The organism is Rhodobacter sp. CZR27, from assembly GCF_002407205.1.
In the GTDB taxonomy this organism is placed as follows: domain Bacteria; phylum Pseudomonadota; class Alphaproteobacteria; order Rhodobacterales; family Rhodobacteraceae; genus Cereibacter_A.
Genome location: NZ_CP023548.1, coordinates 2,564,770 through 2,787,226, shown reverse-complemented (window position 1 = coordinate 2,787,226; position 222,457 = coordinate 2,564,770). Strand labels below are relative to the sequence as shown.

216 protein-coding genes, 4 tRNA genes, 1 other RNA gene and 1 riboswitch (1 of these 222 cut by a window edge) are annotated in these 222,457 nt (G+C 68.9%); of the genes, 138 read left to right on the top strand and 83 right to left on the bottom strand.

All coding sequences use genetic code 11. The features are described 5' to 3' along the window. Nucleotides 1-130 precede the first annotated feature (130 nt). Entirely contained in the window at nucleotides 131-1,345 is a 1,215-nt protein-coding gene (locus tag CK951_RS13565) for an NADP-dependent isocitrate dehydrogenase (RefSeq protein WP_096786654.1), read from the top strand. Nucleotides 1,346-1,495: 150 nt separating this feature from the next. On the opposite strand, the gene CK951_RS13560 is transcribed toward CK951_RS13565, so the two are convergent. The 5 genes from CK951_RS13560 to CK951_RS13540 form a co-directional block, all read right to left on the bottom strand. After that, nucleotides 1,496-2,470 (bottom strand): 2-dehydropantoate 2-reductase, encoded by a 975-nt coding sequence (locus CK951_RS13560; protein ID WP_096786653.1) that lies wholly within the window; start codon nucleotides 2,468-2,470, stop codon nucleotides 1,496-1,498. 1 nt (nucleotide 2,471) lies between these two features. Then, a complete protein-coding gene (locus CK951_RS13555; protein ID WP_096786652.1) occupies nucleotides 2,472-4,007 on the bottom strand; it encodes an acyl--CoA ligase in 1,536 nt (511 codons plus the stop codon). Nucleotides 4,008-4,275: 268 nt separating this feature from the next. Then, nucleotides 4,276-5,259, bottom strand: a complete 984-nt coding sequence (locus CK951_RS13550; protein WP_096786651.1) for an LLM class flavin-dependent oxidoreductase — start codon at nucleotides 5,257-5,259, stop codon at nucleotides 4,276-4,278. Nucleotides 5,260-5,316: 57 nt separating this feature from the next. Continuing rightward, entirely contained in the window at nucleotides 5,317-6,501 is a 1,185-nt protein-coding gene (locus CK951_RS13545; protein ID WP_096786650.1) for an AI-2E family transporter, read from the bottom strand. A gap of 121 nt (nucleotides 6,502-6,622) precedes the next feature. After that, the gene (locus CK951_RS13540; RefSeq protein WP_096786649.1) at nucleotides 6,623-7,975 is read right to left on the bottom strand and encodes a BLUF domain-containing protein; all 1,353 of its coding nucleotides are present in this window, start codon (nucleotides 7,973-7,975) and stop codon (nucleotides 6,623-6,625) included. Nucleotides 7,976-8,438: 463 nt separating this feature from the next. Here CK951_RS13540 and CK951_RS13535 point away from each other — a divergent pair, with 463 nt between their 5' ends. Continuing rightward, entirely contained in the window at nucleotides 8,439-9,128 is a 690-nt protein-coding gene (locus CK951_RS13535) for a CbiX/SirB N-terminal domain-containing protein (protein WP_096786648.1), read from the top strand. On the opposite strand, the gene CK951_RS13530 is transcribed toward CK951_RS13535, so the two are convergent. The 6 genes from CK951_RS13530 to CK951_RS13505 form a co-directional block, all read right to left on the bottom strand. Continuing rightward, on the bottom strand, nucleotides 9,125-11,695 hold the full coding sequence (locus tag CK951_RS13530) for an ATP-binding protein (protein ID WP_096786647.1): 2,571 nt from the start codon (nucleotides 11,693-11,695) through the stop codon (nucleotides 9,125-9,127). The two genes, CK951_RS13535 and CK951_RS13530, sit on opposite strands and share 4 nt — an antisense overlap. Before the next feature lie 61 nt (nucleotides 11,696-11,756). Next, entirely contained in the window at nucleotides 11,757-13,151 is a 1,395-nt protein-coding gene (locus CK951_RS13525; protein ID WP_096786646.1) for a glutamine synthetase family protein, read from the bottom strand. Between the two features lie 8 nt (nucleotides 13,152-13,159). Further along, complete coding sequence (locus CK951_RS13520; RefSeq protein ID WP_394341569.1) at nucleotides 13,160-14,503, bottom strand: aspartate aminotransferase family protein; 1,344 nt, start codon at nucleotides 14,501-14,503, stop codon at nucleotides 13,160-13,162. A 104-nt stretch (nucleotides 14,504-14,607) separates the two neighbouring features. Next, on the bottom strand, nucleotides 14,608-15,690 hold the full coding sequence (locus tag CK951_RS13515; protein ID WP_096786644.1) for a 5-(carboxyamino)imidazole ribonucleotide synthase: 1,083 nt from the start codon (nucleotides 15,688-15,690) through the stop codon (nucleotides 14,608-14,610). Further along, entirely contained in the window at nucleotides 15,683-16,168 is a 486-nt protein-coding gene (gene purE, locus CK951_RS13510) for a 5-(carboxyamino)imidazole ribonucleotide mutase (RefSeq protein ID WP_096786643.1), read from the bottom strand. The genes CK951_RS13515 and purE overlap by 8 nt, the downstream gene beginning before the upstream one ends. Before the next feature lie 116 nt (nucleotides 16,169-16,284). Continuing rightward, complete coding sequence (locus CK951_RS13505) at nucleotides 16,285-16,503, bottom strand: YdcH family protein (RefSeq protein WP_096786642.1); 219 nt, start codon at nucleotides 16,501-16,503, stop codon at nucleotides 16,285-16,287. A gap of 276 nt (nucleotides 16,504-16,779) precedes the next feature. Between CK951_RS13505 and CK951_RS13500 the strand changes: the two genes are divergently transcribed. From CK951_RS13500 to CK951_RS13490, 3 genes are all read left to right on the top strand, one after another. Further along, nucleotides 16,780-17,220: an Hsp20 family protein gene (locus CK951_RS13500; protein WP_096786641.1), complete on the top strand. Its 441-nt coding sequence runs from the start codon at nucleotides 16,780-16,782 to the stop codon at nucleotides 17,218-17,220. After that, a complete protein-coding gene (locus CK951_RS13495; protein WP_096786640.1) occupies nucleotides 17,217-17,453 on the top strand; it encodes a DUF1150 family protein in 237 nt (78 codons plus the stop codon). Before CK951_RS13500 ends, CK951_RS13495 begins: the two co-directional genes overlap by 4 nt. A 241-nt stretch (nucleotides 17,454-17,694) precedes the next feature. Continuing rightward, a complete protein-coding gene (locus CK951_RS13490; protein WP_096786639.1) occupies nucleotides 17,695-18,171 on the top strand; it encodes a cytochrome b in 477 nt (158 codons plus the stop codon). 54 nt (nucleotides 18,172-18,225) lie between these two features. Here the strand turns inward: CK951_RS13490 and CK951_RS13485 are convergent, their stop codons facing one another. Both CK951_RS13485 and trxB read right to left on the bottom strand, forming a co-directional pair. Next, nucleotides 18,226-19,932, bottom strand: coding sequence for a bifunctional sulfate adenylyltransferase/adenylylsulfate kinase (locus CK951_RS13485; RefSeq protein WP_096786638.1), 1,707 nt, complete (start codon nucleotides 19,930-19,932; stop codon nucleotides 18,226-18,228). Between the two features lie 188 nt (nucleotides 19,933-20,120). Beyond that, on the bottom strand, nucleotides 20,121-21,077 hold the full coding sequence (gene trxB / locus CK951_RS13480) for a thioredoxin-disulfide reductase (RefSeq protein WP_198402354.1): 957 nt from the start codon (nucleotides 21,075-21,077) through the stop codon (nucleotides 20,121-20,123). 176 nt (nucleotides 21,078-21,253) lie between these two features. On the opposite strand from trxB, the gene CK951_RS13475 reads away from it, so the two are divergent. After that, nucleotides 21,254-21,754, top strand: coding sequence for an Lrp/AsnC family transcriptional regulator (locus CK951_RS13475; protein ID WP_096786637.1), 501 nt, complete (start codon nucleotides 21,254-21,256; stop codon nucleotides 21,752-21,754). A gap of 6 nt (nucleotides 21,755-21,760) precedes the next feature. Here the strand turns inward: CK951_RS13475 and pgeF are convergent, their stop codons facing one another. The 3 genes from pgeF to lgt are packed head-to-tail and all read right to left on the bottom strand — an operon-like array spanning nucleotide 21,761 to nucleotide 24,446. After that, nucleotides 21,761-22,513: a peptidoglycan editing factor PgeF gene (gene pgeF, locus CK951_RS13470; protein WP_096786636.1), complete on the bottom strand. Its 753-nt coding sequence runs from the start codon at nucleotides 22,511-22,513 to the stop codon at nucleotides 21,761-21,763. Then, nucleotides 22,510-23,571 (bottom strand): class I SAM-dependent methyltransferase, encoded by a 1,062-nt coding sequence (locus CK951_RS13465; RefSeq protein ID WP_096786635.1) that lies wholly within the window; start codon nucleotides 23,569-23,571, stop codon nucleotides 22,510-22,512. The genes pgeF and CK951_RS13465 overlap by 4 nt, the downstream gene beginning before the upstream one ends. Continuing rightward, complete coding sequence (lgt, locus tag CK951_RS13460; RefSeq protein ID WP_096786634.1) at nucleotides 23,568-24,446, bottom strand: prolipoprotein diacylglyceryl transferase; 879 nt, start codon at nucleotides 24,444-24,446, stop codon at nucleotides 23,568-23,570. The genes CK951_RS13465 and lgt overlap by 4 nt, the downstream gene beginning before the upstream one ends. Before the next feature lie 103 nt (nucleotides 24,447-24,549). On the opposite strand from lgt, the gene CK951_RS13455 reads away from it, so the two are divergent. From CK951_RS13455 to CK951_RS13405, 11 genes are all read left to right on the top strand, one after another. Next, complete coding sequence (locus CK951_RS13455) at nucleotides 24,550-24,798, top strand: accessory factor UbiK family protein (protein WP_096786633.1); 249 nt, start codon at nucleotides 24,550-24,552, stop codon at nucleotides 24,796-24,798. A 303-nt stretch (nucleotides 24,799-25,101) separates the two neighbouring features. After that, a complete protein-coding gene (locus CK951_RS13450) occupies nucleotides 25,102-25,395 on the top strand; it encodes an STAS domain-containing protein (RefSeq protein WP_096786632.1) in 294 nt (97 codons plus the stop codon). Further along, the gene (locus CK951_RS13445; protein ID WP_096786631.1) at nucleotides 25,392-25,757 is read left to right on the top strand and encodes a response regulator; all 366 of its coding nucleotides are present in this window, start codon (nucleotides 25,392-25,394) and stop codon (nucleotides 25,755-25,757) included. Before CK951_RS13450 ends, CK951_RS13445 begins: the two co-directional genes overlap by 4 nt. Then, entirely contained in the window at nucleotides 25,754-27,745 is a 1,992-nt protein-coding gene (locus CK951_RS13440; protein WP_198402353.1) for a chemotaxis protein CheA, read from the top strand. Before CK951_RS13445 ends, CK951_RS13440 begins: the two co-directional genes overlap by 4 nt. Beyond that, complete coding sequence (locus tag CK951_RS13435; RefSeq protein ID WP_096786630.1) at nucleotides 27,742-28,236, top strand: chemotaxis protein CheW; 495 nt, start codon at nucleotides 27,742-27,744, stop codon at nucleotides 28,234-28,236. Before CK951_RS13440 ends, CK951_RS13435 begins: the two co-directional genes overlap by 4 nt. A gap of 12 nt (nucleotides 28,237-28,248) precedes the next feature. Further along, on the top strand, nucleotides 28,249-29,922 hold the full coding sequence (locus CK951_RS13430) for a methyl-accepting chemotaxis protein (protein ID WP_232520630.1): 1,674 nt from the start codon (nucleotides 28,249-28,251) through the stop codon (nucleotides 29,920-29,922). Next, nucleotides 29,882-30,424, top strand: coding sequence for a chemotaxis protein CheW (locus CK951_RS13425; protein ID WP_096786629.1), 543 nt, complete (start codon nucleotides 29,882-29,884; stop codon nucleotides 30,422-30,424). Before CK951_RS13430 ends, CK951_RS13425 begins: the two co-directional genes overlap by 41 nt. Beyond that, entirely contained in the window at nucleotides 30,421-31,257 is an 837-nt protein-coding gene (locus CK951_RS13420; protein ID WP_096786628.1) for a protein-glutamate O-methyltransferase, read from the top strand. Before CK951_RS13425 ends, CK951_RS13420 begins: the two co-directional genes overlap by 4 nt. 2 nt (nucleotides 31,258-31,259) lie before the next feature. After that, nucleotides 31,260-32,375 (top strand): chemotaxis response regulator protein-glutamate methylesterase, encoded by a 1,116-nt coding sequence (locus tag CK951_RS13415; RefSeq protein WP_096786627.1) that lies wholly within the window; start codon nucleotides 31,260-31,262, stop codon nucleotides 32,373-32,375. Then, nucleotides 32,372-34,111 carry a transducer, TlpC gene (locus CK951_RS13410; protein ID WP_232520629.1) on the top strand — a complete coding sequence of 580 codons (1,740 nt, stop codon included), beginning with the start codon at nucleotides 32,372-32,374 and terminating at the stop codon, nucleotides 34,109-34,111. Before CK951_RS13415 ends, CK951_RS13410 begins: the two co-directional genes overlap by 4 nt. Nucleotides 34,112-34,159: 48 nt before the next feature. Beyond that, complete coding sequence (locus CK951_RS13405; RefSeq protein ID WP_096786626.1) at nucleotides 34,160-35,161, top strand: glutathione S-transferase family protein; 1,002 nt, start codon at nucleotides 34,160-34,162, stop codon at nucleotides 35,159-35,161. Here CK951_RS13405 and CK951_RS13400 read toward each other — a convergent pair. The 4 genes from CK951_RS13400 to CK951_RS13385 all read right to left on the bottom strand — a co-directional run bounded on the left by CK951_RS13400 (nucleotide 35,131) and on the right by CK951_RS13385 (nucleotide 41,657). Then, nucleotides 35,131-36,585: a sigma-54 dependent transcriptional regulator gene (locus CK951_RS13400; protein ID WP_096786625.1), complete on the bottom strand. Its 1,455-nt coding sequence runs from the start codon at nucleotides 36,583-36,585 to the stop codon at nucleotides 35,131-35,133. The genes CK951_RS13405 and CK951_RS13400 overlap by 31 nt on opposite strands. After that, the gene (locus CK951_RS13395) at nucleotides 36,582-37,193 is read right to left on the bottom strand and encodes a hypothetical protein (protein ID WP_232520628.1); all 612 of its coding nucleotides are present in this window, start codon (nucleotides 37,191-37,193) and stop codon (nucleotides 36,582-36,584) included. The genes CK951_RS13400 and CK951_RS13395 overlap by 4 nt, the downstream gene beginning before the upstream one ends. Before the next feature lie 129 nt (nucleotides 37,194-37,322). Continuing rightward, nucleotides 37,323-39,215, bottom strand: a complete 1,893-nt coding sequence (locus tag CK951_RS13390; RefSeq protein ID WP_096786624.1) for a propionyl-CoA synthetase — start codon at nucleotides 39,213-39,215, stop codon at nucleotides 37,323-37,325. Between the two features lie 162 nt (nucleotides 39,216-39,377). Beyond that, nucleotides 39,378-41,657, bottom strand: coding sequence for an NADP-dependent malic enzyme (locus CK951_RS13385; protein WP_096786623.1), 2,280 nt, complete (start codon nucleotides 41,655-41,657; stop codon nucleotides 39,378-39,380). Nucleotides 41,658-41,806: 149 nt separating this feature from the next. Between CK951_RS13385 and CK951_RS13380 the strand changes: the two genes are divergently transcribed. The 6 genes from CK951_RS13380 to CK951_RS13355 all read left to right on the top strand — a co-directional run bounded on the left by CK951_RS13380 (nucleotide 41,807) and on the right by CK951_RS13355 (nucleotide 47,370). Beyond that, nucleotides 41,807-42,199, top strand: a complete 393-nt coding sequence (locus tag CK951_RS13380) for a cytidine deaminase (RefSeq protein ID WP_096786622.1) — start codon at nucleotides 41,807-41,809, stop codon at nucleotides 42,197-42,199. A 1-nt stretch (nucleotide 42,200) separates the two neighbouring features. Beyond that, nucleotides 42,201-43,508 (top strand): thymidine phosphorylase, encoded by a 1,308-nt coding sequence (locus CK951_RS13375; RefSeq protein ID WP_096786621.1) that lies wholly within the window; start codon nucleotides 42,201-42,203, stop codon nucleotides 43,506-43,508. Next, nucleotides 43,508-44,704, top strand: coding sequence for a phosphopentomutase (locus tag CK951_RS13370; protein ID WP_096786620.1), 1,197 nt, complete (start codon nucleotides 43,508-43,510; stop codon nucleotides 44,702-44,704). The genes CK951_RS13375 and CK951_RS13370 overlap by 1 nt, the downstream gene beginning before the upstream one ends. Continuing rightward, on the top strand, nucleotides 44,701-45,684 hold the full coding sequence (locus CK951_RS13365; protein WP_096786619.1) for an adenosine deaminase: 984 nt from the start codon (nucleotides 44,701-44,703) through the stop codon (nucleotides 45,682-45,684). The genes CK951_RS13370 and CK951_RS13365 overlap by 4 nt, the downstream gene beginning before the upstream one ends. Continuing rightward, entirely contained in the window at nucleotides 45,677-46,309 is a 633-nt protein-coding gene (upp, locus tag CK951_RS13360; RefSeq protein WP_096786618.1) for a uracil phosphoribosyltransferase, read from the top strand. The genes CK951_RS13365 and upp overlap by 8 nt, the downstream gene beginning before the upstream one ends. Before the next feature lie 65 nt (nucleotides 46,310-46,374). Next, nucleotides 46,375-47,370 (top strand): SPOR domain-containing protein, encoded by a 996-nt coding sequence (locus tag CK951_RS13355; RefSeq protein WP_096786617.1) that lies wholly within the window; start codon nucleotides 46,375-46,377, stop codon nucleotides 47,368-47,370. 115 nt (nucleotides 47,371-47,485) lie between these two features. Here CK951_RS13355 and CK951_RS13350 read toward each other — a convergent pair whose 3' ends face one another. Continuing rightward, nucleotides 47,486-48,505 carry a hypothetical protein gene (locus CK951_RS13350; protein WP_096786616.1) on the bottom strand — a complete coding sequence of 340 codons (1,020 nt, stop codon included), beginning with the start codon at nucleotides 48,503-48,505 and terminating at the stop codon, nucleotides 47,486-47,488. A 67-nt stretch (nucleotides 48,506-48,572) separates the two neighbouring features. Then, the gene (locus CK951_RS13345; protein ID WP_096786615.1) at nucleotides 48,573-50,222 is read right to left on the bottom strand and encodes an acyl--CoA ligase family protein; all 1,650 of its coding nucleotides are present in this window, start codon (nucleotides 50,220-50,222) and stop codon (nucleotides 48,573-48,575) included. Nucleotides 50,223-50,321: 99 nt separating this feature from the next. Here CK951_RS13345 and CK951_RS13340 point away from each other — a divergent pair, with 99 nt between their 5' ends. Next, nucleotides 50,322-51,257, top strand: a complete 936-nt coding sequence (locus CK951_RS13340; protein ID WP_096786614.1) for a DMT family transporter — start codon at nucleotides 50,322-50,324, stop codon at nucleotides 51,255-51,257. A 4-nt stretch (nucleotides 51,258-51,261) separates the two neighbouring features. On the opposite strand, the gene CK951_RS13335 is transcribed toward CK951_RS13340, so the two are convergent. Then, complete coding sequence (locus CK951_RS13335) at nucleotides 51,262-51,891, bottom strand: class I SAM-dependent methyltransferase (protein WP_096786613.1); 630 nt, start codon at nucleotides 51,889-51,891, stop codon at nucleotides 51,262-51,264. Nucleotides 51,892-52,046: 155 nt separating this feature from the next. Next, nucleotides 52,047-53,159 carry an alpha/beta hydrolase gene (locus CK951_RS13330; RefSeq protein WP_198402352.1) on the bottom strand — a complete coding sequence of 371 codons (1,113 nt, stop codon included), beginning with the start codon at nucleotides 53,157-53,159 and terminating at the stop codon, nucleotides 52,047-52,049. Nucleotides 53,160-53,362: 203 nt separating this feature from the next. Here CK951_RS13330 and CK951_RS13325 point away from each other — a divergent pair, with 203 nt between their 5' ends. Further along, nucleotides 53,363-53,995, top strand: coding sequence for an OmpA family protein (locus CK951_RS13325; RefSeq protein ID WP_096786612.1), 633 nt, complete (start codon nucleotides 53,363-53,365; stop codon nucleotides 53,993-53,995). 214 nt (nucleotides 53,996-54,209) lie between these two features. Here the strand turns inward: CK951_RS13325 and CK951_RS13320 are convergent, their stop codons facing one another. Together CK951_RS13320 and CK951_RS21410 are read right to left on the bottom strand one after the other, a co-directional pair. Beyond that, nucleotides 54,210-54,980 carry a peptidoglycan-binding domain-containing protein gene (locus CK951_RS13320; protein WP_096786611.1) on the bottom strand — a complete coding sequence of 257 codons (771 nt, stop codon included), beginning with the start codon at nucleotides 54,978-54,980 and terminating at the stop codon, nucleotides 54,210-54,212. 423 nt (nucleotides 54,981-55,403) lie between these two features. Beyond that, on the bottom strand, nucleotides 55,404-55,556 hold the full coding sequence (locus CK951_RS21410; RefSeq protein ID WP_198402466.1) for a hypothetical protein: 153 nt from the start codon (nucleotides 55,554-55,556) through the stop codon (nucleotides 55,404-55,406). On the opposite strand from CK951_RS21410, the gene CK951_RS13315 reads away from it, so the two are divergent. Genes CK951_RS13315 through CK951_RS13255 form a run of 13 tightly spaced genes read left to right on the top strand, consistent with a single transcriptional unit; the run spans nucleotide 55,543 to nucleotide 69,582 of the window. Continuing rightward, nucleotides 55,543-56,268 carry a hypothetical protein gene (locus CK951_RS13315; RefSeq protein ID WP_232520627.1) on the top strand — a complete coding sequence of 242 codons (726 nt, stop codon included), beginning with the start codon at nucleotides 55,543-55,545 and terminating at the stop codon, nucleotides 56,266-56,268. The two genes, CK951_RS21410 and CK951_RS13315, sit on opposite strands and share 14 nt — an antisense overlap. Before the next feature lie 59 nt (nucleotides 56,269-56,327). Further along, a complete protein-coding gene (locus CK951_RS13310) occupies nucleotides 56,328-56,786 on the top strand; it encodes a hypothetical protein (protein ID WP_096786609.1) in 459 nt (152 codons plus the stop codon). 14 nt (nucleotides 56,787-56,800) lie between these two features. Beyond that, nucleotides 56,801-58,333 carry an FHA domain-containing protein gene (locus tag CK951_RS13305; protein ID WP_232520626.1) on the top strand — a complete coding sequence of 511 codons (1,533 nt, stop codon included), beginning with the start codon at nucleotides 56,801-56,803 and terminating at the stop codon, nucleotides 58,331-58,333. Between the two features lie 24 nt (nucleotides 58,334-58,357). Further along, the gene (locus tag CK951_RS13300; protein WP_096786608.1) at nucleotides 58,358-58,930 is read left to right on the top strand and encodes an FHA domain-containing protein; all 573 of its coding nucleotides are present in this window, start codon (nucleotides 58,358-58,360) and stop codon (nucleotides 58,928-58,930) included. A gap of 6 nt (nucleotides 58,931-58,936) precedes the next feature. Next, entirely contained in the window at nucleotides 58,937-60,070 is a 1,134-nt protein-coding gene (locus CK951_RS13295; protein WP_096786607.1) for a PP2C family serine/threonine-protein phosphatase, read from the top strand. Further along, on the top strand, nucleotides 60,067-61,197 hold the full coding sequence (locus CK951_RS13290; protein WP_232520625.1) for a serine/threonine-protein kinase: 1,131 nt from the start codon (nucleotides 60,067-60,069) through the stop codon (nucleotides 61,195-61,197). The genes CK951_RS13295 and CK951_RS13290 overlap by 4 nt, the downstream gene beginning before the upstream one ends. Next, nucleotides 61,197-62,459, top strand: a complete 1,263-nt coding sequence (locus tag CK951_RS13285) for a trypsin-like peptidase domain-containing protein (RefSeq protein WP_096786605.1) — start codon at nucleotides 61,197-61,199, stop codon at nucleotides 62,457-62,459. The genes CK951_RS13290 and CK951_RS13285 overlap by 1 nt, the downstream gene beginning before the upstream one ends. Next, a complete protein-coding gene (locus CK951_RS13280) occupies nucleotides 62,456-63,214 on the top strand; it encodes an ATP-binding cassette domain-containing protein (RefSeq protein WP_096786604.1) in 759 nt (252 codons plus the stop codon). The genes CK951_RS13285 and CK951_RS13280 overlap by 4 nt, the downstream gene beginning before the upstream one ends. Continuing rightward, complete coding sequence (locus CK951_RS13275) at nucleotides 63,214-64,428, top strand: ABC transporter (protein WP_096786603.1); 1,215 nt, start codon at nucleotides 63,214-63,216, stop codon at nucleotides 64,426-64,428. Before CK951_RS13280 ends, CK951_RS13275 begins: the two co-directional genes overlap by 1 nt. Beyond that, nucleotides 64,421-66,052: an SUMF1/EgtB/PvdO family nonheme iron enzyme gene (locus tag CK951_RS13270; RefSeq protein WP_232520624.1), complete on the top strand. Its 1,632-nt coding sequence runs from the start codon at nucleotides 64,421-64,423 to the stop codon at nucleotides 66,050-66,052. Before CK951_RS13275 ends, CK951_RS13270 begins: the two co-directional genes overlap by 8 nt. A gap of 20 nt (nucleotides 66,053-66,072) precedes the next feature. Beyond that, nucleotides 66,073-66,336, top strand: a complete 264-nt coding sequence (locus CK951_RS13265; protein ID WP_096786601.1) for a hypothetical protein — start codon at nucleotides 66,073-66,075, stop codon at nucleotides 66,334-66,336. 19 nt (nucleotides 66,337-66,355) lie between these two features. Next, nucleotides 66,356-67,639: a serine/threonine-protein kinase gene (locus tag CK951_RS13260; protein WP_096786600.1), complete on the top strand. Its 1,284-nt coding sequence runs from the start codon at nucleotides 66,356-66,358 to the stop codon at nucleotides 67,637-67,639. A 2-nt stretch (nucleotides 67,640-67,641) separates the two neighbouring features. Continuing rightward, nucleotides 67,642-69,582, top strand: coding sequence for a vWA domain-containing protein (locus tag CK951_RS13255; RefSeq protein WP_232520623.1), 1,941 nt, complete (start codon nucleotides 67,642-67,644; stop codon nucleotides 69,580-69,582). 140 nt (nucleotides 69,583-69,722) lie between these two features. Here CK951_RS13255 and ychF read toward each other — a convergent pair whose 3' ends face one another. Next, a complete protein-coding gene (ychF, locus tag CK951_RS13250; RefSeq protein WP_096786598.1) occupies nucleotides 69,723-70,820 on the bottom strand; it encodes a redox-regulated ATPase YchF in 1,098 nt (365 codons plus the stop codon). 151 nt (nucleotides 70,821-70,971) lie between these two features. Between ychF and trpA the strand changes: the two genes are divergently transcribed. From trpA to pth, 5 genes are all read left to right on the top strand, one after another. Beyond that, nucleotides 70,972-71,763 carry a tryptophan synthase subunit alpha gene (trpA, locus tag CK951_RS13245; RefSeq protein ID WP_096786597.1) on the top strand — a complete coding sequence of 264 codons (792 nt, stop codon included), beginning with the start codon at nucleotides 70,972-70,974 and terminating at the stop codon, nucleotides 71,761-71,763. 253 nt (nucleotides 71,764-72,016) lie between these two features. Next, nucleotides 72,017-73,180 carry an alpha-hydroxy acid oxidase gene (locus CK951_RS13240; protein ID WP_096787259.1) on the top strand — a complete coding sequence of 388 codons (1,164 nt, stop codon included), beginning with the start codon at nucleotides 72,017-72,019 and terminating at the stop codon, nucleotides 73,178-73,180. A 256-nt stretch (nucleotides 73,181-73,436) separates the two neighbouring features. Then, nucleotides 73,437-74,048, top strand: coding sequence for a 50S ribosomal protein L25/general stress protein Ctc (locus tag CK951_RS13235; RefSeq protein WP_096786596.1), 612 nt, complete (start codon nucleotides 73,437-73,439; stop codon nucleotides 74,046-74,048). Between the two features lie 170 nt (nucleotides 74,049-74,218). Further along, nucleotides 74,219-74,935, top strand: a complete 717-nt coding sequence (locus tag CK951_RS13230) for a DUF5765 domain-containing protein (protein WP_096786595.1) — start codon at nucleotides 74,219-74,221, stop codon at nucleotides 74,933-74,935. Nucleotides 74,936-75,029: 94 nt separating this feature from the next. After that, nucleotides 75,030-75,707, top strand: a complete 678-nt coding sequence (gene pth, locus CK951_RS13225; RefSeq protein ID WP_096786594.1) for an aminoacyl-tRNA hydrolase — start codon at nucleotides 75,030-75,032, stop codon at nucleotides 75,705-75,707. On the opposite strand, the gene CK951_RS13220 is transcribed toward pth, so the two are convergent. Continuing rightward, nucleotides 75,704-76,468 (bottom strand): NAD kinase, encoded by a 765-nt coding sequence (locus tag CK951_RS13220; protein ID WP_096786593.1) that lies wholly within the window; start codon nucleotides 76,466-76,468, stop codon nucleotides 75,704-75,706. The genes pth and CK951_RS13220 overlap by 4 nt on opposite strands. Before the next feature lie 162 nt (nucleotides 76,469-76,630). Here CK951_RS13220 and glyA point away from each other — a divergent pair, with 162 nt between their 5' ends. Then, nucleotides 76,631-77,926: a serine hydroxymethyltransferase gene (gene glyA, locus CK951_RS13215; protein WP_096786592.1), complete on the top strand. Its 1,296-nt coding sequence runs from the start codon at nucleotides 76,631-76,633 to the stop codon at nucleotides 77,924-77,926. A gap of 43 nt (nucleotides 77,927-77,969) precedes the next feature. On the opposite strand, the gene CK951_RS13210 is transcribed toward glyA, so the two are convergent. After that, nucleotides 77,970-78,341 (bottom strand): hypothetical protein, encoded by a 372-nt coding sequence (locus tag CK951_RS13210; RefSeq protein ID WP_198402351.1) that lies wholly within the window; start codon nucleotides 78,339-78,341, stop codon nucleotides 77,970-77,972. 93 nt (nucleotides 78,342-78,434) lie between these two features. On the opposite strand from CK951_RS13210, the gene CK951_RS13205 reads away from it, so the two are divergent. Further along, complete coding sequence (locus tag CK951_RS13205; RefSeq protein ID WP_096786590.1) at nucleotides 78,435-79,211, top strand: alpha/beta fold hydrolase; 777 nt, start codon at nucleotides 78,435-78,437, stop codon at nucleotides 79,209-79,211. Here the strand turns inward: CK951_RS13205 and CK951_RS13200 are convergent. From CK951_RS13200 to carB, 5 genes are all read right to left on the bottom strand, one after another. After that, nucleotides 79,208-79,720, bottom strand: a complete 513-nt coding sequence (locus CK951_RS13200) for a cytochrome b (protein WP_096786589.1) — start codon at nucleotides 79,718-79,720, stop codon at nucleotides 79,208-79,210. The two genes, CK951_RS13205 and CK951_RS13200, sit on opposite strands and share 4 nt — an antisense overlap. A gap of 34 nt (nucleotides 79,721-79,754) precedes the next feature. Beyond that, nucleotides 79,755-79,931, bottom strand: a complete 177-nt coding sequence (locus tag CK951_RS13195) for a CTP synthetase (RefSeq protein WP_096786588.1) — start codon at nucleotides 79,929-79,931, stop codon at nucleotides 79,755-79,757. A 328-nt stretch (nucleotides 79,932-80,259) separates the two neighbouring features. Next, nucleotides 80,260-81,663 (bottom strand): DEAD/DEAH box helicase, encoded by a 1,404-nt coding sequence (locus tag CK951_RS13190; protein WP_232520622.1) that lies wholly within the window; start codon nucleotides 81,661-81,663, stop codon nucleotides 80,260-80,262. Nucleotides 81,664-81,978: 315 nt separating this feature from the next. Then, nucleotides 81,979-82,710, bottom strand: a complete 732-nt coding sequence (locus CK951_RS13185) for a calcium-binding protein (protein WP_096786587.1) — start codon at nucleotides 82,708-82,710, stop codon at nucleotides 81,979-81,981. Nucleotides 82,711-82,918: 208 nt separating this feature from the next. Further along, entirely contained in the window at nucleotides 82,919-86,248 is a 3,330-nt protein-coding gene (gene carB / locus CK951_RS13180) for a carbamoyl-phosphate synthase large subunit (RefSeq protein ID WP_096786586.1), read from the bottom strand. A 189-nt stretch (nucleotides 86,249-86,437) separates the two neighbouring features. On the opposite strand from carB, the gene CK951_RS13175 reads away from it, so the two are divergent. The 4 genes from CK951_RS13175 to CK951_RS13160 all read left to right on the top strand — a co-directional run bounded on the left by CK951_RS13175 (nucleotide 86,438) and on the right by CK951_RS13160 (nucleotide 90,862). After that, complete coding sequence (locus tag CK951_RS13175) at nucleotides 86,438-87,577, top strand: aminodeoxychorismate synthase component I (RefSeq protein WP_096786585.1); 1,140 nt, start codon at nucleotides 86,438-86,440, stop codon at nucleotides 87,575-87,577. After that, nucleotides 87,535-88,182, top strand: a complete 648-nt coding sequence (locus CK951_RS13170; protein ID WP_096786584.1) for an aminotransferase class IV family protein — start codon at nucleotides 87,535-87,537, stop codon at nucleotides 88,180-88,182. Before CK951_RS13175 ends, CK951_RS13170 begins: the two co-directional genes overlap by 43 nt. A 197-nt stretch (nucleotides 88,183-88,379) precedes the next feature. Beyond that, nucleotides 88,380-90,155, top strand: coding sequence for an aspartate--tRNA ligase (gene aspS / locus CK951_RS13165; protein ID WP_096786583.1), 1,776 nt, complete (start codon nucleotides 88,380-88,382; stop codon nucleotides 90,153-90,155). A gap of 2 nt (nucleotides 90,156-90,157) precedes the next feature. After that, complete coding sequence (locus CK951_RS13160; RefSeq protein ID WP_096786582.1) at nucleotides 90,158-90,862, top strand: GNAT family N-acetyltransferase; 705 nt, start codon at nucleotides 90,158-90,160, stop codon at nucleotides 90,860-90,862. 4 nt (nucleotides 90,863-90,866) lie between these two features. Here CK951_RS13160 and CK951_RS13155 read toward each other — a convergent pair whose 3' ends face one another. Further along, nucleotides 90,867-91,574, bottom strand: coding sequence for a response regulator (locus CK951_RS13155; RefSeq protein ID WP_096786581.1), 708 nt, complete (start codon nucleotides 91,572-91,574; stop codon nucleotides 90,867-90,869). 144 nt (nucleotides 91,575-91,718) lie between these two features. On the opposite strand from CK951_RS13155, the gene mce reads away from it, so the two are divergent. After that, the gene (gene mce, locus CK951_RS13150; RefSeq protein WP_096786580.1) at nucleotides 91,719-92,123 is read left to right on the top strand and encodes a methylmalonyl-CoA epimerase; all 405 of its coding nucleotides are present in this window, start codon (nucleotides 91,719-91,721) and stop codon (nucleotides 92,121-92,123) included. Continuing rightward, entirely contained in the window at nucleotides 92,120-92,401 is a 282-nt protein-coding gene (locus CK951_RS13145) for a DUF1467 family protein (RefSeq protein WP_096786579.1), read from the top strand. The genes mce and CK951_RS13145 overlap by 4 nt, the downstream gene beginning before the upstream one ends. A gap of 1 nt (nucleotide 92,402) precedes the next feature. Here the strand turns inward: CK951_RS13145 and CK951_RS13140 are convergent, their stop codons facing one another. Both CK951_RS13140 and CK951_RS13135 read right to left on the bottom strand, forming a co-directional pair. After that, nucleotides 92,403-93,092 carry an EI24 domain-containing protein gene (locus CK951_RS13140; RefSeq protein ID WP_096786578.1) on the bottom strand — a complete coding sequence of 230 codons (690 nt, stop codon included), beginning with the start codon at nucleotides 93,090-93,092 and terminating at the stop codon, nucleotides 92,403-92,405. Continuing rightward, entirely contained in the window at nucleotides 93,089-93,667 is a 579-nt protein-coding gene (locus CK951_RS13135) for a nitroreductase (protein WP_096786577.1), read from the bottom strand. Before CK951_RS13135 ends, CK951_RS13140 begins: the two co-directional genes overlap by 4 nt. 211 nt (nucleotides 93,668-93,878) lie before the next feature. On the opposite strand from CK951_RS13135, the gene CK951_RS13130 reads away from it, so the two are divergent. From CK951_RS13130 to CK951_RS13100, 7 genes are all read left to right on the top strand, one after another. Beyond that, complete coding sequence (locus tag CK951_RS13130; RefSeq protein WP_096786576.1) at nucleotides 93,879-95,468, top strand: ABC transporter substrate-binding protein; 1,590 nt, start codon at nucleotides 93,879-93,881, stop codon at nucleotides 95,466-95,468. Then, nucleotides 95,469-96,539, top strand: a complete 1,071-nt coding sequence (locus tag CK951_RS13125; RefSeq protein WP_096786575.1) for an ABC transporter permease — start codon at nucleotides 95,469-95,471, stop codon at nucleotides 96,537-96,539. Beyond that, entirely contained in the window at nucleotides 96,536-97,438 is a 903-nt protein-coding gene (locus tag CK951_RS13120; RefSeq protein ID WP_096786574.1) for an ABC transporter permease, read from the top strand. The genes CK951_RS13125 and CK951_RS13120 overlap by 4 nt, the downstream gene beginning before the upstream one ends. Beyond that, nucleotides 97,435-98,271 (top strand): ABC transporter ATP-binding protein, encoded by an 837-nt coding sequence (locus CK951_RS13115; protein ID WP_096786573.1) that lies wholly within the window; start codon nucleotides 97,435-97,437, stop codon nucleotides 98,269-98,271. The genes CK951_RS13120 and CK951_RS13115 overlap by 4 nt, the downstream gene beginning before the upstream one ends. Continuing rightward, nucleotides 98,271-99,026, top strand: coding sequence for an ABC transporter ATP-binding protein (locus CK951_RS13110; RefSeq protein ID WP_096786572.1), 756 nt, complete (start codon nucleotides 98,271-98,273; stop codon nucleotides 99,024-99,026). Before CK951_RS13115 ends, CK951_RS13110 begins: the two co-directional genes overlap by 1 nt. Continuing rightward, nucleotides 99,023-100,090: a dipeptidase gene (locus CK951_RS13105; RefSeq protein ID WP_096786571.1), complete on the top strand. Its 1,068-nt coding sequence runs from the start codon at nucleotides 99,023-99,025 to the stop codon at nucleotides 100,088-100,090. Before CK951_RS13110 ends, CK951_RS13105 begins: the two co-directional genes overlap by 4 nt. A 188-nt stretch (nucleotides 100,091-100,278) precedes the next feature. After that, complete coding sequence (locus CK951_RS13100) at nucleotides 100,279-100,533, top strand: DUF167 domain-containing protein (protein WP_096786570.1); 255 nt, start codon at nucleotides 100,279-100,281, stop codon at nucleotides 100,531-100,533. 106 nt (nucleotides 100,534-100,639) lie between these two features. On the opposite strand, the gene CK951_RS13095 is transcribed toward CK951_RS13100, so the two are convergent. Beyond that, on the bottom strand, nucleotides 100,640-101,050 hold the full coding sequence (locus CK951_RS13095) for a metallopeptidase family protein (protein ID WP_096786569.1): 411 nt from the start codon (nucleotides 101,048-101,050) through the stop codon (nucleotides 100,640-100,642). Between the two features lie 310 nt (nucleotides 101,051-101,360). Here CK951_RS13095 and gltX point away from each other — a divergent pair, with 310 nt between their 5' ends. Further along, a complete protein-coding gene (gene gltX, locus CK951_RS13090) occupies nucleotides 101,361-102,686 on the top strand; it encodes a glutamate--tRNA ligase (RefSeq protein ID WP_096786568.1) in 1,326 nt (441 codons plus the stop codon). 1 nt (nucleotide 102,687) lies between these two features. Here the strand turns inward: gltX and CK951_RS13085 are convergent, their stop codons facing one another. Together CK951_RS13085 and CK951_RS13080 are read right to left on the bottom strand one after the other, a co-directional pair. Beyond that, nucleotides 102,688-103,056 carry an AAA+ family ATPase gene (locus CK951_RS13085; protein WP_096786567.1) on the bottom strand — a complete coding sequence of 123 codons (369 nt, stop codon included), beginning with the start codon at nucleotides 103,054-103,056 and terminating at the stop codon, nucleotides 102,688-102,690. 79 nt (nucleotides 103,057-103,135) lie between these two features. Beyond that, nucleotides 103,136-104,581 (bottom strand): cobyric acid synthase, encoded by a 1,446-nt coding sequence (locus CK951_RS13080; RefSeq protein ID WP_096786566.1) that lies wholly within the window; start codon nucleotides 104,579-104,581, stop codon nucleotides 103,136-103,138. 220 nt (nucleotides 104,582-104,801) lie between these two features. On the opposite strand from CK951_RS13080, the gene CK951_RS13075 reads away from it, so the two are divergent. Together CK951_RS13075 and CK951_RS21050 are read left to right on the top strand one after the other, a co-directional pair. Beyond that, the gene (locus tag CK951_RS13075; protein WP_096786565.1) at nucleotides 104,802-105,806 is read left to right on the top strand and encodes a LysR family transcriptional regulator; all 1,005 of its coding nucleotides are present in this window, start codon (nucleotides 104,802-104,804) and stop codon (nucleotides 105,804-105,806) included. Nucleotides 105,807-106,725: 919 nt separating this feature from the next. Beyond that, nucleotides 106,726-107,187 carry a hypothetical protein gene (locus CK951_RS21050; RefSeq protein WP_157764557.1) on the top strand — a complete coding sequence of 154 codons (462 nt, stop codon included), beginning with the start codon at nucleotides 106,726-106,728 and terminating at the stop codon, nucleotides 107,185-107,187. Between the two features lie 3 nt (nucleotides 107,188-107,190). Here CK951_RS21050 and CK951_RS13070 read toward each other — a convergent pair whose 3' ends face one another. From CK951_RS13070 to CK951_RS22105, 5 genes are all read right to left on the bottom strand, one after another. Continuing rightward, nucleotides 107,191-107,760 (bottom strand): recombinase family protein, encoded by a 570-nt coding sequence (locus tag CK951_RS13070; protein ID WP_096786564.1) that lies wholly within the window; start codon nucleotides 107,758-107,760, stop codon nucleotides 107,191-107,193. Between the two features lie 446 nt (nucleotides 107,761-108,206). Continuing rightward, a complete protein-coding gene (locus CK951_RS13065) occupies nucleotides 108,207-108,452 on the bottom strand; it encodes a hypothetical protein (protein ID WP_096786563.1) in 246 nt (81 codons plus the stop codon). Between the two features lie 143 nt (nucleotides 108,453-108,595). After that, a complete protein-coding gene (locus tag CK951_RS21045; RefSeq protein ID WP_157764556.1) occupies nucleotides 108,596-109,264 on the bottom strand; it encodes a hypothetical protein in 669 nt (222 codons plus the stop codon). 24 nt (nucleotides 109,265-109,288) lie between these two features. Continuing rightward, nucleotides 109,289-110,227, bottom strand: coding sequence for a tyrosine-type recombinase/integrase (locus tag CK951_RS13060; protein ID WP_157764555.1), 939 nt, complete (start codon nucleotides 110,225-110,227; stop codon nucleotides 109,289-109,291). Beyond that, complete coding sequence (locus CK951_RS22105; protein ID WP_394341548.1) at nucleotides 110,121-110,849, bottom strand: DUF6538 domain-containing protein; 729 nt, start codon at nucleotides 110,847-110,849, stop codon at nucleotides 110,121-110,123. Before CK951_RS22105 ends, CK951_RS13060 begins: the two co-directional genes overlap by 107 nt. 209 nt (nucleotides 110,850-111,058) lie before the next feature. Between CK951_RS22105 and pqqA the strand changes: the two genes are divergently transcribed. The 5 genes from pqqA to pqqE are packed head-to-tail and all read left to right on the top strand — an operon-like array spanning nucleotide 111,059 to nucleotide 114,259. Further along, nucleotides 111,059-111,139 (top strand): pyrroloquinoline quinone precursor peptide PqqA, encoded by an 81-nt coding sequence (gene pqqA / locus CK951_RS13055; RefSeq protein WP_011841675.1) that lies wholly within the window; start codon nucleotides 111,059-111,061, stop codon nucleotides 111,137-111,139. Between the two features lie 18 nt (nucleotides 111,140-111,157). Beyond that, a complete protein-coding gene (pqqB, locus tag CK951_RS13050) occupies nucleotides 111,158-112,060 on the top strand; it encodes a pyrroloquinoline quinone biosynthesis protein PqqB (protein WP_096786561.1) in 903 nt (300 codons plus the stop codon). After that, a complete protein-coding gene (gene pqqC / locus CK951_RS13045) occupies nucleotides 112,057-112,824 on the top strand; it encodes a pyrroloquinoline-quinone synthase PqqC (RefSeq protein ID WP_096786560.1) in 768 nt (255 codons plus the stop codon). The genes pqqB and pqqC overlap by 4 nt, the downstream gene beginning before the upstream one ends. Further along, complete coding sequence (gene pqqD, locus CK951_RS13040; RefSeq protein WP_096786559.1) at nucleotides 112,821-113,117, top strand: pyrroloquinoline quinone biosynthesis peptide chaperone PqqD; 297 nt, start codon at nucleotides 112,821-112,823, stop codon at nucleotides 113,115-113,117. The genes pqqC and pqqD overlap by 4 nt, the downstream gene beginning before the upstream one ends. Then, entirely contained in the window at nucleotides 113,117-114,259 is a 1,143-nt protein-coding gene (pqqE, locus tag CK951_RS13035) for a pyrroloquinoline quinone biosynthesis protein PqqE (protein WP_096786558.1), read from the top strand. The genes pqqD and pqqE overlap by 1 nt, the downstream gene beginning before the upstream one ends. Before the next feature lie 46 nt (nucleotides 114,260-114,305). On the opposite strand, the gene cobD is transcribed toward pqqE, so the two are convergent. From cobD to CK951_RS12985, 10 genes are all read right to left on the bottom strand, one after another. After that, the gene (cobD, locus tag CK951_RS13030; protein ID WP_096786557.1) at nucleotides 114,306-115,268 is read right to left on the bottom strand and encodes a threonine-phosphate decarboxylase CobD; all 963 of its coding nucleotides are present in this window, start codon (nucleotides 115,266-115,268) and stop codon (nucleotides 114,306-114,308) included. Between the two features lie 11 nt (nucleotides 115,269-115,279). Then, complete coding sequence (locus tag CK951_RS13025; RefSeq protein WP_096786556.1) at nucleotides 115,280-116,125, bottom strand: propanediol utilization protein; 846 nt, start codon at nucleotides 116,123-116,125, stop codon at nucleotides 115,280-115,282. Further along, nucleotides 116,125-116,511: a hypothetical protein gene (locus CK951_RS13020; RefSeq protein ID WP_096786555.1), complete on the bottom strand. Its 387-nt coding sequence runs from the start codon at nucleotides 116,509-116,511 to the stop codon at nucleotides 116,125-116,127. The genes CK951_RS13025 and CK951_RS13020 overlap by 1 nt, the downstream gene beginning before the upstream one ends. A gap of 86 nt (nucleotides 116,512-116,597) precedes the next feature. Further along, nucleotides 116,598-116,801: riboswitch (cobalamin riboswitch) on the bottom strand. A gap of 34 nt (nucleotides 116,802-116,835) precedes the next feature. Then, nucleotides 116,836-117,855: an endonuclease/exonuclease/phosphatase family protein gene (locus tag CK951_RS13015; protein ID WP_096786554.1), complete on the bottom strand. Its 1,020-nt coding sequence runs from the start codon at nucleotides 117,853-117,855 to the stop codon at nucleotides 116,836-116,838. Beyond that, nucleotides 117,855-118,538, bottom strand: a complete 684-nt coding sequence (locus CK951_RS13010; RefSeq protein ID WP_096786553.1) for a molecular chaperone DjiA — start codon at nucleotides 118,536-118,538, stop codon at nucleotides 117,855-117,857. The genes CK951_RS13015 and CK951_RS13010 overlap by 1 nt, the downstream gene beginning before the upstream one ends. A 31-nt stretch (nucleotides 118,539-118,569) precedes the next feature. Next, nucleotides 118,570-119,049 carry a GNAT family N-acetyltransferase gene (locus CK951_RS13005; RefSeq protein WP_096786552.1) on the bottom strand — a complete coding sequence of 160 codons (480 nt, stop codon included), beginning with the start codon at nucleotides 119,047-119,049 and terminating at the stop codon, nucleotides 118,570-118,572. A 148-nt stretch (nucleotides 119,050-119,197) separates the two neighbouring features. After that, a complete protein-coding gene (locus tag CK951_RS13000) occupies nucleotides 119,198-120,739 on the bottom strand; it encodes a Ppx/GppA family phosphatase (protein WP_096786551.1) in 1,542 nt (513 codons plus the stop codon). Between the two features lie 74 nt (nucleotides 120,740-120,813). Continuing rightward, entirely contained in the window at nucleotides 120,814-123,000 is a 2,187-nt protein-coding gene (locus tag CK951_RS12995) for an RNA degradosome polyphosphate kinase (protein ID WP_096786550.1), read from the bottom strand. Between the two features lie 58 nt (nucleotides 123,001-123,058). Further along, complete coding sequence (locus CK951_RS12990; protein ID WP_096786549.1) at nucleotides 123,059-123,739, bottom strand: DnaA ATPase domain-containing protein; 681 nt, start codon at nucleotides 123,737-123,739, stop codon at nucleotides 123,059-123,061. Beyond that, complete coding sequence (locus CK951_RS12985; RefSeq protein ID WP_096786548.1) at nucleotides 123,736-124,809, bottom strand: AI-2E family transporter; 1,074 nt, start codon at nucleotides 124,807-124,809, stop codon at nucleotides 123,736-123,738. The genes CK951_RS12990 and CK951_RS12985 overlap by 4 nt, the downstream gene beginning before the upstream one ends. 155 nt (nucleotides 124,810-124,964) lie before the next feature. Between CK951_RS12985 and proS the strand changes: the two genes are divergently transcribed. The 5 genes from proS to CK951_RS12960 all read left to right on the top strand — a co-directional run bounded on the left by proS (nucleotide 124,965) and on the right by CK951_RS12960 (nucleotide 131,269). Next, on the top strand, nucleotides 124,965-126,302 hold the full coding sequence (gene proS / locus CK951_RS12980) for a proline--tRNA ligase (protein WP_096786547.1): 1,338 nt from the start codon (nucleotides 124,965-124,967) through the stop codon (nucleotides 126,300-126,302). Nucleotides 126,303-126,416: 114 nt separating this feature from the next. Further along, on the top strand, nucleotides 126,417-127,703 hold the full coding sequence (locus CK951_RS12975) for a lipoprotein-releasing ABC transporter permease subunit (protein ID WP_096786546.1): 1,287 nt from the start codon (nucleotides 126,417-126,419) through the stop codon (nucleotides 127,701-127,703). After that, nucleotides 127,696-128,376, top strand: a complete 681-nt coding sequence (locus tag CK951_RS12970) for an ABC transporter ATP-binding protein (RefSeq protein WP_096786545.1) — start codon at nucleotides 127,696-127,698, stop codon at nucleotides 128,374-128,376. Before CK951_RS12975 ends, CK951_RS12970 begins: the two co-directional genes overlap by 8 nt. Nucleotides 128,377-128,404: 28 nt before the next feature. Further along, nucleotides 128,405-128,830: a c-type cytochrome gene (locus CK951_RS12965; protein WP_394341547.1), complete on the top strand. Its 426-nt coding sequence runs from the start codon at nucleotides 128,405-128,407 to the stop codon at nucleotides 128,828-128,830. A 117-nt stretch (nucleotides 128,831-128,947) separates the two neighbouring features. Next, nucleotides 128,948-131,269: a Tex family protein gene (locus CK951_RS12960; protein WP_096786543.1), complete on the top strand. Its 2,322-nt coding sequence runs from the start codon at nucleotides 128,948-128,950 to the stop codon at nucleotides 131,267-131,269. 84 nt (nucleotides 131,270-131,353) lie between these two features. On the opposite strand, the gene parE is transcribed toward CK951_RS12960, so the two are convergent. Together parE and CK951_RS12950 are read right to left on the bottom strand one after the other, a co-directional pair. Beyond that, nucleotides 131,354-133,309, bottom strand: a complete 1,956-nt coding sequence (gene parE / locus CK951_RS12955) for a DNA topoisomerase IV subunit B (protein ID WP_096786542.1) — start codon at nucleotides 133,307-133,309, stop codon at nucleotides 131,354-131,356. Between the two features lie 93 nt (nucleotides 133,310-133,402). Then, complete coding sequence (locus CK951_RS12950; RefSeq protein WP_096786541.1) at nucleotides 133,403-134,062, bottom strand: glutathione S-transferase family protein; 660 nt, start codon at nucleotides 134,060-134,062, stop codon at nucleotides 133,403-133,405. Nucleotides 134,063-134,209: 147 nt separating this feature from the next. Between CK951_RS12950 and CK951_RS12945 the strand changes: the two genes are divergently transcribed. The 4 genes from CK951_RS12945 (at nucleotide 134,210) to CK951_RS12930 (ending at nucleotide 139,309) form a co-directional block, all read left to right on the top strand. Further along, the gene (locus tag CK951_RS12945; protein WP_096786540.1) at nucleotides 134,210-135,949 is read left to right on the top strand and encodes a LuxR C-terminal-related transcriptional regulator; all 1,740 of its coding nucleotides are present in this window, start codon (nucleotides 134,210-134,212) and stop codon (nucleotides 135,947-135,949) included. A gap of 279 nt (nucleotides 135,950-136,228) precedes the next feature. Further along, on the top strand, nucleotides 136,229-137,278 hold the full coding sequence (gene ppk2 / locus CK951_RS12940) for a polyphosphate kinase 2 (protein ID WP_096787258.1): 1,050 nt from the start codon (nucleotides 136,229-136,231) through the stop codon (nucleotides 137,276-137,278). Nucleotides 137,279-137,317: 39 nt separating this feature from the next. After that, entirely contained in the window at nucleotides 137,318-137,917 is a 600-nt protein-coding gene (locus CK951_RS12935) for a cyclopropane-fatty-acyl-phospholipid synthase family protein (protein ID WP_096786539.1), read from the top strand. 36 nt (nucleotides 137,918-137,953) lie between these two features. Beyond that, nucleotides 137,954-139,309: an MATE family efflux transporter gene (locus CK951_RS12930; RefSeq protein ID WP_096786538.1), complete on the top strand. Its 1,356-nt coding sequence runs from the start codon at nucleotides 137,954-137,956 to the stop codon at nucleotides 139,307-139,309. Nucleotides 139,310-139,312: 3 nt separating this feature from the next. Here CK951_RS12930 and CK951_RS12925 read toward each other — a convergent pair whose 3' ends face one another. Beyond that, a complete protein-coding gene (locus CK951_RS12925) occupies nucleotides 139,313-139,717 on the bottom strand; it encodes a hypothetical protein (RefSeq protein WP_096786537.1) in 405 nt (134 codons plus the stop codon). An 11-nt stretch (nucleotides 139,718-139,728) separates the two neighbouring features. Beyond that, a complete protein-coding gene (locus CK951_RS12920) occupies nucleotides 139,729-140,931 on the bottom strand; it encodes a pyridoxal phosphate-dependent aminotransferase (RefSeq protein WP_096786536.1) in 1,203 nt (400 codons plus the stop codon). 181 nt (nucleotides 140,932-141,112) lie between these two features. On the opposite strand from CK951_RS12920, the gene CK951_RS12915 reads away from it, so the two are divergent. Continuing rightward, on the top strand, nucleotides 141,113-141,382 hold the full coding sequence (locus CK951_RS12915; RefSeq protein ID WP_096786535.1) for a succinate dehydrogenase assembly factor 2: 270 nt from the start codon (nucleotides 141,113-141,115) through the stop codon (nucleotides 141,380-141,382). A 132-nt stretch (nucleotides 141,383-141,514) separates the two neighbouring features. Next, nucleotides 141,515-142,012, top strand: coding sequence for a MarR family winged helix-turn-helix transcriptional regulator (locus CK951_RS12910; protein ID WP_096786534.1), 498 nt, complete (start codon nucleotides 141,515-141,517; stop codon nucleotides 142,010-142,012). Nucleotides 142,013-142,051: 39 nt separating this feature from the next. On the opposite strand, the gene CK951_RS12905 is transcribed toward CK951_RS12910, so the two are convergent. The 3 genes from CK951_RS12905 to CK951_RS12895 all read right to left on the bottom strand — a co-directional run bounded on the left by CK951_RS12905 (nucleotide 142,052) and on the right by CK951_RS12895 (nucleotide 146,599). After that, nucleotides 142,052-144,091, bottom strand: coding sequence for a capsular polysaccharide biosynthesis protein (locus CK951_RS12905; protein WP_096786533.1), 2,040 nt, complete (start codon nucleotides 144,089-144,091; stop codon nucleotides 142,052-142,054). Between the two features lie 5 nt (nucleotides 144,092-144,096). Next, nucleotides 144,097-145,230: a polysaccharide biosynthesis/export family protein gene (locus CK951_RS12900; RefSeq protein ID WP_096786532.1), complete on the bottom strand. Its 1,134-nt coding sequence runs from the start codon at nucleotides 145,228-145,230 to the stop codon at nucleotides 144,097-144,099. A gap of 76 nt (nucleotides 145,231-145,306) precedes the next feature. Then, a complete protein-coding gene (locus CK951_RS12895) occupies nucleotides 145,307-146,599 on the bottom strand; it encodes a capsule biosynthesis protein (protein WP_096786531.1) in 1,293 nt (430 codons plus the stop codon). Between the two features lie 168 nt (nucleotides 146,600-146,767). Here CK951_RS12895 and CK951_RS12890 point away from each other — a divergent pair, with 168 nt between their 5' ends. Then, nucleotides 146,768-147,364: a riboflavin synthase gene (locus CK951_RS12890; RefSeq protein WP_096786530.1), complete on the top strand. Its 597-nt coding sequence runs from the start codon at nucleotides 146,768-146,770 to the stop codon at nucleotides 147,362-147,364. 1 nt (nucleotide 147,365) lies between these two features. Beyond that, complete coding sequence (locus CK951_RS12885; RefSeq protein WP_096786529.1) at nucleotides 147,366-147,932, top strand: hypothetical protein; 567 nt, start codon at nucleotides 147,366-147,368, stop codon at nucleotides 147,930-147,932. On the opposite strand, the gene CK951_RS12880 is transcribed toward CK951_RS12885, so the two are convergent. After that, a complete protein-coding gene (locus CK951_RS12880; RefSeq protein WP_096786528.1) occupies nucleotides 147,914-148,990 on the bottom strand; it encodes a phosphatase PAP2 family protein in 1,077 nt (358 codons plus the stop codon). The two genes, CK951_RS12885 and CK951_RS12880, sit on opposite strands and share 19 nt — an antisense overlap. Before the next feature lie 155 nt (nucleotides 148,991-149,145). Here CK951_RS12880 and ribB point away from each other — a divergent pair, with 155 nt between their 5' ends. The 6 genes from ribB to CK951_RS12850 all read left to right on the top strand — a co-directional run bounded on the left by ribB (nucleotide 149,146) and on the right by CK951_RS12850 (nucleotide 153,777). Beyond that, entirely contained in the window at nucleotides 149,146-150,249 is a 1,104-nt protein-coding gene (gene ribB / locus CK951_RS12875; RefSeq protein ID WP_096786527.1) for a 3,4-dihydroxy-2-butanone-4-phosphate synthase, read from the top strand. Nucleotides 150,250-150,252: 3 nt separating this feature from the next. Then, nucleotides 150,253-150,789 carry a 6,7-dimethyl-8-ribityllumazine synthase gene (locus CK951_RS12870; RefSeq protein WP_096786526.1) on the top strand — a complete coding sequence of 179 codons (537 nt, stop codon included), beginning with the start codon at nucleotides 150,253-150,255 and terminating at the stop codon, nucleotides 150,787-150,789. Beyond that, the gene (nusB, locus tag CK951_RS12865; RefSeq protein ID WP_096786525.1) at nucleotides 150,786-151,259 is read left to right on the top strand and encodes a transcription antitermination factor NusB; all 474 of its coding nucleotides are present in this window, start codon (nucleotides 150,786-150,788) and stop codon (nucleotides 151,257-151,259) included. Before CK951_RS12870 ends, nusB begins: the two co-directional genes overlap by 4 nt. Before the next feature lie 213 nt (nucleotides 151,260-151,472). Then, nucleotides 151,473-151,805, top strand: a complete 333-nt coding sequence (locus CK951_RS12860) for a hypothetical protein (protein ID WP_096786524.1) — start codon at nucleotides 151,473-151,475, stop codon at nucleotides 151,803-151,805. Between the two features lie 275 nt (nucleotides 151,806-152,080). Beyond that, nucleotides 152,081-152,953: a YdiY family protein gene (locus CK951_RS12855; protein WP_096786523.1), complete on the top strand. Its 873-nt coding sequence runs from the start codon at nucleotides 152,081-152,083 to the stop codon at nucleotides 152,951-152,953. Nucleotides 152,954-153,309: 356 nt separating this feature from the next. After that, nucleotides 153,310-153,777, top strand: coding sequence for an MmcB family DNA repair protein (locus CK951_RS12850; RefSeq protein WP_096786522.1), 468 nt, complete (start codon nucleotides 153,310-153,312; stop codon nucleotides 153,775-153,777). On the opposite strand, the gene CK951_RS12845 is transcribed toward CK951_RS12850, so the two are convergent. Beyond that, nucleotides 153,778-153,990: a DUF6324 family protein gene (locus CK951_RS12845; RefSeq protein ID WP_096786521.1), complete on the bottom strand. Its 213-nt coding sequence runs from the start codon at nucleotides 153,988-153,990 to the stop codon at nucleotides 153,778-153,780. Nucleotides 153,991-154,103: 113 nt separating this feature from the next. Here CK951_RS12845 and CK951_RS12840 point away from each other — a divergent pair, with 113 nt between their 5' ends. Continuing rightward, nucleotides 154,104-154,589, top strand: a complete 486-nt coding sequence (locus tag CK951_RS12840) for a GNAT family N-acetyltransferase (protein WP_096786520.1) — start codon at nucleotides 154,104-154,106, stop codon at nucleotides 154,587-154,589. Nucleotides 154,590-154,643: 54 nt separating this feature from the next. Beyond that, nucleotides 154,644-154,720 (top strand) — tRNA-His (locus tag CK951_RS12835). A 542-nt stretch (nucleotides 154,721-155,262) separates the two neighbouring features. Here CK951_RS12835 and CK951_RS12830 read toward each other — a convergent pair. Beyond that, nucleotides 155,263-155,337 (bottom strand) — tRNA-Thr (locus CK951_RS12830). Nucleotides 155,338-155,454: 117 nt separating this feature from the next. Between CK951_RS12830 and CK951_RS21685 the strand changes: the two genes are divergently transcribed. The 15 genes from CK951_RS21685 to CK951_RS12755 all read left to right on the top strand — a co-directional run bounded on the left by CK951_RS21685 (nucleotide 155,455) and on the right by CK951_RS12755 (nucleotide 165,244). Then, the gene (locus CK951_RS21685) at nucleotides 155,455-155,649 is read left to right on the top strand and encodes a hypothetical protein (protein WP_232520621.1); all 195 of its coding nucleotides are present in this window, start codon (nucleotides 155,455-155,457) and stop codon (nucleotides 155,647-155,649) included. A 10-nt stretch (nucleotides 155,650-155,659) separates the two neighbouring features. Beyond that, nucleotides 155,660-156,928 (top strand): UDP-N-acetylglucosamine 1-carboxyvinyltransferase, encoded by a 1,269-nt coding sequence (gene murA / locus CK951_RS12820; protein ID WP_096786519.1) that lies wholly within the window; start codon nucleotides 155,660-155,662, stop codon nucleotides 156,926-156,928. Beyond that, nucleotides 156,928-157,407: a DUF2948 family protein gene (locus CK951_RS12815; protein WP_096786518.1), complete on the top strand. Its 480-nt coding sequence runs from the start codon at nucleotides 156,928-156,930 to the stop codon at nucleotides 157,405-157,407. The genes murA and CK951_RS12815 overlap by 1 nt, the downstream gene beginning before the upstream one ends. Nucleotides 157,408-157,515: 108 nt before the next feature. Then, a complete protein-coding gene (gene hisD, locus CK951_RS12810; RefSeq protein ID WP_096786517.1) occupies nucleotides 157,516-158,820 on the top strand; it encodes a histidinol dehydrogenase in 1,305 nt (434 codons plus the stop codon). A gap of 3 nt (nucleotides 158,821-158,823) precedes the next feature. Then, the gene (locus CK951_RS12805) at nucleotides 158,824-159,303 is read left to right on the top strand and encodes a UPF0262 family protein (RefSeq protein WP_096786516.1); all 480 of its coding nucleotides are present in this window, start codon (nucleotides 158,824-158,826) and stop codon (nucleotides 159,301-159,303) included. Beyond that, nucleotides 159,300-159,788 (top strand): low molecular weight phosphatase family protein, encoded by a 489-nt coding sequence (locus tag CK951_RS12800; protein WP_096786515.1) that lies wholly within the window; start codon nucleotides 159,300-159,302, stop codon nucleotides 159,786-159,788. Before CK951_RS12805 ends, CK951_RS12800 begins: the two co-directional genes overlap by 4 nt. Beyond that, nucleotides 159,778-160,176 carry a ketosteroid isomerase-related protein gene (locus CK951_RS12795; RefSeq protein ID WP_096786514.1) on the top strand — a complete coding sequence of 133 codons (399 nt, stop codon included), beginning with the start codon at nucleotides 159,778-159,780 and terminating at the stop codon, nucleotides 160,174-160,176. The genes CK951_RS12800 and CK951_RS12795 overlap by 11 nt, the downstream gene beginning before the upstream one ends. Continuing rightward, on the top strand, nucleotides 160,173-160,760 hold the full coding sequence (locus tag CK951_RS12790; protein ID WP_096786513.1) for a GNAT family N-acetyltransferase: 588 nt from the start codon (nucleotides 160,173-160,175) through the stop codon (nucleotides 160,758-160,760). Before CK951_RS12795 ends, CK951_RS12790 begins: the two co-directional genes overlap by 4 nt. A 30-nt stretch (nucleotides 160,761-160,790) precedes the next feature. Further along, nucleotides 160,791-161,666 (top strand): carbon-nitrogen hydrolase family protein, encoded by an 876-nt coding sequence (locus CK951_RS12785; protein ID WP_096786512.1) that lies wholly within the window; start codon nucleotides 160,791-160,793, stop codon nucleotides 161,664-161,666. A 91-nt stretch (nucleotides 161,667-161,757) separates the two neighbouring features. Further along, complete coding sequence (gene infA, locus CK951_RS12780) at nucleotides 161,758-161,976, top strand: translation initiation factor IF-1 (protein WP_002720792.1); 219 nt, start codon at nucleotides 161,758-161,760, stop codon at nucleotides 161,974-161,976. Further along, entirely contained in the window at nucleotides 161,977-162,555 is a 579-nt protein-coding gene (locus CK951_RS12775; protein ID WP_096786511.1) for a nucleoside triphosphate pyrophosphatase, read from the top strand. Then, a complete protein-coding gene (locus tag CK951_RS12770; RefSeq protein WP_096786510.1) occupies nucleotides 162,552-163,592 on the top strand; it encodes a ribonuclease E/G in 1,041 nt (346 codons plus the stop codon). Before CK951_RS12775 ends, CK951_RS12770 begins: the two co-directional genes overlap by 4 nt. Then, nucleotides 163,589-163,756 carry a DNA gyrase inhibitor YacG gene (locus CK951_RS12765; RefSeq protein ID WP_096786509.1) on the top strand — a complete coding sequence of 56 codons (168 nt, stop codon included), beginning with the start codon at nucleotides 163,589-163,591 and terminating at the stop codon, nucleotides 163,754-163,756. The genes CK951_RS12770 and CK951_RS12765 overlap by 4 nt, the downstream gene beginning before the upstream one ends. A 605-nt stretch (nucleotides 163,757-164,361) precedes the next feature. Then, nucleotides 164,362-164,437 (top strand) — tRNA-Phe (locus CK951_RS12760). Nucleotides 164,438-164,917: 480 nt separating this feature from the next. Continuing rightward, nucleotides 164,918-165,244: a hypothetical protein gene (locus CK951_RS12755; protein WP_096786508.1), complete on the top strand. Its 327-nt coding sequence runs from the start codon at nucleotides 164,918-164,920 to the stop codon at nucleotides 165,242-165,244. A gap of 89 nt (nucleotides 165,245-165,333) precedes the next feature. Here the strand turns inward: CK951_RS12755 and CK951_RS12750 are convergent. Together CK951_RS12750 and CK951_RS12745 are read right to left on the bottom strand one after the other, a co-directional pair. Further along, nucleotides 165,334-165,408: transfer RNA gene (locus tag CK951_RS12750), tRNA-Gly, on the bottom strand. A 136-nt stretch (nucleotides 165,409-165,544) separates the two neighbouring features. Next, entirely contained in the window at nucleotides 165,545-169,009 is a 3,465-nt protein-coding gene (locus CK951_RS12745) for a pyruvate carboxylase (protein ID WP_096786507.1), read from the bottom strand. Between the two features lie 182 nt (nucleotides 169,010-169,191). Between CK951_RS12745 and CK951_RS12740 the strand changes: the two genes are divergently transcribed. Next, nucleotides 169,192-171,540 carry an ATP-dependent helicase gene (locus tag CK951_RS12740; RefSeq protein WP_096786506.1) on the top strand — a complete coding sequence of 783 codons (2,349 nt, stop codon included), beginning with the start codon at nucleotides 169,192-169,194 and terminating at the stop codon, nucleotides 171,538-171,540. 685 nt (nucleotides 171,541-172,225) lie between these two features. Here the strand turns inward: CK951_RS12740 and CK951_RS12735 are convergent. Further along, nucleotides 172,226-172,441 (bottom strand): DUF1127 domain-containing protein, encoded by a 216-nt coding sequence (locus tag CK951_RS12735; RefSeq protein ID WP_096786505.1) that lies wholly within the window; start codon nucleotides 172,439-172,441, stop codon nucleotides 172,226-172,228. A gap of 270 nt (nucleotides 172,442-172,711) precedes the next feature. Here CK951_RS12735 and CK951_RS12730 point away from each other — a divergent pair, with 270 nt between their 5' ends. The 24 genes from CK951_RS12730 (at nucleotide 172,712) to recN (ending at nucleotide 198,883) form a co-directional block, all read left to right on the top strand. After that, the gene (locus CK951_RS12730) at nucleotides 172,712-173,779 is read left to right on the top strand and encodes an Mrp/NBP35 family ATP-binding protein (RefSeq protein WP_096786504.1); all 1,068 of its coding nucleotides are present in this window, start codon (nucleotides 172,712-172,714) and stop codon (nucleotides 173,777-173,779) included. Between the two features lie 702 nt (nucleotides 173,780-174,481). Continuing rightward, the gene (gene mraZ / locus CK951_RS12725) at nucleotides 174,482-174,994 is read left to right on the top strand and encodes a division/cell wall cluster transcriptional repressor MraZ (RefSeq protein ID WP_096786503.1); all 513 of its coding nucleotides are present in this window, start codon (nucleotides 174,482-174,484) and stop codon (nucleotides 174,992-174,994) included. A 3-nt stretch (nucleotides 174,995-174,997) separates the two neighbouring features. Then, nucleotides 174,998-175,993: a 16S rRNA (cytosine(1402)-N(4))-methyltransferase RsmH gene (gene rsmH, locus CK951_RS12720; RefSeq protein ID WP_096786502.1), complete on the top strand. Its 996-nt coding sequence runs from the start codon at nucleotides 174,998-175,000 to the stop codon at nucleotides 175,991-175,993. Then, complete coding sequence (locus CK951_RS12715) at nucleotides 175,994-176,353, top strand: cell division protein FtsL (protein ID WP_096786501.1); 360 nt, start codon at nucleotides 175,994-175,996, stop codon at nucleotides 176,351-176,353. Further along, nucleotides 176,350-178,143 carry a penicillin-binding protein 2 gene (locus tag CK951_RS12710; protein ID WP_096786500.1) on the top strand — a complete coding sequence of 598 codons (1,794 nt, stop codon included), beginning with the start codon at nucleotides 176,350-176,352 and terminating at the stop codon, nucleotides 178,141-178,143. The genes CK951_RS12715 and CK951_RS12710 overlap by 4 nt, the downstream gene beginning before the upstream one ends. An 18-nt stretch (nucleotides 178,144-178,161) precedes the next feature. Then, nucleotides 178,162-179,649: a UDP-N-acetylmuramoyl-L-alanyl-D-glutamate--2,6-diaminopimelate ligase gene (locus CK951_RS12705; protein WP_096786499.1), complete on the top strand. Its 1,488-nt coding sequence runs from the start codon at nucleotides 178,162-178,164 to the stop codon at nucleotides 179,647-179,649. A gap of 75 nt (nucleotides 179,650-179,724) precedes the next feature. Then, nucleotides 179,725-181,170 carry a UDP-N-acetylmuramoyl-tripeptide--D-alanyl-D-alanine ligase gene (murF, locus tag CK951_RS12700; RefSeq protein WP_096786498.1) on the top strand — a complete coding sequence of 482 codons (1,446 nt, stop codon included), beginning with the start codon at nucleotides 179,725-179,727 and terminating at the stop codon, nucleotides 181,168-181,170. Next, nucleotides 181,171-182,253 carry a phospho-N-acetylmuramoyl-pentapeptide-transferase gene (mraY, locus tag CK951_RS12695; protein ID WP_096786497.1) on the top strand — a complete coding sequence of 361 codons (1,083 nt, stop codon included), beginning with the start codon at nucleotides 181,171-181,173 and terminating at the stop codon, nucleotides 182,251-182,253. 107 nt (nucleotides 182,254-182,360) lie between these two features. Further along, a complete protein-coding gene (locus CK951_RS12690) occupies nucleotides 182,361-182,930 on the top strand; it encodes a BON domain-containing protein (RefSeq protein WP_096786496.1) in 570 nt (189 codons plus the stop codon). An 80-nt stretch (nucleotides 182,931-183,010) separates the two neighbouring features. After that, a complete protein-coding gene (gene murD / locus CK951_RS12685) occupies nucleotides 183,011-184,417 on the top strand; it encodes a UDP-N-acetylmuramoyl-L-alanine--D-glutamate ligase (protein WP_096786495.1) in 1,407 nt (468 codons plus the stop codon). 1 nt (nucleotide 184,418) lies between these two features. Next, on the top strand, nucleotides 184,419-184,889 hold the full coding sequence (locus CK951_RS12680; RefSeq protein ID WP_096786494.1) for a GFA family protein: 471 nt from the start codon (nucleotides 184,419-184,421) through the stop codon (nucleotides 184,887-184,889). 130 nt (nucleotides 184,890-185,019) lie between these two features. After that, nucleotides 185,020-186,186, top strand: coding sequence for a putative lipid II flippase FtsW (gene ftsW / locus CK951_RS12675; RefSeq protein WP_096786493.1), 1,167 nt, complete (start codon nucleotides 185,020-185,022; stop codon nucleotides 186,184-186,186). A gap of 1 nt (nucleotide 186,187) precedes the next feature. After that, nucleotides 186,188-187,282, top strand: coding sequence for a UDP-N-acetylglucosamine--N-acetylmuramyl-(pentapeptide) pyrophosphoryl-undecaprenol N-acetylglucosamine transferase (locus CK951_RS12670; RefSeq protein ID WP_096786492.1), 1,095 nt, complete (start codon nucleotides 186,188-186,190; stop codon nucleotides 187,280-187,282). Further along, entirely contained in the window at nucleotides 187,279-188,691 is a 1,413-nt protein-coding gene (gene murC, locus CK951_RS12665; RefSeq protein WP_096786491.1) for a UDP-N-acetylmuramate--L-alanine ligase, read from the top strand. The genes CK951_RS12670 and murC overlap by 4 nt, the downstream gene beginning before the upstream one ends. Nucleotides 188,692-188,701: 10 nt before the next feature. Further along, nucleotides 188,702-188,935: a DUF2484 family protein gene (locus tag CK951_RS12660; protein ID WP_096786490.1), complete on the top strand. Its 234-nt coding sequence runs from the start codon at nucleotides 188,702-188,704 to the stop codon at nucleotides 188,933-188,935. Next, nucleotides 188,932-189,186, top strand: coding sequence for a DUF2484 family protein (locus CK951_RS12655; protein WP_096786489.1), 255 nt, complete (start codon nucleotides 188,932-188,934; stop codon nucleotides 189,184-189,186). The genes CK951_RS12660 and CK951_RS12655 overlap by 4 nt, the downstream gene beginning before the upstream one ends. Beyond that, nucleotides 189,183-190,109, top strand: coding sequence for a UDP-N-acetylmuramate dehydrogenase (gene murB, locus CK951_RS12650; RefSeq protein ID WP_096786488.1), 927 nt, complete (start codon nucleotides 189,183-189,185; stop codon nucleotides 190,107-190,109). The genes CK951_RS12655 and murB overlap by 4 nt, the downstream gene beginning before the upstream one ends. Nucleotides 190,110-190,147: 38 nt before the next feature. Beyond that, nucleotides 190,148-191,071 carry a D-alanine--D-alanine ligase gene (locus tag CK951_RS12645; protein ID WP_096786487.1) on the top strand — a complete coding sequence of 308 codons (924 nt, stop codon included), beginning with the start codon at nucleotides 190,148-190,150 and terminating at the stop codon, nucleotides 191,069-191,071. Beyond that, on the top strand, nucleotides 191,059-191,943 hold the full coding sequence (locus CK951_RS12640) for a cell division protein FtsQ/DivIB (protein WP_096786486.1): 885 nt from the start codon (nucleotides 191,059-191,061) through the stop codon (nucleotides 191,941-191,943). The genes CK951_RS12645 and CK951_RS12640 overlap by 13 nt, the downstream gene beginning before the upstream one ends. Beyond that, entirely contained in the window at nucleotides 191,940-193,274 is a 1,335-nt protein-coding gene (gene ftsA, locus CK951_RS12635; protein WP_096786485.1) for a cell division protein FtsA, read from the top strand. Before CK951_RS12640 ends, ftsA begins: the two co-directional genes overlap by 4 nt. A gap of 182 nt (nucleotides 193,275-193,456) precedes the next feature. Further along, complete coding sequence (gene ftsZ, locus CK951_RS12630; protein WP_096786484.1) at nucleotides 193,457-195,112, top strand: cell division protein FtsZ; 1,656 nt, start codon at nucleotides 193,457-193,459, stop codon at nucleotides 195,110-195,112. Nucleotides 195,113-195,340: 228 nt separating this feature from the next. Further along, nucleotides 195,341-196,261: a UDP-3-O-acyl-N-acetylglucosamine deacetylase gene (gene lpxC / locus CK951_RS12625; protein ID WP_096786483.1), complete on the top strand. Its 921-nt coding sequence runs from the start codon at nucleotides 195,341-195,343 to the stop codon at nucleotides 196,259-196,261. A 117-nt stretch (nucleotides 196,262-196,378) separates the two neighbouring features. Further along, nucleotides 196,379-197,215 (top strand): outer membrane protein assembly factor BamD, encoded by an 837-nt coding sequence (locus CK951_RS12620; protein ID WP_096786482.1) that lies wholly within the window; start codon nucleotides 196,379-196,381, stop codon nucleotides 197,213-197,215. Between the two features lie 27 nt (nucleotides 197,216-197,242). Continuing rightward, nucleotides 197,243-198,883, top strand: coding sequence for a DNA repair protein RecN (recN, locus tag CK951_RS12615; protein ID WP_096786481.1), 1,641 nt, complete (start codon nucleotides 197,243-197,245; stop codon nucleotides 198,881-198,883). Nucleotides 198,884-198,944: 61 nt separating this feature from the next. Here the strand turns inward: recN and CK951_RS12610 are convergent, their stop codons facing one another. From CK951_RS12610 to CK951_RS12590, 5 genes are all read right to left on the bottom strand, one after another. Then, the gene (locus tag CK951_RS12610) at nucleotides 198,945-199,328 is read right to left on the bottom strand and encodes an SgcJ/EcaC family oxidoreductase (RefSeq protein ID WP_096786480.1); all 384 of its coding nucleotides are present in this window, start codon (nucleotides 199,326-199,328) and stop codon (nucleotides 198,945-198,947) included. After that, on the bottom strand, nucleotides 199,325-200,698 hold the full coding sequence (locus tag CK951_RS12605; protein WP_096787256.1) for an FAD-binding oxidoreductase: 1,374 nt from the start codon (nucleotides 200,696-200,698) through the stop codon (nucleotides 199,325-199,327). Before CK951_RS12605 ends, CK951_RS12610 begins: the two co-directional genes overlap by 4 nt. Nucleotides 200,699-200,879: 181 nt before the next feature. Continuing rightward, nucleotides 200,880-201,515 (bottom strand): DUF1638 domain-containing protein, encoded by a 636-nt coding sequence (locus CK951_RS12600; RefSeq protein WP_096786479.1) that lies wholly within the window; start codon nucleotides 201,513-201,515, stop codon nucleotides 200,880-200,882. Next, nucleotides 201,512-201,667: a hypothetical protein gene (locus tag CK951_RS12595; RefSeq protein ID WP_096786478.1), complete on the bottom strand. Its 156-nt coding sequence runs from the start codon at nucleotides 201,665-201,667 to the stop codon at nucleotides 201,512-201,514. The genes CK951_RS12600 and CK951_RS12595 overlap by 4 nt, the downstream gene beginning before the upstream one ends. A 52-nt stretch (nucleotides 201,668-201,719) precedes the next feature. Then, complete coding sequence (locus tag CK951_RS12590) at nucleotides 201,720-202,418, bottom strand: B12-binding domain-containing protein (RefSeq protein ID WP_096786477.1); 699 nt, start codon at nucleotides 202,416-202,418, stop codon at nucleotides 201,720-201,722. A gap of 154 nt (nucleotides 202,419-202,572) precedes the next feature. On the opposite strand from CK951_RS12590, the gene CK951_RS12585 reads away from it, so the two are divergent. Then, nucleotides 202,573-203,661 (top strand): PA0069 family radical SAM protein, encoded by a 1,089-nt coding sequence (locus tag CK951_RS12585; RefSeq protein ID WP_096786476.1) that lies wholly within the window; start codon nucleotides 202,573-202,575, stop codon nucleotides 203,659-203,661. 97 nt (nucleotides 203,662-203,758) lie between these two features. On the opposite strand, the gene bmt is transcribed toward CK951_RS12585, so the two are convergent. Together bmt and CK951_RS12575 are read right to left on the bottom strand one after the other, a co-directional pair. Further along, a complete protein-coding gene (gene bmt / locus CK951_RS12580) occupies nucleotides 203,759-204,766 on the bottom strand; it encodes a betaine--homocysteine S-methyltransferase (protein WP_096786475.1) in 1,008 nt (335 codons plus the stop codon). A 197-nt stretch (nucleotides 204,767-204,963) separates the two neighbouring features. Next, a complete protein-coding gene (locus CK951_RS12575) occupies nucleotides 204,964-205,278 on the bottom strand; it encodes a DUF1476 domain-containing protein (RefSeq protein WP_096786474.1) in 315 nt (104 codons plus the stop codon). A gap of 183 nt (nucleotides 205,279-205,461) precedes the next feature. Here CK951_RS12575 and CK951_RS12570 point away from each other — a divergent pair, with 183 nt between their 5' ends. From CK951_RS12570 to CK951_RS12545, 6 genes are all read left to right on the top strand, one after another. Further along, on the top strand, nucleotides 205,462-206,214 hold the full coding sequence (locus CK951_RS12570) for a phosphoribosylaminoimidazolesuccinocarboxamide synthase (RefSeq protein ID WP_096786473.1): 753 nt from the start codon (nucleotides 205,462-205,464) through the stop codon (nucleotides 206,212-206,214). A 14-nt stretch (nucleotides 206,215-206,228) separates the two neighbouring features. Then, entirely contained in the window at nucleotides 206,229-206,468 is a 240-nt protein-coding gene (gene purS / locus CK951_RS12565) for a phosphoribosylformylglycinamidine synthase subunit PurS (protein WP_096786472.1), read from the top strand. Between the two features lie 106 nt (nucleotides 206,469-206,574). Next, nucleotides 206,575-207,243 (top strand): phosphoribosylformylglycinamidine synthase subunit PurQ, encoded by a 669-nt coding sequence (gene purQ, locus CK951_RS12560; RefSeq protein WP_096786471.1) that lies wholly within the window; start codon nucleotides 206,575-206,577, stop codon nucleotides 207,241-207,243. Nucleotides 207,244-207,290: 47 nt separating this feature from the next. Continuing rightward, nucleotides 207,291-209,057, top strand: a complete 1,767-nt coding sequence (locus CK951_RS12555; RefSeq protein ID WP_096786470.1) for an ATP-binding protein — start codon at nucleotides 207,291-207,293, stop codon at nucleotides 209,055-209,057. A 7-nt stretch (nucleotides 209,058-209,064) separates the two neighbouring features. Further along, nucleotides 209,065-210,393, top strand: coding sequence for a sigma-54 dependent transcriptional regulator (locus CK951_RS12550; RefSeq protein WP_096786469.1), 1,329 nt, complete (start codon nucleotides 209,065-209,067; stop codon nucleotides 210,391-210,393). 489 nt (nucleotides 210,394-210,882) lie between these two features. After that, on the top strand, nucleotides 210,883-213,456 hold the full coding sequence (locus CK951_RS12545; RefSeq protein ID WP_157764554.1) for a ribonuclease E/G: 2,574 nt from the start codon (nucleotides 210,883-210,885) through the stop codon (nucleotides 213,454-213,456). Between the two features lie 28 nt (nucleotides 213,457-213,484). On the opposite strand, the gene CK951_RS12540 is transcribed toward CK951_RS12545, so the two are convergent. Further along, the gene (locus CK951_RS12540; protein WP_096787255.1) at nucleotides 213,485-213,715 is read right to left on the bottom strand and encodes a sulfurtransferase TusA family protein; all 231 of its coding nucleotides are present in this window, start codon (nucleotides 213,713-213,715) and stop codon (nucleotides 213,485-213,487) included. A 153-nt stretch (nucleotides 213,716-213,868) separates the two neighbouring features. On the opposite strand from CK951_RS12540, the gene CK951_RS12535 reads away from it, so the two are divergent. Beyond that, nucleotides 213,869-214,615, top strand: coding sequence for a cytochrome c biogenesis CcdA family protein (locus tag CK951_RS12535; protein WP_096786468.1), 747 nt, complete (start codon nucleotides 213,869-213,871; stop codon nucleotides 214,613-214,615). Nucleotides 214,616-214,642: 27 nt separating this feature from the next. Beyond that, entirely contained in the window at nucleotides 214,643-215,866 is a 1,224-nt protein-coding gene (locus CK951_RS12530) for a hypothetical protein (protein WP_232520620.1), read from the top strand. 17 nt (nucleotides 215,867-215,883) lie between these two features. Here CK951_RS12530 and CK951_RS12525 read toward each other — a convergent pair whose 3' ends face one another. From CK951_RS12525 to CK951_RS12495, 7 genes are all read right to left on the bottom strand, one after another. Then, nucleotides 215,884-216,108 (bottom strand): ribbon-helix-helix domain-containing protein, encoded by a 225-nt coding sequence (locus CK951_RS12525; RefSeq protein WP_096786466.1) that lies wholly within the window; start codon nucleotides 216,106-216,108, stop codon nucleotides 215,884-215,886. After that, nucleotides 216,105-216,305, bottom strand: a complete 201-nt coding sequence (locus CK951_RS12520; RefSeq protein ID WP_096786465.1) for a DUF4169 family protein — start codon at nucleotides 216,303-216,305, stop codon at nucleotides 216,105-216,107. The genes CK951_RS12525 and CK951_RS12520 overlap by 4 nt, the downstream gene beginning before the upstream one ends. Then, nucleotides 216,305-217,699, bottom strand: coding sequence for a class II fumarate hydratase (gene fumC / locus CK951_RS12515; protein ID WP_096787254.1), 1,395 nt, complete (start codon nucleotides 217,697-217,699; stop codon nucleotides 216,305-216,307). Before fumC ends, CK951_RS12520 begins: the two co-directional genes overlap by 1 nt. Before the next feature lie 143 nt (nucleotides 217,700-217,842). Further along, nucleotides 217,843-218,304, bottom strand: coding sequence for an SspB family protein (locus CK951_RS12510; protein ID WP_096786464.1), 462 nt, complete (start codon nucleotides 218,302-218,304; stop codon nucleotides 217,843-217,845). A gap of 102 nt (nucleotides 218,305-218,406) precedes the next feature. Continuing rightward, the gene (locus CK951_RS12505) at nucleotides 218,407-219,057 is read right to left on the bottom strand and encodes a DUF1194 domain-containing protein (protein ID WP_096786463.1); all 651 of its coding nucleotides are present in this window, start codon (nucleotides 219,055-219,057) and stop codon (nucleotides 218,407-218,409) included. Between the two features lie 40 nt (nucleotides 219,058-219,097). Next, nucleotides 219,098-219,453: a transfer-messenger RNA gene (ssrA, locus tag CK951_RS12500) on the bottom strand. A 267-nt stretch (nucleotides 219,454-219,720) separates the two neighbouring features. Next, complete coding sequence (locus CK951_RS12495) at nucleotides 219,721-220,767, bottom strand: extracellular solute-binding protein (RefSeq protein ID WP_096786462.1); 1,047 nt, start codon at nucleotides 220,765-220,767, stop codon at nucleotides 219,721-219,723. Nucleotides 220,768-220,967: 200 nt separating this feature from the next. Here CK951_RS12495 and CK951_RS12490 point away from each other — a divergent pair, with 200 nt between their 5' ends. Next, complete coding sequence (locus CK951_RS12490; RefSeq protein WP_096786461.1) at nucleotides 220,968-221,957, top strand: MDR family oxidoreductase; 990 nt, start codon at nucleotides 220,968-220,970, stop codon at nucleotides 221,955-221,957. A 79-nt stretch (nucleotides 221,958-222,036) separates the two neighbouring features. Beyond that, nucleotides 222,037-222,457: the start of an aminotransferase class V-fold PLP-dependent enzyme gene (locus CK951_RS12485; protein WP_096786460.1), read on the top strand. It continues 809 nt past the right edge of the window; only the first 421 of its 1,230 coding nucleotides appear in the window; the start codon lies at nucleotides 222,037-222,039; its stop codon lies beyond the right edge, outside the window.

Here is a 222,457-nt window from a genome sequence, read left to right as displayed (position 1 = left end):
GCCGCCCGAGAGGGCGGCCTTTTCCATGGCGGCAATCTGGCACCCTGTATACCGCCGCATACCGCCCTTTCCCTCTGCCGGCTTTTCGGCTAAGCCGGGCGGGACTCATCCAACACCGGGAGGCTCTTCCATGTCGAAGATCAAGGTCGCGAACCCCGTCGTCGAACTCGACGGCGACGAGATGACCCGCATCATCTGGGACTTCATCAAGCAGAAGCTGATCCTGCCCTATCTCGACATCGACCTGCATTACTACGACCTCGGCATCGAGGAGCGCGACCGCACCGAGGATCAGATCACCATCGACGCGGCCAATGCGATCAAGCAGTACGGCGTCGGCGTGAAATGCGCGACCATCACCCCCGACGAGGCCCGGGTCGAGGAATTCGGCCTGAAGCAGATGTGGAAGTCGCCCAACGGCACGATCCGCAACATCCTGGGCGGCGTGATCTTCCGCCAGCCGATCATCTGCCGGAACGTGCCGCGCCTCGTGCCGGGCTGGACGAAGCCGATCGTCGTCGGCCGCCACGCCTTCGGCGACCAGTATCGCGCGACCGACTTCCGTTTCCCCGGCAAGGGCAAGCTCACGCTCAAGTTCGTGGGCGAGGACGGCACGGTGATCGAGCGCGAGGTCTTCGACGCGCCCGGCGCGGGCGTGACCATGGCGATGTACAACCTCGACGAGTCGATCCTCGACTTCGCGCGGGCCTCGATGAACTACGGGCTCAACCTCGGCTGGCCGGTCTATCTGTCGACCAAGAACACCATTCTCAAGGCCTATGACGGGCGCTTCAAGGACCTGTTCCAGAAGGTCTATGACGAGGAATTCGCCGACAAGTTCAAGGCGGCCGGGATCCATTACGAGCATCGCCTCATCGACGACATGGTGGCCTCGGCGCTGAAATGGTCGGGCGGCTATGTCTGGGCCTGCAAGAACTACGACGGCGACGTGCAGTCCGACACGGTGGCGCAGGGCTTCGGCTCGCTCGGGCTGATGACGAGCGTCCTGATGACGCCGGACGGCAAGACGGTCGAGGCCGAGGCCGCGCATGGCACCGTGACGCGGCACTACCGCCAGCACCAGGCCGGCAAGGAGACCTCGACCAACTCGATCGCCTCGATCTTCGCCTGGACGGGCGGCCTCAAGCACCGCGCGAAGCTGGACGACAACGCGGAACTGATGCGCTTCGCCGAGACGCTGGAGCGCGTGACGGTGCAGGCGGTCGAGGACGGCCACATGACCAAGGACCTCGCGCTGCTGGTCGGTCCCGACCAGAAGTGGCTGACGACCATGGGCTATCTGGAAAAGGTCGACGAATACCTCGACCGCGCCCTCGGCGCCTGAGCCGTAACGGGCAGGGGAGGCATGCCTCCCCGCGGTCACGTCCTCGGAGCGGTCGATGCGCCCGGCCCGAGGAGGACCTCCCCACGGCCTCGGGGGGGCCGGGGCGGACCCGGAGGTTGCGGCTGATATGCCTTCCCGGCGCTCCTGGCCTCAGGTCAGCCCGGCGACCTTCGCCCGCAGCCGGACCAGCGCCAGGACCGTGTCGACCGTCGGGGTGGGCACGTCCACCAGCCGCCCGAGTTCGGCGACCGAGCCCACCAGCGCCTCGATCTCCATCGGGCGGCCGGCCTCCAGATCCTGCAGCATCGAGGTGCGGTGCGCGCCCACTGCCGCGCCGCCCTCGATCCGCCGGTCCACGTCGATCGGAAACTTCACCCCGAGCCGCTCGGCGATTGCCTGGGCCTCCAGCATCATCGCCCGCGCCACGGCCCGCGTGCCCGGATCGGTGCAGAGCACGTCAAGCGTCGCATGGGTCAGCGCCGAGATCGGGTTGAACGACAGGTTGCCCCAGAGCTTGACCCAGATCTCGTCGCGCAGCCGCGGCCGGACCGGCGCCTTCAGTCCGGCAGCCGACAGCGCCTCGGCCAGACGCACCACCCGGCCCGACTTCTCGCCCGAGGGCTCGCCCAGCGAGAAGCGGTTGCCCTCGATATGTCGCACCACACCCGGCTCCGCGACCTCGGCTGCGGGATAGACCACACAGCCCAGCACGCGCTCGGGCCCGAGACCCTGCCACTGCGCGCCGCCGGGGTCGACGCTCTGCAGCCGCGTGCCCTCCAGCGGGCCGCCATGGTGGTGGAAATACCACCACGGCAGGCCGTTCACGCCCCAGACCAGCGCGCCGCTCTCGCCCAGCAGCCCGGCCAGCTGCGGCACCACCGCGGGCACGGAATGCGCCTTGAGCGTCACGATCACGTAGTCCTGCGGTCCAAGCTCCGCGGGATCGGCCGCGGCGCGCACGGCGACGGTGCGGCGCTCGCCCTCCTCGATCAGGGTCAGGCCGTTCGCCCGGATCGCCGCGAGATGCGGCCCGCGGGCGACCAGCGCCACCTCGGCCCCGGCAAGTGCGAGCTTCGCCCCCAGAAAGCCGCCGATGGCCCCGGCGCCGAAGATGCAGATCCGCATGTCAGGCCGGACTCACGAGGCCCAGCTTTTCGGCGAGGCCGATGCGCTGCAGCTTGCCGGTGGCGCCCTTGGGGATCTCGTCGACAAGGATCACCCGGCGCGGAACCTTGAAGTCCGCCAGCCGCGCGGCGCAGAAGGCGCGGATCGAGGCCTCGTCGGCCTCCATCCCCTCGCGCAGGACCACCGCCGCGGCCACGTCCTCGCCCAGCTTCGGATGCGGCAGGGCGAAGGTGACGACCTGAAGGATCGCCGGATGATCCATCAGCACGCCATCGACCTCGAGCGGAGAGATCTTCTCGCCGCCGCGGTTGATGATTTCCTTCAGCCGGCCCGAGATGGTCAGGTAGCCTTCAGCGTCGAAGCTGCCCTGATCGCCGGTCCGGAACCAGCGGTGCCCCTCGGCCTCGAAGAAGCTCGCGGCATTGGCGGCGTCGTTGGCCTCGTAGCCGGGCGTGACGTTCGGGCCGGAGATCACGACCTCGCCGGTCCCGTCCACCAGCCAGTTTCCCGTTTCCGAGGCGATGCGCACCAGCGGTCCGGCCGCCACCCCGACGGAACCCGGCTTCTGCGCCTGCGGCGGCAGCGGGTTCGAGGTCATCTGGTGGGCGGCCTCGGTCATGCCATAGGCCTCGATCACCGGGGCGCGGAAGGTTTTGGACAGGGCCTGCATCACCTGTGCCGGCAGCGAGGCCGAGGACGAGCGGATGAAGCGCAGCGGCACGCGCTCGATGATCTCGGCGTTGCGGGCGGCGCGCGACAGGATCGCCTGGTGCATGGTCGGAACGGCGGTGTACCAGGTGGGCCGGGCCGCTTCCATCCAGCCGAAGAACCGCAGGCCGTCGAAGCCCGGTGCGCACCAGACCGAGGCGCCCGCCGCAAGGCTGGCCGAGACCGCCGCCAAAAGGCCGTGGATGTGGAACAGCGGCATCATGTTCAGGCAGCGGTCGTGCGGCGTCAGCGCCAGCGAGGTCGAGATGTGATGCGCCGAGGCGGCAAGGTTGGTGTGCAAGAGCGGCACGATCTTCGGCCGCGAGGTCGTGCCCGAGGTGTGCAGGATCAGTGCGACGTCGCGCGGCCGCACCGAGGATCGGTCGGGCTCCGTCGGAGCCACCGACTCTGCCCGCAGGGTGAAGCTGCCGGCCGGATCGGCGGCGTCGTGACCCAGTCGCAGCACCGCCAGCCCGAGGCGGTTGGCGGCGGTCAGCGCCGGCCCGTCATAGCCTTCGGCCAGGACGATGGCGCGGGCCTGCAGGTCCGAAAGGTAGAACTCGAACTCCTCGAGCCGGTAGGCCGGGTTCAGCGGGGCCGTCACCGCGCCCTGGGCGACGGCGACGAAGGCGGTCGCCATCTCCGGCCCGTTCGGCAGCACGATCGCCACCCGGTCGCCGCGGCCGATCCCGGCCGCGTGCAGTGCGTTGATCGTGTGGCCGACGAGGTCGCGCAACCCGGCATAGGTCAGCCAGGGCCGGTCCGGGGCACCGACGGCAAGGCCGTCGTTCCGGTGGAAGGCAAAGAGGTCTGACAGGGTTGCGGACATGGATCTGTTCCTTCGACAGTCGCGGGGCTTGCATCGCCCTCTCCGCCCCATGTCGCGCCGCAATTGCGGCGGGGTCAAGGGAGCATCCTCGCCGCAGGGCAGCAAGGCCGGACGGCCATGCCCGAGGGCCGGCGACCCCGCCGTGCCGGCGGCCCCGGGATCCCGCGGATCGGCCGGACTGTCCGGGTCTTGCACCCATCCGGCAGGGGTCCACCGGTCGCGGCCGGCTTCCCGACCGGAGGCGCGGCAGGGGCCCACCCGAGGCCGGCTAGAGATCGGCCAGCACCTCGGCGGCGATGGTGAACGAGCGCTTGCGCGCCTCGGGATCATGGATCTGGCCGGTGAGGATGAGTTCGTCCGGCTGGTGTCGCTCCACCAGCGCGCGGAGTTCCCGCCGCACGGTGCCGGGGCCGCCGGTCGCCGACACCGCCAGCGCCTGATCGACGACGCGCCGCATCTCGGGCTCGATGTGTTGCGCGATGTCCTCGACGGGCCGTGGCAGCCGCCCGGGACGGCCGCTTCGAAGGCTTGCAAAGGCAAGCTGCGCCGAACTCTTGAGGAAGATCCCCTCGGCGTCGTCGGCGCCGGCGAAGACGTTCACCGCCAGCATGAAGTGCGGCCGGTCCAGCGTCGAGGAGGGACGGAAGTTCTGGCGGTAGACCTGCAACGCCGCCTCCAGTGCCGGAGGGGCGAAGTGCGAGGCGAAGGCGTATGGCAGGCCGAAATGGGCGGCAAGCTGCGCCCCGTAGAGGCTGGAACCGAGGATCCAGACCGGCACATGCGTTCCGGCGCCGGGTATGGCCAGAATCGCGCCGGGCTCCGGCTCGCCGAAGTGGCCGAGAAGCTCCAGCACGTCGGACGGAAAGTTGTCGGAGGCATCGAGGTTGCGGCGCAGGGCCTGCGCCGTCCGGGCGTCGGTGCCAGGTGCGCGGCCGATGCCCAGATCGATCCGGTTGGGATAGAGCGTGGCGAGCGTGCCGAACGCCTCGGCCACCATGAGAGGGGCGTGGTTCGGCAGCATGATCCCGCCGGCACCGACCCGGATGCGTGAGGTGTGTCCCGCGACGTGGCCGATCAGCACTGCCGTTGCGGCGCTGGCGATGCCGGGCATGGCATGGTGCTCGGCCAGCCAATAGCGGCGGAAGCCGAGCGCCTCGGCATGGCGGGCAAGCTCCACCATGTTGGCCAGCGCCTCGGCGACCGTGGCACCTTCAGACACCGGTGCGAGATCGAGCACGGAATGGGGTATCATGCGCGGTTCCTGTTCTGCTCCGGAATGGGCGCCCGGCGGCTGGCCGCCGGAACGCCCTCAGCCGGAGTCGCTTCGAAGCGCCATGCGCGCGGGGGGCGGGCTGTCGTGCGGCACCTGTGTTTCCTCGGCCTCCGACAGGTCGATCTCGCGCTGCCACTCGCGCCACATGGCCACCAGCAGCGCCATCAGGACCGGACCTACGAAAAGGCCGACGATCCCCATGGTCTCGATCCCGCCGACAAGGCCGAAAAAGGTGGGCAGGAACGGCAGCTTCACCGGCCCGCCGACCAGCACCGGACGGATGGTCTTGTCCACCACGAAAAGCTCGATCGTGCCCCAGAGGAAGAGCCCGAGCCCCGCCCAGGGCGAGCCGCTGGCGGCCAGATAGGACGAGACTGCCACGACGCAGAACGGCGCGCCCCCCGGCACCAGCGCCATGAAGCCGGTGATCACGCCCAGCGTCACCGGAGAGGCCATGCCGGCGATCCAGTAGGCAGTGCCCAGCACGACGCCCTCGCCCATCGCGATCAGCGTCATGCCGGTCACGGTGGAACTGATCGTGGCGGGCACCACGCGCGAGATGCGGTCCCAGCGCTCGGGCAGGATGCGCGAGCCTGCGCGGTCCACCTGCGCGGTGATGCGCTCGCCATCGCGGTAGAAGATGAAGAGCGCGATCAGCATGAAGAGCAGCGTCAGCGCGAGATGGAAGGCGAGGGTGCCGGCCGTCAGGATGCCGCGCGAGATGGTGCCGATGTTGGCGCCCGAGACAAGCTGCACCAGCTCGCTGATCGCGCCGGGCTCGCCGATGTAGTCGCGCCATTGCTCGGCGAACCAGTCGCCGACATGGGGCAGGGTGGCCAGCCACTGCGGCGGCGGCGCGCCCACGCTGTTGGTGTTGATCGCCCAGCCGATCCAGACCTGCAACTCGCCGAAGGCATAGACCAGCGCCATCATCACCGGGATGACGAGGAAGCCCACGATCATCACGACCAGCAGCGCCCCGGCGACGCCCCGGCTGATGTGCAGCCCGTGTTCAAGCCGCAGGAGCAGCGGCCAGCTGGCGAAGGCGATGATCAGGGCCGCCAGCACCGGCACAAGGAAGCCATGAAAGAAATAGGCCGAGGCTGCGAGCACCAGAAGCAGCAGCCAGCGGGCGGCCGAAATGTCGGTGATGAGTGGTTTCCGCGAGCGTCTGGACTGGTATCGCTCGACGGCAAGCCTGTCGGATCTGGTCTCGTTCATCGGCGGTCCGGCCGTGCCTCCCCCTTGCAGCGGCCGGCGGGCCGCCTCGCCCCTATTTAAGCGAACATCCGCGAGATGCACCCGCGCCTTGGGAGTTTCGGACGAAAAAAAGAATGTTTCCCTATGCGCTCCGGCGCCGGTCCTGACGGGCCGACATCCGGCTGAGAACGCTTGGCATCACGTTCGCCAGCAGGAAGTCCGAGTTGATGCGCTTGTCGCAGCACTGCATGCTCGGCATCCGGCAGGCCCGCATCGAGCAGCAGTCGGCATTCTGGGGGCAGGCGACGCGCGCGACGCAGCCGGCAAGGTCGGAGAGGTGGCGGAACCCGGCGTCGGCGCCGGCCTCGCGCAGCATGGACGGGGTCATCCGGCCCAGCCGCCCGCCCACGAGGATGCGTTGCGCCGGCAGATCCGCCTCGGCCCGCACGTCCGCGATCAGGCGGAAGATGTCGCCGTCGTGGTCGGTGTCTTCCAGAAGGCTCGGCGCGATCACGAGGGTTGCCGTCCGCGTCACCTTCAGGCGGTCGAGCAGTTCCCGGCTGCTTTCCGGATGGATCACCGAGGTGGACCAGCCGGCGGCGCGCAGCATCTCGCCGGCAATAGCCGCCTCGAGAATCGGTTTCCGGCCCGGCGCGGCGGTCACGGTCACGGCGCCGTGGCTCTTCTGCGGATCGGGCAGGTGATGGATGCGGCGCAGCACCATCTGCAGCGCCGAGGCGGCCAGCGTGACCTGCAGCGCCGAGATCCGGTCTTCGGCCAGCTGGCGCCGCATCCGCTCGGCGCAGGTCTCGTAGAGCTGCGCGAAGTCGCTGGCGGCGGGCGCATGGGCGCGCAGCAGCGACTCGATGTCGGAGAGGCGGGAGAGGGGGTTGGCCAGCAGCATGTCCGCGAGCCGCGCCGAAACCTCGGCCCGCGCCTCGCGCTGGGCCGCGCGGCCGCGCATCGAGAAGATCGCGAGGGTCCGCCCGTCGGAGTCGGGGTCGCGCGCAAGGCCGCGGGCGGCGCAGACATCGGCCAGGAAGCGGCGCAGGGCCAGGATGCGGTCGATGGCGAGGATGTTGGTGTCATCCGGCAGCAGGCTGCGGCCCACCGTCACGACATTCTCGCAGCCGGCGAGCCCGAGGAAGCGGCTGTCCGTCTCCGGACAGGACAGCTGCATGTGCCAGTCGGCAAAGCGGCGCTCGGTGATCGGTTCGTGCGACAGGATCTCGACATGGTGGTGGCGGTTGTCGCGGCCGATGTAGCCCATGATGCCCGCCACGGCATCCGCCGGCCCCTCGAGCCACTGCAGGAAATGGCCGCCCGCGAACAGCAGCGCGCCGGTGATCTGCATCTCGGCGTTCCTCACCTGCGAGGCCTCGACGATGTCGAGAACGTCGCGCACGGTCAGGTCGGGGGCAGCAATGCTGCGGTAACAGCAAGAGATCAGTTCCGAGCCCGCCATCGCGACGTCCGCCTTGAGTTCTTTTGCCATCCCTCGCCCCTTAATGACGTGCAGGTGCAGAAACAAGTTTGCCGAAGGCGCGACCCCGCACCTGCGACAATCGGTCTTCCCTTGTGCCTGCTGCTCCCCGAGCGTTCCCTTCCCGCGAAGGCGTGCCTTCACGGCGACCGGCAGCCGGAACAGGCGTCCCGGCGGTCCGTCAGCGGCCGCGTCCCGCGACCGATCCTTGATGTTGCAGGAGCGCGGCGCCGCCATGGCACCTTGCGCCGTTCCGAAAGGAACCCGCCAAACTCGCACCACGCCCGCCAGCATCGGATCGGGCCCGGATCGAGTCAAGGATCGGGCAGGGGGGTGCGTCAACATATACCGCAGATGGATCGTTTGCCGCTCTGCGCCCCGAGCGACGTCCTGCCCGGGAAGTGATCGGCCCGGCCTTGCACCGCCGGCCGGAATGGCCCCCAATCGCCCGGATGCGCGGCAGGGAGGAAGCGGGATGACGCAAGCGGCGAGGGTGGCGCTGATCGTGGCACATGGACAGCCGTCCGATCCCGGTCCGGCGGCAGCCGAGATCGCGGCGCTGGCCGGGAAGGTCGCGGCGCACCTGCCGGGATGGCACGTCGCCTCGGCGACCCTCGCCGAGCCGGAGGCCCTGGCCCGTGCGATTGCCTCGGCCGCGGCGCCGGGCATCGTCTATCCGCTGTTCATGGCGGGCGGCTGGTTCACCCGCAGCAACCTGCCGCGGCGCCTTTCGGCGGCCGGCGGCGCCGGCTGGCGCATCGCCGAGCCCTTCGGAACCGACCCCGCGGTTGCGGACCTCGTCGTCACCATGGCCCGCGAGGCGCTGGCCGAGGCGCCCGCCCCGGCGATCCTTCTGGCGGCGCATGGGTCGTTCCGCAGCCCGGCCCCGTCCGATGTCGCGCGTGCCATGGCCGATCGCCTGTCGCGAGACCTCGGGCTGCCCTGCGAGGCGGGCTTCATCGACCAGGAACCGACGATCTCCAGCGTGGCCCGCCGGATGCCCGGGGCGCTGTGCCTGCCGTTCTTCGCCGCGCGCGGCGGCCATGTGATCGACGACCTGCCGGCCGCACTGGAGGAGGGTGGCTTTGCCGGCCGCGTCCTGCAGCCGGTCGGGCTTGATCCGCGGGCACCGGCGCTGATGGCGCGGGCGATCCGCGCGCTCTAGACCTGCGCGGGCGGGAGCGGCGTGTCGTCGGCTTCCAAGCAGCGGCCTTCCTCGGCCAGCGCCGCCCGGGTGCGCTGCCAGAGGTCGGGAAGCGCCGCCAGATGCGCCGCCGTCGGACCCTCGCCGCGCAGCGCCTCGAGCAACTGGCGCAGGCGGCGGTGGAGCGGACCGGTGCCGAAGGTGCTGACGGCGCCCGCCATCTGGTGCGCCAGCCGCCGCACCTCCTCGGGCGCCGCAACGGGACCCAGAGCCTGCAGGCGGTCGAGGATGGCGTCCCCGTCCAGGATCATCTGCCGGATCAGGGCGGCCAGCGCAGGAGCGCTGATCTGGTTGCGAAGCTCGCGGATCTGTGCGGTGTCGATCGGCTGCTCGACCATGGGCAGGGCCGGCTCGGGCGGGCTGTGCAGCAGGCGCAGCAGGAGGTCGCGGCCGACAGGCTTCTCGACGCAGCCGTCGATGCCCGCGCGCTCCAGCGCCTCGGGGGCGGCGGCAAGGGAGTGGGCCGTCACGGCAAGGATGCGCGACCGCGCACTCGGGCCGCCGCCATCGCGGATCAGCCGCGCCACCTGCAGCCCGTCGAGTCCCGGCATCCCGATGTCGGTCAGCACCACGTCGAAGCGCCGGTCATTGGCGGCTGCCAGACCCTCCGGGCCGTTGCGGGCCGTCACGACGTGATGGCCCGCGCTTTCGAGGAAGGTCTGGGCGATGAAGCGGTTGATGTCGTTGTCCTCGATCAGCAGCACCGACAGCGCGTCCTGCGATGGCTCCGCTTCGGGCGCGCCTTGGGCGGGGGCGGCTTCCGGCCGCCTCAGCGGCAGGCGGACGGTGAAGCGGCTGCCGCTGCCCGGCGCGCTGGTCACCGAGATGTCGCCCCCCATGTTCCGCGCCAGCCGCCGCGCGATGCCAAGCCCGAGCCCCGTGCCGCCCGAGCGGCGGTCATAGCCTGCGTCGAGCGTCACGAAATCCTCGAAGATCCTTTCGTGATGCTCCACGGGGATGCCGATGCCCGTGTCGATGACCCGGATTTCGAGCATGTCGTCGATCGTCGCTGTCTCGACCAGGATCCGGCCGTTGCGGGTGAACTTCACCGCGTTCCCCAGCAGGTTCAGCAACACCTGCCGCAGCCGCGCGGGCTCTCCCCTCAGCAGGCCTATGGGGCCGGACCGGTCGATGCGGTCCAGCCGATTGCCGCTGCCTGCCGCCCAGCCGGCCTGGTTCGCGATGCAATCATCGAGCAGCCGGTCGAAGTCGAAGTCGGCCAGCTCCGCCTCGGAGGGCCGCGCCTCGGAGCGGGCGATGTCGAGGACCGAGTTGACATGGTCCAGCAGGATCTCGGCCGAGGCGCGCAGCACCGAGACCAGCTTGCGCTGGTGCGGGTCGAGCGGCGTCTGGGCGAGGAGTTCGATCGAGCCGGCAAGGCCGTTCAGGGGCGTGCGCATCTCGTGGCTCATCACGGCCAGGAAGCGGGCCTTCGCCTGTTCGCCGGCCAGCGCCCGGTCGCGCGCATCGGTCAGCTCAGCCTCCGCGCCGCGCCGTGCCGAGATGTCGCGCAGAAGCGCCACGATGATCTCCTCGCCGTCAAGCCTCGCGGCAGCCAGCGAGACCTCGACGGGAAAGCGCGATCCGTCGGCGTGGATCGCCTCGAGTTCCAGTCGCAGCGGCCCGTCGATGCGGGGGTCCGAGATGCGAAGCGCCTCGACCACCCGCGCCTTCTGCGCCTCCTTCACCTCGGCCGGAAACAGCATGTCCATCGCGTCGATCCCGCACAGCCGCTCGCGCGGATGGCCGAAGATCGCCAGCGTGGCCCGGTTGCAGTCGAGCACCCGGCCGTTCCAGTCGGTCACGAGGATCGCATCCGCGGAGGTGCGGAAGACCGCCTCGAGCCGCGCCCCGGCACGGCGGGCCGCATCCGCCTGCTCGCGCGAGCGCAGGTAAAGCCGCAGAAGTTGCAGCGAGCCGGCCGACAGCACCGCGACGAGGATGCCGGTCAGTGTCACCAGCCGCAGGAGCGAATTGCCGATGATCGCGCGGTTCCGGGCGTTCAGCTCCTCGTGGTCGGCGCGGGCCTGAAGCGAAAGGCGGGTGAGGGCGGCCTGAAGATCCGGCAGCGCCGCCGCGATCCATGGCGTCGCCTCGCGCACCGCATCGTCGTCGGCCGCCGTCAGCGGCGCCGCATCCTCGGCGAACAGGCGCAACTGGGCCAGTCCCTCGGCATAGGCCGGCGCCCACAGGACTTCGGCTTCGGCGAAGGCCGCGTTCAGGCGGTCGAGATCGGCGCCGATCCGGTCCAGAACCTCGCGGATCGCATCCGGGGTGCTGTCGGGGCCGGTCGCCAGTGCGGCGGAGAGCGTGACCAGGCCGTTCTCGAAAAGCACGAGTTCCCGCTCGACCGTCTCGGTCGGGGCGTAGTCGACGCCGAGGAACCGCTGCCGCGCGTCGAAGGCCAGGGCGATGATGGCGGTCGCCGAGGCGATCACGACAAGGACCGCCACAGGCAGCCGCAGCTTTCCCCAGATGGTGTCAGCGGCGCGCGACCGCTCTGTCTCGGTGTCGCGTTGCGGACCCATGTCGGCAGCCTAGAGCAGGCCGGCTCCGCAATCCAGCGCCGAGGCTGCGTGCGGCCGGGCGTCAGACCGTGTGAAGATAGAGGTCATAGTCCACGTCTGGGATCGTCCGCGCCACCCGGGCATATTCCGCCGCCTTGATTGCGGTGAAGGTGCGGTGCATGTCCGGCCCCAGCGCCTCGCGCAGGAAGGCCGAGTGCTGCGCCGCCAGGATCGCCGAGCGCCAGCAGGTCGGGATCGGTGGCGCGTCTTGAGCCTCGGCATAGCCGTTGCCGGTGGTTTCGGGGCCTGGGTCGATCTGCTGTTCCAGCCCGCGCCGGATGCCGGCAAGGACCGTCGCGGCCACCAGATAGGGGTTGGCGTCCACGCCCGCGGGGCGATGCTCGATCCGGCGGGCGCGCATGTCGCCCGCAGGGATCCGCAGCGCCACCGAGCGGTTGTTCACGCCCCAGGTCGGCGAGACGGGCGCGTAGCTCTGGCTGGCGAAGCGGCGCCACGAATTCGCGTGCGGGGCAAAGACCAGCATCGATTCGCCCATCGTCTCGCGCAGCCCGCCGAGCGCGTGGAGGATTGGGCGGGACCACTCGCCCTCCTTCTCCTCGACGAAGATGTTGCGCCCCTCGCGGTCGCACAGCGAGACATGCAGGTGCATGCCCGAGCCTGCGTAGCTTTCCACCGGCTTCGCCATGAAGCAGGCGGTCACGCCGTGCGCCCGCGCCTGCGCCCGCACGATCCGCTTCAGCCGCATCAGGTCATCGGCGGCCATCAGGATGTCGGTGCGGTAGTGCAGCGTCAGTTCATACTGGCCCGGCGCATATTCCGAGATCATCGTCTCGGCCTTGATCCCGGCCTTCGCGGCGCCCGCGTAGATGTCGGCAAACAGCGGCATCATCCCGTGCAGGTGATCGACGGAATAGACCTCGGTCTTGTGGCTCGCGCGGCCGTCCAGCACGTCGCGCGCGGGCCGCACGCGGCCGTCAGGCCCGCGGTCGTTGGCCAGCAGGAAGAACTCCAGCTCGAAGGCCGCAGAAGGATAAAGGCCCAGATCCGCCAGCGCCTTGACCTGCCGCTCAAGGGCATGGCGCGGGTCCGAGGTCATCGGATTGCCCTCGAGGTCATACATCGACATGAAGACCTCGCCGCGCGGCGGGTTGGTGCCGTGGAGCGGCACCAGTGTGCCGGGAATCGGCCAGGCGCGCAGGTCGCCGTCGCCCTGGTCCCAGATCAGCCCGGTCTCGTGCACGTCCTCGCCGCAGATGTCGAGGCCGAGGATCGAGATCGGCAGGTGCCGGCCTCCCTTGTAGAACGACAGAAGCTCGTGCCGGCGGATGATCTTGCCGCGGCCGATGCCGTTCGCATCGTGCAGGACGATGTCGAAGGCCTCGATCTCGGGATGGGCGGCGAGGAAGGCTTCGGCTTCGGCAAGGGTGGAGCCGGAGGGGCTGGGCTGGTCGGTCATCGTCAGGGTCACGCGAAAAGCTGGAACAGGATGTCGTCGAAGGCGGCGATCAGGCGGTCGATCTGGCGCTTCCGCGTCGCGGGGCTGACCAGCATCATGTTGTGGAACGGCGCGATCAGGCAGCCGCGGTTCAGCAGGCCGAGGTGGATGGCGGTCTCGAGTTGCGGATGGTGGGCAAGCGCCGCCTCGGCGCCGTTGCGGAGCGGGCCGGGGGCGCAGATGAACTCGACCCGGGCGCCGACGCGCACGACATGCCACGGCGCGCCGGATCGTGCGATGGCGCGGGAAAGGCCCTCGGCAAGACGGTCCGCCCTCCGCTCCATCCGCGCGTAATTGTCGGGCGTCATCACCTCGGCAAGGGTGGCGAGCAGGCAGGCGAACTGCATCGGATTGCCCGAGAGCGTGGTGCCCATGCCGGAGTGGCCAGCAGGCCGCGCGGCGTCGTATTCCGCGAAGCGATGCGCCACCTCGGGCGAGAGGCCCCAGACGGCGGTCGGCATCCCGCCCGCCACGCATTTGCCGATCACGAGGATGTCGGGCGACAGGCTGTGCACCCGCGCGTAGCCGCCTAGGCCGGACGAGATCGTGTGCGTCTCGTCGATGATCAGCAGCGTCCCGTGCCGGCGCGAGAGGGTGCGCAGCGCGTCGTGGAACCCGGCCTCGGGCAGGACCATGCAGGAGTTGGTCATGACCGGCTCGGTCAGGATGGCGGCGATCTCTCCGGTGGCCAGCGCCGCCTCGACGGCGGCCACGTCGTTGAACTCGACCGCGATGGCGGTCAGGCCAAGGTCCGCCACCTGCCCGACGAGGCCCGGCCGGGCGGCCGTGCGGCCGTCCCGCACCGTCACCATCGTCTCGTCCACAGTGCCGTGGTAGCAGCCGTTGAACACCAGCACCTTGGGACGGCCCGTCACCGCGCGGGCCACCCGCAGGGCGAAACGGTTGGCATCGGTGGCGGTGGTGGCGATCTGCCAGGCGAAGGCGCCGAAGCGCTCGGTCAGCAGCCGGCCGGCTTCCAGCGCGTCCTCGGTCGGCAGCATGCAGGTCAGGCCGCGCCGCGCCTGCCGCCGGATCGCCTTCGCGACCGGCACAGGAGAGTGCCCGAACATCGAGCCGGTGTCGCCGAGGCAGAAATCGTCGAGCCTGTGGCCATCGATGTCGGCGATGCGGGCGCCCTTCGCGCTGTCGACGACCATCGGGAAGGGAGTCGGCCAGTCCTTCATCCAGTGCATCGGCACGCCGCCGAGGAAGGCGTCGGCGCCCCGCTCCAGCGCCTGCCGCGTCCGGGGGCGCGCCTTCCAGTAGCGCGACCGTTCGCGCTTCGCGAAATCCTCGAGCCGGTCGACGGGCACGCCCGCGATCCCGGGCAGGGCAGGCCCGGGCGCGGCCGCGCTTGCACCGGGCAGGGCCGTCGCCTCGTCCGGCAGGGCTGGCTCCGGCGAGGGGCCGCCGGGGTTCATGCCCCGTCCACTGGTCGCAGGACGCGGTTCACATGGCCCATCTTGCGCCCCGGCCGGGCCTCGGCCTTGCCGTAGAGATGGATCGACGTGTGCTTCTCGAGCGCCAGCGCCGGAACGCGGGCGATGTCGTGGCCGATCAGGTTCTCCATCTCGACATCGGCAAAGCGCGAACCATCGCCCAGCGGCCAGCCCGCCACGGCGCGGATGTGCTGCTCGAACTGGTCCACCGCGCAGCCGTTCTGCGTCCAGTGGCCCGAGTTGTGCACGCGCGGCGCGATCTCGTTCACCAGCAGCTGCTCGGGCGTCACGAACAGCTCCACCCCCATCACGCCGACATAGTCGAGCGCATTCAGGATCCGTCCGGCCAGCAGCACTGCATCGGTGCGCTGTGCAGGCGTCAGCCGTGCCGGAACCGTCGTCGTGTGCAGGATGCCGGAGAGGTGCACGTTCTCGCCGGGCTCGTAGACCGAGACCGAGCCATCGAGCCCCCGCGCAGCGATTACCGAGACCTCGTGGCTGAAGCGGACGAAGCCCTCGACCACCGCGGCCTGGCCCTCCATGGCGGCGAAGGCCTCGGCCGCATCGTCGGGCTCCATGATCCGGGCCTGCCCCTTGCCGTCATAGCCGAGCCGGGTGGTCTTCAGGATCGCCGGCGTGCCGATGCCGTGCAACGCGGTCTCTAGGTCCTCGAGCGTGGTCACCGCGCGATAGGGCGCCACGGCAAGACCCAGCGAGGTCAGGAAGCCCTTTTCGTCCAGCCGGTCCTGGCTGATCGCCAGCGCGCGGCGGTTGGGGCGGATCGGCCGCTCGGCTTCCAGAAGGTCGAGCGCCGCGGTGGGGATGTTCTCGAACTCGTAGGTGATGACATCCACCGAGGCCGCGAAGGCGCGCAGTGCGGCCTCGTCGGAATAAGGGGCCGTTGTCACCCGATGCGCTACATCCCCTGCGGGCGGATGGGCGCCCGGCTCGAAGATGTGGGTGCGAAAGCCGAGCCGCGAGGCCGCGACGGCCAGCATCCGGCCAAGCTGGCCCCCGCCGAGGATGCCGATGGTGGCACCGGGATCGAGCCGGTCAGTCATCCGAGGGTTCCTCCGGGATCGAGGCCGAGAGCGCCGCGCGCCAGTCGTCGAGACGCTGGCCGAGCGCGGCGTCCGAAACCGCAAGGATCCCCGCCGCCATCAGCCCGGCATTGGCGGCGCCGGCCGCGCCAATCGCCATGGTCGCCACCGGAAAGCCCTTGGGCATCTGCACGATGGAATAGAGGCTGTCGACGCCCGACAGCGCCCGGGTCTGCACCGGCACGCCGATCACCGGCACCCGGGTCTTCGAGGCCATCATGCCCGGAAGATGCGCCGCCCCCCCGGCGCCGGCGATGATGACCTTCAGCCCGCGCTCCACTGCCGTCCTGCCGTAGCTCCACAGCCGGTCGGGCGTGCGGTGGGCCGAGACGATCTTCGTCTCGTAGGAGATGCCAAGCTCGTCGAGGATCGCCGCGGCCTCCTTCATCGTGGCCCAGTCCGACTGGCTGCCCATGATGATTCCAACGTCCACAGCCATTGCCGCACCCCCGCATTCCAGAGGCGCGCACTATAGCGGCGGCCCGGGCGGGGGCAAGCGGGGCACAGCGTCCGGGCGCCGTCAGGACGGCCGCCCGAACCTGCGGCGCCGACGCGTCAGGCGATGATGTCGGGGATCAGCTGATCCTCGATCTTCACGATCTGGTCCTTCAGCGACAGCTTCTGCTTCTTCAGCCGGCGCAGGGTCAACTGGTCGCCCCGTCCGCCGGCCTCGAGCGCATGGATCGCCTCGTCAAGATCGCGGTGCTCGCGTCGGAGCACCTCGAGCCGGATCCGCAGCATGTCTTCGAAGCTCATTTCGGGGGACGCATTCATGAGTTTGCCCTGCCGGATTGGTCGCCGGTTACGTTTTTGATGAGTCGCCGTGCGTCGAATATACAGATTGCAGGTGCCTGCGGGAAGAATCCTGCGCGACACGGATGTCGCGGCCAGACCAGACGCCGCGCGGCGCGGCCTGTGCGCCCGCCGCGGGGTCCGGCGCCGGCCGCCGCGCCGGCCTTGCGCGGTCTTCCGCAAGTGCCCATATTCACTTGGTGGAATGCCCGCCCGGGGTTCCGCCACTCTGTGTCGCTTCTGCAAGGACATGACGGAATGACCAAACTGAATTTCGGGGGCCACCCCTTCCTTCTGGGGTTCGAGCAGCTCGAGCGGCTGGTCGAGCGCACGGCCAAATCGGCGAGCGAGGGCTATCCGCCCTTCAACATCGAGGCCGTGGCCGAGAACGCCTACCGCATCACGCTGGCCGTTGCGGGCTTCCGCGAGGACGACATCGCCATCACCGTCGAGGATCGGCAGCTGGTGATCCGCGGCCGTCAGGCCGAGGACGTGGCCGAACGCGTGTTCCTTCACCGTGGCATTGCCGCCCGCGCCTTCCAGCGCAGCTTCGTGCTGGCCGAAGGCGTCGAGGTGGCCGGCGCGGCCATGGAACACGGGCTTCTGCACATCGACCTGCGGCGCCAGGTGCCCCAGGCGGTGGTGAAGACGATCCCGATCGGGCGCAGGCAGGTGATGCAGGAAGGAGCCGAGCAATGAATACTCCGTTCGATTTCCCCGAGAGCATGGGCAAGCTGGTCTACGTTCGACCCGTGCTGGTGACCGAGCTTCCCGAAGAGGTGCAGAACGACGTGCAGAACATGGCGCGCGGGCTGGACCGGATCTACGCGCTGCACGGCGCGAACGGCGAGCGCCTCGCGCTGGTGCGTGACCGCAAGCTCGCCTTCGTGCTGGCGCGGCAGAACGACCTCGCGCCGGTGAACGTGCACTGATCCCGCCGCGCCGCCCGCATCTCGCGGGCCGGTGCGGCATCGAGCAGGGCCGGACCGGCGCCCACCGTCCGGCCCGGCAGAGGGCGCCATCCCTGCCGTGACGCGGACGAGTGGCGCGCTCCGGGCGGTTCCGCGACATCTAGGCCTCTTCCGTTCGTGTCGGGCTGTGTCAGCCTTCTTGCCTCGGGTGACGGGTGCGACGCGTCCGGCCCGCTCAGGCCAGGCAAGTTCAGGTGAGGCGATGACGCAAGAACCGGGATACACCAAGCTCCAGATCTCCCTGCACTGGGCGATCGCGGGGCTCGTTCTGTTCAACTACATGTTCGGCGAGGTTATGGAGCGCGCCTATGACGCGGTGCTCCAGCAGGCGCAGCCGCCGGGCGTCGGACATTACCTGCACATCCTCGTGGGCGCGGCCGTGCTGCTCCTGACGCTGGTGCGGATCGGCGCTCGGTTCATCTCGGGCGCGCCCGAGAAGGGCACGACGCCCGGCGACAAGGTGGCCGCGGGGCTGCAGAGCGTGCTCTACCTGCTGACGCTGCTGGTTCCGGCGCTCGGGATGGCGACATGGGGCGGCGGGCAGACGTGGGCGGCCGCGCCGCATGTGATCGCCGCCAACGCGATCATGGTGCTGGCGCTGCTGCACGCGCTGTCGGCGCTGTTCCATCAGTATGTCCTGAAGGACCGGCTGCTGCTGCGCATGATGCGGCCGCGGTAAGGCGAGGGATAGCTTCGAAGGGGAAGGGGGCGCCGCTGGCGCCCCCTGTTCGTTTCAGGCCCGAATGAGGCCCATCTGCTCCAGCTTCAGGATCACCTGATGGGCGCAGTGGTCCACGTCCACGTTGGTGGTGTCGACCACAAGTTCTGCATTGGTCGGCGTCTCGTAGGGGTCCGAGATGCCGGTGAACTCCTTGATCTTGCCTTCGCGGGCGAGCTTGTAGAGTCCCTTGCGGTCGCGCTTCTCGCATTCCTCGATCGGGGTCGCGACATGGACCTCGATGAAGGCGCCGAAGGCCTCGATCATCTCGCGCACCGCGCGACGCGTCGCGGTATAGGGCGCGATCGGCGCGCAGATCGCGATGCCGCCGTTCTTAGAGATTTCCGAGGCGACGTAGCCGATCCGCTTGATGTTGATGTCGCGGTGCTCCTTCGAGAAGCCGAGTTCCGACGACAGGTGCTTGCGGACCACGTCGCCGTCGAGCAGCGTGACCGGACGGCCGCCCATCTCCATCAGCTTGACCATCAGCGCGTTGGCGATGGTGGACTTCCCCGAGCCGGAGAGGCCGGTGAAGAACACCGTGAAGCCCTGCTTGGCCCGCGCCGGCGAGGTGCGGCGGAGTTCCTGGACCACGTCGGGGAAGGAGAACCAGTCCGGGATCTCGATCCCTTCGCGCAGGCGGCGGCGCAGTTCGGTGCCCGAAATGTCGAGCACGGTCGAGCCTTCCGGCACCTCGTCCACGGGGAAGTACTGCGCCTTCTCCTGCACGTAGACCATCTGCTTGAAGTCGACCATCTCGATGCCGATCTCGGCCGCGTACTGCTTGAACAGTTCCTGCGCGTCGTAGGGACCGTAGAAGTCCTTGCCCTGGCTGTTCTTGCCCGGGCCCGCGTGGTCGCGGCCGACGATCATGTGCGTGCAGCCGTGGTTCTTGCGGATGATGCCGTGCCAGACCGCCTCGCGCGGGCCGGCCATGCGCATCGCAAGGTTCAGCAGGCTCATCGTCGTGGTCGAGGCCGGATACTGGTGCAGCACCGCCTCGTAGCAGCGCACGCGGGTGAAGTGGTCGATGTCGCCCGGCTTGGTCATCCCGACGACCGGGTGGATCAGCAGGTTCGCCTGCGCCTCGCGGGCGGCGCGGAACGTCAGTTCCTGGTGCGCGCGGTGCAGCGGGTTGCGGGTCTGGAAGGCCACGACACGGGTCCAGCCGACCTTGCGGAAGAAGGCGCGAAGCTCGTTCGGCGTGTCGCGGCGCATCTTGAAATCGTAGTGGACGGGCTGCTGGATGCCGGTGATCGGGCCGCCGAGGTAGACCTTGCCCGCGGTGTGGTGCAGGTAGTTCACCGCCGGATGGGCGAGGTCGTTCGCGCCGAAGACCTTCTCGGCCTCGCGGTCCTTGTTGGGCACCCACTTGTCGGTGACCGAGAGGATGGCGAGGATCACGCCCTCGGCGTCGCGCAGCGCGATGTCCTGCCCCGGCTCGACGGTCTCGGCGAACTTCTCGCTGACGTCGAGCGTGATCGGCATCGGCCAGAGGCGGCCGTCGGCGAGGCGCATGTTCTCGACCACGCCGTCATAGTCGGCCTCGGTCAGGAAGCCCTTGAGCGGGTGGAAGCCGCCGTTCATCAGAAGCTCGAGGTCACAGACCTGACGCTGGGTCAGGTCCCACGAGGGCAGGTTGCCGGCGTCGGCCTTCAGCTTCTGCGCGGAGTCGTAGGACACATAGAGTTCGGGAACGGGTGCGTGATTGGGAAGGGACATGAAGGGACCGCCTCTGAGGGGACAAGCACCGGGCTGACCCGGTTCGCGGGCGACTTATCCCGCCGGGGCCGAAGGATTCAAGCGCGGATCAGGGAAAAGGCCCCAGATAAGGCGGAAATGCCACCTGTTCGGCGCGGCGGCAAACGCCGGTCCGGCGCCGCCGCCGCGATGCGGAGGATATCTTTGCCTTACTCGGTCCCTGCGAGGAATCGTTCCGCATCGAGCGCGGCCATGCAGCCCATCCCGGCCGAGGTGACCGCCTGCCGATAGACATGGTCGGTCAGGTCGCCCGCCGCGAAGACGCCGGGGATCGAGGTGCGCGTGGTGCCGGGTTCCACCTTGACATAGCCGCCGTGGTGCAACTCCAGCTGGTCCTTGACGAGTTCGCTGGCCGGCGCGTGGCCGATCGCCACGAAGAAGCCGGCGCAGGGGATCTCCATCGTCTCGCCGGTCTGGACGTTCCTCGCGACGACCCCGGTCACGCCCAGCGGCGCCTCGGTGCCCAGCACCTCCTCGATCGTGTGGTTCCACACGACCTGGATCTTGGGGTTCTTGAACAGCCGGTCCTGCAGGATCTTCTCGGCCCGGAACGAGTCGCGGCGGTGGACCAGCGTCACCTTGCTGGCGAAGTTGGTCAGGAACAGCGCCTCCTCGACGGCGGTATTGCCGCCGCCCGCCACGACGACCTCCTTGCCGCGGTAGAAGAAGCCGTCGCAGGTCGCGCAGGCCGAGACGCCGAAGCCCTTGAATTTCTCCTCGGACGGCAGGCCCAGCCAGCGCGCCTGCGCGCCGGTCGCCAGGATCACCGCATCGGCCGTATAGGTCGTGCCGCTGTCGGCGTGGGCGGTGAAGGGCCGCTGCGACAGGTCGAGCGAGGCGATGTAGTCCGAGATCACCTCGGCTCCCATTGCCTTCGCGTGTTCTTCCATCCGCACCATGAGGTCGGGGCCCTGCACCTCGCTGTCGCCGGGCCAGTTCTCGACCTCGGTGGTGATGGTCAGCTGGCCGCCGGGCTGCAGGCCCTGGATCAGCAGCGGCTCGAGCATCGCCCTTGCGGAGTAGACCGCCGCCGTGTAGCCGGCCGGGCCGGACCCGATGATCAGAACCCTCGTGTGCCGCGTCTCGGACATGCTGTCGCCCCTCATGGTCTTTTTTCCCGGCGCCCCATATAGGACGTGGCCGGGCCGTCCGAAAGCCCCCTGATCCGTTGCGCGGGATGGCGCGTTTCCGCAATGGAGAAGCGGTTTTTCATGCGTCCGCGAAACATTATTGCGCAGGCTGTCGCGACTCTCTAAAGTCGCCCGGCAGCAAGGAGAGCTTCATGGCCGGATCGAAACTCGACCCCATCGACCGACACATCCTGGCCGAACTCCAGGGCGACGGCCGGATGACGAACGTGGAACTGGCCAAGCGCGTCGGCATCTCGGCGCCGCCCTGCCTTCGCCGTGTCCGGACGCTCGAGGAAGCGGGCTACATCCGCGGCTACCACGCCGACATCGACCCGCGCGAACTGGGCTTCGAGGTTCAGGTCTTCGCGATGGTCCGGCTGCACAGCCAGGCCGAGGCGGACCTGTCGGCCTTCGAGAACCGCTGCCGCGCATGGCCGCTGGTGCGCGAGTGCCACATGCTGAACGGCGAGATCGACTTCATCCTGAAATGCGTGGCACCCGACCTGCCGTCGTTCCAGAAATTCCTGACCGAGGAACTGACCGCGGCGGCCAATGTCGCCTCGGTCAAGACGAGCCTTGTCATCCGCTGCGCCAAGGACCAGCCGGGCGTGCCCTTCGACGTGCTGGAAGCGCGGCTGCAGCGCAGCGCCTGACGCCGGTCAGAGCCGGATCGCCGAGATCAGCCGGCCATAGTCCGCCTCGCCCGCATGGGTCGTGCGGCGGTAGGAGAAGAACCGCTCCGGATCGGAATAGGTGCAGTGGCGTGTCCACTCGGCATGGCCGACGCCCGCCGCGCGCAGCCGCGCAAGACCGAGGGCGGGCAGGTCGAACAGCGCCCGGTCGCCGCTGCCCTGCGCGAAGAAGCGCGCGTTGGCGGGGTCCTCGTCGATGAACTGCTCGACGAACTCGGGGCCGACCTCGTAGGCGCGCTGGCTGATCGTGGGGCCGATGATCGCCGCGATGTGCTCGCGCCGGGCACCCAGGCGCTCCATGGCGTCGATGGTCGCCTCGAGCACGCCGTCGAGCGTGCCGCGCCAGCCTGCATGGGCCGCGCCGATCACCCGCGCCGTGCCATCCGCGAACAGGACAGGCTGGCAGTCCGCCGTCAGCACGGCAAGGGCCACGCCCGGCGTGGCCGTCACCATGGCGTCGGCGCTCGGACGACCGGAGAGGGGACCCGTCACATGCACCACGTCGGCCGAATGCACCTGGTTGATGGTCACGAGATGGTCGGGCGCCACGCCCATCGCCTCGGCCACGCGGGAGCGGTTGATCGTCACCGCCTCGGCCAGATCGCTTGATCCCGGCCCGCAGTTCAGCCCGGCGAAGATCCCGGAGGAGGCGCCGCCCTTGCGGGTGAAGAACCCGTGCCGGAGGGGGGCCAGCGCGTCGGCCGTCACTATTTCCATCATCCTGCAAATCCTGCCGGCGCCGGACCCTGCGGCGGAAAGACCGCCAGCGCCTTGAAGAGCGTTCCCATTTCGGCCGCGTCGGTCAAGCGGCGAGTTGCGGCCTCGTGGCTGGCCAGCGCCTCGCCCGACAGCGACTGCGCCAGCCGCCGGGCACGTTGTTCGATGCCGAGGGCGAGCAGCAGGTCCCCTTGGGTGGTGCAGGCCGTGCCGCAGGGAAGGGCCGCGGCGGCAAGCGCCTCGAAGTCCACATGGGCCGTCAGGTCGGCCTCGCCGGGGCAGGCCAGCGGATCGGCGAAGCGATGCGCCTGCAGTGCCTGCAGCGTGTCCCCGCGCGAGTGCCAGCCGCCATAGTCCACGACGAGGGCCGCGCCGCCCTGCGCGGCGATCCGGGCTGCCACCGCGGCCATGACCGCGCCCGCCGCCGGGCAGAACTCGACGATCTCTCCCTGCCGGGTGTCCTCCAGCCGGTGCGCAAGAGCGGCGAGCGCCGTCTCCGGTCCCAGCCCGAATGCCAGCGCGCCATCCTGCAGCCCGACCATGCGCTCGCGCCAGCCGCTGCCGTCCCGGACGAACTGGCGGATCGGCAGCGCGTCGAAGAACTCGTTCGCGACCAGCAGGGTGAAGCGGTCCGGCAGGTCCTCCGCGCTGTCCAGCCACTCCACCGGGCGGGTGCCCAGTGTCCGCCGCTGGACGCTGCGCAGCGCGGCAGAGGTCTCGACCAGCACGACCTGCGCCGCCTCGTGAAACCCCGGCACGCCGCGCGTCGCACGCAGGATGTCGGCCATCAGCGTGCCCCGGCCCGGCCCGAGTTCCGCGAGTGTCACGGATGCCGGAGCGCCCTGATCCAGCCAGCATTGCGCGAGGCAGAGGCCGATCAGTTCGCCGAACATCTGGCTGATCTCGGGGGCCGTGGTGAAGTCCCCCTGCGCGCCGAAGGGGTCGCGCGTGGCGTAGTAGCCGTGCCGGGGATGCATCAGGCACTCGGCCATGTAGTCGGCCAGCGTCATCGGCCCGGCGGCCTCGATCCGCCGTGTCAGGAGGGTGGCAAGCGGCGTCACGCCGACCGTCTCGCCTGCTGGATCAGCGTCAGGCCCACCAGGATCATCGGCAGCGACAGCATCTGGCCCATGGTCAGCCCGTAGCCGCCGATCTCCCAGGCGAGGCCGAAGGGGTTGCCCTCGGTCACGAACTGGGCGTCGGGCTGGCGGACGAACTCGACGATGAAGCGGGCGATGCCATAGCCGGACAGGAAGGCTCCGGTGACCGCGCCGGGCCAGCGCAGCCATCCCCGCCGCCAGACCAGCACCGCCAGCAGCAGGAACAGCAGCAGCCCCTCCATCCCCGCCTCGTAAAGCTGCGACGGGTGGCGGGCGCAGATCCCCTCGATGCCCGGGCAGGTCTGGGCGGCCTCGCCCGGGAAGGCCACGCCCCAGGGCAGGGTGGTCGGCCGGCCCCAGAGTTCGGCGTTGATGAAATTGGCGATCCGGCCGAGGAACAGGCCCGGCGGGGTCGCCACGGCCAGAAGGTCGGCCACCGGCAGGATGCGGATGCGCTCCTTCAGGCAGAAGGCGATCATCGCCGTCATCACGCCGAGGAAGCCTCCGTGGAAGGACATGCCGCCCTCCCAGACCTTCAGGATCTGGCCGGGGTTCTCGAAGTAATAGCCGGGCTGGTAGAACAGCACGAAGCCGAGCCGCCCGCCGAGGATCACCCCGAGGATCACCCAGGTCAGCAGGCGCTCGAGCTGGTCCTCGTTCATCGGCGGACCTTCCGCCCAGAGGCGCGGCGTGCGGATCAGGCGCAGCACCAGCCGCCATCCGATCAGCAGCCCGGCAATGTAGGCGAGGGCGTACCAGCGCAGCGCGAAGGTCGCGCCGAAGACCTCGATCGAGAAGATCTCCGGCGAGATCTCGGGGAAGGGGATGTAGGACATGCGCGTTCCTTTCGCCGGGGTTTTCCGGTGCGGCTGCGGCGAAGTCAACCTTGCGCGCCAGGGGCGCCAAGACCATATAGGGCCGATCGCTGGAGGGAACCGAATGCAGACCCGCAACAAATTCTTCGACGACATGTCGCAGCTGATGACCAACGCCATGGGCGTGGCCCAGGGCGCCAAGACCGAGGCCGAGACGGCGATGAAGGGCTTCATCGACCGCTGGATGGCGGACCGCGATTTCGTCACCCGCGAAGAGTTCGATGCGGTCCGCGCCATGGCCCAGAAGGCCCGCGAGGAGAACGAGGCGCTTTCGGCCCGCATCGCCGCCCTCGAAGCCGCCGCGAAGCGCTGACGCCTGACTGACGGCCCGGCGCCCGGTTCAGGGCGCCGCCCCGATGGCCTGCCGCGCGGCCCCGCCTCGGTGCGCCGGGCAGCGCCCGCAGCCCGGCGGAGCCAGTGCCGCGGCTTGTGACCCCATCCCTCTCCCCTCCTTCCGTATGGCCGGGTGACCAAAGGCGCCGCGCGCCTGCCTCAAGACATGTGCCTTTGGCCATAAACCCGGGGCGTCTGCCGCCGTTCCTTTCGCTAGCGTCCAGCCGATGAGCCGCGGGCCCCCGTGCCCTGCGAAGACGGACGAGTGGAAGGAATTGTCTGCATGAACCCATTGAGGATCTCCGGCGAGCTCCGCCTGCAGGATGCATCCGGCCTGATGCTGCGGTTGGAAGAGGCGCTGACCGACGGAGATGTGACGCTGGACGTCGCCGACGTGTCGGATGCCGATGTCGCAGTGGTGCAGGTGTTCGTCTCGGCGATGCACACGGCCAGCCTGCTGGGCCGCACCCTGACGATGCCGCTGGATGCGGCCATGCCGCTGGCCGCCCGCCTGCGCGCGCTCGGCATGGGGCCGGCCGATCTTGGCGGCAAGCCGACGGCAGGAGCGGCCGCATGACCAAGACCATTCTCGCCGTCGACGATTCGCCCTCGATCCGCTGCATGGTCGCCATGACCCTGCGCGAGGCGGGCTACGAGGTCATCGAGGCCACCGACGGACGCGAGGGCCTCGACAAGGCCCTGAATCATCCCGTCGATGCCATCATCACCGACCAGAACATGCCGAACCTCGACGGGCTGGGGTTCATCCGCGAGTACCGGCAGCATCCCGTCAGCAAGGGCAAACCCATTATCTTTTTGTCCACGGATTCCGCCGACAATCTCAAGCAGCAGGCACGCGAGGCTGGGGCGCTCGGGTGGATGGTCAAGCCGTTCACCCAGACGCAACTTCTCGCCGTCATCAAGAAGGTGCTCGGATGATGGACGACGACATGATGGCCGTCTTCCGGCAGGAAGCGACGGATCTGATAGAGAGCCTTGAACGCGGGCTCCTGGATCTCAGCGACTCGCCGGAAGATCGTGACCTGATCAACGCGGTGTTCCGCGATCTTCACACGATCAAGGGTTCGGGGGCGATGTTCGGTTTTGCCGACATGGCGGCCTTCGTCCATGCGTTCGAATCGGCCTTCGACCTGCTCCGGTCGGGTCAGGCCAGCGTCACGCCCGAGATCATCCGCCTCGCGCTGTCCGCGCGCGACGAGATCATCGGCTTCCTGAGCGACGAACCCGATCCCGACGGGCGTCGTCCGGCGATCCTCGCAGCCCTGGCCGCCTCGGTGGGTGTCGCCGGCAGCGCGACGGCGGAGGCGCCCGGCGGGGCCGCCGCCGTATCAGCGCCCCCGGCCGAGGGGGCCCAGCGGCTGCATTTCCGGCTGACCGGCAGCGCGCTCGCACTGGGCGCGCGCCCCGACCTGCTGCTCGCCGAGCTTGGCGAACTGGGGGCAACCGACATCCGCGCCGACCTTTCCCAGGTTCCGACCCTCGACGCGCTCGATCCGGAAACCTGCATGATCGGATGGTCGATGACACTTCCCGCCGGCGTGGGCCGCGATGCCGTCGACAATGTCTTCCTGTTCAACGACGCCGAGATCCGGCTCGAAACCATTGCCGCTGCCCCGGCCGCGCCAACGGCATCCGGTCCGGCCGCGCCGGCGGTTGCCGCCCCGGCTGCTGCGCCCGCCGCCGCGGCCCGGAAGCCGGCCGAGGATCCGCTTCCCGCGGCCGACAAGGCTGGGGCGACCATGCGCGTCGCGGCCGAGCGTCTCGACCACCTGATGGACCGTGTCGGTGAACTGGTGATTGCCGATGCCCGGCTTCTCCAGCTGGCCCAGCAGAGCCGCGACCCGGCGCTGATGGCCGCGGCCGAGGAGATCAGCCGGCTGGCCGCCGGACTGCGCGACACGACCATGCGGATCCGCATGGTGCCGGTGCGCTCGATGATCGGCCGGTTCCGCCGCCTGATCCACGGGCTGTCCGAGACCGTCGGAAAGCCCGTGTCCTTCGTGGTCCGCGGCGAGGAAACCGAACTCGACAAGACGGTGATCGAACAGCTCGCCGATCCGGTCGTCCACATGCTGCGGAACTCCGTCGATCACGGGCTCGAGACGCCCGCGGAACGGATCGCCGCCGGCAAGCCCGTCGAGGGCCGGGTGACGCTCGAGGCAGAGTATTCCGGCGCCGAGGTGGTGATCCGCATCAGCGATGACGGACGCGGCCTCAACCGCGAGCGGATCCGGGCCAAGGCGGTGGCGAACGGCCTGATCAGTCCCGACGCCGTGCTGTCCGAGGCCGCGATGAACGCGCTGATCCTCGAGCCCGGGTTCTCGACGGCCGAGACGATCACCGAACTGTCGGGCCGGGGCGTCGGCATGGACGTGGTGAAGAAGACCATCGAGGGCCTGCGCGGCTCCATCGAGGTGCAGTCCGTCGAGGGGCGCGGCACCACCTTTACCCTGCGCCTGCCGCTGACCCTCGCGATCATCGAGGGCCTGATGGTCGAGGTTGCGGGGGAGCGGTTCTCGATCCCGCTGGCGGCCGTGCAGGAAATCGTGGAACTGCCGCCGGAGATGGCGGAGGCCGACGATGGCGCGGACTTCCTCGACGTGCGTGACCGGCTCGTTCCGCTGGTCCGCCTGCGCCGCATGTTCGCGAGTCCGGGCGCGCCCGGCGAGTATCAGACGGTGGTGATCGTGCGCGCCGGCGACACCCGCGCGGGCGCCGTGGTCGACCGGATCATCGGCACCAACCAGATCGTCATCAAGCAGATGTCCCGGCTGCACTCCGGCATCCGCGCCTTCTCCGGGGCAACGATCCTCGGCGATGGCACGGTGGCCCTCATCCTCGATGTCCCCCATCTCACCGGCGTCGGCCAGGGCGTCGACGACCGCACCAGAGGAGCCGCGGCATGACGAACGTGGTCGACCTGAAGACGGCTGCCCTCATGACGGTGGTCACCATGCGGCTGGGGCGGCAGTTGCTCGCCATTCCGGCCTCGGCCCTGCGCGAGATCCTCGACCCGCTGCCGGTCACCCGTGTTCCGACCGCCGACCGCTCCGTCTGGGGCGTGATCAACGTCCGCGGCGCGGTCGTGCCTTTGGCCGAACTGCGCTTCGCCTTCGGCATCGCGGAAGAGCCCCAGACCGAAGCCAGCAAGATGCTGGTCCTCGAGGTCGATCTTGCGGGTGAGCCGATCGTCGTCGCGGTAGCCGCGGACGCGGTGCTCGAGGTTACCGAACTCGACCGGACGACGATGGAGCCGCTTCCCCCGAAGGGCAGCAACTGGCCGCAGTCCTTCGTGCATGGCGTGTTCCGCACGAAGAAGGGCCTTCACCTGCTGCCGAACCTTCCGGGCATCTTCGCGGCCCAGGCCTCGATGCCCGGTCCCGCCGTCACTCAGTGAGAAGGAGCAGGAATGCGCATCACCATAAAGCTGAAGCTTGCGGCAGCCTTTTTCGTCGTGTTCGCCTTCGCCGGAGGCGCGGTGGCCCTGGCTGCCTGGGACCTGCGAAAGCTTGAGGGCGACCTCAAGACGCTGATGAACGCCGAGGTGGAACGGGTCGTGCAGGCGGACCGCCTGAACACGGGCCAGATCCGGCTGAGGGCTGCTGTGCGGGAATACCTGCTGAACGACGACCCGGGCGTCCGCGAGCGTGCGGAGGCCGAAATCGCAATGGCCCGCGCCGAGCAGCGCGAGGGGTTCGACGCGCTGGCTGCGCTCGCCACGAGCGAGGAGGACCGCGCCATGCTTGCCACCTACGAAGACTACTGGGGCAAGATGAAGCCCAACAACAACGCCGTGCTGAAGGCTGCGGAAGCGGGGAAGTTCGACGAGGCACGGGGCCTGCTCGCAGATCCCGAGATCGCGCGGATGCAGGCGACGCGTCTCGAGATCGTGGCCAAGCTCCGCGAGCAGGCGGTGACGCGCATGCAGGCTGCAGCCGAAGCCGCCGAGGGCGCCTTCGCGGGTGCGACCCGCAATCTGGTCCTGATCATCGGAAGCGCTGCCCTGATCGGGTCGGCTGCGGCAATCTGGATCATCCTGTCGATCTCCCGCGGTCTCGGCCGTGCGGTGGAGCTGACGCGCCGCGTCGCCACCGGCGATCTCAGCGCGACCGCAGAGGCTCGGGGCAACGACGAGATCGCCGACCTGCTGCTTTCGGCCAATGAGATGGTGGTGAAGCTGCGCGACGTGGTGGGGCAGGTGACGGCTGCCGTGCGTGAGGTGGCCAGCGGCAGTGCCCAGATTGCCTCGACCTCCGAGGAGCTGAGCAATGGCGCGAGCGAGCAGGCCTCCGCCACCGAGCAGGCCTCGTCCTCGGTCGAGGAGATGGCGGCCAACATCCGCCAGAGCGCCGACAACGCCACCCGGACCGAGCAGATGGCGCTGAAGTCCGCTTCGGATGCCCGGGCGAGCGGTCAGGCGGTCGGCAACGCCGTCGCCGCCATGCAGCAGATCGCAGAGAAGATCATGATCGTGCAGGAGATCGCGCGGCAGACCGACCTTCTTGCGCTGAACGCCGCGGTCGAAGCCGCCCGCGCCGGCGAGCACGGCCGAGGGTTCGCGGTGGTCGCCTCCGAAGTGCGGAAACTGGCCGAGCGCAGCCAGACGGCCGCGACGGAGATCTCGGCCCTGTCGTCCGAGACGGTCCGTGTTGCCTCTCAGGCCGGCGAGATGCTCGCGCGGCTGGTCCCGGACATCGAGCACACGTCAAGCCTTGTGAGCGAGATCTCGGTCACGTCGCGCGAACTGTCAGCCGGGGCCCAGCAGGTGGCGCTGGCCATCCAGCAGCTCGACAAGGTGACCCAGCAGAACAGCTCGGCCTCCGAACAGCTCGCGACCAGCGCCACGCAGCTTTCCTCTCAGGCCGAGCAACTGGAAAGCACGAACTCCTTCTTCCGGGTCGCCGGCGGCGCCATTGTGGCCCCTTCCGGACCCCCGGCTGAGGGGACACGGCGTCCGGCTCCCCCTGCGCGAGCCGCCGCGCGTCCGGCCAGCCCTCGTGCGGCGGGCGGCTTCGCCTTCGATCTCGATCCGGAGAATAGTGATGACCTCGATACCGGCTTCCTACGCCATGACGCAGCCTGACTCCGCCGGAAGCCCGGAGGCTCCGCCCGTCGTCACCTTCGCCGCGGGAGACACCCTCTATGCCCTGCCGGTGGAGCGGGTTCAGGAGATCCTGGACCTCCGTCCGATCGCTCCGCTGCCGAATGCGCCGCCACACCTGCTCGGACTGTGCGAGGTGAGGGGCGCGGGCGTTCCGGTGGTTGACCTCAGAAGCCTCCTCGGGCTCGGCATGGCCGCTGACACCGCGCAGAGCCGGATCCTCGTGACCTGGGTGCAGAACGGCGAGGCGCGGCTGGTCATCGGGATCAAGACGGAACGCGTGATCGAGGTGACCTCGCTCGACGAGGGGCGCATGCAGCGGATGAGCGGCAGCGACATGCTGAACTGGACGGACACCGCCGTCCTCGGCATCGGCAAGCGCAACGGCGCGTTTGTCACCCTGCTGGACATCGACCGTCTCATGGACCCCTCCCGACTGGCCTCGATCGCCCCGTCCGAGGCGAGGCAGGGCGTGCTGCAATGAACCAGCCGCTGCGTCACGCGCACGACCAGATGTTCTCCGACCTGATCCGGACCCGGACGGGCATCCAGCTGCCGGTTCACCGCCGACAGATGATCGAGTCGCGACTTCGGCCGAGGATCCTCGCCGTCGGCGCAAAGGGTTTCGACGGCTATCTGGCCCAGCTCTTCGACAATGGACTGCTCGAGGAGGAGCTTCCGCTCGTCATAGACCTTCTCACGACCAACAAGACCGACTTCTACCGCGAGGCGACGCATTTCGACGTGCTGGTGCGCGAGATCGTCCCCGAAGCGATCCGGCGAAGTGCACCGATCCCTCCGCGCCTGAAGATCTGGAGCGCGGCAAGCTCGGAAGGGGCGGAGGCCTACACGATCGCGATCGTGCTGGCCGAGTGCCTGCGGGCGGGCAAGAACTTTTCCTACGCGATCCTCGGCACGGACATTTCACAGCGCATGCTGGAACGGGCCCAGCGGGCGATCTACACCAAGGAGCAACTCGCCCCGATCCCGGCCGAGTTGCGTGCCCGCTACACCATGCAGGGCCGAGCGCCAGCGCATGCCGGAACCGCCCGGATGGTCCCCGAACTGCGGGATCGCGTGCAGTTCATGCATCTGAACCTGATGGACCGCACCTATCCGGTCGACCGCGACGTGGACGTCATCTTCCTGCGCAACGTGCTGATCTACTTCGGCGCCGAGGATCAGGCCTCGGTCGTGTCCCGTCTGGTGGGGCACCTTCGGCCAGGCGGCTACCTGATCGTGGGCCATTCGGAGTCGATGGTGGTCAGCCATCCGCAGATGAAACAGCATTCGCCTTCCATCTTTCGAAAGACCTGATCATGGCACTTCGCGCGGCAGTTACTTCAACCCCGACACGCGTCCTGATCGTGGATGATTCCGCGGGCGCCCGTGCGATGTTCAAGGTGATCGTGGAAAGCGATCCGGCGCTGCAGGTCATGGCGGCGGTTCCGGATGCCTATGCCGCGGCACGCGCCATGCGAACGGAGCTTCCGGATGCGATCCTTCTCGACCTCGAACTTCCGGGCATGGATGGCCTGACCTTCCTGCGCAAGATCATGCAGCAGCACCCGATCCCGGTCATCGTCTGCTCGAGCCATGTCGGCGCCGGCACGGATACGATGGTTGCCGCGCTCGAACTGGGGGCGAAGGAGGTCATCGCGAAACCTGCCGCGCGCAACGAGATCGAGCGTCAGGAAGCCTCGATCCGGATCTGCGACGCCATCCGCGCGGCGACCGAAACCACCCGACGGCGCGCGCAGCCCGAGGCGCGCCCTCTTGCCCCGGGTCCGAAACTCACGGCCGACGAGATCCTTCCCGCGCGCCCGCCCCGGCCGGTTCCCGAGACGATGCCGGTGGTGTGCATCGGCGCATCGACCGGAGGAACCGAGGCGCTGCGCGATGTCCTGACGGCGCTGCCGGCCTCCGCGCCGCCGATCGTGATCGTCCAGCACATGCCGCGGGGTTTCACGGCCGCCTTCGCGCGACGCCTGGATTCGCTCTGCGCCATCGAGGTGCTCGAGGCCGAGGACGAGATGCAGGTGCTGCCGGGTCGCGCGATCATCGCGCAGGGCGACCGTCACCTGCTGTTGCGCCGGCGAAACCAGGGCTACCGCGTCTCGGTGGTGGACGGCGCCTACGTCTGCCGGCACCGCCCGTCGGTCGACGTCCTGTTCCGCTCCGCCGCGCAGGAGGCGGGCAGCAACGCACTCGGCATCATCATGACGGGCATGGGGGACGACGGAGCACGCTGCATGGCGGAGATGCGCGCCGCAGATGCCGAGACCATTGCCCAGAACGAGGAGTCCTGCGTGGTCTACGGCATGCCCCGGGAAGCCGTGGCCCACGGCGGGGTGCAGAAGGTCGAACCGCTCGACCGGCTCGCGACCCGCATCGTGGAGTTTGGCCGCCGGCAAGCCGAAAGGGTGGCGCGATGAAGCTGGATCCCCATCTGCTGGACAGCGCAAGGACCGCGCAGCCGGCCCATCCCCTCGATTTCGTGCTCCTCAGCACCGAGCAGACCTTCCTGCGCGCAGGCGAGACGCTGTCGCAGGCCGTGGGCCACCTGCATGGCCTGCGAGCGGACTTCGCGCGGCTCGAGGCGGCGCTCGGGCCCGCCCGGACCGGGCGCTTCCTGGAACTGACGACCGAGACCGGCAGCCAGGCCACCGCACTGGCGGACGAATTCGCTCGGTTCGAGGGGGCGGCGCGGGCACTGCGCGCTGCCGTGGGCGCCATGCGTTCGGAAGTGACCGATCTCATGGCCACCATCCGCGCGATCTCCATCGTCAAGCTGCAGGCGCGGATCATCGGCAACATGCTCACCAGCAGCCGCCAGCGGGTGGAGGCCTTCACGGGCGGCCTGACCCGGATGGCCGCCGAGGCGGCGGACCTCGTCGCGGAAGTGGACGAGGCGATGGTCGAGATCGCCGCGGAAACCGACGCGATGGATGCCGAGGCCGCGCATCTGTCGCAGACACTGCGGGAGGTGGTTCTGCCGAGCCTTGCCGCCATCGGGGCCACCGCGTCCGGGGTGCAGTCGGACCGTCACCGGCTGGCCCAGGGCAACGAGGCGCTGGCACGGCGGATGGACGAGATCTTCGGGGCGGTCTCGCAACTGATCCTCGCGCTGCAGGCGGGCGACAGCGCGCGGCAGCGGTTCGAACATGTGCGACACCTGACCTCGGACGCCCTCGCGACGGCCGGGGACGATCCCGCGCTTCAGGGCCTGCTGCTCGACCTTGGCATCGGACAGAGCGAAGGCACGCTGCGCCACCTCACCACGGACCTCGACGCGGCGACGCGCAGCTTCCTCGACCTGCAGGGGCGGGCGGCGGCGGCGATCGGTTCGGCCCGAAGCCTCTATCTCGAAGGGCCGCGGCGCGGCGGCAGCGCCATCCACACGATGGCCGATCAGGCCGAGACCGTTGTCGCCGGGCTGTCGCGATGCGGCGAGCACCTGCGCAACCTTGCCGCCTATGCGGCCCGGGTGGCCGGGCATCTCGACACCATCCGCCATCACGAGGAACGGATGCGGCGGATCGAGGACCTGGTCCGGCTCTTCGGCCTGAACGCGGTCATCGTCTGCGCCAAGCTGGGGCAGGAGGGGCGGGCCCTGCAGGAGATCTCGCGCCAGTTGCGCGATCTCACCCAGGTTTCGGCGGCGGTCTTCACGCGGCTGCACGGGCGGCTGGAGAAGACTCAGGACTGTGCCTCGGTCATCGGCACCGAGGCCGTCGCGAGCCTGGAACTCGAGATGCGGCGGGTCGCCTCCGATGCCCGCGCGATCCGCGAGATCCTGGAAGAGGCCGACCGCGTCCACGGCGAGACGGGACACGCGTTCGGGAAGGTCGGGCGCATCCTGACCGCCAGCCTCGACACGGCGGCGGGCCTGATGTCGGGGTATCGCCGCAACCTCGGCAGCGTGCATGTCTTCATCGAGCAGACGGCGCGGCGGCGTGACGCGCTTCCGCCGCCCGGCCCGATCGAACCCGGCACTCCCGCCGAGGCGATCCTTTCCGCTGCCCGGGCGATCTACACGGTTCCGGACGAGCGTCATATCCATGACCGCATCCTTGCCGCCGCAGGGTCCGGGGCAGTCGGAACGGAGCCCGTGACGGCGCAACCCGAGCCTGCTCCGGCCGAGGACGACCTCGCCGACATCTTCTTCTGACCTGTGCGCCGCCGCATCACGCGCTAGCTCGGGTGCAGGAGGGACGGCATGGGTGAACTGATCGAGGGTGTCTGGCACCCGACCTGGTACGACACCGCGTCGAGCGGCGGCCGCTTCGTCCGCAGCCGCGCGGGGTTTCGCAACTGGATCACGCCGGACGGCCGCCCGGGGCCGACCGGCGAGGGCGGTTTTCCGGCCGAGGCCGGGCGGTATCACCTCTATGTTTCGCTGGCCTGTCCCTGGGCGCATCGCACCCTGATCTTCCGGTCGCTGAAGGGGCTGGGGTCCCTCATCGGGGTCTCGGTCGTCCATCCCGACATGCTGGCGGACGGCTGGACCTTTTCGCGCGACTTTCCGGGCGCGACGGGCGACCGGCTTCATGGGCTGCCGTTCCTGCGCGACCTCTACCTCAGGGCCGATCCCGGCATCTCGGCCCGCGTGACGGTGCCGGTCCTCTGGGACCGGACGCGCCAGACCATCGTCAGCAACGAGTCCGCCGACATCATCCGCATGTTCAATTCGGCCTTCGACGGCCTGACCGGCAACCGGCAGGACTTCCATCCCGTCGCCCTGCGCGAACGGATCGATGCCCTCAACGCGCGCATCTACGAGACGGTGAACAACGGCGTCTACCGCGCCGGCTTCGCCACCTCGCAGCAGGCCTATGACGAAGCCGCTCCCGCTGTCTTCGCGACGCTGGACTGGCTGGAGGATCTGCTGGGCACCAGCCGCTATCTGGCGGGTGAGACAGTGACCGAGGCCGACTGGCGGCTCTTCACCACGCTCATCCGCTTCGACAAGGTGTATCACACCCATTTCAAGTGCAATCGGCGCCAGATCGTGCAGTATCCGCACCTCTGGGGCTGGCTGCGCGAGCTTTACCAGTGGCCGGGCGTGGCGGAGACGGTGAGCTTCGACCACATCCTGCGGCACTACTACTTCAGCCACGACACGATCAACCCGCACCGCATCCTGCCGCTGACGCCGGACCCGGACTTCGATGCGCCGCACCGGCGCGATCAGCTCTTCCAGGTCTCGCGCTTGCGGTAGAGCGTCGAAGGCGACACGTCGAGCACCCGCGCCGCCTTGGGCACCGAGCCGCCGTGGCGCGCGATCGTCGCCTCGATCACGATCTGCTCGATCTCGGCCAGCGTGCGGCCGATCAGGTTGTCGAGGACCGGCATTTCCGCCGTGGGCGGCGGGCGGGGCAGGTCCGCATCCTCGACCGGGGGATGGGCTGCGAAGTCGTCGGGCAGCATCCGCATGGTGACGAGCCCGCCGTCGTTCAGAACCACGATGTTGCGGATGACGTTCAGCACCTGCCGCACGTTGCCCGGCCAGGGATGGTGCCGGAACAGCGCCTGCACCTGCGGGTCGAGGCCGATGAACTCGCGGCCTTCCTCGGCGGCGAAGCGGGCCAGTGCCGTCTCGGCGATCTCGATCACGTCATCGCCGCGCTCGCGCAGCGGCGGCATGTGGATGGGCACGACATAGAGCCGGTAATAGAGATCCTCGCGGAAATGTCCGCGTCGCACGGCGTCCAGCGGGTCGCGGTTCGTGGCGCAGACGATCCGGACATTGACCTTGCGGGGGCGGGTGGCGCCCACCGGCTGCACCATCGAGGTCTGCAGGAACCGCAGGAGCTTGGTCTGCAGCGCCGGCGCCATCTCGCAGATCTCGTCGAGGAACAGCGTGCCGCCATCCGCCGCTGCCGCCGCGCCGGGCTTGTCGGCGATGGCGCCGGTGAAGCTGCCCTTCACATGGCCGAACACCTCGGATTCCAGCAGGTCCTGCGGAATGGCGCCGCAGTTGAGCGCGATGAAGGGTCCCGTCGCACGGCTGGAATTGGAATGGACAGCCAGCGCGCAAAGCTCCTTGCCCGTGCCGCTTTCCCCGGTGATGAAGACCGTCGCCATGGAACGCGCCGCCGAGCGGATCTTGGCGTGGATGCGCGCCATGGTCTCGGACGAGCCAAGGAACGCGCCGGTCAGCGAGGCGGGGCCTTCGGGCTCGGGCTCGGGGCGGCGGGCGCGCGGGGTCGGGCGGGCGAGCGTGGCGTTCTCGACGGCGCCCAGGAAACGCTGCTCGTCGAAGGGCTTCACGAGGAACTCGTGCGCGCCCGCCCGCATCGCCTCGACCGCCTTGTTGATCGATCCGTTGGCGGTGATGACGATGACATTGGTCTCGGGCCGCAGCCGAAGCATGTCCTGCATCAGGTCGAGCCCGTTCCGGTCCGGCAGCATCAGGTCGAGCAGGACGACGCTGGGCAGGACCTCGCGGAACCGCGTCAACCCCTCGGCCGCGGTGCCCGCAACGGCGACACGATGTCCCGCCGAGGCGAGGACCGAGCGATAGACCATCTGCAGCGAGGGCGTGTCCTCGATGAGAAGGATGGGCCGCGGCCGCGCCGACTCGGCCGGCGCCGCGGCGCGCGGGGCCGTGTCGGGTCCGGTCTCGCGGAGCTGCGAACTCATGCGCTGCCCCGCTGCCGCGCCACGAAGGCGAGAAGTCCGTCAAGGCGGCCCAGAAGCTCGGAACGGATCGCCTGCGCGCTGTCGTGGTCGCGCAGATGCGCCGCGCCATTCAGCGCCTCGGCCATCCGCTGAAGCTCGGACGCGCCGACCGTTCCGGCGAGGCTCACCAGCACATGCGTCTGCGCCCGGACCTCGGCCCAGTCGGCGGCCGCCATCGCCTCGTCCAGCCGCTCGCGCGTGTGCTTCAGATCGAGATGCAGCCGGTCGACCAGTTCATCGGCGGTATCGGGGCCGGCAATCTCCAGCAGGCGGCTGAACCGGTCCTCGTCGATGCAGGCGGGGGGAGAAGCGGGTTCGGTCATGGCTTCCTCGGTGAGCAGGCTGACCGCCTGGTCGACAAGGGCGCAGAGATCGGTCAGCGACTGGCGCAAGGGCATCGCGAACGGGGCAATGTCCTTGCCAAGATCGGCCTCGAGCCGGGCCAGGCGCTCCATCGCCTCGTTGAGCGCGCCGGCCAGATCGCCGCACAGGCCGAGCCTCGTCGCGCGATCGCCGCAGACGGCCACCCCGGCCGGGCCGAAGGGAGGTGGGGGCAATGAGGCCGTCATGGGTGTTGACCTGTCGCGGGCAGCATGGCCGCTGCAGGTTAGCGGGTGGGCCGGCAAAGTCCAGCCCGCCGTTCATCCTTCGGTTGAGTGGACGCGCCGCGGCATGACCCGTGGCGCGTCCGGGGCGGCTCAGGCGCGGGGATAGCCGATGCCCTGCAGCGCCGTGCGGATCTCGTCGAGGATGGCGGGATCGTCGATGGTGGCGGGCATCTTGAACTCTTGCCCGTCGGCGATCTTGACCATGGTGCCGCGCAGGATCTTGCCCGAGCGGGTCTTCGGCAGCCGATCGACCACGCAGGCGCGCTTGAAGTCGGCGACGGGGCCGATCTGCTGGCGCACCAGCGAGACGCATTCCTTCACCACATCGGCCGGCTCGCGGTTCGAGCCCTTGTTCAGGCACAGCAGCCCGAGCGGCGACTGGCCCTTCAGTTCGTCCGAGACGCCGATGACCGCGCATTCCGCCACGTCCTTGTGGCTGGCGAGCACCTCTTCCATCGCGCCGGTCGAGAGGCGGTGGCCGGCAACGTTGATCACGTCGTCGGTGCGGGCCATGATGTAGACGTAGCCGTCCTCGTCCATGTAGCCCGCGTCGCCGGTCTCGTAATAGCCCGGGAAGTGGGTCAGGTAGCTTTTCACGAAGCGGTCCTGCGCGTTCCACAGGCCCGGCAGCGTGCCGGGGGGCAGCGGCAGCTTGATCGCGATGGCGCCCAGCTGTCCGGCCGGAAGCTGGTGGCCGCCCTCGTCCAGCACGCGCACATCATAGCCCGGCATCGGCACCGAGGGGCTGCCGACCTTGACCGGCAGCGGCTGGATCCCCATGGGGTTCGCCGCGATCGCCCAGCCGCTTTCGGTCTGCCACCAGTGGTCGATCACCGGCACGCCCACGTTCTTCTGCGCCCAGACGATGGTGTCGGGGTCCGCCCGCTCGCCGGCAAGGAACAGCGCCTTCAGGTTGCGCAGGTTGTAGTCCTTGATCAGCTCGCCCTGCGGATCCTCGCGCTTGATGGCGCGCAGCGCGGTGGGGGCGGTAAAGAAGGTCTTGACCTTGTGGTTCTGCATCACGCGCCAGAAGGCGCCTGCGTCCGGGGTGCCGACCGGCTTGCCCTCGTAGACGATGGTGGTCGCGCCCGCGATCAGCGGACCGTAGCAGATGTAGCTGTGGCCCACGACCCAGCCCACGTCCGAGGCCGCCCAGAAGACGTCGCCCGCGTCGATGTCGTAGATCGCCTTCATCGTCCAGTTCAGCGCGACGAGATGGCCGCCGGTCGCCCGCACCACGCCCTTCGGCTGGCCGGTCGTGCCCGAGGTGTAGAGGATATAGGCAGGGTGGTTGCCCTCGACCGGCACGCATTCAGCGGGCTCGACGCCATACTGGAAGGTGTGCCAGGCCACGTCGCGGCCTTCGATCAGCTTCGCCACTTCCTGTTCGCGCTGGAAGATCACGCAGAACGAGGGCTTGTGTTCGGCTTCCTCGATCGCCTGGTCGAGCAGCGGCTTGTAATGCACCACGCGGCTCGGCTCGAGACCGCAGGAGGCGGCGATGATGGCCTTCGGCTTGCAGTCGTCGATGCGGACGGCCAGTTCATGCGCGGCAAAGCCGCCGAATACCACCGAATGGATCGCGCCGAGGCGGGCACAGGCCAGCATCGCCTCGAGCGCCTCGGGGATCATCGGCATGTAGATGATGACCCGGTCGCCCTTTTCCACGCCCTTGGCGCGCAGCGCACCGGCCAGCGAGGCCACGCGGGCCTGCAGCTCGGCATAGGTGATGCCCTTCGACGAATGCGTGATCGGGCTTTCGTGCATGATCGCGATCTGCTTGCCGCGACCGGCCTCGACATGGCGGTCCACCGCGTTCCAGCAGGCGTTGACCTTGGCGTCCGCGAACCACTCGTAGAACGGCGCGTTCTCCTCGAACAGCGCCTTCGAGGGCGGGCTGACCCAGTCGATCTGCTCCGCGGCCTTCATCCAGAAGCCGTTGGGATCCTCAAGGGACCACTTGTAAAGGCTTGCGTATGCCATCGTATACCCTCCCTCGGTGCGCATGTTCTGTTAAGACGGAGTGCGGGCAGACGCAAGATTGTTTCAACAGGGCGGCATCCGATGCGATGCGGCCCTTGGTCACGTTTTGCGCTATCAGCCCGGATGCGGGGCTGTTCCGGACTTCTTCATCCGAGAAGATCGCTAGCCGTATTGTGCCACCGGCGTTCCGGCGAGCGCCGACATGTTCAGCAGGCCGCGCGCGGTGATCGAGGCGGTAACGATATGCGCGAGGTTGCCCATCCCCATGAGAATCGGCCCGACCTCCAGACCGTTTGCTTTCACCTTGAGAATGTTGCGCACGCCCGAGGCGGCGTCGGAATTGCCGAAGACCAGCACGTTCGCGGCGCCCTCGTAGCGGCCGCCGGGGAAGATGCGATCGCGGATCGACTGGTCCAGCGCGGCGTCGATATGCATCTCGCCCTCATAGGCGAAGTCGGGGCGGCGGGCGTCGAGAATCTCCAGCGCCGCCCGCATCCGGCGCCCCGTGGAGCAGTCGAGGTTGCCGAACTGCGACGAGGAACAGAGCGCGACCTTGGGCGTCAGCCCGAAGCGGCGGACGTGCCGCGCCGCGCCCAGCACGGTGTCGGCGATCTGTTCGGGCGTCGGCTCGGGGTGGACATGGGTGTCGGCGATGAACAGCGGCGCATCCTCCATGATCATCAGCGACAGCGCCCCGATCGGGCTGAGGCCGCCATGGGCGAGGATCTGCGTGACATAGTTCAGGTGCCACAGATACTGGCCGTAGGTGCCGCAGATCAGACTGTCGGCCTCGCCGCGCTGCACCATGATCGCGCCGATCGCTGTGGTGTTGGTGCGCATCACCGCACGGGCCGTGTCGGGCGTCACGCCGCGCCGCGCCATCAGGTGGTGGTAGCTTTCCCAGTAGTCGCGATAACGCGGGTCGTTCTCGGGGTTCACGAGGTGGAAGTCGCGGCCGGGCCGGATCGGCAGGCCGGCGCGCTCGCAGCGCGATTCGACCACTTCGGGGCGGCCGATCAGGATCGGCTTGTGCACCGTTTCCTCGAGCACCGCATTGGCGGCGCGCAGCACGCGCTCGTCCTCGCCCTCGGCAAAGACGATGCGGCGTGATTCGACTGACGACGCCTCGAACACCGGCCGCATGATCAGCGCCGAGCGGAAGACCGAGCCTTCGAGCTTCTGGCGATAGGCGGCGAGGTCGGGCAGGGGGCGCGTGGCCACCCCCGTCTCCATCGCGGCGCGGGCCACGGCGAGCGCCACGACGCCGATCAGCCGGGGGTCGAAGGGCTTCGGGATCAGGTAGTCCGGGCCGAAGGACATCCGCTCGCCCTTGTAGGCGGCGGCGGCCTCGGCGCTGGTGGTCGCGCGGGCAAGGCTCGCGATGCCGTCGATGCAGGCCAGCTGCATCGCGTCGTTGATCGTGGTGGCGCCCACGTCCAGCGCGCCGCGGAAGATGAAGGGGAAGCAGAGGACGTTGTTGACCTGGTTGGGATAGTCCGAGCGGCCGGTTGCGATGATCGCGTTCGGGCGCACGCTGCGCACCTCGTCGGGCAGGATCTCGGGCGTCGGGTTGGCCAGCGCGAAGATGATCGGCCGCTCGGCCATCTTCGCGACCATCGCCGGGGTCAGGACACCGGGGCCGGACAGGCCGAGGAAGAGGTCCGCGCCCTCGATCACCTCGTCCAGCGTGCGCAGGTCGCTGTCCTGCGCGTATTCCGCCTTCTGCGGCGTCATCTCGACCTCGCGGCCGTTCCAGACCAGCCCCGCGATGTCGCAAAGCCAGACGTTCTCGCGCCGGACGCCCAGCTTCAGCAGCATGTTGAGGCAGGCGATCCCGGCCGCGCCGCCGCCCGTCGAGACCACCTTGATCTCCTCGAACCGCTTGCCGGCCACGTGCAGGGCGTTGGTGGCGGCAGCCCCCACCACGATGGCGGTGCCATGCTGGTCGTCGTGAAAGACGGGGATGTTCATGCGCTCGCGGCAGAGCTTCTCGACGATGAAGCAGTCGGGCGCCTTGATGTCTTCAAGGTTGATCGCACCGAAGGTGGGCTCCAGCGCGCAGACGATCTCGGCCAGCTTCACCGGGTCGGGCTCGTTCAGCTCGATGTCGAAGCAGTCGATGCCGGCGAATTTCTTGAACAGGACCGCCTTGCCTTCCATCACGGGCTTGGCCGCCAGTGCGCCGATGTTGCCGAGGCCAAGCACGGCCGTGCCGTTCGTCACCACGCCCACCATGTTGCCGCGCGCAGTATAGCGGCTGGCGGTCGCGGGATCGGCCTTGATCTCGAGGCAGGCCTCGGCCACGCCGGGCGAATAGGCGCGCGCAAGGTCGCGCCCGTTGGCCAGCGGCTTCGTCGCCCGGATCTCCAGCTTTCCCGGTTTGGGAAACTCGTGATAGTCCAGCGCCGCGTGACGCGCGTTGTCCTGCCTGACTTCGTCCATTCTGTCCTCCCGCAGATGGTCCAGCACTAATTCATCTGAACGGCTGCGCAACCTAGAAGGTGCCCGCCCGCGCCGAAGCCGTCACCGAGCGGCCGCTTGCATCCGGCACGCCTCCGTCCCAAAGTCGGCGCGACAAGAAGGAGGACGCCATGTCCCTGCTCGAAGCCGCCACGGCGGTGCGCGAGAATGCCTATGCACCCTATTCCCGCTTCAAGGTGGGCGCGGCGGTTCGAACCGTGACGGGGGCCGTCCATGTCGGCTGCAATGTCGAGAATGCCGCCTACCCCGAGGGCACCTGCGCCGAGGCCGGCGCCATCGCCGCGATGGTGGCCGCCGGCGGGACGCGCATCGCCGAGATTCTCGTGATCGCCGACAGCGCCGAGCCGGTGCCCCCCTGCGGCGGCTGCCGCCAGAAGATCGCCGAATTCGCGCCGCCCGAGGCGGCCGTCACGCTCTGCACCACGGCCGGGCAGGAGGTCCGCACGACGGTCGCGGCACTTCTGCCGGGTGTCTTCACCGCCGCCCACATGGACAGGGCCTGACGTGGACGCCCGTTCGATCAATTCGAAGCTCCGCCGCGGCGAGGCCCCGACCGCGACGGACTTGCAGTGGTTCGCCGAAGGACTCGCCAGCGGCCATGTTACCGATGCGCAGGCCGGTGCCTTCGCCATGGCCGTCTGCCTGCGCGGTCTGGGCGAGGAGGGCCGCGTCGCGCTGACCCGCGCCATGCGCGATTCCGGCAAGGTGCTGGCGTGGGACCTGCCCGGACCCGTCCTTGACAAGCATTCGACAGGCGGGATCGGCGACTGCACCTCGCTGCTGCTGGCGCCTGCATTGGCCGCCTGCGGGGCCTATGTCCCGATGATCTCGGGCCGCGGCCTTGGCCATACCGGCGGCACGCTCGACAAGCTGGAGGCCATCCCCGGCTTCAGGGTCAACCTCGGCGAGGATCGCCTGCGGTCGCAGATCGAGGATGTCCGCTGCGCAATCGTCGCCGCCGACGACAGCATGGCCCCGGCCGACCGGCGGCTCTACCTGATCCGCGACGTGACCGGCACCGTGGAATCGATCGACCTGATCACCGCCTCGATCCTGTCGAAGAAGCTCGCGGCGGGGCTCGAGGGTCTGGTTCTGGACGTGAAGGTTGGGTCGGGTGCCTTCATGACGACGATGGACGAGGCCGAGGCGCTTGCCCGCGCGCTGGTCTCGACCGCGCAGGGGGCGGGCTGCATGACGGCGGCGCTGATCACCGACATGAGCCAGCCGCTCGCCACCGCCGCGGGCAACGCGCTCGAGGTGATCGAGGTGATGGAGACCCTCACCGGGACCTCGATCAATGCCGCGCTATGGGACGTGACGGTGGCGCTGGGCGGCGAGGCGCTGGCGCTCGGCGGCATCGCCGCCGATGCCGAGGACGGGGCGAACCGCATCGAGCAGGCGCTGGAAAGTGGACACGCGGCCGAGTTCTTCGCCCGCATGGTCGCCGCGCAGGGCGGGCCTGCCGACTTCGTCGAGCGCTGGCCCGACCGGCTGCCTTCGGCTCCGGTGATGCGCGAGGTACCGAGCCCACGCGCCGGCTTCGTGCTGCGGATCGACACGGCGGCGCTTGGTCAGGTGGTGGTGCGCCTCGGCGGGGGGCGCCTGCGCGAGACGGACCGGGTGAACCCCTCGGTCGGCCTCGCCGACATCGCCGGTATCGGCGAGGAGGTGAGCGAGGACCTGCCGCTCGCCATGATCCATGCCGCGACCGAGGCCGAGGCCGATGCCGCGGTGGCCGCGCTGCAGGCGGCCTATGTCATCGCCGATCAGGAACCCGAGGAGCCGCCGCTGATCCATGCGAGGATCGCCTGATGCCGCGCGCCTTCCTGATCGTGATGGACTCGGTCGGCTGCGGCGGCGCGCCGGATGCGGCCGACTTCGGCGACGAGGGGTCGAACACGCTGGGCCACATCGCGTGCGCCTGCGCCGAAGGTCGCGCCGACGAGGGGCGGAGCGGCCCGCTCGCGCTGCCGGTGCTGGACGGGCTGGGGCTGGGCCGCGCCGTGGCGCTTGCGTCGGGGCTGGCGCCGCCGGGCCTTGGCGCCGAGCCCCGGGGCCGCTGGGGTGCGGCGACCGAGGTGTCGCGCGGAAAGGACACGCCCTCGGGCCACTGGGAACTGGCCGGTGTCCCGGTGCCGTGGGACTGGCACTATATCCCCAACACATGCCCGGCCTTCCCCGCAAGCCTGACCGTCGAGATCTGCCGGCTGGCCGGAACCGAGGGTATCCTCGGCGACCGTCATGCCTCGGGGACGGCGATCATCGAGGATCTGGGGGCCGAGCATCTGCGGACCGGCTGGCCGATCTGCTACACATCGGCCGACAGCGTGCTGCAGATCGCCGCGCACGAGGACGCCTTCGGCCTCGACCGGCTGCTGTCCCTGTGCGAGGCGCTGGCGCCGACCGTCCACGCGATGCGCGTGGGCCGGGTGATCGCGCGGCCCTTCGTCGGAACCGAGGGTCACTTCACCCGCACGCCGAACCGGCGCGACTATGCCATCGCCCCGCCCGCGCCGACGATCCTGGACGTGGCCTCCGCCGCGGGCCGCGCCACCCATGCCATCGGCAAGATCGGCGACATCTTCTCGCGCCGCGGCATCGGCAAGCTGCACAAGGGCCCTGACGACGCGGCGCTGTTCGACCGGCTCGACGCGCTGGCCGCGGGGGCCGAGGACGGCTCGCTGACCTTCGCGAACTTCGTGGAATTCGACACGCTCTATGGCCATCGCCGCGACGTGGCGGGCTATGCGCGGCAGCTGGAGTGGTTCGACCGCCGGGCAGGGGCCTTCCTCGGCCGGCTGCGTCCGGGCGACATCGCGATCTTCACCGCCGATCATGGCAACGACCCCACCTTCCGCGGCACCGAACACACGCGCGAGCGGGTGCCGGTGCTGGTCGCAGGGGCGGGGGCGGGCGAACTCGGCCTTCGCGCCTATGCCGATGTGGCGGCCTCGGTCGCCCTGCATCTCGGGCTGCCGGTGCCCGGACCGGGACGGAGCTTCCTGTGACGCTGCCGAAGGTCGAGCTTCACCTGCATCTGGAAGGCGCCGCGCCCCCCGCCTTCATCCGCGGCCTTGCGCAGGAAAAGCGCATCGACATCTCGGGCATCTTCGCGGCCGATGGAAGCTATGCCTACACCGACTTCTGGCACTTCCTGAAGGTCTACGAGGCGGCAACCTCCGTGCTGACCTCGCCCGAGGATTACCACCGGCTGACCCTCGCCGTGCTGGAGGAAAGCGCGAAAAGTGGCGTGGTCTATTGCGAGACATTCCTGTCGCCCGACTTCTGCGGCGGGCGCGACCTGTCGGCATGGCGCGAGTATCTTCACGCCATCGAGGAGGCCGGGACGCAGGCCGAGCGGACCATGGGCGTCACGCTGCGCGGCATCGTCACGCCGATCCGCCACTTCGGCCCCGAGAAGGCGAAGCAGGTCGCGCTCTGCGCTGCCGAGACGGCTGGGCGCTTCGTCGTGGGTTTCGGCCTTGCCGGCGACGAGAAGGTGGGCAAGCCGGGCGACTTTGCCTGGTCCTTCGACATGGCGCGCGAGGCGGGGCTGCGGCTAACCTGCCACGCCGGCGAATGGCTCGGCCCGGACAGCATCCGCGACGCGCTGCGTGACCTGCGGGTGGAGCGCATCGGTCACGGCGTCCGCGCCATCGAGGATCTGGCGCTGGTGGACGAACTGGCCGAGAACGGGGTGGTGCTCGAGGTCTGCCCCGGATCGAACATCGCGCTGGGGATCTACCCGGGCTGGCGCAAGCACCCGATCGGGGAACTGCATCGCCGCGGCGTGAAGGTCACGGTCTCGACCGACGATCCGCCCTTCTTCCACACCACGATGGCGCGCGAATACGACCGCCTCGCCGAGGCCTTCGACTGGGACGAGGGCGTGTTCCGCGAGATCGCCCGCACCAGCCTTGACGCCGCCTTCTGCGACCCCGATACCCGCGCCCGCATCGCCCCGCTTCTGGAGCCCGACCATGCTTGACCATCTGACCGTCGTCAGCCACCCGCTCGTGCAGCACAAGCTGACCATCATGCGCAAGAAGGAGACCTCGACGGCCGGCTTCCGGCGCCTCCTGCGCGAGATCAGCCTGCTTCTGGCCTACGAGGTCACGCGCGAGCTGGACATGACGACGACGACCATCGAGACGCCGCTGTGCGAGATGGAGGCCCCTATCCTCGACGGCAAGAAGCTTGCGCTGATCTCGATCCTGCGGGCGGGCAACGGGCTGCTCGACGGCATCCTTGAGCTGATCCCGGCGGCGCGCGTCGGCTTCATCGGCCTCTATCGCGACCCCGAGACGCTGAAGCCCGTGCAATATTACGCCAAGGTTCCCGACATGCTCGAGGACCGGCTGGTGATCGCGGTCGATCCCATGCTGGCCACCGGCAACTCCTCGGTCGCGGCCATCGACCTGCTGAAGGAGAAGGGGGCGAAGAACATCCGCTTCCTCTGCCTGCTCGCCGCACCCGAAGGCATTGCGCGCATGAAGGAAGCCCATCCCGACGTGCCGATCGTCACAGCGGCAGTGGATGATCACCTTAACGACCATGGATATATTGTCCCCGGCCTAGGTGATGCGGGCGACAGGATGTTCGGCACCAAATAAAGGGGCCTGCACCTTTACAGGCGGCGCGACGCAGGGCAAGATCGCAGGGCTTCACGGGAGTCTTCATGCTGTTCAGGGCCGTCTCCGCCGCAATGTGGATCTCTGTCGCCGGCGCCGGGATGGCGGCGGCGCAGGACAGTGCGGCAGGGCCGGCGGAACCGCCGCCGTCGGGCTTCGCCGGGCCGCAATACGTCGACAGCCGGGGCTGCGTCTTCCTGCGCGCGGGCTACGGCGGAAAGGTCAACTGGGTCCCGCGGGTCACCCGCGACCGCAAGCCGCTCTGCGGCTATCCTCCGTCCGTTCCGGTCGAAGCGGCGCCCGGGCCGGCGGAGGTGCCGCCCGCCGTACCTGCGCCCAACGTGGCCGCTGCCGCATCCTCCCCACCGGCAGCCGTCGTGATCCCGACCGGGCCGGGAGCAACGGACGCTGGCCCTGCCGGAACCGCCACGGCTGTCCCGGCAGGACCATCGGCCGTGGCCGAGGTGGCCGCTTCGGCCATCGCCAAGGTCCGGCCCGCCCGAGAAGCCGCCCCGGCGCGCGGCAAGGGCAGCCCCCAGCGCCGGGCGCCGGTGGTCGTGCAACCCGCGGATGCCACAGAGGCCCGCGTCCTGCAGCATCTGACGCTGCGGCGCGACGAGGTTCGTGCCGCCGGGGATCTGCCCGGCACCGTCAGTTGCCCCGCCGCGGCCCCCGCGCCGCGCCGCTTCGCCACGGCGGACGGCGGCTCCACCCTGCTCTGCACCCGGCCGGGCCAGGGTCTTGTCGGCGTCCGTGTGCCGGGGCTGTCGCCGGGCGACCTTGCGTTGCTGGAGCGCGGGCCGCAGGCGGCGCCGGAAACAGGCGCTACGGGGCGGCGCTACGTTCAGGTCGGGGCCTTCCTGCGGGCCAGCAATGCAGCCGGCGCCCGCAGCCGTCTGGCGGCGCTGGGGCTGCCGGTTTCGGTGGCCGAGGGCGGCGCGCTGGAGATCGTGCTGGCAGGCCCGTTCGGCGATCCCGCCGCGACGCGCGCCGCACTTCGCGCGTCGCGGCAGGCCGGCTTCCGCGACGCGTTCATCCGGTAATTCAAGAGGCGATCGAGACCCGGGCAGCAACAAACCTTGGCGCCCCCCGCCGGCCCGGCGGCGGGGCGTTCCCTTGTCCGCCACGGGCGCCTGCGTGGCACCTGTCCAGCCCCCTTCAGTCGGAACAGATGCCCTGCAGGCTGACCCAGTCCTCGTCGGTCAGCACCGGGTTCGGCCTCTCCCGGCGCAGTTCGTCGGCCTCGACGAGGGGCAGCACGCTTTCGCCCGTCGGATCGATCGCGAAGGCATAGGGCTTGGCCGCGATGCGCGCAGCCTCGAAGCGCCCGATCAGCGCCTCCTCGGGCACCGGCGCGGGCGGGGCCAGAAGCACCTTCTGCGCATAGCCCTCGACCGCATCGGCCGGAAGCTCTCCGGTCGTCAGCAGGCGGAAGGTGGCCGCGATGCCGGCATGGCGCAGGAGCGGGATCAGCGGGTCCTCGATCTCGGCCCGGATCTGCTCGGCCAGGGCGAAACCCGCCAGCACCTCCGGCCCATCGGCGGATTCCACTGTCGTCCGGCTGAACACGATCTGCCCGTCGGGCAGGTGGATCGCCTGCCGCACGCCATCGCGCACCACGAAGAGCTGCACCTCCCTGGTGCCGAAGACCCGCCGCGACAGCCGGTCGCTCGCCCGCCGGCCCAGCGGCTCGCCGCAGGGCTTGCCGGTCAGGCGGACCATGTCGGCCAGAGCCATCTCGCCGATCTCGGCCCGCGTGGCCGGCGGCACGACCGCTGCGGTATGCTTCACCAGCGCGCCGGGCATCCAGAACACGCCCAGCAGCAGCACGACCGCGCTGAGCCCGCCCAGCACCGAGTTTCGCAGCCGCCCGGGATGCGGCAGCGCCGAGGCGAGCGCCGCCTGCACCGTGTCGAGGGCCGCGATCATGTCGCTGTCGTCAAGTTCCAGCGTCTCGTCGGAATCCGCGCCGGGGGCATAGAGCGCGGGCCGCTCGCCGGGGTTCAGCCGCTCCACCGCGGGCAGCGACCAATGCGACAGCGCAAGCTCCGTCCGCGGGTCGGACATGGTCAGCGAGGCTTCGCCGAAGTTTACCACGACCTCGCGCCGCTGGTCCCCGGGCGCGGAGCGCCAGAGGCCGGTGCATTCGAGTTTCTGGTATTTCTTCAGCGCCGTCATGCGCGGGATCGGCCTCGGCCCTGTCTCGTTACGCGGCGACGATAGCCTGCCTCACCGGCACCCACAATCACTCGGCCTCTTCCGTCTCGGTGACCGCCAGCTTCGCCACGGCGCGCAGCTCGAACTTCTGGATCTTGCCCGTGGAGGTCTTGGGCAGGTCGCAGAAGATCACCTGCTTCGGCGTCTTGAACCCCGCGAGGCGTTCGCGCGCGAAGGCGATGATCTCCTCCTCGGTTGCCTGCTTGCCGCGCTTCAGTTCGACGAAGGCGCAGGGCACCTCGCCCCAGCGTTCGTCGGGCTTGGCGACCACGGCGACGAGGCTCACCGCGGGGTGATGCGCGATCGCCCCCTCGACCTCGACCGACGAGACGTTCTCGCCGCCCGAGATGATGATGTCCTTCGCGCGGTCGGTGATCTTGATGTAGCCGTCGGGGTGCTGGAAGGCGATGTCGCCCGAGCGGAACCAGCCGCCCTTGAATGCCTCGGCAGTGGCCTCGGGGTTCTTGTAGTAGCCCTTCATCACCATGTTGCCGCGCATCGCGATCTCGCCCAGGTGGACGGTGTCGCGCGGGATCGGCTGGCCGTGGCTGTCGTGGACCTCGGCGCCCTCCAGGGTGGCCATGGCGACGCCGGTGCGGGCCTTCAGCGCGGCGCGCTCCTCGCCCTGCGTCTCGTTCCAGTCGGGCTTCCACAGGCATTCGGTGGCGGGCCCGTAGACCTCGGTCAGGCCATAGACCTGCGTGACGTTGAAGCCGAGCGGCTCGATCGCCGCCAGCGTCGCGGCCGGGGGCGGGGCGCCGGCGGTGAAGACCTCGACCACGTGGTCGAAGGGGCGGCGCTCCTCGGGGGCTGCGTTGATGATCGCGTTCAGCACGATCGGCGCGCCGCCGAAATGGGTGACGCCCTCGTCGGCGATGGCGGCATAGATCGCCTTTGCCGTGATGTCGCGGCAGCAGACCACGGTGCCGCCCAGCATCGGCACCATCCAGGTGTGGCACCAGCCGTTGCAGTGGAAGAGCGGCACGATGGTCAGATAGACCGGGAAAAGCTGCATCCGCCAGGCGACGGCATTGCCGTAGGTCGCGAGATAGGCGCCGCGGTGGTGATAGACCACGCCCTTCGGGCGGCCCGTCGTCCCCGAGGTGTAATTGAGCGCGAGGCTCTCCCATTCGTCCTCGGGCATCACCCAGTCGGCCCAGGGGCTGCCCTTGGCCAGCAGGTCCTCGTATTCCGGAAACTCGCCAGAGGGGGAAAAGCCCGCCTCGCGGTCGCAGACCTCGACCAGCATCGGCGCGCGGCCCTCGAGCTTCGCGCAGGCCTCGGTCGCCAGCTTCAGGAAGGCGGTGTCGCACAGCACGAGCTTGGCCCCGCCATGGTCGAGGATATAGGCCACCGTATCGACATCGAGGCGCGTGTTTATGGTGTTCAGGATCGCGCCAGAGGCCGGCACGCCCCAGTGCGCCTCGACCTGGGCGGCGATGTTGGGAAGGATCGTCGCCACCACGTCGCCGGGCTGGATGCCAAGTCCGGCCAGCGCCGAGGCAAGCCGGCTGACCCGTGCGTGAAGCTCGGCATAGCTTCGACGGGTGGCACCCTGGACCACCGCCGTGCGGTCGGCATGGACATCCGCCGCGCGCTTCAGGTGCGACAGCGGCGTGAGCGGCGCGTAATTCGCCGCGCATTTTTCCAGTCCGCGCTCGTCGGCAAGCCAACCCATTGCAACGCCTCCCCTCGTTGGTCCGGATATGTCGTTTTCCGGCGCGCAGTCTGGCGTGGGATCGGCATTTAGGGAAGGGCCGAACGTGGGGAGGAGCGGATGATTCCGCAGGAACGGACGCTGGCTGCCGCCGGTTTCATCATGCTCTATGCCGCGGTGATCGGCTTTACGGACAATTATGTCCGGGTGATCGCGGACGAGGCCGGGCTCTGGCAGTTCCACCTGACCCGGTCGGTGATGGCTCTGGCGATCCTGGGGATCGTCGGCCTGGCCTTGCGGCTGCGGCTGCGCCCGGTCAGCACGCGGGCGGTGGTGGCGCGGTCGGCCATCCACGGCATGGCCATGCTGATCTATTTCGGGGCGCTGGCCTTCCTGCCGGTGGCGCAGGTGGCGGCGGGCCTCTTCACCGCGCCGATCTTCGTGCTGCTCATTTCGCGCTTCGTGTATGGCGAACGGATCGGGCCGCTCAGGGTGCTAGCCGTCCTGGTCGGGTTTGCCGGGGTCGTGCTGGTGCTTGGTCCCGAGGCGATGGCGGGCGGGACCGTCGCCGCCGCGCTGCCGGTGCTGGCGGGCCTGCTTTATGCGACGGGCAATATCGCGACCCGCGCCTGGTGCGCGCGCGAGAGCGCGGGAACCCTGCTCGGCGGCTTCTTCATCGCGCTGGGGCTGCTCGGCGCGGCGGGGCTGGGCGTGCTCGCGCTGGTGCCGGTGGCCGCGCCCCCGGGAGCGGATGGCTTCGTCATGCGCGGATACGTGGCGCCGTCGCAGGACTTCCTGTTCTGGACCTTCGTTCAGGCGGCGGGCTCGCTCTTCGGGGTGGGAATGATGATCCGCGCCTATCAGGTCGCCTCGGCCACCCGGGTGTCGGTGTTCGAATACGTCATCCTGCCGTTCTCGGCGATCTGGGGCTGGCTGCTGTGGTCCGAGCGGCTCTCGCCGCTCGCGGCCGCCGGCATGGCGCTGATCGCGCTGGCCGGCGTCGTGATCACGGTCGGCGCCCGCGCGCCGGCCCCGGTGCCCGCGCCCGGCGAGTGACCCGTCAGGGCGTCAGGCGCAGCGCCACGGCGCGGCTGGGTGTCGTGCCGGGCTCGCCGGGCATCGACACGTAGGGCTCGGTCATCTCGGCCAGCCCGGCCCGGCCCGAGGCCACGATCGCCTCGAGGCTGACGGCAAAGCCGCCCTGCCAGAGCGATTCCTTGACCGTCAGCACGATCACCCCTCCCGGCCGGCAGATGCGCAGCAGTTCGGGCAGGGCCTCGGCGCCCACGTGGCCCGTGGTGAACACCCCGGTCGAGATCACGCCGGCATAGGCGCCGCTGCGGAAGGGCAGGCTGCCGCCCAGCGGCAGGTTGTGCAGGCGGGAATAGATCCCCTTGGCCCGGGCGACCTCGAGCATGCCGGCCGAGATGTCGAGCGCCTCGACCTCGGGATATCCCATGATGCCCAGCCACTCTCCCAGCAGGCCGGTGCCCGCGCCGGCGTCCAGCACCGGCCGCGCGCCCCGCGGCAGGTGGCGCGCCAGCAGGGCGACGCCGATCGCCGGATGGCGATAGCCCGCCCGCGCCATCTCGGTCTCATAGGTCTCCGCCCAGCGGTCGTAGAGCGCGGCAACCTCCTGCGGTCCGCCGGCGCCATAGACTGCTCCGAGATGCCCGTGATGCTGCACCATTCCTGTGTCCCTCGAACCCTTGCACCTGAAAACATAGCCGCGGGCCGGGCAGCGGCCAACCGGCTCCGATGACCTGTCAGCTCCCCGGCGCGGTCGGCGTGCCGCGGCGCATCCGCGACGCGCGGAAATGGGAGGACGCTCCTGCACGAGCGGCGTCAGTTTCCGAGGATCCGGATCGGCGCGCCGGCGATCAGTTCGTGCAGCGCCGGCGACTCGGCATCGCCGAACCGCCCGGCAGCGTTCAGCCCGGCCCCGATCAGCTGCACGACCTCCGGCGAGCCCGCGAATTTCGAATGGCTGCCGGAGCTTGAGTCGTCGATCTTGGACAGGTCGATGACCGTCACCCCCAGCTGCTCGAGTTCGGCCGCATCGGCCGCGCCGACGCGCGGCACCCCTCCGGCAATGATGCGCGAGAACCGCAAGGCGCTATCGTCCCTCGAGACCAGCAGATACATCTTCCGGAGGATCGCCGGGGGCAGCAGCCCCACCTGCGTCCGGAACAGGTCGATGTCGATGTCCGGCGATGCCAGCATGATGCTGTCGATCCTGCCGCGGCGGTTCAGCGTGCCCGCCTGCTGCGCGTCCACCAGTCCCTCCATGGTCAGGAAGGTGCCCATGGAATGCGCGAAGATGTCCATGCCGTCGGCCTTGGTGCGGCCAAGGATGCTTGCCAGTTCCTTCAGCTTCACGCGCGCGACCAGCGCACTGTTGAGGTCGTAGACATAGCGCGGCGTCCGGGCGGCAGAGGCCCAGGAGAACAGCACCGGCACTCCCTGGAAGCCCGTATCCTCGACGAACTGCGTCAGGCGCAGGATCGCATCGCTTGTCGTGTTGTTGTAGCCGTGGATGAACAGCAGCAGCCGGCGCTGGCCCGGCGGCCGGCGCGACAGTTCCCGGTCGACCGCGGCGATGAAGGCCGCATCGGTGCTGTAGATCGCGGGATCGATCACCGCGAATTCCTTGCGCGGGTCGGGTGGCAGGCGTTTCGCCCGCTCGAGCTGGCCGGTCACATGGTTCGGCGGAACCGTCACGTCCACCGAGGCGAGGCCGAGTTCCGGCGCACGGCGGGCGGAGAAGAACGCGCCGACCACCTCGGTCGCCTGGCGCGTCGTCATGATGAACATCCGGTGCCGGCTGACATCCGGAACCGAGGCCGCGGGCACCTCGGGATTGTCGATCCCGACCAGATCCGGGGGCCGGCTGCATCCCGTCAGCGCCATTGCGGCGACCATCACGGCGGTGCACAGGAATCGCAGTCTGATCTGCATGATATACCGTCAATATGCCGACGACCGGCGGCCCGTCCCGCCGACGCACGAACCGTAACAAGGGCCGGCTGATCCAGCAAGCGGCCTTGTGGAACGCGGGGGCAGGCCTTCCGCCGGAGGGGGTGGTGCGGCCTGCGCCGGATGGGCCAGTGGCGCCGCGTCCTGCCGTCTGCTAGGGTCCCGTCGGACAGAGAGAGCCGATCATGATCCTGAAGACCCGTGCCGTGACCGTCGTCGCCGCAGCCCTGCTTCTCGCCGGATGTGCGGAGCCCTATGGCAGCGGAAAGGCGGGCGGGGACGGGGCGGTGGTCGGGGGCCTGACCGGCGGGGCGGCGGGGCAGGCGATCGGCGACGAGCGCTCCCCTTCCGTCCTTGGATCGATCATCGGCGCGGCATCGGGGATCCTCGGAAGCTCCCTCGACGATCAGGCGCGCGAGCTTCGCGCCGCCCTCGGCTCGGAGGCGTCGGTGGTGAACACCGGCCGGGAGCTGGTCGTCACCCTGCCCGAGAGCGTCACCTTCGACGTCGGCTCCGCGGTCCTGCGCCCGGACTTCCGCCCCGCGGTGGTGTCGCTGTCGCGCAGCCTGCAGGACCATCCCGGGACCATCGCCATCGTGACCGGGCACACCGACACCGCGGGCAGTGCCGAGGCCAACCAGCAGCTGAGCGAGGAACGCGCGGCTGCCGTGGGCCGGATCCTGGTCGAGACCGGCACCCCGGCGCAGCGGATCAGGACCTTCGGCCGCGGTTCCGGCGAGCCCGTGGCCTCGAATGAGGCCGCGTCCGGCCGGGCGGCCAATCGGCGCGTCGTCGTGACCATCCGGCCCGAAAGCTGACACGCCGGTGCCGCGCCACAAGACGATACGCGGCCGCTGGATACCGTCGTCATGACCGTCCAGCCCGAAAGCTGAGACGGCCGAGAGCCTGTCGCGCTCGGTGGATGCGCTCCCGGGCGGGTTGGTCGCGTCTCGGTGCGCCAGCGGCAGGAGGCGGCAGATCCGCCGGCCCCCCGCCCCGACAGCTTCGCGCGGCCAGCGCCATGCCGGCGGTTCAAGGTGCCGTTCCGTAGGCCCGCAAGAGGGTGGCGAGCTTTCCGGCGGCCGGCAGCTCGATCGGCCCTCCGTCCCCCATGCTGCCCGCCGCGAGCGACAGCATCGCCCGCTCCGCCTCGCGCGAGGCGATCCCCACCGTCGCCCAGTGGCTGCCCCTGCGCTCGGACCGGATGTAGACGAGCAGCTCGCCGCCGGTGCCGCGGGGCAGGAGAAGGTGGTCGGGAACCCACGCCGAGGTGATCAGGAGATCGCGCTTTCGCACGATGTAGTCAGGGCGGTAGGTGTGCCTGCCGAATTCGAACGCCTCGTGAAGATCGGTCCGTGCCCGGTCGTCCTGCAGTTCGAAGAAGACCCAGAACGGCCGCGAGCGATGCGCGTAGGCCTGCGTTCCGTGCCGCAGCACTTGTGGTTGCATCGAAGAGGACGGGTAGAACAGCGACATGTCGAGATCGCCGAGATGGCGGGTTTGCCAGCCCTCGTCGCGGAACATCCGCAGCGCACCACCTGCCAGGCGCGCCACGCCCTCTGTCTGGTAATGCATCATCCCGTCGTATTGGAGATAGCTTTCCAGAGCGGCCTCGCTTCCCTTTCCCCACTTCCCGTCCAGCATTCCCTCGTAGAAGCCCTGAATGGCGAGGGCGGCCTGAAGGAACCTCAGTTCCGCGCCGGAATAGTCGTCGGAGCGAAGAAGATCGGCCGAGGCCGGGGCGGACCAGCCGATCACCGCAACGGCCGCAACGGCGGCCAGATGTCTGAATTTCTGATACATCGATTTACTCGCAAGGCAATTTCGGGTGCAATGGTGTCGAATGCACCGGGCCGGCGCGACCTTGTCAATCCCTTCCGGAACGGGTCGTCGCGAATTGCCGCAATCGATCCGTATCATCTGCCTGGCTGTTCGGTGCAAGCGCCGGGTCCTCAATCTGACCGAGTTGATCGAAGGTCCGCGCGCAAAAGCAATCATTGGTTGATAATCCGGAAATGCGTGAACGATTTAGAGCGAGAGATGACGCCGCGGCGCCGGAAAATGGACAAGATGACCAGCATTCTGTTAACTATATCCACTCTGGATTGATCCGCGCCGCTCCCAAGGAAAGTTGGAAGGGATTTTTCGGTTCGTCCGCCCCTGCATTGCGCCGCGGGCACTTGGGCGGCCAATAGTTTCCAATCGAGAGTTTGGGGTTCCCGACTGTCAGGAATTGCCAAGTTCAGCCTGCGACATTCTGGCTAACCATCCAATTGAGTCAAACTCCTTCTTGCGAATCAATTCGGTTCGGCGGGAAATTCCGCTCGCAACTTTTTGAACGGTGGCGACATTGAAGAGCAGTTTCTTGACCGCGGCCATTTTGGGCGCGCTTCTGACGACCAGTGCCTGCACGACTGAAACGGCAACCCATACCACGAAATCTCCGTCCGTGGCCGGCGGCACAATTTCGGCCAGTGGCAAGAATGCAAGCGAAATTGCGCTCGAGCGCAAGGTGAAATCCCTCAGCCAGCAATCGCGCGACATCGTCGTTCGCAATACAGTCGAAGGCGCGGTCGTCGGTGCAGTTGCCGGATGCGCGCTCGCCCTCATGTTGGGCGGAAATGGCGATGATTGCGCCAAGGGTGCCGTCGCCGGTGGCGTCGTCGGAGCGGCCGGTGGGCATGCCGTCGGCCGGCAGGCCGCCGAGAAGAACAGCGAACTCGTCAAGCGTGACGAAGTGCTTGCGCGCCTCAAGGGGATCAACGCGACCCTCGGCTCGATGCAGTCGGACCTCTATTCCGTCCTGAAGTCCCAGAACGCCGAGATCGCCTCGCTTCGCCGTCAGGTGGATGCCGACCAGATCTCGCAGAGCCAGTACAATTCGCGCCTTCGCGCCATCAACTCCAACCGGACCGCCGTGTCGAACGGTCTGCAGACGGCCGAGCAGAACGTCCGCAAGGAACGCCTGGAGCTTGCCTCGCTCGAGCGTCAGGACGGCCGGTCGCTGTCCACGCTGACCTCGGCCGCATCGAGCACCGAGAAGCGGCTCGCAAGCCTGCGCAGCACCGTCTCGCTCATCCCGACGAAGTGACCCCGCGACGGGCCGGCATGCCGCCGGCCCGCGTTCACCCTGCCGTTCGAGAGCGTCGCATGCCTTCCGTTCCGTCCCCCGTCCGCCTGATGATCTGCTGTGCCGCCCTTGCCGGCTGCAGCGGGTCTACCGATCCGGCAACCGCCCACCTGTTCGACAATATCGCCAACCTCAACTCGGGCGAATACGACCGCCAGATCGTGCGGAAGGATGCAGAGGTGGCCGCCATCATCCGCTCGAACCAGCAGATGGAGGGGAACATCTCCTCGATGCGAAGCGAGGCGGCGGGCAACCGGCAAACCATTGCCAGCCTGCGCCAGCAGATCGCGGCGGCTCAGCGCGAGGTAGCGGCGGCCCGCGTGAAGGTCGGCGAGGATCCCGTTCGCCTCGGCAAGCTCGGTGGCTACGAAAGCCAGCTTGCGGCGATCCAGAATGACGCGTCGGGCGGCAGCGATCCGGCCGTGCTGCAGAGCGAGGTCGCCCGCATTCGCGCCTCGATCCGCGCGCTTTCGAACTGACCGGGAGATTCCCCGTGACCCCACCCCTGTTTCGGCGACTTCTTCGGCCCGCCAGCACGCTCGTGCTGGGCCTTGGCCTGTCCCTCTCCGTGGCGCCGCACCTTCAGGCCCAGACCGCGAGCGAGACCCGGTCCCCTGCGACCGGACTTGCCGTGGTGGACTGCAAGCCGGCCGCGCCCGCTCCGTCGGACAGCTGCACGCTGCGGATTCCGCCGCTGCACAGTCGCGGTGACATGCGCGGGTCGGGGTCGGGGTTCTCCTTCATCGGCGCTTCCGACAGCCGTTTTCCTCGTGCGGTCCATCCCTCGGCGACAATGCTGCTTGTCGATCGCACCCCCGGGCCCGGCGGGTCGCGCAAGCCGTTCCTCGCGTTCGAGAAGGACCTTGTGGCGCGGCTGATCGGCAGCCTTCCGCCCCAGGAGCTGGTTGCCGTCTACACCTTCGACGAAAGCGGAACGCTTCAGCCGCTCGCCCCGTTCACCGAGGTGCGCCAGCGCGCGATCGACGCGGTCGACGGATTGAAGTCGGGGGGCGTCAACACCCACATCGCGCTGAACCTGCTCGACGCGATCAAGATTCTCGCCGAGCGGCAGGACGTGCTCTTCCGCAACATCATCGTGGTGACGGATGGCGAGGAAGAGGGGCTGTTCGACGATCACGTGCATGAACGCGCGATCGATGCGCGCATTGCCGTGTCGTCGCTCGGCTTCTTCTGGCGCGGCAGCGGCAGCGCCGAGATCGGCCGGGCCAAGGACTACCTGGACACCCGCATCACCACGCCCGGCTTCGGCCTGACGGGGACGGTGATGCTGAGAAACCGCACGGCGGCGGTTGCCGCGGTCGACGACTTCGCCACGCGCTACGGCGGGGCGCTGTTCCAGTCGGGGCTCATCGTGCCGGAAGGCAAGCCCGAGGCGGCCGATGTTGTGGTGGAGACGGAGGCGCCGAAGATCGGCGCGCCGGGGGGCACCGAGACGGTTACCCACCGCGTGCGGTTCGCCCCGCAGGAAGCCGCCGCCGCCGCCGAACCCGCGCCTGCGAAGGAGCCGGACGCGCTGATCCTTGGCTATCCGCGGCTCTGGGTGCTGGGCGGCGCCGGAGGTCTGGTGCTGGTTCTCCTGCTTCTGGCAGGGCTCATCGTCTTCCTGCGTCGCGGCGGGCCGGGCGAGGAGGACGAGCTTCCGCTTGGCGACGACGACGATCTGGACCTCGGGGCTTCGGCGCGGGCTGCGGCTCCGTTGCATGCGGCTGCGCCGGTGCGCGCCATGGCCACGCTGGTCCGCGAGGATACGCGCGAGCGTCTCGCCGTGCCCTCGCCCATGGCAACGATCGGACGCGCGGCGACCAATGCGGTTGCCATCTCCGACGACAGCATCTCGCGGCTGCATGCCGAACTGAAACAGACCGGCGGCGGGCTGCTGCTCAGCGACATGGGCAGCCTCAACGGCACCTTCGTGAACGGCCGCCGCATCAAGGAAGGCACCAAGGTGAAGAACGGCGACCAGATCGGCTTCGGCCAGATCAAGCTCCGGCTCGTGGCGCTCTGAGCCACACCATCAGGAGGGATTGAGATGGCAAGCGACAAGACCAAGTGGATTTTCGAGGCCGAGGACAGCCCGGCGCGCGGCCGCGACTTCACCGACCTCGGCCCGAACGAGACCGGCCTGCTGGGCGTGACGGCGGCGCCCACGGCCATGCTGGACGCGACGCGCATGGTCCAGGTGGCCGATGACCGGACCCGGATCGAGATCGTCGAGGCGATCCCCTTCGAGGAGGAGCTGGACCCCGTCGTGGGCTGGCTGGTGGTCGTCAAGGGCCCGGGCCTCGGCCGCTGCGTGAACATCGGGGCGGGCATGAACATCGTCGGGCGCGAAAGCACCTGCCGGGTGGCGCTGCCCTTCGGCGACATGACGATCTCGGGCGACGACCACCTGCGCATCGTCTATGACGACGTCAGCCGCTCGTTCCTCGTCGTTCCGGGCAGCGGGAAGAACATCACCCGCCTGAACGGGCAGGTCGTCACCGCCACGCTGCCGCTGCCCAGCCATTCGACGCTGGAGCTGAGCAAGAAGACCACCGTCCGCTTCGTCGCCTTCTGCAACGAGGATTTCGACTGGGGCGACATCGCTCCGCCCGAGGCGTGACAGGCGATGACGTTCGTCCATGGCCAGCAGATCATCGGCCGGCGCGAGACCCAGGAGGACTCGCTCGACATCATCTTTCAGAACGAGAAGGACCCGCGCTCCGACGTCCTGATGCTTCTCGCCGACGGGATGGGGGGCCACGCCGGCGGAGAGGTGGCGAGCGGTCTGGCCCTGCGGGCCTTTGCCCACCACTTCACCCAGGTGGCGCGGGCGCCGCGCCCAGCCGACCGGCTTCAGGATGCGCTCGAGGCCGCAAACGAGGCGATCCGCGCGGCGCTGTCGCGCGATCCCAGCCTGCGGGGCATGGGCTGCACGCTGATCGCGGCGATCAAGCTGGCGGATCGGCTCGTCTGGGTCAGCGTGGGCGACAGCGCGATCTACCTGCTGCGTCGCGGCGTGCTGCGGCGGGTGAATGCCGACCATTCGATCTTCGGCGAGCTGATGGGCCTCGTCGAGGCGGGCCGGATGACCCGGGCCGAGGCCGCGGGCCATCCCCGCCGCAACGTGCTGCGTTCGGCGCTGACCGGCAATCCCCTGACCCTGGTGGATGTGAACTCGCTGGCGCTCGAACCCGGCGATGCGGTCGTGATCGCGACGGACGGTCTGGATGCACTGCCCGAGGCCGAGCTTGTGGAGATCCTCAACGACCGGATGCGCGGCGGCGCGCGGGCCGTGACCGAGGCCCTGCTGGCCGCGGTCGAGCGCAAGGGCCACCCGTCGCAGGACAATACCTCGGTCATCGTCTACCGTCACCCGGGCACGCGCGCGGGGCGGCCCGGCGCGCTGAACCTTTCGGGCTGGCGCCTGCCGCTGGCTGCGGCCGGCCTCGGTTCCGCGCTCGTGCTGGCGGGCCTTGCGATCTATGCCGCGCTGGGTGGCCCTGCGGCCGAACCGGAGCCTGCCGCCGAGGCGGCAGGCACGACGTCCCGAACGGAAATGCGCGACATCCCCGTCCCCGCCGAGGACCAGCCGGTCACGCCCAAACCGGCCGATCCGCCGGGAGCGGTCAAGCCGAAGACGGTCGCGCCGCCCGCAACGGTGACGCCGCGGGCGCGACCGCCGGCGGCTGCCGCGCCTCAGCCCGCGCCCGCACCTGCGCGCGTCCCCGAGCCGGAGAAAGCGGCGCCGGACAGGACATGATGCTCGAGCCGCGCCTTCCCAACGGCACCCGCATCGGGGGTCATGCGATCGTGGACCAGATCGGCCGCGGCGGCTTCGGTATCACCTACCGCGCCACCGCGCTCGAATCCGGCGCGGCTGTCGCGTTGAAGGAATATTTCCCCTGCGACATCGCGCACCGGGACGTGAATGGCTTCGTCCGCCCGCTTCCCAAGGCCGAGCGGGTGTATCAGGAGGGACTTGCCGCCTTCATCGCCGAGGCGAACATCCTGAAGGCGCTTCCCCAGCAGGCCGGCCTCGTCCGCGTGCGCGGCGCCTTCGAGAAGTTCGGAACTGCCTACTGCGCCATGGATTTCATCGAGGGCGAGCCGCTCAGCCGCCTCGTCGCCCCGATGATCCAGCGGACGGGCTTCATTCCCGAGGGGCTTCTGCGCAGCTTCCTCGGGCCCATCTGCATCGCGCTGGAGACCGTGCATTCCACCGGGCTCGTGCACCGGGACGTGAAGCCCGCGAACGTGATGATCGCCCGGCAGGACCAGCAGCCGATCCTGATCGATTTCGGGGCCGCACGTCCGTCCGGCCAGCGCGGCTCGCTGGCGATGTTCACCAAGAACTACGCCCCGCCGGAGCTTTTCCCCCGCGGCCAGATCCGCGCGCCGCAGCGGCTCGACGAGGGCCCGTGGAGCGACATCTACTCGCTGGCCGTCATGCTCTACGAGATGGCCTCGCAGCGCCTGCCGCCCAATGCCCAGGACCGCGCGGCAGCCATTGCCGCCGGGGGCGCCGATCCCTTCGTGCCGCTGGCGGCGCTGGTGGCGAACCGGGGCATCCGCGCCAGCTACTCCCCCGCGCTCGTCACCGCCATCGATGCGGGCTGCACGCTCTGGCCGCTGGACCGGCCGCAGGCCGTCCGCCAGTTCGCCTACATGGCCGGCGTCGAGCTTGCGCGGCCGACGTCCGTCGCGTCCCGCCGAAGCGAGCGACCGGCGGAGCGCCCGTCCGTCTCCGTCGCATCGGTCTCGCGGCGCGGCCCGAGCAGGGCGGTGAACCGCCAGCCCATCGTCATGGTGATCCTCATGCTGCTGATCGCGGCCGCTGCGGTGGCCTATGGCATCCTGTCCCGTCAGCCCGGCTGGATCCCCAACTGATGCCGAACCTCCTGACCCTTCTTCTGGCACTCGTCCTTGCAGCCGCCGCCGCGGCTCAGGACTTCTCGGACATTGCGCCGCTGACGGATCGCTCCGTCGGGCGTGTCTTCGTCGACGCTCCCGGCGGCTACGTGACAGGGGCGGGGGTGGTGATCTCCTCGGGCGGCAGCGGCTCGCTGCTCTACCTGACCAACAACCACGTCATCGAGCGCGGCCGGGACATCGGGGTGGTGTTCAAGACCAGCGACACCATCTCGATCTACCGCGGCTCGGTGCTGGCCGCCTCGCGCGAGGCTGACCTCGCCGTCCTGCAACTCGACCCCAAGAAGGTCACGGCCGCGCCGCCGCCGCCGCTCGCGCTTGACATGCGGACGCTGCGGAAGGGCGAGCCGGTCGTTGCCATCGGCTTTCCCGGTGCGGCCGACGCCGTCATGGGCGAGGAGATGAACATTGCCGCCTTCGAGACGACGCTGACCGGCGGCAACGTAAGCCGGGTGCTGCAGGGCTCCTGGAACAACGGCCCTGCGCGGATCGAGATCGTTCAGCACACTGCCCCGCTCAGTCCCGGCAACTCGGGCGGGCCGCTGCTCGACCGGTGCGGCCGCGTGATCGGCCTGAACACAGCCACTGCGAAAGGCGTGTCGGGCATCTACCTGGCATCGTCCGCCCGCACCATTGCGGACTTCCTCGACGAGGCCGGGCTGTCGGTTGCCGCTGCCAGTGGCGCCTGCGACCCGGAAGCCGGGGCCGGCGCGCCGGCAAGGCCGGCCGTGCCCCCGCCTGCCGTCCCTCCGCCTGCCGTGCCGGCCGGCCCGGGGAACGGCGACATCCGGTTCTGGGCCATCGTTGGCGGCATCCCTGCGGCGCTGCTGACTGTCCTCGCGGTGATAGCCATTGCCGCAAGCGGGCGGAGCGGCGGGGACAGACTGCCCTCGGCCGAGGGACGCGTGGCGCTGACCCTGACGATCCGGACGGGCGACACCAGCTTTTCGCGGCGCATCGGACGCGACAGCCTGCGCGCCGGCGTGGTGATCGGGCGGGGCCGCGGGGTTCCGGTCGACATCGACAACCCGCGCGTCAGCCGGGAGCATCTTCGCCTGTCGCTCGAGGGGCGGAGGCTGATGGCCACGGACCTTGGATCGACCAACGGCACGACGGTCGACGGCAAGCCGTTGGCCCCGCGCCAGCCGCGCCAGATCGGAGAGGCGACGGTGCTGACCCTCGGGGGGGCGGTCGAGATCCGGCTGCGGGCCGGTCCATGATCGCCGCTGCCGCCACCCGTCGGGACACCTCACCCGCATTCGATGCAAGCCTTGCGCCGCTGCCGCGTGCAGCCGACATCCTCGGGCTGTCGGCGCGTCTCGGGGCCGGGTTCATGGTAAGCGTCGAGGAGCTGCAACTGTCCGCGGGCGAGGTGCTGGTGCTCGATTCCCCGAGCGGCACCGGCAAGAGCACGGCTCTCGGCCTGGTCGCCGGCGTGATCGCGGCCGAGGCGCATCCGGGCCTCCGCCACTGTCTGTCCGGCCAGGACATGTTGCAGCAACCGGAGGCGGGGGCCGCGCTGATCGGATTCGTGCTTCAGACCCATGCCCTGGTGGCCTACCTCACCGCCCGCGACAACATCGGCCTGCCGGCACGCATCGCCGGTCTTGCGGTGTCGCCCGGCTGGGCGCGCGAGGTCGTGGGGGCGCTGGGGTTGACCGATCTGCTGGACAGGCTCCCGGCGCAGCTGTCGGTCGGACAGCGCCAGCGGGTCGCCCTTGCGCGGGCCATCCTCGCACGGCCGCGGCTTCTGCTGCTGGACGAGCCGGTGTCGGCGCTGGATCCCGCCAATGTCCGGGCGGTGGAGGAGCTGGTCCTGCATCTCGCGGCGCGTGCCGGTTCGGCCGTGCTGCTTGCGAGCCACCAGGCGTCCCGCGGTGCCTTTGCCGACTGCCGCCGCGTCCGCCACCGGATCGAGAGATCGGGCGTGCTGGTGCGCTCGATCTTCTCGGCTCCCGCCCCGGAGGCCGCGTGATGCCGGTGGCCCTGTTCCTTGCGCTGCGCGAGTTGCGGCATGACTGGATCGCCGCGGCATGTTTCATCGCGGCGCTGGTGGGGGTCCTGGCCCCGATGCTGATCCTGCTGGCGCTGAAGACCGGTGCGGTGGACCGCACCGTGGATCGGCTGGTCGACGATCCCGCCAACCGCGAACTCGTGGCCGTGGGTGCGGGGGCGCATGATGCCGATTTCTTCCGGTGGCTCGAAAGCCGCCCCGAGGTGGGCTTCGTGCTGCCGGCGACGCGCTCGATCAACGCCATGGCCGACGCCGTGGCGGTGGAACTTCCCACCGGCGCCGCACAGGCTTCCGCCCGTCACGGGATCGAGCGCGCTGTTCCGCTTGTCGTCTCGGGCCCCGGCGACCCGCTGATCCCGGGAACCGCCCCCATTTCCGGGCAGGTCTGGCTCAGCACGCCCCTGGCGCGCGCCCTTGGGGCCAATGCGGGATCGGCGGTCCGGCTGGTGATCGGCCGTCGGACCGAAGGGTCGGACCAGACCGCGCGCGGCCGGTTCACCGTGGCCGGCCTCGTGCCGGCGGAGCGCTACGGACGCCCCGCCATCTTCCTTTCCCTCGCCGACATGCTGGCCATCGAGCGCTTCCGCGACGACCCCGCCATCACGCCGGACCGCTGGCTGGACCCCGCCGCGCCGCCCCTGTCCCATGCCAGCTTCAGGCTCTATGCCCGGACTCTGGCCGATCTCGCCCCGCTGGCCGATGCGCTGGCCGAGCGGGGGATCACGGTCCGCCCCAAGGCCGAGAACGCCGCCCTTCTTCTGCGCGTCCGGGAGGCGGCGGACCGGCTCTACATGGCGATCGCGGTGCTTGCCGTGGCAGGGTTCTGGGCCGCGATGAGCGCCAATCTGCGCGGCATGGTCGAGCGGCAGCGGCTGGCGCTCAGCCTCCTGCGGATGCTCGGGCTGTCGCCGGCGGGACGGGCCGCGATCCCGCTGATCCAGAGCCTCGTTCTGGCGGTGGCGGGCCTCTGCGTGTCGCTGGCCATCGTGCTGCCGGGCCTCGCACTGATCAACGCAACCCTGGCCGGCGTCGGCGACGGGCCGGTGGCCAGCCTCCGAGCGGGGCAGGTGGCGGCGGCCGCGGCGCTGGTCGGTGCGACGGCGGTCACGGCATCCGGCTGGGCCATGGCGGCCGTGGCAAGGATTCCGGGCGAAGAGGTGCTCAGACATGGATAGGACGACAGGACGCGCGGCCCTTCTCGCCGGCTTCATGGCGCTTGCGCCGCTTGGGGCAGGGGCCGAGGGCATCATCACCTGGGACGAGAAATACTGGAACCCGCAGCCTGCCGCAGGGGACCTCGTGCTGCCGATGCCCTGCGGCGGCGGCATGGTGTTCCGCCCCGTGGCCACCCCGAACGCCGAAGGGGCCATCGGCGACGTCCCGGTGATCCTGGGGCAGGAAGGGGATGCGCAGCCCTATCTGGACGGCCTGAGGCGCTCCTACGTCTCGGGGGGGTTGGAGGATACCGCGAAAGGCGGCGGCAAGGGGCTGTTCTACATCGGGAAATACGAGATCGCCGAGGCGCAGTATCGCGCCGTGACAGAGCCCTGCACGGGCGAGAAGCCGCGGCGGCGCGACTTCCTGCCCAAGGCCGGCGTCACCCGGACCGAGCTTGAGGCATTCGCCGAGGCTTGGACCGTCTGGCTGATGCGCAATGCGCCGGACAGCCTGCCGGCGGCCGGTCAGACGGGGGCCTATCTTCGGCTGCCCACCGAGGAGGAGTGGGAATTTGCCGCGCGGGGTGGCCTTGCGGTGGATCCCGCGCTGTTCCGGGGCGCCCTGCCGCCCATCCCCGAGGGCCACGTCCCGTCGGAATACATCGCCCATGGCGGAACCGACAGCGCTGGCGGGAAGGTGCAGGCGATCGGCACCCTTGCTTCGAACCCGCTGGGTCTTCACGACATGCTCGGCAACGTGTCGGAATTCGTGCTGACGCCCTTCGCGATGGTGCGACACGGCCGGCTGCATGGCCAGGCGGGCGGCTACATCAAGCGGGGCGGCGATGCCCGCACCCCCATCGACCAGATCACCAGCGCCACGCGCTTCGAGGTCTCGCCCTTCGACACCCGCTCGAAGGATGTCACGCGCGAGGACTACACCGGGGGGCGGCTGGTGCTTTCGGCGCTGTCGATCACCTCGGCCGAACAGGCCCGTGCCGTCGCCGAGGCGCTGGAGGAGCTTTCCCGTGCCGACCCGGCCCTCGAGTCCGCCGCCTCGGAAACCGAGGTGCTTGCGCTGCTGGACCGGCTGTCGCGCGAGGCGGCCGAACCCGGCGCCCGCAGCCGCTTCGCCGTGATCGCCGAGACGATCCGGTCGGCCCGCGCCGAGACGAACGCCCAGCGCGATCGGTCAATCCGGCTGATCCTCGGCTCGGCCGTCCTGACCTGCGACCAGATCGTGCAGCGTTACCTGAATGCGCTCGCCATCGCGGCCCTCCTGCCGAGCTACGACGGGATGGCCGCCGAGGCGGAGGCCAGTGGCGACGACCAGCTGGGCCAGGAGGTGGCCGAGGCCCGCGCCGAAGCCGACGGCAAGCTGCGCGATCTCGAGGCGGTCATCGCCCGCGAAAGCGTCGACTACGGCAACCTGATCGAGGGGCTCTCGGCCGAGTTCTCGCAGACCCTTCTGGCCGCACAGATCGGATCGGTTCGCGACGAACACGAGAGCCGCGGCGCCCGGCGGGCGGCCTGCCTTGGCGCGGTGCAGGACCATCTCGGCCGGCGCGGCGCGAGCGGGATGAACGACCTCGGCCGCATCCGCGACGACATGCAACAGATTGCGGCCGCTCAGGCCCGGTGACCCTAAGGAGTAATGCGCCCATGCGGGATCTTCTGAACAAATCCCTGTCCATCCTGATCTGGATCGCGACCGGCTTCAACGTGGCCCTGTCCTGCTACACCGGCGCCATGATCATCCGCCATTCGCCCAAGTATGCGGTCGGCGACAGCACCGTCATCCTCTACGGGTTCCTGTTCATCCTCTTCAGTGTCACGCTGTCCTTCGTCTTCGCCGGGATCTGCTTCCAGATCATGGACATCCGTACCTTCACCAAGCACGTCGCGCTGAACCAGCGCCGCCTGTGACCGCCGACGGGAGGGTGCGATGACGACCGAACTTCAGCCTGGCGACGTGATCCAGGACACCTACCGCGTCGAGGCGCGTCTGGGTCAGGGCGGCATGGGCACCACCTGGCGCGGGGTGAACCTCACCACGCAGGACGTGGTGGCGATCAAGGTCATGGCGCCCGAGATCGCGCTGGTGCCGCGCGCGGTGGATCTGTTCCGGCGCGAGGCGCAGCTGCTGCGCAAGGTCCAGAGCGATGCGGTGATCCGCTACGAGACCACGCTGCAGGACCGCGAGGGCCGGCTCTACCTGATCATGGAATTCGTGGATGGCCAGCCGCTGTCGCATTATCTGGAGCGCGGCGCGCGGCTGGCGCCGGCGGACGTGCTGCTGCTGGGGCGCCGCATCGCCGGCGCGCTGGCGGCGATCCATGCGCTGGGCATCGTTCATCGTGATGTGGCGCCGGACAACATCATGCTGCCCGACGGCGACATCGGCCACTGCAAGCTGATCGACTTCGGCCTTGCCTCCAACACGGCGGGGACCGAGGCCTCGATCATCGGCTCGACCTATGCGGGGAAGTATTCCTATTCCTCGCCCGAGCAGTTCGGCCTGCACGGCGCGCGCGTCGGGGCCGCCTCGGACGTCTATTCCCTCGGACTCGTGCTGATGAAGGTGGCGGGGCTGAAGGTTCCGGGCGAAGGCATGGGCATCGCCGCCGTCGAGGCTCGCCGGGACGACCTGAAGATCCCCCCCGCCGCGGGCCTGCCGCCGGCGTTGCGCGCCACGCTCGAGGCGATGCTGAAGACCCGGCCCGAGGAGCGCCCGACCGATCTGGTGCAGCGCCTGACTGCGGCGGCGGGTGCCGTCGATCGGGGCGCGCCGCGGGGAATGGCGCGTCGGGGCATCCTGCTGGGTCTGGGCGGCGTGTCGGCACTGGCCGCGGCGGGGGCGGGCCTCTGGTTCGCCCTGCCGCTGCTTTCGAAGGATGGCCAAGGCGGCAGTTCCAGACAGGTCGGAGACGCGCGCCGTGCGCTGGACGCCAGCGATCCCCTGGCGGAGGTCGAGGCCCTGATCGACTCGGGCAATCTCGAGGCCGCCCTTGCCAGCCTGATCGCGCTGGCCCGCAACCCGGATGCCAGCGCCGAGCGCCGCATCCGGGCCCATTTGGCGCTGGGCCGGATGTATGATCCGGCGACCTTCGATCCACGTCGTAGTCCCTTCCCGCAGCCGAACGCCGCTGCGGCGCGACGCGCCTACGAGGCCGCTGCCGCCCTCGGGTCCGCCGAAGCGCAGACGGCCCTTGCGAAGCTGAGAGGATGACCATGTTCCATCGTTTCCTTGCGGCCCTCCTCCTCATGGCGACGGCCGCGGTCGCGGCAGACCGCGTCCCGCTGGTCATGGACGGCAAGACCTCGCTGCCGCAGCGCGTGCTGGTCCGCCAGGCGACGGAGCGTCTGGATGCACCGGGCGGGCACCCGCTCGGCAGTGCGCTGCCGCTTCAGCAATTCTTCGTCTACGGGCGGAGCGAGGGCTGGGTCGAGGTCGGGCCGTCGCAGGATGGCCGTGACCTGGGATGGCTTCCGGTCACTGCGGTGGCCGACTGGAACCAGAACATCGTGGCTACGCTGGAGGTGACGGCGGGTCTCGACCGGACGCTGTTCCTGTCCGATCTCGACACGGCCTACGACCTGGTCGAGGCCGAGGACCCGGGCACGGAGGCCGCGGCGCTGCGAGCCGAGGCCGAGGCCGCCGAGCGCAGTGGCACGCCGTCGGACCGCGTCGTGGCGCTCGGGCCCCGTGAGGCGATCGATCAACGCCAGCGGCTGCATGTGCTGCCGATCCTCGATGCCGAAGAGGCGCTGTTCGAGAACGGCACCTTCGTGAACCTTCTGAAGGTGGCCGTCGCCCGCACCGGCGGCCGCGACGCGGCAGGGCCCGCCGCGACGGAAAAGCCGATCGGCGGGGTGCCGGATGCGCCGCGTGCCGGGATGCGGGCGGGCGTGGTCTTCGTCGTGGATACCACGCATTCGATGGGTCCCTACATCGACGCGACCCGCGAGGCCCTGAGCGGAGTCTACCGCGAGGTGGCGGCGGCGAACCTCACCGACCGTGTCTCCTTCGGACTGGTGGGGTATCGCGACAGCCTGCGGGGCCAGCCCCTGCTGGAATATGCCGCGCGCACCTTCGTCACGCTGGACGAGGGGCGCAGCGAGGCGGGCTTTCTTGCCGGGATCCGGACCATGACCGAAGCGACGGCCTCCAGCCGTGGCTTCCGCGAGGACAGCTATACCGGGCTGGAGCATGCCATCAGTTCGCTCGACTGGTCGGGCTACGACGTGCGGCTTGTCGTGCTGGTCACCGACGCGGGCCCGCGCGAGGCCACGGACGAGCTCAGCGGGACCGGCCTCAGCGGCGAGGCGCTGAACCGGCTCGTGCGCGAGCAGCTGGGGGGCTATGTCGCCGTGATACACCTGCTGACGCCGAAGGGGGCGGAGGTCGGCGACCACGAGCGGGCGACACGGCTCTATCGCGAACTGACCACGTTCCCGAACCTTCCGCCGCTCTATTTCGCGGTGCCGAAGGGCGAGGCCGCCGCCTACGAGGCCGCGGCGCGGCAGGTGGGGCAGGTGGTGGTGGACCAGCTTTCGGCCTCGGCCCGGGATGCAGGGGGGCCGGCGCCCGTGCCCGATACCCCCATCGCCTCGGCCGTGGGGCAGGCGATGCAGACCCTGCGCCTCGCCTATCTTGGCCGTCAGGACGGCACCGAGGCGCCCGACGTGTTCGAGGGCGTGATCGCCGACCGCGACTTCGCCCAGCCGGCGCTGCGCCCGGTGTCGATCCGTCTGCTGCTGTCCAAGGCTCAGCTGTCCGACCTGGCGGAGGCGCTGCAGATCGTCGTGGACAAGGCCGAGGCCAATGTCCTGGACCCGGATCGCTTCTTCGAGCAGGTGCTGGGCGCCGCCGCCGACATGAGCCGCCGACCCGAGAGCGTGTCCCGCCGCCAGGACGAAACGCTTGCCGGGGCCGTCGCGGTTTCGGAACTGCTGGAGGGCCTGCCCTACCGGTCTCGCATCATGACCATCACCCAGGAAGACTGGGTGCGAATGTCGATCTCCGAGCAGCAGGCGCTGGTCAATGACCTTCACGACAAGCTGGAGCGCTATCGGCGCTACAACGCCTCGCCGGATCTCTGGGTAAACCATCTCGGGCAGCCGGGGGCCGACGGGCTACTGTATCCGATGCTGCTCGACGACCTGCCCTGAGCCGCGGCGCGCAGGAGGCCCTGCGGGCGGATGCGCCCGGGCGCGGCCCGCTCGGGGGCGGTGGCCCCTGGCGGAGCCAGCCGCCGGACCGCCAGGGCCGGGCCACGGGCCCGGGCAGGGAAGCGACCTGTGCGCGTCGCTCAGGCGTTGAACAGGAAGTGCAGCACGTCGCCGTCCTGAACCTCGTAGGTCTTGCCTTCGATGCGGAACTTGCCGGCTTCCTTGGCGCCGGCCTCGCCCCGGCCCGCGACATAGTCGTCATAGGCGATGGTCTCGGCGCGGATGAAGCCCTTCTCGAAGTCGCCATGGATCACGCCCGCCGCCTGGGGGGCCAGCATCCCCTTCGGGATCGTCCAGGCCCGCGCCTCCTTGGGGCCGACCGTGAAGTAGGTCTGCAGGCCCAGAAGCTCGTGCCCCGCCCGGATCAGGCGGTCGAGGCCGGCTTCCTCCAGCCCCATCTCGGTCAGGAACATCTCGGCTTCCTCGGGGGGAAGCTGGGCGATCTCCTCCTCGATGCGGGCCGAGATCACCACCGTCGCCGCGCCCTGCGCCTTCGCCATCTCGGCGACGCGGGCGGATTGCGAATTGCCGCTGGCGGCCGAGGCTTCCTCGACGTTGCAGACATAGAGCACGGGCTTCGCGGTCAGCAGTTGCAGCATCCGCCAGGCGCGCTGGTCGTCGTCGGCAACCTTCACCGTGCGCGCGGGCTTGCCGGCCTCGAGTGCGGCCAGCGCGGCGCGCAGCAGCCGGTCCTGGTCCAGCGCCTCCTTGTCGCCGCCCTTCAGCTTGCGCGCGAGGTTCGCGAGCCGCCGCTCGATCGATTCCATGTCCGCGAGCATCAGCTCGGTCTCGATGGTTTCGGCATCGGCCACCGGGTCGATCCGCCCCTCGACATGGGTGATGTCGCCGTCCTCGAAGCAGCGAAGCACATGCGCGATGGCGTCGCACTCGCGGATGTTGGCGAGGAACTGGTTGCCGAGACCCTCGCCCTTCGAGGCGCCGCGCACGAGGCCCGCGATGTCCACGAAGGTCATCCGCGTCGGGATGATCTGCTTGGAACCGGCGATCTCTGCCAGAACTTCGAGGCGCGGATCGGGGACCGCAACCTCGCCCACGTTCGGCTCGATGGTGCAGAAGGGGAAGTTCGCGGCCTGTGCGGCAGCGGTGCGGGTGAGCGCGTTGAAGAGCGTGGATTTGCCCACGTTCGGCAGGCCGACGATCCCCATGCGGAAACCCATGATCCACTCCTTGCTGGTTTCGCCGCTTCATAGGCAAGGGCCGGGGGCAAGGCAAGCGCGGGGGGTGCCGCATGGGCCTTGCCAGCTTCGCCCATTGATTTTCCCGCGCCGCTGACGCAAACCGGCTGCCATCAGGGCGACGGGGACGGACATGACGCGGATCGACGACAGCTTCCGGCGGCTGCAGGCCGAGGGGAAGAAGGCCTTCGTGGCCTATATCATGGCGGGCGATCCGGACCTCGAGACCTCGCTTCAGGTGATGAAGGGGCTGCCCGCGGCGGGCGTGGACATCATCGAGCTTGGCATGCCCTTCACCGATCCGATGGCGGACGGGCCGACGATCCAGGTCGCGGGCCAGCGCGCGCTGGAGGGTGGGCAGACGCTCGCGCGGACGCTCGACATGGTGCGGGAGTTCCGCAAGGGCGACGCAGTGACGCCGATCGTGATGATGGGTTACTACAACCCGATCTATTCCCGCGGGGTTGACCGCTTCCTGACCGAGGCGCGCGAGGCGGGGATCGACGGGCTGATCGTGGTGGACCTGCCGCCCGAGGAGGACAGCGAGCTTTGCCTGCCGGCGCAGGCGGCGGGGCTGAACTTCATCCGGCTGGCGACGCCCACGACCGACGACCGGCGGCTGCCGAAGGTGCTGCAGAACACCTCGGGCTTCGTCTACTACGTCTCGATCACCGGGATCACCGGCGCTGCCGCGGCCCAGGCCGTCGACGTGGCGCCCGAGGTGGCGCGGATCAAGGCCGCGACGGCGCTGCCGGTGATCGTGGGCTTCGGCATCTCGTCGCCCGAGGCCGCGCGCGACATCGCCGGTATTGCAGACGGCTGCGTCGTGGGCTCCGCGATCGTGAAGCTGGTGGGCGAGGGGCGTCCGGTGGCCGAAGTGCTCGACCGGGTGGCCGCGCTGGCAGCGGGAGCGCACGCCGCCTGACGCGCCGCGTCAGCCGGAGAGGTGGCCGCGGCTCTCGCATCGGTCCCGCCGGTTCCGCTGTGTCGGGCAGGTATGGTCGGGGGGTGCCGGCGCCGGGGGCATCGAGCCCCCGACACCGGCGTTGCCACGGCAGGAGGCACCCTCTCGGCGCGGATCCTCGACCGTTGATCCGGGTCGGTCCTATGCAAGGTGCGTTGATCTGGTCAGCCTCTACCGGTAAGGAAACATGACCAGTTCCAGCCCGGAGATCTCCATGCCCGTCATCACCTGCATCGAGGACCTGAAGCGCATGCACCGCCGGCGGGCGCCGAGGATGTTCTTCGATTATTGCGAGAGCGGCAGCTACACCGAGCAGACGTTCCGCGACAACTGCTCGGACTTCCAGCAGATCCGCCTCAGGCAGAAGGTGGCGGTGGACATGCTCGGCCGCTCAACCCGGTCGCAGATGATCGGGCAGGAGGTGGCGATGCCGGTCGCGCTGGCTCCGGTCGGCATGACCGGGATGCAATGCGCCGATGGCGAGATCAAGGCCGCGCGCGCCGCCGAGGCCTTCGGGGTGCCCTACACGCTGTCGACCATGTCGATCTGCTCGGTCGAGGACGTGGCGGCGGCCACGACGAAGCCGTTCTGGTTCCAGCTTTACGTCATGAAGGACGAAGAATTCGTCGACTCGATGCTGGAGCGGGCGAAGCGGGCCCGCTGCTCGGCGCTGGTGCTGACGCTCGACCTGCAGATCCTTGGCCAGCGGCACAAGGACCTGAAGAACGGCCTTTCGGCGCCGCCGAAGCTGACGCTGCCGGTGATGCTGGATCTGGCGACCAAGTGGGGCTGGGGGATCGAGATGCTGCGCACGAAGCGGCGCAGCTTCGGCAACATCGTGGGCCACGCCAAGGGCGTAGGCGACACGTCGAGCCTGATGAGCTGGACGGCCGAGCAGTTCGACCCGCAGCTCGACTGGAAGAAGATCGCGCGCATCCGCGACGTCTGGGGCGGGAAGATCATCCTGAAGGGCATCCTCGACGCCGATGACGCGCGGCGCGCGGCGGACTTCGGGGCGGATGCGATCGTGGTCTCGAATCACGGCGGGCGGCAACTCGACGGCGCGCTGTCATCGATCCGGATGCTGCCCGAGATCGTGCGCGCCGTGGGCGACCGGATCGAGGTACACATGGACGGCGGCATCCGCTCGGGGCAGGACGTGCTGAAGGCGCTCGCGCTGGGGGCGAAGGGCACCTACATCGGCCGGTCCTACATCTATGGCCTCGGCGCGATGGGCGAGGCGGGTGTGCGTCGCGCGCTCGAGGTGATCTGGAAGGAGCTGGACGTCTCGATGGCGCTGTGCGGCGAGAAGTCGGTGGGTGCGCTTGGTCGCGACAACCTTCTGGTTCCGAAAGGCTTCGAAGGGGAGTGGGGCTGAGCGCGGAAGCGGTCAGCCACCGGACGGCGTGGCGCGGATCGGGTTCCGCGCCCGCCTCGCAAGTCGGGGCGGTTCCGGGGATGGGGCGGCACTGGAAGGTGTGTCCGGCCGCATCGCGGCGGCAAACCAGAGCTCTAGAGAAATCGTGACCGGGCTGGCTCCGGGGCTTTCCTTCGGGGCGAAGATCGGCTATGGCGGCGCCTCGCGACCCCATGCACCCTTGGAGGATGGGGCGTTTCACATATGGAGAACCTCTATGGCTGGTGAAATCCCGGATTTTCAGGCCGAGGTACGGACGGGGACAGGCAAGGGGGCCGCTCGTCAAGCTCGTCGTGAGGGCTACGTACCCGGAATCGTCTACGGCGGTGGGCAAGAGCCGCTGTCGATCAACGTCAAGTACAACGACCTGCTGAACCGGCTGAAGAAGGGCCGCTTCCTGCAGACGCTGTTCAACCTCAAGGTCGAGGGCCAGGAAGACGTCCGCGTGATCTGCCGCGGCGTGCAGCGCGATGTCGTGAAGGACCTGCCGACGCACGTCGACTTCATGCGTCTGCGCCGCACGAGCCGGATCAACCTGTTCATCCACGTGACCTTCGAGAACCACGACAAGGCCCCGGGCCTGAAGCGTGGCGGCACCCTGACCGTGGTGCGTCCCGAGGTGGAACTGGAAGTGACTGCGGGCGACATCCCGGATCACATCACGGTGGACCTGACCGGCAAGAACGTCGGCGATGTCATCCACATCAACGATGTCGCGCTGCCGGAAGGCGCGGTTCCGACGATCAACCGGAACTTCGTGATCGCGAACATCTCGGCTCCGTCGGGCCTGCGGTCGTCGGACAACGAGGACGAGGCCGCCGAGGCCTGAGCCTTGCGGACCATGCTTGCGGGAGGCGGGGGCGCGAGCCTCCGCCTCCTTTGCTTTTCCCACCGTTGACCGCCGCCTGCCGCCGCCTCAGGGGTGCGGGCCGACCATCTTCGTTTGCCAGCCCGCCGCTGCGCGCCCATGCTGGGCGCCTGAAGCGGTGGGAGGTGCCGATGTGCTGGGGAACTGAGGTCACGACCGGGATGGTGCTTGCCGGAACGGCAGGGGCTGCCATCACCTGGTGGCGCGGCGACCCGCCGGCGATCCCGGTCACGCTGCTCTTCTTCGCGCTGATGGAGGGGCTTCAGTTCGGCGGCTACATGGTGCTTGACCAGTGCGGCACGCCGGCGAACCGCGCGGTGACGCTGTTCTCGGTCCTGCACATCGCCTTCCAGCCGATCTTCATCAACGCCTACACCATCGCCATCGCCGCGCCCCTCCTGGCGCCCCGCGCCCGGCGGATCGTGCTTGGCCTGGCCGGGCTTTCCACTTTCCTCATCATCCTGCAGCTTGTGCCGCTGCAGATGCTGGGCACATGCGAGCCGGGCCGTCCGCTTTGCGGGGCGCCGCTCTGCACCGTGTCGGGCGATTGGCACCTCGCCTGGGACGTGCCCTACAACGGTCTTTTCCTGGCATTCGACCGGACGTTCGGCACGAACTTCGGGTTCCCGCCCTACATCCTCGCCGTCTTCGTGATGCCCGTGTTCTACGGGGCATGGCGACTGGCGCTGTTCCACGCGCTGGCGGGGCCGGTGCTGGCCTTCTCGTTGACCACGAACAACAACGAGGGGCCGGCGATCTGGTGCCTGTTCTCGATCGGCATCCTCGCAGTCGCGCTGCTGCCCGGGGTGCGGCGCGTGTTCGTGGCCCGGCCGGTGCCGGCGGTCTAGCCGTCATGGCACCATCCGGCCGGGGTGGCGACCAAGGCCTTGTCCCGTGGGCAGGGCGCACGTAAGACAGGCCGGATCCGGAAGGAGCAGTCCCTTGAAGCTTTTCGTCGGCCTCGGCAATCCGGGCGCGCGCTATGCGGGCAACCGGCACAACATCGGCTACATGGCGGTTGACGCCATCGCCTTGGCGCATGGGTTCGGCCCGTGGCGACAGCGGTTTCAGGGCGTCGCGTCCGAGGGCAGGCTCGGGTCCGAGCAGGTGCTGCTGCTGAAGCCCGAGACCTTCATGAACCTCTCGGGCCAGTCGGTGGGCGAGGCGCTGCGGTTCTACAAGCTCTCGCCGGCCGACGTGACGGTGTTCCATGACGAGCTGGACCTTGCCCCCGGCAAGCTGCGGCTGAAGCAGGGCGGGGGGCATGCGGGCCACAACGGGCTGAGGTCGCTTCATGCCCATATCGGCGAGGCCTACGGGCGGGTCCGGCTGGGCATCGGCCATCCGGGGCACAAGGATGCCGTGGCCTCCTATGTCCTGAACGACTTCGCGAAGGCGGATGCCGGCTGGCTCGACGACCTGCTGCGCGGCATCGCGGACGGGGCGCTGGCCCTTGCGGCCGGCGACGGGGCGAAGTTCCAGAATGCCGTGGCCCTGCGGATGCAGCCGCCGAAACCTGCCGCGCCGAAGCCCGTGCCACCGTCACCGGATCCCGCGCCGCAGGCCGGGGCCGAGGATACGCGCAGCCCGCTCCAGAAGCTTGCCGACCGGTTCCGCTAGACGAACTGTTCGCGGATCAGCCGCTCTTCCAGCCCGTGGCCGGGGTCGAACAGCAGCCGGTGCCGGACCGCCGGCTCGGAGCGGATCTCGACCGAGACCACGTCGCGGACCGAGCGTCCGTCGGCATCCGCCATCACCGGACGCTTGCGCGCGTCGATCACGTCGAAGCGGACGGTCGCGGTCTTGGGCAGCAGCGCCCCGCGCCAGCGACGCGGGCGGAACGGCGCGATGGCGGTCAGCGCCAGCACATCCGCACCGATCGGCAGGATCGGACCATGCGCCGAGTAGTTGTAGGCGGTGGAGCCTGCCGGCGTGCAGACCAGCGCCCCGTCGCAGACCAGCTCCTCCATCCGCACCGTGCCATCCACCGAGATCCTGAGCCATGCCGCCTGCGGACCTGCCCGCAGCAGGCTCACCTCGTTGATCGCCAGCCGGTGGAAGACCTCGCCCGTCTCGCTGACGGCCGTCATGGCGAGTGGGTTCAGGATCTCCTCCTCGGCCGCGGCCAGCCGCTCGCGCAGGCGCTTTTCGGCATAGCCGTTCATCAGGAACCCGACGGTGCCGCGGTTCATGCCATAGACCGGGATGCCAAGGCTCTGCGTCTCGTGCAGCGTCTGGAGCATGAAGCCGTCGCCGCCGAGCGCCACGATCACATCGGCCTCGGGCAGGGGGACCTGGCCGTAGCGGGCGACCATCGCGGCCAGCGCCTCCTGCGCGACGGGCGCATTGCTCGCCACGAATCCGATGCGCTCTCGCGTCATGTGCCCCTCCGCCTGCCGCGGCCAGTGTTGGACGCGCCGCGCGGCAAACTCAACCCCCGCCGGGGCCCGCTTCGCGCAATCCGGTCCATGCGTCGTTTTCCTGCCTTTCTGTCGCGGCCCCGATGCTCTAAATGGGCGCATCCCTTCCGACAGGAGACGCCCATGAACGCCCCGCATCGCGACGATGGCTTCTTTACCGAAAGCCTTTCCTCCCGTGACCCCGAGCTTTTCGCCTCGATCACCGGCGAGCTTGGCCGCCAGCGTGACGAGATCGAACTGATCGCCTCGGAGAACATCGTGAGCCGCGCCGTGATGGAGGCGCAGGGCTCGGTGATGACCAACAAATATGCCGAGGGCTATCCGGGCAAGCGCTACTACGGCGGCTGCGATTTCGTGGACGTGGCCGAGAACCTCGCCATCGAGCGCGCGAAGCAGCTGTTCGGCTGCGCCTTCGCCAACGTGCAGCCCAACTCGGGCAGCCAGGCCAACCAGGGCGTGTTCCAGGCGCTGATCAAGCCGGGCGACACCATCCTCGGGATGGAACTAGCCTCGGGCGGTCACCTGACCCATGGTGCCGCGCCGAACCAGTCGGGCAAGTGGTTCAACGCGGTGCAATACGGCGTGCGCCAGCAGGACCAGCGGATCGACTACGATCAGGTCGCGGCCCTTGCGCGCGAGCACAAGCCGAAGCTGATCATCGCCGGCGGCTCGGCCATCCCGCGCCAGATCGACTTCGCGAAGTTCCGCGCCATCGCCGATGAGGTCGGCGCCTGGCTCATGGTGGACATGGCCCATTTCGCGGGCCTCGTGGCGGGCGGCGCGCATCCCTCGCCGTTCCCCTACGCCGATGTGGCGACCACCACGACGCACAAGACCCTGCGCGGCCCGCGCGGCGGCATGATCCTCACGAACAACGAGGAGATCGCCAAGAAGGTCAATTCGGCGATCTTCCCCGGCATCCAGGGCGGTCCGCTGATGCATGTGATCGCCGCGAAGGCCGTGGCCTTCGGCGAGGCGCTGCGGCCGGAGTTCAAGGCCTATGCCGCGCAGGTTGTGAAGAATGCGCAGGCGCTGGCGGACGAGTTGATGAAGGGCGGGCTCGACATCGTGACGGGCGGCACCGACACCCACGTCATGCTGGTGGACCTGCGGCCGAAGGGCGTGAAGGGCAACGCGACCGAGAAGGCGCTGGGCCGCGCGCACATCACCTGCAACAAGAACGGCATCCCGTTCGACCCCGAGAAGCCGACCGTCACCTCGGGCGTGCGCCTCGGCACCCCGGCCGGCACCACCCGCGGCTTCGGCGAGGAGGAGTTCCGCGAGATCGGCCGCCTGATCGTCGAGGTGGTGGACGGGCTGGCCGCCAACGGTGAAGAGGGCAACGCCGCCGTCGAAGCCGCAGTCAGGGCCAAAGTCGCGACGCTCTGCGCACGCTTCCCGCTCTATCCGACGCTGTGAGCGATCCGCGGCGCGGGGGCCTCGTGCCCTTCGCGCCGCGCCCTCAGATCAGGCCGCGCCAGCGCGCCAGCGCAAGGGCGATGCCGCCGGCCAGCAGTCCCACGACGACCACGAGACGCACGAGGCCCATGGTGGCCGCCAGCAGCCGTGCCTTGCGATCCACCGAGGTCAGGTGCCGAACGCAGATGTCGTAATCGGCCGAAACCTTGCCAAAATCCACCTGCATCAGCAGCCGCGGGTTCCGCGCCATCTCGCCCGCCTGCGCAAGGTCCCGCGCCGCCGCCCGCACCCGCCGGGGCAGGCGACGGCCGCCGCGCCTCAGCTTGTCGGCCAGGTCGTGGCCGCGCACATGCAGCCGCTCCTCCATCAGGGCGTCCACACGGTCCACCATCTGCCTGATCGCAATCGCACTCATGCCCATCCCCTTGCCCTGACGTCAGATTATGAGGCCCGGCCCGCCGCATCAACCGGTCTGGCAGCAGGCGCAAGGTCGCGCTAGAACCGCGGCATGCTGAACACCATCATCCACCGGGCCGAGAGCCCCTCTGCCGCCCCGCCGCTTCTGGTTGCGCATGGCCTGTTCGGCTCGGCGCGGAACTGGGGGGTGATCTGCCGCCGTCTTGCCGAGACGCGGCTGGTGATCGCGGTCGACATGCGCAACCACGGCGGAAGTCCCTGGACGGCGACCCACCGCTATCCCGAGATGGCCGCGGACCTGGCCGAGGTCATCGAGGCGCAGGGGGGCCGCGCGGATGTCATGGGGCATTCGATGGGCGGCAAGGCCGCTATGCACCTGGCCCTGACCCGCCCGGACCTGGTGCGCCGGCTGGTCGTGGCCGACATCGCCCCGGTGGCCTATGCGCATGACCAGAGCCGCAACGTCGAGGCAATGCGGGGACTCGACCTTTCGGCGCTCGGGACCCGCGGCGACGCGGATCGCCGGCTGGCCGAGGTGCTGCCCGATGCCGGCCTGCGCGCCTTCTTCCTGCAGTCGCTCGACCTGAAGTCGGACCCGCCGCACTGGCGGCTGAACCTCGACGTCCTCGCGGCCGAGATGCCGCAAATCCTGGGCTGGCCGGATACCTCCGGGCGGTTCGACGGGCCGGCGCTGTTCCTGAGCGGAGAGCTTTCGTCCTATGTCGGACCACAGCACCGCGAGACGATCCTTCGCCTGTTTCCCGGTGCGCGCTTCGCCGAACTGAAAGGCGCGGGGCACTGGCTGCACGCCGAGAAGCCCCGCGCCTTCGAAGAGACGGTCCGCGTCTTTCTTGACGCCGCGCTCTAGTCGCGCTGCGGGCGGCCCATCCGCTGCAGTGCGCCGTCGCGCAGCACGAACTGGTGGAACAGCGAGATCGCGACGTGAATGGCGACGATCGCGATCACCAGGACCTTCATGCTGGCATGCGCCGAGGCGGCGACCTCGCTCTGGTAGAACCAGGCGACGGCGCCCGAGATCGGCAGCACGAAGATCGTGAGATAGAGGAAGAAGGTCAGCTCGCGCGTGACGAAGGCGAGGAACTCCTGCTCGGGGGTCTTCGGCTCGAATGCCGGCGTGGGGACGCCATGGGCAAAGCGCAGGCCGACGCGCCAGCAGGCGAGGACGAGGATGGCAAGGCCCACCGCGACATGCGCCCAGGCCAGCGGCGACACGCCGACGGCCTCACCCTTGCGCAGGCCGTCCGCCACGGCCGACATGGCGGGTCCCAGCAGGAATTGCACGACGACGAGCACCGCCACCGCCCAGTGCAGAACGATCTGCATCCTCGAATAGCCTGTCGGCGCTTCCTTCGTCATCTTCTGTTCCTTCCGTCGTCTGCCTCGCCGGGAATCAGGCGAGCTTGCGCGCGATGATGAAGCTCACGGGCAGCGCCAGCACGAAGCCGATTGCCGCAGCCGCAAGAATGGGGATGAGGGTGTCGTTGCCGGTGACGAGGGCGAGCACGATGAAGCTGCCCATCAGCGTCACGGAAACCATCGAGAACAGGATCATCATCAGTCGGGTCATGGCTACACCTCCGGGTCCGGATCAACACATCCGCCCGCAGGATTGACGCTGCAAAGGCCGCGCGGCCTTGATCCGCATCAAGCAGTCGCGGCGCCGCACCGGATGCGGGAGAGGAGGGGGAGGGGGTTCGGAAGGGTCGTCTTTCGCGACCGTCGCCACCGGGGGGGAGGATCGTGGCCGGCGCAGCGAAGGGTAGCCCGACAGGTGGGTAGTCAACTACCGGCGTCTGCCAAGGCTCCCTTCGCGCAATGCGCTGACACTCGTAAGATAAACCCCCGGCGCTGCAGTCGCCGGACACTCGTTACCACTCCGGCTGGCCGGAGCTTCATTATGCGCGATCCCGGAGGCGAGTGCCTGCGGGAATCGCGCCCTGCGTCACCAGGAAGCAGGCGGCCTCAGCCGCGGCCTGCCGCGTCCGAGCGACGGGCCGGAGCGGAGCGCCGCGGGGCGGAGCCGCCGCCGGGGACGGCCGCCGGACGGCCCGGCCGCGGATGCGCCTGGCCTGCTGCGGCTTGGGCTGGCCCTTGGGCGCGGCGGCCTTGGGCCGGCCGCCCTGGCGCGGCTTCTGCCCCGGACGCGGCGCGGCCGCGGCGATCTCGGCCGCCCAGGGCGCGCCTCCGATCACCGGCACCGGCTGCTTCAAGAGCTTCTCCACCGCGCGCAGCTCCTCCATCTCGGCCGGGGCGACGAAGGCGACGGCGCTGCCCGCCGCCCCCGCCCGCGCGGTGCGGCCGATGCGGTGGACGTAGTTCTCGGGCACGTTCGGCATGTCATAGTTGTAGACGTGCCGCACGCCGGGAATGTCGATCCCCCGCGCCGCAACATCGGTCGCCACCAGCACGTCGAGCGTGCCGTCCCGGAACTCGGCCAGCGTGCGGTCGCGCTGGTTCTGGCTCTTGTTGCCGTGGATCGAGCCTGCCTTGAAGCCCCAGCTGACCAGCAGCTTCATCAGCTTTTCCGAGCCGTGCTTGGTGCGGCCGAAGACCAGCGCCTGCTCGCCCGGATGCTTTTGCAGGTAGCTCTCCAGCAGCTTCGCCTTGTCGCCCTGCGGGATGAAGTGGACCCCTTGCGCGATCTTCTCGACCGGCTTGCCGGGCGGGGCGACCTGCACCTTTACCGGCTCGCGCAGGTAGGTGTGGGCCAGATCCTCGATCAGCTTCGGCATGGTGGCCGAGAACAGCAGCGTCTGGCGCTTCAGCGGCAGGTGGCGCGCGATCTTCTTCAGCGAGTGGATGAAGCCCATGTCGAGCATGTGATCCGCCTCGTCGAGCACGAGATAGCCGGTCGCCTCCAGCGAGACCGCCTTGCGGTCGAGCAGGTCGATCAGCCGGCCCGGCGTCGCCACCATGATGTCGGCGCCACGGGCCAGCCGCTCGGTCTGGCGGTTGATCGAGGCGCCGCCGGTGATGGTGACAACCTTGACCGGAGTGCCCTTGGTGAAGATCTCGAGGTTGGTCGCGATCTGGGTCACCAGTTCGCGCGTCGGCGCCAGGATCAGCGCTCGGATGGTGCGCGGGGCGGGGGGATGGCCCACGCCCAGCAGGCGGTGCAGCAGCGGCAGCCCGAAGGCCAGCGTCTTGCCGGTGCCGGTCTGGGCGAGGCCCATCAGGTCGCGTCCCTGCATGACATGCGGGATCGCCTCGAGCTGGATCGGGGTCGGCTTGGTGAACTGGGCCTTCGCAAGGCCCTGCATGAGGCGCTCGGACAGGCCGAGAGTGCTGAAATCAGCCATTGGTCTCTTTCGATGTGCGGGCATCGGCCCGCGGAATGGGGTGGTCTCCCCGGCGAGGGGAGGCGGCAGGCGGGGCGGCGCGGGAATGCGCCGCGGTGCCCCTGCGTGACGGTGGGAACCTGTCGGCCGGACCCTGGCCCCTCGGGGCGGCTGCTCACGCGGCAGCGGGTCACAGGCTTGCAGGGTGGATGCGGGTTTTGCGGCCGCGAGTCAAGGAATAGCTTGCCCCGCTCTCGCTTTCGTTCCGGTTGTGGCCGCGAATGTGAGGATCGGGCGGTCGCGCAGAGCCGCCACCGCCCGGACCCGGACGCCTCGTCAGAGGATGAAGTCGTCGCTGTCGAGGTCGCTGCGGCGCGTGTCCTCGATTCGCAGCGTGCCGGTGCCGAGCCGGATCACGACGTCATCCCCCTGCTGGCTCGCGCGATTCAGGACCTGCGAGAACGAGAGGTCGAAGGCGGACAGGTCGATGTCGTCGTCGCCCTCCTCGAAGTCGCGGATCGTGTCCGAGCCGAAATCGAAGACGAAGCGGTCCGCGCCCTCGCCGCCCGCCATCACGTCGTTGCCCCGGCCGCCATTCAGCACGTCGTCGCCCTCGCCGCCCCACAGCCGGTCGTTGCCGGACCCGGCGATCATGACGTCATTGCCTTCGCCGCCATACAGGCGGTCGGCCCCGCTTCCGGCGCGCAGGGTGTCGTTGCCCGAGGCCGCCACGAGCAGATCGGCGTCGGCGCCCCCGTCGAGCAGATCGTTGCCCTCTCCGGCCCGGATCGTATCGTCGCCGCTGCCACCGAAGAAGCGGTCGTTGCCGCTTTCGTCGGTCAGCAGGTCGGCGCCATCCTGACCGTGCAGCGTGTCCTCGCCCTTGCCGCCGAGCAGGGTGTCGGCCCCGCTGCCGCCATACAGGAGATCCTCATCGTCGTTCCCCTCGACACGGTCGCGCCCGCCATTCCCGAAGAGCGTGTCCTCGCCGTCAAGACCACGGAGGGTGTCGTTGAGGCTGGTCCCGTTCAGCCGGTTGGCAGAGCCGTTTCCGATGATCGTCGGCATGTCGCTTGGTCTCCCTCAGGGGTTCGGCCTGCGGCAGGCTTGCCGCGGCTCCAAGGAAGGGAACGATGCGGCCCGCGGCTTTATTCCCGCCTTCCCGCGAAGCAACCGTCGCCTGCGCGGGCTTTCGCGCATGACGTTGCGTCAGCCGGTGCAGAAGGCGGCCGGCCGAAGGGAACCCCGGCCGGCTGCCCATCCTGTCCGGGGCGGCTCAGCCCTGCAGCGTCCGCACGCCGTAGCCCTCGCCGCGGGCCTGCATCGCCTCGACCGCGGCGATCGATGCGGCGGCGGTGGTGAAGTAGGGGATCTTGTCCATCAGCGCGACGCGGCGGATGTCGCGGCTGTCGCTGATCGCCTGCGCGCCTTCGGTGGTGTTCATCACCAGCGTGATCTCGCCGTTCTTCAGCATGTCGACGATGTTCGGCCGGCCCTCGTAGACCTTGTTCACGCGGATCGCCTCGACCCCCTGCTCGGAAAGCCATGCGGCGGTGCCGCGCGTGGCCACGATCTCGAAGCCCATCGAGGTCAGGCCGCGCGCGGCCTCGGCGAGGGCAGCCGACTTGTCCTGGTCCTTGACCGACAGGAACACGCGGCCGCTTTCCGGCAGGTGGGTGCCTGCGCCCATCTGCGCCTTGAGGAAGGCCAGCGCGAAGCTGCGGTCCCAGCCCATCACCTCGCCGGTGGAGCGCATCTCGGGCCCGAGCAGCGGGTCCACGCCCGGGAAGCGGGCGAAGGGCAGCACCGATTCCTTCACCGAGAACCACGGCGTGATCGGATCGGCCAGCGTCAGCGGATCGGCCAGTGGTAGGTCGGTATCGGGGCCGACGCCCGCGGGGTAGGCCGCGCGCAGCGGGAAGGCCGAGAGCGGCTCGCCCGCCATCAGCCGCGAGGCGATCGAGGCGATGGCACTGTCGGTGGCCTTGGCCACGAAGGGCACGGTGCGCGAGGCGCGCGGGTTCACTTCCAGAACGAAGATCACCCCGTCCTTGATCGCGAACTGCACGTTCATCAGGCCCACGACATGCAGCGCACGGGCCATCTCGACGGTCTGGCGCTTCAGCTCCTCGATGGTCGCGGGGGACAGCGAATGCGGCGGCAGGCAGCAGGCCGAGTCGCCGGAATGGACACCGGCCTCCTCGATATGCTCCATGATGCCCGCGACATGGACGTTCTCGCCGTCGCACAGCGCGTCCACATCCACCTCGATGGCGCCGGAAAGGTAGCTGTCGAGCAGCACGGGCGAGCTGCCCGAAACCTGCACCGCCTCGCGGATGTAGCGTTCCAGCTGTTCGTCGCTGCGCACGATCTCCATCGCGCGGCCGCCGAGCACGTAGGACGGCCGGATCACCAGCGGATAGCCGATGCGGCCCGCGATCGCGAACGCCTCGTCGCGCGAGCGCGCCATGCCGTTGATCGGCTGCTTCAGGCCCAGTTGGTTCAGCAATTGCTGGAACCGCTCGCGGTCCTCGGCAAGGTCGATGGCGTCGGGAGTGGTGCCGAGGATCGGAATCCCCTCATGCGCCAGCGCCTGCGCGAGCTTCAGGGGCGTCTGGCCGCCGAACTGCACGATCACACCGTGAAGGGTGCCGTTCTCCTGCTCGACGCGCAGGATCTCCAGCACATGCTCCAGCGTCAGCGGCTCGAAATAGAGCCGGTCCGAGGTGTCGTAGTCGGTCGACACGGTCTCGGGGTTGCAGTTGATCATGATGGTTTCATAGCCGGCCGCCGTCAGCGCGAAGCAGGCGTGGCAGCAGCAATAATCGAACTCGATGCCCTGACCGATCCGGTTCGGACCGCCGCCAAGGATCACCACCTTCTTCGCCGCCGAGGGACGGGCCTCGCATTCCACGTCGCCCATCGCGGGGGCTTCGTAGGTGGAATACATGTAGGGGGTCTGGGCCTCGAACTCGGCCGCGCAGGTGTCGATGCGCTTGAAGACCGCCGTGACGCCGAGGTTCCGGCGCGCCCGGCGCACCTGCCCCTCGTCGCGCCCCGTCAGCTTCGCGAGGCGCGCGTCGGTGAAGCCCATCATCTTCAGCTTGCGCAGGCCCTCCTGCGTGACCGGCAGGCCGTCTGCGCGGACCCGGGCCTCGACGTCCACGATCTCGCGGATGCGGGCGAGGAACCACGGGTCGAACGCCGTCGCCGCCTGGATGTCGTCGTCCGACAGCCCGTGGCGCATCGCCTGCGCGATGAGCCGCAGCCGGTCGGGGGTCTGGGCCGAGATCGCCTTGATCACCGCCGCCTTGTCGGGCGCGCCGGAGATCTCGATCTCGTCGAAGCCGGAAAGTCCGGTCTCCAGCGAGGCCAGCGCCTTCTGCATCGATTCGTGGAAGGTCCGGCCGATGGCCATGACCTCGCCCACCGACTTCATCGCGGTGGTCAGTTCCGGCTTCGAGCCCGGGAACTTCTCGAAGGCGAAGCGCGGGATCTTGGTCACGACATAGTCGATCGAGGGCTCGAACGACGCCGGCGTCACCTTGGTGATGTCGTTGTCGAGTTCATCGAGCGTGTAGCCCACGGCGAGCTTCGCCGCGATCTTGGCGATGGGGAAGCCGGTCGCCTTCGAGGCCAGCGCGGAACTCCGCGACACGCGCGGGTTCATCTCGATCACCACCATGCGGCCGTCCACCGGGTTGATCGCCCACTGCACGTTGGAGCCGCCGGTTTCCACCCCGATCTCGCGCAGCACGGCAATGCTGCCGTTGCGCATGATCTGGTACTCCTTGTCGGTCAGCGTCAGCGCCGGGGCCACGGTGATCGAATCGCCGGTATGGACGCCCATCGGGTCCACGTTCTCGATCGAGCAGACGATGATGGCATTGTCCGCGCGGTCGCGGACCACCTCCATCTCGTATTCCTTCCAGCCGAGCAGGCTTTCGTCGACAAGGATCTGCGCCACGGGCGACGCATCGAGGCCCGACCGGCAGATCGCCTCGTAGTCGTCGCGGTTGTAGGCCACGCCCCCGCCGGTGCCGCCCAGCGTGAAGGCGGGGCGGATGATCGCGGGCAGGCCCACGTATTCGATGGCGGCCATCGCCTCGGCCACGCCCGCGTTGATGTCATAGCGCCCGTCGGGCAGCTTCGGCGCGGCGATGATGGTGGCCTTGGGGTTTTCCAGCCCGATCCGGTCCATCGCCTCGCGGAAGAGCTTGCGGTCCTCGGCCATCTCGATGGCCTCGCGGTTGGCGCCAATGAGCTGGACGCCGAATCTTTCCAGCACGCCCATGTCGGCCAGTGCGAGTGCGGTGTTCAGGCCGGTCTGCCCGCCCATCGTCGGCAGCAGCGCGTCCGGGCGCTCCTTCTCGATGATCTTGGCGACGACTTCCGGCGTGATCGGCTCGATGTAGGTGGCGTCCGCGAGGCCCGGATCGGTCATGATCGTGGCGGGGTTCGAGTTCACCAGGATGACCCGGTAGCCCTCTTCCCGCAGGGCCTTGCAGGCCTGTGCGCCGGAATAGTCGAACTCGCAGGCCTGCCCGATGACGATGGGGCCCGCGCCGATGATCATGATCGAGCTGATATCGGTTCTTTTCGGCATTTGTGGCCCCACATCTATGGTCCCGCGCCGCTCGGGCTGCAGGATTGTCCGGATTCTACGCTCTGCGCAAATTGGCGCGGTTATAGACTTGCCGCCGGGCGGCGCAACCCTCTTGCATGAGGTCGCAGGCGGGCTGTCGGGACGGCCGGACGCATGCTAGGTGCCCCCACGATCGAGGGAGAGACAAGCGTGATCCTGTGCGAGAACGGGCCGGCGGGCGGCCCGGCCCTGTTCCGCGATGCCGTGGAAACGGTGATCGTGCGCGATCCCGCCGCGGTGGCGCCCGCGCTTTCGCGGCTGGACGCGCTGCGTGCTGCCGGTCTATGGGTCGCGGGCACCATCGGCTATGAGGCGGGGCTGGTGTTCGAGCCGCGGCTGGCGTCCCTGATGCCGCGGGACAGGGACGAGCCGCTGCTGGCCTTCGGCGCCTATGCCGCACCCGGGGACGCCGCCCCCCTGCTGGCGCAGGCCGAGGCCGAGGCCGGCGCCGCCCGGCTGGGCCCGCTGCGCCCGCGGATTGGGCGCGTGGACTATGACCGCGCCTTCGCGCGGCTCATGGAGTATATCGCGGCGGGGGACTGCTATCAGGTGAACCTGACCTTCCCGGTCGACACCCGGCTGGATGCGGGCACGGCGCTGGGCCTTTATGGCGCGCTGCGCGCGCGGCAACGGGTCGGGCATGGGGCCTTCTGCGATCTGGCCGGGCCGGTTGCGATCTCGTGCTCGCCGGAGCTGTTCTTCGCCTGCGACGCCGAGGGCACGATCTCGACCCGGCCGATGAAGGGCACGGCGCCGCGGGACGCCGATCCGGCGCGCGATGCGGCGCTGGCCGCGGCGATGGCGGCAAGCGAGAAGGTGCGCGCCGAGAACCTGATGATCGTGGACCTGCTGCGCAACGACATCGGCCGCATCGCCGAGATCGGCTCGGTCCGGGTGCCCGAGCTGTTCTCGATCGAGAGCTACGCCACCGTCCACCAGATGACCAGCCGGGTGACGGGCCGGCTTAAGGGCCGGCCGGGTTTTGCCGGGCTGGTGCCGGCGCTGTTTCCCTGCGGCTCGGTGACGGGTGCGCCGAAGATCCGCGCGATGCAGATCATCGCGGAACTGGAACGCTGGCCGCGCGGCCTCTATTGCGGGGCGATGGGATGGATGGCGCCGGACGGCCGGGCGGCGTTCAACGTGGCGATCCGCACGCTGCGGCTGTTCGCGGACGGTCGGGTCCGGCTGGATGTGGGCGGCGGCGTCGTGCAGGATTCGGTGGCCGGGCAGGAATGGGAGGAGGCGCTGTGGAAGACCCGCTTCGCGACGCTGCCGACGATCCGCAGCTGAGGCTGATCGAGACGCTGCTGTGGGACGGCGCGCGGCTGGCGCGGGAGGAGCGTCATCTGGCCCGGCTGGCCCGCGGCGCGGCCCGGCTCGGCTGGCGCTGCGAGGGGGTGGGCGAGGCGCTTCTGGCCGCGGTGCCCGACCATCCGGCGCGGATGCGGGTGACACTGGACCGTGGGGGCCGCGTGGAGGTTCAGGCGGCGGCGCTGCCGCCGGGACGGCCGCTGTGGCGGCTGGGGCTGGCCGCGGCGCGGCTCTGCTCGTCAGATCCATGGCTGTCGGTCAAGTCCTCGCGTCGTGCGGCCTATGATGCGGCGCGGGCGGCGCTGCCCGAGGGGCTGGACGAGGTGATCTTCCTCAACGAGCGCGGCGAGGTCTGCGACGGGACGATCACGACGGTCTTCTTCGACGCGGGCGCGGGGTTGCGGACCCCGCCGCTGGCTGCGGGGCTGTTGCCGGGCGTCCTGCGCGAGGAGATGCTGGAGACGGGCGCGTGCCGCGAGGCTGGGCTCGGCGCGGAAGACCTGCCGCGGGTGCGGCTCTGGGTGGGGAACTCGCTGCGCGGGCTGATCCCTGCGGTTTGGGCGGGTCCTGCAGTATCCGGCTGAGCCGCGGGGCCGGATCCGTCAATCCGAAGGAGGCGCGTGCCGCGCCAAGCCCCTTGCCTCGCCGCATCGGCTCCGCCGCTGCGGCTCAGGCGGGGTGCGGATATTTCCCGCGGGCACCGGGGGTGCGCGGCTTGACTTCGGCGGTCGGGCGGAGTGTATCGGCGCGGACGAACCAGAGCCTCGGGAAGGGGAGCCGAATGCACGCCTATCGCAGCCACACTTGCGCGGAACTGAATGCCGGGCACGTCGGTCAGGAGGTGCGGCTTTCGGGCTGGGTCCACCGCGTGCGCGACCATGGCGGCGTGCTGTTCATCGACCTGCGCGACCATTACGGCATCACTCAGGTGATCGCCGATGCCGATTCGCCGGCCTTCGCCGAGCTGGAGAAGGTGCGCGCCGAATGGGTGATCCGCATCGAGGGCCGGGTAAAGGGCCGTGACGCGGCGCTGGTGAATCCCAAGCTCGCGACCGGCGAGATCGAGGTCTATACCACGGGCCTGACCGTGCTGGGTGCCGCGGACGAGCTGCCGATGCCGGTCTTCGGCGACGTGGACTATCCCGAGGAGACGCGGCTCACCTACCGCTTCCTCGACCTGCGGCGCGAGAAGCTGCATGCCAACATGATGCTGCGCTCGAACGTGGTGCGCAGCTTGCGCAACCGGATGTGGGACGCGGGCTTCAACGAGTTCCAGACGCCGATCATCACCGCCTCCTCGCCGGAAGGGGCGCGCGACTTCCTCGTGCCGTCGCGGCTGCATCCGGGCAAGTTCTATGCCCTGCCGCAGGCCCCGCAGCAGTTCAAGCAGCTGATCATGGTCGCGGGCTTCGACCGCTATTTCCAGATCGCGCCCTGCTTCCGCGACGAGGACCCGCGCGCCGACCGCTCGCCCACCGACTTCTACCAGCTCGATATCGAGATGAGCTTCGTCGAGCAGGAGGACGTGTTCCAGGCGGTGCAGCCGGTGATCCAGGGGATCTTCGAGGAGTTCGGCGGCGGGCGCCGCGTCGATGCCGACTGGCCGCGGATCGCCTATCGCGATGCGATGCTGTGGTATGGCTCGGACAAGCCGGACCTTCGCAACCCGATCCGGATGCAGGTGGTCAGCGAGCATTTCCGCGGCTCGGGCTTTGCGATCTTCGCCAAGCTCCTTGAGAACGAGGGCACCGAGATCCGCGCGATCCCCGCGCCTACTGGGGGCAGCCGCAAGTTCTGCGACCGGATGAACGCTTTTGCGCAGCAGCAGGGCCTGCCGGGGATGGGCTACATCTTCTGGCGCAAGGGCGACGATGGGGCGATGGAGGCCGCCGGGCCGCTGGCCAAGAACATCGGGCCGGAGCGGACCGAAGCGATCCGGCTGCAACTGGGTCTGGGCGAGGGCGACGCGGCCTTCTTCCTCGGCGGCAAGCCCGAAACCTTCGAGGCCGTCGCGGGGCGCGCGCGCAACGAGATCGGCCGCGAACTGGGGCTGACCGAGGAAGGCTGCTTCCGCTTCGCCTGGATCGTCGATTTCCCGATGTACGAGAAGGACGACGAAGGGAAGATCGACTTCTCGCACAACCCGTTCTCGATGCCGCAGGGCGGGATGGCGGCGCTGGAGGGCGACCCGCTCAAGGTTCTGGCCTACCAGTATGACCTGGCCTGCAACGGTTACGAGCTGATCTCGGGCGGGATCCGCAACCACAAGCCCGAGATCATGTTCAAGGCATTCGAATTGGCCGGCTATCCGGCGTCCGAGGTCGAGAAGCGCTTCGGCGGCATGGTCAAGGCGTTCCGCTACGGCGCCCCGCCCCACGGTGGCTGCGCGGCCGGTATCGACCGGATCGTGATGCTGCTCGCGGACGAGGCGAACATCCGCGAGGTCATCATGTTCCCGATGAACCAGCGCGCGGAGGACCTGCTGATGGGCGCGCCCTCCGAACCCACCAACGAGCAGCTGCGTGAGTTGCGGCTGCGTGTCGTGCCGAAGGATTGACCGTGAAGCGGTTCGGCGAGCCGGTTCCGGGCTGGAGTTCCGCATCGCGCCCGTCGGGCGAGGTGCTGGAGGGGCGATATGCCCGGCTGGAGCGGCTTTCGGCCGACCTCCACGCCGCGGATCTGCATCGGGCCTTCTCGGGTGACGATGCGCTGTGGGACTACCTTCCCTACGGCCCCTTCGCCTCGACGGCCGCCTATTACCACTGGGCGCGCGGCATGGAAGAGGGCAGCGATCCGCTGTTCTACACCATCCGCGACCGCGCCACCGGCCATTGCGGCGGCGTCGCGAGCTTCCTGCGCATCGCGCCGGAGGCCGGATCGATCGAGATCGGCCATATCTGCCTCTCGCCCGAGATCCAGCGCACGCCGGTGGCCACCGAGGCGCTGTTCCTGATGATGGCCTGGAGCTTCGCGGCCGGATACCGGCGGTGCGAATGGAAGTGCGACGCGCTGAACCTCGCCTCGCGCCGGGCGGCGCAGCGGCTGGGCTTCAGCTACGAGGGAACGTTCCGGCAGGCCGTGGTGGTCAAGGGGCGCAACCGCGACACGGCGTGGTTCTCGGTGATCGACAAGGAGTGGCCGGCGCTGCGCGAGGCGTTCGAGCTCTGGCTCGCACCGCGCAATTTCGACGGCTTCGGCCGGCAGGTGGAGCGGCTGTCCGACCTGACGGGTCTGGTCCGCGGCGGCGCGGACCCGCTGCTCTGATCCCTCAGAACGCCCCGGCCGAGGCTGCGAGTCGCGCGCTGATCATCCGTTTCAGCATGTCGAGCGCGTCGGGGCTGTCGGCGGCCTCCTGCGCGGCCTGTTCCAGCGCCTTGTCGCCGGCGCTGCGCGCAATGCCGGAGACGAAGCCGGCCAGATAGCGCGCCCGCGCGGTGAAGGGCGTGACCGTCGCGGCAAGATCGGCTGCGCGGGTCAGATCCTCGCGCAGCGCGAAGGGATCGGGCGGCGGCAGAAGCTCGTCCTGCGCGGAGTGCCGGCGACCCGGCAGATGGTCGAGCAGCGTCTGCTGGAACAGGGCCAGGCTGTCGAGCGGCTTTTCCAGAAAGGCATGCGCCCCGGCGGCGAGCGCGGGTTCCCGCCGTGAGCTGTCGCCGCTGGCGGCGAGGATCACCGGCCCCCCCGCGTTGGCGGCAATCTCGGCGATCAGCACCTCTCCGGCGCCATCGGGAAGGCCCAGGTCGACGACCACCGCATCGGGCGCGTAGCGCGTCAGATGCGCCCGGCCGGTCTCGAGATTGTCGGCCCTCCGCAGCCGCGCGCCTGAGCGGTGGCAGAGCAGCCTCAGCGCCTCGGCCGCGAAATGGCTGTCTTCCACAGCGAGGATGGTCAGGCCCGCCAGCGGCAGCGCCGTCCGGCCCTCGCGCCGGCGCGGGAAGGGGGCGGGCGGCTCGGGCAGAAGGTGCAGATAAGGCATCGGCGGTCTCTCGGGCTGGGCTTGAGTCGCGACAGTCAACCGCATTCCGGTCAAGATGGGGTTAAGGCGCGCGACCGGCTGCCCCCTTGCCTCGCGGCAGGGCCGATCCCATAACGGGCGCGCACCGGAGACAGGGGAGAGACCATGATCGGACGCCTGAACCATGTGGCCATTGCCGTGCCCGACCTCGAGGCGGCGGCGGCGCAATACCGCGACACGCTCGGCGCCGACGTGGGCGCCCCGCAGGACGAGCCCGACCACGGCGTGACGGTCGTCTTCATCACGCTTCCGAACACCAAGATCGAGCTGCTCTATCCGCTGGGCGAAAACTCTCCGATCAACGGCTTCCTCGAGAAGAACCCGGCGGGCGGCATCCATCACGTCTGCTACGAGGTGGACGACATCCTGGCCGCGCGCGACCGGCTGAAGGCCGCGGGCGCGCGGGTGCTGGGCTCGGGCGAGCCGAAGATCGGCGCGCATGGCAAGCCCGTGCTGTTCCTGCATCCCAAGGACTTCAACGGCTGCCTCGTGGAACTGGAGCAGGTATGAGCGTCACGGGCGCCATCGTCCTCTATGCCGTCACCTGGTTCATGGTGTTCTTCATCCTGCTCCCGATCCGGGTGCAGAGCCAGGACGAGGCGGGGGACGTGGTGCCCGGCACGCCGCGCGGCGCGCCCTCGGGCTTTGTCGTGCGGCGGAAGGCGGTGCTGACCACGGTGGTTGCCACCGTGGTCTGGGCCGTGCTCTGCGCGATCATCTGGTCGGGCGTGATCTCGCTGCGCGACATCGACGTGATGGGGCGGATGCCCCCGGCAAGCGCGCGGTGAATCAGGGGCGGCCGCTGACCCGGTGGTAGAGGTGGGTGAAGGTCGCGACGCCCAGCACCGGCACCAGAAGGTTCACGATCGGGATCGAGAGCGGTGCGGCCATCAGCGTGCCCGCCAGCCAGATCTGCCCGGAATGGCGCGCCCGAAGCGCCTTTGCGCCCGCGCGGCCCAGCCTGCGCATCGCCACCAGCGTGAAATATTCCCGTCCGAGCAGGAAGCCGTTCAGCGCCCAGAACAGGATCGGGAACAGCGGCCCCGCGAAGAACAGCAGCACCAGCGCCAGCAGGTTGACCAGCACGAGGATGGCGAAGAAGTTCGCGCTGTCGATCAGTTGGTCCCAGAGCGGCAGCGGTGTCGCGGGCGGCAGGCCCGCGTAGTGTTTCACCTCGACCGCATCCACCACCCGGTCCAGGAAGAAGCCGGTGAAGGCCGAGGCGACCGGGATCATCAGGAAGACCGAGAGCCCGATCATCAGCACCACCGAGCCCCAGGACAGCAGGTCGTCCACGACACCCACTTCGCCGATCCACGGGATCGTCACGGTGTCGGGCACCAGCATCTGGAGCAGGATGATGAAGGCCACGTAAATGACGGCAAGCAGGGCGAGCGCAAGGCCCACGCCCATCCAGAGGACGCCGCGAAAGCGTGCGTCGCCGATCTGGCCGATCGCTCGAAGGAAATCCTGGATCATTCGTTTACCCATGTGGTGAGACTGGCAATATCGGGCCGCGGGCGCTCGGGAGGCAGGATCGTTTCGCTGCCGATATGGATGATGCCCGCGACGAACTCGTGATCTTCAAGGCCGAGCCCCTCGCGCAGGAAGCCGCGGTCGTAGGCCGGCCACCCGGTCAGCCAGTTCGCTCCCCAGCCGGCCGCCTCGGCGGCGTTCAGAAGCGAAAGGCCGACGGCCCCGGCGGACAGCGTCTGCTCGATCGCCGGCACCTTGTCCGACGGCTTCGGACTGGCCACCACGACCACCGCCAGATGGCTCTGCTCGAACTGCGACCGGCCCTTGAAGCGCTTCTCCTCGTCCAGCCCCAGCGCATCCGCCCGCGTCTCGGCCAGCGCGACCAGCCGTGGCATGGCCGCGCGCTCCAGCACGATCAGCCGCCAGGGCTCCAGCTTGCCGTGGTCGGGCACCCGAAGCGCGGCGGTCAGGATCGGCATCAACCCCTCGCGCGACGGAACGGGGAGGCCGAGGGTCTTGGCGGGCCGCGAGCGGCGTGTCAGCAGGAAGTCGAGCACGTCGGGCTTCGGTGCGGGCATGGGCGTCTCCTTTGGCGGCGATCTTCAGGATCGGGCGGGCAGGGTCAAGCGGCCATCGCGCGGCTGCTTGGCGACGCAACGGCAGGCGCGGCCCGCCCCGAGAGGCAGTGCTTGACAGTCCCGCAGGGCACTGGTCAGCATGGGCGCGGGGCCCGCCCTCCGCCCGGCGAAGGGCAGGAGCCCGGACAAAAACTTCGACAGGGGGTTCTCCATGTTCATCCGAGCGCGCTTGCTGGCGACGGCGGCCATTGCCGCATTCGCCCTGACCACGGCTCCGCTTTCCGCCGAGACGCCGCCCGACACCTTCATCCAGGCCTGGGCGATCGACGACATGATCACGCTCGACCCGGCCGAGGTGTTCGAGTTCACCGCCTCCGAGATCATCGGCAACAGCTACGAGACGATCATCGGCTATGAGGTGGAGGACGTCTCGAAGATCTTCGGCCGCGTCGCCGAAAGCTGGGAGATCTCGGAAGACGGCAAGACCATGAGCTTCACCGTCCGTCAGGGCAAGAAGTTCGCCTCGGGCAATGACCTGACGGCCGAGGACGTGGTCTATTCCATCGTCCGCGCGATCAAGCTCGACAAGTCGCCGGCCTTCATCCTCGGCCAGTTCGGCCTGACGCCCGACAACGTCGAGGAGAAGGTCAAGCAGACCGGCGACTACAGCTTCACCTTCGAGATGGACAAGGCCTATGCGCCGACCTTCCTGCTCTACTGCCTGACCGCCACCGTCGCGGCCGTCGTGGACAAGGACCTCGTGCAGAGCCACGAGGAGAACGGCGACTGGGGCTACAACTGGCTGAAGACCAACTACGCCGGCTCTGGCCCCTTCACCATCCGCGAATGGCGCGCCAACGAGGCCGTGGTGATGGAGCGCAACGACAACTGGGACGGCGAGAAGCCGGCGATGGCGCGCACGATCTACCGCCACATCCCGGAAGCCGCGACCGAACGGCTGCTGCTGGAGCAGGGCGACATCGACATCGCGAGGAAGCTGCTGCCGGAAGAGATCGACGCGCTGTCGAACAATCCCGACATCAAGATCCAGAGCGGGGTGAAGGGCACGATCTTCTACCTCGGCCTGAACCAGAAGAACGAGTATCTCGCCAAGCCCGAGGTGCGCGAGGCGATGAAGTGGCTCGTCGACTACGACGCCATCGCCGAGACGCTGGTGAAGGGCATGAAGAAGAAGCACCAGACCTTCCTGCCCGAGGGCTTCCTGGGCGCGCTCGACTCGAACCCTTACAGCTTCGACCCGGCAAAGGCCAAGGAACTGCTGGCGAAGGCCGGTCTGCCCGATGGCTTCACCGTGACGATGGACACACGCAACACGCCCGAGGTGACCTCGATCGCGCAGGCGATCCAGCAGACCATGGCGCAGGCCGGGATCACGATCGAGATCATCCCCGGCGACGGCGGCCAGACGCTGGAGAAATACCGCGCCCGCACGCATGACATCTACATCGGCCAGTGGGGGCCGGACTACCAGGACCCGCACACCAACGCGACCTTCGCGCAGAACCCCGACAACTCGGACACTGCCGCCTCGAAGCCGCTGGCCTGGCGCAACGCCTGGGAGATCCCGGAGCTGACCGCCAAGGCCGATGCCGCGGTGCTGGAGCGCGATACCGAGAAGCGCGCGCAGATGTATCGCGAGATGCAGGAGGAGGTGCTGAAGACCTCGCCCTTCGTCATCATGTTCCAGGAGTCCGAGGTGGTAGCGATGCGCAAGAACGTCGAGGGCTACGTGATCGGGCCGTCGTTCAACGACAACTCCTTCGCGGCCGTGACGAAGTAGATGACCGGTTCGCCGCAGATCGGGAAGGGGCGCGGCAGCGCCCTTTCCCTCTGGCTCTGGAAGGGGACCAAGGTGGCCCTGACCGTCGCGGTCACCTTCCTCGGCCTTCTCCTCGTCACCTTCATCATCAGCCGCTTCATGTCGGTCGATCCGGTGCTGCGCGCCGTGGGCGACCGCGCGAGCAAGTCCACCTATGACGCGATGTATCAGGCCATGGGCCTCGACCGGCCGGTGTGGGAGCAGTTCTGGATCTATCTGAAGAACGTGCTGTCGGGCGATCTCGGCAGTTCGTTCCTGACCAAGCGCCCGGTGGCGGACGATCTTGCCCGTGCCTTTCCGGCGACGCTGGAGCTTGCGACCTTCGGCATCCTGATCGGCACGCTGTTCGGCATCCCGCTCGGCGTGATCTCGGCGGTGAAGCAGGGGCGCGCGCTCGACCAGATCGTGCGGGTGCTGGGTCTGGTCGGCTATTCCGCGCCGATCTTCTGGCTGGGCCTGCTGGGCCTGCTGGTGTTCTACGCCCGGCTCGGCTGGGTGGCGGGGCCGGGGCGGATCGACATCGCCTACGAATACAGCTTCACCGCGACGACCGGGCTTCTGCTGCTCGACAGCGCTATGCAGGGCGCGTGGGATGCCTTTGGCAACGTGCTGTCGCACATCATCCTGCCGGGCGCGCTGCTTGGCTATTTCTCGATGGCCTACATCAGCCGCATGACCCGCAGCTTCATGCTGGCGGAACTGGCGCAGGAATATGTCATCACCGCCCGCGTGAAGGGCGTGCCCGAGTGGCGGATCATCTGGGTCCATGCGCTGAGGAATGCCGCCGTGCCGCTGGTGACGGTGGTGGCGCTGTCCTATGCCGGGCTGCTGGAAGGCTCGGTCCTGACCGAGACGGTCTTCGCCTGGCCGGGCCTCGGGCTTTACCTGACCAACAGCCTGCAGGTGGCGGACATGAACGCGGTGCTGGGCGGCACTCTGGTGGTGGGCGCGGTCTTCGTCAGCCTCAACCTGCTGTCGGACCTGCTTTACACCCTTCTCGACCCGCGCACGCGGCGGCAGGTGCGGCCATGACCCGGACCGAGTGGCTGCTGACGGAACACCCCCGCTCGCGCCGGCAGGCGCGGCTTGGGCAGGCCTATCGCACTTGGCTTGCGCTGCGTGGCAACCGGCTGGCGATGGTGGGCCTCTGGATCATCGTGGCCTTGGTCGCCGTGGCGATCCTCGCGCCCTGGCTTGCGCCGCACGACCCGCTGGTGGGAGGTGACCTGCGCACCGAGCGCCTGCTGCCGCCGTCCTGGGCGCATCCGATGGGCACCGACGATCTGGCGCGGGACATCCTCAGCCGGGTGATCTGGGGCTCGCAGCTGACGCTGATGGTGGTCGCTTTGGTCGCGCTGATCGCCACGCCCATCGGCCTCGCAATCGGCACGACCGCAGGCTATCTCGGCGGTTGGGTCGATACGGTGCTGATGCGGGCGACCGACATCTTCCTGGCCTTCCCGCGGTTGATCCTGGCGCTGGCCTTCGTGGCGGCGCTGGGCCCGGGGATCGAGAACGCCATCATCGCCATCGCGCTGACCTCCTGGCCGCCTTACGCGCGCCTTGCCCGGGCCGAGACGCTGACGATCCGCGACAGCGACTTCATCAACGCTGCCCGCCTTCAGGGGGCATCGAGCCTGCGCATCCTCTGGGGTCATGTCACGCCGCTGTGCCTGTCCTCAGTCATCGTCCGGGTGACGCTGGACATGGCGGGCATCATCCTGACGGCGGCGGGGCTCGGGTTCCTCGGCCTCGGCGCGCAACCCCCGCAGCCTGAATGGGGCGCGATGATCGCCGGAGGCCGGCGCTTCATCATCGACCAATGGTGGGTCGCGACCATGCCCGGCCTTGCGATCTTCGTGGTCTCGCTGGGCTTCAACCTGCTCGGCGACGGGCTGCGCGACGTGCTCGACCCGAAGGCGCGCAAATGATCCCCACAAAGCCCCTGTTGCAGGTCGAGAACCTGCGCGTGACCTTCCCGACCCGGCAGGGCCCGTCCGAGGTCGTCCGTGGCGTCTCCTTCACCCTCGGGCGGGAACGCCTTGGCATTGTCGGCGAAAGCGGCTCGGGCAAGAGCCAGACCGGGCGTGCGATCCTTGGGCTCACGCCCCCGCCGGGCCGCACCACCGCGGACCGGCTGGAGTTCGACGGCATCGACCTGCGCAGCGCCACCCCCCGCCAGTGGCGAAGCCTGCGCGGCATCCGCATGTCCATGGTGATGCAGGACCCGAAGTTCTCGCTCAACCCGGTGATGACCATCGGGCGGCAGCTGATGGAGGCCGCCCGCCGCACCGCCTCGCGCGCCGAGGCGAAGGACCGCGCCATGGCGATGCTCGAGGCGGTGCAGATCCGCGATCCGGCCCGCGTCTTCCGCGCCTGGCCGCACGAACTGTCCGGCGGAATGGGCCAGCGCGCCATGATCGCCATGATGCTGATCGCCGAGCCCGACCTGCTGATCGCGGACGAACCCACGTCGGCGCTGGATGTCACCGTGCAGATCGAGGTGCTGCGCATCCTCGACCGGCTGGTCGAGGATCGCGGCATGGGCCTGATCTTCATCAGCCACGACCTGCGGCTGGTCGGCAGCTTCTGCGACCGGGTGCTGGTGATGTATGCCGGACGTGTGGTCGAGGAACTGCGCGCGTCGGAGCTTTCGAATGCGCGCCATCCCTATACGCAGGGCCTGCTGAACTGCCTGCCGCGGATCGAGGGCGGGCGCCACCCGCTGCCCGTGCTGCAGCGCGATGCCGGGTGGGCGGTCTGATGACGCTGATCGAGGTCAAGGACCTGCATGTCACCTTCGGCGAGGTCCATGCCGTGCGTGGCGTCTCGTTCAGCGTGGCCGAGGGTGAAAGCTACGGCATCGTGGGCGAGAGCGGCTCGGGCAAGTCCACCGTGCTGCGCGCGATCTGCGGGCTGGCGCCGATCTCGGCAGGCACCGTCCGCGTCGCCGACGAGGTGCTCGGGCGCCGCCGTTCGGCCGCCTTCCACCGCCGGGTGCAGATGGTGTTCCAGGACCCCTATGCCTCGCTGCACCCGCGCCACACCATCGACCGGGTGCTGGCCGAGCCGCTTGCCATCCATGGCTTCAAGGACCGCGAGAGCCGCATCCTGCGCGCGCTGGATGAGGTGGGGCTGGGCGAGGGCTTCCGCTTCCGCTATCCGCACCAGCTGTCGGGCGGGCAGCGCCAGCGGGTCGCCATCGCCCGCGCGCTGATCCTCGAGCCGCGGGTGATGCTGCTGGACGAGCCGACCTCGGCGCTGGATGCCTCGATTCAGGCCGAGGTGCTGAACCTGCTCGACCGGCTGCGGGCCGAGCGCGGGCTGACCTACATCCTCGTCTCGCATGACCTGGCCGTGGTCGCGCACATGTGCGAGCGGTTGCTGGTGATGCAGCACGGCGCCGCCGTCGAGGAACTGACCCGCGAGGGGCTGCGCGCACGGACGGCCGCGCAACCCTACACCCGCGCCCTGCTTGCCGCCTCCGAAGGCTACAGACCCGCCGGGACCCCGACATGAGCGAACCGATACCCGTCTTCGACGGCCACAACGACTTCCTGCTGCGCCTGCTGCGCAACCCCGCCAACCGCGAGACGATCTGGCTGAAGGGCGACGGCACCGGCCATCTCGACCTGCCGCGGATGAAGGCGGGCGGCTTCGCCGGTGGCTTCTTCGCGATCTACATCCCCTCGCCGCAGGCGCATGATGCGCCCGACTTCGAGGCGATGATGAACAACCCGCCGTTCGACCTGCCGCTGCCCGCGCTGATCCGCCACGATCAGGCGCAGCCGGTGGCGCTGGCGATGGCCGGGCACCTGATCTGGATGGAGCGCGCCTCGCAAGGCGACTTCCGGGTCTGCCGCAGCGTGGCCGACCTGCGGACCTGCCTCGCGCGCGGCATCATCTCGGGCATCATGCACATGGAGGGCGCCGAGGCGATCGGCCCCGACCTCGACGCGCTGCACCTGTTCCATGCGCTCGGCCTGCGCTCGCTCGGGCCGGTCTGGAGCCGCCCGACCGTCTTCGGCCATGGCGTGCCCTTCCGCTTTCCCGGCACCCCCGATACGGGCGAGGGGCTGACCGAGGCGGGCCGCCGCCTTGTCAGCGAGTGCAACCGGCTGAAGATCATGCTGGACCTGTCGCACCTGAACGAGAAGGGCTTCGACGACGTGGCGCGGCTTTCGGATGCGCCGCTGGTGGCCACGCATTCCAACGCCCATGCGGTGACCGCCTCGACGCGCAACCTGACCGACCGGCAGCTGGACGCGATCCGCGAGAGCCGCGGGATGGTGGGGCTGAACTTCGCGACCTCCTTCCTGCGCGAGGATGGACGGCAATCCCCCGAGATGGGATGGGAGCCGGTGCTGCGCCACCTCGACCACCTGATCGGGAAGCTGGGCGAGGATCACGTCGGTCTCGGCTCGGACTTCGACGGTGCAACGATCCCACAGGGCATCGGCGACGTGACCGGCCTGCCCGCGCTGCAGGAGGCGATGCGTGCGCGCGGCTACGGCGACGCGCTGATGCGGAAGCTCTGCCACGAGAACTGGTTTGCCGTGCTCGAACGGACCTGGGGCGCCTGAGCCGCGGTCCCGCCGGCCTGCGGACACGCAGGAGGTTCGGGCGTTTCCCGGGGCTTGAGTCGGAGCGCAGCCGGCCGGAACCGGCTGCTGACCCTCGGCGAGGCGCCGGTTGCCCTCATGCAGGGCCCTTGCCGGCACCCCTTGGCCGCGAGCCGCCACCTGCGCTACGAGGGGCAGGAGAGGACATCATGACCGAAACCCGGCTTCAGGATCTCGCCGTTCCCGGCACGCCCTTTGCGGTGCGCGTGACCCCGCGCGCCTCGCGCGAGAAGATCGAGGTGCAGGACGGCGCCATCCGCGTCCACGTCACCTGCGTGCCCGAGGATGGCAAGGCGAACCGCGCCGTCACCGAGGTGCTGGCCAAGGCGCTCGGCGTCGCCAAGAGCCGCCTGACCCTCGTCCGCGGCGCCACCAGCCGCGACAAGACCTTTCGGCTGGACTGAGGGCAGAACCGGCGTCCCGCCCGACTCAGGATCCGGGGCCGTGCGCCGGTGCCGAGGCAGGGCCGGGGTCAGGCCGCTTTCACCGGAGCGCGGGCGCCGGCGACGATCACTCCCACCACGGGTCGATGGCGGCGATGTCGTCGTCGGACCAGCCGAAATGATGCGCGAGTTCGTGGATCATCACGTGGGTCACGAGGTCCTTCAGGCTCACGTCGCCCCGGTCGACCCATTCGTCGAGGATCGGGCGGCGGAACAGCCAGATCGTGTCTGGCTGCATCGGCTGGTCCATCACCGACTTCTGGGTCAGCGGGACGCCCTCGTAGAGTCCGGTCAACTCGTAGGGGTCTTCGACGTCCAGCTCGTCGAGGATGTCGTCCGGCGGCATGTCGGCCACGCGCAACAGAACCGCCGCGGCGGCTGCGCGATAGGCCTCCGGCAGGCCGTCCACGGCTTCGCGCGCAAGGCGTTCCAGAAGGTCGATGTCAGGGGCAAGTTTGTCGGCGAGGTCCAGCATCATCCCGGCACCATAACACGGCGCCCTTGGCCGAACAGGGGGGGGAGGGGCAATGCGTCTCCCCGGCCGGACCCCGCAGAAGTCACGGGTCAGGCGGCGATCATGCGGCGGGGCAGGGCGCTGACCTGCGCCCGCTGCCGCTCCGCGTCCGAGGCCGGAGCCTTGCCGGGCGACCGGATCGGAAGCCGGAGGCCCTGCGGTTGCAGAGGCCGGCTGGTCAAGGCCGCGCGGTGTCGGTCAGCGTCCCTGGGCTTGCCGAACTGGACAATCGGCCCGCCTTGTGAAACAGGAGCGGGATCAGGAGAGGCCGCCGATGACCACCGTAACCCGCTTCGCTCCGTCGCCCACCGGCTACATCCATGTGGGCAACCTCCGCACCGCGCTGATGAACTGGGCCATCGCCCGCAAGTCCGGCGGACAGTTCATCCTGCGGCTCGACGATACCGACCGCGAGCGATCGAAGCAGGAATACGCCGACGGGATCATGCAGGATCTCGAATGGCTCGGCCTGACCTGGGACCGGCTGGAGCGCCAGTCCGACCGCCTGGGTCGCTACGAGGAGGCCGCGGAGGAGCTGCGCCGCGCGGGGCGCTTCTACGAGTGCTTCGAAAGCCCGACCGAGCTGGACCTGAAGCGCAAGAAGCTGCTCAACATGGGCAAGCCCCCGGTCTATGACCGCGCGGCGCTGAAGCTGTCGGACGAGGATCGCGCGCGGTTGCGCGAGGAACGGGGCGGCTACTGGCGCTTCCTGCTGGATCAGGAGCGGATCGAGTGGGCCGACGGCATCCTCGGCCCGATCTCGATCGACGCGGCCTCCGTCTCGGACCCGGTGCTGATCCGGGCGGACGGGCAGGTGCTCTATACCTTCGCCTCCTCGGTCGATGACATCGACATGGGCGTGACCTTCATCGTCCGCGGCGCCGACCACGTCACGAACACCGCGACGCAGATCCAGATCATGAAGGCGCTGGGCGGCACGCCGCCGTCCTTCGCGCACCATTCGCTGCTGACCGGGCCGCAGGGCGAGGCGCTCTCGAAGCGGCTCGGGACGCTCAGCTTGCGCGACCTGCGCGCGCAGGGGGTGGAGCCGATGGCGCTCCTGTCGCTGATGGCGCGGCTGGGGTCCTCGCAGCCGGTCGAGCTGGCGCGCACGCATGAGGAGCTGCTGGCCGGCTTCGACGTCTCGACCTTCGGGGCGGCGCCGACGAAGTTCGACTCGGACGACCTGTTCCCGCTGACCCGGCACTTCGTGCAGGGGCTGCCGTTCGAGGCGGTGGCCGATCGCATCCGCGCGCTGGGCGTGCCGGACGCCTCGGCCGAGGCGTTCTGGCGCGTGGCCAAGGACAACATCTCGGTCCTCGGCGATCTGGAGGGCTGGTGGACGCTCTTCTCGGAAGGCGCCGAGCCGCAGATCGACCCCGAGGATGCCGACTTCGTGCGTCAGGCGATGACGCTGCTGCCGGAACCGCCCTTCACGGCCCAGACCTGGGCCGAATGGACGGCGGCGGTGAAGGACGCCACGGGGCGCAAGGGCAAGGGGCTGTTCATGCCGCTGCGCAAGGCGCTGACGGGGCAGGCCCATGGCCCCGAGATGGCCGACGTCATGCCGCTGCTGCAACGGGTGCGGGCGAAGGGCTGAGTCAGAGGTCGATGCTCGGGGCGTCCGGGTCCGGCTCTGGCGCATTCTGCGGCAGGGGGGGCGCATCGGGCTTGCGCCGGATCAGGATGTCGCCGTTCGGCAGACGCTCGGGCGCCTCGTAGTTCCGGAGGTCGTCGACCTTGGCGAGCAGGTCGCGCAGCGCGGGCTGAAGCTCGCCCATCGCCTCGCCCATGTCGCGGATGGCGGGTTCCATCTCGTCCATCAGGCCGCGGAACAGGAGCTTCGCGCCCTCGTTCAGCAGGCTGAAGCCTTCTTCCACATCTGCTTCCGGATCGGGGGCTGGGGTCTCCTGCGCCTGCGCGGGCGCGAGGAGGAGGCACAGGGCAAGGGGGGCGACATACCGTTTCATGCGCCGAATATAGGACGCCGCGGGCGTTTCACCTAGAGGTCAGACCGGCGCGCTGCCGGATCGGCGGCTTCCTGACCGCTCAGCGCGCCAGCCCTAGCAGACCCTCGACATCGGCATGCGCTTCGAGATGATCGGCGAGCGCATCGAGGACCGTCTCGACGCCAGCCTCGTAGGCGAGGCCGGAGGGGCCCGCGCCCAAGCTGCGCAGGAAGGCCGCGCGGAAGCCGTCCGCGGTGAACATGCCGTGCAGGTAGCTGCCCGTCACGCGGCCGTCCGGCGAGGTGGCGCCCTCGGGTCGGCCGTCTACCTCGGCGAAGGGGCGGGCGCAGTCGGGGCCGTCCGTCGCGCCGATGTGGATCTCGTAGCCCGCGATCGGCTCGCCTGTCGCCTTGTGCCGCGCCTCGACGCGGGTCAGACGCTTGTCCGGGCGCATCACCGTCTCGACATCCAGAAGACCGAGACCCGGCGTCAAGCCCGGCTCGCCCTCGAGCCCCTCGGGGTCCGCAACGCCTTTCCCGAGCATTTGGTAGCCGCCGCAGATCCCCAGCACGCGCCCGCCGCGGCGGGCATGGGCGAGCAGATCCACGTCCCAGCCCTGTGCCCGCAGGAAGGCGAGATCGCCCCGCGTCGATTTCGTGCCGGGCAGGATCACCAGCGACGCCTCGGCCGGGATCGGCTGGCCGGGACGGACCATGACCACCGTCAGGCCCGGCTCCTGCTTCAGGGGATCCAGATCGTCGAAATTCGCGACGCGCGAGAAGGCGAGCCAGGCCACGGTGACGGCACCCCCCTGCGTGGGCCTGCGCATGTCCAGCGCATCCTCGGCCGGAAGCAGGGCCGCCTGCGGAAAGAACGGCACCACGCCATAACCGCGCCAGCCGGTGTGTTCCTCGATCAGCCGGTAGCCGTCGTCGAACAGCCGCACGTCGCCGCGGAACTTGTTGACGAGGAAGCCCGCGACCATCGCCGCGTCCTCCGGGTCGATGACGGCGCGGGTGCCGACGATCTGCGCGATCACCCCGCCGCGGTCGATGTCGCCCGCCAGCACCACCGGCACGTCCGCCGCGCGCGCGAATCCCATGTTCGCGATGTCGCCCCGGCGCAGGTTGACCTCGGCCGGGCTGCCCGCACCCTCGACGATCACCAGATCGTGCGCGGCCTTCAGCCGGCCGAAGCTCTCCAGCACCGGCGCCATCAGCGAGGGCTTCCGGTCGAACCAGTCGCGCGCCCGCAGCGTGCCGACGCGCCTGCCCTGCACGATCACCTGCGAGCCCTGGTCGGTCTCGGGTTTCAGCAGGACGGGGTTCATGTCGGTCATCGGCTCCAGCCCCGCCGCCCGCGCCTGCAGGGCCTGCGCGCGGCCGATCTCGCCGCCGTCGGCGGTCACGGCCGCGTTGTTCGACATGTTCTGCGGCTTGAACGGCGCCACGGACAGCCCGCGCCTGCGCGCGGCCCGGCACAGGCCCGCCACCAGCAGCGACTTGCCCACGTCCGAGCCAGTGCCCTGGATCATCACCGCGGGCATGGGCGGGTTCCTGTCGCGTCGGTCATGGGGCTCTCCGTCAGCAGGCCCCGGTTCTGCCGCTTCCGCGCCGATTTGCCAAGGGCACGCCGCCCCTGCATTTCGCGAAGCGCGAATGGCGCGCGGCGATGGCTGGCCCTGCGGGGCGCGGCCCTCCGCCCTTCGTCTGAGGAGACGGACACCTCGCCGCCTGTCACACTTTCCCGCAGGAGAAGGAGACCGCATGACCAAGCTCGCACGCGAGACTGACGGGTCAGAGCTTCGGCTGGCCGCGGCCGCCGGGCCGGAACTGACGCTGCGCAAGCTGCGCGCGTTCTGGGCGGTGGCGCAATCGCAGTCGCTGACCGGGGCGGCAAAGCTTCTGGGCATCGCGCAGCCGTCTCTCTCGCAGCAGATCATCGGGCTGGAGCAGGCGCTGGGATTCGCACTCTTCACCCGACGCTCGAACCGGATGATCCTGACCGAGGCCGGGATTCTCATGCTGCGCAAGGCCGAGCCGGTGCTGCGCGGGATGCAGGACCTCGAGGACACGCTGACCGCCTATGCGACGGGCCAACGCCATCCCTTGCGGCTGGCCGGTGTCGAATCGCTCCTGCGCACCATCCTGCCCGAGGCGCTGAAGCACATGGACCTCGACGGCACGGCGGAATGCGACCTGCTGGAAGGGGCGCCGGCGGACGTGCTGGAAATGCTCTACTCGCGGCAGGCCGACATCGGGCTTCTGGCCGCGAACTCGATCTCGGAGGCCAGCACCGGCTTCCTGCAGATCCCGATCATGAACGACCCGACCGTTCTCGCGGTGCCCGAGGCGCTGGATCTGGGCGGGGTGCAAGCGCTGTCGGATCTGTCCGAGGAGCAGCAGGCGATCCTGAACGCCTCGATCCAGATCGCCTTCGGCACCCAGCACAGCCGCCGCATCGAAAGCTGGTTTGCCGAGATGCTGCCGCGGAACCGCATGACGGCGAGGGTTCGCAGCTTCGAGACGGCACTGTCGATGGTGCGGGCGGGTCTCGGGGTCTGCATCGTGCCTGCACTGTCGGTCGGGTGCGGCTCGGGGCTGCGCCTCTACCACGCCGGGATGGAGCCGCGCCGCATCGTGGCGCTGATCCAGCCGGCGCAGCACCGCTCGGGGCGGCACGCGGCGGTGGTCGCGGCGCTTCAGGCGTCGGGCCGCGCCATGCAACTGCCCGCGATCGATCCGCTGCCGCCGCTGCTCGCGCGGTCATAGGCCGGCCTATGCCTTCAGTCGCGCAACTAGCTGTAATATCGGCAAATTTTCGCTCAAGGTCTGTTCGATGTTTACCACTGATGTTGCCAGTGGTCAAAAGCCATAATCGCCCCAGCCGAGACGAACGACTCGCGACCACGCACCCTCAGTCGGCAAGCATGCGGTAAACGCTGGCCCAACCGATCCTTAGCCTCTCTGCGATCTCCGACGCTCCCAACACTTCGTCCTTGAGGCCCGGGAATTGATCCGCTCGAGCCGGTGCCGTGGGCTTCCAGCCCTTTCACTTCAACAGGATGAGTTGGGGCCGCAAGAGAGGATTGAACTCCCGCCAAAAGTCACTCAAGAAAATGATAATGCTACGAATATTCTTCGTGCGTTGCAGTGTTTGTGTACCAGATCCGTGTTTCACCGGCAAGGCCATCTAAGCCCGAGGATCTAGCCAAAAAACCATAATCCTCCCCGTCACAAGCCCGACCTCGACAGGGCAAGTTCGGCGTCCGCCCGCTGGTCCCTGATCCGCAGAATGGTCTGGCGCGACAGGCCGGTGGCCTTGGCGATCTCCGAAGCACCACGGCGAAGCGCCAGATGATCGCAGACGGTGGTGAAGGTCGCCCGGTCGTAGCTGGACTTCTTGCCCCGGTAGCGTTCGGCGTCACCCTTCGCCGCCTCGATCCCCGCATTCTGGGCTACCTTGGTGGCCTCGGCCTGCGCCTATGCCGCCATGAAGGCGATCAGGGCGTCACGCACAGCCTGCTGCATCGGATCCCGCGTGGCACCGTCGAAGACCATCCCGTTGATCACGGTCTTGATGATCATGTGTCGCCTCGCCTGCTGGCTTACGCACAACTGGCTCGATACTTGCACATGCTTGGAGCATGGACGTTTGTCACCGTCTCGTCTATGGCATCATCCTGGATCGTTGAAATGGAGTCTCGTTTTGTTTAAAGGCATAAAGGATCAGTGGAAGAAAGCGGAAGCGGCCGCTGTTATACAGACGCTGCTTGAGGAGCAAATAAAGGTAGGCCTGCTTGATGCCAACGCCGCATCCTTGGCTAACAGCGTGGTAAGCAAAGTCTGGGAGCAAAGCCCTGAATATTTCGACGGCCGCTTTGGTCAGCGTCCGCACAAAATCGCATTTGCAGGCTTGGCTCTCGCCATGGCAGTAGACAAGCTACCTAAGGACGGACGCCTACATGCGCCACTCATGGTGTGCCTCAGCGAATTGCTATTGGGAGTAGAGGCGAATAGCTTCCTTCTGCCCCTCACACCTCTCGATGAACGGATGATTGCAGCCGCTCGCGATGTCCTGGTTGCTCAGACACAAAATCTGGCGGATGACCAGTTAGGTCAAGAATTGGATCAACTCCTCTCTAACAGCTGAGACTCAGTGCCGGTGTTCGGGAGCATCCGCGAGGATCCGATAAACACTCGCCCTCCCCATCCCCAGCTTCTCGGCGATCTCGGACGCTTTCAGACCTTCGGCCTTGAGGCGCTGCACCTGATCGGCCTGTGCCCGTGCTGTGGGCTTCCGGCCCTTGTACTTGCCCTCGGCCTTGGCCTTCGCGATGCCCTCGCGCTGACGCTCCAGCATGATCGCCCGTTCGAACTCGGCCACGCCTCCGAGGATGGTCAGCATCAGCTTGCCGGTGGGTGTCGCCGTGTCGATGCCCATTCCGAGGATGCGCAGGCTCGCTCCCTTCGTCTCCAGCTTGGTAAGGATCTCCATCAGGTGTGCCACCGAGCGGGCCAGCCGGTCCAGCTTGGTGACCACGAGGGTGTCGCCTTGGCGCACGAACTCCAGCGCCTCGGCCAGCTTGGCAAGGGCCACCATGTCCACCGAGGAGACCTGTTCCACGAAGATCCGCTCGCAGCCTGCCGCCTGTAGATCACGCTCCTGCGCCTCAAGGCCCGCCGTCTGGTCGAGGGTCGAGGTCCGGGCATAGCCGATGATCATCGTCGTCTCCTGTCTCACTGGTGTCTTAGATGTTCTGGCTTGGGTGTCCCAGAATGTCAATGACCATTTCTGTGAGACGCAGAAGATGATCTCATGAGACGACTCACTGGACCTTGCCCCAATGAGACACGAGCAAGACGAGCCGGGATCAGACGGGCAAGGCGCTGCTTGAAGGCAGCATCGGCAAATGCCCCCGCCGTGCCGGGAGATCCTTCTGCATTCCGGGGGCATTTCCCGAAGGTCTGGCTGTCCTTGTACGACATCCAGCCACCCCCAGCGGGGGGAAGCCAGGAATCCTCTTATCTGATCTGGCTTCTCGGATTTTTGTCAGGAAACATCCGGGACCACCTCCAGCCGCTGCGGTGGCTGCGCTACAGGCCCGCTGGCTCTGACTGGTGTCTGTCCATGGGCTGGATCATCAGCGCCCGTCCGCGGCCCTCATCGCGTCACGCCATGCGTCTGCCAGACCCAGAGCCGCGACCAAAGTCAATCCGATTGCGTTTGATCTCTTCGGCGTATCGGTGAGCCTTCGTCTCGGCCGCCTCCTCTGGCACCTCCGACCACGGATCGAAGGTCAGCACCATGACGGGGGAAGCGCAGATTTCGCCAAGCATCGGGATGCTGACGAAGAACCAGCGCCGGTAGATTTCGAGGGTGAAGCGGTAGACGCCAAAGCCGATGGTCGGTTCCATACCGGGGATCTCCTGAGTTGGTGATGGTCAGGAGGTGTAGCAGGCAGTAGATGGAATTAGAAAACGCAATGTATTACAAGCACTTGTGGAATATATCCGCAGATGAATCGGTTGCCTCCGCTGCCCGCCGCTTCTCCATCTCATTAGCTGCCAAGCTCTACAGGTGGCTTTCGCGTACGCAATTCTCTATGTACTTCAAAGCATCGCCAAGTCGCATCATCGCTCAACAAGCTGATTGCTTCCGCTATCTCATCGTATCGTAATTCAATCACCTGACCGGTCTTTTGAATGCCTTTCAACGACAGGTTCGACAGCCAAATCGCCGAATTGCTTGATGTTCCTCTCTCTTGCAACCACTTGTGTGAATGCTTAATCGCCGTGTATAGTAGATTCAGTCGTTCGCAAGAACTGCCATCTCCCTTCTGAAACGGCTTTTCCGTGTCTTTGTCCCAGATTTCTGAGATCGAGCTATGTGCCAATACGGCGAGATAGGTGGCAACGATGCATTGCTCAAAGTGCATTAGAGCGTGCCAGTAGGCGCGGACTGCGTGGTTACCGGTCCGCAGCGCTTCAACATAACGGAGTGCATCGCTTCTGCCTGCTTCATACTCTGTGTGTGCTTGATCCAGTCGTCGGATCAGCATCAAAACCAATTCATTGTCGGCGACCGGGGTCGTGTAGAACACGCTATTTAAGAGATGGGCAGCGAGATAATCTGGACGTGGCGTTAAATTCGGGGCTTCGAACTCCAAGAACTTTGATGCTTCGGGTGCCAGGTAACGATCAAGAACGAAATCTGCAAACTGAACCATGGCGATCCTAAAGTTGCAACACACTCAAGTGAAAGCGATGCGTGGCATCTGAGCAATAGCTTCGACCAGCACGGGCAATTCAGTCTCGCCGTAGCCCGCGCTGACGTTTCCATCTGCGTGGCCGGTGATCTTGTTCCGCGTCTCGTCTGACATCTTGCCTCGGGCAACGGTGATGAAGCGATGCCGCCATGCGTGATTAGGCTGCACTCGTCCATCCTTGATACCGACCGTCGTTCTGATCCACTCCCTCAGCCTTCCCGCCACCGCCGTAGTATCAATAAACGCGCCCTCGGTCTTGGGTTTGGGCATAAATACGGTACCGGGAGGAAGGTCGGCCACGAACTCCCAAAGGCCCTCTGCTAAAAGTTGTTCATGCAGCGGCACGTCTCGGAACATCCCGGTCTTGGTGGTGCCAGCTTCCGGCGTGATGCGGATGAACTTGATCCCGTTCTCCTCTCGAAAGTCCTGCTTCCGTAGCTGGATAATCTCGCCAACCCTCGCGCCCGTATAAGCGCAGATCCACGGCACCCAGCGATACGCCCTCCTTAGAGTCTCGGGCGTTCTGGGGCCTCTCCCGAGACCATCCCTCGCCGCCTTGAGTATTGCGCTTGCCTCGTCTGAGGTGAAGCCCTTAGACCGCTCCGTGCGCTTCTCGGGAACAGTGAACCTCACATTCTCGAACGGCCACTGGGGCAGCTTCCTGCGTGAGAGCATAAACCCCGCTTTGACCAAGGCGATGTGGCTGTCACCGATAGACTTCCGGCTCAGCCCCTTTGCCAGCAGATGAGCGATCCAGCCTTCAATGTCATCCGGGGTGATGGTCTTTGCGTCTCGATCCTCATCCCCGCCCAGATAGTCAATGAAGGCGGCGAAGTTCCGTTGGAAGATGGAGATCGAGCGTTCGGCCTTCCCTTGTGACCGGCGATCCTCGATCCACCGATCCCGAACGTCCTTCAACGTCACCTGTGGCTTGGGCTGCACGGCAGGGGGCCTTGGGATACCGCCTGTCGCCTCCGACCATGCCCGAGAAGTCACCCTCTGCTGCCTTCTGGATGCGCTGTGCTGCGTCCATGAAAGCCCGATGCATTGAAGACAGAAGCCGTTCCCGGCTGTCCGTGTCGATCAGAGCAAGTCCCCGGCTGACAAGTATCGCCGTGGCTTCCTCGCCGTGCATCCTCTCGCGGCCTTCATGCGTCTCCCCAAGGTCTCGGGCAGCAGCGTTCCCTGCGTCCCACTGGTCAGGATCACCCGGATCTTCCGCATGGCGGGCCTTGATCTGGTCGAAGTAGACGCCCGCAATTGCGCTGCACTGGCGATCCGTGAGGCGCACAGGGCCGCTGGCATCGGTTTGGCGTAAGACGGCGTAGGCTTCCCCAAGCTGGGCAGAGGCTTCCCTGTGCCGCTCCATCGCGACCCTGCGGTCACTGGTGCGGAGGGAGAACTTGACCTGCACCCCCAGCGTCACGGCCTGAGACTCGCCTCCGAGGGTGACGGTGATCCTTGTTCCCCGATGCCGTTCAACAACGTCCTGCGGCACCCGGTCCTGCAAGATCCAGACGCTTCCCCGCAGCCTCGGCCCAGCCATTCGAATCCTCATGTTTCCCATCCATGTTTACCACTTGGTGTCTGGAAACCTCAAGAGAAACAGAAGGTTGCTTGGTTATCAGTGGCTTAGACGAGGCCTGCCCCATAGGCCCGGCCTATCCTCCGCATAGCTGGCGACTATTTGCCGCAGCCGGAATACTCGATCCCAGCCGCCCCGTGCGGCGCCCATCGAAGAGAGGAGGAGACACGATGGCCTGGAAGACACCGCGCTACGACGAGACACCGGTCGGCATGGAAATCAACATGTACGCCTGCGCGAAGCGCAAGTAACCGGCGAGGCCTGCTGCGATGCTTCGGATCATCGTCCTCGGCTCCGCAGCAGGCGGCGGCCTGCCGCAGTGGAACTGCAACTGCCCCGGCTGCCGTGAGGCGCGCACGGAGCCCTCGCTTCGCAACGGCCAGTGCGCGCTGGCGGTCAGTGCGGATGGCGAGCACTGGTTCCTGATCAACGCCTCACCCGACCTGCGCCAGCAGATCCTCGACACGCCCGCGCTGCATCCGCGGCACGGCCTTCGTCACTCGCCGATCGCGGGGGTCGTCCTGACGAATGCCGAGGTCGATGCGGTCGCGGGCCTGCTGACGCTCCGCGAGGGCTGGCCCTTCGCGATCCACGCGCATCCCGAGGTGCTGGCGGTGCTGGCGGCCAACCCGATCTTCGGCGTCCTGCGCGAGGATCTGGTGCCGCGCCTGCCCCTGTCGCTCGACCGGCCGTTCGAGCCGGCGCTGCCCGACGGCACGCCCTCGGGCCTGACGGTCGAGGCCTTCGCCGTGCCGGGCAAGCCTGCGCTTTACCGCGAGGAGGCGGGGGCGGCCGAGGGCGACAGCCTCGGCCTCAGGCTCTCGGCCGGCGGGCGGCAGGCCTTCGTCCTGCCCGGCTGTGCCGAGGTCACGCCCGATCTGGCCGCGCGGCTTGCGGGAGTGGACCTCGTGTTCTTCGATGGCACGCTCTGGTCGGACGATGAGATGATCCGGGCGGGCCTGTCGCAGAAGACCGGGCGCCGGATGGGGCATATCTCGATCTCCGGCCCCGAGGGGGCAATGGCCGCGCTCGAACCCCTGGGTATCGGCCGCAAGGTCTTTGTCCACATCAACAACTCGAACCCGGTGCTGTTGCCGGGCTCGCCCGAGAGAGCGGAGGCCGAGCGCGCCGGCTGGTGCGTGCCCTCCCCCGGTATGGAGTTCGTCGCATGAGTCTCGACCTGACGCCGCAGCTTTCGCCCGCCCGCCCGCTCGACAGCGCCGACGCGATGGAGGCGCGGCTTCGCGAGATCGGTGCCGCCCGCTATCACGACCGCCACCCGTTCCACCACATGCTGCACGGGGGCGAGTTGACGAAGGGGCAGGTGCAGGCCTGGGCGCTGAACCGCTACTACTACCAGTGCTCGATCCCGGTGAAGGACGCGGTCGTGATCTCGCGCTTCCGCGACCGCGCGACGCGGGTGGAATGGCGCCACCGGCTGGAGGATCACGACGGCTCGGAGACGGGCGAGGGCGGCATCGACCGCTGGCTGATCCTGACCGATGCGCTGGGCCTTGATCGCGCCTATGTCGAATCGACCGAGGGCATCCTGCCCGCCACCCGCTTCGCCGTGGACGCCTATGTGCATTTCGTGCGGGATCAGAGCCCGCTCGAGGCCATCGCCTCGTGCCTGACCGAACTCTTTGCGCCGAACATCCATCGCGAGCGGATCTCGGGGATGCTGTCGCACTACGACTTCGTGAACCCCACCGTGATGGCCTATTTCCAGCGCCGCCTGACGCAGGCACCGCGCGATGCGGATTTCGCCCTGCGCTACGTCCGCGAGCATGCGCGGACGCCCGAGCAGCGCGAGGCGGTCTGCAACGCGCTGATCTTCAAGACGCAGGTGCTGTGGGTGCAACTCGACGCGCTGCACCATGCCTATGTGCTGGGTCACATCCCGCCCGGCGCCTTCGTGCCGGAGGAGATGCGATGAGCCGCCGTATCCTTGGCCCCGACAGCCGCGTCATGCTGGCCCGCCACGCGAAGCTGCGCCTGGACAGCGCGCGCGGGCGCTGGGTGCTGCTGGTGCCCGAGAAGGTGATGACGCCCGACGACATCTGCGTCGAGGTGCTGCAGCATTGCGACGGACGGAAGTCGATCGCCGGCCTGACGGCCGAGCTTGAAGCGAAATATACCGCCGAGCCCGGCGTGATCGCGCGCGAGGTGCTGGCGCTGCTGCAGGATCTGGCTGACCGCGGTTTCCTGATCGAGCGCGAGGCCGCCTGATGGACGATGCAGCCTTCACCGCCCCCGCACCGGCCGCCCGCTCGGACCACGACATCCCGATGGCGGTGCTGGCCGAGCTGACCCACCGCTGCCCGCTGCAATGCCCCTATTGCTCGAACCCGGTCGAGCTGGAGGCGGCAAGCCGCGAGCTGTCCACCGCGGAGTGGCAGCGGGTGATGACGGAACTGGCCGAGCTGGGCGTCCTGCAGATCCACTTCTCGGGCGGCGAGCCGCTGGTGCGCAAGGATCTGGTGGCGCTGGTCGCCCATGCGGAAGCCGTGGGGCTTTACTCCAACCTCATCACCTCGGCGGTGATGCTGACGCGCGAGAAGGTGGCGGAGCTGGCCGATGCGGGCCTCGCCCATGTCCAGATCAGCCTGCAGGGCGCGACGCCCGCGCTCGCGGATCGCGTCGGCGGCTACCGTGGCGGCCACGCGAAGAAGCTGCAGGCGGCGGAATGGGTGCGCGAGGCGGGGCTGGCGCTCACGCTCAACGCGGTGATGCACCGGCAGAACCTGGACGAACTGCCCGCGATCCTCGACATGGCCGTCGCGATGGGGGCGCAGCGGCTCGAGGTGGCGCATGTGCAGTATTACGGCTGGGCGCTGAAGAACCGGGCCGCGCTGATGCCCTCGGTCGCGCAGCTCGACGAGGCGACGCGGATCGTCGATGAGGCGCGCGAGCGGCTCGCGGGGGTCCTGTCGATCGACTACGTGATCCCGGACTATTACGCCGTGCGGCCGAAGACCTGCATGGGTGGCTGGGGGCGGCAGTTCTTCAACATCTCGCCCTCGGGCAAGGTGCTGCCCTGCCACGCGGCCGAGACGATCACCGGGCTGCGCTTCGATTCGGTGCGCGACGCGCCGCTGGCCGAGATCTGGCACCGGTCCGAGGCGCTGAACCGCTACCGCGGCACGGCCTGGATGCAGGAGCCCTGCCGAAGCTGCATCCATGCCGAGGAGGACTTCGGCGGCTGTCGCTGCCAAGCCTTCGCACTGGCAGGCGATGCGGCGGCGACGGATCCCGCCTGTGCGAAGTCGCCGCTGCACGCGCGGATCTTCGCGCTGGCGGATGGCGAGGCGGCGGCGGGCTCCGGGCGGTTCCTCTATCGCAACTTCTCGGGCGGCACTCCGGAAGCGTAAGAGCCGCGCGGTTCGTCGGCGGTCTCGGGGCGCCAAGGGCGGCACGTCAGGCGAGCGCGGCTTCCAGTCGCTGCCACTCCGGCTCCTCTCCCGGCAGGCCCAGGCGGATCAGGAGGTCCGACCACGGGAAGATCCGGCTCCAGATCCGGGCGCGGGCGAGGCGGTCCTGCGCTTGGGCCGCATCGGGTGTGGAGTAGAGCCGGAAGAGGTGCGCGCCGCCTTCCACAGACCAGCCCGCGCGTTGCGCAAGTCTGTCCAGCCGCTCCGTCTCTGCCGCGAGGCGGGCGGTGGTGGCCTCGGCCCACGCCCGATCCGCCAGCGCCGCCGTGCCGGCGGCAATGGCCGGTCCGGACACGGACCAGGGGCCAGCCATGGACGCCAGCGCACCGATGTCCTCTGCCGCGCCCAGCACGAAGCCGAGGCGCAGCCCGGCCAGCCCGTAGAACTTGCCGAACGAACGCAGCACCAGCAGGCCGGGAACACCCGCCTCGGGCGCCAGCGACAGCTCCGGCACCGGATCGCCGAAGCTTTCGTCGACCAGCAGGCGACCCACGAGGGGCAGCAACGCGCGCAGGGTTTCGGGGCTGTGCTGCCGGCCGTCGGGGTTGTTCGGGTTCACCACCACGGCGAGGTGGGCTCCGGCGAGGGCCTCCGCATGCCCCACCTCCTCGACCCGCCAACCCGCCGCGCGCAGGCTCGCCGCATGTTCGTTGTAGGTCGGTGCCAGCACACGGGCGAGGCCGGGCGGCGCCAGCCGCGGCACCAGCTGGATCGCCGCCTGCGCGCCCGCGACGGAGAGCATCGGCGCCTGCGTGCGATAGGCGGCGCGCGCGGCGGACTCGAGCCCGGCAAGGGCCGCGGCATCGGGCAGCGCGGTCAGCGCGCGCGGGGGCAGGGCAGGCATCGGATAGGGGCGGCGGTTGATCCCGGTCGATAGGTCCAGCCAGTCGTCCACCCGGCCGCCGAACCGGGCCGCCGCCGCATCCAGATTGCCGCCGTGATCGCGCATTGCAGGTCTCCTCAGGCGAGGGACGGCCCGCCGATCCGGAAACGGGTGATGCGGGAAAAGCCCGCTGCCTGCAACGTCTCTTCGGCGCGGATCGGCACGGTGCCCGGCGCGAAGATCAGGGCGCGGGCCGGGCCGGTATGGCCGATGGCCCAGCCCGTCGCGCCCAGCCGCTGGGCAAGCGCCGCCGTGGGATCGTCTGCCGGGCCGCGCAGCGCGAGGCACCGCCCGGCGGCGGCCGAGGCGAGGCCCGCCAGCGTCGGAAGGTCCGCGCCCGGCCAGCGTTCCACAAGGTCCGAGACGTCGGGAAAGCGCAGGTCGGTGGGGTCGGTGCGGCACGCAGGGCCGAGAAACCCGCCGAGGATCTCCATCCGCGGCAGCGGCGGCAGCGTGGCAAGCACCCGCCCCTCGCGCGAGGCCCATAGCAGGCGCTCGGGCCGGTCGAACATCAGCGGATCGCTGGCGCCTTCGGAGGCGAGGCAGGCCCGGGCGAGGGTGGCGGGATCGCCGATCCCCGCCGCCCGCAGCACGGCGACCCTCGCGGCGGTCGAGGCCCCGGCGCCCCCGCCCGGAGGCAGCCCAAGCGTCAGCCGGAAGCGCCCGGTCGGCGCGGCACCGGCCGAGACCAGCAGCCGGCGCAGCAGGGGAAGCGACAGCACCCGCGCGGCCGGCTGGTGCAGCGCGAGCCGGCCGGGCTGTCGCACCGCCTCGGCCGCCAGCGGCGGGCAGGGCAGGGTGATCAGGGCCAGCGGCCCCGCCGGGCCGAGCCGGCCCTGCAGGAACTCTCCCAGGTGGCCCGCTACCCGAACCTGCCGGTGGCCTGCGTCGCAGGTCGCGATCCCGCCGGTCGTCTCGGGCATCAGTGCAGCGCCAGCCCCGGCGCCTCGGCGGCCGAGGCGACGACCAGCGCCGCGGGCTCGGCCATGGGGCGGGCGGGCCAGCCGGCCTTGCCGGTCCCGGTCAGCAGGTCGGCCAGCCGCAGCAGATCCGGCGACCAGTCCGAGGGTTCGAGATCGCAGAACAGATGAAGCTCGGCCGAGGTGACCCGGAACAGGGCGGTGCAGGGCCGGCTGCAGCCCTCGAGCCGGACGCAGCCCTGCATCTCGAACCCGGGCTGGATCGCGCCGCCTGCCTGTCCGACCGATTGTGCCAGATGTTCCATCATGGCAAGCCCCTGCCTGCAGGGCTGGTTCAGGTGCCGGCACAGCGTCGAGCTGTAGGTCCGGCCGTTCCGCGTCACGATCATTGCGCCCTCCGCGCCTTCTGGACGGGCAGGCGAAGGGGGAAGGCACCGGAACGCCTGCACCCTGCGCCCGGGACACCCCGCCCGGTTTCCACAGCTCTTCCGACGGCAGGTCTCCTGACTCGCGGGTCTTCGCTTGCCCCGCCCTTCCCGGCCTGTCCGAGGCCAGTGGGCATCATGGGGCGCGCTCGCCGCCTACAGTTGCGGGGGCAGTCGCGGAGTTGGGCCGAGCCCGCACCGCATTCCCTCTTCGCCCGGGGGAAAACCCCGGGACCGTCCCGCGCAGCATCCGCCTTTCCCGCCGGGCGCGCAAGGCCCCGCGGCGGGTCACAGCTCGATGTCGAGCGTGACCGGGAAATGATCCGACGCCGCCAGCAGGGCCTCCTGCAGCTCGGGGATCTTCAGGCAGTTGGGGTCGTTCAGCGGGTGCCAGATGCGCCAGCGCGGGTTCCTGGCCGCCAGATCGGGCGAGACCATGATGAAGTCGAGCAGCGCCTCGAAGAACTGCTGCTGCGGCGCCAGCCAGAACCGGGCCGAACTCGGCGAGATCCCCACCTTCTGCGTCAGCGCCATCCGGGCATGCGGCTCGTGCAGGCGCGACTTCGGCTCGTCATCCAGACCCATCACGATCTCGATCCCCGAGTGGCCGAACAACTGCTCGTATTCGTCCAGCCCGGGGCCGTCGTTGAAGTCGCCCATCACGATCAGGCTCTGGCCGTGGGCAAGATGGGCAGCCACCCGGCGGCGCAGCCAGACGCATTCCGCCAGCTGCTGGCGGCGGTTCTCGATCGCGATGCGGACGGTCTCGGCGGGCGTGCGGCTGTTGCGCGGTGCCTTCGACTTGACGTGGACGCCGATCAGCCGCAGCGCATGGCCGTCCGCGCGAACCGCCAGCTCCAGCGGCGGCTTCGAGAACCGGATCGCCTCGGGGGCCGCGTCCACGTCGATGTCGAAGCGGAACACCTCGTCGAACCGCGGCGCCTTGGCGCTTTCCTGCGGATCGTGGCGCGCCTCGATCCGGTCGGGATTGTAGAGCAGCGCGATCTCCTGCTCGGTCGGGTTCGCAAATCCCATCGCCACGCGCGAGGCCTTCAGCTCGAAGGTGCGCGCGAAGGTCTCGAGCGCCTTCACCGTCGAGCGGCGCGAGCCCTGGTTCGGCGCTTCGATCACCATGATCGCATCGGCATCGAGCGCGCTGAACACGATGCCGAGCGACTCGATCTGGTTGCGCCGCGTGACCTCGAAGCGGCCGGAAAGCTCGTTGTCGGGCAGGAGCCGGCCGCGGTCGTCGAAAAGCGAGTTGAACCACTCGACGTTGTAGGTGGCGATGCGCAGGGGCGCGGCCATCAGGCGGCCTGCCGGGCGCTGATCTCCTCCCAGGCGCGGTTGATGTCGATCAGCCGTCGCTCGGCAAGCTTCACCGCCTCTTCCGGCACGCCGCGGGCGATCATCCGGTCGGGGTGGCAGTCACGCACCGCCTGCTTCCACGCCAGACGGATGTCCTCGATCGGCGCGTCGGGCTCGACGCCCAGAACGTCATAGGGATCGCGCGGCACGTCGGGCACGAAGCGTGCGCGCAGCGCCCGGAAGCAGCGGTCGCCCAGCCCGAAGATCCGGGCAACCTCGGCGAGGAACAGATCCTCGCGCGGGTGATACCTGCCGTCGGCGACCGAGACGTGGAACAGCCCTTCCAGCAGGTCCACGAGGATGCGGTCGTCGTCGCGGAACATCGCCTTGATCTTGCGGGCATAGGCGTCGAAGCCGGCCACGTCCTGACGGGCAAGGTTGAAGACGCGGGCCGCGTTCGCCTCCTCGGCCGGCGGGATGGCGAAGATCTGGCGGAAGGCCGCCACCTCGTTGCGCGTGACCTGCCCGTCGGCCTTGGCCATCTTCGCCCCCAGCGCGATCACGGCGATGGTGAAGGCCACCGACCGCTCGGGCGGGGTGCGCAGCCGGTCGAGCACGCCCCAGAGCCCCTCGCCGGAGGCAAGGGCCGAGACGGCGGCGGTGATGCGGGTCCAGATCGACATGGGCGGAGCATAGCCGCCCCGCCGGGGACTGTCAGGAGAGGAATTTCTGCATCAGGACGAGGTCGAGCCACCGGCCGAACTTGAAACCCACCTGCGGCAGGATGGCCGTCTCGACGTAGCCGAGCGCCGCGTGGAAGGCGCGGCCTTCGGGATTGGCCGCGCTGACGCCCGCGAACAGCGAGTGCGCTCCGCCTGCCCGGGCATGCGCCTCGAGCGCGACCATCAGCGTGCGCCCGACGCCGCGACCCCGTGCCGCAGGCCCGAGGATGATCGTGTGCTCCATCGTGTGGCGGTATCCGATGCCGCCGCGAAACTGGGAATAGGTCGCAAAGCCCAGTGGCGCACCGCCCTCGTCCTGCGCCACGAGGAAGGCCGGACGCTCGGCGATCATCGCGCAAAGCTCACCCACGGTCTTCTCGGCCGAGTTGAAGGTCACCAGCGTGTCGCGGATGATCGGATTCCAGATCGCCAGCAGGGCGGGGGCGTCGGCTTCGGTGGCTTGACGGATCATTCGGGAAGGCACTCTCGGGCAGGGATCGGAAGCCGGGTGGGGCGCCGGTGCCCGGACGACCGGCGACGCGCGGCCAGCGGAGGCGTCGGAGCCGGACCCGGGCGGGGCTCTGGTTCCGGCATGGACGGCACGGTGCGACCCGACGGCATCACGTCGCTGTCCGGACCACCGGCGTCGCGTGCAGCGCATTGGCGAGCGACTTGAAGCGCGCCTGTGCCACCTCGCCATAAAGTCCCGCGCCCTCGGGCGTCAGGGACAGTTCCAGCACCTTCTTCTTCGGCATGAACTTGAGGCTGCCGGCCGCGCTGGGATCCTCGATGCTGAACATCGACCCGAAGCGCATCGCCTTGCCCAGCACTTCGGCCTCGAGCATCTGATCCTCGGTCAGCAGCCGGAACAGCGGTTCCAGCCGAGAACCGGCGCGCGAGTTCTTGTAGCGGTGCAGCAGCGCCAGCCCGAGGAACACCCGCCCGGGGTGGTCCAGCCCGCCGAGGTTCGCCCGCGTGGCGTTGTCAAAGCACATCTCGGCCCTATAGTCGGGATGGGCGCGCCACGTCGTGTCATGCAGCAGGCAGGCCGCGCGGATCAGCCGCTGCCGCTCGGGCGGGGCGTTCCTGAACAGCGGCAGCAGGAACTGGTAGAGTTTCTTGCCGAAGCCGGGCACCCGGGCCGAGGTCGCCTCGGCCACCCGCGCGGCCTCGATCAGCGGGTCGCGGGCCCGCAGGCGCGGCGGCATCTGTTCGTAAAGCAGCCCCTCGCGGATGCCATAGGCCGAGACATCGATCTCCTTCGGCTTGAAGATGCGGATCAGCTCGCGCAGCACCTCGGTGGCCAGCGGCACCAGCTCCATCCGCTCGGGCGAGGTGCCGGTGCGGACGCGCAGCGCGGCAAGATCGCCCGCGGCGATCCAGTCCAGCGTCTCCATCAGCGAGCGCGGCTGCATCCGGTATTCGTGCAGCACCGTCAGCGGATAGCCGCGCCGTTCCATGTCGAGGCGCGCGATCACACGCCACGACCCGCCGACGAGATAGATCCGGTCGTGGTCGGGCTGGATCGTCTCCTTCAGTTCGCGCAGGATCCGGCTGATATGGGCCTGACGGTCCTTCTGGCTGCCCTTGACCTGCTGCAGCCGGAACGGGCCGAGCGGCGAGGTCACGCGCTGGCCGACCTTGCCGCCGCCGATCCGCGCCAGCTCCATCGAGTTGCCGCCGATGTCGCAGACGATGCCTTTCGCATCCGGCCAGCCGAGCAGCACGCCCTGCGCCGAAAGCCGCGCCTCCTCGTCGCCGTCGATCACCCAGAGCCGCAGGCCCGTCTCGCGCAGCACCTCGGCCTGGAACTCGGGGCCGTCCTCGGCCTCGCGCACAGCCGCCGTGGCCACGACTGTCATGGGAGAGACCTTCATCCCCTTGGCGAGCAGCGCGAAGCGGCGCAGCGCGTTCAGCGCCCGCTCGCGCCCGCGCGGATTCAGCCGGTTGGTCTCGGCAAGGCCGAGGCCCAGCCCGCACATGATCTTCTCGTTGAAGAAATAGGCCGGGCTGCGCGCCGCCCCGTCGAAGACGACCATGCGGACCGAGTTCGATCCCACGTCCACCACGCCCACGCGCGACAGGGCGCGGGCGGACGGATCCTCGAACAACGGTTTGCCGAACGGGCCGAACTCGTCATGCGGATCCGGGATGTCGTTCACGGCGCATCTCCCGCACAGGTTGGGTTCAGGGTAACCACGGGGGACGGCCCGTCAATCCACAAAGCGCCCGTCCGTCACAAGGCCGCCTCGTCGCGCAGGAAGGCCAGCCGCTGCACGTCCTTGGCACCGGCGGTGCCGCGGCCGGACAGCGAGGGGTTCTCCATGAAGAAGTCGTGGCACGAGAACAGCGTCTCCTCGGGCCCGCCCATCGGGCGCAGATAGCGGCCGTCGGGTTGCAGAAGCCAGCTCTGCGCCTCGTCGGCAAGGTTCGCGGCCATGATCTGGCCGACGATCTGCGCCTTGACGGTCGGGTTCAGCGCCTCGACCAGCGTTTCCACCCGGCGGTCCATGTTGCGCCCCATCCAGTCGGCCGAGGAGAAGAACACCCGAGCCTTCTTCGAGGGCAGCCCCGCGCCGTTGCCGAAGCAGACGATGCGGCTGTGTTCGAGGAACCGGCCGACGACGGACTTCACCCGGATGTTTTCCGACAGGCCCTTCACGCCGGGGCGCAGGCCGCAGATCCCGCGCACGATCAGGCTGATCTTCACCCCGGCCTGACTGGCGCGGTAGAGCGCGTCGATCAGTTCGGGGTCGATGATCGAGTTGACCTTCAGCCAGATCTCGGCCGGGCGGCCGGCGCGGGCATGGTCGGCCTCGGCGGCGATCAGCTCGTTCAGCCGTCCGCGCAGCGTGATCGGCGCGATGGCCACGTTCTCCAGATCGACCGGCTGAACGTAGCCCGACAGGTAGTTGAAGATCTTGGTGGCATCGCGGCCGAGCGCCGGGTCGCAGGTGAAGAACGACAGGTCCGTGTAGATCCGCGCGGTGATCGGATGGTAGTTGCCGGTGCCGTAGTGGGTGTATGTCACGAGGTTGTCGCCCTCGCGCCGGACCACGGTCGAGATCTTCGCGTGGGTCTTCAGGTGCATGAAGCCATAGACGACATGCGCCCCGGCACGTTCCAGACGGCGGCTCTGGCGGATGTTGGCGGCCTCGTCGAAGCGGGCCTTGAGTTCCACGAGTGCTGTGACCGACTTGCCGGCCTCGGCCGCCTCGCAGAGCGCGGTGACGATCGGGCTGTCCCAGCTGGTGCGATAGAGCGTCTGCTTGATCGCGAGCACGTTCGGATCGTTCGCCGCCTGCTGCAGGAAGCGGATCACCAGATCGAAGGTTTCGTAGGGGTGATGGAGCAGGATGTCCTTCTGCCGGATCGCCGAGAACATGTCGCCTTCGTGATCGGCCAGCCGCTCGGGCACACGGGGGGTGAAGGCTGGCCAGAGCAGGTCGGGGCGGGACGAGATCACCAGTTCCTTCAGGTCCGCGATGCCGATGACGCCGCGCACCTCGATCACCTCGTCGGAACTGACGCCCAGCTCCTCCATGATCAGCGCGTGAAGCTCCTCGGGCGCGCCGGCCGAGATCTTCATGCGGATCACCTCGCCGCGGCGGCGGCGCTTCAGCGCGGTCTCGAACTCGCGCACCAGGTCCTCGGCCTCGTCCTCGACCTCGAGGTCGCTGTCGCGCAGCACCCGGAAGGCGCAATGCCCGCGCTCGGAATAGCCCGGGAACAGCATCCCCAGATGCAGCAGCAGCAGTTCCTCGAGCGGCAGGAAGCGATGTTCGCCCGGTTTCGCCGGCAGCTGGATGAAGCGCGAGATCTGCTGCGGGATCGGCAGCAGCGCCTGAAGCTGGCGGCGGTCCGACACCCGCTCCAGCTCCAGCCCGAGGCAGAAGCCGGTGTTCGGGATGAACGGGAAGGGATGCGCCGGGTCGATGGCCAGCGGCGAGAGCACCGGAAAGACCTTGGACAGGAAATGGTCCTCGAGATGCTTCAGGTCCCGCGCGGTCAGCTTGGAGCGCGTCAGGATCGAGATCCCCTCGGTCTCCATCTCGCGCTTCAGCCGGTTCCAGACCATCTGCTGCGTCTGCATCAGCCGACGGGCGTCGCTGTTGATCAGCTTCAGCTGCTCGGCCGGCGTGCGGCCGTCCTCGGACAGCAGCACGTTGCCGCTGCGCACCAGCGCGCGCAGGCCCGCGACGCGAACAGTGTAGAACTCGTCGAGGTTGGTGGCCGAGATCGACAGGAAGCGCAGCCGTTCCAGCAGCGGAACGTGCGGGTTGGCGGCCTCGTCGAGCACGCGCCAGTTGAAGGCCAGCCAGCTCAGCTCGCGGTTGAAGAAGCGCCCCTGACCGGCGATCTCCTCCGCGCCGAGTTCCACCGGTTCGGGAAAGGGGGCTTTCAGGAAATCTGCCGGTGTCATGCTCTGCGCCTCGTTCGGGTCGGTTTGCCCGTCTTTCGCAACGGGTCTGTGACGGGTTTCATTCTGATCCCGCCGTGCCGAGCAGATCCGCCGCCATCTGGCGCGAGATCGGCCGCCGCTCGGCCAGCGAGCGGGCATCGAGCGCCGCGACCAGCGCGCGCGCGGCATCGCAGGACCGGTCCATCCGCGCCACGAGCCAAGGAACCAGCATCGACGGCACCGCGATCTGCCGGTCGCCGAACAGCTTGACCAGCATGGCCGACAGCAGCGCATCGTCCGGCGGCTCCAGCCGCGTCACGGCGGCGGCCTGCATCCGGCTCTTCAGGTCGGGCAGCCTGAGACCCCAGTCGCGCGGCGGAGAGGCCGCGGTGATCAGCAGCACGCCGCCCCGTTCGATCAGCAGGTTGTGCAGGTGGAACAGCGCCTCCTCGGCCTCGGCGTCGCCGGCAATGCCATCGGCATCCTCGACCGCCACCGCGCCGTTCGCCGCAAGGGCGGGCAGGTCCAGCGTCGCCAGCGCCGCGGCCGGGACCAGTTCGGCGCCGGTCTGGGCGGCCCAGACATGGGCGAGATGCGTCTTGCCCGAGCCCCGCGGCCCGACCAGCACCATCTTGCCCCGCGGCCAGCCCCGCCAGGCGTCGAGGCTCGCCAGCGCGAGCGCATTGGCCGGCGAGACGAAGAAATCCTCGCGGCTCAGCGCCGGGCGCACCGGCAGGTCCAAGGCAAGCTGGCCCTTCACTTGTCCTCCTCGGTGATGATGTGCGTCCCGCGGTAGAGCCGCGAATGGGTATACTGCCGGACCCCGAAGCGCGCCAGCACGCCGATGGCGGCCGCGACCGGCACGGCGACCAGCATGCCCACGAAGCCGAAGAGCGAGCCGAAGGCCGACAGCGCGAACAGCAGCCAAAGCGGGTGAAGCCCGACCGAGCCGCCGACGAGGCGCGGGGTGATGACGTTCCCCTCGAGGAACTGGCCCAGCACGAAGATGCCCGCGACCAGCCCGATCGATACCCAGTCGCCCCAGAACTGGAACAGCGCGAGGCCGATGGCGAGCGCGCCGCCGATCAGCGCGCCGACATAGGGGATGAAGGTGATCGCCCCGGCGATGGCGCCGACGACGAGGCCGAACTGCAGCCCCACGGCCATCAGCGCCACGGCATAGAACGTGCCGAGCACGAGGCAGACCGAGATCTGCCCGCGCACGAAGCCCGCCAGCACCTCGTCGATCTCGCGCGCGAGGCGGCGGATCGTCGGCGCATGGTCACGCGGCAGCCAGCCGTCGATCTTTGCCACGATCGGGTCCCAGTCGAGCAGCAGGTAGAAGCTCACCACCGGGACGACCACCATGAAGATCACCGCGTTGATCACGCTGTAGGCCGAGATCAGCACCGTGTTGGCCAGTTCCGCCCCCCGCTGCCTGATCGTGTCGCCGATCGAGATCAGCGTCTGGCGCACGGTGCTCGTCTCGTCCGAGAGCTCGGGGAAATGTTCCAGCAGGAAGGCTTGCAGCTGGCGGAAGATCGTCGGCGCGCTCTCGATCAGCGCGTTCAGCTGGCTGACGAGCGTTGGGATCACCGACAGCACCAGCAGCACCACGATCAGCAGCATCCCGAACGAGATCAGCGTGGTGGCCGCCACCCGGCTCATTCCCGCGCGCTCAAGCCGGTCCGCGATCGGATCGAGAAAATAGGCGATGGCGCCGCCCACGATGAACGGCAGGATCACGTCCCCGAGCAGCCAGAGCACGAGGAGGAAGACAAGAGCCGTCAGACCCCACCACTTGGCCTGATCGGTGATCGGAAGAGCCATGCACCAAACCTCGCTCGCTTTCCGCAGAGATGGCCCAAGCCCCGCGCCCTTGCAAGGGAAAGGGCGGTCCGCGGCACGGGCGGCGCTTGCCTGCCCCCGCAGCCTCGCCTAAACCCCTTGCCGAACACTCAACACCGAGACACACGGGGCCACCCATGCGCCTGAGCCGCTATTTCCTGCCCGTCCTGAAGGAGAACCCCTCCGAGGCGCAGATCGTCAGCCACCGCTACATGCTGCGCGCCGGCATGATCAAGCAGCAGGCGGCGGGGATCTATTCGTGGCTTCCCATGGGCTTCAAGGTCCTGCGCCGGATCGAGCAGATCGTCCACGAGGAGCAGATCCGCGCCGGCCACATCCCGCTTCTGATGCCGACGCTGCAGCCCGCCGACCTCTGGCGCGAGAGCGGGCGCTACGACGACTATGGCGAGGAGATGCTGCGCATCACCGACCGCCACAAGCGCGAGATGCTCTACGGGCCGACGAACGAGGAGATGATCACCGACATCTTCCGCGCCCATGTGAACAGCTACAAGGACCTGCCGCTGACGCTCTACCACATCCAGTGGAAGTTCCGCGACGAGATCCGGCCGCGCTTCGGCGTGATGCGGGGGCGCGAGTTCCTGATGAAGGACGGCTACAACTTCGACCTCGACTTCGACAGCGCGATCCACGCCTACAACCGCCACATGGTGAGCTACCTGCGCACCTACGAGCGGATGGGCCTGCAGGCGATCCCGATGCGCGCGGCCTCCGGCCCGATCGGCGGCGACAACACGCACGAGTTCCTCGTGCTCGCCTCGACCGGCGAGTCCGAGGTGTTCTATGACGCGGCCATCACCGACCTGAAGTTCGGCGACCGCGTGGTGGACTTCGACAGCCGCGAGGAATGCGAAGCCATCGTCAAGGAATGGACGACCCCCTACGCCCGAACCGACGAGACGCATGACGAGGCGATCTTCAACCAGATCCCCGAGGAGCGCCGCCGCACCTCGCGCGGGATCGAGGTCGGCCAGATCTTCTATTTCGGCACCAAGTATTCCGAGCCGATGGGTGCGACCGTGGTAACCGCCGACGGCAGCCGCGTGCCCGTGCACATGGGCTCGCACGGGATCGGCGTGTCGCGGCTGCTGGGCGCGATCATCGAGGCGAGCCACGACGACAAGGGCATCATCTGGCCGGAGGGCGTCACGCCGTTCCGCGTCGGCATCGTGAACCTCAAGCAGGGCGACAGCTCGACCGATCTCGCCTGCGAGGGGCTCTACCGCGATCTGGCGGCCAAGGGTCTCGACCCGCTCTATGACGACCGTGACGAGCGGGCAGGGGCGAAGTTCGCCACGATGGACCTGATCGGCCTGCCGTGGCGGATCACTGTCGGCCCGCGCGGGATCGCGAACGGCAAGGTGGAACTGACCTGCCGCCGCACCGGCGAGAGCGAGGAGATGTCGACCGGCGCCGCCGTGGACCGGATCGCCCAGATCTACGCCGGCATCTGACGCCCGAGGGCGCGCCGGCGCCGCCCTTGAGAGACGAAGTGGCCGGGGGCTGTGCATGGGGCAGCCTCCGGACCGCCGCGGGCGGGTGACGACATGCGAGAGGAAGGGAAGACCATGGCGAGCCGGACCCGGCCCTTTGCCGCCTTCGAATGGATGATCGCCTGGCGCTACCTGCGCGCCCGCCGCGCCGAAGGCGGGGTTTCGGTGATGACCTGGATCAGCCTCGTCGGCATCACGCTGGCGGTCTTCGCCCTGATCGCCACGCTCTCCGTCCGCGCGGGCTTCCGGGCCGAGTTCGTGGATACGATCCTCGGCTCGAACGCCCATGTCACGGTGTATTCCGCCGGCCGCGTCAGCGAGACCGGCCAGCTGATCCGCGGCTTCGAGGATTACGATCCGGTGGCCGAGCGCGTGCGCGCCGTCCCCGGCGTCACCCGCGCCGCGCCAGTGGTGAAGGGGCAGGTGATGGCCACCGCGAACGGTCGTTCGACCGGGGTCGAGGTGTTCGGAATGCGGCGCGAGGATGTGGAGTCGATTCCGCGCATCGGCTCGGCCGCCGATGCCTACGGCGATCTTGCGCGCCTCGACGAGGGCATCGCCATCGGCTCGGGCGTCGCGCAGGAACTGGGCGTCACGGTCGGCGACCGCGTCCGGCTGATCTCACCCGACGGGGTCAAGACCGCCTTCGGCACCTCGCCGCGCGTCTCGGCCTACGAGGTGGTCTATGTCTTTACCGCCGGGCGCTACGACATCGACCGGACGCGGATCTACATGCCACTCGCCGAGGCGCAGAGCTACTTCAACCGCGAAGGCCGCGCCGACGAGATCGAGGTCATGGTGCAGGACCCCGAGACGGTGGACGACCTTGCCCCGGCCCTGATGCAGGCGGGTGGCGAGGGAGCGATGCTCTGGACATGGCGCGAGTCCGCCGGCGCCTTCCTGCGCGCCCTGACCATCGAGGACAACGTGATGTTCGTGATCCTGTCGATCCTCGTGCTGATCGCCTCGATGAACATCGTCTCGGGGCTGATCATGCTGGTGAAGAACAAGGGCCGCGACATCGGCATCCTGCGCACCATGGGGCTGACGGAAGGCTCGATCCTGCGCGTGTTCTTCCTCTGCGGCGCCTCGACCGGGCTGATCGGCACGGCGCTGGGCGTGGCGCTGGGCTGCCTCTTCACGATCTACATCGACCCGATCTTCTCGCTGGTGAACTACGTCTCGGGCGGCGGCGTCTGGGATCCGTCGATCCGCGGCATCTACGCGCTGCCCGCGAAGCTGCAACTGCAGGACGTGCTGTCGGCGGTCGCGCTGTCGCTGGGGCTTTCGTTCGTGGTCACGCTGATCCCCGCCCGCCGGGCCGCGCGGATGAACCCGGTCGAGGCCCTGCGCTATGAGTGACATGCTGAAGCTTCAGGCGATCACCAAGGCCTACAACCGCGGCAAGCCGGGCGAGGTGACCGTGCTGCGCGGCGCAACGCTCTCCATCGGCACCGGCGAGGTCGTGGCGCTGGTGGCGCCGTCGGGGGCCGGCAAGTCCACGCTTCTCCACATCGCGGGCCTGCTCGACACGCCGGACGAGGGCGTGGTCGAGATCGGCGGCATCGCGATGGGCGGCCTCGGCGACCGCGCGCGCACCGAGACGCGGCGGCGCGAGGTGGGCTTCATCTACCAGTTCCACCACCTGCTGCCCGAGTTCACCGCGCTCGAGAACGTCGTGCTGCCGCAGCTGGCCGACGGCATATCCCGGCGAGAGGCCGAGGCGCGGGCGCGGACGCTCCTCGACCGCGTGGGCGTTGCACCGCGCGCGGACCATCGACCGGCGGCGCTGTCGGGTGGAGAGCAGCAGCGCGTGGCCTTCTGCCGGGCGCTTGCGAACCAGCCGCGGCTTCTTCTGGCGGACGAGCCGACCGGCAACCTCGATCCCGGCACCTCGGACCAGGTGTTCGGCGTCCTGATGGATCTGGTGCGCTCCACCGGCCTCTCGGCGCTGATCGCCACGCACAACCTCGACCTCGCGGCGCGGATGGACCGGGTGGTGCGGCTGGACGCCGGTCGCGTCGTCGGGGGCTGATCTGCGTCAAGGCACGGGCAACTTCCGGATGTTGATCTGGAACAAAAGGAAGGATGCTCCCATGAAACTTGCGCCCGTTCTTGTCCTCGCCGCCCTCTCCCTCGCCGCCTGCACGCAGCAGCCGGAGATCCCCACCGGCCGCGCCGATTTCACCGCCCTTTGTGCCGGGTGTCACGGCGAAGGCGGCAAGGGCGACGGCGAAATGGCTGCCCTGCTCGACAAGAAGCCGGCCAACCTGACCACGCTGTCGAAGCGCAACGGCGGCGCCTTCCCCGGCACCCGCGTCATGGCGCAGATCTGGGGCTATGCGAAGCCTGGGGGCCGGGTAATGCCCGAGTTCGGGCCGCTTCTGGACAGCGAGGTCGTGCCATACGACGGTGGCGACGGCATCCTGACGCCGACGCCGATCCGGCTCGTGCAGCTCGAGCAGTATCTGCGCACCATTCAGGAATAGGCGCGCTTCCGTTCCGCGCGGCGTCGACGGCGGCAGTCCCCATCGCGACCGTCTCCCTTCCGTTCCACGCGCAGGCGCGGTAGGGTCCGGCTCCCGTTTGACGAGAGCCTGATCCTCATGAGCACCGACGCCATCCGCCGCATTCCCTCGCTGATCGCCTCCGAGATCGGGGCACGCCCCGATCAGGTCTCTGCCGCCATCGAGCTTCTCGACGGCGGTGCGACCGTGCCGTTCGTGGCCCGCTACCGGAAGGAAGTGACGGGGGGCCTCGACGACACGCAGCTGCGCACGCTGGACGAGCGGCTGGCCTATCTGCGCGAACTCGAGGCGCGGCGCGAGACGATCCTCGGCTCGATCCGGGATCAGGGGAAGCTGACGCCGGAGCTGGAAGTGCAGGTCGTGAAGGCGGTGACCAAGGCCGAGCTGGAGGACATCTACCTCCCCTACAAGCCGAAGCGCCGGACCAAGGCCATGATCGCACGCGAGAACGGCCTCGGGCCGCTGGCCGAGGCGATCCTCGCCAACCGGACGGCGGTGCCGGCCGAGCTTGCGAAGGCCTATGTGACGGAAGCCGTGCCGGACGTGAAGGCGGCGCTCGAGGGCGCACGCGACATCGTGGCCGAGGGGCTTTCGGAGAATGCCGACCTGCTGGGGCGGCTCCGCGCCCACATGAAGCAGGTGGGCCGCGTCTCGGCGAAGGTCGTCGAGGGCAAGGAGGTCGAGGGCGCCAAGTTCTCGGACTATTTCGCCCATTCCGAGGCCTGGGCCACGGCGGCAGGCCACCGGGTGCTGGCGATGCTGCGGGGGCGGAACGAGGGCGTGCTGACGCTCGACCTGGACGTGGATGCAGACGCGGCGCGGGGCGAGAGCCCGGCCGAGCGCATGGCCGGCCTGGCGCTTCAGGCGGCGGGGAAGGGGCCGGGAGACCATTGGCTGCGCGAGGCGGCCTCCTGGGCGTGGCGCGTCAAGCTCAGGACCTCGCTCACGCTGGACCTGATGGCAGAGCTTCGCGAGCGCGCCGAGGCCGAGGCCATCGGGGTCTTCGCGCGGAACCTCAAGGACCTGCTGCTGGCGGCGCCTGCGGGCGGCAAGGTCACGATGGGGATCGATCCGGGCATCCGCACCGGCTGCAAGGTGGCGGTCGTGGATGCGACGGGCAAGCTGCTCGCCACCTCGACGATCTATCCGTTCCAGCCGAAGAACGACCTGCGCGGTTCGCAGATCGAGCTTCTCCGGCTCATCCGCGCGCATGGCGTGACGCTCATCGCCATCGGCAACGGCACGGCGAGCCGCGAGACCGAGAAGATGGTGGCCGACCTGCTGGCCGCGCTGCCCGGCGATGCGCCGAAGCCCGTGAAGGTGATCGTCAGCGAAGCCGGCGCCTCGGTCTATTCCGCGAGCGCGCTGGCGGCCGCGGAGTTTCCCGATCTCGACGTGAGCCTGCGCGGAGCGGTCTCGATCGCCCGCCGCCTTCAGGACCCGCTGGCCGAATTGGTGAAGATCGAGCCGAAGTCGATCGGCGTCGGCCAGTACCAGCATGACGTGGACCAGCATCGCCTCGGCCGGTCGCTGGAGGCGGTGGTCGAGGATGCGGTGAACGCGGTGGGTGTGGACCTCAACACCGCCTCGGCGCCGCTTCTGGCCCGCGTCTCGGGCGTCGGGCCGACGCTGGCCGAGGCCATCGTCCAGCACCGCAACGCGAACGGCCCCTTCGCCAGGCGCCGCGACCTGCTGAAGGTGGCCCGCCTCGGGCCGCGCGCCTTCGAGCAGGCGGCGGGCTTCCTGCGCATCCCGAACGGGGCCGAGCCGCTCGATGCCTCGGCGGTCCACCCGGAAGCCTATGACGTGGCGCGGAAGATCGTGGCCGCCTGCGGGCGCGACCTGCGCACGCTGATGGCCGAACCGCAGCGGCTGCGGTCGCTTGACCCCTCGGACTACACCGACGAGCGGTTCGGCCTGCCGACCGTCCGCGACATTCTTGCCGAACTCGAGAAGCCCGGCCGCGACCCGCGCCCGACCTTCAAGACCGCCACCTTCACCGAGGGCGTGGAGGAGATCTCGGACCTCAAGGTGGGGATGCTGCTGGAAGGGACGGTGACCAACGTCGCGGCCTTCGGCGCCTTCGTCGATATCGGCGTTCACCAGGACGGGCTGGTGCATGTGAGCCAGCTGGCCGACCGCTTCGTGAAGGACCCGCACGAGGTGGTGAAGGCGGGCGACGTGGTGAAGGTGCGCGTGGTCGAGGTGGACGTGCCGAGGAAGCGCATCGGCTTGACCATGCGCAAGGACAGCGCCGACGCGCGCGCCCAAGCCACGGAACGCCGGTCGGCCGAGCCTCCGCGGAAGGGCACCAAGCCGCTGCCCCGGCAGGCCGCTCCGCGCGAAAGCGGCGCGAGCAATCCCTTCGCGGATGCGCTGAAAGGCCTGCGCCGCGACTGAGGCACCGGCCGCCGGGGGCAGGCGCCCCCGGATGGCAGAGGGTCCGGGCGCTGAACGAGGCGCCGGCCCCGCGAGCGCGGCGGCTCAGACGTCCAGCTCTTCCACGAAGCGCGCGTTTTCCTGGATGTACTGGAAGCGCAGTTCCGGCTTCTTGCCCATCAGGCGTTCCACGAGGTCTCCGGTCTCGCCCGGTTCGTCCTCGTCGATCGAGACGCGGATCAGCTTCCGCGTCGCCGGGTTCATCGTCGTGTCCTTCAGGTCCTTGGCGTCCATCTCGCCCAGCCCCTTGAAGCGCTGCACGTCTATCTTGCCCTTGCCGCCGAGGCCCTTCGCCAGCCAGATCTCCTTTTCCACGTCGTCGGCCACGTAGAGCCGCTTGGCCCCCTGGGTCAGGCGGTAGAGCGGCGGGCAGGCGAGGTAGAGGTGTCCGCGGTCAATCAGCGGCCGCATCTGGGTGAAGAAGAAGGTCATCAGCAGCGAGGCGATGTGGGCGCCGTCCACGTCGGCATCGGTCATGATGATGACCTTGTCATAGCGCAGATCGTCGATCCGGAACTTCGTGCCCATCCCGGTGCCGAGCGCCTGGCAGAGGTCGTTGATCTCGGCATTCGCGCCCATCTTGCCCGAGGCCGCGCCCAGCACGTTCAGGATCTTGCCGCGCAGCGGCAGCAGCGCCTGGGTGGCGCGGTCCCGCGCCATCTTGGCCGAACCGCCCGCCGAGTCGCCCTCGACGATGAAAAGCTCGGTGCCTTCGCGGGCGGTGGCGGAACAGTCCACCAGCTTGCCGGGCAGGCGTAGCTTCTTGGTCGCGCTCTTGCGCTGGGTTTCCTTCTCTTGCCGGCGACGGATGCGCTCTTCGGCGCGCAGCACGAGGAAGTCGAGAATGGCGCCGGCCGACTTGGTGTTCGCCGCCAGCCAGTTGTCGAAGTGGTCGCGGACGGCGTTCTCGACCAGTTTCGCGGCTTCCTCGGTGGCGAGGCGGTCCTTGGTCTGGCCCACGAACTGCGGCTCGCGGATGAAGACCGAGATCAGCGCCGAGCCGCCGGCGAGCATGTCGTCGCGGGTTATGGCCTCCGCCTTGCGGTTCTTCACCAGCTCGCCATAGGCACGGATGCCCTTCAGGATCGCCGACCAGAAGCCGCTTTCATGCGTGCCGCCCTCGGGCGTAGGGACGGTGTTGCAATAGGACTGGATGAAGCCGTCGCGCGCGGGCGTCCAGTTGATCGCCCATTCGACCGAGCCGGGAACCCCGAACTTCTCCTGGAACGAGACCTTTCCGGCAAAGGGCTTCTCGGCATAGGTCGTGGCGCCCGAGAGCTGTTCGGCCAGATAGTCCGCAAGGCCGCCGGGGAAGTGGAACACCGCTTCATGCGGCGTGTCCCCGTCGGGGATCGCCGATTTCCAGCGGATCTCGACGCCTGAAAACAGATAGGCCTTGGAGCGCGCCATCTTCATCAGCCGGTGCGGCTTGAACTGCAGGTGGCCGAAGATCTCGGGGTCGGGGTGGAAGGTGACCGTGGTGCCGCGCCGGTTCGGGGCGGGACCGACCATCTTCACAGGACCCTGCGCCACGCCGCGCGCGAAGCTCTGCACCCAAAGCTCGCGGTTGCGTGCCACCTCGACCCGCATCGTGTCCGACAGCGCGTTCACCACCGACGCGCCGACGCCGTGGAGGCCCCCCGAGGTCTGGTAGGCCTTGCCCGAGAACTTGCCGCCCGCGTGCAGCGTGCAGAGGATCACTTCCAGCGCCGACTTGCCCGGGAACTTCGGATGCGGATCGACCGGGATGCCGCGGCCGTTGTCGCGGATCGTCACGGAATGGTCGAGGTGCAGCTCGACCTCGATCCGGGTGGCGTGGCCCGCCACCGCCTCGTCCATCGAGTTGTCCAGCACCTCGGCGACGAGATGGTGCAGCGCGCGCTCGTCGGTGCCGCCGATATACATGCCGGGGCGCTTGCGGACCGGCTCCAGCCCTTCGAGCACCTCGATCGAGGAAGCGTCATAGGTTTCCGGCTGGCCGGAGAGGAGGTCATTGGCCATGGCTGCTCGATTCTTGTCTGGGCGTTTGACGCAGCAGTAGATCATCCCCCGGTGGGGATGCGCAAGATCTTGAGGGCGTCGGGGTCGATGGGATTATTCCGGCTCGGCCAGACGGTGCTGCATCATCTCGCGGAAGGCCGGGCGCGACTGGCAGCGGCCAAGCCAGTCCGCCAGCGCCGGCCGCGCCTCGAGGAGCGGCGCATGGCCCTGGGCATAGCGCACGACCTCGGCCGTGTTGAGATCGGCCACCGTGAAGCGGCTGCCCACCAGCCAGTCCTGCGTCGCGAGGTGACGCTCCAGCCGGTCGAACGGGCGCCGGAGCCGTTCCGCAGCGATCGAGATGGCCGCCTGCCCTTCTGCCGAAGCCTCGCCGCCGGCGCGCTGGATCAACTGGATCTCCAGCGCGGGGGGCTCGATCGAGGTGGCCGCGAACAGCGCCCAGTTCACCATCTGCGCATCCTCGGCCTCGCTTGCCGGCCCGATCCCGCCGCCGTGCTGGCGCGCGATGTGAAGCGTGATGGCCAGCGACTCGGTCAGGATCAGCCCGTCGTCCTCCATGCAGGGGATCTGGCCGAGCGGGTTGACCTCGAGATAGGCGGGAGAGGCGGTGTTCAGCGGCGCATCGGCGGCGTCGGAGCGTTCCAGACGGCTGGCCTGGATGACGGGGACGTGGTCGAACGTCAGGCCGAGTTCGGCCAGCAGCCAGAGCGGCCGCGAGGCCCGCGAGCGATAGACGCCATAGATCTTGAGCATGGGCTTCTCCTTCGGAAGCGAAGGTATCCCCTCGGCCCGGCCGGGAAAAGGCCACTGCGGCGCAGCGTCCCGCATCTTAGCAATCGGTTGGCTCGGTGACGCATTCATGTCACGAAAGGTCGGAATTCGAATCCGGCGGATCAGGGCATGTTCGAGCAGGCGGAGGACCACAGCCTCGCGGACGAGGCAAGCGACGCCCTGACGTCGCTGGTTCACCTGCTCTATGCGGTGGCGCTCGACCCGGGGCGGCTCGGCGATTTCGTGGCGGCATGGGAGGCGGTGCTGGCCGTGCTGCCTCCGGCCGCGCTGCCCCTGCGCCATCCGGACTTCGAGCGCCATCTGAGGCGCGCCCGCCGGTTCCTCGACCGGCTGCCTGCGGCCGCCGCGCCACCGTCCACCTCGCCCGAACTCTGCGGCGTGCTGCGCGTGCCGGCCTTCCTCAGCGACGGGATCATGCGGATCTCGGCCTGCAACCGCGCGGCCGGATCGGCCTTCGGCATCGCGCCCGGCGCCCCGCTGGCGGCGCTGCCCTTCGAGGCGGCGGATGTGGTGACGCTGTCCTCGACGATCCGGATGGTGGCGCGGCGGGCGCAGCGGCCCACGAACCTGCGGCTCCGCTCCAGCATCACCGGGGCGCCGGTCATCCTGCGGGTCTGCCCGATCGACCGCCACGACGCGCGGCCGCAGGCCATGGTGATCTCGACCGATCCGGTCTGGCCCGAGGACTTCGGCGCGCTGCTGCAGGAGACGTTCGGCCTGACGCCGGCCGAGGTCGAGATCGTCCGCGGCCTGACGCTGGGCCTGCCGATCCGGGACATCGCGGAACTGCGGGGCCGGGCGGTGGACACCGTGCGCACGCAGATGCGCTCGATCCAGTCGAAGACCGAGACGCATTCCCAGCCCGAGCTTCTGCGGCTGGTGCTGGGGCTGATGGACATCGCGCTGCACGAGGGCGCGCGCGCGACCGCGGGATCGCCGGCAGGCGGCGCGCTCGACCCGCTGCCGATGCGCAGCCTCGTCCTGCCGGACGGCCGGCGCATGGAATGGACCGAGTTCGGCGACCCGGCCGGTGCGCCGATCCTGCACCTGCACGGCGACTACGGTCTGGCGCGCTGGCTGCCCGCGGCCGAGCGGGCCGCCCGCCTGCGCGGACTGCGCGTCGTCGTGCCGGTCCGCGCCGGCTATGGCCGCAGTCACCCGCTGCCCGAGGCCTCGGACCTGACGCAGGGGACCGCGCTGGATCTGGTCGCGCTGGTCGACCAGCTGGGTATCAGCCGCTGCGCCGTGCTGGCGCTTGGCGCCGACCTCCGGTTCGCCCTGACCCTGTCGGGGCTGCGACCGCGGCTTGTCTCGGGCATCCTCGGCTGCGCGCTCGACCTGCCGCCGACCGGGGCGGAGTGCGACGCGTCGCGCGACCGCTGGTCGCGTCTTCTGGCCGCCACCGGCCGCGCCTCGCCCGAGGCGCTGGGCTTCCTCGTGCAGGCGGCCGCCGTGCAGGCCCGGCTGCGGGGCAAGGAGAGCGCCCTTCGGTTGATGTTCGGCGCGTCGCCGGCCGATGCCGCGGCACTTCGCGGGGCGGAGCTGCGCGCCACGCTGATCGCGGGAACCGACATCTGCATCGGCCCCGGCGGCTCGGCGCACGAGGCCTTCACGCGCAGCCGCCTCGATGCGGGGCAGGGGTGGGCCGGGCTGCTGCGGCAGGCGCGGGTGCCGGTCCGGCTGCTGCACGGCGAGGAGGACCCCGTCGCGCCGCCGCAGGCCGTCGCCCGGTTCGCCGCGCCCTTCCCGGCGGTCCGGCCCGGGACGCTGCCCGGCGCGGGCCGGCTTCTCGTCCTTTCCGACTGGCAGGAAGTGCTGGATCGGTTGATCCCGCTTTCGGCGCGGTGAATCAGGTTTTGCGGGCTGTCTGCCTTCAGCCGGTGAATTAAGTTTACCGGGCTGTTTACCCCAGATTGGGTATGCGCAATCAGGGGGCGGGCGGTATGTCACAAGCTTGCAAGACTTTGAGAAAAGCTGCTTTCTACCGGCAAGATTGATGCCCTTCCGAGGGTGGCGTGCGCGCCACCCTCCATTCGGCGCATCCGGCGCCGGATCACAATGATGCGGATCATGGTGCGCAACGGATCCGGTTTCCTACCTTGGTCAGGCAGAGACAGGAGGATGCAGATGCCCGATGACATGCCCGTTGCCGCACCGTCTCCGACGACGGCTGCGGCGGTGCCGGACGAGCCGAAGGCGCGGATCGCAGAGGCCGGGCCAGCCCCCCTCGGCCCGGAGGCCGGGCCGGAGCCGCAGGGCGAGGCCGCCGGGGCGACCCCGCTCGAGCCGCTGCATGGCCCCCGCCACTTCCCCGCCGTGGACGGGGACTCGATCCGTCAGGCCTTCGAGGGCGGACACTATCCCTATGCCCGCCGGATGGGGCGCGCGGGCTACGAGGCCGAGAAGGCGAAGCTGCAGGCCGAACTCCTCAAGGTGCAGATCTGGGCGCAGGACACCGGGCAGAAGTTCGTCATCCTGATGGAAGGCCGCGACGCCGCCGGCAAGGGCGGCACGATCAAGCGGTTCATGGAGCATCTGAACCCCCGCTATGCCCGCGTCGTCGCGCTGACCAAGCCCGGCGAGCGCGAGAAGGGCCAGTGGTTCTTCCAGCGCTACATCGAGCACCTGCCGACCTCGGGCGAGATCGTGTTCTTCGACCGCAGCTGGTACAACCGCGCGGGCGTCGAGCGGGTGATGGGCTTCTGCACCCCCTCGGAATATCTCGAGTTCATGCGGCAGGCGCCGGAACTCGAACGGATGCTGGTCCGGTCGGGGATCCGGCTTTACAAATACTGGTTCTCGGTCACCCGGGATGAGCAGCGCACCCGCTTCCTTGCGCGTGAGACTGACCCGCTGAAGCGCTGGAAGCTGTCGCCGATCGACAAGGCGAGCCTCGACAAGTGGGAAGACTACACCGAGGCGAAGGAGGCGATGTTCTTCTACACCGACACCGCCGACGCGCCGTGGACCATCGTCAAGTCGAACGACAAGAAGCGCGCGCGGCTGAACTGCATGCGCCATTTCCTGTCGACCATCGACTATCCCGGAAAGGATCCGGAGGTGGTGGGGCAGCCCGATCCGCTGATCGTCGGCCGCGCCTCGCAGGTGATCGGGACGGCGCAGAACATCCTCGGCACCGCGACCCCGCCGGAGCTGCGCAAGCCGCGCCGGCCCTGACTTCTTGCCTTTCGCGCCTTGCGGCCCCAGATCGTCGGCATGTGGGACGAACGCTACAGTGCGCCGGGCTACCTGTTCGGCAAGGAGCCGGCCACCTTCGTGCGTCGCGTGGCAGGGATGCTGCCGGCGCGGGCGCGGATCCTGTGCATTGGCGACGGCGAGGGGCGGAATTCGGTCCACCTTGCCGGCCTCGGCCACCGGGTCGCGGCGATGGATGCCTCGGCCGTGGCGCTGGAGAAGGCCCGGCGACTGGCGCGGGAAAAGGGCGTCGAGGTGGACCTGCACCACGCCGACATCGAAGGCTGGGACTGGAGCCGCCGCTTCGACGCGGTGCTGGGCATCTTCATCCAGTTCGCCCCGCCGCCATTGCGGGCACGCATCCATGCCGGCATCGCCGAGGCGGTGGAGCCGGGCGGGCTGGTGATGCTGCACGGCTATGCGCCGCGGCAGGTGGGCTATGGCACCGGAGGGCCGCCTTCGGCCGCGAACATGTATGACCTCGCCGGCCTCAGGGCCGACTTCCCCGGCTGGGAGGTGCTGGTCGAGGCCGATCGTGACGAGGAAATCGCCGAGGGCAGCGCCCATCGCGGGATTTCGGCGCTGGTCGATTTCGTGGCACGCAAGCCGGTCTCCGCCTGATTGCGCGGCGCCTGAAGCCGCGCTACTGCTGCCGGCATGATCCGCATCACGACCTTTCAGGACCACGCGAGAGCGATTCTCGCGCTGGGTCTTCCGCTCGTCGGCAGCCATCTCGCGCAGATGTCGCTTCATGTCACCGACACGGTGATGCTGGGCTGGTATGGCGTGACCGAACTGGCGGCCGTCGTTCTTGGCGCGTCTATGTTCTTCGTCACCTTCATCCTCGGCTCCGGCTTCGCGCAGGCGGTGATGCCGATGGTGGCCGAGGCGCTGGGTCGGGGCGACGAAGCGCAGGTGCGCCGCGACGCGCGCATGGGGCTGTGGCTGTCCATCGCCTTCGGCGCGCTGGTCTATCCGCTGTTCTGGTGGTCGGGGCCGGTGCTGCTGGCGCTGCGGCAGCAGCCCGAGGTGGCGGCGCTGGCGCAGGACTATCTGCGCATCACGGGGCTGGGGATGATCCCCGCGCTGCTGATCATGGTGCTGAAAAGCTACCTGTCCGCGCTGGAGCGGACGCAGATCGTCCTCTGGGCAACGCTGGCGGCGGTGGCCGTCAACGCGGGTCTGAACTGGGTGCTGATCTTCGGCAAGCTCGGTGCACCGGAACTGGGCATCGAGGGCGCCGCCATCGCCTCGGTCGGCGCGCAGGTCATGTCGCTGCTGGTGATCGGCCTTTACGCGGCGCTGCACCGGCCGCTCCGCCGGTTCCGGCTGTTCCAGCGCTTCTGGCGGCCGGACTGGCACGCGATGGGGCAGGTCTTCGCGCTGGGCTGGCCGATCGGCTTCACGGGGCTGGCCGAGGGCAGCATCTTTCAGGCCGCGGCGCTGATGATGGGCTGGCTCGGCACCGTGCCTCTGGCCGCGCATGGCATCGCGCTGGAGGTGACCGCGCTGGCCTTCATGGTGCATGTCGGCATCTCGAACGCCGCGACCATCCGCACCGGGCGGGCCGACGGGGCGGGCGACATCCCGGGCCTGCGCGACGGGGCGAAGGTGGCGATCGTCCTGTCGCTGGGCTTCGGTGTGCTGATGGTGGCGCTGTTCCTGCTGGCGCCGGGACCCATCATCGCGCTGTTCCTCGACCGGGCGAACCCAGAGTTCGACGAGATCGTGGCCTTCGGCAGCGTGCTGCTGGCGCTGGCGGCACTGTTCCAGTTCGCGGATGCGATGCAGGTCATCGCGCTCGGCCTGCTCCGTGGCCTGCGCGACACCCGCGTTCCGATGTGGCTGGCCACCTTCAGCTACTGGCTGGTCGGCATCCCGGCGAGCTATGCGCTCGCCTTCCCGCTGGGCCTCGGCGGGCCGGGGCTGTGGCTGGGTCTCGTGATCGGGTTGACGCTCGCCGCGACGCTGCTGATGGCGCGGTTCTGGCTGCGCGCGCCGCGGCTGGCCTGAGTCTCAGCCGCCGGACTTCGTCAGCCGGTCGGCCTTGCGGCGCACCAGGACGGCGCGCAGGTCGTGCATCGCCAGAAGCAGCGCATCCGTCACCGCGTCCAGCTGCGCATCCGCCGCCTTCGACTGCGCCCACTGCGTCGTGAGGTTCAGGTGATCCACCGTGCGCAGGATGTCGTCCACCTCGCGCCGGGCCAGAAGCTCGGCCCGGGCCTTCATCCAGCGGCCGATCTCCGCCCGGTCCGCCTCGGTCAGCGCTCGCTGCCCGTGCGGGCGGACCTCGCCGTTGCGCAGGTTCAGCGTGGCGATCTGCTCCATCTCGATCCGCTGCTGGCGGTTCGCGGTGTCCAGGCGGAACACCAGCGCGCCGTTCTCGCGGATGCGGAAGTAGTAGTCGGGCAGATCGGCCACCGGGGCGCGCCTCAGCTCAGCCCGGCGCAGAACGCCTGGATCCGGCCGCAGGCCTCGCGCAGCACCTCGTCCGAGGTGGCGTAGCTGACGCGGAAGTTGGGCGACAGGCCGAAGGCCGCGCCGAACACCACGGCCACGCCCGCTTCCTCGAGCAGGGCCGAGGCGAAGGCTTCGTCATCCGTGATCTTCGCACCGCCGGCCGAGGTCTTGCCGATGCAGCCCGAGATGTCGGGATAGACGTAGAACGCACCCTCCGGGTTCGGGCAGGTCACGCCCTTCGCCTCGTTCAGCATCGACACCACCAGATCGCGCCGGCGCTGGAACGCCTCGCGGTTGGTCGCAAGGAAGTCCTGCGTGCCCGCCAGCGCCTCGAGTGCCGCATATTGCGCGATCGAGCACGGGTTCGAGGTCGACTGCGACTGGATCGTGCCCATCGCCTTGATCAGCTCCACCGGCCCCGCGGCATAGCCGATGCGCCAGCCGGTCATGCAATAGGCCTTGGACACGCCGTTGCAGGTCAGCGTCCGGTCATAAAGGCCGGGTTCGATCTGCGCCGGGGTGGTGAACTCGAAGTCGTCGAACACCAGATGCTCGTACATGTCATCGGACATGATCCAGACATGCGGATGGCGCATCAGCACCTCGCAGAGCGCCTTCAGTTCGTCGCGGGTATAGGCCGCGCCGGTCGGGTTCGACGGCGAGTTGAAGATGAACCACTTGGTCCGGGGCGTGATCGCCGCTTCGAGCTGCTCGGGCGTCAGCTTGAAGCCGGTCTCCATCCCCGCCGCGACCGCGACCGGCGTGCCGCCTGCCAGCAGCACCATGTCCGGATAGCTCACCCAGTAGGGCGCGGGGATCAGCACCTCGTCGCCGGGATTCAGCGTCGCCATCAGCGCGTTGTAGAGGATCTGCTTCCCACCGGTGCCGACCGTCACCTGCGCCGGCGTGTAGGTCAGCCCGTTCTCGCGCGCGAACTTCTCGCAGATCGCGCGCTTGAGTTCCGGGATCCCGTCCACGGCGGTGTATTTCGTCTTGCCGGCATCGATGGCGCGCTTGGCCGCTTCCTTGATGTTCACCGGCGTGTCGAAGTCGGGCTCTCCCGCGCCGAGGCCGATCACGTCGCGTCCGGCCGCGGCCAGTTCCCGCGCCTTGTTGGTCACCGCGATGGTCTGCGAGGGTTTGACGCGGGCAAGCGTGTCGGAAAGGAAGGCCATGCGGGAGAACTCCGGGGAAAGCGGCCGCGAGGCGGGCCGGTTTGTAACTTTCGGCCACATGTCTTAGGTTGCCCCCCGACAGCGATCAAGCGGTATCGCAGGCGGTTCGGGGAACGCATGCCCCTCGCCTCACCGCAGACGGACAGGAATGGACGCGCGCCCGGCCGCGCAAGGAGGCGGAATGATCGAGACGGCAGAGGCCCGGCTGAAGCGCATGTCGATGCGCTCGTGGCGGCGCGGCACGAAGGAGATGGACCTGATCCTGGGGCCGTGGTCGGACGCCCATCTCGCCAGCCTCGACGAGGCCCGGCTGGCGCTTTACGATTCGCTCCTGAACGAGAACGACCAGGACCTGCTGCCCTGGATCCTCGGCCAGCGCGAGGCACCGGCGCGGCTGGCGGAGCTGATCGCCGAGATCGGCCTGTTCGCGCGCGGCCGGCTGGCCCGCTGAGGACAGCGCCGGACGGCCGTCCCCGGCCGGTTGGCTCGCTGAGGCCGCACCCGGCGGAAAATCGCGCCAGTTTACGTTATGTTTGCGCTTTGTGCCGATTCTGTCTCCGCGGTTTCAAGGTGGAGATCAGGAATGACGGTTCACGCAGGCGTCCTCGATGGGTCGCAGAAGGCCTTTCTTCTGGGCTATCTGGAAAGCCTTTCGCTGGTGGAGCGTCTTCACCGGCTTCTGCTCGACGTGGTGAAGGACGAGTTCGAACGGCTCGGCCTGCTCGAGATCAACTCGGTGCAGGCGCTGCTGCTGTTCAACGTCGGCGACAACGAGGTGACGGCGGGAGAGCTGAAGTCCCGCGGCTATTACCAGGGCTCCAACGTCAGCTACAATCTGAAGAAGCTGGTGGAACTGGGCTACATGCACCACCAGCGTTCCGAGATCGACCGCCGGTCGGTGCGCGTGCGCCTGACGGACAAGGGGCGCAAGGTGCGCCAGATCCTGACGGACCTCTTCGCCCGCCATGCCGAGGGACTCGATCGCCGCGGTGTGCTGGGCGTGGCGGGGATGGAAGACATCAACCAGGCGCTGCGCCGGATGGAGCGCTACTGGACCGAGCAGATCCGCTACATCTACTGACTTGGCCGGCCGCGGACCTGCCGCCCCCGCAGGAACAGCCTATCGGCTGCCGCGATACCAGAGCGGCCGCAGGCCGGCCGTGGTGCCCTGCAGCTTCGCGAGAAGCCGGCTCAGACGGTCCGCCGGGAGCAGCGCTCCCTGCGCCAGCCTCTCGACGACGACTTCCGGCGGACAGGCGCGGCGGGCGACCGGATCGAAATAGCGGGGATAGGCGATCAGGGCGGCGTGGATCAGGGCCTCGAGGCTCGGTCGGGGCAGGGGACCGCCCTCGGGGCTGCGCAGCCGGCGATCCGGCACCGGGCCCAGATCGCGGGTCAGGCCCCAGCCGGCGTAGAAAGGAGTGCCGAGGCAGGTCACGGGGCGGCCGCGGATCAGCGCCTCGAACCCCAGAAGGGAGGTCATGGTCCAAACCTCGTGGCAGGCGTCGATCAGGCCGACGGGATCGGCCCTTGCGGCAACCGCGTCGGCCAGTCCGCGGGCGTCGATGCGGCCGGGGCGAAGCCCGGCCTCCACGTCGGGATGCGGCTTGTAGACCACCACGGCCTCGGGATTCGCCTCGCGCACTGCGCGCAGAAGGGCCAGGTTTGTCCGCACCTCGCCGGTGCCCAGGCGGATTGAAGCATCGTCCTCCACCTGTCCCGGCACCAGGATGCGGTGACCCTCCGGCAACGCGCCAAGGCGGCCGCCGAGGTTGTACTTGCCAAGGCCCGCCTGGATCAGGCTCCGGCGCAGCCGGTCGGCGCGGGCCCGCCCTCCCGGTGGGGGCCCAGACAGGATCAGCCGCTCCAGCCGGCTTTCCCGGCTCGGGTCGTAGTGGATGCCCAGATCATCGGCCACGAGGCTGAGCGGCGGCACGAGCTGCGCGCCGAGGCCGCGGGAGCGCAGGAAGCCGTCCTCGACCCGCCGCACCATCGGTGCGGCCAGATCGACCGGCGGGCTGCCCCAGACCAGCACCGGCCGGCCGCTGGCGTCCGCTCCTGCCGCTGTCCGCACGAAGCGGAGCGGCCGCTCGCCGCCGAAGACCTCGGACAGCCGCCGCCGCTTCCAGAGGCGCATCCCCAGCGCGACATGCCCGTGCCGGTCCTCGCGATGGGCGCGTACCTCGGCCTCGAGCTGGTCCACCGCCTCCTCGAACCGGCAGAGCCGGTCGCGGCAGGGGTCATACCACACCGGCGCAAGGATCATCGCCGCGGCAAAGAGCTGGGCCCGCGTCAGTCGGCGCCCGCGGCGCAGCGGTGGCGCGCGGTCATCGGTCAAGCCCCAGCCGGCATAGAACGGCTGGCCCAGGACCACCGGCCGGTGCCCCGCCAGGATCGCCTCGAACCCCAGCTGGGACGAGACGGTGTAGACGGCGCGCGCCCCCTCGAGCAGATGCCAGGGCGAGACCGGCCCGTCGCAGAGGCTGACCCGCGACGACCGGTCTGCCGGCCCGAAATGACCGGGCCGCAGCCCCAGCCGGCTCTCGGGATGCAGCTTCACCACGATGGGCGCGCCGGGATGCTCGTCCTGCGCAAGGGCCAGCATCCCGCGGAAGCGCGCCTCGCTGGCCCCGGAGCAGCGGACCGCGGCGTCGCCCCGCGTCTGGTCCACCAGCAGCACGTATCCGGGCGGGGGCGCCGGAACCGCTGGATCGCAGTCGTTGTATTTCGACAGGTGCAGGTGGCGCAGCCGTGCTATCCCGTCCTGCGCGCGGTCCAGCAGGTGCCTGTCGTCCAGCGGATCGCCGGCCAGCAGCCTTTCGAGATCGGACGGCGCCGAAGGGTCGAAATGGACCCCCCGGCCGATGAACAGGCCAAGCGGCGCATCGCCGCTGCGGCCCGGCCGGATCGACCGCAGGAAGGCATCCTCGACCCGGACCAGCGGCAGGTTCCAACGGGCCGCAAGACCCTCGCCGCGATGGGCGGTCGGGCTCCGGCCCCAGACGACGATGCCATCCGACGCGCCCGGCAGGCCGAGGCGCAGCTCGTGCCCGGCCAGCGTCAGGATGCGGCGCAGCCGCGGCTCGCGCAGGAAGCCCGCGTTGAAGCAGAAGAGCCGCCGGGGAAGACCGGCGGCTCTGGAAGGGTCGGGCGCTGTCAAGGCGCTCAGTTGCCGAGGTTCGACGCCTGGTTGGCGGCGCCGGTTGCCCCGGTGATCGCGCTGAGCGTCTTCTGCCACTGCACGAAGGGCGCCTCGGTCACATAGACGGTATCGCCGTCCCGGATCATGAAGTCGCGCGCCTCGAAGAGGCCGGTCGGCTGCGTCAGGTCGAGCACGTAGACCATGCGCTGGTCCCCCACGAGATCCTTCCGCCCCAGCACCGCATTCGCGATATGGTCGGGCTCGTCGCGCAGGACGAACACGCCCTTCGGATCGGCCAGATTGGTGTTCAGGCCGCCGACCTGCGCCAGCGCCTCCAGCGCCGTGACGTTCTGGGTCTCGAACTGGATGCGGGTCTGGTTGCCGGTGGCGCCAAGCGCCACGAACGAGCGGGTGTCCTCCTCGACCACGATCACGTCGCCGGGGCGGAGTGCGATGTCGAGGGCGGGATTGTCATAGAGATCCTCCAGCCAGATCTGGCTGGTGCGTCCGTCCCGGGTGACGCGGACGATGGCGGTGGTCACCGGGACGGTGGTGCCCCCGGCCTGCGCCAGCATCGCCGAGAGGGTCCGCGTGGGCCGCTCGATCGGGAAGACGCCCTGGCGGCCAACCGCGCCCGAGACGGTGACCGAGGTGCCGTCGCCCGCAAGTCGCTGGACCGAGACCTGCGGGTCGGGCGTCTGGGTGTCGAGCTTGCTGGTGATGACCTGCCGCAGCCCTTCGGGCGTCTGTCCGGCGGCCTTGATGCGGCCGGCATAGGGTACGTAGATGAAGCCGTCGCCATCGACCTGCACCTGGTCGAGCGACGAGACGCGCTGGCCGGTGTTGCCGAGAAGCGGGTCGTCGCGCACGTTCTCGAACACCGTGATACCGAGCGTGTCGCCGGCCGCGATCACGTCCGAGCCGACGAGACCCGCGCCGCGGAAGGCGGAGCTGAAGCCGAAGGCAGGGGTCACCGCGGTTGCGCGGCTGACGAAGCTGTTCACCGGCACGACGAAGGCGTTGCCATCCTTCAGCACCGAGCCGGCGAAGATCTCGCTCTTGTTCGGACCCGAGCGGGGCAGACCGCAGGCGGCCACGGCGGACACGAGCACAACAAGAGTGAGCGCCCTCGCTCCCCTGACTGCCGATTTGTTCACTGCCCCGGCTCCTTGTGGATTTGCCTCAGGTTTTGCGGCGAAGCTACCGGAACCCGAGGTCGATTGCCAGACTGCCCTACCTCATGGCGGAATGGATGTGCAACTGTTGCCTGAGGATCGCGGGCGCGACCCCGGGCGTGGCATAGGGATCCTGCGGGTCCAGCATCATGTCCAAGATCGTGCGCAGCAGCCTGCGGCGCCCCCGCATCGAATAGAAGCCGCCCGGAACCTGCGAGGTTGCCAGCAGGAAGCTGCGATAGGCGCGGTAGGCGCCGCGGTCCGGCGGCTCGGGTCGCGCGAAGAACCCGGCCAGCGGCTGAGACGAGACCAGTCCCGGCTTCGAGTAGACCGAGGTGCCGAGGGTGCGCACCGGCAGCCCGCGCCACAGCGCCTGCTGCCCGGCTGTCGAGTTCACCGTGACCGCGCTGCGCGCCTCCGCGAGCAGCCGGGCAAGTTTTCCGCCCCGCACGAAATGCACGCGTCCGTTCAGCCCGTGCCGCCGCGCCGACTGCCGGATCCGGGACGCGAGCGGCGCCCGCCCGTCCTCGAGCGGATGGGCCTTGAAGACGAGGTGGTGGTGCGGTGGCGCCCCTTCGGCGAAGGCGCGGGTCACCTCCTCGATGAACTCGGCCATCGAGGTGTAGGGGCTGTGCATCGTGAAGCTCGAATCATGTTCGAGCTGCAGCAGGACGAGATGATAGGGAAAGCTTCCCAGCAGGATCCGCGCCGTCGCCGCCATCCGTTCCAGCCTGTGCAGGGGCAGAAGCGCAAGCCGGCGCAGATGCAGCCGGAACTCCTGCGGCACGGAAAGCGTGCGGTGCGGCCGGAAGCCCGGATAGGCCCGCCCGCCGGCCATCACGAGGCCGTGGTAAAGCGCGCCCCAGATCATGTGCTGCGTCATGTCGCCCCAGCGGGCCGGGGCTTCCTGCAGATCCGGCTCGCGCGGGCCGAGAGCCTGCCGCATCATGGGAACCGTCAGCTCCATGAGGCGCGAGTGGCCGTTCGCGCCGCCACGCTCGTAGGTCACCCAGGAGGGCCTGAGATAGCCTTCCTCGAAGACGTGGACGGTCAGGCCCTCGGCCCGGGCAATGGCGATGGCCTGGGCATGGACGGGCCGTGTGTCGCCGTAGAGCACAAGGTCGGTGATCCCCCGCGCGCGAAGGATGTCGTGGAAGGTCGCGGGCCAGTCGGCGGGGCTGCCGCGGAACGGGATGAAGCCTGTCCGCTCCGGCCAGAACGCCCGGTCACCGAAGTTGAAGCCCACACGCAGCACATCGGCGCCCGCGGCCCTGATCCTTCGGCCGAGGCTCCAGAAGAAGGGTCCGTGCGGGCCCTGCAGGAACAGGAACCTCCGCGATGCGCCGGCCAAGACGGGTCCTCCGTGGCAAGTCTCGTGCTGCACAATCGCCGAGCGGCGGGCAAAGCGGAATGGCGTCGTTCACGGCAGGGTGCCGGTGTGGCGTTGCCGCCTCGTTCCGCCGGGTTGCGCGGCCCACGGGGCGAGGCTAGGTCTGGGGTCACAAGGCAAGGAGGCGTCATGTTCACCGGGATCGTCACCGACATCGGCCGCGTGCTGGAACTGGAGCGGAGGGGCGATCTGCGCGCCCGGATCGCCACGGCCCATGACGTGGCCTCGATCGACATCGGCGCCTCGATCGCCTGCGACGGCGTCTGCCTCACCGTGGTCGCCACCGGAACCGAGCCCGAGGGCTGGTTCGAGGTCTCCATCTCGGGCGAGACGCTGTCCAAGACCATCCTCGGCGGCTGGCAGGTCGGGCAGCGCGTCAATCTCGAACGGGCGCTGAAGGTGGGGGACGAACTGGGCGGCCACATCGTCTCGGGCCATGTCGACGGCGTGGCCGAGGTGGTGCGCGTCGCGCCCGAGGGCGACAGCGTCCGCGTGACCTTCCGCGCGCCCGAGGCGCTCGCGCGGTTTATCGCGCCCAAGGGTTCGGTCGCGCTGAACGGCACCTCGCTGACGGTGAACGAGGTGGCGGGGGCCGAGTTCGGCATCAATTTCATCCCGCATACTCAGGAAGTGACCACCTGGGGCGGGATCGCGCCCGGGGACCGGGTCAACCTCGAGATCGACACGCTGGCGCGCTATGTCGCACGGCTGAACGAGTTCGCCTGAGATGGTCGCCGAGCCCCCCGGCCGCGGCCACAATCGGGGCCCCGCGCTGGAGCCGGGACGGGGCTGGCGCCTGCACTGCTGGACGAAGGCGCGGGCCGACCTTCTGCCCACGCTGCCGATCGAGATCCTGCGCAACCGGGTGCGCCGGGCGGCCGAGCTTGGGCTGGACTACCGCACCTATGCCTCGGTCCGGGCCTCCACCGGGCATGACGTGGTGGCCTTCCTGTTCTCGTCAAACGCGCTGCGGGTCTTTCCCGGTCAGGGGCTTCCTGCCGATCGGGCGGCCCGCCTCGAGCGGCTTGCGGTCGGGCGCATCGGACTTGCGCAGGGCCGGCTGCTGCCCGATGCCCTGCTTGCCGCGGCGGGCGGGCTTCTGGAGGGTGCCCATCCGGCGCCGCCGCCCTTCGCCGGCTGGTCAGAGCAGCGCCGGAGGCTGCGGACGGCCCTTGGTCGCATCCCGTCCGATCAGGTCATCCTTGTCGGCGATGCGGCAGGCGAGCGGGAATGGGCCGAGGCGGCGCGGCTGGCCGCCTATATTGCGGCCGACCGCTACATGCCGGCCGGCTGAGGCGCGGCTTCGGCCGGGGCAGGGCGGCCCGACGAGGTGACGAGCCGCGCCACCCGCCAGCAGGCGAGGGTCAGCGCGATCGAGGCATAGCCGTCCACCGCGTAGTGCCAGCCGAGGTGGACGGAGCCCGCCATGATCAGCCCGAGGAAGACGACCATGCTCCAGCCCGCCCAGCGTTTCCATGTAAAGGCGTAGAGCATCATCAGGGTCGTGCTGGCCACATGCATGCTGGGAAAGGCGGAGATGCCTCGCATGGTGGACTCGGCGGTGTAACCGCTCCAGAGCAGGTTCTGGACGTTGAGCGACCAGACCGGGCTCGTCTCGTTGAACTGGCGCAGTGCGGTCATCAGCGGTTCGAACCGGTCCCCGAGACCGAGCAGCGCATAGTAGCAGGGCCCCGCCGACGAGAAGAGGATCGCGGTGAGGTTGCCGCAGAGCGCCCAGATCAGCCCGCCCGCCAGCAGATAGGCGCGGCGCGCCTCGGGATTGACCCGTGTGAAGCTCGACACGAACAGGAAGAAATAGAGCAGGAAGAACCAGAAGTGATAGGCGGCGTTGATTGCGGTTGTGGCAAGCGGCGTGCCGAGTAGCGGCATGAGCAGGCGCCAGGGGTCGGTCCCGCCGTGCAGCGTGCGGTCGAGGTTGGCGAGCGTGGTGTCCCATGTGAAGGGGGCCAGTTCGGGGAGCACCGCCTTCAGATAGGCGAAGGCGTTGAAGAACATGACGGTGGCGGTCATCGCGATGAGGCCGGACGCCATGCGCGGCAGGTCGCACAGGATGTCGCGGATCTCGGCCAGCAGCGTCCGGATCGGGCGCGACCGCGGCTCGCGCAGGGCGAGCCTTGCAGTGGTCCAGATGAGCAGCACCATCAGGTAGACGGGAATCAGAATGGTGACCAGGTTGGTGAGCGACCTGAACATGCCGTTGAAGTAGGGCAAGTCCCGGGTAACGGCGATCATCCCGGCAGTTGCCGTGTGGATCAGCGCAAGCGCGATCAACCATCCATTGTCCCGCAGGCCATGGCCAAGCGCCGCCGAGACCGCTTTCGAACCTGCCATGACCGCTCCTCCGTCTGATATGCCGCGACTTTGCCCGGGGAATTGGGCACGATCTGGGCGAGGTGGAGGCATTGCCCGACCCCGCCCGCGGGCCGAGGCTCTGGCCTTCGTCGGCGGGGCGCGCTATGGGCTGGTCTGATCCCCGGAGCGATGCGATGACCCAGATGAAGACCGAGTATTCCGATGCGATCTCCCCTATTGAGGAGATCATCGACGACGCGCGCAACGGTCGGATGTTCATCCTCGTCGACCACGAGGACCGCGAGAACGAGGGCGACCTCGTCATCCCGGCCCAGATGTGCACGCCGGCCGCGATCAACTTCATGGCGACGCATGGGCGCGGGCTGATCTGCCTCGCGCTGCCCTCGGCGCGGGTGGACCAGCTGGGCCTGCACCTGATGGCGCCCAAGAATTCCTCGCGGCACGAGACCGCCTTCACCATCTCGATCGAGGCGCGCGAGGGCGTGACCACCGGCATCTCGGCGGCCGACCGGGCGCGGACCGTGGCGGTGGCCATCGATCCCTCCAAGGGTCCGCAGGACATCGCGACCCCGGGCCACGTCTTCCCGCTGCGCGCCCGCGATGGCGGGGTGCTGGTGCGCGCCGGCCATACCGAGGCCGCCGTGGACGTGAGCCGCCTCGCCGGCCTCAACCCGTCGGGCGTCATCTGCGAGATCATGAACGACGACGGCACGATGGCGCGCCTGCCCGACCTCGTCGGCTTCGCGCAGCGCCATGGGCTGAAGATCGGCACGATCTCGGACCTGATCGCCTACCGCCGCCGGCACGACAACCTCGTGAAGGAGAAGGCGGTCAAGCACGTCACCTCATGCTACGGCGGCGACTGGCTGATGCGGATCTTTGCCGACGACACGCAGGGGGCCGAGCATGTGGTCCTGTCGAAGGGCAACGTGACGGATGGCGAGCCCGTGCTTGTGCGGATGCACGCGCTCAACCCGCTGGAGGACGTGCTGGGCATCGGCTCGGCGCATTCGGGCGACCTGCACGGCGCCATGCGGCTGATCGCGCAGGAGGGGCGGGGCGTCGTCGTCCTCTTGCGCGACGTCACCATGAAGCTGGTGATGGATGGCGAGGCTTCGCCGCAGACGCTGCGCCAGTACGGGCTGGGCGCGCAGATCCTTTCGGCGGTGGGCCTGTCGCAGATCGTGCTCGTCACCAATCACAAGGCGCCGAAGGTGGTGGGGCTCGAGGCCTATGGCCTCGCCATCGTCGGCACCCATCACATCACGGAGGGCTGAGCCATGGCCGGTTCCGAAACCCATCACGTCCTGCCGCTGCCCGTCTTCGAGAAGCCGGTGAAGCTGCTGATCGTCGTGGCCCCCTATTACCGCGACATCGCCGACGACCTGATCGCGGGGGCGAAGGCCACCATCGAGTCCTGCAGCGCCAGCTGGGACCTGGTCGAGGTCCCCGGCGCGCTTGAGGTTCCAAGCGCAATCGCCATGGCCGAGCGGCAGGCCAATTTTGACGGCTACATCGCGCTTGGCTGCGTGATCCGGGGCGAGACCACGCATTACGACACGGTCTGCAACGATTCGAGCCGCGGCCTGATGCTTCTGGGCCTGCAGGGCGCCTGCATCGGTAACGGCATCCTGACGGTCGAGAACCGCGAGCAGGCGGTGGTGCGCGCGGCGCCGGACGGGCAGGACAAGGGCGGCGGCGCGGCCGCGGCGGCGCTGCACCTGATCGCGCTGTCGCGCCGCTGGTCGGGCCAGCGCAAGGGCATGGGCTTCAAGCCCGTCGACGAGTTCCGCGTGGCGGGGAAGACCGAAGCATGACGACGAAGCCCGACAAGCGTCAGATGAAATCCGCCTCGCGGCTCTATTCCGTGCAGGCGCTGTTCCAGATGGAATGCTCGGGCCAGACGGTCGAGCAGGTCACGAAGGAATTCGAGACCCACCGCTTCGGCGCGGTCTACGAGGGCGACGAGATGGCCGAGGGCGATGTCTCGGTGTTTCGCCGCATCGTCGGCGGAGCGGTGAACAGGCAGGCCGGCATCGACCAGATGACCGATCGAGCGCTGGTGGCGAAATGGCCCATCGACCGGATCGACCCGGTGATCCGCGCCCTGTTCCGGGCGGCGGGCTCGGAGCTTCTGGAAAGCGACACGCCGCCGAAGGTGGTCATCAACGAATTCGTGGACATCGCCAAGGCCTTCTTCCCCGAGGGGCGCGAGCCGAAATTCGTCAACGCGGTGCTGGATCACATGGCGCGCGAGGCACGCCCCGAGGCCTTTTCCCAGCCCTGAGGGGCTTGGGAACAAACTCGGGCCACCCCATGTTGGCCTGACGATATCGCGGCCCGCGTGACGCGGAAGGGACTGCGGCCGCCCGAGCGGAAGTCGGATGGCCCGCGTCCCTTCAGCACATGTGACAGAAAGGGCGGAATCCTGCATCCTTCATGCAGATTCCTGTGGCTTCAGCCGTGGCTGGCGGTATCGTGGTCTCAAGGAGCCCCGACCATGCCTCAGCTTGTCCGACTCTACATCGTCAACGTCCTCATCGGCTTCGGCATCGCCATTGCCTTCGTGGCGGCACTCGTGGCCCTCGACGTGGGCGGCCTCTGGCATCTCGTGCTCGAGACCGACATGGGCTGGCTGGGCGGCCTCATGCTCGTGATGTTCAACGGGGTGGTCTTCGCCGGGGTGCAGTTCGCCATCGCCGTCATGCGGATGGCCGATCCCGAGGATGGTACCCCGCCGGGCGGACGGGCGAAGCGCCCGCTGCGTCCGGTTCGGGCCGAACTGGTGCCCGTTCTGGTCCAGGCTCCGGCGCGCGGCAAGTCTCGTCGCTGAGGCGCTCCGATTTGTTCCCGGGAAAGTTCACGTTCTGACGGGGCCGCGGTGGCACCGAAATCCGGCCGCCGCTGAGTCTCGTTCCAGCGCAACCGGTTGAGCCTCTGCCAGCGCCCCGTGCGGCGGGGCGCGAGTTGCCCATGCGACACAGTCCCTGCCCGGGCCCTGTCCGGGCGGGCCCGGTCAGGAACGTTCCTCACCACCTCCAGTTGTCCCTTTGCAACCCGCACCGGGTCCGCGCAACTCGCGCGGCGCATCATCCAAAGGGACAAATCATGAAAGACACGACACGCCTTGCCGGCCTTGCGGCCGTTTCTCTGGTCATGGCTGTCGGCATCGCGCAGGCGCAGGTCGGCACGATCACCGGCACCCGCCAGCTCGACGAGCGCATCGAGGACATCGAGGAGGACGTGCAGGAGGATCTGGAGGCGTCCGAGGATACGCAGCGATTCGGCTCGCCCGAATACCGCCCCGGCTTTTCGGGCAGCGCCTCGCTTGGCTACAGCGGAAGTGACGGCAACACGGAAGAGCAGAACCTGACCATCGGCACACGCCTGCGCCATGCGCAGGGACCCTTCGTCCAGAACCTCGCGCTGGCGCTCGATTATTCCGAGAATGACGGCGACCGCGACCAGGAAGACCTGTTCATGGTCTATGAGGGCAACTACTACTTCAACGAGCAGTTCTACGGCTTCGTCCTGGGCCGCGCCGAGTTCAACGGCCTGGCCGACGATCCGGACGCCGGGGGCGAGATCGGCGACACACCGATCGAGGAACGGGTGAAGACCGACGGCTTCATCGGCTTCGGCCCGGGCTACCGAGTCGTGAACCGTCCCGACATGACGTGGCGGGTGCAGGCGGGCATCGGCCTGAGCTATCTGGAGTTCGGCGACGACCGGGAAGAGACCGAGACCGGCTACATCGCCTCGTCGCGCTTCTTCTGGCGCTTCAACGAGAACGTGTTCCTGACCAACGACACGGACGTGCTGCAATCGGACGAGGCGCTTCGCGCCAACAACGACTTCGGCGTGAACTACCGGATGACCGAGTCCTTCGCGACGCGGGTGAGCTATCTCACCGACTACAACGAGGCGCGCGCGATCCGCACCGACAACAAGCTCGGCGTGTCGCTGGTCTATGGCTTCTGAGGTTCAGGGCTTCCGAGCCGGAACGGGGCGGGCGAGCCCGCTCCGTTCCGGCAGGGAAGAAGTGGCGGGATCCGCGGCGGCCGTGGTGGCATGCGTTTCCCGAGAGCCTGAGAGTCAGGTGGTCGCCAGGTACCAGGGCCACGACCCTGGCAGAGCCAGCTCCCTCGGAGATGCTTATCGGCCACTGGAAAAGGACCACTCACGAGAAGGGCAGAACCCGCCGCCTCACTAGATAGGCCGGCAGCGGCACCTCGGCAAGCCCGGTGGAGCAGGCGGACCCATCGTCGTCGCCGCCACGCCGCCGAACGTCGGGTGGGCGGATGGACAGCTGTTCGCCTTTCGTTCAAGATGCAGGGATGCAGAACGCAGTTCATTCCGATCCGGGCGCCGTTGCCCTGACACCCGGCCAGCGGCTCGCCCGGGGCGTCTGCCGCCACCTGCGCGGCCACGACTTCGTGTCGGTCGTGGAGCTGGTGCCGACGCCGGGGCTGCGGGTGGACGTGATGGCGCTGGGCCCGAAGGGCGAGATCTGGGTGATCGAATGCAAGTCCTCGCGCGCCGATTACCTGTCGGACCGCAAGTGGCAGGGCTATCTGGACTGGTGCGACCGCTTCTTCTTCGCGGTGGACGAGGTCTTTCCGACGAGCCTGCTGCCCGAGGAAACCGGCCTGATGCTTGCCGACGGCTATGACGCGGAGATCCTGCGCATGGGCCCCGAGGGACGGCTTGCCCCGGCACGGCGCCGGGCCCTGCTGCACGGGTTCGCGCGCCATGCGGCGCTTCGCCTGCAGGCGATGCGCGATCCCGGCTTCCTGCCCGGCTGACTATTTCTTCCGGCGCGACTCGTCGCCCTTGCCCATTGCGCGGGCGCGTTCGGCCGCGGCGCGCAGCTCCTCGGCGATCTCGTCGGCCTCGTCGGGATCGAAGTCGAGCGGCAGGTCCAGGCCGTCGCCCTCGATGTAGATCCGCACCATGCCGAGCGAAGTCGGCCCGATCTGCAGGTTCGCCGCGATGTCGCTCTGCTTGTCGATGCCCATGGGATCCTCCGCTGACTTTGGCGCGGACGTAGCGCCGTTCGCCGACGCTGGCAAGCGGCTGCCTTGTGCGGGACTGCGTTGCACCCCATGATCGCGGGGGGAGGGCAGGACGAATGGCCGAAGAACCGGACCTGCGCGATCTCGAAATCGGCGACGGCGGCTGGATCATCGGCCGTCATGCCGAGGTCTATGCCGACGAGGCCGGGTTCGACATCACCTTCGAGGCGCTCGTCGCCGAGGTGGTGGCGCGCTTCATCCGCTCGCGCGATCCGGCACGCGAGCGGGCCTTCATCGCGCTGCAGGGCGGTCGGCGCGTGGGGTGCCTGCTCTGCACCCGGCTGACCGACGACATCGCCAAGATCCGCCTGCTGCTGGTCGAGCCGGGCATGCGGCGGCAGGGCATCGGCCGGCTGCTGCTGCAGGCGGCGATGGCCCACGCCCGCGCGCATGGCTTCCGCAGCATGGGCCTGTGGACCTTCGACGGCCAGCGCGCGGCCGAGGCGCTCTACATCTCGGCGGGGTTCCGGCTGGTGACCTCGCATCCGGCGCGATCCTTCGGGCGGGACGTCGTGGAGCAGGAGTGGGAGATCTTGCTCTGAGTCCGAGATCGCCTCTTGCAATCGCCACGCCCGGGGGCTAAATGGCCCGCGAGTGCCGACTTAGCTCAGTTGGTTAGAGCACCAGATTGTGGATCTGGGGGTCCCCCGTTCGAGCCGGGGAGTCGGTACCAAATCACTATCAACTGCAAGCACTTGCGGGCACGTGACGGACCTTCCGTTGGGGTCGGACGCTGCCAGGTGCGCAGCTTCCCGATCCTTCGACAGGTTCCGGCTGTCCGCCTCGGGTCACTTCATCAGCCGCCTCTCGAACCGGCGGCAGAAGGTCCCGGCGGGGCCCCCGATCTGTTTCCCCGTGCAGGTGACCGGCCCGCCAGCCGGTTCCTGCCTCAGTCTCTGTCAAGCCTTCCGCACGGCGTCGGAGGCCTCGCGATACGGGATGCTTCGTCCGCTTCGGCTCCTTGGTCTCCGGCGAGACCTGAACCACGTCGGCGAGCGTCGCCGTCTGGATCGTGCCGTCGACGCGCACGGTCACCATGCGTCCCCTGACGAATATTGGCAGTGTCGTTCGACGCCCGATCTCTCAGGGAGAAGGCGCCGTTGCCATGTTTCAAAGGTCAACGCAGTCCGATGACGGTGCGTCTCAGCCGTGTGCAAGTTCGGCCGAGGAGTATCCCAGCCCTGCGACTGCTTGGGCGATATAAGTGGTTTAGGATGGTGCTGCAGGAGAGGATTGAACTCTCGACCTCTCCCTTACCAAGGGAGTGCTCTACCACTGAGCTACTGCAGCCCTTCTGCCGTGGCCCCCAAGGGGTGCGCGCCGGGCGTGGCGGGTCATTAGACGCAATCGGATCGCCGTGCAAGGGCCAACTGGACGCTTTTTTGCCGCTGCGTTACGAAAGGCGGCATGAGTGGAAAGCTGCAGGATCAGACCTCGGGGAAGGCAGCCGGGGGCAGGGAGCCGTCCGGTTCGGGCGCGGCGGCACCGGCCAGCCGCGAAGATCGGTTGAAGGCGGCGCTGAAGGCAAATATGGCCCGGCGCAAGGCACAGGCAAAGGCGCGCGCGGCCCGCGAGGCGGGACCCGAAGACGCGCCGGAATGAGGACGGGCGGATGGATTCGATTCTGGTGCGGGGCAATGGCGAACTTCGGGGGCAAATCCCGATCGCGGGGGCAAAGAATGCCTGCCTCGCGCTGATGCCGGCGACGCTGCTCTCGGACGAGCCGCTGACGCTGACCAACGCGCCGAGGCTGTCCGACATCCGCACCATGACGCAACTTCTGCAATCGCTCGGAGCGGAAGTGGCCAGCCTGCAGGGCGGGCAGGTGCTGGCGCTCTCGTCCCATGCGCTGACCGACCACCGCGCGGATTACGACATCGTGCGCAAGATGCGGGCCTCGATCCTCGTGCTGGGGCCGATGCTGGCACGGGACGGTCATGCGGTTGTTTCGCTGCCGGGCGGCTGCGCCATCGGCGCGCGGCCGGTGGACTTGCATCTGAAGGCCCTCGAGGCGATGGGCGCCGAACTGGATCTGCGCGACGGCTATATCCACGCTAGGGCGCCGGCCGGCGGGCTGAAGGGCGCGCGGGTGGACTTTCCCTTCGTCTCGGTCGGCGCGACCGAGAACGCGCTGATGGCGGCCACGCTGGCGAAGGGCACGACGGTGCTGGAAAATGCCGCGCGCGAGCCCGAGATCGTCGACCTGGCCCGCTGCCTGCGCCGGATGGGGGCGCAGATCGAGGGCGAGGGCACCAGCACGATCACGGTGCAGGGCGTGGACCGGCTGGGCGGCGCCACGCATCCGGTGGTCACCGACCGGATCGAGCTGGGCACATACATGCTCGCCCCTGCAATCTGCGGCGGCGAGGTGGAGCTTCTGGGCGGCCGGATCGATCTGGTCGGCGCCTTCTGCGAGAAGCTGGACGAGGCCGGGATCTCGGTCGAGGAGACGCCGCGCGGCCTCAAGGTCGCGCGCAAGAACGGCCGGGTAAAGGCGGTGGACGTGACGACCGAGCCCTTCCCGGGCTTTCCGACCGACCTGCAGGCGCAGATGATGGCGCTTCTGTGCACGGCCGAGGGCACCTCGGTGCTGGAAGAGAAGATCTTCGAGAACCGCTTCATGCACGCCCCTGAACTGATCCGCATGGGCGCGAAGATCGAGGTGCATGGCGGCACCGCCCGCGTCACCGGGGTCGAGAAGCTGCGCGGGGCGCCGGTGATGGCGACCGACCTGCGCGCCTCGGTCAGCCTGATCCTTGCGGGCCTCGCGGCCGAGGGCGAGACCATCGTCAGCCGTGTCTATCACCTCGACCGCGGCTATGAGAGGGTGGAGGAGAAGCTCGGCGCCTGCGGGGCACAGATCAGGAGGATTCCCGGCTGATGGTGGATGCCCGGTTCGAGGATGTGGCGGGCGAGTCGCCGCTCTATCTCGGTGCGCAGGAGCCCGACGACCTGCCCGTCATTTCGGCCCTCGTTCAGGATGCGGTCTTTCCAGCCGGCGAGATGAGCTATCTGCCGCGCCGCCGGCGCTTTGCGGTGCTGGTGAACCGCTTCCGCTGGGAGGATCGCGAGGCGGCTGAACGCGACCGCCGCCCCTACGAGCGTGTGCAGTCGGTGCTGGCGATCGATGGCGTGCTCGCGGTGAAGTCGCAGGGCTTCGACCGGCATGACAAGGATCTGGTGCTGTCGGTTCTCGCGCTGGAGTTCGAGCCGGGCGAGGATGGCGGCGGGCGTCTGGTGCTGGTGCTGGCCGGCGATGGCGCGCTGGCGCTCGAGGTCGAGGCGCTCGATGTCACGCTGAAGGATGTGACGAAGCCCTACGAGGCACCCTCCGGCCGGGTCCCGGACCATCGGGACTGACGCGGCCGCGCCTTCGTCTCGTGCGAAAGTGTCACCGCCCCCGCGCGGTGCGCCGCTTGAGACGAGGGGGGATGCGCGCTAAGGGAGGCGGAGCCAAGGAGTTCCGCCATGCCCCAGTTTCTCGATACCAGTGAGTCCGGCTTCGAGGCCGCCTTCACCGCGCTGTTGGGCATGAAACGCGAGGATGCGCCCGACGTCGATGCCGCCGTGGCAGCGATCATCGACGACGTGCGCAGGCGCGGCGATGCGGCGGTGATCGAGCTGACGGCCCGCTTCGACCGGCTGGAGCTGACGCCGGAGCGCCTTGCCTTTTCCGAAGCCGAGATCGAGGCCGAGATCGCCCGCGTGCCGGCCGACGAACGCGCGGCGCTGGAACTCGCGGCCGAACGCATCCGCGCCTATCACGAGCGCCAGATGCCCGAGGATGCCCGCTGGGAGGATGCGGCGGGCGCCTCGCTCGGCTGGCGCTGGGGGGCGATCTCGTCGGCGGGGCTCTACGTGCCGGGGGGGCTGGCCTCCTATCCCTCGTCGGTGCTGATGAACGCGATCCCGGCGAAGGTTGCCGGGGTGGAGCGGCTGGTCGTCGCCTGCCCGACGCCCGGCGGCGTGGTCAATCCGCTGGTGCTGCTGGCCGCGCGGATCGCGGGCGTCGATGCGGTCTATCGCATCGGCGGGGCGCAGGCGGTGGCGGCGCTGGCCTACGGCACCCAGACCATCCTCCCGGTGGACAAGATCACCGGCCCGGGGAACGCCTATGTCGCCGCGGCCAAGCGCCGGGTCTTCGGCCGGGTCGGCATCGACATGATCGCTGGGCCGTCCGAGATCCTGGTGATCGCCGATGCCGACAACGATCCCGACTGGCTGGCGCTCGACCTGCTGAGCCAGGCGGAACATGACGAAAGCGCCCAGTCGATCCTGGTGACGCCGGACGCGGACTTCGGCCGTGCGGTCGCGGCGGCGGTCGAGGCGCGGCTTCAGACACTGGAGCGGCGCGCCATCGCCGGCGCCTCGTGGCGCGACTATGGCGCGGTGATCGTGACGCGGGATCTGGACGAGGCGGCGGCGCTGTCCAATCGCGCGGCACCCGAGCATCTGGAGCTTTGCGTGGCCGACCCCGAGGCGCTGGCCGCGAAGATCAGCCATGCGGGCGCGATCTTCCTCGGCGCCTGGACGCCCGAGGCGATCGGCGACTATGTCGGCGGGCCGAACCACGTGCTGCCCACCGCACGCTCGGCCCGGTTCTCCAGCGGCCTGTCGGTGATGGACTTCCTGAAGCGGACCACCATCGCCCGGATGACCCCGGCCGCATTGCGCGCCATCGGCCCCGCGGCCGAGCGTCTGGCGATTTCCGAGAGCCTTCAGGCGCACGGGCTGTCCGTCCGCGCCCGGCTCAACCGGCTGAACGAGGGCTGAGAGATGGCGAACCGCATCTGCCACATCGAGATCGACCACCACAGCGCCATCCCCCCCACGGCGGAGATCGAGCAGGAACGCCAGGTCGCGATCTTCGACCTTCTCGAAGAGAACAGTTTCGCCCTGCCGCTGCGCGACGACAAGCCAGCCGTGGAGGGCCCTTACCGCCTGACGCTTTCGATCCGCGAGGGCCGGTTGGTCTTCGACATCCGCTCGCAGGCCGAGGACCGGGTGGGCGAGTTCCACCTGAGCCTCGGGCCGTTCCGGCAGGTGGTGAAGGATTACTTCCAGATCTGCGAAAGCTATTTCGACGCGGTGAAGCGCCTGCCGCCGAGCCAGATCGAAGCCATCGACATGGCCCGGCGCGGCATCCACAATGAAGGCGCGCGTGTGCTGAAGGAACGGCTGGAGGGCAAGGCCGAGGTGGACATCGACACGGCACGGCGTCTCTTTACACTGATCTGCGTCCTGCACTGGGGCTGAAAGTGACGCGAAAGCCGCCGTCGTCGGTGCTGTTCTGCTGCGACCACAATGCGGTGCGCTCGCCGATGGCCGAGGGCCTGATGAAGCGGCTTTACGGTCGGCAGGCCTATGTGCAGTCGGCCGGGGTGAAGAACGACCGCGAGATCGACGGCTTCACCGTGGCGGTCTGCAAGGAACTGGGGATCGAGCTTTCGCGCCACCGCTCGCGCAGCTTCGAGGAGATGATGGACTGGGGGGACGATCTGTCGGGGTTCGACCTGATCGTCGCGCTTTCGCCGGCCAGCCAGCGGATGGCCCTTGAACTCACCCGATATTATCATCTTGATGTGGAGTATTGGCCGATCATGGACCCGACGGGCCTGGGCGAGGGGCGCGAGCAGAAGCTCGCCGTCTATCGTCAGGTGCGCGACCAGATCCGGGACCGGATGGTGGCGCGCTTCGGCCCGCCCGCGGAGCAGCAGGAGAAGGCAGGCAATGGCTCGTGACGTGATCGAACGGTATTACGCGGCGTTCAACGCCGGTGACGCGCCGGGGATGCTCGCCTGCGTCACCGACGACATCGAGCATCGCGTGAACGAGGGCGAGGTGCGCCACGGCCGCGAGAAGTTCGCCGAGTTCTGCAGCCACATGGGCGTCAGCTACCGCGAGGAGCTGCGCGACATGGTGATCTTCACGAACATGGATGGCACCCGGGGCGCTGCGGAATTCGTCGTGCATGGCGAATACCTGAAGACCGATCCCGGCCTGCCCGAGGCGAAGGGCCAGCGCTACGTCCTGCCGGCCGGTGCGTTCTTCGACCTGAGGGACGGCCGGATCAGCCGGGTGACCACCTTCTACAACCTTGCCGACTGGATCCGGCAGGTCTCGGCATGACGCTCGAGGCGCGGGTTCTGTCCGGGCCGGCGCTCGAGGCGCGGCTGGACGAGGTCGCGGCGCTGCGCATGACCGTGTTCCGCGAATGGCCCTATCTCTACGAGGGCTCGATGGACTACGAGCGCGCCTATCTTGCCACCTACCGCACCAGCCCGGACGCGGTCCTGGTCGGCGCCTTCGACGGCGAGCGGCTGGTGGGGGCCGCCACCGGCACGCCGATGGAGGATCATGCCGAGGATTTCGCGGCCGCCTTCGCCTCGACCGGCATACCGCTGCGCGAGATCTTCTACTGCGCCGAATCGGTGCTGCTGCCCGCCTGGCGCGGCCGCGGCATGGGGCACCGTTTCTTCGACCTCCGCGAGGACCATGCCCGCCGGCTGGGCCGGCGCTATTCGGCCTTCTGCTCGGTGATCCGCTCCGAAGACCACCCCCTGCGCCCGGCCCGCGCGCGCAGCAACGAGCCGTTCTGGCGCGGTCGCGGCTATCGGCCCATGCCCGGCATCATCGCCAGCTTTTCCTGGACCGATGTCGGCGAGGACCGGGAAACGAAGAAGCCGCTGCAGTTCTGGATCCGTGAGCTTTGAGCTGCCTGCCCGCCGCAAGCCGGAGATGACATGAAGATCGCCGCCGCCGCCTATCCGCTCGACTGGTTCGACCGGTTCGAGGACTTCGAGGCGAAGCTGTCCACCTGGGTCGCCGAGGCGGCCGGGCACGGGGCCGATCTGCTGGTCTTTCCCGAATACGGCTCGATGGAACTGGCAAGCCTCGGCGGCCGGGCCATCGCCGCCGACCTCGAGGCCGCGCTGCATGAGGTGGCCCGCCACGGTCCGGCGGTCGCGGCGGCCCATCTTCGCCTTGCCGCGCGGCATGGCGTCCATATCCTCGGGGCCTCCGCTCCGGTCTTCGAGGGCGAGCGGCCGGTCAACCGCGCCACGCTCTACGGGCCGCAGGGTGTTGTCGGCCATCAGGACAAGCTGATCATGACCCGGTTCGAGCGCGAGACCTGGTTCGTCGCGCCGGGGCGCGAGCCGCGCGTCTTCGACACGCCGCTTGGCCGGATCGGTGTGGTGATCTGCTATGACAGCGAGTTTCCCCTGCTCGCCCGCGCCATGGTCGAGCGGGGCGCCGAGATCCTGCTGGCGCCCTCCTGCACCGACAGCCTCGCGGGCTTCACCCGCGTCCGGGTCGGCGCGATGGCGCGCGCGCTGGAGAACCAGTGTGTCGTGGTGCAGGCGCCCACGGTCGGCCCCTGCGATTTCTGCCCGGCGGTGGACGAGAACGTGGGCCGCGCCGCGATCTACGGCCCCCCGGACCTCGGCTTCCCCGAATCGGGCATCCTTGCCGAGACCGACCTGAACATTGCGGGCTGGGCGATGGCCGAACTCGATCCCCGGGCCGTGGCCCGGGTGAGGCGCGAGGGGCATGTCCTGAACCACCTTCACTGGCCGGAACAGCATGCCCGGCTGGCGCAAGCCTTCCCCGGGCCGTGACCTGCGCTTTTCCCCTTGATAATTCGGCCGGAAGCGCTCATTTACCTTTCGAGCCTGCGCTGGACGCGGGCCAAATCCCATTGGAGAGACCATGGCCAAGGAAGATACGCTCGAATTTCCCGGTGTCGTGAAGGAACTCCTGCCGAACGCGACATTCAGGGTCGAGCTGGACAACGGCCATGAACTGATCGCGGTGATGGCGGGCAAGATGCGCAAGAACCGCATCCGGGTCCTCGCGGGCGACAAGGTGCAGGTCGAGATGACGCCCTACGACCTGTCGAAGGGCCGCATCAACTACCGCTTCAAGTAAGTGCGGCTGATTCTCGGATCGGCCAGCCCGCGGCGGCGCGAGCTGCTCGCGCAGCTCGGGCTGACGCCCGACGCGATCCTGCCCCCGGACATAGACGAGGATCCGCGGCGCGGCGAACTGCCGCGGCCTTATTGCGCGCGTCTTGCGGCCGAAAAGGCCGCCGCGGTCGAGGCCGGGCCGGATGACGTGGTGCTCTGCGCCGACACCACCGTCGCGCTCGGCCGGCGCATCCTCGGCAAGCCCGCAGATGCCGGCGAGGCTGCCCGATTTCTCGTCGCCCTCGGCGGTCGCCGGCATCAGGTCATCACTGCCGTCGCCGTGCGGCGAGGCGACCGGATCTGGCAGCGCGAGGTGGTGAGCCAGGTCAAGATGAAGCGCCTGTCGGATGTCGAATTGAACGCCTATCTCGCCAGCGGCGAATGGCATGGCAAGGCCGGCGGCTACGCCATCCAGGGCCTTGCCTCGGCCTTCATCCCGTGGATTTCCGGCTCGTTCACCGGCATCGTCGGTCTTCCCCTGGCCGAGACGGCGGCGCTTCTGGCGGCCGCCGGCCTGCCGCTCTACCGCGAGGCGGCATGAAGGGGCGCGTGGTGCTGCTGGATCACCTGCGCGGCCGGGAGGCCGCGGCGCTCGTGGTGGACGGACGGCTGGAGGACCTGCTGATCGACCCGCCCGAGTCGCGCGCGGCGCCCGAGGCGATCTTCCGTGCCGTGGTGGATCGGCCCGTGAAGGGGCAGGGCGGCGTGTTCGTCCGCCTGCCCGAGGGCATGGGCTTCCTGCGGCAGGCCTCCGGCCTTGCCCCCGGGCAGCGCATCCTCGTCCAGGTCTCGGGGGCCGCCGAAGCCGGCAAGGCGGTGCCGGTCACATCGCGCCTGCTGTTCAAGAGTAGGCTCTGTATCGCCACCCCCGGCGCGCCCGGCCTGAACGTCTCGCGCCGCATCCGCGACGAGGAGCTGCGTGACGCGCTCACCGCCCTTGCCGCCGAGGCGATGGCGGGCGCCGCCGAGGATCTCGGCCTCATCCTGCGCTCGGCCTGCGAGGCCGCAGGGGATGAGGAGGTCGCCGGAGACATTGCCGCCACCCGTGCGCTTGCCGAGGCCGTCCTGGCCGACCTGCAGGGCGAACCGGAGCTTCTGGTCGATGCGCCCGGTGCGCATCAGCAGGCATGGCGCGACTGGTCGGACCCCGCACCCGACGAGGTGGACGAGGGCGCGGACGCCTTCCGCCGCCACGGGGTGGCCGAGATGTGCGACGCCCTGCTGGTGCCGCGTGTCCCGCTGCCGGGCGGTGCGCACATGGCGATCGAGCCGACCTGCGCGCTCGTGGCGGTGGATGTGAACACGGGCGCCGACACCTCTCCGGCGGCGGCGCTGAAGGCCAATGTGGCCGCCGCGCGCGAGCTGCCGCGCCAGCTCCGCCTGCGGGGGCTGGGCGGTCAGGTGGTGGTGGATTTCGCGCCGATGCCGAAGCGCGACCGGCCCGCTCTTGAACAGGTGCTGCGCGCGGCCTTCCGCGGCGAATCCGCCGAGACGAGCCTCGCCGGCTGGACGCCCCTCGGCCTCTACGAGCTGGTGCGCAAGCGGGACCGTCTGGCGCTGGCCGAGGCGCTGCGGTGAGCTGCCCGATCTGCAAGCGCGAGAGCGTGCCGCAATACCGGCCGTTCTGCTCGCGCCGCTGCGCGGATGTCGACCTCGGCCGGTGGTTGACCGGGCGCTACGCCGTGCCTGTGGACGACGACTCCGATCCCGTCGAGGGCGACGATCGCGGCTCACGTCCCTGATGATGTGAGGCCTGTGGTCGGGGATGATACCGACTGCCGGGCACTTCAGCTTTCCGCCCGTCGGTATCATCCCCGGACCATCGGCGGGCCGTGCGTGAGGCCCGGGCGCGCCGCCTCAGGGCCTCGACGGTCGCCGGCTCGCGGTGCGGGAGGAGGTCGGTCACCCACGCCGCTCCAGATCGCAGAGGATCGAGTCGTGACGGAGCGCTTTCCTCCAGGCCCAGCCGTCGATGCCGATGACGCGAGGCGTGGCTCTGGCGTGAACTCGCGCGCATTGGCCTGCCGGTCGTCCGTAGAAGCGCGCCCGTCTGCGCGGATGAACAAGAGCGACGAGAACGACGCACGCGGCCTTGCGCGCAGGGCTGGGGAAGCGGCCTCCAGATCGAGCCTTGAGGACGCGTTGAGAAGGTGAACCGCGGCGTGACTTCGGAATTCCGATTTCATAACAAACACATATAGGGGTGATGCGCTTCGAGGCACATGGTTGTGCCGCCCGGTGCAACGGTCACGCCTCGCGAAGCCCACATTTTTTTCGCGTTGCCTCTGGACACCCACGGCGCTTCCCTCTAAAGACCACGCCACCGGCGCTGCTGCCGGACAAAGAGGCCCAGATAGCTCAGTTGGTAGAGCAGCGGATTGAAAATCCGCGTGTCGCTGGTTCGATTCCGGCTCTGGGCACCACTCCTCCTCCGTTATCGTCAGGAAGCAGTTTCAGCTTCTTCAGGGCTTCGACATTACGCCCCATGGCGCGTCAGGTCAGGAAGGCGTTCCGCGAGAGCGGTATGCACGACGTCTTGCGCGAACTGCCGGTTGATCGTCGGGCGACCTATCGAAGCCGCTGGATGGATCGACTGCACCTGCGCGGGATGATCCCGCTCGGGCCGTCGAACCCTTCTCTGTCGGGCAGCAGGGGCGTCTCTCTCTGATCCCTCGAAACGCCACCTACCGCTCGCTCCGGATCGGGAACCCGGGTCATCGACCGGGCGGCATCGGCGCAATCCGATGCTTCGGATCGCAGGTGGCCCTGACCCGTGGTGCGGGTGCGGGAACGCGTGCGACACCCTCGGTGAAGTGCAGCGCGCGGCCGGTGGAGCCCGACGCAAGCCGAGGCGCGTGGCCCGCCGGGCGGTGAACGACGACAGGATGCCTCTGCTCGGGTGGATGGATGATCTGGTCCACGAGAGGCTGGCCCTGGCGGCCCAGCACGGCATGAATCTGCAGACGGACCTGTCGTCACCGCTGCGCGCAGTTCAGTGCATCGCGAGCGGCACCGGGACAGCCGTCGACCCGCCGCGGCACGTCGTTCTCGGCAGGAGCGGTGGCCTCGACGCCGCGCCGATGTCAGGGCATTGCCTGCTGCATTCGCAGGAGGCCGGCAGGGCCTTGAATGGCAATGGCGTGAGGATCGGCAAGCGTCATCCGACGGGCACGAGGATCCGAAACCGTCGCCTTCCGCGCATGGCCTTGGCGGACCGGCTGGCATTCTGAAACGGAGCATAAGTCGGGAAGCGCGGCTGCTTTCCGCGCGCTTCGTCAAGGGCGCGGCTCTATCGGCGCCGCCTGACCCTTTGATTTTATGGAGCGGGCGATGAGATTCGAACTCACGACCCTTACCTTGGCAAGGTAATGCTCTACCCCTGAGCTACGCCCGCGTCCTTTGGGTGAGCGGTGATTTATAAAGACCCGCGACCGGCTGCAAGGGGGAAATCGCGGTTTCGTCGAAAAAATCCGTCGACCGCGGAAAGCCCCAGGGCCGCCCCCGCCCGGCGGGCAGGGGCGACGGCGGTTTCAGTCCTCAAGTTCGACAAGCAGGTCCTTGGCCTCGATCTGGGCTCCCGGCGTGACATGCAGCGCCTTAACCGTGGCCGCCCGGTCGGCATGCAGGCCCGTCTCCATCTTCATCGCCTCGATGGTCAGCAGCAGGTCCCCGGGCTTCACCTTCTGTCCGAGCGAGACCGCGACGGACGCCACCGAGCCGGGCATCGGCGCGCCGACATGGCAGGTGTTGCCCTCCTGCGCCTTCGGCCGGGCAGCGGTCTTGGCCTTCACGGCGCGATTCGGAACCCGGATTACCCGCGGCTGGCCGTTCAGCTCGAAGAACACCTTGGCGTCGCCCTCGTCCGAGGTCTCGCCGACGGCCTGCAGCCGGATCTCCAGCGTCTTGCCGGGGTCGATCTCGGCCGAGATCTCCTCGCCCGGCTCCATGCCATAGAAGAAGGTGCGCGTCGGCAGGGTCCGGACGGGACCGTAGATCTTGTGGCGCTCGCGGTATTCGGTGAAGACCTTGGGATACATCAGGTAGCCGTTCAGGTCCTCGGCATCGATGGCGTGGTCCTGCGGGTCGTCGTCGCCGCGCTTGATCTCGGAGACGAGCTTGGCGCGTGCTGCCTCGATGTCCACCGGGGGCAGGTGCGCGCCGGGCCGGTCGGTCGAGGGCGTCTCGTCCTTCAGCACCTTCTTCAGGATGACCTCGGGCCAGCCGCCATGGGGCTGGCCGAGATTGCCCTTCAGCATGTCCACCACCGAGTCGGGGAAGGAGACCTCGACCGCCGGATCCTCGACCTGTTCGCGCGAAAGACCCTGGGCCACCATCATCAGCGCCATGTCGCCCACCACCTTCGAGGACGGCGTGACCTTCACGATGTCGCCGAACATCCGGTTGGCGTCGGCATAGGCCTGTGCCACCTCGGCCCAGCGTTCCTCGAGTCCCATCGCGCGGGCCTGAGCCTTCAGGTTGGTGAACTGGCCACCCGGCATCTCGTGCAGGTAGACCTCGGAGGCCGGCGCCTGAAGGCCGGACTCGAAGGCGCAGTAATGCGCGCGCACCTGTTCCCAGTAGTCCGAGATCTCGCGGATCGCGCCGATGTCGAGGCCGGTGTCGCGCTCGGTATGGCGCAGCGCCTCGACGATCGAGCCGAGGCAGGGCTGCGAGGTGCCGCCCGAGAAGGCATCCATCGCCGCGTCCACCGCATCCACGCCTGCATCGCAGGCGGCAAGAACGGTCGCGGCGGCGATCCCGCTCGTGTCATGGGTGTGGAAGTGGATCGGCAGGCCCACCTCCTCCTTCAGTGCGCGGATCAGCACGCGCGCCGCGGCGGGCTTCAGGAGCCCCGCCATGTCCTTCAGCCCCAGCACATGGGCGCCCGCCTGCTGCAGCGCCTTGCCCATGGTGACGTAGTAGCCGAGGTCATACTTGGCCCGGTTCGGGTCCAGAAGGTCGCCGGTGTAGCAGATCGTGCCCTCGCAGACCTTGTCCGCCTCGATCACCGCATCCATCGCGACGCGCATGTTCTCGACCCAGTTGAGCGAGTCGAACACGCGGAACACGTCCACGCCGGTCTCGGCGGCCTGACGGACGAATTCCTGCACCACGTTGTCGGGATAGTTGGTGTAGCCCACCCCGTTCGAGGCGCGCAGCAGCATCTGCGTCATGACGTTCGGCAGCCGCTCGCGGATGTCGCGCAGGCGCTGCCACGGGCATTCCTGCAGGAAGCGGTAAGCCACGTCGAAGGTGGCGCCGCCCCAGCATTCCACCGAGAAGAGGCCGGGCAGGTTCGCCGCATAGGCGGGCGTTGCCTTGATCATGTCGATCGAGCGCATCCGCGTGGCCAGCAGGCTCTGGTGGCCGTCGCGCATGGTCGTGTCGGTGATCAGCACGCGCTTCTGCGCGGCCATCCAGTCGGCCACAGCCTGGGGCCCCTTGTCCTCGAGCAGGTTGCGCGTGCCGGGGATCGGGGCGCCGCGCGGCACGGGGGGCTTCGGATCGCGCAGGTCCGCCGGGGGCCGCGACCGCCCCGCGGTCTCGGGGTGGCCGTTCACGGTGATGTCGGCGATGTAGGTCAGGATCTTCGTCGCCCGGTCGCGCCGCGGCTTGAAGTTGAACAGCTCCGGCGTCGTGTCGATGAACTTCGTCGTATAGCTGTAGTCGAGGAATTTCGGGTGCTTCAGCAGGTTCTCGACAAAGGCGATGTTCGTGGCCACCCCGCGGATGCGGAACTCGCGCAGCGCGCGGTCCATGCGCGAGATCGCCTTTTCCGGCGTCTGCGCCCAGGCGGTCACCTTCACCAGAAGCGAGTCGTAGTAGCGCGTGATCACGCCGCCCGCATAGGCGGTGCCGCCGTCCAGCCGGATGCCCATGCCGGTGGCGCTGCGGTAGGCGGTCAGGCGGCCGTAGTCGGGGATGAAGTTGTTCTGCGGATCCTCCGTCGTCACCCGGCACTGCAGCGCATGACCCGAGAGCGTGATGTCCTCCTGCCGCGCGACGCCCGTCGCATCGGCCAGCGAGGCGCCCTCGGCGATGCGGATCTGCGCTTGAACGATGTCGATGCCGGTCACTTCCTCGGTGACGGTATGCTCGACCTGGACGCGGGGGTTGACCTCGATGAAATAGAATTCCTGCGAGTCCATATCCATCAGGAACTCGACGGTGCCCGCGCATTCGTAGTTCACATGGGCGCAGATCCGGCGGCCCAGTTCGCAGACCTCGGCGCGCTGCTCGTCGGTCAGGTAGGGGGCGGGCGCGCGCTCCACCACCTTCTGGTTCCGGCGCTGCACGGTGCAGTCGCGTTCGTAGAGGTGGTAGATGTTGCCGTGCCTGTCGCCGAGGATCTGCACCTCGACGTGGCGCGCGCGCAGGATCATCTTCTCGAGGTAACCCTCGCCGTTGCCGAAGGCCGCCTCGGCTTCGCGGCGGCCCTCGCGCACCTTGTCGGCCAGTTCCTCCTCGGAGTTGATCGGGCGCATGCCCCGCCCGCCGCCGCCCCACGAGGCCTTGAGCATCAGCGGATAGCCGATCTCGGTCGCCTGCCGCCTGATCTCTTCCATGTCGTCGCCAAGGACCTCGGTCGCCGGAATCACGGGAACGCCCGCGGCCATGGCGACGCGCCGCGCGCTCGCCTTGTCGCCAAGCGCGCGCATCGTTTCCGCCCGCGGCCCGATGAAGGTGATGCCGGCGGCATCGCAGGCCTCGACGAAGTCGGGGTTTTCCGACAGCAGGCCATAGCCCGGATGGATGGCGTCGGCGCCCGACATCTTTGCCACCCGGATGATTTCCGGGATGCTCAGGTAGGCGCCCACCGGCGACAGCCCCTCGCCGATGCGATAGGCCTCGTCCGCCTTGAAGCGGTGCAGCGACAGCTTGTCTTCCTCGGCATAGACGGCGACCGTCTTCTTGCCCATCTCGTTTGCCGCTCGCATCACCCGGATGGCGATCTCTCCGCGGTTGGCGACTAGTATCTTGCGGAATTCGGCCATGTTCTTCCTCCGGGCACGCACGCTGGTGCGCGAACTCTAGTGGTGCCGCGGTGCGGCGCAATAGTCGAGGGCGACCATTTGGCGAGATTTTGTGACCGATCTGGCAAGGAAGGCTGAAGTGTGCGTGAACATTGGAAGAACACTGCTTTCCCTCGGCAGTCGGCCGGGCTAGGATCGGCGCCATGACCCAGTTCGACGAAAGCGATGCCTTCGAGGCGGCCGTGCCGCTCAGCCGCCGCGCCATGGCGGCGCGGCCGCAGCCCTATCTGGATGACCTGAACCCGGCGCAGCGGGCGGCGGTGATGGCGCTCGACGGCCCGGTGCTGATGCTCGCGGGCGCGGGCACCGGGAAGACCAAGGCGCTGACGGCGCGGATCGTGCATCTTCTCGATTCGGGAAAGGCGCGCCCGAACGAGATCCTCGCCGTGACCTTCACCAACAAGGCCGCGCGCGAGATGAAGGACCGGGTGGCGCGGATGCTGGGGCAGGTCGAGGGGATGCCCTGGATGGGCACCTTCCACTCGATCAGCGTGAAGATCCTGCGGAGGCACGCCGAGCTGGTGGGGCTGAAGTCGAACTTCACCATCCTCGACACCGACGACCAGCTGCGGCTGCTGAAGCAGCTGATCGTGGCGGCGAACATCGACGAGAAGCGCTGGCCCGCGCGGATGCTGGCGGGCCTCATCGACCACTGGAAGAACCGGGCGTGGACGCCGGCCAAGGTGCCCGCCTCGGAGGCTTCGGCCTACAACAACCGCGGCACCGAGCTTTACGACCAATACCAGACCCGCCTGCGCGAGCTGAATGCCACCGATTTCGGCGACCTGCTGCTGCATGTGCTGACCATCTTCCAGGCCCATCCCGACGTGCTGGAGCAGTATCAGCGCTGGCTGCGCTACATCCTGGTGGACGAGTATCAGGACACCAACGTGGCGCAATACATGTGGCTGAGGCTGCTGGCGCAAGCGCACCGCAACATCTGCTGCGTCGGCGACGACGACCAGTCGATCTACGGCTGGCGCGGGGCGGAGGTGGGCAACATCCTGCGGTTCGAGAAGGATTTTCCCGGCGCCGAGGTGATCCGGCTGGAGCAGAACTACCGCTCGACCCCGCATATCCTCGCCGCCGCCTCGGGCATCATCTCGGCCAATGCCGGCCGGCTCGGCAAGACGCTCTGGACCGAGCGCGAGGGTGGCGAGAAGGTCCGCCTGATCGGCCACTGGGACGGCGAGGAAGAGGCGCGCTGGATCGGCGACGAGATCGAGAGCTTCCAGCGGGGCAGGGGGGACCTCGGCCCCTTCGGCCTCGACGACATGGCGATCCTCGTTCGCGCCAGCCACCAGATGCGCGCCTTCGAGGACCGCTTCCTGACCATCGGCCTGCCCTATCGCGTGATCGGCGGCCCGCGCTTCTACGAGCGGCTCGAGATTCGCGACGCGATGGCCTATTTCCGCCTCGCCGTCTCGCCCGATGACGATCTGGCCTTCGAGCGGGTGGTGAACCAGCCAAAGCGCGGCCTGGGCGACAAGGCCCAGCAGGAGATCCAGCGCGAGGCCCGCGCGCATGGTGTCTCGCTACTCGAGGGCGCGCGAGGGCTGATCGCCCGCGGCGGGATCGGCGGCAAGGGCGCGGGGCAGCTGCGCGCCTTTGTCGAGGGGATTGACCGCTGGCATGGCGTGACGCTCCAGCGCGACCACGACCACATCCGGCTGGCCGAGCAGATCCTCGACGAATCGGGCTACACGGCGATGTGGCAGGCCGACAAGACGCCCGAGGCGCCGGGGCGGCTCGAGAACCTGAAGGAACTCGTGAAGGCGCTGGAGCAGTTCGAGAACCTGCAGGGTTTCCTCGAACACGTGGCCCTCATCATGGACAACGAGACCGAGGAAGCGGCCGAGAAGGTCACCGTCATGACGCTCCACGCCGCCAAGGGGCTGGAGTTCCCGGTGGTCTTCCTGCCCGGGTGGGAAGACGGCCTTTTCCCCTCGCAGCGTTCGATGGACGAATCAGGCCTCAAGGGGCTCGAGGAGGAGCGGCGGCTGGCCTATGTCGGGATTACCCGGGCCGAACAGCTCTGCACGATTTCCTTCGCGGCGAACCGGCGGGTCTATGGCCAGTGGCAAAGCCAGCTGCCCTCGCGCTTTATCGACGAGCTGCCCTCGCCCCATGTCGAGGTGCTGACGCCGCCGGGACTCTACGGCGGAGGCTACGGCGCCGCGGGCATGGCCTCCTCGCTGGAGAACCGGGCGGCGCGGGCGGATGTCTACAACTCGCCCGGCTGGAAGCGGATGCAGGACCGCGCGGCAAGCCGGCCCGTGAGCCAGCCGCGCGAGGCGCGGAACGTGACCATCGACCTTCAGGCCGTCTCGGCCTTCACGATCGGTGACCGGGTGTTCCACCAGAAGTTCGGCTATGGCCACGTCGCCGGCATCGAGGGCGACAAGCTCGACGTGAGCTTCTCGACCGGGGTGAAGAAGGTGGTGGCGGGCTTCGTCGTGGCGGCACCCGAGGCGGACGACGTTCCGTTCTAGCCGTCGCCCCCGGTCACACCCTTCCCTGGCCCGCTTCCGGGCCGCTCAAGCAAAACGGCGACGCCCGGGAGAGGGGCGCCGCCGTTCTGCAAACGACCGGCGAGGGAGCGTCCGGCCCAAAAAAATGCGGCGACCCCAGGGAGGAGGAGGGGGCCGCCGCTCTGGTCATCGACACCGCGGGGAGGAGGTGCAGCGCCGAAGCCCGTGTGGCAGGGGGCGCGAGGGCCCGATGCCGGTAACTGGTGCGGCGACCCCAGGGAGGAGGAGGGGGCCGCCGCTCTGGTCATCGGCACCGCGGGAGGAGGTGCAGTGCCGAAGGCCGTGTGGCAGGGGGCGCGAGGGCCCGATGCCGGTTAACTGGTGCGGCGACCCAGGGAGGAGGAGGGGGCCGCCGCTCTGGTCATCGGCACCGCGGGAGGAGGTGCAGTGCCGAAGCCCGTGTGGCAGGGGGCGCGAGGGCCCGATGCCGGGAACTGGTGCAGCGACCCCAGGGAGGAGGAGGGGGCCGCTGCGGTTCCGATCGGCCCAGGGAGGAGGAGGGGCCTTTCGAACGTCATGCGAAGCATGCGCTTCGGATCTTGATGGAAGCTTGCGCTTCCGAAGAAAAGGCGGCGGCACCAGGGAGGAGGAGGAGTGCCGCCGCTGTTGCTAAAGGCCCCGGGAGGAGGTGGAGCCTCGCAAGAATTCAGTTGCCGTAAGCCGCTTCCATCGCGACGCGGGTGATCATCGAGCGATGGATGCCAAGGTCGGACAGTTCGCGCGTCGTCAGCGAGTTCAGTTCCCGCACCGTCTGGCGGTAGACCCGACGCTGGGCCAGCGACTGCTTCACCGAAGCCACGAGCGCGGCCATACGGTCGCCCAGACCGTTGTGCGCAATGCGGGTGGTGTTTGCGTAAGCCATTTCATCTGCCTCAAGTTCGTCTAGACTGCGCGAACCGGTCCGTCCCGTGACGTTGCCGTCGCGCTGTTAGGGCAAACATGGGCCATTTGCTGCATCTGCACAATGCACCGCATGCTCAATGCTGCCATGCGGCATCTGCATGGCTCCACTGGGGCATTTGTTACGGTTTCGCAGGCGCTTCGCCCGCGCATTGAGCATCATGAAAACACGGTCTTGCCCTTTCGAGCAAGTCCCGCAAGGTAAGGCCGTCGCAGGCCGAAGGAGAAGTCGATGCCGGTTGCACGTGAGTCCGTTCTGGCGGTTCTTGACCGGCTGTCGCTGCCGGGCGGAGGCACGCTCGTTTCGCGCGATCTGATTCGTGCCCTGACCATCGAAGGCGGCACCGTGCGCTTCGTGATCGAGGCCGAGAGCCCCGAGATGGCGCGCGCGCTCGAGCCGCTGCGCGAGGAGGCCGAGCGCGCGCTGCTTGCCCTCGAGGGGGTCGAGGCGGTGCACGCGGTCACCACGGCGCACGGGCCGGCGGCCAAGGCGCCGGCGATGAAGATCGGCCAGCATCCTGCGCCGCAGCCGGCGGGCCCGCAGAGGGTGGCGGGCGTCGACCGGATCATCGCCGTGGGCTCGGGCAAGGGCGGGGTCGGCAAGTCCACCGTCTCGTCCAACCTTGCCGTGGCGCTGGCCCGGCAGGGGCGCCGCGTGGGGCTGCTCGACGCCGACATCTACGGCCCGTCGCAGCCGCGCATGATGGGGGTGAACCGCCGTCCCGCCTCGCCCGACGGCAAGACCATCCTGCCGATCGTGGCGCATGGCGTCACCATGATGTCGATCGGCCTGATGCTGAAGGAGGACGAGGCGGTCATCTGGCGCGGGCCGATGCTGATGGGCGCGCTGCAGCAGTTGCTGGGCCAGGTCGAATGGGGCCGGCTCGACGTGCTGATCGTGGACCTGCCGCCGGGGACGGGCGACATCCAGCTGACCCTCTGCCAGCGCACCCACCTGACCGGCGCGATCGTCGTCTCGACGCCGCAGGACGTGGCGCTGCTCGACGCCCGGAAGGCGCTCGACATGTTCCGGAAGCTGAAGACGCCGGTGCTGGGGCTGATCGAGAACATGTCCGTCTATGTCTGTCCGAACTGCGGGCACGAGGCGCATATCTTCGGCCATGGCGGTGTGGCGCGCGAGGCCGAGCGGCTGGGTGTGCCCTTCCTTGGCTCGCTTCCGCTGGAGCTGGCGGTGCGCGAGGCCGGCGACGCCGGCCGGCCCGCCGCGGTCGGCGAGAGCGCGACCGCCGACGCCTATGCCGCACTGGCCCGCCGGCTGATCGCGGGCGGCATGGCCTGACCTTCCGGGATGGCGCGGGACGGCGGAGGCAACCGGCCCCGCCGGTCCCTGCTCCGTGACCGGGATTGCGTGGGAGATCCCGGACAGATCCCCGGGATTTCATGGGACGAACCGGTGCGATTGCCCGGTGCGAATCAATTTCCCTCACCTCTCCGCGATTCGGGGCCGGTCTGCCGGTCGTCCGGCGTCCATCCTTTTCGCTTCCCTGTGACAAAATGGCAGCAGCGCGTGTCGCGGATGGGAAAGCATGGAATCCCCGTCTGTTAATAATTCACACAAGATATCGGAAGGCTGTCCCCGTATCCGCCGAGATATGGATCGGGCCGTCCGGAACTCTTGGCGCGTTAACACATTTGACGCGGCATGATCCCGCCGGTCGCTGACAGTGTGCCGCATCTGCCCATTGCGTCCCACGCAATCCCATGGCATCCCTAGAGCACGAGATGAGAACGGGCCAACGAATAGGGGCGCAAGACCCCGAACAGGCGAAAAAGCAGGCTTCATACAGGCACCCGCTTTCATCCCGAACGATAGATCCGGCGCGCATGCGAGCAGACATCCCCCCAGGTGTGTGTGCGCAGTTGGACACCCAGCGATGGGACAGGCACGGCGGATCGGGCAGTGGCAGCCGCTCGATCCGCCGCTTTCGTTTCGGGGTCATCCGGCCCCGTGCGGACAGGGCAGTGAAGGAGCCGAAAGGCCGTGGCGGAGGCGTTCAGAGGCGAGTTCAACCAGAAGGTTGACGCAAAGGCCCGGGTGTCCGTGCCGGCCTCGTTCCGTCGCGTGATCGAGGCGGGCGATCCCAAGTTCTCGGGCGGCAAGTCCAGCTTCGTGCTCGTCTATGGCGGCGACCGCCAGTATCTCGAATGCTACACCATGGCCGAGATGGCGAGGATCGAGGAGCAGATCGCGGCGCTTCCGCTTGGCTCCAAGAATCGCCGCTACCTTGAGCGCAACATGATCACGCTCGCGCTGAACATGGAGGTGGACGAGGACGGCCGGATCGTGCTGCCGCAGAAGGGCCGCGACAAGCTGGGGATCTCGCCCGACGAGCTGAAGGCCGGGCTCGAGGCCGTCTTTGCCGGCACGCTCAACAAGTTCCAGATCTGGAAGGCCGAGACCTACGCCGCCGAACTCGCGGCCGAGGAGGAGGAAGAGGAGCTGTTGCCGCCGGGCGCCGACATGCTCTCGCTTCTGTCGGGCGCGGGGATCTGAGCCATGACCGCCATCCGAACCGAGGGCCGGCCGCACATCCCGGTGCTGCTGCGCCCGCTGCTGGCCGCCGTCGCGCCGGTCGAGGGCGTCTGGCTTGACGGAACCTTCGGCGCGGGCGGCTACGCGCGCGGCCTGCTGGAGGCCGGCGCAGCACGCGTGATCGGCGTGGACCGCGACCCGCTGGCGCTGCAGATGGCCGCCGAATTGGCGGGGAGCTACGGCGACCGCCTGCGCCTCGTCGCGGGCACCTTCTCGCAGCTCGACGAACATGCCGGCGAGCCGCTGGACGGCATCGTGCTCGACCTCGGCGTGTCCTCGATGCAGCTTGACCGGCCGGAACGCGGCTTCTCCTTCCAGAAGGACGGCCCGCTCGACATGCGGATGAGCCAGGAGGGCGAGAGCGCCGCCGACCTCGTGAACACCGCCTCCGAGGAGGAACTGGCCGACATCCTCTATCACTACGGCGAGGAGCGCGCCTCGCGCCGCATCGCCCGCGCCATCGTCGAGGCCCGCGCCGCAGGACCGATTACCGGCACGCTGCAACTCGCCGAGATCGTCGCGCGCTGCCTGCCGCGCCCGAAGCCTGGACAGGTCCATCCCGCCACCCGCAGCTTCCAGGCGATCCGCATCGCGGTGAATGCCGAGTTCTCGGAACTGGTCGAGGGGCTCGAGGCCGCCGAGCGGGCGCTGAAGCCCGGCGGCAAGCTTGCCGTCGTGACCTTCCACAGCCTCGAGGACCGGATCGTGAAGCGCTTCCTGCAGCTCCGCTCGGGCGGGGAAGGGCAGGGCAACCGCTACGCGCCCGAAACCCGGGCCGAGGCTGCCCGCTTCACCCTGCCGCTGCGCCGTGCCATAGCGCCGGACGAGGCGGAACTGGCCGAGAACCCGCGCGCCCGGTCGGCGAAGCTGCGCGTAGGCATCCGCACGGATGCCCCCGCGGGCCCGGTCGATCCCAAGGCGCTCGGGGTGCCGCTGATCCCGAAGAAAGGACGTCGTTGAATGCGCCCCGTGCTGTTTGTCCTCACCTTTCTTGGCGTCATGGGGCTGGCCTTCTGGGCCTACCGCGAGAACTACGCCACGCAGCAGGCGCTGAAGGATGTCTCGGCGCTGAACCGCCAGATCGCGGCGCTGCGCGAATCGCTCTCGGTGCAGCGCGCGGAATGGGCCTACCTGAACCGGCCCGACCGGCTGCGTGAGCTTGCGGCGCTGAACTTCGACCGGCTGGGCCTGCTGCCGCTGGAACCCGCGCAATTCGGCGCGGCGGATCAGGTCTCCTATCCGCAGGACCCGCTGATGGCGATGCAGCCGCGCGACCTCAAGCCCGGCGACATCTCGGGCGAGCTGGGAGAGCCGCTGTGATCCGCACGCCGCTGCGCCCGCTGGCCCGCATCCTCGAAGCCCGCGCCAAGGGCGAGAACCCGGATTCGATCGAGCGCGAGAACCGCCGCCTCCGGCACGAGGCGATGCGCGACAAGGCGCGCAACCGGGCCGAGGGGCGGCTTCTGCTGCTGGGCCTCGGCTTCGCCGTGGCCTTTTCCGTGATCGGGGCGCGGATGGGCCTTCTGGCCTCGACCGAACCGTCCGAGCCGCGCGCCGCCGCGACCGGGGCCGAGATCCTGAACCAGCGCGCGGACATCACCGACCGCTCGGGCCGGATCCTTGCCACGAACCTGCTCACCCATTCGCTCTATGCCCACCCGCGCGAGATGGTGGACCCGGTGCGGGTGGCGCGCGAGCTGGCGCAGATCTTCCCCGACCTCGACGAGAAGGACCTGCTGAAGCGCTTCACCGACGGCCGGCGCTTCCTCTGGGTGCGCAAGAAGCTCTCGCCCGAGCAGATGCAGCAGGTGCACGACATCGGCGACCCGGGCCTGCTGTTCGGCCCGCGCGAGATGCGGCTTTATCCGAACGGCCGGCTGGCCGCGCATGTGCTGGGCGGCACCAGCTTCGGGGCCGAGGGCGTGCATTCCGCCGAGGTGATCGGCACCGCCGGGATCGAGAAGGCGCTGGATGCGCGGCTGCGCGATCCGGCGATGGCGGGCGAGCCGCTGACGCTGTCGCTCGACCTGACGGTGCAGGCGGCGACGACCGAGATCCTCGGCGCCGGCATGAAGATGATGAACGCCAAGGGCGCGACGGCGATCCTGATGGAAGCCGCGACCGGAGAGATCGTGGCGCTTGCCTCGCTGCCCGACTTCGACCCGAACGACCGGCCCGCGCCGCTGACGGTGAAGGACGCCGATCCCGGCGATAGCCCGCTCTTCAACCGGGCGGTGCAGGGGGTCTATGAACTTGGCTCGACCTTCAAGATCTTCACCGTGGCGCAGGCGCTGGAGCTGGGCCTCGTCAACCCGCAGACGCTGGTGGATGCCAATGCGCCGATGCGCTGGGGCCGCTTCCTGATCAAGGAGTTCAAGAACCACAACTACGGCCCGATGCTCTCGGCGACCGACGTGATCGTCAAATCCTCGAACGTGGGCGTGGCGCGGCTGGCGCTGCAGATCGGGGGCTTGCGCCAGCAGGCCTTCCTAAAATCGCTGGGCTTCTTCGACCCGACCCCGGTCGAACTGGTCGAGGCGCCCTATGCCCGCCCGCTGGTGCCGACCCGCTGGCCCGAGATCACCACGATCACCACCTCCTACGGCCATGGCCTTGCCGCCAGTCCGATGCACCTCGCCGCGGCCTATGGCGCGATCGCGAACGGCGGCATCGCGGTGAAGCCCACGCTCGTCCACCAGGAGAACCGCCCGCCGGCCGCGCGCGTGATGCGCCCCGAGGTGGCGCGTGCGGCGCTGGACATGCTGCGTCAGGTGGTGACGCGCGGCACCGCCACCTATGGAGACGTGGACGGCTACGAGGTGGCCGGCAAGACCGGCACCGCCGACAAGCCGAACCCGCGCGGCGGCTACCACCACGACAAGGTGGTGAACACCTTCGCCTCGATCTTCCCGGCCTCGAACCCGCAATACGTGCTGATCGTCACGCTGGACGAGCCGGTCGAGACCTCGGGTCCCGAGCCTCGCCGCACCGCCGGCTATACCGCCGTTCCAGTGGCAGCCGAGATCATCCGGCGCACCGCGCCGCTGCTGGGCCTGCGTCCCATGGTTGAAGCCGCCCCCGTCGATAAGGTAACAGCGGTCCGCAACTGACAGGGGAGACCGCGTGCCATGGCGGATCGGGCAGGAACACTCTCGGCTCTGGGCCTGACCGCCGCGGGCGGGCGCGGTGCCGACGTGGCGGTGACCGGGCTGGCGGTTGACAGCCGGCAAGTCCGGCCCGGCTTCCTCTTTGCCGCCCTCCCCGGCTCGCAGGCCCACGGCGCGAGCTTCGTCCCGGCGGCGCTGGCTGCCGGCGCGGGGGCGATCCTGACCGATGCCGAGGGCGCGGCCCTTGCGCGCGAGGCGCTGGAACGCTCCTCCGCGGCGCTCGTCGTAGCCGAGGATCCGCGGCAGGCGCTGGCGGGCGCCGCCGCGCTCTGGTTCGGCCGCCAGCCCGGCACCATGGTCGCGGTGACGGGCACCAACGGCAAGACCTCGGTCGCGACCTTCACCCGCCAGATCTGGACCGCACTAGGCCATGCCGCGATCAACATCGGCACCACCGGCGTCGAGGGCGCCTATGCCGCGCCCTCCAGCCACACCACGCCCGAGCCGATCACCCTGCACCGACTGCTGTCCGAGGCCGCCGCCGCGGGCGTGACCCATGCCGCGATGGAAGCCTCGTCGCACGGGCTGGAGCAGCGCCGGCTGGACGGGGTGCAGCTGAAGGCGGCGGGCTTCACCAACTTCACGCAGGACCACCTCGACTATCACGAGACCTTCGAGGCCTATTTCGACGCCAAGGCCGGCCTCTTCACACGCGTCCTTCCCGATGATGCCGTGGCGGTTGTCAACCTCGATGATCCGAAGGGCGCGGAGGTGGCGGCTCTGGCACGCGACCGAGGCCAGCGGGTGATCGGCACGGGCTTCCATCAGGATGCCGAACTGCGCCTGCTGTCGCAACGCTTCGATGCCACCGGGCAGGACCTGCGCTTCTCGTGGCAGGGCAAGCCGTACCTGACCCGCCTGCCGCTGATCGGCGGCTTTCAGGCCTGGAACGTGGCCGTGGCGGCGGGCCTCGCCATCGGCGCAGGCGCCGAGCCCGAGCGCGTCTTTGCCACCTTCCCGCAGCTTCAGGGCGTCCGGGGCCGGATGCAGCTGGCCGCGACGCGCGCCAATGGCGCTTCGGTCTTCGTCGATTACGCCCATACGCCGGATGCGCTGGCGACCGCGCTCAGGGCGCTGCGCCCGCATGTCATGGGCCGCATCATCGTGGTCTTCGGCGCGGGCGGCGACCGCGACCGCGGCAAGCGGCCCCTGATGGGACGCGCGGCGGCCGAACATGCCGACGTGCTCTACGTGACCGACGACAACCCGCGCAGCGAAAACCCGGCCGTGATCCGCGCCGCGATCCTCGAGGCCTGTCCCGAGGCGCATGAGGTCGGCGACCGGGCCGAGGCGATCCTGCGCGGCGTCGATGCGCTGACGCCCGGCGATGCCCTGCTGATCGCGGGCAAGGGCCACGAGAGCGGCCAGATCATCGGCACCGACATCTTCCCCTTCGACGATGCCGAGCAGGCCAGCATCGCCACCGCCGCGCTGGACGGGCTGATATGAGGCCCCGTCCCATTCCCGAAGCAGACGCCCGGGCAGCGGGCGCCGTCCCGTCCGCCGGGCGCAAGGACTGATCCGATGACCCCGCTCTGGACCTCTGCCGAGGCCGAAGCCGCCACCGGCGGCCGCGCCACCGCCGCCTTCGCCGCCAACGGCGTCTCGATCGACACCCGCACCCTGCGACCCGGCGACCTGTTCGTCGCGCTGAAGGACGTGCGGGACGGCCACGACTTCGTGGCGCAGGCGCTGGAGAAGGGCGCCGCGGCGGCGCTGGTCTCGCGCGTGCCCGAAGGCGTGGCCGCGGACGCGCCGCTCCTTGTCGTGCCGGAGGTGCTGGCGGCGCTGGAGGCCATGGGCCGCGCCGCACGGGCACGCACGCAAGCCCGCGTCGTCGCCGTCACCGGCTCGGTCGGCAAGACCTCGACCAAGGAGATGCTGCGCGCGACGCTGGGCGGGCAGGGCCGCGTCCACGCCGCCGAAGCCAGCTACAACAACCACTGGGGCGTGCCGCTGACGCTCGCCCGGATGCCGGCCGACGCCGATTTCGCGGTGATCGAGATCGGCATGAACCACCCGGGTGAGATCGCGCCGCTCGCGCGGCTTGCCCGGCCGCATGTCGCGCTGATCACGACCGTGGCGCCGGCGCATCTGGAGGCTTTCGCCAGTCTCGACGCCATCGCCGAGGAGAAGGCCGCCATCGTCGAGGGGCTGGAGCCCGGCGGGACGGCGATCCTGCCCGCGGACCTCGGGGTGACGCCGATCCTGACCGACCGCGCCCGGCAGGCCGGCGCGCGCACGGTGCTGTTCGGCACCTCGGCGGCGGCCGACTGGCGCCTTTCCGATGTCCAGATCACCCCCGAGGCGACCATCGCCCGCGCCACCCATGCCGGCACGCCGCTCCTGTTCAAGGTGCTGACGCCGGGGCGGCATTTCGCGGCCAATGCGCTTGCCGTCCTTGCCTGTGCCGAGGTTCTCGGGCTCGATCCCACCATCGCGGCCTGCGACCTCGGGCTCTGGTCGCCGCCTTCGGGGCGCGGCACGCGCGAGCGGATCCTGCTCGATACGGTGGACGAGGCCTTCTTCGAGCTGATCGACGATGCCTTCAACGCCAACCCCGCCTCGATGGAGGCGAGCCTCGACCTGCTGGCCGCCATGGCGCCGACCGACGGCGTGGGGCGCATCGCGGGCGGGCGGCGTATCGCCGTGCTGGGCGACATGCTGGAACTGGGCGAGACCGAGATTTCCCTGCACCGCGCCATCGCCAACCATCCGGCGCTGTCCTCGATCGCGGTGATCCACTGCGTCGGCCCCCGGATGCGGGCGCTGTTCGAGGCGCTGCCGCGCCGCCAGCGCGGCGAATGGGTGGAACATGCCTCCGACCTCGTGCCGCGGGCGCGGTTGCTGGTGGATGCCGGCGACATCGTGCTGGTGAAGGGCTCGAAGGGGATCAAGGTCAGCCTTGTGGTTGACGCGCTCCGCAAACTGGGCCAGTCCGGCCCGTCCACGACCCGAGGGGCCGAGTAGATGCTCTATTACCTGACCGCCTTCTCCGACGGCGGCGACGTGTTCAACCTGTTCCGCTACCTGACCTTCCGGGCCGGGGGCGCCTTCTTCTCGGCGCTGATCTTCGGCTTCCTGTTCGGCCGGCCGCTGATCGACTTCCTGCGCCGCAAGCAGGGCAAGGGCCAGCCGATCCGCGATGACGGCCCGGCGAGCCACTTCGCCAAGGCCGGCACGCCCACCATGGGCGGCCTGCTGATCCTGTCGGCGCTGCTGGTCGCCACGCTCCTCTGGGCGCGGCTCGACAATCCCTATGTCTGGATCGTCCTTCTGGTGACGACCGGCTTCGGGCTGATCGGCTTTGCCGACGACTATGCGAAGGTGAAGAAGCAGAACACCAAGGGCGTGCCCGGCCGGGTGCGGTTCCTGATCGGGCTCGTCATCGCGGCGCTGGCATCGGCGGCTGCGGCGTGGTCGCATCCGCCGGACCTGACGCTGCAACTGGCGCTGCCGTTCTTCAAGGACGCGCTGATCAACCTCGGCTGGTTCTTCGTGCCCTTCGCGATGGTGGTGATCGTGGGCGCGGCCAATGCGGTGAACCTGACCGACGGGCTTGATGGCCTTGCCATCATGCCGGTGATGATCGCCGGCACCTCGCTGGGCGTGATCGCCTATGTGGTGGGGAACTTCAACCTGACCGACTACCTCGGCGTCCATTTCGTGCCCGGCACCGGGGAACTGCTGATCTTCACCGCCGCGCTGGTGGGCGGCGGCCTCGGGTTCCTTTGGTATAATGCGCCTCCCGCGGCGGTCTTCATGGGCGATACCGGCTCGCTCGCGCTGGGCGGCGCGCTGGGCGCCATCGCGGTCTGCACCAAGCACGAGATCGTGCTGGCCATTGTCGGCGGCCTCTTCGTGGTCGAGGCGATGTCGGTCATCATCCAGGTGCTCTATTTCAAGCGCACGGGGCGGCGGGTCTTCCTGATGGCGCCGATCCACCACCACTTCGAGAAGAAGGGCTGGGCCGAGCCGCAGATCGTGATCCGGTTCTGGATCATCTCGCTGATCCTTGCGCTGATCGGCCTGTCCACCCTGAAGCTGCGCTGAGACGGCCCCGAACGGCAGCCGTGCCGGTCCGGCCGGGGCCGGTCCCGAACACTGGAACCAGCCATGCCGGCCATCCGTTCCTTCTCCCGGATATGAGGAGGAACGCCATGGCCAAGGCCGGACATGAACCGCCCGTCGAGGGGGATCCGCGGGATCCCTATGCCACGGGCGACGCGGCCCGGCCGGGTTCGGCCACCATGGCCGACCGCGAGAGCCCGACGGCGCTCGACATCGAGGATACCGGCCGGACCGATGCCTCGGGCTATGACGTCGAGCCGCCCCCCGAGGTCGGCACCGAACACACGCATGACATCGGCCTCTCGGACGAGGATGCCCCGCATCAGGGCTGGCGCGAGTTCGACGGTCGCGGCGAGTGGCTGGGCGACCGCCCCTATCCCGGCGCGTCCGATGCGGAGGAGGAAGAGGCTGAGGATCTGGACGAGGAGGACGCCGGGACCGCCGCCGAAGCACCGGTGGCCGACATCGCCGAGGCGGTCACTGCCCTGATCGAGGACGATGCCGCGATCGACGTGGCCGACCTGTCGGTCGAGGTGCGCGGCACGACGGTGATCCTGCGCGGCAGCGCCGCCACCGAGGAGGACCGCGAGCGCGCGGGCGACCGCGCGGCCAGTGTGCCGGGCGTCGGGATGGTGGACAACGAACTCTCCGCTGGCTGAGCGCGCCCCGGCGCGCCGCCTTGCACCTTGCGGCGTCCCTCTTCATTCTCCGCGGCGTCCAGAAGAAGGGTTCCGAGAGAATGATTCCCGTCCGTGGCCTCGAAGGCCGCAAGGTGGCCGTGCTCGGCCTCGGCCGATCCGGCCTTGCCACCGCCCGCGCGCTGGAAGCCGGCGGTGCCGAACCGCTGCTCTGGGACGACTCGCCCGAGGCGCGGGGCAAGGCCGAGGCGCAGGGCTTCGCCATCACCGACATGACGCGCGAGCGGGCGTTCGAGGGCGTCTCGCTTCTCGTCACCAGCCCGGGCATTCCGCACCTCTACCCGGCGCCGCATCCGGTGATCGCGCGTGCCGTTGCCGCCGGCGTGCCCGTCGACAACGACATCGGCCTGTTCTTCCGCAGCTTCGCGACGCCGGACTGGGACAGCTTCGACCAGATGCCGCGGGTGGTCTGCGTCACCGGCTCGAACGGCAAGTCCACGACCACGGCGCTGATCCACCACATCCTCGTCGAGGCCGGCCGTCCAACGCAGATGGCGGGCAACATCGGCCGCGGCGTCTTGGACCTCGATCCGGCGCGGGACGGCGAGGTGGTGGTGCTCGAACTTTCCTCCTACCAGACCGACCTTGCCCGCGCGCTGACTCCGGACGTGGCGGTCTTCACCAACCTCTCGCCCGACCACCTCGACCGGCATGGCGGGATGGGCGGCTACTTCGCCGCGAAGCGGAGGCTTTTTGCCGAGGGCGGCCCGGACCGCGCGGTGATCGGCGTGGACGAGCCCGAGGGGCGTCACCTTGCCGGCCAGCTTTCCGTCGCGCCCGAGGACGACCGGGTGATCCGCATCTCCTCGGGCCAGAAGCTCGACGGCTTCGGCTGGGCGGTCTTCGCCCGCAAGGGGTTCCTTGCGGAGTGGCGGAAGGGCCGGCAGATGGCCTCGATCGACCTTCGCCCCATGCAGGGCCTGCCGGGCGCCCACAACCACCAGAACGCCTGCGCCGCCTATGCCGCCACCCGCACGCTCGGCCTTGCGCCGAAGCAGATCGAGGCGGCGCTTTCAAGCTTCGCGGGCCTGCCGCACCGCAGCCAGCTGGTGGGCGAGAAGGGCGGAGTGCGCTTCGTGAACGATTCGAAGGCCACCAACGTCGACAGCGCGGCCAAGGCGCTGCAGGCCTTCCCGAAGGTCCGCTGGATCGCCGGGGGCCTCGGCAAGGACGGCGGGATCGCGGCGCTCCAGCCCTTCCTCGGCTCGGTCGTGAAGGCCTACCTGATCGGCCATTCCGCCCGCGACTTCGCGCTGCAGATCGGGACGACGGACCACGAGATCTGCGAGACGATGGAACGCGCGGTGGCCCGCGCCGCCGAGGAGGCGCAGGCGGGAGAGGTGGTGCTGCTCGCCCCCGCAGCCGCGAGCTTCGACCAGTATCCGAACTTCGAGAAACGCGGCGAGGACTTCACCGAGAAGGTGCGGGCGCTGCTCCAGGGAGGTTGAGATGGAAGGACGCTGCACCTGCGGCGAGATCCGCTATCGCCTGACCGAGGCGCCGCTGTTCGTTCACTGCTGCCATTGCACATGGTGCCAGCGCGAGACCGGCAGCGCCTTCGCGCTGAACGCGATGATCGAGACCGCGCATGTCGAACTGCTCGCGGGCACGCCGGAAGGCGTCGTGATCCCCTCGGCCTCGGGCAAGGGGCAGGAGATCCTGCGCTGTCCCCGCTGCCGTGTCGCGGTCTGGAGCCACTATGCCGGCGCCGGCCGCGCCGTGGCCTTCGTCCGGGTCGGCACGCTCGACGACCCCGGCCGCTGCCCGCCCGACATCCACATCTTCACCTCGACGCGCCTGCCCTGGGTCACGCTCGACGAGCGCGTTCCGGTCCTGCCGGAATACTACTCGCGCAAGGCCCACTGGCCCGAGGCAAGCCTGCGCCGCTGGCAGGCGCTGAAGGAGCAGGCGGGTTCCTGAGCCGCCACGGGGGCCGAGGTCCCCGGCAGGACCGAGCCGCCTTTCCGCTGGTCTTGCACCGTGAATTTCGCTAGAGTTTTCACCAGACCCGGCAAACGGGCGGACGAGGCAGTGCAGGCGGATCTTTCCCATGACTGAGATGGTCTATGGCTCCATGCCCGTGCGGGCGACCGAGCCGGTTCTTCCCCGTTGGTGGCGCACCATCGACAAGTGGTCTCTGACCTCGATTCTCGTCCTGTTCGGCATCGGGCTGCTGCTGGGCCTTGCCGCCTCGGTGCCGCTGGCGACGCGGAACGGGCTGGACCCGTTCTATTACGTCCAGCGGCAGGCCTTCTTCGGCGGCATGGCGGTGGTGGCGATGTTCGCCGTGTCGATGATGTCCCCGGACATGGTGCGACGGCTGGGCGTCCTTGGCTTCGCCGGGGCCTTCTTCGCGCTGGTGCTGCTGCCCTTCTTCGGCACCGACTTCGGCAAGGGCGCGGTGCGCTGGTTCAGCTTCGGCTTCGCCTCGGTGCAGCCGTCGGAATTCCTCAAGCCCGGCTTCATCATCCTCGGCGCCTGGCTGATGGCCGCAAGCCAGGAGCTGAACGGCCCACCGGGCAAGAGCTTCTCCTTCGCGCTGACGGTGGTGATCGTGCTGCTTCTGGCGCTGCAGCCCGACTTCGGGCAGGCGGCGCTGGTGCTCTTCGGCTGGAGCGTGATGTATTTCGTGGCCGGCGCGCCCATGACGCTGATCGCGATCATCATGGGGATGGTCGGCGCGGGCGGCTTCTTCGCCTACAACTCGTCCGAGCACTTCGCCCGCCGCATCAACGGCTTCCTCAATCCCGACCTCGATCCGCGCACCCAGCTCGGCTATGCCACGAACGCCATCCAGGAGGGCGGCTTCCTCGGCGTCGGCGTGGGTGAGGGGCAGGTGAAATGGTCGCTGCCCGACGCCCATACCGACTTCATCATCGCTGTCGCGGCCGAGGAATACGGGCTGATCCTCGTGCTCATCATCATCGCACTTTACGGCACGGTCACGGTGCGCAGCCTGTTCCGGCTGATGCGCGAACGTGACCCGTTCATCCGGCTCGCCGGCACGGGGCTTGCCTGCATCTTCGGCGTGCAGGCGATGATCAACATGGGCGTGGCCGTCCGTCTGCTGCCCGCCAAGGGGATGACGCTGCCCTTCGTCAGCTACGGCGGCTCGTCGGTGATCGCGGCGGGGGTGACGGTGGGGATGCTGCTCGCCATGACGCGGAACCGGCCGCAGGGCGAGATCGGCGACATCCTGTTCAAGCGGGGACGCTGACATGGCCCAGCCGCTCCTCCTGATCGCGGCGGGAGGGACGGGGGGCCACATGTTCCCTGCCCAGGCCCTGGCCGAGGCGATGGTGCGTCGCGGCTGGCGCGTGAAGCTTTCCACCGACGCGCGCGGCGCCCGCTATGCCGGGGGCTTTCCCCATGTGGTGCAGATCGAACAGGTCAGCTCGGCCACCTTCGCGCGCGGTGGCCTTCTGGCGAAGGCTCTTGTCCCAGCCCGCATCGCCGGGGGCGTCGCCGCCGCCGTCGCGGGCTTCCTGCGCGACCGTCCCGCAGTGGTGGTGGGCTTCGGCGGCTATCCGTCGATCCCTGCGCTGTCCGCCGCCGTGATGCTGCGCCTGCCGCGGATGATCCACGAACAGAACGGTGTTCTGGGCCGGGTGAACCGGCTGTTCGCGCCGCGCGTGGATGCGGTCTGCTGCGGGACATGGCCCACCGACCTGCCCGAGGGCGTCGAGGGCTACCACACCGGCAATCCGGTCCGCGCCGCGGTGCTGGACCGGGCGGCAGCGCCCTACATCCCGCCCGGCGACTATCCGATGAGCCTTGTGGTGATCGGCGGCAGCCAGGGCGCGCGGATCCTATCCGACGTGGTGCCCGCCGCCGTCGCCGCCCTGCCGGACTGGCTGCGGGCGAACCTGCGCGTGGCCCATCAGGCGCGCGAGGAGGACCTTGCCCGTGTCATGCGGGCCTATGACGAGGCCGGCATCCTCGCCGAGGTGCAGCCCTTCTTTACCGACATCCCGCGGCGCCTGTCCGAGGCGCAGCTGGTCATCTCGCGCTCCGGCGCCTCGTCGGTGGCCGACATCTCGATCATCGGCCGCCCGGCGATCCTGATCCCCTATGCCGCGGCCACCGCCGACCACCAGTCCGCCAACGCGCGCGGGCTGGTGGATGCACAGGCCGCGATCCTGATCCCTGAATCCGCGCTTGACCCCGCCTCGCTCTCGGAGCACATGGCCGCGGTACTGTCGCAGCCCGAGGCTGCGCGGCAGATGGCGCGCAATGCGCTGGCCCGAGGCCGCCCCGATGCCACCGAGCGTCTGGTCGAGGTCGTCGAGCATCTGGCAAGGAAAGAGACATGAACGCCGCAACCAAGCTGCCGGGGGAACTCGGCCCCATCCATTTCGTCGGCATCGGCGGCATCGGCATGTCGGGCATCGCCGAGGTTCTGATGACGCTCGGCTACCGCGTGCAGGGGTCGGACGCGAAGGCGTCGAAGATCACCGACCGGCTGGTGAGCCTTGGCGCCACCTTCTTCGAGGGCCAGCGTGCCGGAAACCTCGGTGACGCCGCGGTGGTCGTGATCTCGTCTGCGATCAAGAAGGGCAATCCGGAACTGGAAGAGGCGCGGCTGCGCGGCCTTCCCGTCGTGCGCCGCGCCGAGATGCTGGCAGAACTGATGCGGCTGCGCTCGAACATCGCGATCGCCGGCACACATGGGAAGACGACCACCACCACGATGGTCGCCACGCTTCTGGACAAGGGCGGGTTCGACCCGACCGTCATCAACGGCGGCGTGATCCACGCCTATGGCTCGAACGCCCGCGCCGGGGCCGGCGAGTGGATGGTGGTCGAGGCCGACGAATCCGACGGCTCGTTCAACCGCCTGCCCGCCACCATCGCCATCGTCACCAACATCGACCCCGAGCACATGGAGCACTGGGGCTCGTTCGAAGCGCTCAGGAAGGGCTTCTACGACTTCGTCACCAACATCCCGTTCTACGGCCTCGCCGTCTGCTGCACCGACCACCCCGAGGTGCAGGCGCTGGTGGGCAAGGTCACCGACCGGCGCATCGTGACCTTCGGCTTCAACGCGCAGGCCGACGTGCGGGCGATCAACCTGCGCTACGAGAACGGCACCGCGCATTTCGACGTGATGCTGCAGAACGAGGGCGAGGGGCGGATCATCGAGGGCATGACCCTGCCGATGCCTGGCGACCATAACGTGTCGAACGCGCTGGCGGCGGTGGCTGTCGCGCGGCACCTCGGCATGAAGAAGGAGGAGATCCGCGAGGCCCTGGCGGGTTTCGGCGGCGTGAACCGGCGCTTCACCAAGGTCGGCGAGGTCGGCGGCGTCACCATCATCGACGACTACGGCCACCATCCGGTCGAGATCGCGGCCGTCTTGAAGGCGGCGCGCCAGGCCACGAAAGGCCGGGTGATCGCCGTGCACCAGCCGCACCGCTACACCCGCCTGCACAGCCTGTTCGACGATTTCTGCACCTGCTTCAACGAGGCCGACGTGGTGGGCATCGCCGAGGTCTATGCCGCGGGCGAGGATCCGATTCCCGGCGCCTCGCGCGACGATCTGGTGGCGGGGCTGATCGCCCATGGCCACCGGCACGCCCGCGCCATCCTCTGCGAGGACGACCTGGAGCGTCTGGTGCGCGAGCAGGCCCGCCCTGGCGACATGGTGGTCTGCCTCGGCGCGGGCACGATCTCGACCTGGGCGAACAACCTGCCCGCCCGGCTGATGGGCAAGGCGGCGTGAGGAGGGCGCGATGAGCACCCCCCTCCTTCTCGCCTGCCTCTGGGTCATCGCGGCCTCGGCCGTGGCGCTTCTGCCGATGCGGGTCCAGATCCTTCCCGGGGCTCTGCTCCTGCTGGCTGCGGGGCCGCTGCTCTGGCAGATCGGCGGCGCGCACGGCGGGCTGGCGACGCTGGCAGGAGGCCTCGCCGTGGCGTCGATGTTCCGCCACCCGCTCAGGGCGCTCGTGCGGAGGGCAGAGGGATGACCGGATCGCTCGCCGCTTCCTTCGGATGGATCATCGCGGCCTCGGCCGTCGCGCTGCTTCCCGACCGGGCGCGCTGGCTGCTGGCGGCGCTGCTGATCGCGGGGGGCATCCCGCTGCTCGGATGGGTCACCTACCAGAACGGCCCCTACTGGGGGATGCTGGCGCTGGCCGCCGGCGCCGCCGTGCTGCGCTGGCCGATGGTCCGGGCCTGGAACTGGCTTCGCCGCAGGCTGCCGAGGCACGCCGAATGATGCCACCCGTCCGCGGCACGCTGACGCCGGGCCGCCCGCTCGCCGACCTGACATGGCTGCGCGTCGGCGGCCCTGCCGACTGGCTGTTCCAGCCCGCCGACGAGGACGACCTTCGCGCCTTCCTTGCCGCGCTTGACCCTGCGGTTCCGGTCTTCCCGATGGGGGTTGGCTCGAACCTGATCGTGCGCGACGGGGGCTTGCGCGCCGTGGTGATCCGCCTGGGCCGCGGCTTCAACGCGATCCGCCTCGAGGGCGACCGGGTGATCGCCGGCGCCGCCGCGCTTGACGCCCATGTCGCGCGGCGGGCGGCCGAGGCGGGGCGCGACCTGACCTTCCTGCGCACGATTCCCGGCTCGGTGGGGGGTGCGGTGCGGATGAACGCCGGTTGCTACGGATCCTATGTGGCCGACCATCTGGTCGAGGTGCGGGCGGTCACGCGGGCCGGCGAGTCGGTGGTGATTCCGGCTGCCGATCTTCACCTCGCCTACCGGCAGAGCAACCTTCCCGAGGGCTGGGTGATTACCGAGGCGACCTTTCGCACCGCGGCCGGGGACCCTGCGGATCTTGAGCGTCGGATGCAGGAACAGATCGCGAAACGCGACGCAAGCCAGCCCACGAAGGAGCGCAGCGCAGGCTCCACCTTCCGCAATCCGGCGGGCTATTCGTCGACCGGGCGGGCCGACGACAGCCATGAACTGAAGGCCTGGGCGGTGATCGACGCCGCTGGAATGCGGGGCGCCCGCCGCGGCGGTGCGCAGATGAGCGAGATGCATTCCAACTTCCTGATCAACGCGGGGGGCGCCACGGCGGCCGATCTGGAAGAATTGGGCGAGGAGGTCAGAAAAAGGGTTTTCGAAACCTCGGGAATACGTCTACAATGGGAAATCATGCGGGTGGGCGAACCCTCCGTTAACAAAGAATAATAACGCGTCCACGGGATGCGGTTGAGGCGGAAGAAGACATGGCGGGACTGTCCGGCAGGGCATTCCCCAGGGTTGCGGTTCTGATGGGTGGGCCTTCCGCGGAGCGGGAGGTGTCGCTGGTCTCCGGGCGCGCATGCGCTGCTGCCCTGCGGGAAGCTGGATACGAGGTGACGGAGGTCGATGCCGGCCCCGACCTCGCCTGCGTGCTGTCCGACCTGAAGCCCGATGCCGTCTTCAACGCGCTCCACGGCCGCTGGGGCGAGGATGGCTGCGTCCAGGGCCTGCTGGAATGGCTGCGCATTCCCTACACCCATTCGGGCGTGCTGGCCTCGGCGCTGGCGATGGACAAGGCTCGCGCCAAGGAGGTCTTTGCCGCGGCCGGCCTGCCGGTGGTGGAAAGCCGGCTGGCAAGCGCCGACGAGGTGCGCCGGCGCCACGTGCTGCCGCCGCCCTATGTGGTGAAGCCGAACAACGAGGGATCCTCGGTCGGCGTCTACATCGTGCACGAGGCGGCCAACGCGCCGCCGCAGCTGGCGCCCGAAATGCCCGAGACCGTGATGGTCGAAACCTACGCGCCGGGCCGCGAACTGACCGTCACGGTGATGGACGACCGCGCCCTTTGCGTCACGGATATCGTGACCGACGGCTGGTATGACTACGACGCCAAGTATCGCCCTGGCGGTTCGCGCCATGTCGTCCCTGCGGGGCTTCCGCAAGAGGTCACCGCCGCCTGCCTCGACCATGCCGTGCGGGCGCACCGGGCGCTCGGGTGCAGGGGCATCTCGCGCACGGACCTGCGCTGGGACGAATCGCGCGGGCTCGAGGGGCTGATCCTGCTCGAGACCAACACCCAGCCCGGCATGACGCCGACCTCGCTCTCGCCCGAACAGGCGGCGCATTGCGGCATGACCTTCCCCGAGTTCTGCAGCTGGATCGTGGAGGATGCGTCATGCAATCGCTGAGCGCCCCGCCGCCGCGCCGCGATCCGGCACCCTCGCGCTGGGCCTATCGCGCGCAGCGGCTGTGGCTGACGCCGATGTTCCGCACCTCGCTCCGGGTGGGGGTGCCGGTCCTTGCGGTCCTCGCGGTCGTCGCGCTGATCTTCGCCAGCGCCGAGCGGCGCGCGGCCATGGCGGGCGCCTTCACCGGCCTGATCGACGGCTTCCAGCAGCGGCCGGAATTCATGGTGACGCTGCTGTCGATCGACGGCGCCTCGCCGGAGCTGTCCGACCGCATCCGGGCCACGCTGGCGCTGAAGCTGCCGCTGAGCTCCTTCGACATCGACCTGACCGCAGCGCGCGCCCGGATCGAGAGCATCGACGCCGTGGCCTCCGCCGAGGTCCGCGTCCGCTCGGGCGGCGTGCTCGAGGTGCGGGTGACCGAGCGCGAGCCGGCAGTGATCTGGCGGCGCGAAGACGGCCTCGTGTTGCTCGACGAGACCGGCCGCCGGGTGGACGACCTCGCCTTCCGCGGAGAGCGGGCCGACCTTGCCGTGATCGCGGGCGAGGGGGCCGAGCGTGCCGTGCCCGAGGCGCTGCAGATCCTTGCCGCGGCCAAGCCAATCCTGACGCGGGTGCGCGGCCTTGTCCGCATGGGTGAGCGTCGCTGGGACATCGTGCTCGACCGCGGGCAGCGCATCCTGCTGCCGGTCGAGGACCCGGTGGCGGCGGTCGAGCGCATGATCGTGCTCGACGAGGCCCAGGACCTTCTGGAACGCGACGTGATTTCCGTCGACCTGCGCATCAAGGACCGTCCCGTGCTGCGGCTCGCGCCGTTCGCGCTGGACGAGGTCCGGCGTGCCCGCGGCATTGATACAAGTGGAAGCGACTTATGACCGACCTTTACCAGTCCCAGCGCGCCATGAGGAACATGCGCCGCGCCGCGATGCAGCGGGGCGTGATCGCCATCCTCGACGTGGGTTCCTCCAAGATCACCTGCCTGATCCTGCGCTTCGACGGACCGGACCGGCTGCGCGAGCATGACGGGGTGGGGCCGATGGCCGGCCAGTCCTCGTTCCGGGTCATCGGCGCGGCGACCACCCGCTCGCGCGGGGTGCACTTCGGCGAGATCTCGGTGATGAACGAGACCGAGCGCGCGATCCGCACCGCCGTGCAGGCCGCGCAGAAGATGGCGAACGTCCGCGTGGACCATGTCATCGCCTGCTTCTCGGGGGCGGAACCCCGCAGCTACGGCCTTGCCGGCGAGTGGGAGTTGCAGGATTCGGTGGTGACCGAGCAGGACGTGGCCCGCGTGCTGGCCGCCTGCGACGTGCCCGACATCGGCCCGGGCCGCGAGGTGCTGCACGCCCAACCGGTGAACTTCGCGCTCGACCATCGCACCGGACTCGGCGACCCGCGCGGCCAGATCGGCAACCGCCTGTCGGTGGACATGCACCTGCTGACGGTCGAGGCCGATGTCATCCAGAACCTGCTCTACTGCATCAAGCGCTGCGACCTCGAACTGGCCGGAATCGCCTCGTCGGCCTATGTTTCGGGTGTCTCCAGCCTCGTCGAGGACGAGCAGGAACTCGGCGCCGCCTGCATCGACATGGGCGGCGGCGCGACCGGCATCTCGATCTTCATCAAGAAGCACATGATCTATGCCGACTCCGTCCGGATGGGCGGCGACCATGTCACCTCCGACATCTCGAAGGGCCTGCAGGTGCCGCTGGCCACCGCCGAGAAGATCAAGACCCGCCACGGCGGCGTGGTCGCGACCGGCATGGACGATCGCGAGATGATCGACATCGGCGCGGACAGCGGCGACTGGGACAAGGACCGCCGCACCGTCAGCCGGACCGAACTGATCGGCATCATGCGCCCCCGCGTCGAGGAGATCCTGGAAGAGGCCCGCGCGCGACTCGATGCCGCCGGGTTCGAGCATCTGCCGAGCCAGCAGATCGTGATCACCGGGGGCGGCAGCCAGATCCCCGGGCTTGACGGGCTGGCCGCGCGGATCCTCGGCCAGCGTGTGCGCCTCGGGCGCCCGCTGCGCGTGCAGGGGCTGCCGCAGCAGGTCTCGGGGCCGGCGTTCTCCTCGGCGGTCGGGCTCTGCCTGTTTGCAGCGCATCCGCAGGACGAGTGGTGGGATTTCGACATCCCGGCAGAGCGTTATCCGGCCCGCTCGCTCCGGAGGGCGATCAAATGGTTCAAGGACAACTGGTAACCCCCAGATCCTGCGACCCCCAGCGAAATACCGCCTATGGCGCGGTCTCCCCATCCACATTTTGTGGGTGAACGGGCTTTTTTTGATGACGTCCCCGGCGTCTGCCGGTAAACTTCGAGATAATGCGGAAATGAGGGCGCTGCTGAATGCGCCAGGGACAACGAAAAGCAGGCGGATTGGCAATGGCACTCAACCTCATGATGAATAACTCGCGTGAAGAGCTGAAGCCGCGCATCACGGTGTTCGGCGTCGGCGGGGCCGGCGGCAACGCCGTCAACAACATGATCGAGCAGCAGCTTGAAGGCGTGGAGTTCGTCGTGGCGAACACCGATGCCCAGGCGCTGCAGCAGAGCCGGGCGCCGAACAAGATCCAGATGGGCGTAAAGGTTACCGAAGGTCTGGGCGCGGGCGCGCGTCCCTCGGTCGGCGCCGCCGCCGCCGAGGAGACCATCGAGGAGATCGTCGATCACCTCGCCGGCGCGCACATGTGCTTCATCACCGCCGGCATGGGCGGCGGCACCGGCACCGGCGCCGCCCCGATCATCGCACAGGCGGCGCGCGAGCTGGGCGTGCTGACCGTCGGCGTCGTGACCAAGCCCTTCCAGTTCGAGGGCGCCAAGCGCATGCGTCAGGCCGAGGACGGCATCGACGCGCTGCAGAAGGTGGTCGATACCCTCATCATCATTCCGAACCAGAACCTGTTCCGTCTGGCGAACGAGCGCACGACCTTCACCGAGGCCTTCGCTCTGGCCGATGACGTGCTGTATCAGGGCGTGAAGGGCGTGACCGACCTGATGGTGCGTCCGGGCCTGATCAACCTCGACTTCGCCGACGTGCGCGCGGTGATGGACGAGATGGGCAAGGCCATGATGGGCACCGGCGAGGCCGTGGGCGAGGACCGCGCGCTTCAGGCCGCCGAGAAGGCGATCGCCAACCCGCTGCTCGACGAGATCAGCCTGCATGGCGCGAAGGGCGTGCTCATCAACATCACCGGCGGCTACGACCTCACGCTGTTCGAACTGGACGAGGCCGCGAACGTCATCCGCGAGAAGGTGGACCCCGACGCGAACATCATCGTCGGCTCGACGCTCGACACCTCGATGGAAGGCATGATCCGCGTCTCGGTCGTGGCGACCGGGATCGATGCGACCAAGCCCGCGCAGGAAATGCCGGTGCCGCGCCGCTCGATGGCGGCGCCGCTGCCCGCGAGCTTCTCGGCGCCCGAGCCGGCCCCGGCGCCCGCGCCGCGCCGCGAGGCGCCGCAGCCGGTGGCCGCCGCCCGGCGCCGCAGCCGGTTCCGCAGCCGGCCGCCCCGCAGCACGCCCCGATCGAGCCGGCCGCCAGCCTGTTTCGACCCGGCCGCCAGCCAGTCCTATGAGACGGACGGCTATGCCGACGAGGACGACGTTCCGCCGCCGGCCTACCGTCCGCAGCCCCAGCCGCGTCCCATGGCGGCGCATGACCAGGATGCGGCCGCCTTCGTGGCGCCGCGTCCGCGCGCGCCCGGGACGCCCTCGCCCGAGGCGCTGGCCCGCCTGCAGCAGGCTGTCGCCAAGAACCCGGCCCAGGCCGCGCGGCCGGGGATGGCCGCGGCCCAGCCCCGCCCCGCTGCCCCGGTGCAGCGTCCGTCGGCTGCCGCCGCGGCCGCCGACAAGCCCCGCTTCGGCATCGGCTCGCTAATCAACCGGATGGCCGGCCATGCCGAGCAGCAGCCCGAGCCGCGCGCCGCCGTTGCCCGCCAGCAGCCGCCGGTGACCTCCTACGACGACGAGCCGGAGCTTTCGGCCGATCAGGAGCGCATCGAGATCCCGGCCTTCCTGCGCCGTCAGGCCAACTGAGTCGATCACATCTTCCGATTGAAAGGCCCGGATCTTCCGGGCCTTTTTATTGGCGTAATCAGTGACTTGTGAAAGGCCGCCGCCGACTCGTTCCCTGTCCGGCCCGTCTGTTACATCCGGTCACAAAGAGTGAGTTGAGATGAAATGCGCGACATCTTAACTCACAATGGCAAGGCGGGATCAGCCCGCCGGCGTGAACCGGACCCCAAGCCGGAAAGGAAACAGGCCGTGCAGTGCACTCTGAAATCCGCAGCGAAGTTCACCGGCGTCGGGCTTCATTCCGGCGCTCCGGTGCGCATGGTGGTCAAGCCCGCGTCGGCCGACTACGGGATCTGGTTCCGGCGGGTCGATGTCACGACGGGGGATGCGCTGATTCCGGCGCGCTGGGATGCCGTCGTGCCCTCGCGCCTCTGCACGCTGATCGCCAACCCCTCCGGCGTGACCGTCTCGACCATCGAGCATGTCATGGCGGCGCTGGCCGGCTGCGGCATCCACAACGCCCTGATCGAGATTGACGGACCGGAAGTGCCGATCCTCGACGGCTCGTCCGTGCCCTTCGTGCAGGGCTTCCTTGCCCGCGGCCTGCGCGAGCAGGCCGAGCCCGTCCGCGCCATCCGCATCCTCGAAGCCGTCGAGGTGCGCGAGGGCGAGGCGGTGGCCCGGCTGGAGCCGGCCGAGGATTTCGAGATCGACTTCGCCATCGACTTCGCCGAGGCCGCCATCGGCCGGCAGGAGAAGTCGCTGAACATGGCCAACGGCGCCTTCGTGCGCGAGCTGTGCGACAGCCGCACCTTCTGCCGCCAGGCAGACGTGGATGCGATGCGCGCGAATGGCCTCGCCCTTGGCGGCACGTTCGAGAACGCCGTGGTGTTCGAGGGCGACCGCATCCTCTCGCCGGGCGGCCTGCGCCACGCGGACGAGCCGGTGCGCCACAAGATGCTTGACGCCCTCGGCGACCTTTCGCTTGCCGGTGGGCCGATCATCGGCCGCTATACCGGCATCCGCGCTGGCCACGCCCTGACGAACCGTCTGCTGCGCGCCCTCTTTGCCCGGCGCGAGGCCTTCCGCATGGTCGATTGCGGGCTGATGGCGGGCTGCAAGCTTCCCGGCGTCGGCGTCCATCGCTCTGACATCCCGGCCCTGCGCTGATCCGGCAATCCGCTGCAAAGGCGTTTTGCGCACCGGATTTTTCTGTGCTAGGACCGGGCAAACAGCCGCGGGAGGCCCCCGGTCCCGGCGGCGGCAGAGGGCAGAGGTAAGCGGAACATGGTGAAGTCTGGCACGCGGTTGCTCGGCATGGCCCTGTGCGTCGCGCTGGTTTCCAGCTGTGGCGTCGGCAGCCGGAAGGAGCCTCCGCTGGAAAACTTCACCGCCGAGCAGATCTACAAGCGCGGCGAATACGAACTCGAGGCGCGCACCAAGCCCGATACCGCGATCCGCTATTTCTCGGAGGTCGAGCGGCTTTATCCCTACACCGAATGGGCCAAGCGCGCGCTGATCATGCAGGCCTACAGCTACCACAAGGCCCGCCTTTATGAAGAGGCGCGCGGGGCGGCGCAGCGGTTCATCGACTTCTACCCGGGCGACGAGGATGCGGCCTATGCGCAATACCTGCTCGCGTTGTCCTATTACGACCAGATCGACGAGGTCGGCCGCGACCAGGGCCTGACCTTCCAGGCCCTTCAGGCCCTGCGCACCGTGATCGAGACCTATCCCGAAAGCGAATACGCCCAATCGGCGGTGCTGAAGTTCGATCTCGCCTTCGATCACCTTGCCGGCAAGGAGATGGAGATCGGCCGCTACTACCTGAAGCGCGGCCACTACACGGCGGCGATCAACCGCTTCCGCACCGTGGTCGAGGACTTCCAGACCACCACCCACACGGCCGAGGCGCTGCACCGGCTGGTCGAGTCCTACCTCGCGCTCGGGCTCGTGAACGAGGCGCAGACCGCAGGCGCGATCCTCGGCCACAACTATCGCTCCAGCCCGTTCTACGACGACAGCTACCAGCTTCTGACCGGCCGCGGCCTGAAGATGGAGGCGAGGGGCGACAGCTGGCTGGCGAAGGTCTACCGGCAGATGATCCGCGGCGAGTGGCTCTGACCCTCGCCAACCGAACGGGGCAGGGCGATGCTGCGCTCGCTTGACATCCGTGACATGCTCATCATCGACCGGCTGTCGCTTGCGTTCCAGCCGGGGCTGAACGTCCTGACCGGTGAAACCGGCGCCGGCAAGTCGATCCTGCTCGACTCGCTGGGCTTCGTGCTGGGATGGCGCGGGCGCGCGGAACTCGTGCGCTCGGGCGCCGACAAGGGCGAGGTGACGGCGGTCTTCGACCTGCCGGCGGGTCACGCCGCACGCGCCGTGCTGGACGAGGCCGGGATCGGGGCCGAGGACGAGCTGATCCTGCGCCGGGTGAACTTCGCGGATGGCCGCAAGACAGCGTGGGTCAACGACCGGCGCGTCTCGGGCGAGGTGCTGCGCGGCCTGTCGGACACGCTGGTGGAACTGCACGGCCAGCATGACGACCGTGGCCTTCTGAACCCGCGCGGCCACCGCCAGATGCTCGACGCCTTCGCCGGCCTCGACCTGACGGCCTGCCGGCAGGCCTGGTCGGCGCTCGGCGGCGCGCGGCGGGCGCTGGTCGATGCCGAGGAGGCGCTGGCCGCCGTGCGCGCCGAGGAGGATTTCCTGCGCCATGCCGTGGCCGAGCTGGACAAGCTCGACCCCCAGCCGGGCGAGGAGGCGCTGCTCGACACCCGCCGGCGCGAGATGCAGGGCGCCGAGCGCATCCGCGACGACATCGCCCGCGCCCATCGGGCGCTGTCAGCCGAAGGCGCCGAGAGCCTGATGGTCGATGCGCTGCGCTGGCTCGAGACGGCGTCGGAGCGGGCCGGCGGCCGGCTCGAGGCGCCGCTTGCCGCCCTGTCACGCGCGCTGATCGAACTGGGCGAGGCGCAGGACGGCGTCGCGGGCTGCCTTGCCGATCTCGACTTCGACCCGCGCGACCTCGAGGCGCTGGAGGAGCGGCTGTTCGCGATCCGCGCGCTGGCGCGCAAGCATTCGGTCCTTCCGGACGAACTTGGCACCTATGCCGGCGAATTGCGCGAGCGCCTCGCGGCCCTCGACGGGGGCACGCGGCAGATCGAGAAGCTCCGTCGTGCCGTCACCGAGGCCGAGGCCGCGTGGACCGCCGAGGCCGATGCGCTGTCCGCCGCCCGGCGTGAGGCGGCCGGCCGGCTCGATGCCGCAATGGCGGCCGAACTGGCGCCGCTGAAGATGGAACGCGCGGTGTTCCAGACAGAGTTGACCGCAGCCGATGGCGGGGCGGAGGGTCACGACGCGGTGGCCTTCACGGTCGCCACGAACCCCGGCGCGCCGTCGGGGCCGCTGAACCGCATCGCCTCGGGCGGGGAACTGTCCCGCTTCCTCCTGGCGCTGAAGGTCTGCCTGACCGGCGACAGCCCCGGCCTGACACTGATCTTCGACGAGATCGACCGCGGCGTGGGCGGGGCGACGGCGGATGCCGTGGGGCGGCGCCTCAAGGCGCTGGCTTCAGGGGCGCAGGTCCTTGTGGTCACGCATTCGCCTCAGGTGGCGGCGCTGGGTGCGCATCACTGGCGGGTCGAGAAGCGGATGGCCGAAGGCATGACGACCTCGACCGTGACGCCGCTGGGCGCGACCGAACGGGTGGAAGAGATTGCGCGCATGCTGGCGGGCGACACGATCACGGATGCCGCGCGCGAGGCCGCACGGGCGCTTCTCGTCTAGACCGACGCGGGCGGGGCCGGAGGGTGCGGATGATGCCCCTGCCGGATACGGGCAGGCGTTCTCAGCCTTCGATCACCGTGAAATGCAGCGTGACGGCTTCGACACCCGCCTTCCGCACCAGCAGCACGGCCGTCAGGATCGCCCCGATGCGCCCGGCATCCCGCCCCTCGGCATCCACCAGACCCGAGAGCACGAAGCGCTGCTGCAGCAGTGTCGCGCCGGGACCAAGGGGCTTCACGTCGGTCTTGCCGCTCACCAGCCGTGACCGCGCGAAGGCGCCGGCAAGCTCGGCCCTCAGCGCGGCAAGGATCTCCTTCCGGCCCTCGCACCACAGGCCGGTCAGCGTGAGCATCGTGCCATCTTCCGCCACGAGGTCCGCGAGGGCCTCGGCATCCCGGACGCCCCAGAGCGCGGCGAAGCGGCGCGGAAACTCGTCCGGCGTCATGTCTGGCGCACCATCTTGCCCGGGTTCATCAGGCCCATCGGGTCGAGCGCGCGCTTGATCTCGGCCATCACGCTCCAGGCCTCGCCATGCTGGGCCGCCATGTAGCCGAGCTTGCCGAAGCCGATCCCGTGCTCGCCGGTCACGGTGCCGCCCAGACGCAGCGCGCGCTCGGCCAGCCGGGCCGAGACGCGCTTGGCCGCCTCGCGCTCCACCTCGCTTTCCGGATCGACCAGCAGGACCGAGTGGAAGTTGCCGTCGCCGACATGGCCGACGATCGGCCCCGGCACGCCGCAGGCCGCGATGTCGGCCTGCGTTTCCTCGACCGCCTCGGCCAGCCGCGAGATCGGCACGCAGGCGTCGGTGACCCAGCCCTCGCAGCCCGGGCGCGACGCAAGGCAGGCGCGGTAGGCGGCGTGGCGCATCTTCCAGAGCCGCGCGCGGTCCTCGGTCCGGGTCGCCCACTGGAAGCCGGCGGACCCGTGTCCCGCCGCGATCTCGCCGAAGCGCTCGGCCTGTTCGGCCACGCCCGCCTCGGTGCCGTTGAACTCCACCAGCAGATGCGGCTGCAGCGGCATCTCCATCTGGGCAAAGGCGTTGCAGGCGGCGACGGAGGCCGCGTCGAGGAATTCGATCCGCGCCATCGGGATGCCGTGCTGGATCGTCTCGATCACGCAGTTGACGGCCGAGGACATGTCGGGGAAGGCGCAGACGGCGGCCGAGATCGCCTCGGGCTGGCCATGAAGGCGCAGCGTCAGTTCGGTGATCAGGCCAAGCGTGCCTTCCGATCCGACGAAGAGCGCCGTCAGGTCGTAGCCCGCGGCGGACTTCGGCGCGGCGGTGCCGGTGCGGATCACCCGCCCGTCGGCCAGCACGACCTCGAGCCCCAGCACGTTGTCGCGCATGGTGCCGTAGCGCACCGCGGTGGTGCCCGAGGCGCGGGTGGCGGCCATGCCACCAATCGTGGCATTCGCGCCCGGATCGACCGGGAAGAACAGGCCGGTGTCGCGCAGGCTTGCGTTCAGCGCCTCGCGGGTGATGCCGGGCTGGACGCGGACGATCATGTCCTCGGGTCGGATCTCGATCACTTCGGCCATCTGGCCGAAGTCAATCGTGACCCCGCCCTTCAGCGCCAGCGCATGCCCTTCCAGCGAGGTCCCGGCGCCCCAGCCGACCATCGGCACCAGATGACGGGCGCAGATCGCCGCGATCTCCGAGACTTCCGCGGTGGTCCGGGGATAGGCCACCGCATCCGGCGGCGGGGCGTGCAGATGCGTCTCGCTGTGCGCATGCTGCTCGCGCACCGCTTTCGAGCGGGCGAGCCGGTCGCCCAGAAGCGCCTCTAGTTCACCCAGCGCCGCCTCGATCCGCATGATGTCCTCCTCCTGCCGTTGAGGCAGGCTAAGCCAAGCGGAGGCGCTCTGGAAGTGCCGCGACGCTTCGTCATCCTCGGCACGGAACGGCAGGGGCAGCACCGCCTTGTCCTTTTCCAGCTTCCCGCGGGCCGAAAGCCGCCTAGGGACCCCGAAGGCTTGCCGGACTTCGACAATCCGCCTAGCGACGGGCCACTTCCTGCAGGCTGCCCGCCAGGTCGCCGTAGCCGGTGAACCGACGCTCGTAGGCAAGGCCCAGCCGGGCGGCGCAGTCGCGGGCCTTGGCATCCAGCGCAGGGTCCTCGGTCTGGGCCTGATAGACCAGCTTGGTGTAATGGCCGAAATACATGTCCCGCAGCTCGGGGTGCCGGTTCAGGCCCATCGGGCGCCACACGAAGGCGTCGAACTGCCGGACGAGGAAATCCGTAAGGTAGAAGGCGGTGAACTCGTCCTCGGCATGAGCCGCGAAGGCGTCGTTGCCTTCGAAGAACGAATAGCAGTGCGGGCCCTCGACCATCTCCACGCCCAGTTCCTTGCACTTTCGCGACAAGGCGCCGCCGGTGCCGCAATCGGCATAGACGACGAAGGTCGGCGCGTCCCCGGCGGCCATCACGGCGGCCTCGACCGCTTCCACGATCTTCTCGGGCCGCAGGTGCAGCTTGGCCGGCAGGCATTGCAGGTCCAGGTGATCCCAGCCGTTCGCCCGCTTCAGCGCGAGGATCTCGTGCGCCAGCGCCCCGCAGGCGATCAGCCGGACCGTCCCGCGGCCGGCAGGCGCAAGGCCCTGCTCGGACAGCGTGCCGTCGTCGAGGCTCATGGCCGCCTCCGCGCGCGCAGCAGCAGGCTCGCCACCAGCGCGACCAGACCCACCGCCGCCACCGGCCAGCCGGCGGCGTGAAACAGCGCGACCGTCACCCCGGCTGCGAGGATGACGGTCGCGATCAGCATGAGGAACAGGCTCGGGGGCATGGCGGTCTCCTTCCGGTGACAGATGAGCGCCGCGGGTGCCCCCGCCAAGGGGTCAGGCGCTCAACCGGTTGTGACGGCGCGCGACATGGACCTTCGCGGTTTCGACCGCGACGGCCGCATCGCGGCAGTAGGCGTCGGCGCCGATCGCCTTGCCGAATTCCTCGTTCAGGGGTGCGCCGCCGACCAGAACGATATAGTCGTCGCGCAGGCCCTTTTCCTTCATCGTGTCGATCACGACCTTCATGTATGGCATCGTCGTGGTCAGCAGCGCCGACATGCCGAGGATGTCGGGCTTCTCGGTTTCCAGCGCCTCGAGGTATTTCTCGACCGGGTTGTTGATGCCGAGGTCCACCACCTCGAAGCCCGCGCCTTCCATCATCATCGCGACGAGGTTCTTGCCGATGTCGTGGATGTCGCCCTTGACGGTGCCGATCACCATCTTGCCCATCCGCGGCGCGCCGGTCTCGACCAGCAGCGGCTTCAGGATCACCATGCCCGCCTTCATGGCGTTGGCGGCCAGCAGCACTTCCGGCACGAACAGGATGCCGTCGCGGAAGTCGTTGCCGACGATGGTCATGCCCGCCACCAACGCCTTGGTCAGCACGTCGTAGGGCGTCCAGCCGCGATCGATCAGGATGCGGACGGCCTCCTCGATCTCGTCCTTCATCCCGTCGTAAAGGTCGTCGTGCATCTGCAGCACGAGTTCCTCGTCAGAGAGTTCGGACAGGATGATCTCTTCGTCGTCAGCCATGGCGGGCTCCTCGGGGCAGGTGTTTCAGGTTCAATGCGGCCAAAGGTCCGGCCGCACTCATCGAATTGCGACATGGGGCGGATGAAAGCCGACAGCGGGGGCAGGGCGGGGCTTTCCTGTGGCGCGGGTTCCCATTTCGTTCTAGTCTTGCGGCATGAAGTCGACCCATTCCAGCCTCGATCCGGCCCTGCGCCTGCGTGCTCGCGGCGCCGCCAGCAACGAGAGCGGGCGGTTCGAGCCTGCACGCCGCGAGGCGTTCGCCGATGGCTGGGACCTGCCCGAGGACGAGCATCTGCTGCGGACCGAGGTCCGCATCGAGCGCCCACGCTCGGCCTTGACCTTCAACCGTTCGCCGGACATTCCGTTCGACCGCTCGGTCAATCCCTACCGGGGGTGTGAGCATGGCTGCATCTACTGCTTCGCCCGGCCGACGCACGCCTATCTCAACCTCTCGCCGGGGCTGGATTTCGAGACGCGGCTGATCGCGCGGCCCGGCATCGCCGCCGTGCTGGAGCGTGAGTTGCGCGCGAAATCCTACCGCGTGGCGCCGGTCGCGCTGGGAACCAACACCGATCCCTACCAGCCGGTCGAGGCACGCCACCGCGTGATGCGCGAGGTGCTCGAGGTGCTGTCGGCCTTCCGCCATCCCGTCGCGATCACCACCAAGGGCACGCTGATCGAGCGCGACCTGGACCTGCTGGCGCCGATGGCGGCCGAGGGGCTTCTGCGCGTCGGCCTGTCGGTCACGACGCTGGACGCCGACCTGTCGCGCCGGCTGGAGCCGCGGGCGCCGCCGCCGGCACGGCGGCTCGAGACCATCCGGCGACTGGCCGCGGCCGGCATCCCCGTCCGGGCCATGGTGGCGCCGGTCATCCCGGGGCTGACCGATCCCGAGATCGAGGCGATCCTTGCCGCCGTCGCTGACGCGAATGCCGTTGCCGCGACCTGGATCATGCTGCGACTGCCGCTCGAGGTGGCGCCGCTGGTGAAGGCCTGGGCCGAGGAGCACTATCCCGACCGCGCGGGGAAGATCCTCGCCCGCATCCGCGAGATTCACGGCGGGCGCGACTACGATCCGGCCTGGGGGAAACGGATGCGGGGCGAGGGGATCTGGGCCGATCTCGTCTCGCGCCGGTTCCGTCTTGCCGCGGCGCGACATGGCCTCGACCGCGACCAGCCGCCGCTGCGCTGCGACCTGTTCTCGGTGCCGCCTCGTCCGGGCGATCAGCTTCGGCTGTTCTGACCTCATGGCATGACCCGACCCCGGCGACGGAAGTCCGCGCCCTCTGCTCTGCATTTCTGGCGAATGGGCCGGGGGAGGCGAGGCCCCCGGATCCCTGTCAGCCGCGCCGCCGCCGCCGCTCGCGCGAGGGGCCGGAATCGTCCGAGCCGTCACTGGCCGAGGAGAAGCCGCCCAGCCGTTCCGAGATGCTGTCGAGCGACGGGCGCGGACCCTTGGGCCGCGATTCGAGCGCCGCGCGCATCGCCTTCAGGTGTTCGGGCATGGTGCCGCAGCAGCCGCCGATGATGCGGGCGCCGGCGTCGCGGGCGAGCACGGCATATTCCGCCATCAGCTCCGGCGTGCCGTCATAGTGGATGTGGCCGTCGTGGTATTTCGGGATCCCGGCATTGCCCTTGGCGATGATCGGCCGCTCGGTGCCCTGCGCGGCAAAGCCAAGCACGGTGCGCAGCAGGTCCGAGGCGCCGACGCCGCAGTTCGCCCCGAAGGCCAGCGGCGGGTTCGGCAGCTTGTTCACCAGATCGACCAGCGCGGCCGCGGTGATCCCCATCATGGTGCGCCCGGCCGTGTCGAAGCTCATCGTGCCGCACCAGGGCATCCCGGCCAGACGGGCCGCCTCGGCCGCGGCCTTGAATTCCTCGGCCGCCGAGATCGTCTCGACCCAGAGGACGTCCGCCCCGCCGGCCTTCAGCGCCTCGGCCTGTTCGTGGAAGATCTCGACCGCGACCTTGTGGGTCAGCGTGCCCATCGGCTCGAAGATCTCGCCGGTCGGTCCCATGGAGCCGGCGACGACAACCGTGCGGCCCGAGGCGTCGGCGATCTCGCGCCCCAGTTCCGCCGCCACCCGGTTCAGTTCCGCCACGCGGCCTTGCGCGTTGTGCAGCTTCAGCCGGGCGGCATTGCCGCCGAAGCTGTTGGTCAGGAAGATGTCCGATCCCGCCTCGACCGCCGCGCGGTAGAGCTTGCGGATATTGTCCGGCTGGTCGATGTTCCACAGCTCCGGCGGCTCGCCGGACGACAGGCCCATGTTGAACAGGTTCGTGCCGGTGGCGCCATCGGCCATGAGCCAGTCGCGGTCCTCGAGCAGGCGGGAGAGGGCGTCGGTCATCTTGTCCTCGCAGGGGTCAGGTTCGGGCCGCGAGGCACGCGGTCCGCTTGCGCGAAGCTCTGCCACGCGGGGCGACCCGTGGCAAATCCATATTGTTCATCATCATCTTGAAAGCGGCGCAGCGAATGCGACAGGCCGCGCCCCTTGCGGCGCGTGCCACGGATCCCGAGACGGTCGCGCCGGGCGCAGCCGCGTGATCAGCTTTCCGTCATCAGCTGCGCCTTCGCGACCGGCAGGAACTCGAGCATCTTGGCGCGCACCGCCTCGGCCGAGGACCTGTCGCCGAGGTCGGCCGCGACCTTGCGGACCACATCCTCGAAACCCGGCTCGTGCAGGTCCGATTGCACCACCTCATGCGCATAGCTGATCGCCTCGTCGCCGGTCTTGCCGAGGAGCTCGGCAGCCCATAGGCCGACCAGCTTGTTGCGGCGCACTTCGGCGCGGAACAGCATTTCGGTGTCGTGGGCGAACTTCGTCTCGAACGCGCGCTCGCGATCGTCGAAGGTGGTCATGGTTAGGTCCTCCCGAACAATGCCTTTCTTCTGATATGCCCGCAGCGTTCCGACCTAGCAAGTGGTCGCGCGGCCGCGTCCGGCGCGATTGCCTTGCGAGCACGGGCAGCTTGCCTTATAGGCCGTTTCAACCAGAACGGGGCGCGCTCGACGCGCCCCCTTCGTCGTTCGATCGGAGTGTGCATGGCACGTCGCAAGAAGGTCTACGAGGGCAAGGCCAAGATCCTCTACGAGGGGCCCGAACCCGGGACGCTGATCCAGTACTTCAAGGACGACGGCAGCGCGGCCTCGAACCCGCCGCAGACCGCGCTGGAAGGCAAGGGCGTGCTGAACAACCGGCTGTCCGAGTTCTTCATGAACGGCCTCAACTCCATCGGTGTTCCCACCCATTTCATCCGCCGCCTGAACATGCGCGAGCAGCTGGTGCGCATGGCCGAGATCATCCCGCTCGAGGTCGTGGTCCGCAACTTCGCGGCCGGCGGCATCTCGAAGCGGCTGGGCATCCCGGAGGGGACGCCCCTGCCGCGGCCGATCGTGGAATACTACTTCAAGGACGACAAGCTCGGCTGCCCGCTGGTGTCCGAAGAGCACATCATCGCCTTCGGCTGGGCCAGCCAGCAGGATCTGGACGACGTGGTGGCACTGGCGCTGCGTGTGAACGACTTCCTGTCGGGCGTGATGATGGGCGTGGGCATCCGGCTCGCGGATTTCCAGATCGAGGTCGGCCGGATCTGGGAGGGCGACTACATGCGCCTGATCGTGGCCGACGAGATCAGCCCCGACAGCTGCCGTCTCTGGGACGTGCGCGCCGAGGCCGAAGGCGGCACCCCGCGCGAGCCCGGGCCGCTGCAGGACGTCTATTCCGAACTCGCCCGGCGTCTGGGGGTGCTGCCCTCGAACGTCACCCACACCACCAAGCCCACGCTGATCAACTGAAAGGCCCTGCCGCGATGAAAGCCCGCGTCCATGTCATGCTGAAGGATGGCGTCCTCGATCCGCAGGGCGAGGCGGTGAAGCACGCGCTCGGCACGCTCGGCTTCTCGGGCGTCGCCGGCGTCCGTCAGGGCAAGGTGATCGACCTCGACCTGACCGCGACCGACGCCACCGCCGCCGAGGCCGAGGTTCGCGCCATGTGCGAGAAGCTGCTCGCCAACACCGTGATCGAGAAATACACGGTCGAGATCGTCTGACGGCGGCGGCCGCTGAAGAAGTGAAGGCCCGGGGCTGGCAGCGCCGGGCCGCCTGCGTTATCAGGGGTGGAACCTCCCCCCGCCAGCCCCAGCCGGAGTGCCGCCGATGAAAGCCGCCGTCATCACCTTTCCCGGGTCGAACTGCGACCGCGACCTTGCCGTGGCCTTCGAGGCGGCGGGCGCAGAGGTGGTCCGCGTCTGGCACAAGGACACCGACCTGCCCGCGGGCGTCGATGTCGTGGGCGTTCCGGGCGGCTTCTCCTTCGGCGACTACCTGCGCTGCGGGGCGATCGCCGCGCGCTCGCCCATCGCCGGCGCGATGATCCGCCATGCCGAGCGGGGCGGCTTCGTCCTCGGCATCTGCAACGGCTTTCAGGTCCTGACCGAGACCGGCCTGCTGCCGGGCGCGCTGATGCGCAACGCGGGCCTCAAGTTCATCTGCCGGTCGGTCGAGCTGAAGGTCGCGACCGCCGACAGCGCCTTCACCGAGGGCTGGGCCGCGGGCGACGTGGTGCGCTTCCCGATCGCCCACCATGACGGCAATTACACCGCCGACGCCGAGACGCTGGCGCGGCTCAGGGGCGAGGACCGGGTGGCCTTCACCTATGTCGAGAATCCCAACGGCTCGATGCAGGACATCGCGGGCGTGCTCTCGGCCAACCGCCGCGTGCTGGGCCTGATGCCCCACCCCGAGCGGGCGGCGGACGAGGCGCAGGGCGGCACCGACGGGATGGGACTGTTCCGCTCGCTGCTGGGCAGGATGGCGCTTGCCTGATCGCGCACGGCTTGTTGCCCTGACCGCCGTTCAGTAACGTCGCGCCCATGCAGGACGCGGCCTTCCAGACCGAGGAAACCGAGCCCCCGCCGCCGGGACACGGCTGGCGGGTGCGGCTTGCCGTCGTGCTGCTGGTGATCCTTGCGGTGGTCGTCGTTCTGGTGACCAACCGCTGGATGAGCGAGCGGTTCACCGACACCACCCGCACCCGCGCCGAACTGCGCCTCGCGCTCTACTCCGGCAACATGCTGACCGAGTTGCAGCGCACATCGGTCGTGCCGTTGCTGCTCGCGCGCGATCCCGCGCTGATCGGGGCGTTGGGGTCGGGGGACTATTCGGCAACTTCCCAGCGGCTGATCTCGTTCCAGACCGAGATCGGCGCGGCCTCGATCATGCTGCTCGACAAGGACGGCCGCACGGTCGGCGCGACCAACCGCAACCTGATCGGCACCAGCCACCGCGCCGCGCCCTATTTCGTCGATGCGCAGCGCAATCGCGACACGGTCTTCACCGCGGCCAAGCGCGAGGAAGGGATCTTCGATTTCACCTATTCCCGGGCGGTGCTGTCCGACAACCGGCTCGTGGGCGTGATCGTGGTCGCCGTCGACCTGATGAAATACGAGCGCGCATGGGCCGGGCTGCAGGATGCCGTCATGGTGACCGACAGCACGGGCACCGTGATCCTGGCGACCGAGCCGCGTTGGCGCGGCCTGACCATCGACGAGGCGCTGGCGGTGCGCGACGCGCCCTCGGCGATCCGGCGCGCGATCCAGGCCACGGCCGACTGGGCGCAGCAGCCGCCCGACGCCTACCTGCGCGGCGAGGCCGTGATGAAGACCGACGCCCGCGTGCCGTTCCGCGGTTGGCGGATCGTGACCTTCACCGCCTACGATTCGGTGCGCGAGCGGGTAAACGGCATCCTCGCGCTGGAAATCATGGGCTTCGCGATCCTGCTTGCGCTGACCTTCTACCTGCTCTCGCGGCGGGCCTGGTCGCAGAGCATGTCGCTTCAGCGCGAGTCGGCGGAACTTCGCCTGCTCAACGCGCGTTTGCAGCGCGAGATCGCCGAGCGGGAGAAGGTGCAGAAGGATCTGGCCGTGGCCGAGCTGACACTCGCGCAGTCGTCGAAGCTCGCCGCGCTAGGCGAGATGTCGGCGGCCGTGAGCCACGAGCTGAACCAGCCGCTCGCCGCGATGAAGACCTATCTGGCCGGCGCGAAGCTCTTGCTGCAGCGGCGGCGGACCGAAGAGGCGCTCGCCTCGTTCCAGCGCATCGATGACCTGATCGAGCGGATGGGCGCGATCACCCGGCAGTTGAAATCCTATGCCCGGAAGGGCGGCGAGGCCTTCGAGCCGGTGGACATGCGGCTCTGCGTCTCCTCTGCGCTGACCATGATGGAGCCGCAGCTGAAGATCCGCGTGGTGCGCATCACCCGCGCCCTGCCGCGCCAGCCGGTGATGGTGATGGCCGACCGGCTGCGGCTGGAGCAGGTCATCATCAACCTCCTGCGCAACGCGCTGGACGCCACGAAGACCGTCGCCTCGCCGCAGATCGACATCATGCTGGCGGCCGGCGAGACGGCGACGCTGACGGTGCGCGACAACGGCCACGGGATCGAGGACCTCGACAACCTGTTCGAGCCTTTCTACACCACCAAGAAGCCGGGCGAGGGCGTGGGCCTCGGGCTCGCGATCTCGTCCGGCATCGTGACCGACCTCGGGGGTCGTCTTACCGCGCGGAATGCGGAAGGCGGCGGTGCTGTTTTCGAGGTTCAGCTGCCCATATTGGGGGCAGATGTTAAGGCAGCCGAGTGAGGAATACATGGCTCGTGCAATGAAGGTGGCCATCGTCGACGACGAGGCCGACATGCGGCAGTCGATCAGCCAGTGGCTCGCGCTCTCGGGGTTCGATACCGAAACCTATGCGAGCGCCGAGGAGGCGCTGAAGGGCCTGAGCGCGGATTTCCCCGGCGTTGTCGTCAGCGACATCAAGATGCCCGGCATGGACGGCATGACCTTTCTGAAGAAGCTGATGAGCATGGATTCCGGCCTGCCGGTGATCCTGATCACCGGCCACGGCGACGTGCCGATGGCGGTCGAGGCGATGCGGGTCGGCGCCTTCGACTTCCTTGAAAAGCCATTCAACCCCGACCGGATGACCGAGCTTGCCAAGCGCGCGACCCAGTTGCGCCGGCTCACGCTCGACAACCGCGCGCTGCGCCGCGAGCTTTCCGATGGCACCGTGCTGATGAAGAAGCTGATCGGCTCCTCGCCGGTGATGGAGCGCCTGCGCGAGGACATCCTTGATCTGGGCCAGGCCGACAGCCACGTCCTGATCGACGGCGAGACCGGAACCGGAAAGACGCTGGTCGCCCATGCGCTGCATGCCGTGGGCGCGCGGGCCGGGCGCAAGTTCGTCACCATCTCCTGCGCCGCCTGGTCCGAGGACCAGCTGTCCGCCAAGCTCTTCGGCCCGACCGAGGACGGCTCGCTGCCGCTGGTCGAGGAAGCCCGCGGTGGCACGCTCTGCCTCGAGGACATCGAGTCGCTCAGCCATCCGCTCCAGTCGCGCCTGCTGACGGTGATCAACGAGCAGGGGACGCCGCCCGAAACCCGGATCATCGCGATCTGCAACGAGCATGCGCCGGACACGACGCTGGAAAACGTGCTGCGCTCGGACCTCTATTACCGGCTCGGCGCCATGACCATCGTGCTGCCGCCGCTCCGGACCCGGGGCGAGGACATCCTGACCCTCTTTACCCGCATGTCCGAGCAGTTCGCCGAGGAATACGGCTGCGAGGCGCCGCAGGTCACGGCGCAGGAGGCGGCGCAACTCCTTCAGGCTCCGTGGCCCGGCAACGTCCGCCAGCTGGTCAATATCGCGGAGCGCGCGGTGCTGCAGAACCGGCGCGGCTCCGGCTCCATCGCCTCGCTGCTGATGGCGGATAACGAAGCCTCGGGGCCGGCTCTGACCACCGAAGGCAAGCCGCTCAAGGATTATGTCGAGGCGTTCGAGCGCATGCTGATCGACAACACCATGCGGCGCCACCGCGGCTCGATCGTCGCCGTGATGGAGGAGCTTTGCCTGCCCCGGCGCACGCTCAACGAGAAGATGGCGAAATACGGGCTCAGCCGGGCCGATTACGTCTGAACCGCTCAGCCCACCCCGACCGGGATCGGCGGCTGCTGCCGCCTCCGCCGCGGGTCTCTCGACCTGCGGTTGTGCGGGGCTGTCGGAAAATAAGCCATTGTGTTTTGCCCGTCCCTGCCGCTAATGTCGCACCTACGCGGGTCCTGACCTTTCCGGCAGGATCCCGCGCGCCAGTTTTACTGCAGTGCGCGCTTTCCGGGCCACGGGACCGGGGCGCTGCGTCGCGCAGACAGTCGGGCCTCCGGGCCCACCAGTTCGCCCGCCAAGTCCCTGACGGAACGGGCCATTGCAATCAGGACGCCCCGGCGTCCCGGGATATAGAACCGCGATGAGCCGCGCCACAAGCTTGCCAGACTGTGCGAGGAGCCCCTTCGGCGCCGCGCGCTCTGGTCGCCGGCGCAGCCACGCCCGAACAAGCCACCACGCACAATGGGATTTCGCCGGGGCTTGCCCCGGCCCAAGCCCGTTGTCCGGGTGCCATGGAACCAAATGGCCAAGAAAATGCTCATCGACGCCACCCACCCGGAGGAGACCCGGGTCGTGGTGGTGGACGGAAACAAGGTCGAGGAATTCGATTTTGAAACCGTCAACAAGCGGCAGCTCGCCGGCAACATCTATCTCGCCAAGGTAACGCGGGTCGAACCCTCGCTGCAGGCGGCCTTCGTCGATTACGGCGGTAACCGGCACGGCTTCCTCGCCTTCGCCGAGATCCATCCCGACTACTACCAGATCCCGGTCGCGGACCGTAAGGCGCTGCTCGAGGAAGAGCGCGCCTACAATCGCGCCGAGGAGGACGAGGAGCAGGGGCGCTCGCGCCGTCGGCCGCGTCCGGCCGCGGCCGAGATGGCCGGGGCCGACGCCGCGCAGAGCGGCGAGATGACCGGCATGGATCTCGTCGACCTGGGCGAGGAGACCGGCGCCGACGCGCTCTACGAGGTCGATGCCTCCGATTCGGCGCAGCCCGACATCGATGAGGCGGAGAAGCCCTACAAGGCCGTGGATCACGCCGCCGACACCGACGACGAGATCGAGTCGGTGGCCGACGAGGACGTGGCCGAGGAGATCCCTCCGCCGCGCAAACCGCGCTCGCGTCGCTACAAGATCCAGGAAGTCATCAAGGTGCGCCAGATCATGCTGGTGCAGGTGGTCAAGGAAGAGCGGGGCAACAAGGGTGCCGCGCTCACGACCTATCTCTCGCTTGCCGGCCGCTATTGCGTGCTGATGCCGAACACGGCGCGCGGCGGCGGGATCAGCCGCAAGATCACCCAGGCGGCCGACCGCAAGAAGCTGAAGGAAATCGCCTCGGAACTCGAGGTGCCGGAAGGCGCGGGCCTGATCATCCGCACGGCAGGCGCCAAGCGCACCAAGCAGGAGATCCGGCGCGACTACGAATACCTCCTGCGGCTGTGGGAGCAGATCCGCGAACTGACGCTGAAATCGATCGCCCCTGCGCCGATCTACGAGGAAGGCGACCTGATCAAGCGCACGATCCGCGACCTCTTCAACCGCGAGATCGAGGAAGTGCTTGTCGAGGGCGAGACGGGCTACCGCACCGCCAAGGATTTCATGCGGATGATCATGCCGGCCCACGCCCGGCAGGTGATCCGCTATGACGAGCCGATGCCGCTTTTCGCGCGCTATCAGGTGGAAAGCTATCTCTCGGGCATGTTCAACCCGGTGGTGCAGCTGAAGTCGGGCGGCTACATCGTCATCGGCGTGACCGAGGCGCTGGTCGCCATCGACGTGAACTCCGGCCGGGCAACCAAGGAAGGCTCGATCGAGGACACGGCGCTCAAGACCAACCTCGAGGCCGCCGAAGAGGTGGCGCGCCAGTTGCGCCTGCGTGACCTTGCCGGCCTGATCGTCATCGACTTCATCGACATGGAAGAGCGGAAGAACAACGCCGCCGTCGAGAAGCGCCTGAAGGACAAGCTGAAGACCGACCGCGCGCGGATCCAGGTCGGCCGCATCTCGGGCTTCGGCCTTCTGGAGATGAGCCGCCAGCGCCTGCGCCCGGGGATGCTCGAATCGACGACGCAGCCCTGTGCCCATTGCCACGGAACGGGTCTCATCCGCTCGGACGACAGCCTTGCCTTGCAGGTGCTGCGCCAGCTGGAAGAGGAAGGCACGCGGAAGCGGTCGAAGGAGGTGCTGCTGCGCGCCCCGATCGCGGTCGTGAACTTCCTGATGAACCAGAAGCGCGAGCACATCGCGATGATCGAGGCCCGCTATGGCATGGCGGTGCGGGTCGAGGCCGACCCGACGCTGTCGAGCCCGGACTATGTGATCGAGAAGTTCAAGACCGCCACCCGCGTGGTGCCCGAGACGGTCAAGGTGATCTCGGGCAGCGCCGAGCTGATGGGCGCGCCGGTGGACGAGCCCGAGGATGACTGGGTCGAGGAGGAAGAGGTCGAGGTCGCCGAGGAAGCCGAGGCGACGGCCGAGACCGCCGAGGCGCCGCCGTCCGAGGGCCAGCCGAAGAAGAAGCGCCGTCGCCGTCGGCGTCGTCGCAACGGTGCAGCCCCCGCCGCCGGGCAGGGCGAGGCCGATGCGGTCGAAAGCGACGAGTCGGACGAAGGCGAGGAAGAGGACGAGGAAGGCGCCGACGAGGCCGAGGCCGCCGTGGCCGCGCTGCCGGCGGTGGAGCCCGAGCCCGCACCGGAACCCGAGCCCGAACCGCAGCCCGAGGTCGCGGAGGAGCCCGCTCCGAAGAAGCGCACCCGCACGCGCAAGCCTAAGGTGACCGCGGAAGCGGCCCCCGCCGAGGAGTCCGAGGCGCCGAAGAAGCCTGCCCGCAGCCGCAGCCGCCGCAAGGCCGAGCCCGTCGAGGAGGCCGCTCCGGCCCCTGTCGAGGAGCAGCCGGTGGACGTGGTGGAAGCCGCGGCGGAGATCGCCGAGGCCGCACCGGCAGCCGCGCCGGCCCCTGCACCGGAAGCTGCCCCGGCTCCTGCACCGGAAGCTGCGCCGGCTCCTGCACCCGAAGCAGAGCCGGCTGCCGAGGCCGAGCCCGCCGGGGACGACACGAAGCCGCGCCGCCGTGGCTGGTGGTCGATCGGTCGCTGATGCATCGGGGCGCCTTCGGGCGCCCCTTTCATTTGCCGCGCCGGATCAGCCAGACGCTCTCGTTGCCCTGCCGCTCGCAGGACAGGATCTCGTGACCGGCGCCAGAGCAGAAGTGGGGCAGGTCGATCACCGCCATCGGGTCGGTGGCCGTGACGCGCAGGACGCTGTCGGGCGCCATCGCCAGCAGGCGCTTGCGGGCGCGCAGGACGGGCAGGGGGCAGATCAGCCCGGCACAGTCGAGATCCTCGTCGAAATGCATCGCGGCCCCAGCCCTGGCGAGTCCTTGCGCGGGATCAACGTGCCTGCCCGCGTGCCGGGCGATACGCGCAGGGGCGGTCCACGTCAATGTGAGAGGCGGCCCAGTGACGGGGACGCGGCGACCGGCTAGGACAGCAGCAAAGAGAGGGCGAAGATGTTCGGGATGGATCTGATCGACGCGGGGCTTCTGCCGGCCATGCTGATCGCGCTGGTGGCGGGCGTCCTGTCGTTCCTCAGCCCCTGCGTCCTGCCGATCGTGCCGCCCTACCTTGCCTACATGGGCGGGATCTCGATGAAGGACCTGAACGCGGGCGCCTCGCGCGGGCCGATCCTTGCCGCGCTGTTCTTCGTGATGGGCCTCTCCACGGTCTTCCTGTTCCTCGGCTTCACCGCCTCGGCCTTCGGAGCGTTCTTCCTGTCGAATGCCGACACCTTCGCCACCGTGGCCGGCCTGATCGTCATGGCCTTCGGCGCGCATTTCATCGGGATCTACCGCATCGGCTTCCTCGACCGCGAGATGAGGATGGATGCGGGCGACCGGGGCGGGTCGGCCTTCGGCGCCTACGTGCTGGGCCTTGCCTTCGCCTTCGGCTGGACGCCCTGCATCGGCCCGCAGCTGGGCGCGATCCTCACGCTTGCGGCCTCCGAGGCCAGCATCGCCCGCGGCACCACGCTGCTTGCCGTCTATGCCGCCGGCCTCGGCATCCCCTTCCTGCTGGTGGCCGCCTTCTTCTCCCGGCTCTCGGGCCTGATGGGCTGGATGAGGCGCCACATGGAGCGGATCGAGCGCATCATGGGCCTCCTGCTCTGGACCATCGGGCTGCTGATGCTGACGGGCGGCTTCTCCAGCTTCTCCTACTGGCTGCTCGAGACCTTCCCGGCGCTGGCCCGGCTGGGATAGGCTGCCTCGTGCCCGTAACGAGGACGGATGATGGACCTGCTGGCGGAACCGAAGCTGAAGCGCCCCTTCCGGCGGCGGGTCTTTTACGTTCCCGGCTATGATCCCTTCCACCCGCGCCGCTACCGCGAGCTTTACCGCCGGCACGGCGCCGCGCAGGCCGAGATCTCGGGCTATGCGCTGACCTTGAAGCCGCGCACCACGCCCGGCCCCTTCGGCTGGCACGTCTCGGCAGGGATGGAGGGCGGCTTTGCCGAGACCGACATCGCGGTGCTGGCCTGGTCCGACATCGTGCGCGACTCGACGGGGCGGGGCATTCTCTCCACCTACCTGCACCTGCTGCGCACGGTCTGGATCTACTTCGCGACCGGGGCGGCGTTCCGGCTGGTGCGGCTGCGGACGGGGCCGGTCCTTGCCGCTCTCTATCCGGTTCTGGTGCTGCTGGTGCAGTTCGGTCTTGCCGTGGCGCTTGGACTGCACCTGTCCGGCATCGTGGGCGGGCTGGTCTGGCCGCCGCTCGGCTGGCTGGCCGGCGGGGCGCTGGCGGTGGCGCTGCTGCGCTGGTTCCGCCGCCGCGACGCGGTCTTCCTCGCCCATGACCTCATGCACGACTTCGGCCATTCCGCGCAATCCTGGGGTGCCACCCCGCCCCGGTTGCAGGAGCGGATGGCCCGCTTCCGCGCCGCGATCTCCGAGGCGATGCGGGACGAGGCCGACGAGATCCTGGTGATCGGCCATTCCACGGGCGCCCGTCTGGCGGTGTCGATCATGGCCGACGTGATCCGCGGTGGGCTGCCGGCGAAGCGGCCTGCATTGGCGCTGCTGACGCTGGGCCAGGTGGTGCCGATGGTCTCCTTCCTGCCGCGGGCCGAGCGGCTGCGCGCCGACCTGAACTATCTCGCGGCACGGGACGAACTCACCTGGGTCGATGTCACCGCGCCCGGCGACGCCTGCTGCTTCGCGCTCTGCGATCCCGTCTCGGTCTCGGGCGTGGCGCCCGAGGACAAGCGCTGGCCGCTGGTGATCTCGGCGGCCTTCAGCCGGACGCTCTCGCCCGAGCGCTGGCGGGCGTTGCGCTGGCGCTTCTTCCGGCTGCACTTCCAGTATCTCTGCGCCTTCGACCGGCCGGAGGATTACGACTATTTCCGCATCACGGCCGGGCCGCTGACGCTGGCCGAGCGCTTTCGCGGCCGCGCGCCGTCGCGCAGCCGCATCGACCGCGCGGCCTCAGGCTATGTGTCGATGAGTGCGTGATCCCGCGGCGGCGGTCTTCAGCGCGCCAAGTTGCGGTAGTGGTGCAGCACGAACAATCTCATGGCGGTGGCAAGGCCCACCTCGGGGTCGCGGCTCTCGTCCACCTCCGCCGCCAGCGCGTTGACGGCAAGACCGCGGCTTTCGGCGATCTCGCGGAAGGCGCGCCAGAAGTCAGCCTCGAGCGAGACGCTGGTCCGGTGGCCGCGGAGCGTCAGCGAGTGCTTTTCGGGCCGCCCGCTCATTCCGCCTCGCCGTCCGGGCCGGGCGTCTCGCGCCGGTGGGCGTCGAGATCGGCGCGGGCCTTCTCGGCCCGGGCCTGTTCCAGATCGCGCTCGGCCTTCGTGCGGCCGTGCTTCGCGGCATTCTCGTCGCCCTTCCGGCGGCGGGCGTCACGCTCCGCCGCCTTGCGCCTTGCGCGAAGGTTGACGATCTCGGCCATCAGCCCTTGGGGCCGATCATGTCTTCGGGCCGCACGATGCGGTCGAAGGTTTCAGCATCGACATAGCCGAGCGCCACGGCTTCCTCGCGCAGCGTCGTGCCGTTCCTGTGCGCGGTCTTGGCGACCTTGGTCGCCGCGTCGTAGCCGATGGTGGGCGCCAGCGCCGTCACCAGCATCAGGCTTTCCTTCATCAGCTTGTCGATCCGCGCGACGTTCGCCTGCGTGCCGACCACCATGTTGTCGGTGAAGCTGCCCGCCGCATCGCCCAGAAGCTGCATCGACTGCAGCACGTTGTAGGACATCATCGGGTTGTAGACGTTCAGCTCGAAATGGCCCTGCGAGCCCGCGAAACCGATGGCCGCATCGTTGCCCATGACATGGGCGCAGACCATCGTCAGCGCCTCGGCCTGCGTCGGGTTCACCTTGCCCGGCATGATCGAAGAGCCCGGCTCGTTCTCGGGCAGGATCAGCTCGCCCAGACCCGAGCGGGGGCCGGAGCCCAGAAGCCGCATGTCGTTGGCGATCTTGAACAGCGAGGCCGCCACCGTCTTCAGCGCGCCCGAGAACATGACCATCGCGTCATGCGCGGCCAGCGCCTCGAACTTGTTCGGGGCGGTCACGAAGGGCAGGCCGGTGATCTCCGCGATCTTGCCGGCGACACGTGTGTCCCAGCCCACGCGGGTGTTGAGGCCGGTGCCGACTGCCGTGCCGCCCTGCGCCAGTTCGTAGATGTCGGGCAGGCAGGCCTTCACACGGGCGATGCCCTTTTCCACCTGCTTGGCGTAGCCCGAGAACTCCTGCCCCAGCGTGAGGGGCGTGGCGTCCTGCGTGTGGGTGCGGCCGATCTTGATGATGTCCTTGAACTCTTCCGACTTCGCCAGCAGCGCCGCGTGCAGCTTCTCCAGCCCCGGCAGCAGCACGTCCCGCGCCATCATGCCGATGGCCACGTGCATCGCGGTGGGGAAGGTGTCGTTCGACGACTGACCCATGTTCACGTGGTCGTTCGGGTGGACGGGCTTCTTCGAGCCCATGACGCCGCCCAGCATCTCGATGGCGCGGTTCGAGATCACCTCGTTCGCGTTCATGTTGGACTGCGTGCCCGAGCCGGTCTGCCAGACCACCAGCGGGAAGTTGTCGTCGAACCGGCCCTCGATGACCTCGGTCGCCGCCGCCGCGATGGCCTCGCCAAGTTCCTTCGAAATGTCGCCCTGTTCGATGTTGACCAGTGCGCAGGCCTTCTTGATCACGCCGAGCGCGCGGATGATGGCGACGGGCTGCTTCTCCCAGCCGATGGGGAAGTTCTGGATCGAGCGCTGCGTCTGCGCCCCCCAATACTTGTCGGCGGGAACCTCCAGCGGGCCAAAGCTGTCGGTTTCGGTGCGGGTTGCGGTCATGGCGGCAAGCTCCAATGCTCTGTTCGCCTGCCTCTTAGGAAAGGACGCACGGAAAATCAATCGGCATGCCGTCGCATACCGAAATGCGCGCCCTCATCTGCTTGGCGAAGGCCGCAGATCCGGTCAGGCGTGTCGAGACCGACCTACTTGCGGAACTTGTCGAGGCTCACGACCTGCGCGTCGTGGCGCGGAGGCTCGTCGTCGCCGTCCGGGTCCTCTTCGCCCTCGGACTCGTCTTCCTCGTCCTCGTCGTCATGCGTCTCGAAGCGCAGGCCGAATTCGACCGAGGGGTCGACGAAGGTGCGCACGGCATCGAAGGGGATCACCAGCGGCTCGGGCTGGTTGCCGAAGTTCAGCGTGACCGAGAAGCCGTGGTCGTCGACGTTGAGGTTCTCGAACCAGTGCTGCAGCACCACCGTCATTTCCTGCGGATAGCGTGCCCTGAGCCAGTCGGCCATCTCCACCTCGGGGTGGGTGGTGTCGAAGGTGATGAAGAAGTGATGCGCCCCCGGCAGCCCGTGCTCGGACACGTCCTCGAGCACGCTCTGGATCAGGCTCCGCATCGCGCGGTGCATGAGGTTGCCGTAATCGATGGAACGCGCCATGCCGGATCCTCTGTGGCTTCGGGGTCAGCATAGGGGATTTGGACTGGAAGGGAAGAGGGCCGCGCGCGGGATTTTCTCCCTCCACGCGAGGGGTCGCGGCGATCAGCTGGCGGGTTTGCCGAGTTCGCGCAGAAGCTTCGCCCGCATGGCGCGGCGATAGTCGCCAAGGCCCCGTGCCGTGACGACGAAGCCGCCGCGGGTGACGGCCCACCGCTCGTAGAAGGCGGTGATGGGCTTCGAGGCGCCCATGTCCTCGATCGCGATGGCGTTGATCTCGACGCCGGCCCGTTCGGCCTCGCGTCGGGCGGAAGCCACGGTGAACCCGGCATTCTCGGCGCCGTCGCCCGAGATGTCGATCACCCGGCGGCGGCAATCCGCCACCTCGGCGAAGCGGGACAGCGAGAAGGTGATCGCCCCGCCAACCGCAGTATCCGAGGCGACGAAGGCGCGGGGAAGGGCGCGGACCGCCTCGGCGAAGTCCTGCACGTCGCCGGGGGCGAGCATCCGTCGCCACGGCAGCGCCAGCACCTGCCGGCCCACGCCCGACCATTGCACCACGGCCAGCGCGCTCTGGCCGGCCAGCAGGCTGTCGGTCACCGCCCCGTCCGCCAGCGCCTCGGCCAGCCCTTCGGTCTGAAGCGCATATTCGCCCCGGTCGATGGAGCCAGAGATGTCGATGGCAAGCAGAAGCGCCGTATCGCAGGCCCGGGCGGGCGCAGCGACGACAAGGGCAAGGAGCAGCGCGCGGAGCATGGCTCAGCGTCGCGCGACACAACCGGAAGGGCAAGAAAGAAGTGCAGGTTTCTGTTGCCAGGCACCTGCGAGCCCCGCCTTACACGGCTAAGCGCAAGGACTTAGGTTTCGATCACTCGAACTGCTTACGCAGCCAGAGCCATCGGAGCACGGTTGTCGTTGGCAACTGTACTTTTCGGACCGATAACGGTGGTACCTCACCGGGACAAAGCCAACCCCTTTAGACGTTCGTCGATCCTGTTTCGGCCCCCTCCGCCCCCCAACGAGGGTGTATTGGTGGAGCCGCCGGGTACCGCCCCCGGGTCCGATCCGCGTATTACGAGCGCGTTTATGTCCATAGTCCGGATTGCTCCGGACAGGCCGAATATAGGCGGCGGGCGGAAGCTTCGCAAGCCGCAGCGGCGGGTCACGCGAGGCCTTTCGGCGGCGTTCGGGACGGGTCGGCGTCGACCACCGGCAGTCGGGACAGCCACTAATGCCAACGCAACGTCACCTGACCGCGCGGTTGCAGAATGTTCCTCCTGCACGGGACCCGCAGGCATGCGAAGCAAGGGCAGCCTGTCAGGGGTTCATGAAAACGAAACCGCCCGCGCAAGCGGCGCGGGCGGACGGAGTGATGCAGGGAATTGCGGGCGGACGATGTCCTTCCCGCGCCCGGCAGGATCAGAAGCCCGCCTTGATCTTCTCGAACTCCTCAAGCATCCGGTCGCGCATCTTGGTGTCGATCGGCACCTGGGCGAGCAGCGTGGTCTCGACCGGGTTGAGGTCGGCGGCCTTCAGGTCCTCTTCCGAGATCGTGGCCATCGCGGCTTCGTTCGAATGGGCATAGCCGAAACCATCGAGCAGCGCCTTGGCCGCCCCGTGGGCGAGCCACGAGTTCATGAAGTCATAGGCCTTGTCCTCGCTGCCCGGCGCGTCCTTGAAGTTGACGTAGCCGCAGAACCAGGTGGCCGAGCCTTCCTTGGACTGGCGCTGGAAGCCGACGGGCTTCCCTTCCTGCCGCATCAGCGCGATGGCGTCGTTCCAGGTCCAGGCGATCTGCACCTCGCCGGTCGCCATCAGCTGGGCAAGCTCCGACGGGTCGGCCCAGTAGGCGCGGACGTTCTCATGCGCGGTGCGCAGCCACTGCGCGGCGGCCTGGAACTGCTCCTCGGTCAGGTTGGTCCAGTCCGAGACGCCGGTTGCCAGCAGCGCGAGCGACCAGATGTCGTCGGTGTTGTCGGGCAGCGAGATGCGGCCCATGTATTTCGGATCGTGGAAGATCTGCACCGAGGCCACGTCTTCGACCGGGACGGTCTCGGTGTTGTAGGCGATCGCGGTATAGGCGAAGTCGGTCGGGATGTACCAGACGCCCTGATCGTCCGAGAAGATCTTCGAGTCCTTGAAGCGCTGCGAGATGTTCGCGTATTCCGGGATGCGGCTGACGTCCCACGGCTCGATCAGGCCGGCGTCGCGGTATTTCGACACCATCTGCGAGCAGGGATGGGCCACATCGGCCTTGAACCCCGAGGACACCTTCTGGAACGCCTCGTCATCGTCGCCGTAGAAGGCGTAGGTCGGCATCTCGCCGTGCTTCTTGACGTATTCGGCCATCAGGCCCTCGTTCTCGAAGCCGGCCCAGTCGAAGGCGATCAGCTCGGGGTCGGCGGCGAGGGCCGGCAACGCCATGGCGGCGGCGACGCTGGCCAGAAGAGAGGTGCGACGGATCATGTAAGCTCCTTGGAACTGGGATCTGCGGCTGTTCCCAGGCTGGCCGGCAGATGCTGGGACGCTAGAATAGGGCTGGTATCGGCTCAAGCACTTAATGCAGTCTGGCGGGGGGCGGGCCGGGCCGGCAGGCGCGTGGTCCCGCGGCGCCTGCCGGTCCGGCGGTCCTGCCGTCCGGAGGAGAGAACGGAAGGAGGGCTGACATGTTCCGGGCACTGGTTGTCGAGAAGGATGCCGAGGGCACCCCGCATGCCGAGGTGCGGGAACTGGACGAGTCGCTGCTGCCCGAGGGCGACGTGACGGTGCGGGTCGAGTTCTCGACGCTGAACTACAAGGACGGTCTCTGCCTCGGCTCCGGCGGCGGGCTCGTGAAGACCTGGCCGCACGTCCCGGGCGTGGATTTCGCCGGCGTGGTCGAGACATCGGCGGACCCCCGCTTCGCCCCCGGCGACCGCGTGGTGCTGACCGGCTGGCGGGTGGGCGAGATCCGCTGGGGCGGCTATGCCACGAAGACCCGGGTCAGGGCGGACTGGCTGGTGAAGCTGCCCGAGGGGCTGACGACGCGGGCCGCCATGGCGGTCGGAACGGCCGGCCTGACGGCGATGCTTGCGGTGATCGCGCTCGAGGATCACGGCCTTCAGCCGGAGCGGGGCGAGGTGCTGGTGACCGGCGCCGCGGGCGGTGTCGGCTCGGTCGCGACCGCGCTTCTGGCGGCGCTCGGCTATCAGGTCGCTGCGGTGACCGGCAGGCCCGAGACCGAGGGCTATCTGCGCGACCTCGGCGCCGCGCGGATCGTGCCCCGCGCCGATCTGGCCGAGACGGTCAAGCGCCCGCTCGAATCCGAGACCTGGGCCGGATGCGTGGATGCGGTGGGCGGGGCGATGCTGGCGCGCATCCTCGGGCAGATGAAATACGGCGCCTCGGTCGCGGCGGTGGGGCTGGCAGGCGGCGCGGCGCTGCCGGCGACCGTCATCCCCTTCATCCTGCGCGGGGTGAACCTCCTCGGCATCGACAGCGTGATGCGCCCGATCCCTGACCGGGTCCGCGCCTGGGACCGGATCGCTGCCGATCTGCCGATGGCGAAGCTGGAGGCGATGGTGCATCCGGCGACGCTTCAGGACCTGCCGGCGCTGGGCGAGGCGATCCTGAAGGGCGGGGTGCAGGGCCGCGTCGTGGTGGACCTGTCCGCCTGATCGCCCCAAGGGCAGGTGGCGGCGCCTTGTGTTGTGCCGGGGGGCTGGCTAGCCTCGGGGTGTCCTGCCCGGAGATCCCATGACCCTCGACATCGACTTCGTCCGCTCCTGCTTCCCGGCCCTGTCCGAGCCCTCGCTGGCCGGACAGGCCTTCTTCGAGAATGCGGGCGGCTCCTACACCTGCCGCGCAGTGATCGACCGGCTGTTCCGCTTCTATCACCAGCGCAAGGTGCAGCCCTATGCGCCCTATGCCGCCTCGCATGCGGCCGGCGCCGAGATGGACGAGGCGCGGGCGCGTCTGGCGGCCATGATGGGGGTCGAGGCGGACGAATTGTCCTTCGGCCCCTCGACCTCGGCCAACACCTTCGTGCTCGCCCAGGCGGTGCGCGGCTGGCTGAGGTCGGCGGGCGGCGCGATCGTCGTCACCGACCAGGACCACGAGGCGAACTCCGGCGTCTGGCGCAGGCTTGCCGCCGATGGCGTGGAGGTGCGCGAGTGGA

Coding starts and splice junctions, on each gene's coding strand:
- CK951_RS13565 (WP_096786654.1), top strand. CDS start 131: ATGTCGAAGATCAAGGTCGCGAACCCCGTCGTCGAACTCGACGGCGAC.
- CK951_RS13560 (WP_096786653.1), bottom strand. CDS start 2,470: ATGCGGATCTGCATCTTCGGCGCCGGGGCCATCGGCGGCTTTCTGGGG.
- CK951_RS13555 (WP_096786652.1), bottom strand. CDS start 4,007: ATGTCCGCAACCCTGTCAGACCTCTTTGCCTTCCACCGGAACGACGGC.
- CK951_RS13550 (WP_096786651.1), bottom strand. CDS start 5,259: ATGATACCCCATTCCGTGCTCGATCTCGCACCGGTGTCTGAAGGTGCC.
- CK951_RS13545 (WP_096786650.1), bottom strand. CDS start 6,501: ATGAACGAGACCAGATCCGACAGGCTTGCCGTCGAGCGATACCAGTCC.
- CK951_RS13540 (WP_096786649.1), bottom strand. CDS start 7,975: ATGGCAAAAGAACTCAAGGCGGACGTCGCGATGGCGGGCTCGGAACTG.
- CK951_RS13535 (WP_096786648.1), top strand. CDS start 8,439: ATGACGCAAGCGGCGAGGGTGGCGCTGATCGTGGCACATGGACAGCCG.
- CK951_RS13530 (WP_096786647.1), bottom strand. CDS start 11,695: ATGGGTCCGCAACGCGACACCGAGACAGAGCGGTCGCGCGCCGCTGAC.
- CK951_RS13525 (WP_096786646.1), bottom strand. CDS start 13,151: ATGACCGACCAGCCCAGCCCCTCCGGCTCCACCCTTGCCGAAGCCGAA.
- CK951_RS13515 (WP_096786644.1), bottom strand. CDS start 15,690: ATGACTGACCGGCTCGATCCCGGTGCCACCATCGGCATCCTCGGCGGG.
- purE (WP_096786643.1), bottom strand. CDS start 16,168: ATGGCTGTGGACGTTGGAATCATCATGGGCAGCCAGTCGGACTGGGCC.
- CK951_RS13505 (WP_096786642.1), bottom strand. CDS start 16,503: ATGAATGCGTCCCCCGAAATGAGCTTCGAAGACATGCTGCGGATCCGG.
- CK951_RS13500 (WP_096786641.1), top strand. CDS start 16,780: ATGACCAAACTGAATTTCGGGGGCCACCCCTTCCTTCTGGGGTTCGAG.
- CK951_RS13495 (WP_096786640.1), top strand. CDS start 17,217: ATGAATACTCCGTTCGATTTCCCCGAGAGCATGGGCAAGCTGGTCTAC.
- CK951_RS13490 (WP_096786639.1), top strand. CDS start 17,695: ATGACGCAAGAACCGGGATACACCAAGCTCCAGATCTCCCTGCACTGG.
- CK951_RS13485 (WP_096786638.1), bottom strand. CDS start 19,932: ATGTCCCTTCCCAATCACGCACCCGTTCCCGAACTCTATGTGTCCTAC.
- trxB (WP_198402354.1), bottom strand. CDS start 21,077: ATGAGGGGCGACAGCATGTCCGAGACGCGGCACACGAGGGTTCTGATC.
- CK951_RS13475 (WP_096786637.1), top strand. CDS start 21,254: ATGGCCGGATCGAAACTCGACCCCATCGACCGACACATCCTGGCCGAA.
- pgeF (WP_096786636.1), bottom strand. CDS start 22,513: ATGATGGAAATAGTGACGGCCGACGCGCTGGCCCCCCTCCGGCACGGG.
- lgt (WP_096786634.1), bottom strand. CDS start 24,446: ATGTCCTACATCCCCTTCCCCGAGATCTCGCCGGAGATCTTCTCGATC.
- CK951_RS13455 (WP_096786633.1), top strand. CDS start 24,550: ATGCAGACCCGCAACAAATTCTTCGACGACATGTCGCAGCTGATGACC.
- CK951_RS13450 (WP_096786632.1), top strand. CDS start 25,102: ATGAACCCATTGAGGATCTCCGGCGAGCTCCGCCTGCAGGATGCATCC.
- CK951_RS13445 (WP_096786631.1), top strand. CDS start 25,392: ATGACCAAGACCATTCTCGCCGTCGACGATTCGCCCTCGATCCGCTGC.
- CK951_RS13440 (WP_198402353.1), top strand. CDS start 25,754: ATGATGGACGACGACATGATGGCCGTCTTCCGGCAGGAAGCGACGGAT.
- CK951_RS13435 (WP_096786630.1), top strand. CDS start 27,742: ATGACGAACGTGGTCGACCTGAAGACGGCTGCCCTCATGACGGTGGTC.
- CK951_RS13430 (WP_232520630.1), top strand. CDS start 28,249: ATGCGCATCACCATAAAGCTGAAGCTTGCGGCAGCCTTTTTCGTCGTG.
- CK951_RS13425 (WP_096786629.1), top strand. CDS start 29,882: ATGACCTCGATACCGGCTTCCTACGCCATGACGCAGCCTGACTCCGCC.
- CK951_RS13420 (WP_096786628.1), top strand. CDS start 30,421: ATGAACCAGCCGCTGCGTCACGCGCACGACCAGATGTTCTCCGACCTG.
- CK951_RS13415 (WP_096786627.1), top strand. CDS start 31,260: ATGGCACTTCGCGCGGCAGTTACTTCAACCCCGACACGCGTCCTGATC.
- CK951_RS13410 (WP_232520629.1), top strand. CDS start 32,372: ATGAAGCTGGATCCCCATCTGCTGGACAGCGCAAGGACCGCGCAGCCG.
- CK951_RS13405 (WP_096786626.1), top strand. CDS start 34,160: ATGGGTGAACTGATCGAGGGTGTCTGGCACCCGACCTGGTACGACACC.
- CK951_RS13400 (WP_096786625.1), bottom strand. CDS start 36,585: ATGAGTTCGCAGCTCCGCGAGACCGGACCCGACACGGCCCCGCGCGCC.
- CK951_RS13395 (WP_232520628.1), bottom strand. CDS start 37,193: ATGACGGCCTCATTGCCCCCACCTCCCTTCGGCCCGGCCGGGGTGGCC.
- CK951_RS13390 (WP_096786624.1), bottom strand. CDS start 39,215: ATGGCATACGCAAGCCTTTACAAGTGGTCCCTTGAGGATCCCAACGGC.
- CK951_RS13385 (WP_096786623.1), bottom strand. CDS start 41,657: ATGGACGAAGTCAGGCAGGACAACGCGCGTCACGCGGCGCTGGACTAT.
- CK951_RS13380 (WP_096786622.1), top strand. CDS start 41,807: ATGTCCCTGCTCGAAGCCGCCACGGCGGTGCGCGAGAATGCCTATGCA.
- CK951_RS13370 (WP_096786620.1), top strand. CDS start 43,508: ATGCCGCGCGCCTTCCTGATCGTGATGGACTCGGTCGGCTGCGGCGGC.
- upp (WP_096786618.1), top strand. CDS start 45,677: ATGCTTGACCATCTGACCGTCGTCAGCCACCCGCTCGTGCAGCACAAG.
- CK951_RS13355 (WP_096786617.1), top strand. CDS start 46,375: ATGCTGTTCAGGGCCGTCTCCGCCGCAATGTGGATCTCTGTCGCCGGC.
- CK951_RS13350 (WP_096786616.1), bottom strand. CDS start 48,505: ATGACGGCGCTGAAGAAATACCAGAAACTCGAATGCACCGGCCTCTGG.
- CK951_RS13345 (WP_096786615.1), bottom strand. CDS start 50,222: ATGGGTTGGCTTGCCGACGAGCGCGGACTGGAAAAATGCGCGGCGAAT.
- CK951_RS13340 (WP_096786614.1), top strand. CDS start 50,322: ATGATTCCGCAGGAACGGACGCTGGCTGCCGCCGGTTTCATCATGCTC.
- CK951_RS13335 (WP_096786613.1), bottom strand. CDS start 51,891: ATGGTGCAGCATCACGGGCATCTCGGAGCAGTCTATGGCGCCGGCGGA.
- CK951_RS13330 (WP_198402352.1), bottom strand. CDS start 53,159: ATGCAGATCAGACTGCGATTCCTGTGCACCGCCGTGATGGTCGCCGCA.
- CK951_RS13325 (WP_096786612.1), top strand. CDS start 53,363: ATGATCCTGAAGACCCGTGCCGTGACCGTCGTCGCCGCAGCCCTGCTT.
- CK951_RS13320 (WP_096786611.1), bottom strand. CDS start 54,980: ATGTATCAGAAATTCAGACATCTGGCCGCCGTTGCGGCCGTTGCGGTG.
- CK951_RS21410 (WP_198402466.1), bottom strand. CDS start 55,556: ATGGCCGCGGTCAAGAAACTGCTCTTCAATGTCGCCACCGTTCAAAAA.
- CK951_RS13310 (WP_096786609.1), top strand. CDS start 56,328: ATGCCTTCCGTTCCGTCCCCCGTCCGCCTGATGATCTGCTGTGCCGCC.
- CK951_RS13300 (WP_096786608.1), top strand. CDS start 58,358: ATGGCAAGCGACAAGACCAAGTGGATTTTCGAGGCCGAGGACAGCCCG.
- CK951_RS13295 (WP_096786607.1), top strand. CDS start 58,937: ATGACGTTCGTCCATGGCCAGCAGATCATCGGCCGGCGCGAGACCCAG.
- CK951_RS13290 (WP_232520625.1), top strand. CDS start 60,067: ATGATGCTCGAGCCGCGCCTTCCCAACGGCACCCGCATCGGGGGTCAT.
- CK951_RS13285 (WP_096786605.1), top strand. CDS start 61,197: ATGCCGAACCTCCTGACCCTTCTTCTGGCACTCGTCCTTGCAGCCGCC.
- CK951_RS13280 (WP_096786604.1), top strand. CDS start 62,456: ATGATCGCCGCTGCCGCCACCCGTCGGGACACCTCACCCGCATTCGAT.
- CK951_RS13275 (WP_096786603.1), top strand. CDS start 63,214: ATGCCGGTGGCCCTGTTCCTTGCGCTGCGCGAGTTGCGGCATGACTGG.
- CK951_RS13270 (WP_232520624.1), top strand. CDS start 64,421: ATGGATAGGACGACAGGACGCGCGGCCCTTCTCGCCGGCTTCATGGCG.
- CK951_RS13265 (WP_096786601.1), top strand. CDS start 66,073: ATGCGGGATCTTCTGAACAAATCCCTGTCCATCCTGATCTGGATCGCG.
- CK951_RS13260 (WP_096786600.1), top strand. CDS start 66,356: ATGACGACCGAACTTCAGCCTGGCGACGTGATCCAGGACACCTACCGC.
- CK951_RS13255 (WP_232520623.1), top strand. CDS start 67,642: ATGTTCCATCGTTTCCTTGCGGCCCTCCTCCTCATGGCGACGGCCGCG.
- ychF (WP_096786598.1), bottom strand. CDS start 70,820: ATGGGTTTCCGCATGGGGATCGTCGGCCTGCCGAACGTGGGCAAATCC.
- trpA (WP_096786597.1), top strand. CDS start 70,972: ATGACGCGGATCGACGACAGCTTCCGGCGGCTGCAGGCCGAGGGGAAG.
- CK951_RS13240 (WP_096787259.1), top strand. CDS start 72,017: ATGCCCGTCATCACCTGCATCGAGGACCTGAAGCGCATGCACCGCCGG.
- CK951_RS13235 (WP_096786596.1), top strand. CDS start 73,437: ATGGCTGGTGAAATCCCGGATTTTCAGGCCGAGGTACGGACGGGGACA.
- CK951_RS13230 (WP_096786595.1), top strand. CDS start 74,219: ATGTGCTGGGGAACTGAGGTCACGACCGGGATGGTGCTTGCCGGAACG.
- CK951_RS13220 (WP_096786593.1), bottom strand. CDS start 76,468: ATGACGCGAGAGCGCATCGGATTCGTGGCGAGCAATGCGCCCGTCGCG.
- glyA (WP_096786592.1), top strand. CDS start 76,631: ATGAACGCCCCGCATCGCGACGATGGCTTCTTTACCGAAAGCCTTTCC.
- CK951_RS13210 (WP_198402351.1), bottom strand. CDS start 78,341: ATGAGTGCGATTGCGATCAGGCAGATGGTGGACCGTGTGGACGCCCTG.
- CK951_RS13205 (WP_096786590.1), top strand. CDS start 78,435: ATGCTGAACACCATCATCCACCGGGCCGAGAGCCCCTCTGCCGCCCCG.
- CK951_RS13200 (WP_096786589.1), bottom strand. CDS start 79,720: ATGACGAAGGAAGCGCCGACAGGCTATTCGAGGATGCAGATCGTTCTG.
- CK951_RS13195 (WP_096786588.1), bottom strand. CDS start 79,931: ATGACCCGACTGATGATGATCCTGTTCTCGATGGTTTCCGTGACGCTG.
- CK951_RS13190 (WP_232520622.1), bottom strand. CDS start 81,663: ATGGCTGATTTCAGCACTCTCGGCCTGTCCGAGCGCCTCATGCAGGGC.
- CK951_RS13185 (WP_096786587.1), bottom strand. CDS start 82,710: ATGCCGACGATCATCGGAAACGGCTCTGCCAACCGGCTGAACGGGACC.
- carB (WP_096786586.1), bottom strand. CDS start 86,248: ATGCCGAAAAGAACCGATATCAGCTCGATCATGATCATCGGCGCGGGC.
- aspS (WP_096786583.1), top strand. CDS start 88,380: ATGCACGCCTATCGCAGCCACACTTGCGCGGAACTGAATGCCGGGCAC.
- CK951_RS13155 (WP_096786581.1), bottom strand. CDS start 91,574: ATGCCTTATCTGCACCTTCTGCCCGAGCCGCCCGCCCCCTTCCCGCGC.
- mce (WP_096786580.1), top strand. CDS start 91,719: ATGATCGGACGCCTGAACCATGTGGCCATTGCCGTGCCCGACCTCGAG.
- CK951_RS13145 (WP_096786579.1), top strand. CDS start 92,120: ATGAGCGTCACGGGCGCCATCGTCCTCTATGCCGTCACCTGGTTCATG.
- CK951_RS13140 (WP_096786578.1), bottom strand. CDS start 93,092: ATGATCCAGGATTTCCTTCGAGCGATCGGCCAGATCGGCGACGCACGC.
- CK951_RS13135 (WP_096786577.1), bottom strand. CDS start 93,667: ATGCCCGCACCGAAGCCCGACGTGCTCGACTTCCTGCTGACACGCCGC.
- CK951_RS13130 (WP_096786576.1), top strand. CDS start 93,879: ATGTTCATCCGAGCGCGCTTGCTGGCGACGGCGGCCATTGCCGCATTC.
- CK951_RS13125 (WP_096786575.1), top strand. CDS start 95,469: ATGACCGGTTCGCCGCAGATCGGGAAGGGGCGCGGCAGCGCCCTTTCC.
- CK951_RS13120 (WP_096786574.1), top strand. CDS start 96,536: ATGACCCGGACCGAGTGGCTGCTGACGGAACACCCCCGCTCGCGCCGG.
- CK951_RS13115 (WP_096786573.1), top strand. CDS start 97,435: ATGATCCCCACAAAGCCCCTGTTGCAGGTCGAGAACCTGCGCGTGACC.
- CK951_RS13110 (WP_096786572.1), top strand. CDS start 98,271: ATGACGCTGATCGAGGTCAAGGACCTGCATGTCACCTTCGGCGAGGTC.
- CK951_RS13105 (WP_096786571.1), top strand. CDS start 99,023: ATGAGCGAACCGATACCCGTCTTCGACGGCCACAACGACTTCCTGCTG.
- CK951_RS13100 (WP_096786570.1), top strand. CDS start 100,279: ATGACCGAAACCCGGCTTCAGGATCTCGCCGTTCCCGGCACGCCCTTT.
- CK951_RS13095 (WP_096786569.1), bottom strand. CDS start 101,050: ATGATGCTGGACCTCGCCGACAAACTTGCCCCTGACATCGACCTTCTG.
- gltX (WP_096786568.1), top strand. CDS start 101,361: ATGACCACCGTAACCCGCTTCGCTCCGTCGCCCACCGGCTACATCCAT.
- CK951_RS13085 (WP_096786567.1), bottom strand. CDS start 103,056: ATGAAACGGTATGTCGCCCCCCTTGCCCTGTGCCTCCTCCTCGCGCCC.
- CK951_RS13080 (WP_096786566.1), bottom strand. CDS start 104,581: ATGCCCGCGGTGATGATCCAGGGCACTGGCTCGGACGTGGGCAAGTCG.
- CK951_RS13075 (WP_096786565.1), top strand. CDS start 104,802: ATGACCAAGCTCGCACGCGAGACTGACGGGTCAGAGCTTCGGCTGGCC.
- CK951_RS13070 (WP_096786564.1), bottom strand. CDS start 107,760: ATGATCATCGGCTATGCCCGGACCTCGACCCTCGACCAGACGGCGGGC.
- CK951_RS13065 (WP_096786563.1), bottom strand. CDS start 108,452: ATGGAACCGACCATCGGCTTTGGCGTCTACCGCTTCACCCTCGAAATC.
- CK951_RS21045 (WP_157764556.1), bottom strand. CDS start 109,264: ATGGTTCAGTTTGCAGATTTCGTTCTTGATCGTTACCTGGCACCCGAA.
- CK951_RS22105 (WP_394341548.1), bottom strand. CDS start 110,849: ATGGCTGGGCCGAGGCTGCGGGGAAGCGTCTGGATCTTGCAGGACCGG.
- pqqA (WP_011841675.1), top strand. CDS start 111,059: ATGGCCTGGAAGACACCGCGCTACGACGAGACACCGGTCGGCATGGAA.
- pqqB (WP_096786561.1), top strand. CDS start 111,158: ATGCTTCGGATCATCGTCCTCGGCTCCGCAGCAGGCGGCGGCCTGCCG.
- pqqC (WP_096786560.1), top strand. CDS start 112,057: ATGAGTCTCGACCTGACGCCGCAGCTTTCGCCCGCCCGCCCGCTCGAC.
- pqqD (WP_096786559.1), top strand. CDS start 112,821: ATGAGCCGCCGTATCCTTGGCCCCGACAGCCGCGTCATGCTGGCCCGC.
- pqqE (WP_096786558.1), top strand. CDS start 113,117: ATGGACGATGCAGCCTTCACCGCCCCCGCACCGGCCGCCCGCTCGGAC.
- cobD (WP_096786557.1), bottom strand. CDS start 115,268: ATGCGCGATCACGGCGGCAATCTGGATGCGGCGGCGGCCCGGTTCGGC.
- CK951_RS13025 (WP_096786556.1), bottom strand. CDS start 116,125: ATGCCCGAGACGACCGGCGGGATCGCGACCTGCGACGCAGGCCACCGG.
- CK951_RS13020 (WP_096786555.1), bottom strand. CDS start 116,511: ATGATCGTGACGCGGAACGGCCGGACCTACAGCTCGACGCTGTGCCGG.
- CK951_RS13015 (WP_096786554.1), bottom strand. CDS start 117,855: ATGGCCGCGCCCCTGCGCATCGCCACCTACAACGTCGAGTGGTTCAAC.
- CK951_RS13010 (WP_096786553.1), bottom strand. CDS start 118,538: ATGTCGATCTGGACCCGCATCACCGCCGCCGTCTCGGCCCTTGCCTCC.
- CK951_RS13005 (WP_096786552.1), bottom strand. CDS start 119,049: ATGATCCGTCAAGCCACCGAAGCCGACGCCCCCGCCCTGCTGGCGATC.
- CK951_RS12995 (WP_096786550.1), bottom strand. CDS start 123,000: ATGACACCGGCAGATTTCCTGAAAGCCCCCTTTCCCGAACCGGTGGAA.
- CK951_RS12985 (WP_096786548.1), bottom strand. CDS start 124,809: ATGGCTCTTCCGATCACCGATCAGGCCAAGTGGTGGGGTCTGACGGCT.
- proS (WP_096786547.1), top strand. CDS start 124,965: ATGCGCCTGAGCCGCTATTTCCTGCCCGTCCTGAAGGAGAACCCCTCC.
- CK951_RS12975 (WP_096786546.1), top strand. CDS start 126,417: ATGGCGAGCCGGACCCGGCCCTTTGCCGCCTTCGAATGGATGATCGCC.
- CK951_RS12970 (WP_096786545.1), top strand. CDS start 127,696: ATGAGTGACATGCTGAAGCTTCAGGCGATCACCAAGGCCTACAACCGC.
- CK951_RS12965 (WP_394341547.1), top strand. CDS start 128,405: ATGTTGATCTGGAACAAAAGGAAGGATGCTCCCATGAAACTTGCGCCC.
- CK951_RS12960 (WP_096786543.1), top strand. CDS start 128,948: ATGAGCACCGACGCCATCCGCCGCATTCCCTCGCTGATCGCCTCCGAG.
- parE (WP_096786542.1), bottom strand. CDS start 133,309: ATGGCCAATGACCTCCTCTCCGGCCAGCCGGAAACCTATGACGCTTCC.
- CK951_RS12950 (WP_096786541.1), bottom strand. CDS start 134,062: ATGCTCAAGATCTATGGCGTCTATCGCTCGCGGGCCTCGCGGCCGCTC.
- CK951_RS12945 (WP_096786540.1), top strand. CDS start 134,210: ATGTTCGAGCAGGCGGAGGACCACAGCCTCGCGGACGAGGCAAGCGAC.
- ppk2 (WP_096787258.1), top strand. CDS start 136,229: ATGCCCGATGACATGCCCGTTGCCGCACCGTCTCCGACGACGGCTGCG.
- CK951_RS12935 (WP_096786539.1), top strand. CDS start 137,318: ATGTGGGACGAACGCTACAGTGCGCCGGGCTACCTGTTCGGCAAGGAG.
- CK951_RS12930 (WP_096786538.1), top strand. CDS start 137,954: ATGATCCGCATCACGACCTTTCAGGACCACGCGAGAGCGATTCTCGCG.
- CK951_RS12920 (WP_096786536.1), bottom strand. CDS start 140,931: ATGGCCTTCCTTTCCGACACGCTTGCCCGCGTCAAACCCTCGCAGACC.
- CK951_RS12915 (WP_096786535.1), top strand. CDS start 141,113: ATGATCGAGACGGCAGAGGCCCGGCTGAAGCGCATGTCGATGCGCTCG.
- CK951_RS12910 (WP_096786534.1), top strand. CDS start 141,515: ATGACGGTTCACGCAGGCGTCCTCGATGGGTCGCAGAAGGCCTTTCTT.
- CK951_RS12890 (WP_096786530.1), top strand. CDS start 146,768: ATGTTCACCGGGATCGTCACCGACATCGGCCGCGTGCTGGAACTGGAG.
- CK951_RS12885 (WP_096786529.1), top strand. CDS start 147,366: ATGGTCGCCGAGCCCCCCGGCCGCGGCCACAATCGGGGCCCCGCGCTG.
- CK951_RS12880 (WP_096786528.1), bottom strand. CDS start 148,990: ATGGCAGGTTCGAAAGCGGTCTCGGCGGCGCTTGGCCATGGCCTGCGG.
- ribB (WP_096786527.1), top strand. CDS start 149,146: ATGACCCAGATGAAGACCGAGTATTCCGATGCGATCTCCCCTATTGAG.
- CK951_RS12870 (WP_096786526.1), top strand. CDS start 150,253: ATGGCCGGTTCCGAAACCCATCACGTCCTGCCGCTGCCCGTCTTCGAG.
- nusB (WP_096786525.1), top strand. CDS start 150,786: ATGACGACGAAGCCCGACAAGCGTCAGATGAAATCCGCCTCGCGGCTC.
- CK951_RS12860 (WP_096786524.1), top strand. CDS start 151,473: ATGCCTCAGCTTGTCCGACTCTACATCGTCAACGTCCTCATCGGCTTC.
- CK951_RS12855 (WP_096786523.1), top strand. CDS start 152,081: ATGAAAGACACGACACGCCTTGCCGGCCTTGCGGCCGTTTCTCTGGTC.
- CK951_RS12850 (WP_096786522.1), top strand. CDS start 153,310: ATGCAGAACGCAGTTCATTCCGATCCGGGCGCCGTTGCCCTGACACCC.
- CK951_RS12845 (WP_096786521.1), bottom strand. CDS start 153,990: ATGGGCATCGACAAGCAGAGCGACATCGCGGCGAACCTGCAGATCGGG.
- CK951_RS12840 (WP_096786520.1), top strand. CDS start 154,104: ATGGCCGAAGAACCGGACCTGCGCGATCTCGAAATCGGCGACGGCGGC.
- CK951_RS21685 (WP_232520621.1), top strand. CDS start 155,455: ATGAGTGGAAAGCTGCAGGATCAGACCTCGGGGAAGGCAGCCGGGGGC.
- murA (WP_096786519.1), top strand. CDS start 155,660: ATGGATTCGATTCTGGTGCGGGGCAATGGCGAACTTCGGGGGCAAATC.
- CK951_RS12815 (WP_096786518.1), top strand. CDS start 156,928: ATGGTGGATGCCCGGTTCGAGGATGTGGCGGGCGAGTCGCCGCTCTAT.
- hisD (WP_096786517.1), top strand. CDS start 157,516: ATGCCCCAGTTTCTCGATACCAGTGAGTCCGGCTTCGAGGCCGCCTTC.
- CK951_RS12805 (WP_096786516.1), top strand. CDS start 158,824: ATGGCGAACCGCATCTGCCACATCGAGATCGACCACCACAGCGCCATC.
- CK951_RS12795 (WP_096786514.1), top strand. CDS start 159,778: ATGGCTCGTGACGTGATCGAACGGTATTACGCGGCGTTCAACGCCGGT.
- CK951_RS12790 (WP_096786513.1), top strand. CDS start 160,173: ATGACGCTCGAGGCGCGGGTTCTGTCCGGGCCGGCGCTCGAGGCGCGG.
- CK951_RS12785 (WP_096786512.1), top strand. CDS start 160,791: ATGAAGATCGCCGCCGCCGCCTATCCGCTCGACTGGTTCGACCGGTTC.
- infA (WP_002720792.1), top strand. CDS start 161,758: ATGGCCAAGGAAGATACGCTCGAATTTCCCGGTGTCGTGAAGGAACTC.
- CK951_RS12770 (WP_096786510.1), top strand. CDS start 162,552: ATGAAGGGGCGCGTGGTGCTGCTGGATCACCTGCGCGGCCGGGAGGCC.
- CK951_RS12755 (WP_096786508.1), top strand. CDS start 164,918: ATGGATGATCTGGTCCACGAGAGGCTGGCCCTGGCGGCCCAGCACGGC.
- CK951_RS12745 (WP_096786507.1), bottom strand. CDS start 169,009: ATGGCCGAATTCCGCAAGATACTAGTCGCCAACCGCGGAGAGATCGCC.
- CK951_RS12740 (WP_096786506.1), top strand. CDS start 169,192: ATGACCCAGTTCGACGAAAGCGATGCCTTCGAGGCGGCCGTGCCGCTC.
- CK951_RS12735 (WP_096786505.1), bottom strand. CDS start 172,441: ATGGCTTACGCAAACACCACCCGCATTGCGCACAACGGTCTGGGCGAC.
- CK951_RS12730 (WP_096786504.1), top strand. CDS start 172,712: ATGCCGGTTGCACGTGAGTCCGTTCTGGCGGTTCTTGACCGGCTGTCG.
- rsmH (WP_096786502.1), top strand. CDS start 174,998: ATGACCGCCATCCGAACCGAGGGCCGGCCGCACATCCCGGTGCTGCTG.
- CK951_RS12715 (WP_096786501.1), top strand. CDS start 175,994: ATGCGCCCCGTGCTGTTTGTCCTCACCTTTCTTGGCGTCATGGGGCTG.
- CK951_RS12705 (WP_096786499.1), top strand. CDS start 178,162: ATGGCGGATCGGGCAGGAACACTCTCGGCTCTGGGCCTGACCGCCGCG.
- murF (WP_096786498.1), top strand. CDS start 179,725: ATGACCCCGCTCTGGACCTCTGCCGAGGCCGAAGCCGCCACCGGCGGC.
- mraY (WP_096786497.1), top strand. CDS start 181,171: ATGCTCTATTACCTGACCGCCTTCTCCGACGGCGGCGACGTGTTCAAC.
- CK951_RS12690 (WP_096786496.1), top strand. CDS start 182,361: ATGGCCAAGGCCGGACATGAACCGCCCGTCGAGGGGGATCCGCGGGAT.
- murD (WP_096786495.1), top strand. CDS start 183,011: ATGATTCCCGTCCGTGGCCTCGAAGGCCGCAAGGTGGCCGTGCTCGGC.
- CK951_RS12680 (WP_096786494.1), top strand. CDS start 184,419: ATGGAAGGACGCTGCACCTGCGGCGAGATCCGCTATCGCCTGACCGAG.
- ftsW (WP_096786493.1), top strand. CDS start 185,020: ATGACTGAGATGGTCTATGGCTCCATGCCCGTGCGGGCGACCGAGCCG.
- CK951_RS12670 (WP_096786492.1), top strand. CDS start 186,188: ATGGCCCAGCCGCTCCTCCTGATCGCGGCGGGAGGGACGGGGGGCCAC.
- murC (WP_096786491.1), top strand. CDS start 187,279: ATGAACGCCGCAACCAAGCTGCCGGGGGAACTCGGCCCCATCCATTTC.
- CK951_RS12660 (WP_096786490.1), top strand. CDS start 188,702: ATGAGCACCCCCCTCCTTCTCGCCTGCCTCTGGGTCATCGCGGCCTCG.
- CK951_RS12655 (WP_096786489.1), top strand. CDS start 188,932: ATGACCGGATCGCTCGCCGCTTCCTTCGGATGGATCATCGCGGCCTCG.
- murB (WP_096786488.1), top strand. CDS start 189,183: ATGATGCCACCCGTCCGCGGCACGCTGACGCCGGGCCGCCCGCTCGCC.
- CK951_RS12645 (WP_096786487.1), top strand. CDS start 190,148: ATGGCGGGACTGTCCGGCAGGGCATTCCCCAGGGTTGCGGTTCTGATG.
- CK951_RS12640 (WP_096786486.1), top strand. CDS start 191,059: ATGCAATCGCTGAGCGCCCCGCCGCCGCGCCGCGATCCGGCACCCTCG.
- ftsA (WP_096786485.1), top strand. CDS start 191,940: ATGACCGACCTTTACCAGTCCCAGCGCGCCATGAGGAACATGCGCCGC.
- ftsZ (WP_096786484.1), top strand. CDS start 193,457: ATGGCACTCAACCTCATGATGAATAACTCGCGTGAAGAGCTGAAGCCG.
- CK951_RS12620 (WP_096786482.1), top strand. CDS start 196,379: ATGGTGAAGTCTGGCACGCGGTTGCTCGGCATGGCCCTGTGCGTCGCG.
- recN (WP_096786481.1), top strand. CDS start 197,243: ATGCTGCGCTCGCTTGACATCCGTGACATGCTCATCATCGACCGGCTG.
- CK951_RS12610 (WP_096786480.1), bottom strand. CDS start 199,328: ATGACGCCGGACGAGTTTCCGCGCCGCTTCGCCGCGCTCTGGGGCGTC.
- CK951_RS12605 (WP_096787256.1), bottom strand. CDS start 200,698: ATGCGGATCGAGGCGGCGCTGGGTGAACTAGAGGCGCTTCTGGGCGAC.
- CK951_RS12600 (WP_096786479.1), bottom strand. CDS start 201,515: ATGAGCCTCGACGACGGCACGCTGTCCGAGCAGGGCCTTGCGCCTGCC.
- CK951_RS12595 (WP_096786478.1), bottom strand. CDS start 201,667: ATGCCCCCGAGCCTGTTCCTCATGCTGATCGCGACCGTCATCCTCGCA.
- CK951_RS12590 (WP_096786477.1), bottom strand. CDS start 202,418: ATGGCTGACGACGAAGAGATCATCCTGTCCGAACTCTCTGACGAGGAA.
- CK951_RS12585 (WP_096786476.1), top strand. CDS start 202,573: ATGAAGTCGACCCATTCCAGCCTCGATCCGGCCCTGCGCCTGCGTGCT.
- bmt (WP_096786475.1), bottom strand. CDS start 204,766: ATGACCGACGCCCTCTCCCGCCTGCTCGAGGACCGCGACTGGCTCATG.
- CK951_RS12575 (WP_096786474.1), bottom strand. CDS start 205,278: ATGACCACCTTCGACGATCGCGAGCGCGCGTTCGAGACGAAGTTCGCC.
- CK951_RS12570 (WP_096786473.1), top strand. CDS start 205,462: ATGGCACGTCGCAAGAAGGTCTACGAGGGCAAGGCCAAGATCCTCTAC.
- purS (WP_096786472.1), top strand. CDS start 206,229: ATGAAAGCCCGCGTCCATGTCATGCTGAAGGATGGCGTCCTCGATCCG.
- purQ (WP_096786471.1), top strand. CDS start 206,575: ATGAAAGCCGCCGTCATCACCTTTCCCGGGTCGAACTGCGACCGCGAC.
- CK951_RS12555 (WP_096786470.1), top strand. CDS start 207,291: ATGCAGGACGCGGCCTTCCAGACCGAGGAAACCGAGCCCCCGCCGCCG.
- CK951_RS12550 (WP_096786469.1), top strand. CDS start 209,065: ATGGCTCGTGCAATGAAGGTGGCCATCGTCGACGACGAGGCCGACATG.
- CK951_RS12545 (WP_157764554.1), top strand. CDS start 210,883: ATGGCCAAGAAAATGCTCATCGACGCCACCCACCCGGAGGAGACCCGG.
- CK951_RS12540 (WP_096787255.1), bottom strand. CDS start 213,715: ATGCATTTCGACGAGGATCTCGACTGTGCCGGGCTGATCTGCCCCCTG.
- CK951_RS12535 (WP_096786468.1), top strand. CDS start 213,869: ATGTTCGGGATGGATCTGATCGACGCGGGGCTTCTGCCGGCCATGCTG.
- CK951_RS12530 (WP_232520620.1), top strand. CDS start 214,643: ATGATGGACCTGCTGGCGGAACCGAAGCTGAAGCGCCCCTTCCGGCGG.
- CK951_RS12525 (WP_096786466.1), bottom strand. CDS start 216,108: ATGAGCGGGCGGCCCGAAAAGCACTCGCTGACGCTCCGCGGCCACCGG.
- CK951_RS12520 (WP_096786465.1), bottom strand. CDS start 216,305: ATGGCCGAGATCGTCAACCTTCGCGCAAGGCGCAAGGCGGCGGAGCGT.
- fumC (WP_096787254.1), bottom strand. CDS start 217,699: ATGACCGCAACCCGCACCGAAACCGACAGCTTTGGCCCGCTGGAGGTT.
- CK951_RS12510 (WP_096786464.1), bottom strand. CDS start 218,304: ATGGCGCGTTCCATCGATTACGGCAACCTCATGCACCGCGCGATGCGG.
- CK951_RS12505 (WP_096786463.1), bottom strand. CDS start 219,057: ATGCTCCGCGCGCTGCTCCTTGCCCTTGTCGTCGCTGCGCCCGCCCGG.
- CK951_RS12495 (WP_096786462.1), bottom strand. CDS start 220,767: ATGATCCGTCGCACCTCTCTTCTGGCCAGCGTCGCCGCCGCCATGGCG.
- CK951_RS12490 (WP_096786461.1), top strand. CDS start 220,968: ATGTTCCGGGCACTGGTTGTCGAGAAGGATGCCGAGGGCACCCCGCAT.